Source organism: Rhodophyticola sp. SM2404, from assembly GCF_053570515.1.
On sequence record NZ_JBSEDL010000004.1, the window covers coordinates 166,034 to 357,145 of the forward strand.

At 58.6% G+C, this 191,112-nt stretch carries 172 protein-coding genes, 3 tRNA genes, 1 other RNA gene and 2 pseudogenes (1 of these 178 running past the window's edge); 104 read left to right on the forward strand and 74 right to left on the reverse strand.

The window, feature by feature from the left end; all coding sequences use genetic code 11:
* Positions 1-639: the start of an acetolactate synthase 3 large subunit gene (locus ACTYEO_RS07845; protein WP_449323172.1), read on the reverse strand. It extends 1,116 nt beyond the left edge of the window; only the first 639 of its 1,755 coding nucleotides appear in the window; it begins with the start codon at positions 637-639; its stop codon lies beyond the left edge, outside the window.
* 581 nt (positions 640-1,220) lie between these two features.
* Between ACTYEO_RS07845 and ACTYEO_RS07850 the strand changes: the two genes are divergently transcribed.
* The 3 genes from ACTYEO_RS07850 (at position 1,221) to ACTYEO_RS07860 (ending at position 5,743) form a co-directional block, all read left to right on the forward strand.
* A complete protein-coding gene (locus ACTYEO_RS07850; RefSeq protein WP_449323173.1) occupies positions 1,221-2,306 on the forward strand; it encodes a TRAP transporter substrate-binding protein in 1,086 nt (361 codons plus the stop codon).
* A 125-nt stretch (positions 2,307-2,431) separates the two neighbouring features.
* Positions 2,432-3,331 (forward strand): TRAP transporter small permease subunit, encoded by a 900-nt coding sequence (locus tag ACTYEO_RS07855; protein WP_449323174.1) that lies wholly within the window; start codon positions 2,432-2,434, stop codon positions 3,329-3,331.
* 54 nt (positions 3,332-3,385) lie between these two features.
* The gene (locus ACTYEO_RS07860) at positions 3,386-5,743 is read left to right on the forward strand and encodes a TRAP transporter large permease (RefSeq protein ID WP_449323175.1); all 2,358 of its coding nucleotides are present in this window, start codon (positions 3,386-3,388) and stop codon (positions 5,741-5,743) included.
* Between the two features lie 112 nt (positions 5,744-5,855).
* Here the strand turns inward: ACTYEO_RS07860 and ACTYEO_RS07865 are convergent, their stop codons facing one another.
* The 7 genes from ACTYEO_RS07865 to ACTYEO_RS07895 all read right to left on the reverse strand — a co-directional run bounded on the left by ACTYEO_RS07865 (position 5,856) and on the right by ACTYEO_RS07895 (position 12,762).
* On the reverse strand, positions 5,856-6,695 hold the full coding sequence (locus tag ACTYEO_RS07865; protein WP_449323176.1) for an arginyltransferase: 840 nt from the start codon (positions 6,693-6,695) through the stop codon (positions 5,856-5,858).
* Positions 6,696-6,785: 90 nt separating this feature from the next.
* The gene (locus ACTYEO_RS07870) at positions 6,786-7,232 is read right to left on the reverse strand and encodes an RDD family protein (RefSeq protein WP_449323177.1); all 447 of its coding nucleotides are present in this window, start codon (positions 7,230-7,232) and stop codon (positions 6,786-6,788) included.
* Positions 7,233-7,367: 135 nt separating this feature from the next.
* Positions 7,368-7,793 carry a DUF2852 domain-containing protein gene (locus ACTYEO_RS07875; RefSeq protein ID WP_449323178.1) on the reverse strand — a complete coding sequence of 142 codons (426 nt, stop codon included), beginning with the start codon at positions 7,791-7,793 and terminating at the stop codon, positions 7,368-7,370.
* Positions 7,794-7,996: 203 nt separating this feature from the next.
* Positions 7,997-8,869: a 3-hydroxyisobutyrate dehydrogenase gene (gene mmsB / locus ACTYEO_RS07880; protein WP_449323179.1), complete on the reverse strand. Its 873-nt coding sequence runs from the start codon at positions 8,867-8,869 to the stop codon at positions 7,997-7,999.
* A 17-nt stretch (positions 8,870-8,886) separates the two neighbouring features.
* Complete coding sequence (locus ACTYEO_RS07885; RefSeq protein WP_449323180.1) at positions 8,887-9,921, reverse strand: enoyl-CoA hydratase/isomerase family protein; 1,035 nt, start codon at positions 9,919-9,921, stop codon at positions 8,887-8,889.
* Positions 9,922-9,963: 42 nt separating this feature from the next.
* Positions 9,964-11,109 carry an acyl-CoA dehydrogenase family protein gene (locus tag ACTYEO_RS07890; RefSeq protein WP_449323181.1) on the reverse strand — a complete coding sequence of 382 codons (1,146 nt, stop codon included), beginning with the start codon at positions 11,107-11,109 and terminating at the stop codon, positions 9,964-9,966.
* A gap of 153 nt (positions 11,110-11,262) precedes the next feature.
* On the reverse strand, positions 11,263-12,762 hold the full coding sequence (locus tag ACTYEO_RS07895) for a CoA-acylating methylmalonate-semialdehyde dehydrogenase (RefSeq protein ID WP_449323182.1): 1,500 nt from the start codon (positions 12,760-12,762) through the stop codon (positions 11,263-11,265).
* Positions 12,763-12,876: 114 nt separating this feature from the next.
* Here ACTYEO_RS07895 and ACTYEO_RS07900 point away from each other — a divergent pair, with 114 nt between their 5' ends.
* The 7 genes from ACTYEO_RS07900 (at position 12,877) to ACTYEO_RS07930 (ending at position 18,965) form a co-directional block, all read left to right on the forward strand.
* On the forward strand, positions 12,877-13,782 hold the full coding sequence (locus ACTYEO_RS07900; RefSeq protein ID WP_449323183.1) for a LysR family transcriptional regulator: 906 nt from the start codon (positions 12,877-12,879) through the stop codon (positions 13,780-13,782).
* 58 nt (positions 13,783-13,840) lie between these two features.
* Positions 13,841-14,275: a CBS domain-containing protein gene (locus ACTYEO_RS07905; RefSeq protein WP_449323184.1), complete on the forward strand. Its 435-nt coding sequence runs from the start codon at positions 13,841-13,843 to the stop codon at positions 14,273-14,275.
* A gap of 86 nt (positions 14,276-14,361) precedes the next feature.
* Entirely contained in the window at positions 14,362-14,856 is a 495-nt protein-coding gene (coaD, locus tag ACTYEO_RS07910) for a pantetheine-phosphate adenylyltransferase (protein WP_449323185.1), read from the forward strand.
* A gap of 68 nt (positions 14,857-14,924) precedes the next feature.
* Positions 14,925-15,431, forward strand: coding sequence for a peptidylprolyl isomerase (locus ACTYEO_RS07915; RefSeq protein ID WP_449323186.1), 507 nt, complete (start codon positions 14,925-14,927; stop codon positions 15,429-15,431).
* Positions 15,424-16,011: a peptidylprolyl isomerase gene (locus ACTYEO_RS07920; RefSeq protein WP_449323187.1), complete on the forward strand. Its 588-nt coding sequence runs from the start codon at positions 15,424-15,426 to the stop codon at positions 16,009-16,011. Before ACTYEO_RS07915 ends, ACTYEO_RS07920 begins: the two co-directional genes overlap by 8 nt.
* A gap of 104 nt (positions 16,012-16,115) precedes the next feature.
* A complete protein-coding gene (locus ACTYEO_RS07925; protein WP_449323188.1) occupies positions 16,116-17,075 on the forward strand; it encodes a DUF3179 domain-containing protein in 960 nt (319 codons plus the stop codon).
* 69 nt (positions 17,076-17,144) lie between these two features.
* Positions 17,145-18,965, forward strand: a complete 1,821-nt coding sequence (locus tag ACTYEO_RS07930; protein WP_449323189.1) for an ABC-F family ATP-binding cassette domain-containing protein — start codon at positions 17,145-17,147, stop codon at positions 18,963-18,965.
* A 10-nt stretch (positions 18,966-18,975) separates the two neighbouring features.
* Here ACTYEO_RS07930 and ACTYEO_RS07935 read toward each other — a convergent pair whose 3' ends face one another.
* The 4 genes from ACTYEO_RS07935 to ACTYEO_RS07950 all read right to left on the reverse strand — a co-directional run bounded on the left by ACTYEO_RS07935 (position 18,976) and on the right by ACTYEO_RS07950 (position 21,966).
* On the reverse strand, positions 18,976-19,425 hold the full coding sequence (locus ACTYEO_RS07935) for a DMT family transporter (RefSeq protein WP_449323190.1): 450 nt from the start codon (positions 19,423-19,425) through the stop codon (positions 18,976-18,978).
* A 13-nt stretch (positions 19,426-19,438) separates the two neighbouring features.
* The gene (locus ACTYEO_RS07940) at positions 19,439-20,122 is read right to left on the reverse strand and encodes a hypothetical protein (protein ID WP_449323191.1); all 684 of its coding nucleotides are present in this window, start codon (positions 20,120-20,122) and stop codon (positions 19,439-19,441) included.
* 91 nt (positions 20,123-20,213) lie between these two features.
* Positions 20,214-21,101: a sugar kinase gene (locus tag ACTYEO_RS07945; RefSeq protein WP_449323192.1), complete on the reverse strand. Its 888-nt coding sequence runs from the start codon at positions 21,099-21,101 to the stop codon at positions 20,214-20,216.
* A gap of 1 nt (position 21,102) precedes the next feature.
* A complete protein-coding gene (locus ACTYEO_RS07950) occupies positions 21,103-21,966 on the reverse strand; it encodes a LysR family transcriptional regulator (protein WP_449323193.1) in 864 nt (287 codons plus the stop codon).
* 166 nt (positions 21,967-22,132) lie between these two features.
* On the opposite strand from ACTYEO_RS07950, the gene ACTYEO_RS07955 reads away from it, so the two are divergent.
* On the forward strand, positions 22,133-22,579 hold the full coding sequence (locus tag ACTYEO_RS07955) for a hypothetical protein (protein WP_449323194.1): 447 nt from the start codon (positions 22,133-22,135) through the stop codon (positions 22,577-22,579).
* A 25-nt stretch (positions 22,580-22,604) separates the two neighbouring features.
* On the forward strand, positions 22,605-23,255 hold the full coding sequence (locus ACTYEO_RS07960; RefSeq protein WP_449323195.1) for a CDGSH iron-sulfur domain-containing protein: 651 nt from the start codon (positions 22,605-22,607) through the stop codon (positions 23,253-23,255).
* A gap of 7 nt (positions 23,256-23,262) precedes the next feature.
* Here ACTYEO_RS07960 and ACTYEO_RS07965 read toward each other — a convergent pair whose 3' ends face one another.
* Positions 23,263-24,141: a LysR family transcriptional regulator gene (locus ACTYEO_RS07965; protein ID WP_449323347.1), complete on the reverse strand. Its 879-nt coding sequence runs from the start codon at positions 24,139-24,141 to the stop codon at positions 23,263-23,265.
* 107 nt (positions 24,142-24,248) lie between these two features.
* Between ACTYEO_RS07965 and ACTYEO_RS07970 the strand changes: the two genes are divergently transcribed.
* Together ACTYEO_RS07970 and ACTYEO_RS07975 are read left to right on the forward strand one after the other, a co-directional pair.
* Positions 24,249-25,808, forward strand: a complete 1,560-nt coding sequence (locus ACTYEO_RS07970) for a proton-conducting transporter transmembrane domain-containing protein (protein ID WP_449323196.1) — start codon at positions 24,249-24,251, stop codon at positions 25,806-25,808.
* A 22-nt stretch (positions 25,809-25,830) separates the two neighbouring features.
* Positions 25,831-28,236: a YbcC family protein gene (locus ACTYEO_RS07975; RefSeq protein ID WP_449323197.1), complete on the forward strand. Its 2,406-nt coding sequence runs from the start codon at positions 25,831-25,833 to the stop codon at positions 28,234-28,236.
* A gap of 46 nt (positions 28,237-28,282) precedes the next feature.
* On the opposite strand, the gene ACTYEO_RS07980 is transcribed toward ACTYEO_RS07975, so the two are convergent.
* From ACTYEO_RS07980 to ACTYEO_RS08025, 10 genes are all read right to left on the reverse strand, one after another.
* Positions 28,283-29,587 carry an HlyD family type I secretion periplasmic adaptor subunit gene (locus ACTYEO_RS07980; protein ID WP_449323198.1) on the reverse strand — a complete coding sequence of 435 codons (1,305 nt, stop codon included), beginning with the start codon at positions 29,585-29,587 and terminating at the stop codon, positions 28,283-28,285.
* Positions 29,587-31,251: a type I secretion system permease/ATPase gene (locus ACTYEO_RS07985; RefSeq protein ID WP_449323199.1), complete on the reverse strand. Its 1,665-nt coding sequence runs from the start codon at positions 31,249-31,251 to the stop codon at positions 29,587-29,589. The genes ACTYEO_RS07980 and ACTYEO_RS07985 overlap by 1 nt, the downstream gene beginning before the upstream one ends.
* Positions 31,252-31,609: 358 nt before the next feature.
* Positions 31,610-32,650: an LLM class flavin-dependent oxidoreductase gene (locus tag ACTYEO_RS07990; RefSeq protein WP_449323200.1), complete on the reverse strand. Its 1,041-nt coding sequence runs from the start codon at positions 32,648-32,650 to the stop codon at positions 31,610-31,612.
* A 137-nt stretch (positions 32,651-32,787) separates the two neighbouring features.
* A complete protein-coding gene (locus ACTYEO_RS07995; protein ID WP_449323201.1) occupies positions 32,788-33,195 on the reverse strand; it encodes a GFA family protein in 408 nt (135 codons plus the stop codon).
* A gap of 82 nt (positions 33,196-33,277) precedes the next feature.
* Complete coding sequence (locus ACTYEO_RS08000) at positions 33,278-33,973, reverse strand: ABC transporter ATP-binding protein (protein ID WP_449323202.1); 696 nt, start codon at positions 33,971-33,973, stop codon at positions 33,278-33,280.
* Positions 33,960-34,685: an ABC transporter ATP-binding protein gene (locus ACTYEO_RS08005; protein WP_449323348.1), complete on the reverse strand. Its 726-nt coding sequence runs from the start codon at positions 34,683-34,685 to the stop codon at positions 33,960-33,962. Before ACTYEO_RS08005 ends, ACTYEO_RS08000 begins: the two co-directional genes overlap by 14 nt.
* Positions 34,682-35,626: a branched-chain amino acid ABC transporter permease gene (locus ACTYEO_RS08010; protein ID WP_449323203.1), complete on the reverse strand. Its 945-nt coding sequence runs from the start codon at positions 35,624-35,626 to the stop codon at positions 34,682-34,684. The genes ACTYEO_RS08005 and ACTYEO_RS08010 overlap by 4 nt, the downstream gene beginning before the upstream one ends.
* A complete protein-coding gene (locus ACTYEO_RS08015) occupies positions 35,626-36,549 on the reverse strand; it encodes a branched-chain amino acid ABC transporter permease (RefSeq protein WP_449323204.1) in 924 nt (307 codons plus the stop codon). The genes ACTYEO_RS08010 and ACTYEO_RS08015 overlap by 1 nt, the downstream gene beginning before the upstream one ends.
* A 25-nt stretch (positions 36,550-36,574) precedes the next feature.
* On the reverse strand, positions 36,575-37,870 hold the full coding sequence (locus ACTYEO_RS08020; RefSeq protein ID WP_449323349.1) for an ABC transporter substrate-binding protein: 1,296 nt from the start codon (positions 37,868-37,870) through the stop codon (positions 36,575-36,577).
* Between the two features lie 84 nt (positions 37,871-37,954).
* Positions 37,955-39,376: a hypothetical protein gene (locus tag ACTYEO_RS08025; protein WP_449323205.1), complete on the reverse strand. Its 1,422-nt coding sequence runs from the start codon at positions 39,374-39,376 to the stop codon at positions 37,955-37,957.
* Positions 39,377-39,419: 43 nt separating this feature from the next.
* Here ACTYEO_RS08025 and ACTYEO_RS08030 point away from each other — a divergent pair, with 43 nt between their 5' ends.
* The 3 genes from ACTYEO_RS08030 to ACTYEO_RS08040 all read left to right on the forward strand — a co-directional run bounded on the left by ACTYEO_RS08030 (position 39,420) and on the right by ACTYEO_RS08040 (position 42,379).
* A complete protein-coding gene (locus tag ACTYEO_RS08030; protein ID WP_449323206.1) occupies positions 39,420-40,226 on the forward strand; it encodes a hypothetical protein in 807 nt (268 codons plus the stop codon).
* A gap of 267 nt (positions 40,227-40,493) precedes the next feature.
* Complete coding sequence (dusA, locus tag ACTYEO_RS08035; protein WP_449323207.1) at positions 40,494-41,495, forward strand: tRNA dihydrouridine(20/20a) synthase DusA; 1,002 nt, start codon at positions 40,494-40,496, stop codon at positions 41,493-41,495.
* Positions 41,496-41,554: 59 nt separating this feature from the next.
* Positions 41,555-42,379, forward strand: coding sequence for a sulfite exporter TauE/SafE family protein (locus ACTYEO_RS08040; protein ID WP_449323208.1), 825 nt, complete (start codon positions 41,555-41,557; stop codon positions 42,377-42,379).
* Between the two features lie 38 nt (positions 42,380-42,417).
* Here ACTYEO_RS08040 and ACTYEO_RS08045 read toward each other — a convergent pair whose 3' ends face one another.
* The 3 genes from ACTYEO_RS08045 to ccmI are packed head-to-tail and all read right to left on the reverse strand — an operon-like array spanning position 42,418 to position 44,409.
* Positions 42,418-42,657, reverse strand: coding sequence for a DUF1289 domain-containing protein (locus tag ACTYEO_RS08045; RefSeq protein WP_449323209.1), 240 nt, complete (start codon positions 42,655-42,657; stop codon positions 42,418-42,420).
* Positions 42,650-43,153 (reverse strand): Holliday junction resolvase RuvX, encoded by a 504-nt coding sequence (gene ruvX / locus ACTYEO_RS08050; RefSeq protein ID WP_449323210.1) that lies wholly within the window; start codon positions 43,151-43,153, stop codon positions 42,650-42,652. Before ruvX ends, ACTYEO_RS08045 begins: the two co-directional genes overlap by 8 nt.
* Positions 43,150-44,409, reverse strand: coding sequence for a c-type cytochrome biogenesis protein CcmI (ccmI, locus tag ACTYEO_RS08055; protein WP_449323211.1), 1,260 nt, complete (start codon positions 44,407-44,409; stop codon positions 43,150-43,152). The genes ruvX and ccmI overlap by 4 nt, the downstream gene beginning before the upstream one ends.
* A 187-nt stretch (positions 44,410-44,596) precedes the next feature.
* Here ccmI and ACTYEO_RS08060 point away from each other — a divergent pair, with 187 nt between their 5' ends.
* The 5 genes from ACTYEO_RS08060 (at position 44,597) to ACTYEO_RS08080 (ending at position 50,485) form a co-directional block, all read left to right on the forward strand.
* Positions 44,597-45,844: a sarcosine oxidase subunit beta family protein gene (locus ACTYEO_RS08060; RefSeq protein WP_449323212.1), complete on the forward strand. Its 1,248-nt coding sequence runs from the start codon at positions 44,597-44,599 to the stop codon at positions 45,842-45,844.
* Between the two features lie 73 nt (positions 45,845-45,917).
* Positions 45,918-46,238: a sarcosine oxidase subunit delta gene (locus ACTYEO_RS08065; RefSeq protein WP_449323213.1), complete on the forward strand. Its 321-nt coding sequence runs from the start codon at positions 45,918-45,920 to the stop codon at positions 46,236-46,238.
* Complete coding sequence (locus ACTYEO_RS08070) at positions 46,235-49,237, forward strand: sarcosine oxidase subunit alpha family protein (protein WP_449323214.1); 3,003 nt, start codon at positions 46,235-46,237, stop codon at positions 49,235-49,237. The genes ACTYEO_RS08065 and ACTYEO_RS08070 overlap by 4 nt, the downstream gene beginning before the upstream one ends.
* Complete coding sequence (locus ACTYEO_RS08075; protein WP_449323215.1) at positions 49,230-49,799, forward strand: sarcosine oxidase subunit gamma; 570 nt, start codon at positions 49,230-49,232, stop codon at positions 49,797-49,799. The genes ACTYEO_RS08070 and ACTYEO_RS08075 overlap by 8 nt, the downstream gene beginning before the upstream one ends.
* 80 nt (positions 49,800-49,879) lie before the next feature.
* Positions 49,880-50,485, forward strand: coding sequence for a superoxide dismutase (locus ACTYEO_RS08080; protein WP_449323216.1), 606 nt, complete (start codon positions 49,880-49,882; stop codon positions 50,483-50,485).
* Between the two features lie 52 nt (positions 50,486-50,537).
* Here ACTYEO_RS08080 and ACTYEO_RS08085 read toward each other — a convergent pair whose 3' ends face one another.
* Positions 50,538-51,905 (reverse strand): tryptophanase, encoded by a 1,368-nt coding sequence (locus ACTYEO_RS08085; RefSeq protein WP_449323217.1) that lies wholly within the window; start codon positions 51,903-51,905, stop codon positions 50,538-50,540.
* 210 nt (positions 51,906-52,115) lie between these two features.
* Between ACTYEO_RS08085 and rarD the strand changes: the two genes are divergently transcribed.
* A complete protein-coding gene (gene rarD, locus ACTYEO_RS08090) occupies positions 52,116-52,997 on the forward strand; it encodes an EamA family transporter RarD (RefSeq protein WP_449323218.1) in 882 nt (293 codons plus the stop codon).
* On the opposite strand, the gene ACTYEO_RS08095 is transcribed toward rarD, so the two are convergent.
* Complete coding sequence (locus ACTYEO_RS08095; protein ID WP_449323219.1) at positions 52,966-53,517, reverse strand: LOG family protein; 552 nt, start codon at positions 53,515-53,517, stop codon at positions 52,966-52,968. The genes rarD and ACTYEO_RS08095 overlap by 32 nt on opposite strands.
* Before the next feature lie 106 nt (positions 53,518-53,623).
* On the opposite strand from ACTYEO_RS08095, the gene ACTYEO_RS08100 reads away from it, so the two are divergent.
* Together ACTYEO_RS08100 and ACTYEO_RS08105 are read left to right on the forward strand one after the other, a co-directional pair.
* On the forward strand, positions 53,624-55,321 hold the full coding sequence (locus ACTYEO_RS08100; protein WP_449323220.1) for a LysM peptidoglycan-binding domain-containing protein: 1,698 nt from the start codon (positions 53,624-53,626) through the stop codon (positions 55,319-55,321).
* A 122-nt stretch (positions 55,322-55,443) separates the two neighbouring features.
* A complete protein-coding gene (locus tag ACTYEO_RS08105) occupies positions 55,444-57,282 on the forward strand; it encodes an ABCB family ABC transporter ATP-binding protein/permease (protein WP_449323221.1) in 1,839 nt (612 codons plus the stop codon).
* A gap of 61 nt (positions 57,283-57,343) precedes the next feature.
* On the opposite strand, the gene ACTYEO_RS08110 is transcribed toward ACTYEO_RS08105, so the two are convergent.
* Together ACTYEO_RS08110 and ACTYEO_RS08115 are read right to left on the reverse strand one after the other, a co-directional pair.
* On the reverse strand, positions 57,344-61,051 hold the full coding sequence (locus ACTYEO_RS08110) for an efflux RND transporter permease subunit (RefSeq protein ID WP_449323222.1): 3,708 nt from the start codon (positions 61,049-61,051) through the stop codon (positions 57,344-57,346).
* The gene (locus ACTYEO_RS08115) at positions 61,048-62,295 is read right to left on the reverse strand and encodes an efflux RND transporter periplasmic adaptor subunit (protein ID WP_449323223.1); all 1,248 of its coding nucleotides are present in this window, start codon (positions 62,293-62,295) and stop codon (positions 61,048-61,050) included. Before ACTYEO_RS08115 ends, ACTYEO_RS08110 begins: the two co-directional genes overlap by 4 nt.
* Before the next feature lie 289 nt (positions 62,296-62,584).
* On the opposite strand from ACTYEO_RS08115, the gene ACTYEO_RS08120 reads away from it, so the two are divergent.
* Both ACTYEO_RS08120 and ACTYEO_RS08125 read left to right on the forward strand, forming a co-directional pair.
* On the forward strand, positions 62,585-63,385 hold the full coding sequence (locus tag ACTYEO_RS08120; protein ID WP_449323224.1) for a tetratricopeptide repeat protein: 801 nt from the start codon (positions 62,585-62,587) through the stop codon (positions 63,383-63,385).
* Positions 63,386-63,411: 26 nt separating this feature from the next.
* A complete protein-coding gene (locus ACTYEO_RS08125) occupies positions 63,412-64,770 on the forward strand; it encodes an outer membrane protein assembly factor BamB family protein (protein ID WP_449323225.1) in 1,359 nt (452 codons plus the stop codon).
* 4 nt (positions 64,771-64,774) lie between these two features.
* On the opposite strand, the gene ACTYEO_RS08130 is transcribed toward ACTYEO_RS08125, so the two are convergent.
* From ACTYEO_RS08130 to ACTYEO_RS08145, 4 genes are read right to left on the reverse strand one after another with little or no spacing between them, the layout of a single operon-like run.
* The gene (locus ACTYEO_RS08130; protein WP_449323226.1) at positions 64,775-65,056 is read right to left on the reverse strand and encodes a putative quinol monooxygenase; all 282 of its coding nucleotides are present in this window, start codon (positions 65,054-65,056) and stop codon (positions 64,775-64,777) included.
* Between the two features lie 7 nt (positions 65,057-65,063).
* On the reverse strand, positions 65,064-66,635 hold the full coding sequence (gene guaA / locus ACTYEO_RS08135; protein WP_449323227.1) for a glutamine-hydrolyzing GMP synthase: 1,572 nt from the start codon (positions 66,633-66,635) through the stop codon (positions 65,064-65,066).
* Positions 66,636-66,676: 41 nt separating this feature from the next.
* Positions 66,677-67,414, reverse strand: a complete 738-nt coding sequence (locus tag ACTYEO_RS08140; RefSeq protein WP_449323228.1) for a hypothetical protein — start codon at positions 67,412-67,414, stop codon at positions 66,677-66,679.
* Entirely contained in the window at positions 67,368-68,384 is a 1,017-nt protein-coding gene (locus ACTYEO_RS08145; protein WP_449323229.1) for a glycosyltransferase family 8 protein, read from the reverse strand. The genes ACTYEO_RS08140 and ACTYEO_RS08145 overlap by 47 nt, the downstream gene beginning before the upstream one ends.
* Before the next feature lie 219 nt (positions 68,385-68,603).
* Between ACTYEO_RS08145 and ACTYEO_RS08150 the strand changes: the two genes are divergently transcribed.
* Entirely contained in the window at positions 68,604-70,139 is a 1,536-nt protein-coding gene (locus ACTYEO_RS08150) for a trimethylamine methyltransferase family protein (RefSeq protein WP_449323230.1), read from the forward strand.
* Positions 70,140-70,179: 40 nt separating this feature from the next.
* Here ACTYEO_RS08150 and ACTYEO_RS08155 read toward each other — a convergent pair whose 3' ends face one another.
* Positions 70,180-70,458 carry a DUF6477 family protein gene (locus ACTYEO_RS08155; protein ID WP_449323231.1) on the reverse strand — a complete coding sequence of 93 codons (279 nt, stop codon included), beginning with the start codon at positions 70,456-70,458 and terminating at the stop codon, positions 70,180-70,182.
* A 374-nt stretch (positions 70,459-70,832) separates the two neighbouring features.
* Between ACTYEO_RS08155 and ACTYEO_RS08160 the strand changes: the two genes are divergently transcribed.
* The gene (locus tag ACTYEO_RS08160; RefSeq protein ID WP_449323232.1) at positions 70,833-71,807 is read left to right on the forward strand and encodes a DUF6456 domain-containing protein; all 975 of its coding nucleotides are present in this window, start codon (positions 70,833-70,835) and stop codon (positions 71,805-71,807) included.
* A 104-nt stretch (positions 71,808-71,911) separates the two neighbouring features.
* Complete coding sequence (gene lipA, locus ACTYEO_RS08165) at positions 71,912-72,862, forward strand: lipoyl synthase (RefSeq protein WP_449323233.1); 951 nt, start codon at positions 71,912-71,914, stop codon at positions 72,860-72,862.
* Between the two features lie 192 nt (positions 72,863-73,054).
* Here lipA and ACTYEO_RS08170 read toward each other — a convergent pair whose 3' ends face one another.
* From ACTYEO_RS08170 to hpt, 4 genes are all read right to left on the reverse strand, one after another.
* Positions 73,055-73,945 (reverse strand): cytochrome c, encoded by an 891-nt coding sequence (locus ACTYEO_RS08170; RefSeq protein ID WP_449323234.1) that lies wholly within the window; start codon positions 73,943-73,945, stop codon positions 73,055-73,057.
* Between the two features lie 78 nt (positions 73,946-74,023).
* Positions 74,024-74,488 (reverse strand): c-type cytochrome, encoded by a 465-nt coding sequence (locus ACTYEO_RS08175; protein WP_449323235.1) that lies wholly within the window; start codon positions 74,486-74,488, stop codon positions 74,024-74,026.
* A 116-nt stretch (positions 74,489-74,604) separates the two neighbouring features.
* Entirely contained in the window at positions 74,605-74,778 is a 174-nt protein-coding gene (locus ACTYEO_RS08180; RefSeq protein ID WP_449323236.1) for a hypothetical protein, read from the reverse strand.
* A gap of 24 nt (positions 74,779-74,802) precedes the next feature.
* Positions 74,803-75,339 carry a hypoxanthine phosphoribosyltransferase gene (gene hpt / locus ACTYEO_RS08185; protein ID WP_449323237.1) on the reverse strand — a complete coding sequence of 179 codons (537 nt, stop codon included), beginning with the start codon at positions 75,337-75,339 and terminating at the stop codon, positions 74,803-74,805.
* A 79-nt stretch (positions 75,340-75,418) separates the two neighbouring features.
* Between hpt and ACTYEO_RS08190 the strand changes: the two genes are divergently transcribed.
* Positions 75,419-75,871: a type II toxin-antitoxin system RatA family toxin gene (locus tag ACTYEO_RS08190; RefSeq protein ID WP_449323238.1), complete on the forward strand. Its 453-nt coding sequence runs from the start codon at positions 75,419-75,421 to the stop codon at positions 75,869-75,871.
* Between the two features lie 43 nt (positions 75,872-75,914).
* On the opposite strand, the gene ACTYEO_RS08195 is transcribed toward ACTYEO_RS08190, so the two are convergent.
* The 4 genes from ACTYEO_RS08195 to ACTYEO_RS08210 form a co-directional block, all read right to left on the reverse strand.
* Entirely contained in the window at positions 75,915-77,096 is a 1,182-nt protein-coding gene (locus ACTYEO_RS08195; RefSeq protein WP_449323239.1) for an ammonium transporter, read from the reverse strand.
* 154 nt (positions 77,097-77,250) lie between these two features.
* On the reverse strand, positions 77,251-77,724 hold the full coding sequence (locus ACTYEO_RS08200) for a CinA family protein (protein WP_449323350.1): 474 nt from the start codon (positions 77,722-77,724) through the stop codon (positions 77,251-77,253).
* Positions 77,724-78,212, reverse strand: a complete 489-nt coding sequence (locus tag ACTYEO_RS08205; protein WP_449323240.1) for a phosphatidylglycerophosphatase A family protein — start codon at positions 78,210-78,212, stop codon at positions 77,724-77,726. The genes ACTYEO_RS08200 and ACTYEO_RS08205 overlap by 1 nt, the downstream gene beginning before the upstream one ends.
* On the reverse strand, positions 78,209-79,378 hold the full coding sequence (locus ACTYEO_RS08210) for a bifunctional 2-C-methyl-D-erythritol 4-phosphate cytidylyltransferase/2-C-methyl-D-erythritol 2,4-cyclodiphosphate synthase (RefSeq protein ID WP_449323241.1): 1,170 nt from the start codon (positions 79,376-79,378) through the stop codon (positions 78,209-78,211). The genes ACTYEO_RS08205 and ACTYEO_RS08210 overlap by 4 nt, the downstream gene beginning before the upstream one ends.
* Positions 79,379-79,559: 181 nt before the next feature.
* Between ACTYEO_RS08210 and dusB the strand changes: the two genes are divergently transcribed.
* From dusB to hflX, 9 genes are all read left to right on the forward strand, one after another.
* A complete protein-coding gene (gene dusB, locus ACTYEO_RS08215; RefSeq protein ID WP_449323242.1) occupies positions 79,560-80,558 on the forward strand; it encodes a tRNA dihydrouridine synthase DusB in 999 nt (332 codons plus the stop codon).
* Positions 80,555-81,625 (forward strand): two-component system sensor histidine kinase NtrB, encoded by a 1,071-nt coding sequence (locus ACTYEO_RS08220; RefSeq protein WP_449323243.1) that lies wholly within the window; start codon positions 80,555-80,557, stop codon positions 81,623-81,625. The genes dusB and ACTYEO_RS08220 overlap by 4 nt, the downstream gene beginning before the upstream one ends.
* An 18-nt stretch (positions 81,626-81,643) precedes the next feature.
* Positions 81,644-83,017 (forward strand): response regulator, encoded by a 1,374-nt coding sequence (locus ACTYEO_RS08225; protein WP_449323244.1) that lies wholly within the window; start codon positions 81,644-81,646, stop codon positions 83,015-83,017.
* A gap of 97 nt (positions 83,018-83,114) precedes the next feature.
* Entirely contained in the window at positions 83,115-85,367 is a 2,253-nt protein-coding gene (locus ACTYEO_RS08230; protein ID WP_449323245.1) for an ATP-binding protein, read from the forward strand.
* Positions 85,367-86,773 carry a nitrogen assimilation response regulator NtrX gene (gene ntrX / locus ACTYEO_RS08235; RefSeq protein ID WP_449323246.1) on the forward strand — a complete coding sequence of 469 codons (1,407 nt, stop codon included), beginning with the start codon at positions 85,367-85,369 and terminating at the stop codon, positions 86,771-86,773. The genes ACTYEO_RS08230 and ntrX overlap by 1 nt, the downstream gene beginning before the upstream one ends.
* Positions 86,774-86,870: 97 nt before the next feature.
* On the forward strand, positions 86,871-88,247 hold the full coding sequence (gene trkA, locus ACTYEO_RS08240) for a Trk system potassium transporter TrkA (protein WP_449323247.1): 1,377 nt from the start codon (positions 86,871-86,873) through the stop codon (positions 88,245-88,247).
* A 6-nt stretch (positions 88,248-88,253) separates the two neighbouring features.
* On the forward strand, positions 88,254-89,771 hold the full coding sequence (locus ACTYEO_RS08245) for a TrkH family potassium uptake protein (RefSeq protein ID WP_449323248.1): 1,518 nt from the start codon (positions 88,254-88,256) through the stop codon (positions 89,769-89,771).
* 129 nt (positions 89,772-89,900) lie between these two features.
* Positions 89,901-90,134 (forward strand): RNA chaperone Hfq, encoded by a 234-nt coding sequence (hfq, locus tag ACTYEO_RS08250; RefSeq protein ID WP_449323249.1) that lies wholly within the window; start codon positions 89,901-89,903, stop codon positions 90,132-90,134.
* On the forward strand, positions 90,131-91,423 hold the full coding sequence (hflX, locus tag ACTYEO_RS08255) for a GTPase HflX (protein ID WP_449323250.1): 1,293 nt from the start codon (positions 90,131-90,133) through the stop codon (positions 91,421-91,423). Before hfq ends, hflX begins: the two co-directional genes overlap by 4 nt.
* A gap of 21 nt (positions 91,424-91,444) precedes the next feature.
* Here hflX and ACTYEO_RS08260 read toward each other — a convergent pair whose 3' ends face one another.
* The 3 genes from ACTYEO_RS08260 to hemB form a co-directional block, all read right to left on the reverse strand.
* A complete protein-coding gene (locus ACTYEO_RS08260; RefSeq protein WP_449323251.1) occupies positions 91,445-93,913 on the reverse strand; it encodes a penicillin acylase family protein in 2,469 nt (822 codons plus the stop codon).
* Positions 93,914-94,022: 109 nt separating this feature from the next.
* Positions 94,023-94,580: a lipid-binding SYLF domain-containing protein gene (locus ACTYEO_RS08265; protein ID WP_449323252.1), complete on the reverse strand. Its 558-nt coding sequence runs from the start codon at positions 94,578-94,580 to the stop codon at positions 94,023-94,025.
* Between the two features lie 203 nt (positions 94,581-94,783).
* Positions 94,784-95,782 (reverse strand): porphobilinogen synthase, encoded by a 999-nt coding sequence (hemB, locus tag ACTYEO_RS08270; RefSeq protein WP_449323253.1) that lies wholly within the window; start codon positions 95,780-95,782, stop codon positions 94,784-94,786.
* Between the two features lie 259 nt (positions 95,783-96,041).
* Here hemB and ACTYEO_RS08275 point away from each other — a divergent pair, with 259 nt between their 5' ends.
* From ACTYEO_RS08275 to ACTYEO_RS08285, 3 genes are all read left to right on the forward strand, one after another.
* Positions 96,042-96,449 carry a component of SufBCD complex gene (locus ACTYEO_RS08275; RefSeq protein ID WP_449323254.1) on the forward strand — a complete coding sequence of 136 codons (408 nt, stop codon included), beginning with the start codon at positions 96,042-96,044 and terminating at the stop codon, positions 96,447-96,449.
* A 68-nt stretch (positions 96,450-96,517) separates the two neighbouring features.
* The gene (mfd, locus tag ACTYEO_RS08280; protein WP_449323255.1) at positions 96,518-99,955 is read left to right on the forward strand and encodes a transcription-repair coupling factor; all 3,438 of its coding nucleotides are present in this window, start codon (positions 96,518-96,520) and stop codon (positions 99,953-99,955) included.
* Between the two features lie 170 nt (positions 99,956-100,125).
* A complete protein-coding gene (locus tag ACTYEO_RS08285; protein WP_449323256.1) occupies positions 100,126-101,310 on the forward strand; it encodes a cytochrome b/b6 domain-containing protein in 1,185 nt (394 codons plus the stop codon).
* A 72-nt stretch (positions 101,311-101,382) separates the two neighbouring features.
* On the opposite strand, the gene ACTYEO_RS08290 is transcribed toward ACTYEO_RS08285, so the two are convergent.
* Positions 101,383-101,961 (reverse strand): YceI family protein, encoded by a 579-nt coding sequence (locus ACTYEO_RS08290; protein WP_449323257.1) that lies wholly within the window; start codon positions 101,959-101,961, stop codon positions 101,383-101,385.
* A gap of 207 nt (positions 101,962-102,168) precedes the next feature.
* Between ACTYEO_RS08290 and edd the strand changes: the two genes are divergently transcribed.
* From edd to ACTYEO_RS08305, 3 genes are all read left to right on the forward strand, one after another.
* Positions 102,169-103,974, forward strand: a complete 1,806-nt coding sequence (gene edd, locus ACTYEO_RS08295; protein ID WP_449323258.1) for a phosphogluconate dehydratase — start codon at positions 102,169-102,171, stop codon at positions 103,972-103,974.
* 81 nt (positions 103,975-104,055) lie between these two features.
* Positions 104,056-104,700, forward strand: a complete 645-nt coding sequence (gene eda / locus ACTYEO_RS08300; RefSeq protein ID WP_449323259.1) for a bifunctional 4-hydroxy-2-oxoglutarate aldolase/2-dehydro-3-deoxy-phosphogluconate aldolase — start codon at positions 104,056-104,058, stop codon at positions 104,698-104,700.
* A 217-nt stretch (positions 104,701-104,917) separates the two neighbouring features.
* Positions 104,918-105,523 carry an outer membrane protein gene (locus tag ACTYEO_RS08305; protein ID WP_449323260.1) on the forward strand — a complete coding sequence of 202 codons (606 nt, stop codon included), beginning with the start codon at positions 104,918-104,920 and terminating at the stop codon, positions 105,521-105,523.
* A gap of 48 nt (positions 105,524-105,571) precedes the next feature.
* Here ACTYEO_RS08305 and ACTYEO_RS08310 read toward each other — a convergent pair whose 3' ends face one another.
* Entirely contained in the window at positions 105,572-106,744 is a 1,173-nt protein-coding gene (locus ACTYEO_RS08310; RefSeq protein WP_449323261.1) for a pyridoxal phosphate-dependent aminotransferase, read from the reverse strand.
* 282 nt (positions 106,745-107,026) lie between these two features.
* Here ACTYEO_RS08310 and cysS point away from each other — a divergent pair, with 282 nt between their 5' ends.
* The 4 genes from cysS to ACTYEO_RS08330 all read left to right on the forward strand — a co-directional run bounded on the left by cysS (position 107,027) and on the right by ACTYEO_RS08330 (position 111,708).
* A complete protein-coding gene (cysS, locus tag ACTYEO_RS08315; protein ID WP_449323262.1) occupies positions 107,027-108,397 on the forward strand; it encodes a cysteine--tRNA ligase in 1,371 nt (456 codons plus the stop codon).
* Positions 108,398-108,602: 205 nt separating this feature from the next.
* Positions 108,603-110,225: a citramalate synthase gene (gene cimA / locus ACTYEO_RS08320; RefSeq protein ID WP_449323263.1), complete on the forward strand. Its 1,623-nt coding sequence runs from the start codon at positions 108,603-108,605 to the stop codon at positions 110,223-110,225.
* Complete coding sequence (locus tag ACTYEO_RS08325; protein ID WP_449323264.1) at positions 110,222-110,932, forward strand: class I SAM-dependent methyltransferase; 711 nt, start codon at positions 110,222-110,224, stop codon at positions 110,930-110,932. The genes cimA and ACTYEO_RS08325 overlap by 4 nt, the downstream gene beginning before the upstream one ends.
* On the forward strand, positions 110,929-111,708 hold the full coding sequence (locus tag ACTYEO_RS08330) for a phytoene/squalene synthase family protein (protein ID WP_449323265.1): 780 nt from the start codon (positions 110,929-110,931) through the stop codon (positions 111,706-111,708). Before ACTYEO_RS08325 ends, ACTYEO_RS08330 begins: the two co-directional genes overlap by 4 nt.
* 24 nt (positions 111,709-111,732) lie before the next feature.
* On the opposite strand, the gene ACTYEO_RS08335 is transcribed toward ACTYEO_RS08330, so the two are convergent.
* Entirely contained in the window at positions 111,733-112,965 is a 1,233-nt protein-coding gene (locus ACTYEO_RS08335) for an MFS transporter (protein WP_449323266.1), read from the reverse strand.
* Between the two features lie 130 nt (positions 112,966-113,095).
* Between ACTYEO_RS08335 and ACTYEO_RS08340 the strand changes: the two genes are divergently transcribed.
* From ACTYEO_RS08340 to ACTYEO_RS08375, 8 genes are all read left to right on the forward strand, one after another.
* Positions 113,096-113,725: a DNA-3-methyladenine glycosylase family protein gene (locus tag ACTYEO_RS08340; protein WP_449323267.1), complete on the forward strand. Its 630-nt coding sequence runs from the start codon at positions 113,096-113,098 to the stop codon at positions 113,723-113,725.
* On the forward strand, positions 113,722-114,390 hold the full coding sequence (locus ACTYEO_RS08345; RefSeq protein WP_449323268.1) for an alpha/beta hydrolase: 669 nt from the start codon (positions 113,722-113,724) through the stop codon (positions 114,388-114,390). The genes ACTYEO_RS08340 and ACTYEO_RS08345 overlap by 4 nt, the downstream gene beginning before the upstream one ends.
* A gap of 191 nt (positions 114,391-114,581) precedes the next feature.
* Positions 114,582-115,166 (forward strand): HNH endonuclease, encoded by a 585-nt coding sequence (locus ACTYEO_RS08350; protein ID WP_449323269.1) that lies wholly within the window; start codon positions 114,582-114,584, stop codon positions 115,164-115,166.
* A 56-nt stretch (positions 115,167-115,222) separates the two neighbouring features.
* Positions 115,223-116,182: an agmatinase gene (speB, locus tag ACTYEO_RS08355; protein WP_449323270.1), complete on the forward strand. Its 960-nt coding sequence runs from the start codon at positions 115,223-115,225 to the stop codon at positions 116,180-116,182.
* Positions 116,179-117,390, forward strand: coding sequence for a 4Fe-4S double cluster binding domain-containing protein (locus tag ACTYEO_RS08360; RefSeq protein WP_449323271.1), 1,212 nt, complete (start codon positions 116,179-116,181; stop codon positions 117,388-117,390). The genes speB and ACTYEO_RS08360 overlap by 4 nt, the downstream gene beginning before the upstream one ends.
* A 15-nt stretch (positions 117,391-117,405) precedes the next feature.
* Positions 117,406-118,212, forward strand: a complete 807-nt coding sequence (locus ACTYEO_RS08365) for a YdcF family protein (protein WP_449323272.1) — start codon at positions 117,406-117,408, stop codon at positions 118,210-118,212.
* Positions 118,213-118,267: 55 nt separating this feature from the next.
* Positions 118,268-118,352, forward strand: a tRNA-Leu gene (locus tag ACTYEO_RS08370).
* Between the two features lie 1,247 nt (positions 118,353-119,599).
* Positions 119,600-123,859, forward strand: a complete 4,260-nt coding sequence (locus ACTYEO_RS08375; RefSeq protein WP_449323273.1) for a Hint domain-containing protein — start codon at positions 119,600-119,602, stop codon at positions 123,857-123,859.
* A gap of 252 nt (positions 123,860-124,111) precedes the next feature.
* Here ACTYEO_RS08375 and ACTYEO_RS08380 read toward each other — a convergent pair whose 3' ends face one another.
* From ACTYEO_RS08380 to ACTYEO_RS08400, 5 genes are all read right to left on the reverse strand, one after another.
* Positions 124,112-124,711: a nucleotidyltransferase family protein gene (locus tag ACTYEO_RS08380; protein ID WP_449323274.1), complete on the reverse strand. Its 600-nt coding sequence runs from the start codon at positions 124,709-124,711 to the stop codon at positions 124,112-124,114.
* Entirely contained in the window at positions 124,704-126,005 is a 1,302-nt protein-coding gene (locus tag ACTYEO_RS08385; RefSeq protein WP_449323275.1) for an HlyC/CorC family transporter, read from the reverse strand. The genes ACTYEO_RS08380 and ACTYEO_RS08385 overlap by 8 nt, the downstream gene beginning before the upstream one ends.
* 132 nt (positions 126,006-126,137) lie before the next feature.
* A complete protein-coding gene (locus ACTYEO_RS08390; protein ID WP_449323276.1) occupies positions 126,138-127,067 on the reverse strand; it encodes a tyrosine recombinase in 930 nt (309 codons plus the stop codon).
* Positions 127,064-128,608 (reverse strand): hypothetical protein, encoded by a 1,545-nt coding sequence (locus ACTYEO_RS08395; RefSeq protein ID WP_449323277.1) that lies wholly within the window; start codon positions 128,606-128,608, stop codon positions 127,064-127,066. The genes ACTYEO_RS08390 and ACTYEO_RS08395 overlap by 4 nt, the downstream gene beginning before the upstream one ends.
* A complete protein-coding gene (locus ACTYEO_RS08400) occupies positions 128,598-128,732 on the reverse strand; it encodes a hypothetical protein (protein ID WP_449323278.1) in 135 nt (44 codons plus the stop codon). Before ACTYEO_RS08400 ends, ACTYEO_RS08395 begins: the two co-directional genes overlap by 11 nt.
* Before the next feature lie 154 nt (positions 128,733-128,886).
* Here ACTYEO_RS08400 and ACTYEO_RS08405 point away from each other — a divergent pair, with 154 nt between their 5' ends.
* On the forward strand, positions 128,887-129,453 hold the full coding sequence (locus tag ACTYEO_RS08405) for a shikimate kinase (RefSeq protein WP_449323279.1): 567 nt from the start codon (positions 128,887-128,889) through the stop codon (positions 129,451-129,453).
* A complete protein-coding gene (gene aroB / locus ACTYEO_RS08410) occupies positions 129,453-130,571 on the forward strand; it encodes a 3-dehydroquinate synthase (RefSeq protein ID WP_449323280.1) in 1,119 nt (372 codons plus the stop codon). The genes ACTYEO_RS08405 and aroB overlap by 1 nt, the downstream gene beginning before the upstream one ends.
* 24 nt (positions 130,572-130,595) lie before the next feature.
* On the opposite strand, the gene gpt is transcribed toward aroB, so the two are convergent.
* Together gpt and fabI are read right to left on the reverse strand one after the other, a co-directional pair.
* Positions 130,596-131,102 (reverse strand): xanthine phosphoribosyltransferase, encoded by a 507-nt coding sequence (gene gpt / locus ACTYEO_RS08415; protein WP_449323281.1) that lies wholly within the window; start codon positions 131,100-131,102, stop codon positions 130,596-130,598.
* 5 nt (positions 131,103-131,107) lie between these two features.
* Complete coding sequence (gene fabI / locus ACTYEO_RS08420) at positions 131,108-131,923, reverse strand: enoyl-ACP reductase FabI (RefSeq protein WP_449323282.1); 816 nt, start codon at positions 131,921-131,923, stop codon at positions 131,108-131,110.
* 142 nt (positions 131,924-132,065) lie between these two features.
* Here fabI and pdxH point away from each other — a divergent pair, with 142 nt between their 5' ends.
* From pdxH to ACTYEO_RS08445, 5 genes are all read left to right on the forward strand, one after another.
* Positions 132,066-132,671: a pyridoxamine 5'-phosphate oxidase gene (gene pdxH / locus ACTYEO_RS08425; protein ID WP_449323283.1), complete on the forward strand. Its 606-nt coding sequence runs from the start codon at positions 132,066-132,068 to the stop codon at positions 132,669-132,671.
* 178 nt (positions 132,672-132,849) lie between these two features.
* On the forward strand, positions 132,850-133,332 hold the full coding sequence (locus ACTYEO_RS08430) for a cold-shock protein (RefSeq protein WP_449323284.1): 483 nt from the start codon (positions 132,850-132,852) through the stop codon (positions 133,330-133,332).
* Between the two features lie 2 nt (positions 133,333-133,334).
* Positions 133,335-133,817: a DUF192 domain-containing protein gene (locus ACTYEO_RS08435; RefSeq protein ID WP_449323285.1), complete on the forward strand. Its 483-nt coding sequence runs from the start codon at positions 133,335-133,337 to the stop codon at positions 133,815-133,817.
* Positions 133,818-133,860: 43 nt separating this feature from the next.
* Positions 133,861-133,937 (forward strand) — tRNA-Pro (locus ACTYEO_RS08440).
* A gap of 589 nt (positions 133,938-134,526) precedes the next feature.
* Positions 134,527-138,213, forward strand: coding sequence for a vitamin B12-dependent ribonucleotide reductase (locus tag ACTYEO_RS08445; protein ID WP_449323286.1), 3,687 nt, complete (start codon positions 134,527-134,529; stop codon positions 138,211-138,213).
* Between the two features lie 196 nt (positions 138,214-138,409).
* Here ACTYEO_RS08445 and ACTYEO_RS08450 read toward each other — a convergent pair whose 3' ends face one another.
* From ACTYEO_RS08450 to miaA, 5 genes are all read right to left on the reverse strand, one after another.
* Positions 138,410-138,568 carry a hypothetical protein gene (locus ACTYEO_RS08450; protein ID WP_449323287.1) on the reverse strand — a complete coding sequence of 53 codons (159 nt, stop codon included), beginning with the start codon at positions 138,566-138,568 and terminating at the stop codon, positions 138,410-138,412.
* Positions 138,569-138,734: 166 nt separating this feature from the next.
* Positions 138,735-138,938: a DUF6732 family protein gene (locus tag ACTYEO_RS08455; protein WP_449323288.1), complete on the reverse strand. Its 204-nt coding sequence runs from the start codon at positions 138,936-138,938 to the stop codon at positions 138,735-138,737.
* A gap of 154 nt (positions 138,939-139,092) precedes the next feature.
* Positions 139,093-140,016: an MBL fold metallo-hydrolase gene (locus ACTYEO_RS08460; protein WP_449323289.1), complete on the reverse strand. Its 924-nt coding sequence runs from the start codon at positions 140,014-140,016 to the stop codon at positions 139,093-139,095.
* Between the two features lie 145 nt (positions 140,017-140,161).
* The gene (locus ACTYEO_RS08465; RefSeq protein ID WP_449323290.1) at positions 140,162-140,959 is read right to left on the reverse strand and encodes a helix-turn-helix domain-containing protein; all 798 of its coding nucleotides are present in this window, start codon (positions 140,957-140,959) and stop codon (positions 140,162-140,164) included.
* An 82-nt stretch (positions 140,960-141,041) separates the two neighbouring features.
* Positions 141,042-141,914, reverse strand: coding sequence for a tRNA (adenosine(37)-N6)-dimethylallyltransferase MiaA (miaA, locus tag ACTYEO_RS08470; RefSeq protein ID WP_449323291.1), 873 nt, complete (start codon positions 141,912-141,914; stop codon positions 141,042-141,044).
* Positions 141,915-142,083: 169 nt separating this feature from the next.
* Here miaA and pyrH point away from each other — a divergent pair, with 169 nt between their 5' ends.
* From pyrH to rpsI, 15 genes are all read left to right on the forward strand, one after another.
* Positions 142,084-142,815 carry a UMP kinase gene (gene pyrH / locus ACTYEO_RS08475; RefSeq protein ID WP_449323292.1) on the forward strand — a complete coding sequence of 244 codons (732 nt, stop codon included), beginning with the start codon at positions 142,084-142,086 and terminating at the stop codon, positions 142,813-142,815.
* A gap of 50 nt (positions 142,816-142,865) precedes the next feature.
* Positions 142,866-143,432 carry a ribosome recycling factor gene (frr, locus tag ACTYEO_RS08480; protein WP_449323293.1) on the forward strand — a complete coding sequence of 189 codons (567 nt, stop codon included), beginning with the start codon at positions 142,866-142,868 and terminating at the stop codon, positions 143,430-143,432.
* A gap of 53 nt (positions 143,433-143,485) precedes the next feature.
* The gene (gene uppS, locus ACTYEO_RS08485; RefSeq protein ID WP_449323294.1) at positions 143,486-144,202 is read left to right on the forward strand and encodes a polyprenyl diphosphate synthase; all 717 of its coding nucleotides are present in this window, start codon (positions 143,486-143,488) and stop codon (positions 144,200-144,202) included.
* Between the two features lie 22 nt (positions 144,203-144,224).
* Positions 144,225-145,025: a phosphatidate cytidylyltransferase gene (locus tag ACTYEO_RS08490; protein WP_449323295.1), complete on the forward strand. Its 801-nt coding sequence runs from the start codon at positions 144,225-144,227 to the stop codon at positions 145,023-145,025.
* Positions 145,026-145,042: 17 nt separating this feature from the next.
* The gene (dxr, locus tag ACTYEO_RS08495; RefSeq protein WP_449323351.1) at positions 145,043-146,221 is read left to right on the forward strand and encodes a 1-deoxy-D-xylulose-5-phosphate reductoisomerase; all 1,179 of its coding nucleotides are present in this window, start codon (positions 145,043-145,045) and stop codon (positions 146,219-146,221) included.
* Between the two features lies 1 nt (position 146,222).
* The gene (gene rseP / locus ACTYEO_RS08500) at positions 146,223-147,548 is read left to right on the forward strand and encodes an RIP metalloprotease RseP (protein ID WP_449323296.1); all 1,326 of its coding nucleotides are present in this window, start codon (positions 146,223-146,225) and stop codon (positions 147,546-147,548) included.
* Positions 147,549-147,674: 126 nt separating this feature from the next.
* Positions 147,675-147,812: a hypothetical protein gene (locus ACTYEO_RS08505; protein WP_449323297.1), complete on the forward strand. Its 138-nt coding sequence runs from the start codon at positions 147,675-147,677 to the stop codon at positions 147,810-147,812.
* Between the two features lie 169 nt (positions 147,813-147,981).
* Complete coding sequence (bamA, locus tag ACTYEO_RS08510) at positions 147,982-150,300, forward strand: outer membrane protein assembly factor BamA (RefSeq protein WP_449323298.1); 2,319 nt, start codon at positions 147,982-147,984, stop codon at positions 150,298-150,300.
* 11 nt (positions 150,301-150,311) lie between these two features.
* Positions 150,312-150,980: an OmpH family outer membrane protein gene (locus tag ACTYEO_RS08515; protein WP_449323299.1), complete on the forward strand. Its 669-nt coding sequence runs from the start codon at positions 150,312-150,314 to the stop codon at positions 150,978-150,980.
* Between the two features lie 122 nt (positions 150,981-151,102).
* On the forward strand, positions 151,103-151,585 hold the full coding sequence (gene fabZ / locus ACTYEO_RS08520; RefSeq protein WP_449323300.1) for a 3-hydroxyacyl-ACP dehydratase FabZ: 483 nt from the start codon (positions 151,103-151,105) through the stop codon (positions 151,583-151,585).
* The gene (gene lpxA, locus ACTYEO_RS08525; RefSeq protein WP_449323301.1) at positions 151,586-152,386 is read left to right on the forward strand and encodes an acyl-ACP--UDP-N-acetylglucosamine O-acyltransferase; all 801 of its coding nucleotides are present in this window, start codon (positions 151,586-151,588) and stop codon (positions 152,384-152,386) included.
* Positions 152,387-152,391: 5 nt separating this feature from the next.
* Positions 152,392-153,174: an LpxI family protein gene (locus tag ACTYEO_RS08530; RefSeq protein WP_449323302.1), complete on the forward strand. Its 783-nt coding sequence runs from the start codon at positions 152,392-152,394 to the stop codon at positions 153,172-153,174.
* Positions 153,171-154,367: a lipid-A-disaccharide synthase gene (lpxB, locus tag ACTYEO_RS08535; protein ID WP_449323303.1), complete on the forward strand. Its 1,197-nt coding sequence runs from the start codon at positions 153,171-153,173 to the stop codon at positions 154,365-154,367. The genes ACTYEO_RS08530 and lpxB overlap by 4 nt, the downstream gene beginning before the upstream one ends.
* A 170-nt stretch (positions 154,368-154,537) precedes the next feature.
* Entirely contained in the window at positions 154,538-154,996 is a 459-nt protein-coding gene (gene rplM, locus ACTYEO_RS08540; protein ID WP_449323304.1) for a 50S ribosomal protein L13, read from the forward strand.
* A 2-nt stretch (positions 154,997-154,998) separates the two neighbouring features.
* Positions 154,999-155,496, forward strand: a complete 498-nt coding sequence (gene rpsI, locus ACTYEO_RS08545) for a 30S ribosomal protein S9 (RefSeq protein ID WP_449323305.1) — start codon at positions 154,999-155,001, stop codon at positions 155,494-155,496.
* Between the two features lie 79 nt (positions 155,497-155,575).
* Here rpsI and ACTYEO_RS08550 read toward each other — a convergent pair whose 3' ends face one another.
* The gene (locus ACTYEO_RS08550; protein ID WP_449323306.1) at positions 155,576-156,988 is read right to left on the reverse strand and encodes a methyl-accepting chemotaxis protein; all 1,413 of its coding nucleotides are present in this window, start codon (positions 156,986-156,988) and stop codon (positions 155,576-155,578) included.
* A 244-nt stretch (positions 156,989-157,232) separates the two neighbouring features.
* On the opposite strand from ACTYEO_RS08550, the gene ACTYEO_RS08555 reads away from it, so the two are divergent.
* Genes ACTYEO_RS08555 through ACTYEO_RS08565 form a run of 3 tightly spaced genes read left to right on the forward strand, consistent with a single transcriptional unit; the run spans position 157,233 to position 160,026 of the window.
* The gene (locus ACTYEO_RS08555) at positions 157,233-158,120 is read left to right on the forward strand and encodes an ABC transporter permease (protein ID WP_449323307.1); all 888 of its coding nucleotides are present in this window, start codon (positions 157,233-157,235) and stop codon (positions 158,118-158,120) included.
* Positions 158,117-158,923, forward strand: coding sequence for an ABC transporter permease (locus ACTYEO_RS08560; RefSeq protein WP_449323308.1), 807 nt, complete (start codon positions 158,117-158,119; stop codon positions 158,921-158,923). Before ACTYEO_RS08555 ends, ACTYEO_RS08560 begins: the two co-directional genes overlap by 4 nt.
* Positions 158,920-160,026 (forward strand): ABC transporter ATP-binding protein, encoded by a 1,107-nt coding sequence (locus ACTYEO_RS08565; RefSeq protein ID WP_449323309.1) that lies wholly within the window; start codon positions 158,920-158,922, stop codon positions 160,024-160,026. Before ACTYEO_RS08560 ends, ACTYEO_RS08565 begins: the two co-directional genes overlap by 4 nt.
* Here the strand turns inward: ACTYEO_RS08565 and ACTYEO_RS08570 are convergent.
* A complete protein-coding gene (locus ACTYEO_RS08570) occupies positions 160,015-160,248 on the reverse strand; it encodes a sulfurtransferase TusA family protein (RefSeq protein WP_449323310.1) in 234 nt (77 codons plus the stop codon). The genes ACTYEO_RS08565 and ACTYEO_RS08570 overlap by 12 nt on opposite strands.
* A gap of 95 nt (positions 160,249-160,343) precedes the next feature.
* On the opposite strand from ACTYEO_RS08570, the gene ACTYEO_RS08575 reads away from it, so the two are divergent.
* The 4 genes from ACTYEO_RS08575 (at position 160,344) to ACTYEO_RS08590 (ending at position 164,740) form a co-directional block, all read left to right on the forward strand.
* On the forward strand, positions 160,344-161,096 hold the full coding sequence (locus tag ACTYEO_RS08575) for a cytochrome c biogenesis CcdA family protein (RefSeq protein WP_449323311.1): 753 nt from the start codon (positions 160,344-160,346) through the stop codon (positions 161,094-161,096).
* A gap of 42 nt (positions 161,097-161,138) precedes the next feature.
* Positions 161,139-162,374, forward strand: a complete 1,236-nt coding sequence (locus tag ACTYEO_RS08580) for a hypothetical protein (RefSeq protein WP_449323312.1) — start codon at positions 161,139-161,141, stop codon at positions 162,372-162,374.
* Positions 162,371-163,729, forward strand: coding sequence for a cytochrome P450 (locus ACTYEO_RS08585; protein WP_449323313.1), 1,359 nt, complete (start codon positions 162,371-162,373; stop codon positions 163,727-163,729). Before ACTYEO_RS08580 ends, ACTYEO_RS08585 begins: the two co-directional genes overlap by 4 nt.
* Before the next feature lie 108 nt (positions 163,730-163,837).
* Positions 163,838-164,740 (forward strand): fructose bisphosphate aldolase, encoded by a 903-nt coding sequence (locus tag ACTYEO_RS08590; RefSeq protein ID WP_449323314.1) that lies wholly within the window; start codon positions 163,838-163,840, stop codon positions 164,738-164,740.
* On the opposite strand, the gene ACTYEO_RS08595 is transcribed toward ACTYEO_RS08590, so the two are convergent.
* From ACTYEO_RS08595 to ACTYEO_RS08640, 10 genes are all read right to left on the reverse strand, one after another.
* A complete protein-coding gene (locus tag ACTYEO_RS08595; protein WP_449323315.1) occupies positions 164,722-164,952 on the reverse strand; it encodes a ribbon-helix-helix domain-containing protein in 231 nt (76 codons plus the stop codon). The two genes, ACTYEO_RS08590 and ACTYEO_RS08595, sit on opposite strands and share 19 nt — an antisense overlap.
* Entirely contained in the window at positions 164,949-165,146 is a 198-nt protein-coding gene (locus ACTYEO_RS08600; protein WP_449323316.1) for a DUF4169 family protein, read from the reverse strand. Before ACTYEO_RS08600 ends, ACTYEO_RS08595 begins: the two co-directional genes overlap by 4 nt.
* 89 nt (positions 165,147-165,235) lie before the next feature.
* Positions 165,236-166,630 (reverse strand): class II fumarate hydratase, encoded by a 1,395-nt coding sequence (fumC, locus tag ACTYEO_RS08605; protein WP_449323317.1) that lies wholly within the window; start codon positions 166,628-166,630, stop codon positions 165,236-165,238.
* Positions 166,631-166,722: 92 nt separating this feature from the next.
* Complete coding sequence (locus ACTYEO_RS08610; RefSeq protein ID WP_449323318.1) at positions 166,723-167,286, reverse strand: class I SAM-dependent methyltransferase; 564 nt, start codon at positions 167,284-167,286, stop codon at positions 166,723-166,725.
* Positions 167,287-167,332: 46 nt separating this feature from the next.
* Complete coding sequence (locus ACTYEO_RS08615; protein WP_449323319.1) at positions 167,333-167,833, reverse strand: SspB family protein; 501 nt, start codon at positions 167,831-167,833, stop codon at positions 167,333-167,335.
* A 91-nt stretch (positions 167,834-167,924) separates the two neighbouring features.
* On the reverse strand, positions 167,925-168,293 hold the full coding sequence (locus ACTYEO_RS08620) for a DUF4345 family protein (RefSeq protein WP_449323320.1): 369 nt from the start codon (positions 168,291-168,293) through the stop codon (positions 167,925-167,927).
* Positions 168,294-168,394: 101 nt separating this feature from the next.
* Positions 168,395-168,750, reverse strand: a transfer-messenger RNA (tmRNA) gene (gene ssrA / locus ACTYEO_RS08625).
* Positions 168,751-168,883: 133 nt separating this feature from the next.
* Complete coding sequence (locus tag ACTYEO_RS08630) at positions 168,884-169,954, reverse strand: hypothetical protein (RefSeq protein ID WP_449323321.1); 1,071 nt, start codon at positions 169,952-169,954, stop codon at positions 168,884-168,886.
* A gap of 170 nt (positions 169,955-170,124) precedes the next feature.
* Positions 170,125-171,168, reverse strand: coding sequence for an extracellular solute-binding protein (locus ACTYEO_RS08635; protein ID WP_449323322.1), 1,044 nt, complete (start codon positions 171,166-171,168; stop codon positions 170,125-170,127).
* Between the two features lie 77 nt (positions 171,169-171,245).
* On the reverse strand, positions 171,246-171,995 hold the full coding sequence (locus ACTYEO_RS08640) for a FadR/GntR family transcriptional regulator (RefSeq protein WP_449323323.1): 750 nt from the start codon (positions 171,993-171,995) through the stop codon (positions 171,246-171,248).
* Between the two features lie 96 nt (positions 171,996-172,091).
* On the opposite strand from ACTYEO_RS08640, the gene ACTYEO_RS08645 reads away from it, so the two are divergent.
* The 14 genes from ACTYEO_RS08645 (at position 172,092) to ACTYEO_RS08710 (ending at position 186,272) form a co-directional block, all read left to right on the forward strand.
* Positions 172,092-172,826, forward strand: coding sequence for a DUF2182 domain-containing protein (locus ACTYEO_RS08645; protein ID WP_449323352.1), 735 nt, complete (start codon positions 172,092-172,094; stop codon positions 172,824-172,826).
* A gap of 14 nt (positions 172,827-172,840) precedes the next feature.
* Positions 172,841-173,533, forward strand: a complete 693-nt coding sequence (locus ACTYEO_RS08650; protein WP_449323324.1) for a DUF1326 domain-containing protein — start codon at positions 172,841-172,843, stop codon at positions 173,531-173,533.
* A 6-nt stretch (positions 173,534-173,539) separates the two neighbouring features.
* Complete coding sequence (locus ACTYEO_RS08655; protein ID WP_449323325.1) at positions 173,540-174,643, forward strand: dimethylsulfoniopropionate demethylase; 1,104 nt, start codon at positions 173,540-173,542, stop codon at positions 174,641-174,643.
* Positions 174,644-174,703: 60 nt separating this feature from the next.
* Positions 174,704-175,696 (forward strand): acryloyl-CoA reductase, encoded by a 993-nt coding sequence (gene acuI, locus ACTYEO_RS08660; protein ID WP_449323326.1) that lies wholly within the window; start codon positions 174,704-174,706, stop codon positions 175,694-175,696.
* 147 nt (positions 175,697-175,843) lie between these two features.
* Positions 175,844-177,289, forward strand: coding sequence for a cryptochrome/photolyase family protein (locus tag ACTYEO_RS08665; protein WP_449323327.1), 1,446 nt, complete (start codon positions 175,844-175,846; stop codon positions 177,287-177,289).
* A 77-nt stretch (positions 177,290-177,366) separates the two neighbouring features.
* A complete protein-coding gene (locus ACTYEO_RS08670) occupies positions 177,367-178,584 on the forward strand; it encodes a class I SAM-dependent methyltransferase (protein WP_449323328.1) in 1,218 nt (405 codons plus the stop codon).
* A 37-nt stretch (positions 178,585-178,621) separates the two neighbouring features.
* Entirely contained in the window at positions 178,622-179,746 is a 1,125-nt protein-coding gene (locus tag ACTYEO_RS08675; protein ID WP_449323329.1) for a gamma-glutamylcyclotransferase, read from the forward strand.
* Positions 179,747-179,848: 102 nt separating this feature from the next.
* Complete coding sequence (locus tag ACTYEO_RS08680) at positions 179,849-180,877, forward strand: cysteine synthase A (RefSeq protein ID WP_449323330.1); 1,029 nt, start codon at positions 179,849-179,851, stop codon at positions 180,875-180,877.
* Positions 180,874-183,270, forward strand: coding sequence for a DUF3772 domain-containing protein (locus ACTYEO_RS08685; RefSeq protein ID WP_449323331.1), 2,397 nt, complete (start codon positions 180,874-180,876; stop codon positions 183,268-183,270). The genes ACTYEO_RS08680 and ACTYEO_RS08685 overlap by 4 nt, the downstream gene beginning before the upstream one ends.
* Positions 183,263-183,982, forward strand: coding sequence for an alanyl-tRNA editing protein (locus ACTYEO_RS08690; RefSeq protein WP_449323332.1), 720 nt, complete (start codon positions 183,263-183,265; stop codon positions 183,980-183,982). The genes ACTYEO_RS08685 and ACTYEO_RS08690 overlap by 8 nt, the downstream gene beginning before the upstream one ends.
* A 90-nt stretch (positions 183,983-184,072) precedes the next feature.
* Positions 184,073-184,162, forward strand: a tRNA-Ser gene (locus ACTYEO_RS08695).
* A 713-nt stretch (positions 184,163-184,875) separates the two neighbouring features.
* The gene (locus tag ACTYEO_RS08700; RefSeq protein WP_449323333.1) at positions 184,876-185,106 is read left to right on the forward strand and encodes a type I restriction-modification system subunit M N-terminal domain-containing protein; all 231 of its coding nucleotides are present in this window, start codon (positions 184,876-184,878) and stop codon (positions 185,104-185,106) included.
* 69 nt (positions 185,107-185,175) lie between these two features.
* A complete protein-coding gene (locus tag ACTYEO_RS08705; protein WP_449323334.1) occupies positions 185,176-185,934 on the forward strand; it encodes a glycosyltransferase family 2 protein in 759 nt (252 codons plus the stop codon).
* The gene (locus ACTYEO_RS08710; RefSeq protein ID WP_449323335.1) at positions 185,931-186,272 is read left to right on the forward strand and encodes a lipid-A-disaccharide synthase N-terminal domain-containing protein; all 342 of its coding nucleotides are present in this window, start codon (positions 185,931-185,933) and stop codon (positions 186,270-186,272) included. The genes ACTYEO_RS08705 and ACTYEO_RS08710 overlap by 4 nt, the downstream gene beginning before the upstream one ends.
* Here ACTYEO_RS08710 and ACTYEO_RS08715 read toward each other — a convergent pair.
* Positions 186,269-187,906, reverse strand: coding sequence for an ArnT family glycosyltransferase (locus ACTYEO_RS08715; protein WP_449323336.1), 1,638 nt, complete (start codon positions 187,904-187,906; stop codon positions 186,269-186,271). The genes ACTYEO_RS08710 and ACTYEO_RS08715 overlap by 4 nt on opposite strands.
* 276 nt (positions 187,907-188,182) lie before the next feature.
* Here ACTYEO_RS08715 and ACTYEO_RS08720 point away from each other — a divergent pair, with 276 nt between their 5' ends.
* From ACTYEO_RS08720 to ACTYEO_RS08730, 3 genes and pseudogenes are all read left to right on the forward strand, one after another.
* Positions 188,183-189,547, forward strand: a complete 1,365-nt coding sequence (locus ACTYEO_RS08720) for a phosphatase PAP2 family protein (protein WP_449323337.1) — start codon at positions 188,183-188,185, stop codon at positions 189,545-189,547.
* A pseudogene (locus ACTYEO_RS08725) lies at positions 189,472-190,408 on the forward strand (integrase core domain-containing protein). The gene ACTYEO_RS08720 and the pseudogene ACTYEO_RS08725 overlap by 76 nt, the downstream one beginning before the upstream one ends.
* A 426-nt stretch (positions 190,409-190,834) precedes the next feature.
* Positions 190,835-190,990 (forward strand): annotated as a pseudogene (locus ACTYEO_RS08730) (integrase core domain-containing protein); the annotation flags it as partial.
* Positions 190,991-191,112 lie beyond the last annotated feature (122 nt).

Sequence of the window (191,112 nt, forward strand, 5' to 3'; positions counted from 1 at the left end):
GCCCGTGTAGAAAACGGGGCGCTCGGCCTGCTCGATGGCCTCCACCAGCGCGGTGATTGTCTCGACATCGCCTTTGATGCGTGGTTGGTAATGGTCGGTTTTCGCACGGGGCTTTTCAACATAGTCGCCCGTGGCGAATTGAACATCCTTCGGAATATCCACCAAAACTGGGCCAGGGCGGCCCTTGGTGGAGATGTGGAACGCCTCATGGATGGTCGAGGCGAGGTGATCTGTCTCTTTGACCAGCCAGTTCATCTTGGTGCAGGGGCGGGTGATGCCAACGGTATCGGCCTCTTGAAACGCATCCGAGCCGATCATGAATGTGGGCACCTGACCTGTCAGAACCACAATCGGGATTGAATCCATCAAGGCATCGGTCAGGCCTGTCACGGCATTAGTGGCGCCTGGCCCCGAGGTTACAAGAACAACGCCGGGCTTGCCCGTGGCGCGCGCATAGCCTTCGGCGGCATGCACAGCACCTTGTTCATGGCGCACGAGGATGTGTTCGATATGGTTTTGTTGGAAAATCTCGTCATAGATCGGTAGTACAGCACCGCCGGGATAGCCGAATACCGTGTCGACGCCCTGTTCGATCAGAGCCTCAACCACCATCTTTGCGCCGGTCATCTGACGTGTCATCGCTGTGTTCCTTATCTCGTCTATGCGTCTTTTATCGGTCGTTGATACAAAAAAGCCCCCGGAGTTTTCCGAGGGCGCATGGGGTAACCTAGGGTTGTCGTCACCGACCCATGCGCGAATTCCTCACTAGAACAAGAATACCGGACATAAAACCCGAAGCTCCTTTGCGTATTCGGTGGGACATTATGAGCGGCAAACAGGGGCGTCAACAGCCAAAACCGTGAATAATATGTCGTGAGGCGCATTTTTTGCGCAATAATGAAACGATTTTTGGTTTCTGGGGTGTCATTTGTTGCCGTGGGTGATTCTGCAAAGGGGGGCTGCTTTTGGGGGTGCTCCGCCATTTCTGCACAGTCGTGGTCTATTGCGGGTGCCTGCGCACTAGGCATCTGGCCATTCGCTAAGCAATTTCACCGTTTGACGCCCGTTTTGGCCAGATTGGTAAAAAAGTTTTACAAAAAATGGCAAAAACTGCGAAAAACCGTTTGCGGCCAGCGTCTGCTTCGCTAACGTGGCCGAACCTAGAAACGAAAATCCGCTGTCCGGAGGGGACGGTAGGATTCCAAAGGGGAGGATACCTTATGGATCGTCGTTCTTTCTTGAGAACATCTGCAGTCGGCGGTGCCGCTGCAGCATCCACTACGCTCGCAGCGCCACTTTATGCGCAGGGCAACCGTACACTGACTCTGGTAACGTCTGTTCCTGACGGCTTTGCCATTTTTGATGACGCGGCACAGACAGCGATCGATTATATCGCTGCAATGACTGATGGTCAGTTGACCTTCAACAAGAACTCAGCGGGTTCGCTCGTTGGCGCGTTCGAAGTGTTTGACGCTGTATCTGCAGGTCAGGCCGATGTGTATCACTCGGCAGAATACTACTTCTTGAACCAGCACCCAGCTTTCGCATTCTTCACCTCTGTGCCTTTCGGCATGACGGCGCAGGAAATGGCGAACTGGTACTACCAGCGTGGTGGTCAGGCGCTTCACGACGAGCTGTCGTCGCTCTTCAACCTCAAGCCCATCATGTGCGGCATGACAGCGATGCAGCCCGGCGGCTGGTTCAACAAAGAGATCAACTCGGTCGACGATCTTCAGGGTCTTCGTTTCCGTATGCCAGGCCAGGGTGGTCAGGTTCTCGGTCGCCTCGGCGCATCGGTTCAGAACATCCCAGGTGGCGAAATCTACCAGGCGCTGTCCTCTGGTCAGATCGACGGTGCGGAGTGGATCGGTCCTTACGCGGATGAGCGCATGGGCTTCCAGGAAGTTACCAACACTTACTATGCCGCTGGTTTCCACGAGCCAGGCTCTGCCTTGTGCTTGAGCTTCAACCTCGAGATCTGGGAATCGCTGACACCTGCACAGCAGCGTATCTGTGAAGTGGCGTGCCAAGCCGCACACGCAGAAAACACTGCCTTGTCGCTTGCTGAAAACGGTGCCGCACTGGCCCGTCTCGAAGCGGGTGGTACGCAGGTTCGCCAGTTCCCAGAAGACGTTTGGGATGCATTCGGTGCAGCCGCTGCAGAAGTACGCGAAGAAAACATGAGCGATGAAATCTACGCAAACATCGCAGAAAGCTACTTCGCAAGCCAAGCGGAATCGGCCGGCTGGTATGAGATCGCCGATGGCGAGTACATGCGTCAGCGTAACCGCGTTAACGCGGGCTAAACCAAGCTGAACTACACCGTCCCGCCCATGCCATTTGCGCCATGGGCGGGGCACTCTATTTATCAACCGACTTTGTGCTAAGGTGATCGCCTGCACAGGAGTGCCGTTGTCTAAGGGATCGCCGCATGCTTGATGCTATTCTCTGGCTACTGACGAATTTCGCGCTTGCCCCGTACCACCTGTTTCTTGCCATCGCCAATCCGGCTGCGTGGTTGAACTGGGGGGACCGAGAGGCCTTGGTGCGCTTCATCTATTACGGCGCCTCTACTGAATTTTTCTTTGTTGTCACCACAATATTCCTTGTGATCACCGCGCTCGGCATGGCCTGGAAGCGCGAGATCCTGTGGTGGTGTGTGCGTGTCCTCGAAGCGCTGGCCAATGGGGTTGGCCGTATCGCGGCATGGGCGGGGCTTTTGATGGTCCTGCAGCAGGTTATGATCGTGTTCCTCCAGCGTATCTTTCGCGTGGCCCAGATCGAGATCGGGCCTTTGGGGACAGCCTTTGTCCAAGACCTGAGCTGGTTTGGCGAAGAGTTGAAGCTTTATAACGCGATGGTTGTGTGCCTTTGCGTCAGCTATACCTTTGTGCAGGGTGGCCATGTGCGCGTGGACCTTGTTTATTCCGCAGTGAAATTCCGCACCAAGCGGATGATGGATATGGTCTTCTCCATCGTCTTCATGGTGCCTGCCATCGTTCTTACTTACATGTATGCGTGGTTCTTCATGTGGCGCCATCTGGTGCTGCCGGGCCCTTCCGCGACAGGCCAGCTGGACCGTATGTTGATGCAATCCCGCGTTATGCGCTGGAATGTGGAAACCATCGGCTTCAGCCCGAATGGCTTTAACGGGTATTTCCTCTTCAAAATTCTGATCGTTACCTTCTGCATCTTGGTGTTTTTGCAAGCGATCACCTTTTTCTGGCGCTCCTATCTGGAATGGCTGGAGGGCGAGGAAAGCGAAGGCAAATACCTTGACCGCGATAAAATGGGCGATGAAACGGCAGAAGCTGCCGCAGCCATCCACTAACAAGATCAGGCAAGTCGGCCCTGCAAGAAGGCCGCATAGAAGGGACTTTCACTTATGATTTTCGGTTTGGATGGGGTCGAAATTGGTCTGATCATCGTGTTCCTCACGTTGTTCTCGGGGATCATGACAGGGTTTCCAGTGGCCTTTGCCATTGGCGGCGCAGGGGTTATTTCCTTCACGATTATCGCGGCACTCGATAGCGCTGGTATTCTGATCCACCAAGCGATCGATTATAATTCGGCCGAGTTCGGGGCCTTGATCGCCGAAGGCGTCGCGCGAGACTCGATTTCCGTCTTCAGATACCCCGAACTGCCAAGGGTCGAAGAAGCGCTATTCCCCGATGGCTGGCAAACCGCGATGGACCGCAACCTGTCCTTCATCGTGAACCGTATGAACGAGCGTGTGATTGCGGGACAATCCATCGAGACCTTGCTGGCGGTGTCCATGTTCGTGATGATGGGTATCACGCTGGAACGCTCCAAGATTGCCGAGGACTTGTTGACAACAATGGCCCGCGTCTTTGGCCCGCTTCCAGGTGGTCTGGCGGTTTCGATCGTTCTTGTGGGTGCGTTCCTCGCGGCCTCGACAGGTATTGTCGGCGCGACGGTTGTAACCATGGGCTTGCTGGCCCTGCCCACAATGCTGCGCAACAATTACTCGCCCGAGCTGGCAACAGGTGTGATCGCGGCTTCGGGCACTTTGGGGCAGATCATTCCGCCCTCCATTGTGATCGTATTGCTGGGAACGCTTGTGGGCGATCTTTATGCAACTGGTCAGGAAACACGCGCGCAGCTTGCAGGATGTAGCGATGCGCTGACCTATCTGGGCGAGCCTGCCGTTCTGTCTGTGGGCACCTTGTTCCAAGCGGCCCTTCTGCCCGGTATTTTCTTGGCCTTCCTCTATGGCGCCTATGCCTTCGGCTTTGCGCTTTGGCGGCCAAGCTCGGCCCCGCCCGTTCAATTCGGCGCCAGCACTGGTGAGGCGGTCACCCGCAATGAAGCCCTGACATGGTATCTGTTCGCTCCGGTGGCGCTGATCGCGGCGGTTGTGATCGGCGGGCAAGTCGGGCTGGTTGGGTCGCAATCGGTCTTCGTGTCCGATTATGCCGAACGCGAAGAGCGTTCAGAGCTGCGCACCAATGTCTCCGAGCAGTGCCAGGGCGCGATGATTGATCTGCATGGCCAAGAGGCATGGGATGCATCTGTGGCAACCGCAGCGGCACAAGCCGAGGCAGGTGTGTCAGACGAAGTGGTTCTGCTGACCGATGAGGAACGCGCCACAGCCATCGCCACGGCCTTGGATAACGTGGCCCCCATCGGCACGGGTATCGCTGTTGTCGTGGTGCTTCTGGGGCTGGTCCTGATCCTTGCACGTGGTGTCTCTCCAAGCTCGAACCCGATGCCTTTGATCATTGGTGGCGTTGGCTTGGTGCTGGTCTGTTTGGCCGATATTCTGTTCGTCGGGCCCTCGACCTCGGCGGGGACCACGACCGTGATTATGGCCATCCCAATGCTCATAGCGCTTTACGGAACCCGCGAGGCGATGATCCGCTGCGCCCAGAACGAGCTGTTGCGCGTGGTGTTCCCACCGCTGATCCTGATTGTGGCGGTCTTGGGCTCGATCCTTGGTGGTATCACCAATCCGACACCTGCTGCTGCACTTGGTGCTGCGGGCGCGATCATGTTGGCGGCTTATCGCAAGCTTAAGGAAGAAAACGGCCTGTCGAAGATCATCATCTGGGCCAGCTTTGCCATTGTGATCATGATCCTTGTCGGGGTGAATTTCGACCTGCGGATCACGCGCGAGGATGTGCCACTCGTGGATTGGATCGCCTATATCGTGGCGCAATTTGCCTATCACTTTGCCTTCTTCGGCTTGCTCTATGGCTGCTATGTGCTGTTCCGCACCTCGGTCCTTTCGCCAGTGGTGCGCGAGACGGCGAAGGTAACAAGCATGGTTTTCACCATTCTGATCGGCTCGCAGATCTTGAACCTCGTACTGATCTCCTTCGGGGGTGAACATTACATCCAGCAATTCCTGCGGGCCTTCGACAATGAAATGGTCGTCTTCCTGCTGGTGATGCTGATCCTGTTTGTGCTTGGCTTCGTGCTCGATTTCCTCGAGATCATCTATATCGTGATCCCGATTGTCGGGCCTGTGATCTATGGCGGCACGCTGGACCCGAAATGGGTGACCATCATGATCGCGGTCAATTTGCAGACCTCCTTCCTGACACCGCCCTTCGGCTTTGCGCTGTTCTATCTGCGCGGTGTGGCCCCTGCAGGGGTGACAACAGGCCATATCTATCGCGGGGTGATCCCTTTCGTATTGATCCAGGTGGTGGGGCTCTTGCTTCTGTGGCTCTTCCCGTCGATCGTGACATTCGTGCCGGATCTTCTGCCAAATAACTAAGGCACTCAGCTTGAATGCAGATAAGAAAAGGGGCGGCCAATTGGCCGCCCTTTTGCTTTGAACATCTGACTTAAGTCAGAGCTTATTCCTTGTGGGCCTAATCCTTACGGGCCTAATCTTTGCGGGATTGCGGCTCGGCCATGCGGTCGGGCAGGGTGATTTGCGCCACCTGCTCGGCAATCGGCTGCACGGAAAGGGGATGGGTCTGGTTGGAATATTCCTCGGGGTTCTCAAGCGGCGTCCATTCGCCCCCCACAAAAACCTCCAATGCGGGAAAGCCCGCCTTATAGCCCATCTTGTCTGATCCAGGCACCCAATAACCCAGATAGACATAAGGCAGCCCCGCTTCGCGCGCGACCTCCACATGATCAAGGATCACATAGGTTCCAAGCGATTGTTTTTGCATGTCGGGATCATAGAAGGAATAGACAAGGCTCAACCCGTCATCCAGCACATCGGTCAGGCAAACGGCTGCCAAACCTCCCTCCGTCTTGGCGGCATCGCGATACTCAATCACCCGACTGCGCACAGGGGTTTCCTCGATCATCGCGGCAAATTCGAAAACATCCATATCCGCCATCCCACCCGAGGCGTGGCGGTTATCAAGATAGCGGCGGAAAAGGTTATATTGCTCCTCCGTGGCCCAAGGGGATCGCGCACTGCGTGTCAGCCCTGCATTGCGCTTGAGAATGCGCTTATGGCTGCGGCTGGGGGCGAAATCGGCCACTCTGATCCGCGCGGACATACAGGCCGAGCAATCCGCACAAGAGGGGCGGTAGAGCACATTCTGCGAGCGGCGGAAGCCTTGCTTGGAGAGCGCATCATTCAACTGGCCCGCATGTTCGCCCTGCAAGGCGGTAAAAAGTTTACGTTCCCGCCGACCATCGAGATAGGGGCAGGTTTGCGGGGCCGTCACATAGAATTGCGGTGCTATCGGGAGTGAATGACGCATTACATCTCGATACTGTTACGAAAGGAAGCCTGCAACAGCTTCCCCCTTTCTCGCAACAGATTTTTCACAAAAGCGCCCCCGCAGGGACACTCAGCGCGGACGATTAATGGCCGCCGAGCCGATCAGAAGATCATGCAGGCCTTGCCCGCGCCCGCCAAACATCATCATCAGCATGGACAGGATTTGCGGCAGGAAAAATGCCGAACTGACCAGAAAAGCCAAGGTGTGAAGGGCGGCTTCCCCGCTGGAGAACTGCATGCCCGTGGGGCCGCGCAGCTCGATATTCATCACCCGCATACCCCATGTGGCCGACCGCGATGAGATGGTGAACCAACGATAGGCAAAGGTCACAGCGATATAGAAAATCGGCCAGAGGAACCAAGCAATGCCAAAGGTCAAAAGCCCCAGCAAAAGGGTCGCCACTGTCACAAGGATCACGTCAATCACCCATGCAAAGAGGCGCTTGATGGTCACGCCCTCATAAAAGGCAGCTTGGTGATAGGGATCGGGAAGGCTTGAATTCATAGACGTAGACATGGGTCTGTCCCTGCGATTTGTAAAATGTGTTTTTCGAGGTTGCGCCATTTAATCTTGGGGGAGGGGGCAGGCGCAACCCCGTGAAACCAGCCACACCCAAGGGAGAGGAGGGGGCCTGGCTGGCAGGGTGACGGCTTAGCTCTCGGCATCCGCCTCTTTTGCGACCCGCTCGGATTTGCGGGCTTCAGCGGCATCATCCATGAACTGGTCGAATTCCGACTTGTCCTTGGCGGCGCGCAGACGCTCGAGGAATTCCTCAAAGGCGCGCTGCTCGTCTTCCAAGCGCTGCAATGTATCGGCCTTATAGGCATCAAAGGCCGTATTGCCCGAGCTGCGGAAATTTTGATGACGGCTTTTGCGGCTCATTGTGCAAGATGAATTGAACATGCGTTTGCTCCAGATCATATAGGCCAGAAGGGCGAGGCCGATTGGCCAGAAAAAGATGAAGGACAGGACCATAGCCGCGATCCATGCGCCTTTGCCGCGGGCATCAAGCCAACTTTCTGCGCGACTAAACCAGCTTTGCGGCTGTGCGATTGGTGCTGCGGGTGCAGATGTCATTTTGATCTCCTTTTGCTGCGTTTCAGTATGTTAATGTTAATTACATTTACTGATATAAGGAGGCACCGCGCCCTCACAAGAGGCGGGGTGTGAAAAAAGTAAATCTTTTTTACATAATTTGAGTTAAGGCATTGAATTAAATGAAAAAGGCGCATCAAAAAATGATGCGCCTTTGGCGAGTCAAGGGGGGCTCTTGAGGCGCTTTATGCGCGCCCGCGCCCCTCAAATCGTGGCAACATCGCCGAAAAATCCTTGCCCAAACCGTCTTCGAGCTCGACAAAGCGCTCATAAAGCGCGGCGGCCATCTGCCCCATGGGCGTATCGGCATCTGCCGCATCGGCAGCCGATTGGCTCAAACGCAAATCCTTCAGCATCAACTCAGCCGCGAAACCCGGTTTAAAATCATTATCCGAGGGGCTTTGCGGCCCAATACCAGGGGCAGGGCAATAGGCATTCATCGACCAGCTATAGCCCGAGGAGGTCGAGACAACATCAAACATGGATTGCCGCGACAGCCCCAGCTTGTCGGCCAGGGCAAAGGCCTCACAAGTGGCAATCATTGTCACCCCGAGGATCATGTTATTGCAGATCTTGGCCGCCTGCCCATTGCCTGCCCCCCCGCAAAGCACGGCCTTTTGTCCCATGATCTCGAATAGGGGTGTGGCTTGTGCAAACCCTGCCTCGGTGCCGCCAACCATGAAGGTCAATGTCCCCGCAGCAGCCCCGCCAACCCCGCCCGAGACGGGCGCATCCAAAAACTCCAACCCCTCCGCTTGGGCCTGCGTGGCCACAGCGCGGGCGGCCTCTACCTCAACGGTGGAGCTATCGATCAACACGGCACCTTGGCTCATCGCGGGGATGATCTCCTCGGCCACGGCACGCAGGATCGCGCCATTGGGCAGCATCGTCAGAACAATCTCGGCATCCGTCGCCGCATCCGCGGCACTGCCGGCCATGCGCACCCCATCAGGGGCGGCAGCGCTCAGGTCAAACCCTGTCACCTCTTGGCCCGCTGCCGCGAGATTGGCGGCCATTGGCGCTCCCATATTCCCAAGACCGATAAATCCGATTTTCATGGGCTCTCCCTCCCTGTTCAAAATGTCAGACCATCCGCGCCCAATGGCATCAGCATGGCCGCCACGGCTGCCACGCCCACCTCTTTGGGGGTGTCATGCTTCCATTTGGGTTGACGGTCCTTGTCGATGATTGCGGCCCGAATGCCTTCCAGAAAATCCCCTTTCTCCATCGCGCGCGCGGTGAAGCGGTATTCCTGTTCCAAAGCATGTTCGATGCTGTCGCGCATCCGCGCGCGATGAACCAACTCAATTGCGGCCCCCATGGCCAGCGGGCTGTTGCGCGCCAGAATGACCAATGTCTCTTGCGCAAAGCTGCTTTCCGAATGCTCCAGCACATTCAGGATATCGCGCAAACTCTCGCCGCCAAAACAGGCATCAACCTCAGCTTGAAGAGCTTCCAGATCGCTTGGAAGGGGCGGGATGGCGGCGCGGTCCACCTCTTCCCAATCGCCAGTGTCACAAAGGTTTTGGATCAGATCGGGCCAGAGCTGCTGAGGGATGAAGAAATCCGCAAACCCCGCATAGATTGCATCCGCCGCCGACATCCTGCGCGCCGTGCTGCCCAGATACTCCCCCATCCGACCAGGCGCGCGCGATAACACAAGCGTGCCACCCACATCAGGGATCAAACCGATCCCCACTTCGGGCATGGCGATCTGACTGTTTTCACACACCACCCGATGCGAACCATGACAGCCAATCCCGACACCGCCCCCCATCGTATAGCCCTGCATCAGGCTGATCACGGGCTTTGGAAAATTGAACAGCCGCGCATTCATGCGGTATTCATCCGCCCAGAACCTGCGCCCGTAATCGAAATCCCCCGCACGGCCTGTGGCATACATCTCGGCAATATCACCGCCCGCACAAAAGGCGCGCTCGCCCTCGGCATCAATGATCAAAAGCCTCACTTTCAGATCATCGGCCCAGTCAATCAAAGCGGCATCAATCGCCAGACACATCTTGTAAGACAGCGCATTCAACGCCTCTGGCCGCGTCAAAGTAATCCGTCCCGCATGGCCCTCGATCCGGATGGATATATCGCTGCTCATGGATGTTTCATCTTTCCAAAAATACGAAAAAAACGCCTGACCTCAGCCGCGCTCGGCCAGCATATGACGCGCCGTGATCATCCGCATGATCTCATTGGTGCCCTCAAGGATCTGATGCACCCGCAAATCCCGCACGATCTTTTCAATCCCGTAATCCGCCAGATAGCCATAGCCGCCATGCAATTGCAGACATTGATCAGCCACACGGCTTCCTGCTTCGGTCACGAATTTCTTGGCCATGGCGCAATGCTTTGCGGCATCAGGCGCGCCCGCATCCAGCTTGGCGGCGGCTTGGCGCAAAAACACCCGCGCGGCTTGCAACTCAATCTCCATATCGGCCAAGCGGAATTGCAAAGCCTGAAATTGATCGATGCTTTGCCCAAAGGCCTTGCGCTCGCCCATATAGGCCAGCGTCTGCGTCAGCGCGTTTTGCGCCGCCCCAAGCGAGCAGGCCGCGATATTCAACCGCCCCCCATCCAAGCCCGTCATCGCATAGGAAAACCCTTTGCCTTCCTCGCCCAAAAGCGCCTCAGAAGGAATGGCGCAATCATCAAATTGCACCTGTCGCGTGGGCTGAGAGCGCCAGCCCATCTTGTCTTCCAAACCTCCGAAACTCAGACCTGCTGCGCCATCCTCGACAATCACCGAGGAAATGCCCTTGGGGCCATCCTCGCCCGTGCGCACCATCACCAGATAGGCATCCGCATAGCCACCGCCCGAGATGAAGGCCTTGGTGCCATTGAGCTTATAGCCCTCATTGCTGCGTTCGGCCCGTGTCTTGAGGGCGGCTGCATCCGAGCCCGATCCCGGTTCGGTCAGGCAATAGGCAAAGAAGGTCTCCATTGCCAAGGCGCGATCCAGATAGCGGGCTTTGAGCGGCTCCGAGCCGAAGCTCTCGATCATTTTGGCGCACATATTATGGATCGACAGAAAAGCCGCGACCGAGGCGCAGCTTTCCGACAAGCCTTCAAAGACAAGGGTTGCATCCAGTCGCGACAAGCCCGATCCGCCAGCTTCCTCGCTGACATAGAGCCCGCCAAAGCCAAGCTCGGCCAGTTTCGGCCAGAGCGTTTTGGGGATTTCGCCAGCGCTCTCCCAATCCCGCGCGAAGGGCGCGATATGCTCCTGCCCAAAGCCGCGCGCCATGTCGAAAATGGCCTCTTGTTCCTCGCTCAGGTTGAAATCCACGATCCAGTTCCTCCCGCTCGCGCTTCTAATTGAACGCGTGTTTAATTTCCGACTGTTTCAGAAGTTTTGCAAGGCATGTGAAACCCTGTCGGGAAACAAAAAGGGGCAACCCTAAGGCCGCCCCTTTTGAAAGTATTTTTAAAGCAAAGAGGATCAATCCATCGCTTTGAAGTTGAACTCGCCGCCATCCTTGATGCCAGAGGGCCAGCGCGCAGTGACCGTTTTGGTGCGGGTGTAGAAACGGAAGGAATCTGGACCATGCTGGTTGAGATCGCCAAAGCCCGATTTTTTCCAGCCACCGAATGTGTGATAGGCCAGCGGCACGGGGATGGGCACATTGATGCCGACCATGCCGATATTGATGCGGCTTGCGAAATCACGCGCGGCGTCGCCATCGCGGGTGAAGATCGCGGTGCCATTGCCATATTCATGGTCCATCGCAAGGCCGATGGCCTCCTCATAGGAGCCTGCGCGCACGGTCGACAGAACAGGTCCGAAGATCTCTTGCGTGTAGATATCCATATCGGGTGTCACGCGGTCAAAGAGATGCGGGCCCACAAAGAAGCCGTCTTCATAGCCTTGCAGGTTGAAATCACGCCCATCAACGACCAGCTCGGCACCTTGATCAACGCCTGTTTGCACGAGGCGCTCGATATTGGCTTTGGCAGCGGCCGTGACAACAGGGCCGTAATCCACATCATCGCCCGAGGTGTAGGGGCCAACCTTGAGCGCTTCGATGCGCGGGACAAGCTTCTCGATCAGGCGGTCGGCGGTTTCCTCGCCAACGGGAACAGCGACCGAGATCGCCATGCAGCGTTCGCCCGCCGCACCATAGCCCGCACCCACAAGCGCGTCAGCGGCTTTGTCCATATCGGCATCAGGCATGATGATCATATGGTTCTTGGCACCACCAAAGCACTGGCAGCGTTTGCCATTCGCGGTCGCGCGGCTGTAGATATATTGCGCAATCGGGGTGGAGCCGACAAAGCCCACGGCCTGAATGGTGTCATTATCAAGGATCGCATCCACCGCGTCTTTATCACCATTGATAACCTGGAAGACGCCATCGGGCAGACCTGCTTCTTGCAGCAACTCACCCAGCATCATCGGGCAGGAGGGGTCGCGCTCGGAAGGCTTCATGATCATCGCATTGCCGCAGGCCAGTGCGGGGCCCAGTTTCCACAAAGGGATCATCGCGGGGAAGTTGAAAGGGGTGATGCCCGCAACAACGCCCAAAGGCTGGCGCATGGAATACATGTCGATGCCGGGGCCGGCGCTATCGGTGAACTCGCCCTTCAAAAGATGCGGTGCGCCGATGCAAAATTCGATGACTTCAAGGCCACGCTGAACGTCGCCTTTGGCATCGGGAATGGTTTTGCCATGCTCGCGGCTGATCGCCTCGGCCAGCTTATCCATATCGCGGTTCATCAGGTCAACCAGCTTCATCATCACGCGGGCGCGGCGCTGCGGGTTGGTATTGCCCCATTCGATCTGCGCTTTTGCAGCATCTGCAACAGCGGCGTCCATTTCTTCCTTGGAGGCCAGCGCCACCTTGGCTTGAACTTCGCCTGTTGCGGGGTTGAAGACATCTGCCATGCGGCCAGACGTGCCTTTGACATGTTTGCCGTTAATCCAGTGACCGATCTCGTTCATCGGGTGTCCTCCCAAAGAGTGTGTCTTGATAAGGCGTCTTATAGTCTTGCAAACGCGCAGGTAAAAGGGGCAGGTTGTCAAAGTAGATTTGCATTTTTGCAAAATGAGGATGGTATGCGGAATTGGGATGATGCGCGGGTATTTCTGGCGGTGGCCCGCAGTGAAAGCCTGACGGGCGCGGGCAAGATTTTGCGGATGGATGCCGCGACCGTGGGGCGGCGCGTGGCCCGCTTGGAGGAGGCGCTCGGCCAAGTCCTGTTCGTGAAATCCCCGCAAGGCTACGCGCTGACAGAGGCGGGCGCGCGGCTGTTTGAACCGGCAGAGCGGGCCGAGATGGCTTTGTCATCGGGGGCGGGGGCGGTTTCGGGCGTGGGGGAGGGGATGTCGGGGATCATCCGTATCGGTGCGCCTGATGGCTGCGCGAATTACCTGCTGCCGCAGGTCTGCGCCGCGATCCAAGCCGATAATCCCGATCTTGAGGTTCAGATTCTGGCCCTGCCGCGGGTGGTGAACCTGTCCAAGCGCGAGGCGGATATGGCCATCACAGTCAGCCCGCCTGATGCAACGCGGCTCAGCGTGCAAAAGATCACCGATTACCGTCTGCATCTGGCGATGCGCCATGATCTGCCCCAGCCCGAGGCGCTGCATCATGCGCCCGAGCACCCCGTGATCGGCTATATCCCTGATATGATTTTCGACAAGGAATTGGATTATTTAGGGGCCTTGGCCAAGGGGGGCGTGCAGCGCGCCTCCAATTCTGTTGCGGTGCAATTGCAGATGTTGCGGCAGGGGGGGATTGGCATCGTGCATGATTTCGCGCTGCCCTTTGCCCCTGAATTGACGCGTGTTCTGATGCAGGACCTCAGCCTGACGCGCGCCTTTTATCTGGTGCGCCATGCCTCGGATCGGCGCTCGGACCGTTTGACGCGCTTTGCCGATGCTTTGGTGGCGGGGTTGCAGGCCGAGGTCGCGCGGCTCGAAGCCATGGCGGACGGGGCCCGCTCTCCATTGCAGACTTGACAGCTGGCCAAGCCCCGCGCGACGCTGGAGCCATCCAGTATGTTTGGGAGGACATCTGATGTTGGTTTCACAAATCCTCAAGACCAAAGCCAATCAGGGCATTTTGTCGGTTACAAAGGACCAAACGGTTCTTGAAGCGGTCGAATTGATGAGCGCGCATCGCGTGGGCACAGTGATGGTATCGCCCGATGGGAAATCCATTGACGGTGTCTTGTCCGAGCGCGATGTCGTGCGCGAAACAGGCAAGCGCGGCGTCGAGGCGATGCTTGACCCCGTCGAGGCGCTGATGACCGCCAAGATCGTCACCTGTGATGAGAACCAGACCGCGCTCGAGATTTTGCAGATCATGACCGATGGCCGCTTCCGCCATATGCCCGTGATCCGCAATGGCGAGATGATCGGGCTGATCTCGATCGGGGATGTGGTCAAGGGCCGCCTTGCCGAATTGGCGATGGAAAAGGATGCGCTTGAAGGGATGATTATGGGGCATTGACGGACGCCCCTTAATCAAAGCCTCTTGCGTTCAGCCGCGCAATAATGTTGCGTGCAGCCCAGATAAGGGATGAGGAGGTCAGATCCATGCGCACAGGTCTATATCCGGGCACATTTGATCCAATTACATTGGGCCATGTCGATATCATCAAGCGCGCCTGCAAGCTGGTGGACCGCCTTGTCATTGGCGTTGCCATCAACCGCGACAAAGGCCCGCTGTTCTCGCTTGAAGAACGTGTGGCCATGGTCGAGGCCGAGATGAAAACCATCTCCGAGGCCACAGGCGTTGAGATCGCTGTTCATCCTTTCGAGAACCTTTTGATTGATTGCGCGCGCGATGTGGGGGCCTCGATCATCATTCGTGGTCTGCGGGCGGTTGCTGATTTTGAGTATGAATTCCAAATGGTTGGCATGAACCGTAAACTCGACTCCGAGATCACGACCGTGTTTTTGATGGCCGAGGCCGAGCGTCAGGCCATCGCCTCGAAACTGGTCAAGGAGATCGCGCGGCTCAACGGCGATGTCTCGGCATTCGTGCCGCCAGCGGTGCGCGACGCATTGGTTGCGAAATACGGGCGCTGATCTGCGCTTTTCCTTTCGCTTTCGCCGCACTAGGGTGCGCGCCAAATCGCAGATAAGGAGAGAGCCTGATGGCCGATATCAAAGATCCCGAAAACACCATCCTGATTGAATTGAAAGATGGCACTGTCACGATCGAGCTCTTGGCCGATGTGGCCCCCCAGCATGCAGCGCGCATGAAGGAATTGGCGCGCGAAGGCGCTTATGACGGCGTGGCCTTTCACCGTGTGATCGACGGCTTCATGGCGCAAACGGGTGATGTGCAGCATGGCAAGCTGGATGATGGCGGCAATATCCGCATGGCGGGCACGGGCGGTTCGGACAAGCCTGACCTGCCTGCCGAATTCTCGAAATTGCCGCATGACCGTGGCACTTTGGGCGCGGCACGTTCCTCCAACCCGAACTCGGCCAACAGCCAGTTCTTCATCAATTTCAGCGATAACCATTTCCTCAATGGCCAATACACCGTCTATGGCCGCGTGATCTCGGGCATGGAGCATGTTGATGCGATCACCCGTGGCGAGCCACCTGCGAGCCCCGACAAGATGATCAGCATGAAGGTGGCCGCAGATGCGTAAGCTCGCGCTTGGTCTAGCGGTTTCCCTGCTCGGTGCGCCCGCTTTTGCAGCAGGTCTTGAGATTGATGTCGCAGGTGAAGCCAGCGGCACGATCATCATTGACCTGTTCGAGGATGTGGCCCCCCAGCATGTTGAGCGGATCACCACGCTCGCCTCGGAAGGGGCCTATAATGATGTGGTGTTTCACCGCGTGATCGAAGGCTTCATGGCGCAGACGGGCGATGTGGAATTTGGCCGTCAAGGCATGGATATGCGGTATTCGGGGCGGGGTGGCTCGGAATATCCCGATCTGCCTGCCGAATTCTCCGATCTCGATTTTGCGCGTGGCGTGCTTGGCATGGCGCGCAGCAACAATCCGAACTCGGCCAATAGCCAGTTCTTCATCATGTTTGCGCCCGCGCCGCATCTCAATGGGCAATATACCATTGTCGGGCAGGTCGTGGATGGCATGGATGTGGTGGATGCGATCAAGCTTGGCCGTGGCCCCAATGGCGCTGTGATCGGCGCGCCCGATCGCATGGTCGAGGTACGTGCCTTGGACAGCGATCCAGAGCCTGCGGCGCCTGCCGCCAGCGAGTAACAAAGCCTCAGCCCCCCTCACAAGCGTGTGAGTGGGGCTTTGCGCAAGACCAAAGCTCTGTCACCCTATGCGCGTCAGATGACGTCAAAAGGGGGAAGGGCGCCATGCGCATCATCACAGCGATTATTGCAATTTGTCTTGCAGCACCCGTTTGGGCCGATCCGGTCCTGTGGCGTGCCGAATGGCCGAATACCGATTTCACCCAAAGCGAGATTGAGTTTGACTCCGTCATGGATGGCGGACCGCCGCGTGATGGTATCCCTGCGCTGGATGCGCCCCAAATGATCGCAGTGGGTGATGAAACCCGCCTCGCGCCCAATGAACCCGTGATCACCGTCAGACTTGATGGCCCCGCGCGCGCCTATCCTTTGCGCTACCTGACATGGCATGAGATCGTGAATGACGAGGTGGAAGGCCTGCCGATTGCCGTTACCTTCTGCCCCTTGTGCAATTCAGCCATCACCTTTGATCGCCGTGTCGAAGACCGCGTGCTGAGTTTCGGGGTGTCGGGCAAGCTGCGCCATTCCGATATGATCATGTATGACCGCGAGACCGAAAGCTGGTGGCAGCAGGCCATTGGCCAAGGTATTGTTGGCGAGATGACAGGCGTTGATCTGGATGTGATCCATGTCTCATGGGTGGAAAGCTGGGAAAGCTTTAGCACTCGCAACCCTGACGGATTGGTGATGGATCAGCCCGATTTCAACCGCCCCTATGGGCGCAACCCTTATGTGGGTTATGACAGCTCGGCGCAGCCTTTCCTCTATAATGGTGAAAACCCACCCCATGGCATCGAGCCTTTGGCGCGTGTGGTGCGTGTGGGCACGCAAGCATGGCCTTTGTCGCGCCTTTCGCAGGAGGGCACAATCAGCGAGGCAGGTATGACACTGGACTGGCAGGGCGGCGTGGCCTCGGCCCTTGATGCCGCGCGCATTCCTGAGGGGCGTGATGTCGGGATGGTGCGGGTCTCGGACGGGCAGGGGGCCGATATCGCCCATGACGTGATGTTTGCCTTTGCCTTCCATGCCTTCTGGCCCGAAGGTGACTGGATGTTGGGTCAATAAGCACGAAATCGGCAACAGCCGGCAACTGAGAACTTGACGCCTCCCGCCGCGCGGCATAGCTCGCAGGCCATGGCACGCGCACCCCTTCTCCAGCTTTCCGACATCTCGCTGACTTTCGGCGGCGATCCGATTTTCCATGACCTCGGTCTTGTGGTCCAGGAGGGCGACCGTGTCGCGCTTGTGGGGCGCAATGGATCGGGCAAATCGACCTTGCTCAAGGTGATGGCGGGCCTGACCGAGCCAGACAAAGGCGCTTGCGTGATCCCGCAAGGGGTGAGTGTCGGCTATATGGAACAAGACCCCGTTTTCGACGGCTTTGCGACCTTGGGTGATTACGCCACCGCAGGTTTGGCCGATGGCGAGGAATGGCGCGTCTATTCCGTGGCCGAAGGGCTCAAGCTGCGGCTTGATGCCGAACCTGATCGCGCCTCGGGCGGGGAACGCCGCCGCGCCGCGCTGGCTCGTCTTCTGGCGGAAGCGCCCGAATTGATGCTGCTGGACGAGCCGACCAACCATCTCGATATTCAGGCGATTGGCTGGCTTGAAAGCCAATTGGCCGAAAGCCGCGCGGGCTATGTGGTGATTTCGCATGACCGTGCCTTTCTCAATGCCCTGACCCGCGCCACGCTTTGGGTGGATCGCGGCCAAGTGCGGCGCAACGAAAAGGGCTTTGCCCATTTCGAGGAATGGCGCGACAAGCTGTGGGAAGAAGAGGACGTCAACCGCCACAAGCTGGACCGCAAGATCAAGGCCGAAGCCAGATGGGCCGTTGAAGGGATCAGCGCGCGCCGCAAGCGCAACCAGGGCCGTGTGCGCGCCCTGCAAGGCCTGCGCGCCGAGCGCTCGTCGATGATCCGCCGTCAGGGCACGGCCGCGATGGCATTGGAAGATGGTCAGCAGTCGGGCAAAAAGGTGATCGAGGCGCGCGGCATCTCGAAAAGCTTTGGCGACAAGGACATTCTGGCCCCCTTTGATCTGCGCGTGTTGCGCGGGGACCGTGTGGCTTTTGTGGGGCCCAATGGTGTGGGCAAGACCACTTTGCTGAAAATCCTGACAGGCGAGATTGAGCCTGATGAGGGCAGTGTCAAACATGGCACCAACCTCGATATCGCGGTGTTTGACCAGACCCGCGCCCTGCTTGATCCCGAAGCCACGCTTTGGGATTGCTTGACCAATGATCCCCTGATGGGGGTGAGCGGCTCTTCCGACCAAGTGATGGTGCGCGGCACACCGCGCCATGTGGTCAGCTATCTCAAGGATTTCCTCTTTGATGACCGTCAGGCCCGCGCAAAGGTCAAATCGCTTTCAGGTGGGGAAAAGGCGCGGCTTTTGCTGGCGCGCATCATGGCGCGCGAAAGCAATTTGCTGGTGCTTGATGAACCGACCAATGATCTGGATGTGGAAACGCTGGACCTGTTGCAGGATTTGTTGGGCGATTGCGGCGGCACGGTTTTGTTGGTCAGCCATGACCGTGATTTCCTTGATCGCGTGGCCACCACGACAATCGCCATGGAAGGCGATGGCCGCGCCACGGCCTATGCGGGCGGCTGGACGGATTACCTGACGCAGCGCGGTGCGGATCAGGAAAAATGGGAGGGCGAAACGGTCTCGAAATCGTCAAAACCCGCGCCTGAGAAACCCAAGGCCCAAGCGCCTAAGGCGGCCAAACTCAGCTTTACCGAGACCCACCGCCTTAAAGAACTGCCCGCCGAGATCGCGCGGCTTGAGGCCGAGATTGCAAAGCTGGAAGGCCTGCTCTCGGATGCAGAATTGTTCACGCGCGAGCCTTTGAAATTCCGCAAAGCAACAGAAGCCCTGACCGAGCGGCAGCAAAAACTGGCCGCAGCCGAGGAAGAATGGCTGGAACTGGAAGATCGCGCGGCAGGCTGATCTGGGTGCTCTAACCCTTGGGCGCAAATTGCGTAATCGCCACGCCCACAGCCATCACCGCAATGCCCAAAGCGCGGATCAGGCTCAGCGGGGTCACATTGGCCCCGAACAGCCCGAAATGATCAATGATCGCGGCCGAGATCAATTGACCGATCAACACGAAAAACACCGCATTCCCCACCCCGAAACGCGGGGCGATAAAGGTGATGCTGAGCACGTAAAACGCCATGAACGCCCCTGCTAAAAACAGGTATTTCGGCTGCTCGGAAAGCGCGCCAAGGCTTGATGCGCCTGTCTTGAGCATCACCACCGCCGAGACACACATCCCCACAAAACATAAAACCACGGCTGCCGCCGCAGGACTGCCGATATTGGCCCCCAGCCGCGCATTCATCACCGCCAGAAGCGGGATGCCGATACCGGCCAGCAACATGATCAAAGCGGGATGGGTCCATGGCATGGCGGGCTACCTTTCAGCTACAAATTCCAACCAACTCAACACCACTCCAAGGCAGAAGTATATCGCTTTGCGCGCGCGGCTGTTGCGAGATCGGCCTGAGATCCATGGCTTGCGAGATCAGACGCTCCAAGCGCAGCGTCCGTGCGCCCCGAGGATCAAGGGTTCGGCAACAGACATATTCCTCAACAAGGCTGGCTTGCTGCTCATAGCCATAGTCCAGAAAGGGCAGCTCGGCCTCGGTCTCGAACAGATATGGGTCCTCAAGGCGGGCATGTTCGGCGAAGGCGTGGGCAGGGTGGTAGCCCGTGCGCGCGCGGTTTTGCCATTGCCAGATATGGGTCATTTCATGGGCAAAAAACATTTGTGCCAGCAGGTTCACCGCGCCATCCTCGCGCGCGATGTAATCGGGCAGGGCATAGTCCTCGCGCAGATGAAGGCGGTTGAAAAACACGATACCCGCCGTGCGCCCCGTAACGGTATCGCCCTCAAGCGCTGGAAATATCCTTTCGCGGCAGGTGCTGCGGGGGCGGGCGGGATAGCTGCGGGTGGTCAGCCCGATCAACGGGTTCTGCGTGATGCGCACAGGGACGGGGTCAAAGGCGGGGCCTGCCAGTTCAGCCATGAAAACCTGCTCGGCCTCGGTCAGAGGGCGGCCACAAGCGGCAAGCAGGAAAAGGGCAAACAGGGTCCAGCGCATGGGGTCAGGATAGACAGAGTTCCCCGCGAAACAGAAGTGTTTTGCGCGCGTGCGCCCTGCAATGGCGGAATTCTTGCCGATATGGCTTGCATTAAATCTCGGCCAAAGCCCCGCGCTGCGCGATCACCTTGCGCGCGACATCGCATCCCGCGCGCGCGGCCTGCTCCATGCTGGCCCCGCGATCCAATGCCACCAGAAAGCCTGCATTGAAGGCATCCCCCGCCGCTGTGCTGTCCACAACTTGCGCCACTGGCGCAACATCAAGATAGGACAGCGCGCTTGCGTCAGAAAGGCAGATCGGGCCCGCGCCGTTTTTCACCACCACCCGAGCCGCGCCCGCCTTGCTGTAGCGCGCGGCACAGGCGGCAAGATCGCCATCGCCAAACCACTCGACCTCATCCTCAAACGAGGGCAGGATGATATCGGCGCATCCTGCTGCCTGCATGATAACCGCGCGCATCTCATCGGCATCGCGCCAAAGCTTCGGGCGCAGGTTCGGGTCAAAGGCAACAACTGCCCCTTGCGCGCGGGCCTTGGCGATGGCGGCCAGCAGGTTTTTGCGCCCTGTTTCGGGCAGGATGGCAAATGTGATCCCCGAGACATAAACCAGATCACCGGCTTTGATATCGGGCAGGTCGCCTAGATCATCGGCCAGTGTTCTGGCCGCCGATTGCCCGCGCCAATAGCTGAAGGACCGCTCTCCGTTTTGCAGCGAAATCATATAGAGCCCGATCGTGCGATCTGTGCTGTAGCGCAGCTCGGGCGTGACCCCCGCTTGGCGGATGAAGGCCTCCAATTGGCGCGAGGCGTCATCCTCGCCGATTGCCGTCATATAGGCGACCTCAAGCTGCGGCCCTGCCAATTTGCGCGCATACCAAGCGGTGTTGAAAGTGTCGCCCGCAAAGCCCGCTTTGTAGAGCCCGTCTTGCGCAGGTGCCATTTCCAGCATGCATTCCCCGATGGATAAGAAGCGACGCATCCTAAGGCCCCGCTGTCTTGAGCATTTGCAAAAAGGCCTGAACCTTGGCGGTGCGGTGCAGATCGACATGGGTGACCAGCCAAAGGCTGGCCTTGAAATCGCCGCTCGGCGGGAGGAGGGCGACAAGGTCTTGGCACGCGCTTGCATCATGCGCGGCGAGAAATCCCAACCCCATCCCTGCGCAGATAGCCTCTTGCGCGACATTGGGGTCATTTGTCTCCAATGCCAGCATGTCGCGGGTGACATTTTCAGTCATCCACTCCGAGAAGGGCAGTCGCGAGTTTTGCCCGATGGCCCCAACAAAGCGGTGCCCTGCAAATCCCCCGCCCTCGGGGTGACCGTATTGCGCGATATAACTTTGGCTTGCGAAAAGCCCGAACTCAATCGGTCTGAAGGGCTGGACGACATAATCGGGCATATCGGGCTTTTTGCCTGCGCGAATGGCGATATGGGCCTCGCCATATTCGAGACGGGCAAGGTTTTCCCCTGCGATATATGTCAGCTCGATATCGGGGTGGATTTGGTGAAAAGCGCGGATGGTGGGTATGATCAAAGCCGCAACCCCCGAAAGTGAGGTGATCACCAGATTACCTGAAAGCTGGCTGGCGCGGCTTTTATTGCGGCCTTCAAGATCTTCAAACATCTCATCAGCGCGGCCTGCCACTTCCAGCATATCGCGGCCCGCATCGGTCAGCGTGTAGCCGCGGGCATGGCGCTGGAACAGCGGTGCACCAAGCGCGCCTTCCAGCGTATCCACATGGCGGTTGATCGTGGCGCGATGCACCCCAAGCGCTGTGGCGGCGGCGCTGACCGTGCCAAGCTGTGCTAGCTTCAGGGCGGTTCTGAGTTCGGTCCAATGATCCATACATCCTGCTAACACGGAGCATATGTCGCATCAATGCGCATATGCTGCGCAATTGGGTAAGCTGTGCTGCATTTGGGATCGCTGAATACTGCCCTCAAGACAGTTTTAACAGCGCTATGGCCGCACGCCCAAGGGCCCGCCTGCGCAAGCCAAAGGAAGAATGACCATGACACAAACTCAAAAAAACCTCCTCAAATTTGCGGCCGTGCTTTGGGTGATCTGGGGGCTTGTCCATATGTTTGCGGGCCTCATCACCATTATCCGCCCCACGGCGGAAGGCTTCGCGGGCATTGCTGATGCGGTGGAGCCTGCCTTGCTGGCCGCCGAGTATCATGGCGCTGTTGGCGGCATCCTCAATCAACACGGGTTCAACCTGCTCTGGATCGGTTTGGTGACCTTGATCGGTGCAGGATTTATCTGGCGGGGCAATATGACAGCGATCTGGGTGACTACGCTTGTGGGCGGTTTGGCAGATGTCGGATATTTCCTTATGCTTGATCTGCAAGGCTATGTAAATTTCGTCCCCGGAACGGTCATGACATTATTCTCCAGCGCGGCCGTTATCTCGAGTTTCTTGGTCTGCCTGCCACGCCGCAAGGCCGAGCTGTCCTGAACACCCGTTTGAATTGAGGTATATCATGTCGACTATTCCAAAGATTTCACTGCGCGAAGATGGTCCTTTGATTGTTGAAAACGGGCCTGATCTGAAAACAGGGCAGGGCGGAGATATCGACGCCAAGCCGATGATGGCTTTGTGCCGCTGCGGGGCCTCCTCCAACAAGCCTTTTTGTGACGGGTCACATGGTGGGGCGGGCTTTGTCAGCGCGCCTGACCATACCAAACTGCGCAACGCCGCTGTTGAGTATCAGGGCGAGGCCGAGGGCGTGCCTGTCATCATCAGCTACACCCCCGCTCTGTGCACCCATGCCGCGCAATGTCAGGCGCGTGCGAAGGCGGTGTTCAACCCCAAGCAGAAGCCGTGGATCCAGCCAAGCGAGGGCAAGCTGGCCGAGATTTTGGATGTGATCGCGGCCTGCCCCTCGGGGGCGTTGCGGGTCTCGGTGGGGGATGTGCCCGAGCAGCATATGACAACGGGTGATGTCTCGATCCAGATTGAGAAAAACGGCCCCTATCATGTCACCAATATCGGCTTGGAGGCCGAGTTCAACGGGGTCGGTGCCAGCCGCGCGAAATACTCGCTTTGCGGTTGTGGCCTGTCCAAGAACAAGCCCTTTTGCGATGGCAGCCATTATGACGCGAAATGGCGCGATGACAGCGCGCCAGACTGAACGCGCCCTAAATCGCGCGTTCATCCAGAAGATCGGCAAGGATCGGATTGGGGAAGCGGCGCGATAGGGTCACGGCGTAGAAGGTCTCGGTGATATTGGGCAGGCGCTCGGCCTCGATCAGGCGGCCTGTATTCAATTCATCCTGCACCACAATGGGCGAGAGCACCCCCAGCCCCGCGCCTGCGCGTGTCAGCAGGCGCATCATCGCCATATCATCCACCTCGGCGGCGATCTGGGGGCGGATGCCAAGACGCTCGGTCCATGCATCAAAGCCCACCCTGATATTGGTATCGGGGGTGGGCAGAATAACGGGCTGGGTCGCAACCCTTTCTGCGGCGCTTAAGTTGTCTTGCAGCCGCTCGGGCGTGCCGATCAGGCTGACGGGTTGCTCGGAGATGCGGTGCGAGACAAAGGGCGTGACCGCATCGCGTGAGGGGGCGCGGTTGATCAGCACGACATCAAGGTTCAGGCTTTCCAGTGATTGCAACAAATCAGCACTGGTGCCCGAGCGCAGGATGATCTCCACATCGGGGCGGTCCAGCACGGGGCGCAGGAATTCCATATGGAAGTTGCGCGACAGCGTGGCCAATGCCCCGATCCGGATGGCTTGGCGCGTGCGCCCCTTTTCCTGCAAAGTGCCCACCAGTTCACGCCCTGCCGCGAAAATCGCATCGGCATGATCCAGCGCGATCCGGCCCGCCTCGGTCAGGATCAACTGGCGTCCGCGTCTCTCGAAAAGGGGGTGGCCCAGTTGCGCCTCAAGCTGTTTGATTTGCACGGAGACCGCCGATTGCGACAGGTTCAACCGCTCGGCCGTGCGCGTGAGATTGCCATCATGGGCCACAGCCCAGAAATAGCGCAGATGGTGGTAATTGAACTCTGACATATCCATTCATTTAACAGAACGATAATTAGCAAACAATGAATTTTATTCTTTGTTTTGGCGCTGCTATTTCCCCCGAAACTCGCATTCCAGCCAAAGGATTTTGCCCCGTGCTTATCGCGACCCTGCCTTTCCTTGCGCCTCTTGCCCTTGTGGGGGCTGCCATCCTCGCATTTCGCGGGCCGCAATTGCGCCCCTTCCAGACCCTGCGTCAGGTGGAATGGATTGCGCTGGCGGGGTTTGCCATTGCGGTGCTCTCTGGCGGGCTTTTGGTGCTGCATGGCGCGGGCAGCAGCCCGTTGATCGGGGTGTTCGGGATGGGCCTTTCGGTCAGGCTCGACCCTGTCAGCGCGATTATGTTGCTGCTGGTCTCTTTCGTGGGCTGGATCGTGCTGCGTTTCGCAGCCACCTATATGGATGGCGATGAGCGGCAAGGCCCTTTCACAGGCTGGCTCTGCGCGACTTTGGTGGCGGTTATGATGCTGGTGATTGCGGGCAATCTGCTGCAATTGGCGCTGGCATGGATCGCGGTCAGCCTGTTTTTGCACAAGCTGCTGCTGCATTACCCCGACCGCGTGGCCGCTCAAAGGGCAGGGCATAAGAAATGGATCACCGCGCGCATGGGGGATGCGGCTTTGGTGATCGCCTTTATCCTGCTTTTGATCAATTACGGCACGGGCGATATCGCGCATATCCTTGAGGCGGCCCGCCTTGGCGAGGGCCGTGATCTGGCCCCTTGGATTGCCGCGGCCCTTGCACTGGCCGCGATGCTGAAATCGGCGCAATTCCCGATGCATGGCTGGCTGACCGAGATGATGGAGACACCGACCCCCGTCTCGGCGCTGCTGCATGCGGGCGTCATCAATGCGGGCGGGTTCTTGTTGATCCGCTTTGCCGATGTGATGCTCCTCTCGCCCGGAGTTTTGGCCTTTTTGGTGATTATCGGCGGGTTCACGGCGCTTTTTGGCGGCTTGGTGATGTTGACGCAATCGGCGGTGAAGACCTCGCTGGCATGGTCCACCGTGGCGCAAATGGGCTTTATGGTGCTGCAATGCGGTCTGGCGCTTTTCCCGCTGGCGCTGCTGCATATCGTGGCCCATTCGCTTTATAAGGCCCATGCCTTTCTTGCGTCAGGCTCGGCCGTGGAGGGGGTGGCCTCGATCCGCAGGCCGGGGCCTGTGGCGATCCCCAATGGGGTGGCCGTGGGGCGGGCCTTTGTGATTGCGCTGGTGATCTATGCCGCCGTTGGCTTTGTCTTCGGGGTTTCGGGCAAATCCCCGCAAGCGATTGCGCTCGGCGCAATCCTGATCTTTGGCGTGGCCTATCTGCTGGCGCAAGGTTTGGCCGATGCCGCCCCGCGCGTCTTGACACAGCGCACAGCCCTTTACTCGGTCGCCGCAGCCATCGGGTATTTCGCCCTGCAACGCGGTGCGGATTGGCTGATGTATGGCACCTTGCCCGCAACCCCTGCGCCTGGACCATTGGAATGGGCGCTGATCCTGCTGGCACTGTTCAGTTTCGGCGTGGTGGCGGTGGCACAAGCGATGTTCCCGCTATGGGCCTATCATCCCGCCGCGGCGGGGCTGCGGGTGCATCTGTCCAACGGGCTCTATGCCAATGCGGTGTTTGACAAAATCCTGAATGCTTGGTCCGCCAAGCGTCCCTCCTGATCGAAGCAAAGGACCTGATCCCATGACCAAAGCTCCCAAGCTCTCGCTAACCGCCCTCACCAAAGCCAGTGACGCAAGCGCCCGCGCCATCCCGCCTGTCTGGCCGCTGGCCTCTTCGGTGGCGGTGAACCCCTATCTTGGTCAAACGGGCGAGACATTGGCCCAAACGGGCGCGCGATTGGGCCGTATCGGGGGTGTTGCCGTCACCATGCCGCGCGAATGGTATGCCACGCGGATCGCCGATGGCACGATCACCGATGCCGATCTGGAGGCCGCCCTTGCCGCACAGCAGGGCGCGGGGCCAAACGATATCGCGGCCCTCAAAGAGGCCGCCAAAACACAAGCCGCCCCCCAAACCCCGCATCCCAGCATCGCCGATCTGGCGGCAGAGGTCTCGGGCATTGATTGGGCGGGCATTATTGCTGATCGGTTCAGCCAATGGGCGGCAGGCTATTTCGACCAAGGCCAAGCGCTGTGGTCCGCGCCGCGTCGCCGCGGGGCCTATGATGCATGGCGTCAGCACGCCACCCATGATCTGACGCCCGAGATTATGGGGCTCAGCGGCTTTGGCCAATTTGCCAGCGAAACCCCTGATACCGCCCCTGAGGCGCGGTTGCGGGCGGCCAAGCGGCTTGGCCTTGGCGCGCAGATGCTCGACACCTATTTCCATCAATTGCTTTTCTCGCTCGGGGGATGGGCGCAGGTGGCGCGCTACCATCTATGGCAGGCCGAATTGGAAGGGCGCTCGGATCAGACCATCACTGATTTGCTGACCATTCGCCTTTTGTGGGAGGAGGCGCTGTTCCTGCAATATGAGGATGAGATCACCGCCAAATGGCTAGAGGTGAAAGCCGGACATGCCAGCCCGCTTGCGCCATCGCAGGACCTTGAGACAGATGCCATTTTGCAGGAGGCATGGGAGCGCTCGGTCCAGCGGGATTTGGCCCAGACCTTCGCCCAAGCCCCGTGTAATACCAATGATACGCGGCCTGCCTTGCAGGTGGCTTTCTGTATCGATGTCCGCTCCGAGGTGTTCCGCCGCGCGTTGGAAGGGGTGAACGATGACATCCAAACTCTTGGTTTCGCAGGATTCTTTGGCTTGACAGCAGCGCATAAAGGCTTTGCCTCGGATGTGACCGAGAAACGTTTGCCCGTATTGCTCAACCCTGCGGTCACCTCGACCTCGCAAGGGGATAACCCGCTGGCCGATCAGAACACCCGCTTCAAAGCGCGCGCCAGTCGTGCATGGGGGCGGTTCAAATTGGCGGCGGTCTCCTCCTTCGCCTTTGTCGAGGCGATGGGGCCGATCTATGCGGCCAAGCTGCTGCGCGACACCTTCAACATGGCCCCCAATGCGATGCCCAATGGCCCCGCACCGCGGCTTGATCCGGCCCTTGATCTGGACAGCCAGATCACCTCGGCTGAAACCATTTTGCGCGCGATGTCCTTCACCGATAATTTCGCGCGGCTGGTGGTGTTGGCGGGCCATGGCGCGAATGTGGTCAATAACCCCTTTGCCAGTGGCCTGCATTGCGGGGCCTGCGGCGGCTATTCGGGCGAGGTGAATGCCCGTCTTCTGGCAGGGCTTTTGAACAGCGTCGAGGTCCGCGAAGGGCTTGCCGCGCGTGGCATCGACATCCCCGAGGATACGCTGTTTCTGGGGGCCTTGCATGACACGACCACTGATCAGATCACCCTATATGAGCGGGACCCCGCAAAGCATCTGCACACGGCCGAGATCAACCAAGCCAAGGCGTGGTTTGCCGCCGCAGGCGCGGTCACGCGGGGCGAGCGGGCCTTGCGCCTTCCTCGGGCGAATGGGGGGTCTGATATCGTCAAGCGAAGCCGCGATTGGTCGGAAACGCGTCCAGAATGGGCTTTGGCGGGCTGCAAGGCCTTCATCGCCGCCCCGCGTCAGCGCACAGCGGGCAGATCCTTGCAGGGTCGCGCTTTCCTGCATGATTATGACTGGAAACAGGACAAGGGCTTTGGCGTGCTGGAGCTGATCATGACCGCGCCCGTGGTCGTGGCCAGTTGGATCAGCTTGCAATATTACGGCTCGACCGTGGCGCCGCAGGCCTTCGGGGCGGGGAACAAGCTTTTGCACAATGTCACAGGCGGGATCGGCGTGGTCGAGGGCAATGGCGGCACCTTGCGCGCGGGTCTGGCATGGCAATCGATTTATGAGGGTGAGGGTTATGCCCATGATCCGCTGCGGCTCTCGGTTTGCATCGAGGCCCCGCGCGAGGCAATGAGCGATATCCTGAGCCGTCATGAGGGCGTGCGTGCGCTGTTTGACAATCGCTGGCTGCATTTGTTTGCGCTGGATGAGACAGGGCAGATGGCGTGGCGCTATGAGGGTAATCTGGAATGGTCCCCCGTGGAGCATGCAGAATGGGCTGGGGAGCCACTGAAAATGGCAGGCTAAGGCCCGCGCGCGGGCTCTCGCGACCGATTGCGCGCAGGAGCTTCGTCTAGCTTTCCCGAAACGCGCGCGAGAAGTAATCCGACAGCGGTTGGATCAGATAGGCCAGAGGCATTCGATCCTGTGTGCGGATAAAGGCCTCGACCGGCATGCCGGGCAGCAGGGTGACATCGCCTAATTGGCGGATTTCACCATCAGCCAGCATGATCTCCACCTCGTAAAAGGCCGCCCCTGTGGCCTCGTCAATGAAAGTATCGGCCGAGACGCGTGTGACATAACCCTCAAGCTCGGGTGTCATGCGCGCATCAAAGCTGGGAAAGCGCAAGGTGACGGCCTGTGTGGGGGCGACCTGATCAACATGGATCGCCTCAATGCGGGCCGAGATCACCAAGGGGCGGTCTTGCGGCACGATATAGAGGATGGGTTCAGCCGCGCGGATCACCGAGCCTGCGCCGAATATGGCCAGATCATAGATAATCCCCGAGACGGGCGCGCGCAGGTCGCTGCGCCCCAAGGCGCGGGCGAGGCTGCGGGCGCGTTCGGTCAGTTCTTCCTCCTGCACACGTATTTCGCGCAATTCGGCAATGGCTGTCTCGCGGTGTTGATTGCGGCGTTGCAAAGCGGCCAGTTCAATCTCGGTGATGCGCCCCCGCGCGCTTGCGATCGAGGCCTCAACCTCGCCGGAGGCCCCGAGCAGAATTGCTTCCTCGCGCCTTAGGGCCAGCACGCGGGCTGATTGTGCCAACCCGCGCTCAAGCAGGGCTTCTTGCGTGCTCAGATCTTCTGCGACTAAGCCTTGTTGCCGCGTGAGCGCATTTTGTTGTGCTTCCAAACCATTGATCTGGCTTTCAATTTGCTCAGCGCGGCGCGTCAGTTGCTCCAACTCGCGCTCGAAGGTTTCGCGACGGGCGAAAAAGAGGTTTTCTTGACCCACGATGATATCGGCAAGCTCATGATCTTCCCATGCCTGTTCCAAAAGATCATCGGGAAAACGGATCATGTCTTGGGTGTCACGCTCGGCCTCGAGCCTTGCACGGCGGGCGCGGGCCTCGTTCAGTTGAGCGGTGACCACAGCAAGATTGGAGGCGGCATCCGATCCATCAATCCTGAGCAAAACTTGGCCCTCTGCGACGCTCTCGCCTTCCTCAATAAGCAGGGCCTGCACCACGCCGCCCTCGGGATGTTGAATGACTTGTCTGTTTTGATCCACCTCGATCCAGCCCGCGGCCACCACCGCGCCTGCAATTTGCGACAGCGCGGCCCATGCCCCGAACCCAGCCACCAAGACGAAAAGGGCACAAAACCCGAGGATCATCGGGCGCTGAACGGACCATGCCGCTTTGCCCTGCGCCATCAGCTTGCCCCCGCAGGGACTGAATGGAGAAGGCTTGCATGATTGCGCACCATGCGGCGCAAAACCTCGTCACGCGGGCCGAAGGCCTTGGGCAGCCCCGCCTCGATCATCAGCAGCGTGTCGCATTCGGCAATTGCGGCGGGGCGATGCGCCATGATCAGCACGGATTTTTCCTCCGCCTTCATCTGACGGATCGCTTGGTTCAGGGCCTCACTCCCATCATTATCAAGATTGGAATTCGGCTCATCCAGCACCAGCAAGACCGGATCGGAATAAAGCGCGCGGGCCAGCGCAATGCGCTGAATTTGGCCGCCTGAGAGCCGCGACCCGATATTGGAGACGGGCGTGTCATAGCCCATGGGTTGGGCAAGGATCATCTCATGCGCGGCGGCCTGTTTGGCGGCGCTGATAATGCGGGCAGGGTTCGCATCCGCATCAAGACGAGCGATGTTTTCCGCGATTGTGCCCTCGAACAGGGTGACCGATTGGGGCAGATAGCCGATTAGGCGGCCCAGAATATCGGGGTGGTATTGGTCCAAAGTCGCGCCATCAAGGCGGATATGGCCCGATGCAGGCGGCCAAACGCCTGTCAGGGCGCGCGCCAGCGTGGATTTGCCAGCGCCTGATGGGCCGATCACGCCCAAGGCCTGCCCAGGCTCGACCATAAAGCTTACGGCGCGCAGGCTGGATTGGCTCTCGCCAGGGGGGATGACGGCAAGATTGCGGATCTCGAGCCGCGCTTGCGGGCGCGGCAGAAGCAAAGGCGCTGCCTGTTCGGGCGTTTTGCGCAACAGCTCTTGCAGATTTGACCACCCTACCATGGCGCGTTGGATCAACGCCCATTGCCCAATCGCCATTTCAATCGGGGCCAGCGCGCGCCCCAGCAGGATCGAGCCCGCGATCATCGCGCCTGCCGTCAATTGGCCCTGCAAAACAAGATAGGCACCAAGCCCTAATATGGCCGATTGCAAGAACAGCCTGAAGGTTTTGCTCAAACTGGTAAAGCTGCCGACCCGATCAGCCGCGGTGATGGATTGGCCCAAAGCAACCTCGCGCTGGCCGCGCCATCTGTTGAAAACCGCGTTTTGCATCCCGAGGCTGCGGATCAACTCGGCCTCGCTTTGCATCTGCCCTGCCATGCTGTCCGCGCGCAGCGAGGCCGAGGTGGCCATGCGCAAGGAGGATCGCGTCATGGTTTGGGTCAAAAGCGCTACAATAACCAAGAGCCCGCCACCCGCTACAGCCAGCCAGCCGAGCCATGGATGGAACAGAAAAATCGCAAATAAAAACAAGGGTGTCCAAGAGATGTCAAAGATCGCCAGAAAGGCAGGAGAGGAGAGCAGCCTTTGAGCGGATTCGAGGTCTTGCAACCCTGTCTGCGGCCCGCCTTCGCGTCTTGCCCGTGTCAGCGAGGCCGAGAACACCCGCGCATCCAGCCCGTCTTGCAGGCGCGCGCCGATCCGTGCGGCCACGCGGCCCCTGACATAATCAAGCAGGCCCATCATCAGAAACAGAAAGGCCAATAGGATCGATAGACTGACCAATGTTTCTTCCGAGCGTGAGCCTAGAACACGGTCATAGACCTGCAACATATAGAGCGGGCCCGAGAGCATCAGCAGATTGGTGAAGATGCTGAACAGGAAAACCGCGCCGAACAAATGCATGTTCCGGCCTCTCAGGCGGGTCAATTCGGTGTGGCTGTTTGCAAACATGGCCGACCTCAGGGGCAATCAGGGCGCTATGATCTGACAAGCCTAGTGCAGCCGTTATGCGGGCGGGAATATCGGTGCTGATATCCTGTGGGTTTTTGCCATATCTTGCCTGCCGTAAGACCCTTTGAGTTGAGCTTTGGTGGCCAAGTATTTGAAATTATGAATGTAATCATCGTAAACCCATCGGCGGAAATACAGGACATGGCCCTGATATGGACCATGACCCCTAACGTTCCCCTAATGGATGGGCAGTCTTTTGCTGAGCCGCCCCTTTTTGCAGCCCATTTTCCGCGCAGCGCTGTTGGTTTGGTCAGGTCTGTGGCAATGCGGCTTTCACGGTGGGGGCGACTTCGGTGCCAAGCAATGTGATCGAGCGTTGCATTGCTTCCGTATCCAGCATGGCCGTGCTCATCTGGAAAGACAGCCGCGATATGCCTCCAAGCGTGTTATGTGCGGCAAGCACCTTTTCACGAACAGAGTGCGGGCTTCCCACCAGAAACGCTCCATGCGGGCCGCACATTGCATCGAATTGCGGGCGGTTGGGGGGCGGGAAACCCCGTTCCTTCCCGATATCGGCCATCACATGCGCCCATCCGGGATAGAAAGCATCGCGGGCTTGCTCGTCGGTATCGGCGACAAACCCCATCGCATGAATCCCAAGCTTGAGCGTCTGCGGTGGATGGCCTGCCTGTTGGCCTGCCGCATAGTAAAGATCAACCAGCGGACGGAACCGCGCAAAACTGCCGCCAATGATTGCGATCATCAATGGCAGGCCAAGACGGCCCGCGCGCTCGAAGGAGGCGGGTGTTCCGCCAACGCCCAACCAGACGGGCAGTTTATCCTGATAGGGGCGGGGATAGACGCCTTGGCCGCTTAAAGCGGGGCGGAAGCGGCCTTGCCATGTTACATGGGTGTCTTCGCGCAGCTTGAGCAGCAGATCGAGTTTTTCGGCAAATAGCGCGTCATAATCCTGCATGGCGAAGCCGAAAAGCGGATAGGCCTCACCAAAGGAGCCGCGCCCCACAACAATATCGGCGCGCCCTTTGGAGATCAGGTCGATGGTGGCGAAATCTTGAAAGACACGTACGGGATCAGCGGCGCTGAGCACAGTCACGGCACTGCTGAGGCGGATATTGGTGGTTCGCGCAGCGGCGGCGGCAAGGATCACGGCGGGGGCTGCGTCAAGAAATTCGGCACGGTGATGCTCGCCCATTCCAAAGCAGTCCAACCCCACACGGTCGGCGGTTTCAACCTCGGCAAGCAGGTTTTCCATCCGCTCGGCCGCAGGCACGATATGCCCTGTTGCGGGGTTGGGCATAAGGGCTGCGAAACTGTCGATGCCGATTTCCATGTCGTCTCCGATCCAAGCTCAAAGGCGCCGCTGCAAGGCGCAGGGCTCTCATGTCAGATATTGTGCCTGACGACGGCATTAAATGCGCGAATAAGCGCAGAAAATGCGCGCGGGCTGATCAGATCGCGGCGCGGTGGCTAGCCCGGCATCTTGTCGAAGGCGGGGATGGCGTCATCCAGCAGGGTCGCGGTCATTTTGCTGGAGGCATAGACATTCACTTTTGGTGCGAATTCTTCCTGCTCATTGATCACACCCGCCCGCAGCCCAAGCATGCCGTCGCGTGCCGAGTTTTGTGTGAACAGCGGTGTCCCGCAGGTGCCGCAGAAGGATTTTGTCATCGTGCTGCCGCGGTCGGATCTGTGTTGGAAGGTTTTCGGAGTGCCACTGACCGTTACATCTTCAAGCTTCATGATCATCAGCGTGGCATAGGCGCTGCCCGTGGATTGGCGGCATGCGGTGCAATGGCAATTGGCCATGATCGGCACCTCGCCATTCGCGACAAAGGAAATCTCACCACAGAGGCATTGGCCTGTCAGCTTGGTCATCGGGTATCCTTTCTGGGGCTGCCGTGTTTGCCTGACCGAGCCTAGGGGATTTCCACCAATCAGCAAGAAGAAAGAAGCGCTGTTACACGCCCAGATAGGTGTGGATCTTTGCGGGGTCCGAACGCAAATCCGCGCCTGTCATCGTATCGAGATTGCGCCCGTTCTCGATGAAGGTTGCCTGATCGGCCACGGCCAAAATGGCGTCGATGCGTTGCTCGACCAGCACCACCGCCAATCCGTCATCGCGCATGCGCAGGATGACATCGCGGATCAACTCGATCATCGAGGGTTGCAGCCCCTCTGTCGGCTCATCCAGCAAAAGCACTTTGGGGCGCAGGCACAGCGCGCGGGCGGTGGCCAGCATCTGTTGCTCGCCCCCCGAAAGGGTGCCTGCCGCTTGGGTCAACCGTTCACGCAGGCGCGGGAACATCTCTAGCACCCAGTCGCGCGTCTCGTGGCTTTCCTTGCGCACCATCAGCCCCATCTCGATATTTTCCGACACCGTGAGCTGCGGAAACAGGCGGCGGCCCTGCGGCACATAGCCGATCGCATGTTTGGGCACCTGATGAGGGGGCAAATCGCTGAGCGTGGTCTCCTCCAGCGTGATCTGGCCCGCGCTGAGGGGCAACAGCCCCATGATGGATTTCATCGCCGTGGTCTTGCCCGCCCCGTTGCGGCCCAAAAGGCAATGGATCTCGCCCGCCCGCGCGGTGAAGGAGACACCATAGAGCACTTTCACGCTGTCATAGGCGACATGGATATCCTCAACCCTCAGCATTGTTTGTTCCTAGATAGGCTGATTTGACAGCGGCATTTTCGCGGATTTCGTCTGGCGTTCCGCTGGCGATGATCCCGCCTGAATCAAGCACGGTGATCTGCTCGGCGCTGCGCATGACCACATCCATATTATGCTCGATCAACAAGATGGTGGTCTTGCCCGCCAGCGATTTGATCAAGGCCACAAATTCCGAGATTTCCGCCTCGGCCAGACCTTGCGTCGGCTCATCCAGAATGAAGAGCTGCGGGTCTTGGGCAAGGCCCATGGCAATCTCGAGGACGCGCTGGTGACCATAGCTCAGATCACCCGCGATCTGCTCGGAGCGCTCCGCCAGATTGATACGCTCCAACACGGCATCAACCTTGGCTTGCACCTGTTTCTCGGGCAAATGCCCCGCGCGCCGCACCGCCAGCGCCACATTCTCGCGCACCGATAAATTCCCAAAGACCGAGGTGATCTGGAAGGTATAGGCCATGCCAAGGGCAATGCGTTTATGGGCGGGCAGGGCGCTGATATCCTTGCCGTTGAAAAAGACCTGCCCCGAGGTCGCGGGGATCCGCCCGCAAAGCATGCCCACAAAGGTGGATTTGCCCGCGCCATTGGGGCCGATCAGGGCCATGATCTGGCCCTGTGCCAGTTTGAAATCGATATTCGTGGCGGCTTTGATGCCATCGAATGTCTTGGTCAGACCACGGGTTTCCATCAGTGTCATGGCAGCCATTTCAGGCCTCGTTTGCGCAATTCGCCACCCAGACCTTTCGGGGCAAAGAGGGTCAGCAGCACCAGAACCACGCCTGCAATCAGCATATAGGCATCGGTGACATTGCTGGACCACTCAATCAGATAGAACAGGAAGACCACGCCGATCAGCGGGCCAATGGTTGTGCCGGCACCCCCCAAAAGCACCCAGACCAGCGGCAGGATCGAATATTGCACGGTGGCAAAGGTTGCGCCGACATAGCCAAACAGCAGCGCATAGGCCGCTCCCGCAACGCCTGAAAGGGTGCAGGACAGGATCACAGCGATCAATTTCAGCCGCCATGTGTCATAGCCAAGCATTCGCGCGCGCTCTTCATTCTCGCGGATCGCGATCAGCGCGCGCCCGAGGCGGGATTTGACCAAAGCGGCCGTGCCCAAAAAGCTGGCCGCGAACAAGATGAGTGCGGCCCAGAATTTGGTGGTCTCTTGGGTCAGGTCGAGGCCAAAGAGGGTGCGCTGGACTTGGGTCAGCACAAAGCCCTCATCCCCGCGCGTGCTCGCCCCGAAATAGAGGATTGTGAGATAGCCCGCCTGCGCGAACATCAGCGTCACGATCATGAAGGCGACTTCCTTGGTGCGCAGCGCCAGAAACCCGACCGCTAGCGCCACAAGTGCTGTAAATGCCACCGAGATCATCAGCGCCACGGATGTCGGCACCCCCAGATACGAGACCGACATCCCGAACCCATACATGCCTGCCGCAAAGAATAGCGCATGCCCGAGGCTGAGCAGGCCCGTATAGCCAAAGAGCAGATTGTACCCCATCGCATAGACCGCCAGCACCAATATCCGCGCCAGATTGCCAGCGTGATAGGCGGGCAGGGTGAAATAGAGCACAATAAGAAGCACCACCACGCCTGCATGGAACAGGTAGGATTTGCGAAGATCACTCATCAATCCCGTTTTCCCATCAAACCTTGCGGGCGGAAGACCAGCACCATGGCCACCGCCAATGTCGCAATGATTTTCGCTAATGTCGGCGAGAAGAAGACCGAGATGATCCCGTCACTCATCCCGATCAGAATGGCCGCCACCACCGTGCCTGGAAGGCTGCCAAGCCCGCCGATGATCACCACGATGAAAGACAAAAGCAGCGGGTCATGGCCCATCAGGTAATGGGCTTGCTGGACAGGCACGATCAAAACTGCACCCACAGCCGCCAGCCCCGCACCAAGCCCGAAGACATAGGCAAAAACCCTATCCACGGGCACCCCAAAGGCTTGCGCCATATCGCGGTCTTGCTGGGTGGCGCGCATGATCAGGCCGAATTTGGTCCGCGTCATCAGCAGCCAGATGCCTGTCAGGATCACCAAAGCGGCAAAGATCACGAACAGCTTATAGCTGGTGACGCTCAGCCCCCAAGGGTAGAATATCTCAAAGCCGCTCTCGCCCCATTCAAACCATGGCAGGGCAATGCGTTGGTTGAAGGGGGGATCAACGGGGCGTGCATCGGGCCCGAAGCCCATTAATGCGGATTGCTGGATGATATAGAGCAGGCCAATCGTGGCCACGATGGTCCGCTCGGGGTTGTAATTGACCCGTTGCAGGATCAACCGATCTGCCGCCGCCGCCAATACGCCCACCAGCAATGGCGCGATCAGCAAAGCCCCCACAAAACCGATGGCAGGATGCCCGCCAAGACTGGTTGAGATAAACCACGCAAATACCGCGCCGAGCATGAAAAATTCGCCATGGGCCACATTCACGACGCGCATAACGCCGAACACGATGCTGAGGCCCATAGCAGTAAGCGCCAGAATGGCAGCCGTCACGGCTCCCTCAAGCGAGGCTAGAAACAGATGAGGTCCGAAATCCATGAGTGTTCCCGCCTGAGGGCCGTGATCAGAAGGACATTGCCGTGTAGTCGACCTCGTCCTCATAGAGCGTGTCCTCAATCGAGGTCTGATGCACGCGCACCAGTTTCCCGTCCTGCAATTGAGTGATGCTCTGCTTGCCAAAGACCTGATGCGTCTTGCCGTTGAACAGCTTGTCACCTTGCGGGTGATCATCGCTCTCGGGCATGTCGGACATGGCCTCAACCGCCTCGATCAGGGCCGTGCGATCTGCGGTGGTCTGATAATTCGCAGCCTCCATGCCCGCCTTGATGATATTCAGCGTCTCCCAAACCCCGAACATATGGGCATAGGTCGAGACATCCTGCGGATCATCTATTGAAGCGCCGTTTTCATCCACACCGACTGCCGCACGATAGGCGGCTTCATAGGCGGTTTGATCGGTTTGGGAATAGCGCGGCATGCCTTCCCAAAAATAGGAGCCATCAAGAAACTCAAGGCCCGAGCTGTTCACATCAACCGCCTCAAGGCTGTCGATAAAGCCAAACAGGGCAGGGCCTTGGCCGCCAAAGAACTCACCCATCTCACGCACGAAGGTCAGAACCGCAGGTCCGACCATGACGTGGTAAACCACCTCGGTCTCACGCGGGATGGCGGGGAAATAGCGGGTGAAGGAGGTCTCGGACGGGGGCACCGCAATGGAGGCCACGATCTCGCCGCCTTGGGCTTCAATCGCTTGGCTGAAGAAATCGCGGTGATCATGGCCAAAGGCGAAATCGGGATAGATCATGGTGACCTTCTTGCCGACAGTATCGGCGATGAAGGGTGCCATGGATTGCACCTGACTTTTCACATCCGTGATGCCGGGCTGAAGGGTCCAGCGGTTCAACATGCCGCTGGCCACATGGTGCCCTTCGGAGACCACGAAATAGGGCAGTTCCAATTCGGCCGCGCGCGGGGCCGCGCCGATCACCACATGGCTGAACAAAGGCCCGAAGGCGAGGTCACAATTGTCACGCGTTGCAAAGCGTTCCAGCACTTCGGCCGCGCGGCGGGGGTCGGTGCCGTCATCCTCGGCCACGATCTCGACCTCGCGGCCATTGATGCCGCCCATTCCATTGATCCGCTCAACCGCGGCGGTCACCACGCGGTCATACCAGCGCCCATAGGAGGAGCCGATCCCCGTGCGATGCACCTGAAAGCCAAGCTTGATCGGACCTGCCGATTGCGCATGCGCGAAACGCGCGGCACTTGCCAGGAAACTGGAGGCCCCAGCCACACCAGCGGCCGCGCCAATCGTCGTTAATGCTCTACGGCGGCTCAGGCCTGCGGATGTCTTTTTAATCAATTTTGTTCTCCCTATAGGCGTGGAACATGACTTAATTTTTGTGGCACTCAAACGATCAGTAAAGGTTTCTGGGTGGCCGCACTATACCCCTCTGGGGGAAGCAAGCAGCCATAGCCCGAACACTGTATAGGCCACCATAAACACTCCAAGCGGGATCTGGCTGAGGGTGGCTGCGCGCGGCGATTGGAACAAATCAAGCGCGCGGCAATGGGCGATGATAACGGCCAACACATGCCCGAGCACCACAATCCCCGCTTGCGTCAGCCAAATCGGCCGCACGCTTTCCATAGAGTTCAAAAACCCCGTGGTCACCCTGATATCCCCCAACCCAAACAAATTCGCGCCGACCGCCAAAGGATCGCCAAAGGCTGCCAGCAGGTATTGCCCGTCAACCAAGAAGGTCACTGTAAAATGCGAGGCGTGGAAGGCCAAGGCAATTGGCAAAATGGTTGGAGAAAATACTCTAAACATCTGTGAGACGGTAATTTTCGCCTGCGCGTCTTGGGCACGGTTTCCCAAAACCTGCCCGCACCACATGGTCAGCGCAAACAGAGCGATGAGCGTTGCCACAGACAGGATCATCCCGATGATCGAGGGCAGGATCACAGCCGTTCGCCCAGGAAATGCGAGCGGATTGATCCCGATCTGGCCAAGCCACCAGAAGGTCTCTTTCAGCCCGTCAAAGCTGCCCAACCCAAGAATAATCAACGCGAAAATCGCAGGCCCCCAAGCCGAGATGTCACCGCGTGCAAGCTGCCAGCCCAAACAGCCGATCCGCAGGGTCTTGTTATAGCTGATGAGCGAGACGCGGGCGATTTGAGCGAAGAACAGCGTCAAGGGCTCGCCCCGTGTCAGCCATGTTTCCCGTCCGAAAACCACCATCGCGACAAGATGAAAGAGCCAATAAAACAAAACGATTTGCGCCAATCTGTCGGGATCGGCAGGGGCGGGATCGACGATGGAGAAGCCGAACATCAGGCAAAACCCTGCAATCGCAGGCGCGACCCCCCAATTTTGTGGCAAATTCAATAATGGGGCGCTGTCCTGTCGCCCAAAAATTAGGCGATGCAGCCCCGTCCACGGGTTTATCAACCGCCAGATATCGCCAAATACCCCCACAAAATTGAAAAGCACGATCCAGACGCCAACCCACACCATCAAAGGCAGGAGATTCGTCAAAGGATCGCGCGGGCCTGTCATGCCGATCAGCACGAGGCCCAAAACCCCTGCCGTTGCGGCTAGGCTGATGAAATCGGCCGCGCCGCGTGGAAGCGAGGGGATGGGCAAGTGTAGCGGGCGAAACAAGCGCTCCAGCCAGTGGCGGGGCACAAAGCCCACGATCAGAACGGAGGCCAGAACCGATAGAACCCCGCCCGTGATATAGGCCTCGGTCGGCAAAAGAAGCACGAAAGCCTGCTCGGAGACATGGGCATTTGCGCCCTGTGCTGGTAGCACGAAGGCGGCGGTGAGGATAAGGTTACGCAACCTGTTTGTGACCATCATCGCGCCTTTGGAAATTGGAAATATTTGTCAGCATATTATCGAGATGGACGTGAAAGGAATGCATATGCGCGCGGTCTTCGGGATCGGGGCTGTGGTTTTGCTCTTGGGCTCGGCTGTGCTCATCTCTCGCGGTTTCGGGCCATCTGGCACGGTGGTCTTGTCGAATGCGCGGGCCGAGCTGTCAATGATGGCGCTCAATTCGGTCGATATCTTCGTGACCATGCAAAACGGGGCGGAGCCTGATCTGCTCTTGGGGGCGTCTTCCGCCCTCGGGCCGGTCGAGGTGATCAACCCTGATGATGCAGGCGTGCCGCCTATTCCTGCTTTCAGTGATGTCTCGCTGTCGTTGGATGGGGTGTTTTTACGGCTCAGCGGCTTTGACAGCCTGCCCGAAGAGGGGCAATTGCTGCCCTTTACGCTGGTTTTCGAAAATTCGGGCGCGCTGTCCTCGCGCGCGGTGATGGGGCGCGCGGCTGATCTGCATGGCACCCATCAAGCCTTGGGTGATCTGTGGGAGGGCGAGGAATTGGTGGCCGAGGGCCACGCCCTGCCAAGCCTTGATCTGTCGATGACCCAGCTGGAAGACGGCGGCTGGCAGGTCATCTTGGAGACCCGTGATTTCACCTTTGCCCCAGACAGCCCCGAGCCTGAACATGTGCCAAGCCACGGGCATGCGCATCTCTATATCAACGGGCTCAAGGTCCAGCGCATGCATGGGCCCGAGGCCGTGATCGGTGCTTTGCCGCAGGGCGCGTATCATGTGCGCGCGGCGATCAATTCCAATGATCACCGCCCCTATATCGATGCCAATGGCCCGATCGAGGCTGTCCTGCGGCTGCGCGTTGAATAACGCCAAGCGCCTTAGCGCAATCCGTCCTCGCCCTAAACCTGTGCGGCCTCTAGCTCGCCTATGCCGCCAAGCATTCTGGAGCCGGTGCAATCGGGTCATCTTCCAGACATGGGGATGATGGCAATTGATGCGAGATTTGCAGCCACCGAAGCCGCAACACGCCACCTGCATAAAACCTGCCCGAGGTAGAGGCCTAACCAAACGGCTCGAAACCTACCCGAAAATCCTGCTCTGGCGGGATCGCGCGCGCTACGATAAATGTCTGGCATGGAGAGAAAACCTGAAAACATCCTCCCTTGGCGCCTGTCCGTTGCGCCGATGATGGATTGGACCGACCGCCATTGTCGCTATCTTCATCGTCTGATGACGCGTGAGGCCTTGCTCTATACCGAAATGGTTACCGCTCCCGCTGTGATCCATGGCGATCGGGAGCGGCTTCTGGGGTTTGATCAGGCCGAGCATCCGCTTGCCTTGCAGCTTGGCGGCTCGGACCCGCAGGAGCTGGCGCAGGCCTGTCAGATCGCGGCGGATTGGGGCTATGACGAGATCAACCTCAATGTCGGCTGCCCCTCGGATCGCGTTCAATCAGGGTTTTTCGGTGCGGTCTTGATGGAGCGGGCGGAATTGGTGGCGGATTGCGTGGCGGCCATGATGTCCGCAAGCCCCGTTGAGGTCACGGTGAAATGCAGGATCGGCGTGGATGATCAAACTCCCGAAGAGGTCCTGCCCGAATTTCTGGCCCGCGTCTCGGCGGCTGGCGTCAACCGCTTCACTATCCATGCGCGCAAGGCTTGGCTGCAAGGGCTCAGCCCCAAGGAAAACCGCGATATTCCGCCTTTGGACTACCCGCTTGTCCATCAGATGAAAGAGATTTTCCCGCATCTGCATCTCAGCGTGAATGGCGGGATCACCACGCTGGACCAAGCCAATGGCTTTCTTGAGGCGGGGTTGGATGGCGTGATGATCGGGCGCGCGGCCTATCACGAGCCTGCCTCGGTCCTGCTGCGCGCGGATGCCGAGATTTTCGGCCAGCCTGAGCGCGGGCTATCGGCCGAGGATATCGTGCGCCAGATGCTTCCCTATATCGAAGATCACCTCGCCTCGGACGGGCGGTTGCACCAGATCACGCGGCATATGCTGGGGCTGTTCACGGGCCGCCCTGGGGCGCGGGGCTGGCGCAGGGTTCTGTCCGAGGGCGCGTCAAAAGATGGGGCAGGGATTGCCTTGGTCGAGCAGGCTTTGGCCGAAGTTACGCAGCGCGCTGCGTGATATCCGATCTGGCGCTGCTGCGCGCCAGCCTATAACAGGTTTCCAAAAGGAGCCTGCCTATGCCTGATATCTTATCGCTTTTGCCCATGCTTGGATTGATCCTTGTGATCGGTGCCTTCGCGGGCGTCATTGCAGGGCTGCTTGGTGTGGGCGGCGGGATCATTCTTGTGCCTGCCTTCTATTTTGCCTTTGAAGGGCTTGGCTATGCCTCGCCGCAACTGATGCAAATCTGTCTGGCGACCTCGCTGGCCACAATCATCGTGACCTCCCTGCGCTCGGTGATGGCGCATCACAAGAAAGGCGCTGTGGATTGGGATATTCTCAAGACATGGGGGCCTGGAATTGCGATTGGGGCAGCACTTGGCGTGGTCGCGGCCTCGGGCTTGCGCTCAGAAACCCTGATGGGGATTTTCGGCGTTTTAGGCGTGGTGGTGGGCCTTTATCTGGCCTTCGGGCGCGCGGAATGGCGTTTGGGCGATGCAATGCCCGCAGGTGCAGGGCGGCTTGTGACATCGCCTGTTTTGGGCTTTTTGTCGGTTTTGATGGGGATTGGCGGCGGATCCTTCGGCGTGCCTTTGATGACCTTGTTCAATGTGCCCATCCACCGCGCCGTGGCGACAGCGGCGGGGTTCGGCGTGGTAATCGCTGTGCCGTCTGTGGCAGGCTTCCTGCTGGTCGGCGGGGATGGCGTGAACCGCCCGCCTTTCACAATCGGTCAGGTCAATCTGGTGGCCTTTGTGCTGGTGGTTGCCATGACAATGATCACCACCCCTTGGGGGGTTAAGCTGGCCCATGCGATGGACCCCAAACCGCTCAAGCGGTTTTTTGCCTTCTTCATCATGCTGATGGCGCTCAACATGCTGAGAAAGGCATTCGGTCTCTGATTAAGATCAGACACTTGCCAGATTTAGGTGAAGTATAACTACGCGCCCTTGCGCGCGGCCCGTCCCGCACGCCCGCCACGCCGCTTTTGCAGCTGCGACGCGCGCTCGGGCAAAGCGGCCATCACATCGCGGCGCGCTTCAGGGGCCATACGGCTCCATTGGGTGATCTCGTCGATGCTGCGCAAACAGCCGGTGCAAAGCCGCGCCTCGGGATGGATGACGCAAATCTTGATACAGGGCGACTCGATCTCGTCGCGGCTCCAGATGCTGTCACTCATGAGAGGCACGCGCCTTTTCTGCTTTGATATGGCGCATACGATCCAGCACCCCCTGCAATATATAGCTCGCCGCCACCGCATCAATGAGCTCGGCCCGTCTTTTGCGCGAGGTATCGGCCTCCAGCAAAGCCCGCTCGGCTGCAACCGTTGACAGGCGCTCATCCCAAAAGCTGATCGCGCAGCCCTCGAAGGCGGGCAAGCGGCTGAGATTGCGGGCAAAAGCGCGGGTCGATTGCGCGCGCGGCCCCTCCGAGCCATCCATATTGCGCGGCAGGCCCAAGATTACTCCCTTGGCATCACGCGCCTGCGCAATCTCGGCCAGCCGCGCGGCATCTTGGGTGAATTTGCTGCGCTTGACCGTCTCGGTGGGGCTCGCCACAGATTGCATCACATCTGACAAGGCCACACCGATTGTCTTGGTGCCCAGATCAAGCCCGATCACGCAGGCCGTGGCTGGCAAGACGGCGGCAAAACCCTCGATATCCTCGAAAATCACTGGTCTGCCCCAAGCAGCGGGGCGGCGGCAGCCTCGATCACCGCCATCACGCCTTCGGGCGCATCGGCATAGGTCACGCGCGCATCCTCATAGATCGCGCGGGCCTCATCCTCGCGGCCAAGCACGATCAGCGCACCGATCAATTGCGCCCATTCCTCGGGCGCGCCGCCCTCACTGGCCAGCCGCTCGGCCAGACCTGCGACCATATTCTGGATCATCGCGCCGCGATCCTCAGAACTCATATCACCCGCCGCCTCGATCTGATCAGCGGAGGGGCCGCGCAAATCATCATTTGCGGGGGCGGCAGGGGGTTGCGGCTGGGGCAGGTTCTCCAACTCGCGTTGGGTGCCTGCAAGAAAAGCGACCTCCTCGATTTGCAGCATGATCGGTTCAACCCAAGGGGCGTCCCCCGTGCTTTCGGCCAAAAGGTCCCGCCAGATCGGGAAGGCCAAATCGGGGCGGCCCTGTTGGGCATACATCAACCCTGCATAATAGCGCGCGGTGCCATTGCGCGGGTCCATCTCGAAGCCTGTGCGCAGCTGCGTCTCCGCCTCGGGCGAGACATAGCCACCAGCCCCCAAGATCATCATCTCGGCCATATCAATATGCTCAAGCGCTGTGACATCCTCGCCCAAAAGGGTGATCAGACGGGCTTGCGCCAAACGGGCCGCGCGGAAATTGCCAAGCCGCGCTTCGTTTTGCGACAAAAGGCGGATGCCTTGAACATCATCGGGGCGGCGCTCGATAATGGTGCGCAATTGGACCACCATCTCCTCCAACTCGTCGCTCACCTCAAGCCGAGGCATGGGGGGAACTTCCGCCTCGGCCTGTTCCTGACTGGGGCGCGCGGCGCGGCCCTCTTCGATAATGGCAATACGCTCGGCAATCGGCAGGTCGCGATAGCCGGGCGCGCCAAGCTGGGTATAGACCAGCAGCGCCAGCCCGACCGTGGCCACCAAAGCCACGCCGATCACCAGCGCGCCTTTTGGGCCGATCTGGGTTGTGGCTTTGTCCTGTTGCAAGGCGCGGTCGGCCTCAAGAATGCGGCGGGACACTTCGGTGCGCGCGCGCGCGGCGTCATCCTCATTCAGGATGCCGCGGTCCAGATCGCGGTCGATCTCGCTCAACTGGTCCTTATAGACCTGAAGATCATAAGCGGCATTGGGCGTGGAGGCCGTGCGCTGCCTGTTCACAGCGGCAAAAATGACCAAGGCCGCCAATGCCGACATCGCGCCTGCGACAATCCAGAACCCCATTTCTTCCGCTCTCCTCTTGCTTCGCCCTAAGATGTAGGGCCTTGTCGGCCTGATCGAAAGTGGCAATCGTGCCTTTGGCTGCGACCATCTCGCGCGTGGTCGCATTTTGGCCTTGATATGCCGCGCGCAGTATCCTCTTTCGTGGCATTCCGCGCGAAGACAGACCGAGTTTCAGGGAAAGACAAGCATGCCGCGTTATTCTGCTTTTGCAATCGCCAAAGAGGCCTTCCGCCACCAGCTCGGCTGGGAGAGGGCGTGGAAAAGCCCCTCCCTCAAATCCCATTACGATGCGATCATTGTGGGGGCTGGTGGGCATGGTCTGGCCACGGCCTATTACTTGGGCAAAAACCACGGCATCACAAATGTCGCCGTGATCGAGAAAGGCTGGCTGGGGGGCGGCAATACGGGCCGCAATACCACCATTATCCGCTCGAATTACCTGCAAGACCCTTCCGCCGCGATTTATGAAAAAGCGAGGTCGCTCTATGAGACGATGTCGCAGGATTTCAACTATAACGTGATGTTCAGCCCGCGCGGCGTGATCATGCTTGCACAAACCGAACATGAGGTGCGCGGCTACCTGCGCACGGCCCATGCCAATAGCCTGCAAGGCGTCAAAACTGAATTCATCGGCCCCGATAAGGTCAAGGAGCTTTGCCCGATCATCAATATTGATGGTCCGCGCTATCCTGTTCTGGGCGGTCTCTGGCAAGCACGTGGCGGCACGGCACGCCATGATGCGGTGGCTTGGGGCTATGCGCGCGCCTGCTCGGATATGGGCATGGATATCATCCAGCAATGCGAGGTCACGGGCGTGCGCTCGGAAAATGGCGCGGTCAAAGGCGTCGAGACCTCCAAAGGCTTTATCGGCTGCAAAAAGCTCGGCATCGTGGTGGCAGGTCATTCAGGCGTCTTGGCCGAGATGGCGGGCTTCCGTCTGCCGATTGAAAGCGTAGCGCTCCAAGCGCTGGTATCAGAGCCGATCAAACCTTGCATGGATGTGGTCGTGATGGCCAACACGGTGCATGGCTATATGAGCCAGTCGGATAAAGGTGAAATGGTCATCGGCGGCGGCGCGGATGGCTATAACAATTACACGCAGCGCGGCTCCTTCCAGCATATCGAGGAAACCGTGCGCGCCCTGATCGAAACCTTCCCGATGATCTCGCGCCTCAAGATGCTGCGCCAATGGGGTGGGATCGTGGATATGACCGGCGACCGCTCGCCCATCATCTCGAAAACCCCGCTTGAGAATTGCTTCATCAATTGCGGTTGGGGCACAGGCGGCTTCAAGGCCATCCCCGGATCGGGATGGGCCACCGCCGAGATGATCGCTAAAGGCGAGCCGGGCCCCTTGGCCGCAGAATTCGGGCTGAACCGCTTCCGCGAAGGCCGCTTCATCGACGAATCCGTTGCAGCGGGGGTGGCGCATTGACCCGTTCCGCGCTGTTTCATCTTTCCAAAAATACGACTGCGCGGCCTGCCGCCAGCTTGAACGAGGTGCATCCATGCTCCTACTGACTTGCCCCTGTTGCGGGATCGCCGCCGAGGAAACCGAGCTTGCCCCGGGTGGCGAGGCGCATCTCAAACGCTTCGGCCCTGACAGCTCGGATGCGGATTTCGAGGCCTATCTCTTCCAGCGCGAAAACGCCAAAGGCGTGCATTTCGAGCGTTGGCGCCATGTCAATGGCTGCGGCAAGTGGTTTCTGGCCGCACGCTGTACTGTGACATTGGAGGTCTTTGGCACCTATCCCGCCCAGACCCTCGCGCCCCCCGCCGAAATCATCGCCAAAATCAAAGCCAAACGACCCGACTGGAGCCCCGCATGAGCACCCGTCTTGCACGCGGTGGTCGTCTGATCGACCGCACAAAACAGATGAGTTTCACCTTCAATGGCAAACGCCTCAAAGGCTTTGCCGGCGATACGCTGGCCTCGGCGCTTCTGGCTGAAAACCAGATGCTTCTGGGCCGCTCCTTCAAATATCACCGTCCGCGCGGGCTTGTGGCCTCTGGCGCGGAGGAGCCGAATGCCCTTATGAATTTGGGCGAAGGCGCGAAATTCGAGCCGAACCAGCGCGCCACCACGACCGAACTGTTCGACGGGCTGGCCGCCCAAAGCCAGAACCATTGGCCAAGCCTCGAATATGATATCGGCATCGTGAATAACTACGCCGCGCGCTTCCTCTCGGCGGGCTTCTATTACAAGACCTTCATGTGGCCGCGCCCGTTCTGGAAACATGTATTCGAGCCGATCATCCGCCATTCTGCAGGGCTTGGCCGTGCGCCGAAAGCGCGAGATGCGGACCGTTATGAGCATTTCTATGCCCATGTTGATCTGCTGGTCATCGGCGGCGGCATTGCGGGTTTGCAGGCGGCTTTGGCGGCAGGTAAATCGGGCAAACGCGTGCTTGTGATTGAGCAAACTGCCCATTGGGGGGGGCGCGCGCCCGTTGACGGCGTCGAGATCGCGGGCAAACCCGCCGATGATTGGATCAGTGAGAGCTTGGCCGCGCTGGAGGCCATGCCCAATGTGCGTTTGCGCACCCGCACCATGGGCGCGGGCGTCTATGACCACGGCTATGTGCTGGCCTATGAGCGGATCGGCGATCACCAGCCCGAGCGTGATGCCCCGCGCCACCGCCTCTGGCGCATTCGTGCGGCCCGCGTGATCACCGCAACAGGCGCGATCGAGCGGCCCTTATCCTTTGTCGGCAATGACATCCCAGGTGTGATGCTGGCCGCCTCCTTGCGCGATTACGTGGTGAATTACGGCGTCTCGGCGGGCGACCGCACGGTGGTTGTCACCAATAATGATGATGCCTATCGCACAGCGATTGCCTTGGTCGAGGCGGGGCTTTCCGTGCCCTGCATCATCGATGCGCGCCCGCAGGCCAATGGCATCCTGCCGCAACTGGCCCGCAATTTGGGCATTTCTGTCAAAACGGGCAGCGCCATTGCGGCTGTGAAAGGCGGCAAGCGCGTCACAGGTGTCACGCTTTGCGCGCAGGCAGGCGAGGGCGCGGTGACCGAGGAAATCGCTTGCGAGGCTGTCGCCATGTCGGGCGGCTGGTCGCCCGTGGTGCATCTTTGGTCCCATTGCGGGGGCAAGCTGCTCTGGGATGAGGATCATGCCTGTTTCCGCCCCGATCCTGCCCGCGCGCCGCTCTCGCATGATGGCGCGGCATTCGTGATGGCGGCAGGGGCCGCAAATGGTGCCTTCGCACCCTCAGCCGTGCTGGCCGATGGCCTGCGCGCAGCCCAAGATGCGCTTGGCACGAAAGCAGAGGGTACCGCGCCCTCGGCCAATGATATGGCGGAGGAGCCGATGTTGCCCGTCTGGATCATGCCGCAAGGCGCGCCCGTCGAGAAACGCATGAAAATGTGGCTCGACTATCAAAATGACGTCAAGGTGGCCGATGTACAGCTTGCCGCGCGTGAGGGCTATGAAAGCGTTGAGCACACCAAACGCTACACCACGCTTGGCATGGCAACAGATCAGGGCAAGTTGAGCAATATCAACGGACTGGCGACACTTGCTGATGCTTTGAATGCCGAGATCCCGCAGGTTGGCACCACCACATTCCGCCCGCCTTATACCCCGATCTCCATGGGCTCGATTGGTGGCGAGGCGCGCGGCGAGATTTTCCAGCCTCTGCGCCGCACTCCGATCCATGACTGGCATGCCGAACAGGGCGCCCATTGGGAACCGGTCGGATATTGGCGGCGTCCCTATTGCTTCCCGCGCACAGGCGAGAGCCACCGCGATGCGGTCAATCGTGAGATTTTGGCGACCCGCGGCTCGCTCGGGGTGCTTGATGCCTCGACCCTTGGCAAGATCATCGTCAAAGGCCCCGATGCGGCCCAATTTATGGATATGCTCTACACCAATATGATGAGCAGCCTGAAACCTGGCAAATGCCGCTATGGTTTGATGTGTTCGGAAAACGGCTTCTTGATGGATGACGGCGTTGTCGCCCGCATTGATGAGGAAACTTTCCTTGTGCACACCACCACGGGCGGGGCCGATCATATCCACGCGCATATGGAAGATTGGCTGCAATGCGAATGGTGGGATTGGAAGGTCTATACCGCCAATGTCACCGAGGCTTGGGCGCAGGTCGCTGTTGTTGGCCCCAATGCGCGCAAGGTCTTGGAAAAGCTTGGCTGTTCTACCGATATCTCGGCTGAGGCCTTGCCGTTTATGGCATGGATCGAGGCCAAGATCGGCCGCTTTGATGCGCGGATTTTCCGGATTTCTTTCTCGGGCGAGTTGTCCTTCGAGATCGCTATTCCCGCCAGCCAAGGCCGTGCCTTCTGGGATGCCTTGCAAGAGGCGGGCGCAGAGTTCGGCATCACCCCTTATGGCACCGAAGCCCTGCATGTGATGCGTGCTGAAAAGGGCTTTATCATGATCGGCGATGAAACCGATGGCACCGTGATCCCGCAGGATCTGGGGCTGGGTTGGGCGATCTCCAAGAAGAAGACCGATTATCTGGGCAAACGCGCGCAGCAGCGCAGCCATATGGCCAGCCCTGATCGTTGGCAGCTTGTCGGGCTTGAGACATTGGATGGCTCGGTTCTGCAAGATGGCGCTTATGCGGTGGCCGATGGCTCAAATGGCAATGGCCAGAGCAATACCCAAGGCCGCGTGACCTCGACCTATTATTCGCCAACCCTTGATAAGGGCATCGCGATGGGGCTGGTGCTGCATGGGCCTGACCGAATGGGCGAGGTTCTGGAGTTCACCCAATTGGATGGCGGCCGCTGCAAGGCCAAAATCGTAAATCCTGTTTTCTTTGATCCCGAAGGGGAGAAGCAGAATGTCTGAACTGGCTATTTCCGCATTGAATGAGGCCGCAAGCACGGGCCCTGTCACGGTCCGCGAGCTTGGCTTGCAGGGCATGATCACCCTTCGTGCCGATCTCTCGGATAAAAAGCTGGCCAGCGCACTCAAGGCGCTGACGGGGCTGGGAATGCCCGCACAGCGCGGTATCGAGCGCGAGGGCGATTTCGCAGTGGCGTGGATGTCTCTGGATGAACTGTTGATCCTTTGCCCCCATGCACAGGCCCCCAAGCTGGAGGCCGATCTGGCGAGCAAGCTGAAAACTATCCATCATCTGGTGGTCAATGTCTCGGATGCCCGCGCGATCTTTGCCATTGAGGGGCAGGGCGCACGCGAGGCGCTGGCCAAGGTCACGCCTGCCGATCTCCACCCCGAGGCGTTGCAGGTGGGCGAGCTGCGCCGCTCGCGGCTGGCGCAGGTGGCGGCTGCCTTCTGGATCGAGGGCGAGGACAGCATCCGCCTGATCTGTTTCCGCTCGGTGGCGCAATATGTTTTCGATTTGCTGGCCATGAGCGCGAAAGAGGGCGGTGAAGTCAGGTATTTCTGAGGGTCAAGCCTTGACCTTTGGGGGGCTTGGCCTCCATTTGTCTCTCAAAGAAACCGCAAACATCAGAGGGGGCCGTCGAAATGGCTTTTGAACTTCCCGATCTTCCCTATGCACATGACGCACTTGCCGGCAAAGGCATGTCTGCTGAAACCTTTGAATATCACCATGATATTCACCACAAAGCCTATGTCGATAACGGCAATAAGCTGATCGCGGGCACTGAGTGGGAAGGCAAATCTCTCGAAGAGATCATTACCGGCACCTATGCAGCAGGTTCGGTTGCGCAAAACGGCATCTTCAACAATGCCTCGCAGCATTGGAACCATATGCAGTTCTGGGAAATGATGGGCCCGTCGGGCGACACCATGCCAAGCGAACTTGAAGCCGCGATCACCGATAGCTTCGGCTCGGTTGATGCGTTCAAATCCGAGTTTGCAGCCGCAGGCGCAGGCCAGTTCGGCTCGGGCTGGTGTTGGTTGGTGAAAGACACCGATGGCGGCCTGAAGGTCACCAAGACCGAGAATGGCGTGAACCCGCTCTGCTTTGGTCAAACCGCGCTGCTCGGTTGCGATGTTTGGGAGCATTCCTATTACATCGATTTCCGCAACAAGCGCCCTGCCTATCTGGATAACTTCCTGAACAACCTCGTGAATTGGGAAAATGTTGCGGCCCGTTTGAGCGCGTAATCGCAAACAGACTTCTGGTGAAACGGCCCCCAGTGCGGGGGCCGTTTTGCGTTTAGCCAAGCGGCGCGAAGGCGCAGGTGAAATGGCGCAGGAGTTTGGGCTCTTTCACGATTTTATACCCCTGTAGCCTGTCTTTGATGGAGGCCAGTTCCTCAAAAGCCTCGACCACGTAATCGGCATGGCTTTGGGTATAGGTCCTGCGCGGGATCGCGAGGCGCACAAGGTCCATGGCGGCGGGGTGTTCGCTGCCATCGGGTTGACGCCCGAACATTGCAGTTCCGATCTCGCAAGACCGTATGCCCGCAATCTCGTAAAGCGCCACCGCCACCGCCTGTCCGGGATAGGCGAGGGGTTCAACATGGGGCAACCAAGCGCGGGCATCTATGAAAACCGCATGCCCGCCCGCAGGTTTGACCACAGGCACACCAAGCGCGTCCAACCGCTCCACGATGTAGGAATTGGCGCGAATGCGGTAGCGCAGGTAATCCTCCTGCACGATTTCCTTCAGGCCCTGTGCCAAGGCCTCCAGATCACGCCCCGCCATGCCGCCATATGTCGGGAACCCTTCGGTGCGGATCAGATGCGCGCGGGCCTCCTCGGCCATGTCATCATCATTGAGCGCAAGCCAGCCGCCGATATTGCCAAAGGCGTCCTTTTTGGCGCTCATCGTCATTGCATCTGCAAGGCGGAAGCAATCGCGCACAATATCGGGAATGGAGCGACCCTGCTGGCCGTCTTCGCGGGTTTTGATGAACCACGCATTCTCGGCAAAGCGACAACCATCGATGATGAAGGGTTTGCCATGGGCATGGGCGATTTCTGCCGCGGCATGGATATTGGCGAGGCTGACAGGCTGGCCACCGCCTGCGTTATTGGTGATGGTCAACATCACAGCAGGCACAGCCGCGCCATGCTCGCCCAGATAGGTCTCAAGCTTGTGCAAATCGATATTGCCCTTGAAGGGATGATCCAGCGACGGGTCCTTGCCCTCTTCGATCACCAGATCATCCCCGATTGCGCCCGATGCTTCGATATTGCCGCGTGTCGTGTCGAAATGCGTATTCGAGGGGATGCGTTTGCCCGCCCCTCCGATGATCTGCATCAAGATCGCCTCGGCCGCGCGCCCCTGATGGGTCGGGATGACATGTTTGAAGGGCATCAACTCCTTCACGGTCTGCTCAAAGCGCAAGAATGAGGGCGATCCCGCATAGCTTTCATCGCCGCGCATGACTGCGGCCCATTGCTCGGCGCTCATGGCACCTGTGCCTGAATCGGTCAGCAGATCAATCAGCACGTCGTCGGAATGCAGGCCAAACAGATTATAGTTGGCTGCTTTGATTAGATCGGCGCGCTCGGACCGTGTGGTCATGCGGATTGGCTCGACCGATTTGATGCGAAAAGGTTCGATGATGGTTTTCATCTCAAGGGCTCCAGATAGGACGGTCCCTTGAAAACGCGGCAGCCAAAACACGATGGGACCGAAGCGCTGCGGTTGCCCGAACTGGTTTCGGACCGCGCTCAACGCCCATTAGGCTGCACGGATATAAATTTCAGAAACGGGTTTCGAGTTCAAGACCCCTTGACCCTGCGGTATCGCACAGGTCGTGTGATCCAAAAGGAAAGGCCAAGAATGACTGAGTCGGGCAAAGGCGTTTTGGCCATGGTGGGGGCCTGTAGTATCTGGGGCCTTTCGGCGCTGTTCTACAGGCTTTTGGCCGATGTCCCACCCTTGGAGGTGCTGGCGCATCGCACTGTCTGGTCGCTTGTGGTCTTTGGCATTGTGCTGGCGCTGCAAACCCGTTTGGCCGAGACCCGAATTGCCCTGTCAGGCACCCGCAAATTTGCTTTGGTCTTTGCAGCGGCGGCGATGATTTCGTGCAATTGGTTTTTCTTCATCTTCTCGGTGCAAGTGGGCCGCGTGGTCGAAAGCTCGCTTGGCTATTACATCTTCCCGCTGGTTGCCGTGGCCCTTGGCGGGATCGTTCTGCGCGAACGCCTGTCCAAGCCGCAATTGGCCGCTGTGGCGCTTGCCGCCCTTGCCGTGATGATCCTGACGGCGGGCTTGGGCGTGGCCCCGTGGATTTCGCTGATATTGGCGGTGACCTTTGGCATTTATGGCCTGCTGAAACGTTGGGTGGATGCAGGCCCCGTGGTCTCGGTCACGGCAGAAGTGTTGGTGCTGACCCCCATCGCCGTGGCCTATCTGATCTGGCTGGGTGCGGATGCGGGGGTGTTTGGCCATGATCTATGGCTCTCAATCCTGCTGGTACTGGCAGGGCCGATGACAGCGATCCCGTTGATCATGTTCTCCTATGCGGCCAAGCGCGCCTCGCTCTCGACTTTGGGCTTGGTGCAATATCTCAACCCCAGCCTGCAATTCTTCGTCGCGGTGGTGCTGTTCGGAGAGGCCATCACCCTTTGGCACGCCATAGCCTTCCCCATTATCTGGGTGGCTTTGGCGCTTTATTCATGGGCCACGCTCAGGCGTGCGCCGCCTCCAGCGCAGCCATAAGGGCGGGCACGGTATCGATGGTCTGGATGAAATCCAGCACCGAGCTATCGGCAAAACCCTCGGTCACGACATGATCAAGAAGATCGGTGAGCTTTGACCAGTAATTATCTGTATTCAGAAGATAAATTGGCTTTTTATGCAGGCCCAATTGCCGCCATGTCAGCACCTCGAAAAACTCGTCCAGACTGCCAGCTCCTCCGGGCAAAACCACGATCGCATCGCAATTCATGAACATGACCTTCTTGCGCTCATGCATCGTTTCGGTGACGATGAATTGCGTCAGGTCGCGCTTGCCGACCTCCCATTCCAGAAGATGGGTCGGGATCACCCCGAAGGTCGCGCCGCCTGCTTGTGCTGTGGCGCGGGCAACCGTGCCCATCAAGCCCACATCGCCCGCCCCATAGACCAGCCGCATATCAGCGCCAGCCAAAGCCGTGCCAAGCGCCTGCGCCGTTGCCTCATATGTTGCACGTTTGCCTGAACGGGCACCGCAAAATACGCAAACTGAAAATTGGGTCATAAAAAATGTCCAAAATGATTTAGTTAACACTTTGATAGCGGGGTTGTGACAGTCATCACAAGTTCGTTTATGCTTTTTGAATGACTGGGAATGAAAGAGATTTGAGATGAGCGAAGGCGCAGGCAGTACGGGCGGTGGTTTTGGGGCCTTGGGGGCAGGGCTGATTGTGGTCGCTCTCGGTGTGGCTGGCTTTTTTGGTTGGCAATCCACGCAAAACAACAGCGACGCAGAGGCCGATATTGCGCAAGAGGCCGAGGGTGAAATCTCAGGCGGCGATGCCGAGACCTCGACGGAGACTGCCGCAGAGGGTGCTGTCGTCGAAATGGCAGAGGAGATGGCCGAAGCTGAAGATGCTGCCACTGACGGCGCTGCCTCAGAAAGCGCTGATACATCCGAAGCCGCGCCTGAAGCCGATTTGGCCGAGGTCGAGATCGAGGGCGAGGAGGGCGCGTCTGCCGCTCTCGACGTGCTGGTCGATGACGCCGCCACTGCCACGGGTGATGAGCCTGTTCTGGATGTTGTGCGCATCGATCCCCAAGGCGGCACCGTGATCGCGGGGCAGGCGGCAGCCAATACGCTGGTTCGCCTGATGTTGGATGGTGAAGAAGTCGCCTCTGATACCGCTGATGCAGGCGGCAATTTTGTTCTATTCGCAACGCTCCCCCCGTCAGACGAGGCGCGCGCGCTTTCGCTTGAGGGTGTCAGCGAGGATGGAACGCCGCTCGCGGGTCTCCAGACCGTGATGGTCTCGGCCATTGAAGCCGCGCCTGCGGCGGCCATCGATGACGCGGGTGTTGAGATTGCGGCCACGGATACAACTGCCGATACCAGCGATGAGACAGCGCCTGCGCAGCCCACAATCGTGATTGCCGATGCCGATGGCGCGCAAGTCGTCCAGCGCGGTGAGGAGGCAGGCCCTGAGGTCAGTCAGGTCTCGCTTGATGTGATCTCCTATGGGACCGAGGGTGAGGTGCTGCTCTCGGGGCGGTCTGTGCCGAATGAGCAGGTGCAAATCTATATCGATAATGAAGCGATCGAATTGGTCGAGGTGACAAGCGCAGGGGCTTGGGAGGCAAGCCTGACGGGCATCGCGCCGGGCAATTTCACCTTGCGTCTTGATGGACTGGATGCGCAGGGCGCGGTGACATCGCGCCTTGAGACGCCGTTCCAACGGGCCGAGCCTGAACTGGTTGCAGCCGTGGCCGCGCAAGCTGCCGCTGCTGCTGAGGAAAGCGCAACCACGACGGACTTGGCAGACGCCACAGAAGAAGCCATGCCAGACGCTGCGCCCTCTGCTGATGCACAGGCCGACACAGCCGCCGAGACAGCAGATGCAAACGCCGTGGCCGAAGCGGTAGAGACAGGTGTTGAAGTTGCAGCCGAGGCCGCAGCGGAGACAGTCACCACCGCTGTTGAAGATGTTGCAGAGGAGGCAGCGGAGACAGTGTCCGCCGCTGTAGAAGACGTTGCCGAGGAGGCAGCGGAAGCAGTGACCGCCGTAACCGAGGGCACGGCGACTGACACCGCTGCTGAGGAAGCGACAGAAACCGCGACCGAAACCGCTGCCACGGAAACCACAGAAACCGCCGCAACGGATGCCGCTGAGGGCACTGAAGGCGCAACCACCGAGCCGCGCGCCCGTGTGGTGACGGTGCAGGCAGGCTTTACGCTTTGGGCCATCGCGCGCGAGGAATTGGGCGATCCGATCCGCTATGTTCAGGTCTTTGAGGCCAATCGCGATCTGATAGTTGATCCTGACCTGATCTATCCTGGTCAGATCTTTTTGATCCCCGATACCGAGTAGGCCCGAAACCGAGTAAGGCTGACAGATTGGCGCGGCGCCCTGAAAAGCGCCGTGCTTGGCTGGCTATTCTTGCATCGGGTAACTAGGTTACGCGGTAACTCATTTGCCTGCAGGACCATTTCATGCCAGCCGATACCACTGATCTCTCTTCTGCCGATCAAGCCGCCGAAGAGCGCCGTTCCGGCTGGCGCACAATGCGCCGTGTTGCCCCCTATCTCTGGCCCGAGGATCAGCCTTGGGTGAAGCAGCGCGTGGTGATCGCGCTGGCCATGTTGTTTCTGGCCAAAGTGATCGCGGTTGGCACGCCGTTTCTCTATAAGGCGGCGGTTGATACGCTCTCGGGCGATGTGGGGGCGAACCCTGCTTGGGCGCTTGGAATGGGGGCGGTTGGCCTGACGGTGGTCTATGGTCTGGCCCGCGCGGGCAATGTGGGCTTTCAACAATTGCGCGATGCGGTATTCGCCAAGGTGGGCCAACGCGCCCTGCGGATGATCGCGCTTCAGACCTTCCAGCATATCCATGCACTGTCACTGCGCTTTCACATCACACGCAAAACAGGCGGGCTCAGCCGTATTATCGAGCGCGGTGTGAAGGGCGTGGATTTCTTGCTGCGCTTTATGCTCTTCTCGGTCGGGCCGCTGATACTGGAACTGGCCATGACGGGGATCATCCTCGCATTGGTGTTTGATATCAATTACTTGCTGGTTCTGGCGGTCACGATCACGCTCTATGTCTGGTTCACCTTCAAAGTCACCGAATGGCGCGTGAAAATCCGCAAGGAAATGAATGATCAGGACACGGACGCGAACCAGAAGGCCGTGGACAGCCTGCTGAATTTCGAAACCGTGAAATATTTCGGGGCCGAGCGGCGCGAGGCCGCGCGCTATGACAGCGCGATGGAGCGCTATGAAGATGCCGCGATCCGCACCAATTACTCACTGGCTTTCCTCAATTTCGGTCAATCCCTGATCATCACCACAGGTCTGGTGATCGTGATGGTGATGGCTGCGATCGGGGTCAATGACGGCACGTTGACCGTGGGCGATTTCGTCATGGTCAATGCCTATATGATCCAGATCACCATGCCGCTGAATTTTCTGGGCACGGTCTATCGCGAGATCAGGCAGGCGCTGGTCGATATGGGCGAAATGTTCACCCTATTGGAACAGCCCGCCGATGTGCAGGACCGCGCCACAGCGCAGCCGCTGGAGGTGACGGGCGGCGAGGTCCGCTTTGACGATGTGCGCTTTTCCTATGATCCCGCGCGGCCCATCCTGAAAGGGGTCAGCTTCCGCGTGGCACCGGGGGAAACGGTGGCTTTGGTGGGGCCGTCTGGCTCGGGCAAATCCACGATCGGGCGGCTTTTGTTCCGCTTCTATGATGTCGAGGGCGGCGCTGTCAGCATTGATGGGCAGGACCTGCGCGATGTCACTCAAGAAAGCCTGCATGCCCGCATCGGCGTCGTGCCGCAGGACACGGTGCTGTTCAATGACACGATCCGCTACAATATCGCCTATGGTCGGCCTGAGGCGAGTTTTGCCGAGATTGAGGCCGCCGCGAAAGCCGCGAAAATCCATGATTTCATTCTGGCGCTGCCTGAGGGCTATGAAACCACTGTGGGCGAGCGCGGCTTGAAGCTATCGGGGGGCGAGAAACAGCGCGTGGGCATCGCGCGCACCTTGCTCAAAGACCCGCCGATCCTGCTGCTGGACGAGGCGACCTCGGCGCTTGATACCGAGACCGAGCGCGATATTCAGGGTGAGTTGAAGATGATGGGCGAGGGGCGCAGCGTGATCACCATCGCGCATCGCCTCTCAACCGTGGTTGAGGCTGACCAGATCATCGTGCTGGAGGCAGGCGAGATCGTGGAGTATGGCACCCATGACGCGCTTTTGACCCGCGGGGGGCGCTATGCCTCGATGTGGCACCGCCAGATGGCGGAAGAAGAAGACGCCGCTTAAAGCAAAGCGGCGTCTTTTATATTGTGTTCCACAATTGCGCGGCTTTGCCCTGCGCCCGCGTTTATTCCGCCGCGCGCAGCGGTGGGGTGGCAGGGTCCTCGGCCTCTGGTGCCGCGGGGCGGGGGTCCTCATCCCAATAGATGGTGGGGTTCTCGGCGCGGGCGGCTTCGCGGGTCAGCGCCCAATCCTGCACCCGTTTGCTCATGCGCTTGGCCCCTAGGCGGCCCAAGCGGCGCATGGCCCCGCTGACAATCGTCCACCACCAGATGCGCAAAGCCAGAAGCGAGGGGGTGAAGACCAGCGTCAGCACCGTCGCGATCCCGAGGCCGAAGACCACGGCTGTTGCCAATTGCTTCCACCACAGCGCTGTCGGGCTGTTCACGGTATAGCCGCCCGATCCGAAATCAAGGCTTATGCCGTACATCATCGGGGCCAGACCTGCCATCGTGGTGATGGTGGTCAAAAGCACGGGGCGGATACGCTGTTCGGCAGTGCGCACAATCGCCTCAAGCGGGTGCATATAGCGGTTAAATTCCTGATAGGTGTCGATCAGAACGATATTGTTGTTCACCACGATCCCCGCCAAAGCCACGATCCCCGTGCCTGTCATGATGATCGAGAAGGTCTGATCCATCGCCAGCATGCCTATCAGCACGCCCGTGGTCGACAAAACCACCGCGACAAGCACCAAGGCCGAGTTGTAGAAGGAATTGAACTGCGCCAGCAGGATGATGAACATCAGCCCCAAAGCCGCAAGGAAGGCTTGACCAAGGAAGGCTTGGCTTTCGGCCTGCTCCTCTTGATCGCCGGCCCATTCCCATGCAACTGATGCGGGCAGATCTGCCTCCGAGCTCAGCCATTCCGACAGCACTTCGATGCGTTCATTGGCGGTCACAGGGGTGAGCGCCGCGCCCTCCAGCACCGCCTCCTCGATTTGGGCGGCGGTGACGCCATCCTCAAGGTTGAACACGACATAGCCCGTCTCATCATAGGTGAAGGCAGGCTGGGTATTCGCGGCCTCAGGGGCGGCATCGCGGATCATGCCAAGGCTGCCATCTTCCCCATCCGAGACCAGAAACAGCCCCGTAAACACATCGGCGCGCACATCAAAGACGCGCGATTGATCAATGCGCGAGATTTCGGCCAATTGCGGGGCAGGCTCCCATGAAACGAAATTGGCCAGAGGCACAAGGCCATCGGCTGTGCGCACCCGCAGGGTCTCAAGCGTCGAGAGAACCCTTTGTTCCTCAGGGAAGCGCACGCGGATTTCAATCTCGTCATCCGAGCTGGGAACCCGCATCGTATCCAGCAAGATACCGCGCGTGACAAGCTGCACCATCGCGCCGACAGTGGCGACATTCGCGCCATAGCGGCCCGCGGCCTCCACATCGACATTCACCTGCCAGTCAATGCCGGGCAGGGGCAGGCTGTCCTCAACCAAGGTCAGGCCGGGTAGGGTGTCGAAATGGGCGCGTGCGATGGCCGTGGCATCCTGCAAATCCTGCCAGTCATCGCCCGAGAGGCGCAGATCAATCGGCTTGCCCGAAGCGGGGCCTTGGGCGGCTTCGAAAATCTCGGTCTGGATGCCGGGGATCATGTCCAATTCGGCTTGAAGCCCGTCAAGAATGACATTGCCATCCTCGCGCTCGCCCCAAGGGGCCAGATCCATCTGCACCTGCCCGACTGTGTCGCCCGGAGCCGCCGCGCCGCCTGTGTTATTGTCGAGCCCGCCGCTGCCTGCAAAGGCAAAGACATCACGCACCCCTTCGGTGCGCAGCACGATCTCTTCGACTTGGCGCACCAGATCATCTTTTTCATCCAGCGAAAGATTGCCCCGTGCACGCACATAAACGATGGCGTTTTCAGGCTCGGTTTCGACGAAAAACTCAACGCCGTTATTATTGGCCGCAAAATAGCCAAACACGGCAATCACGAAGCCTGCAACAAGCCCGATCATGACCAAAGGCATCACTGGGTTGCCGACAATAGCATGGATGAAATGCCCGAATAGCGAGCGTTTATACCCCGCGCTGATCACTTTGCGCTCGCGCTCGATCATCACGGTGCCGATCAGCGCCGACATCAGGGCCGAGGCGATCACAAACATCACCACACCCGGCAGCATGGCAATAAAGGGCGAGACATCCTCGCCCACAAAAGCCGCACCTCGGATGGTCACGAGGATCGATTGGAACATCGCAAAACCTGCGGCCAGTGTCAGCAAAACGCGGATCCAGTAATTGGGCACAAGCGCCATCACCAAAGCCGAAGCCGCCTCGACCGTGCGGCTGAAGCGGGCAGCCACACCGCCCAGAACAGGCAGATAGATCAGCGCCACAATCAGCGAGGCCGAAAGAACGAAGATCAAGGTGACAGGCAGCATGCCCATAAACTCACCCGGGACACCCGGCCAGAACAGCATGGGCAAGAAGGCACATAGCGTGGTCGCGGTTGAGGAGACAACAGGCCAGAACATCCGCTTGGCGGCATCGGTATAGGCCTGCATCGGCCGCGCGCCTTGTTGCAGGCGCTTGTCGGCATATTCGACGATCACAATCGCCCCGTCCACCAGCATACCCACCGCAAGGATCAGGCCGAACATCACGATATTCGAAATCGTGATCCCCATGATCCCCAGAAGGATAAAACACAGCAAAAACGAGGTCGGGATCGCAAAGCCCACCAGCAGCGCCGAGCGCGTGCCAAGGGCAGCCAGCACCACGATCATCACCAATGCTACAGCCGTCAGGACCGAGCCTTCAAGCTGGCTGACCATGCCATCTACCTGTACCGATTGGTCCAGCGAGGTCTCGATCTGGACCGAGGCGCGCAATTCGGGCGGCCAAGTTTCGGCATAGGCCTCTACTTCGGCGCGCACCAGATCGGCGGTGTCGATGATGTTGAAACCCTGCCGTTTGACCACTTGCAGCGCAATTGTGGGCTGCCCGTTAAAGCGCGCCGTGCCTTGGCGGTCTTCATAGGTCAGGCGGATTTCGGTCAGATCGCCAAGCGTGACCACGCGGTCGCCATTGACCTTGACGGGCAGGGTATAGACGTCTTGGGGGCTGTCGAAACTGGAGGGAATGCGCACTGAGAGCGCGCCCGAGGCCGTATCAACCTCGCCTGCTGCGATCAATTGGTTGTTGTTCACAACCGCCGAGATCAATTCCTCGGCAGTGACATTATAGGCCTCCATCGCCAGCGGGTCGATCACGACCTCCAGCATCTCGTCGCGCGCCCCTGCAAGCCCCGCCTCCAAAATTGGCGAAAGCCCCTCAAGCAGGGTCTGAAGCTCATTGGCCAAGCGGATCATCGTGCGCTCGGGAGCATCGCCTGAAAGCGAGACCACGATGATCGGGAATTCCGAGAAATTGATTTCGTTGATCGAGTAGTTTTCGGCTCCATTGGGGAATTCGGCCTCGGCGCGGTTCATCGCATCGCGGACATCGGCGATGGTCTCACCCTTATCCCAGCCAAACTCGAACTCGAGGAAAACGCCTGCAAACCCTTCTGCGGCGGTTGAATTGATGCCGTCCAACCCGTCAAGGTCTTGAAACTCGGCCTCCATCGGGCGCACCAATTGGCGCTCGGCATCTTCGGCGGAAATGCCGGGGAAGGGGACGGATATAAACAGGCCCGGAATGTCGATATCAGGCTCACCCTCTTTGGGCAGACCGATATAGGCGGCGGTGCCCACGGCCAGCGAGAGCACCACAAAGGCCAGAACCATTCGGGCGCGGGAGGCCGCCCAATCAATTAAACCGGTCATTGATCACCCTCCCGATAGGTCGGGATGACCTGCACGCCTTCGGTCACAAATTCCTGCCCCACGACGATGATATCGGCCTCATCTGGCAGGCCTGCCACCACAGCGCCCTCAGGCGTGTCGCGCAGGAAATCGACCTCATGGAACACAACGCTATTGTCTTGCGCCACCAGACGCAGGCCAAGCGTGCCCTCATCATTCAGCGTCAAGGCCGAGGAGGGGACCATATGCGCAGGCGTGCCCGGTGTCTGGATCAGGATATCGGCGGTTTGGCCATCGCGGATCAGCAGATCCTCATTGGGAACCTCAAGCTCGACACGGAAGGTGCGGGTTTGCGGATCGGCCGAGCGGGAGACGAAGGTCACCGTGCCTGTCACCTGTTGGCCGCTGATCAAACGCGCGCCTGCGGTGGCCCCCACAGTGACGCTTGCCACCGAGGTTTCGGGCAGGAAGCCCACGATCTTCATACGGTCCAGCTCGATGATCGAGGCGCATAGCGCGCCGGGCTGCATCAGACTGCCAAGCTCGGCCGTATCGGTTTCCAAATAGCCCGAGAAGGGGGCCGTGATCGTCAGGCGCTGAAGGTCTTCTTCGGCGCGCTGCACGGCGGCTTCTGCCGATTGGATGCCGCTGAGCGCTTGCTCCACACCTGCTTGGGCCGAGCTGATTGCCGCCTGCGCCGACGAGGCTGCCGCGGCCGAGCTGGCCGCGCGGGTTTCAGAGGCAAAGCCGCTCTCGTTCAGACGCGAGGCTGCATTGGCATCAATCTCGGCGGCGACCAATTGCGCTTGGGCTTCGGCCACGCGGGCCTCGGCCTCGGGCACGCGCGATTGCGCGGTCACAAGGGCTGCCTGCGCCTCAAGCAAGGCGATGCGGCGGGTGCCGGGGTCAATCTCGCACAGGGCCTGCCCCGCCTCGACACGGGCGCCCGCGCGGATCGGCTCGGAAATGATCTGGCCCGAGGTCTCGGACATCACCTGCACATTGCGCAAGGCTTCGGTGCGGCCCCGCAAGATCACGGCTGTATCGGTCTCACTGGCAAGGCTGCGCATCACTACGATACGAATGCCTGCCTGATCTTCAATTGTTGCATCATCGGGCGCTTCGTCAGCGACAGGCATAGCCGCATCGGCGGCCTGCGCCTCGCTGCCAGCGCCCACCAAAGCCAACAGGCTGCCGCGATCAAGGACGATGAAATACAAGGCGACGCATACCAGCAGCGCGCTAATGATCGGAAATATCTTCATGAAGGTCTCATCCTTGCTCGGTCGCGCCGAAGCTCACGGGGGGATATGTATAGATATGTATTAGGGTATACGCTGAACCATTTAGTTCAGATTAGTCTCTATTCCAAAAACCTTCAAGAGTGAACCGTTCAGTTTAGTTGTGTCGCTTTCTTTGGGTTTGAGCGCGAAAAAGGGGTGGAAACCAGCGCAATAGGCCCGCGCCACTTGGCAAGCCCGCGCCCTTCGCGCTAAGAGGGCGCAACACCCGTGCAAGCGGGGCCATAAACACAGTTGAAGCGAGCCGGACCTCATGGCCAATACCGATAGTTTTGTTGATGAAGTGACCGAAGAAGTTCGCCGTGACAGGCTCTTCAATCTCTTCAAGAAATGGGGCTGGCTGGCCGCTTTGATCGTGATCGGCATTGTGGGCGCGGCGGCATGGAATGAATACCGCACAGCCACGGAACAAGCGGCTGCGCAAAATTTCGGCGATAGCGTGATTGCCGCCCTCGATAATGAGGACGCCGCCGAGCGGATCGCCGCGCTTGAGGCGATCACAAGCGACAATCAGGGCGCGGATGCGCTGCTGGAAATGATGATCGCCGCAGAAGAAACCGCCGCCGAAGACCCAGAGGCCGCCGCACAGCGTCTGCGCAACTTGGCCGATATGCCTGATCTTTTGCCGCGCTACCGTGACCTTGCGCTGCTCAAAGCGCATTTGCTGGCCCCTCCCGCCAGTGAGGCCGAGGCCGATGCCATCCTCGCGGCGATTGCCACTCCGGGGCGGCCCTATGCGGCTTTGGCGCGCGAACAGCAGGCGATTGCGCTGATTTCACGGGGCGATATCACAGGCGGAACGGATATCCTGCGCGAGTTGGAGCGTGATGCAGCCGCCACACCGGGCTTGCAACAGCGCGCCTCTCAGTTGATTGTGGCCTTCGAGGCGGGCTCTATTCTGATTGACGAGCCGATCGCGGAGCCGGAGCTGGTTGTACCTGATGTGGTATTGCCACCGGAGCCGGACAGCGCGCCGGAGGAAACAGAAGACCAGACCGGGACAGCACCCGGTGAGACAACGGATGACGCCACCGCGCCCGCAATCGGGGAATAAGCGGCGGCCAAAGGGGCAGGGCAGAGATGAGCGCTTTTCGGATCGTGACATTGGGGCTTGGACTGACAATGGTCCTATCTGCCTGTGAACGCGAAGTTATTCTCGAAGGGGAACGCTTTGATACGCGCACGCCTTTGCAGGCCTCGCTTCCAACCGACAGTGTTGAAGATGCAGCAGAAGCCGCTTTGAGCGCGCTTGATCAAAGCGAGGCCAATGAAAGCCGCGCGATCAATCTGGCCGCCGCACAGACGCTGAATGACTGGCCGCAACGCGGCAGCAACACGCGCAATGCCGTGCCGCATCTGGCCTTCTCGGCAGCGCCTGCGCAGCTCTTTTCGGTCTCGATCGGGCAGGGCAATACGCGCCGCCAACGTCTGACTGCCGATCCGATTGCCGCAGATGGCCTTATTTTTACGCTTGATTCAGATGCGGGCCTGCAAGCCACCTCTGCCGCGGGCGAGGTTTTGTGGCGCGCCGATCTTACGCCTGGATTTGAACGCGGTGGCGGTGTCTCGGGCGGTGGTCTGGCGATTGAGGGCACAACGCTTCTCGCCTCCACGGGCTATGGCGAGTTGATCGCATTGGATGCTACCTCGGGCGCTGTGATCTGGCGCCAGCGATTGGGGGCGGGGCTGGCGAGCCCGACCATCTCGGGCGGTCTTGTCTATATCATCAGCCGTGACAGTCAGGCTTGGGCCATTGAGCTAGATGACGGACGCATCCGCTGGCAAAGCCCTGCATCGCCGGCAGCCTCTGTTTTGTCGGGGGCTGCGGCTCCTGCAATTACCGACCGCTCGGTCATCTTCCCCTTCGCTTCGGGCGAGCTGGTGGGAGCGCTGCGCCAATCGGGCGTTCGGGTTTGGGGCACAACGGTTGCGGGCTCGCGCCTTGGTGTGGCCTATAATGATCTCAATGATATCACGGGCGATCCTGTGGTTGTTGGCGGCACGATCTATGCGGGCAACCAATCGGGCCGCGTGGCAGCCCTCGACGCCGCCTCGGGCGAGCGGATTTGGACTGCGCAGGATGGGGCCTATTCCCCTGTTGTGCCTGCGGGAGACAGCGTGTTCTTCGTCTCGGACCGCAATGAATTGCTGCGGGTCGATGCAGCAACCGGCGAGCGTATCTGGGGTGTGGAACTGCCGCTCTATGTGCGCGAGCGTGAGCGCCGCCGCAAAGCTGTGTTCACCCATTTCGGGCCGATCATGGCAGGGGGGCGCTTGGTCGTGGCCTCGGGCGATGGCGAGATCCGCTTCTTCAACCCCGAAGATGGCAGCGCGCTTGGCACACTTCCGATCCGCGGAGGGGCCGCGTCAAACCCGATCATCGTGGGTGATGTTCTCTATGTCATAGATGCCGATGGCCGCCTGAACGCCTACCGTTAAGGGCTTAGGTTTCAAGCCCTTCAATGTTGTAATGCCGCGCGATGCCTTTGGTGACGTATGCCCAAGCGCTTTGCGCGCCACGGGCTTGATGGGCCTTGAAGGCGGCAGGGGTGGAGAATGCCTCGGAGACTTCAAACCGCCCGACAGGCTCCGCGCTTTCCGTTACATCAAAACGGAGGCATCCCTCTTCGGCGCGGGTCAGGCGGATATGCTCGGGCAATGCCGCGCGCACCGCGTCCAGCCGCTCGGCGGGCACATCGATATGCCCTTTTAAAACGACCGTCATCCCGCGGTTACTCCCACTCAATCGTGCCGGGAGGTTTCGAGGTGATATCATAGGTCACGCGGTTGATGCCTTTGACCTCATTGATGATGCGCGTGGCAGTTTCGCCAAGGAAATCATGGCTGAACGGGTAGTAATCCGCCGTCATGCCATCCACGCTGGTTACCGCGCGCAGGGCGCAGGCGAAATCATAGGTGCGACCATCGCCCATGACACCCACGGTGCGCACAGGCAGAATGGCGACAAAGGCCTGCCAAATCTCATCGTAAAGCCCATGCTTACGGATCTGGTCGATATAGACCGCATCCGCCTTGCGTAGGATTTCGAGCTTTTCGCGCGTGATCTCACCGGGGCAGCGTATCGCAAGGCCTGGGCCGGGGAAGGGGTGGCGGCCAATGAAACTGTCGGGCAGGCCCAATTCACGCCCCAAGGCGCGGACCTCATCCTTGAACAATTCGCGCAGCGGCTCGACCAGTTTGAGGCCCATCTTTTCGGGCAAACCGCCCACATTGTGGTGCGATTTGATCGTCACCGAGGGGCCGCCCGAGAAGGAGACCGACTCGATCACATCGGGATAGAGCGTGCCTTGGGCGAGGAAACGCGCGCCCTCGATCCCGTCGGCATATTTCTGGAACACATCGATGAACAGCTTGCCGATGATCTTGCGCTTGGTCTCGGGGTCGCTAACGCCCTCCAATTCACCAAGGAACAGCTCGCGCTCATCGGCATGGATCACATGCAGGTTCATATGGTCGCGGAACATCGCCACGACGTCTTCCGCCTCGTTCAGGCGCAAAAGGCCATGGTCAACAAAGACGCAGGTCAGTTGATCGCCAATCGCCTCATGGATCAAAGCGGCAGTGACCGAGCTGTCGACCCCGCCAGAGAGGCCACAAATCACCTTGGCATCGCCAACCTGCTCGCGGATCGCGGCAACGGCTTGGTCACGATAGGCATCCATCGTCCAATCGCCCGAAAACCCTGCAAGGCGCACGAAGTTTTCATAGAGCGTTTTGCCATTGGGCGTGTGATGCACTTCGGGGTGGAATTGCACGGCATAGAAATGCCGATCCAGATCAGCCGTGATTGCGAAAGGCGCACCGGGCGAGGTGCCAAGAACCTCGAAATTAGGTGCTATTTCAGAGACATGGTCGCCATGGCTCATCCAGACTTGTTCGCGACCTTCGGCATCAAGGAACCAGCCGTTCAGGATATCGGGCCGCGTTTGTGATGGCGTGACATAGGCGCGCCCGAACTCGGCCGTGGCATGCTCGCCCGCTTCCACCTTGCCGCCCAGATCATGCATCATGACCTGCTGGCCATAGCATATCCCCAAGATCGGCAAGCCCCTGTCATAAACCGAATTCGGCGGGCGCGGAGAGCCCTCGCGCATCACGGAATCGGGACCGCCCGAAAAGATCACCGCTTTGGGGTCAAACGCATCGAGAAATGCATCCGTCACATTCTGATAGGGATGAATTTCGCAATAGACATTCAACTCACGCAGACGGCGCGCGATCAACTGGGTCACTTGGCTGCCGAAATCGATGATCAGCAGCCGCTCATGGGAAATATCTGTCATGCACCTTCTCCTATGCAAACCCTATGACCTGCGCAAGATGGTCAGGGCTGTTTGTGCACGACCAGAAACTTGTTTGCTTTGCGTCGTATGTAGCGATGCGGGAAGACATAGGCGAGGCTGATCTCAGGCGCGATCGCGGTAAAATCACGTTCCAAATCGGTATCTGTATGACTGAATTTCCCAGTCTCTGTAAACGCGCGGAACAACTCACCTGTCTTGGTGAAATCGGGCTTTTCATATGCTTTCGGCTGCCAATGCAGATCTTCAATAATGTAAAGGCCACCTGGCTTTAGCGTCTTCCAAAGTTCTAAAAACCCGTATTGCTGATGGTGAGACGCATGGGATGCATCGTCGATGATGAAATCATATTCACGGGTTACGGACTCGGCCAATTTTTTAAGATTTTGTCGTTTATCCATATCGCAATGGATGTACTCAAAATTCGGGTCATCGACCCAAGAGAAGTCGGAAATATCCACACCCGTTACATGGACGTCGTCAAAATATTCCAGCCACATCGACACCGACGGGACCTTGTTTGTCTCGCGGCTTGCATCGAACCCGTTTTCTGGCCCGCCAATCTGAAGTCCCATCTCCATCAAAGAAACAGGACGGTTTTTATAGGGGTAAAACAACAGCTCATAGGCCAGTGTATACATATGGGCTTGTTTAACGTTGCCCTTGTCCGAGCGGTGTTTTGTGGCCAATTGGGTTAGATTCACTTGGGCATTCCTATCTGTCATCGGTCCAGCCAAATACGGGCAAGCCCAATTCGGCATCTGCAAAATCTGTTCGGTCAATATATGGTTTGACAAATTCACGCATTTCCAGCGGGCTGGTATGCTGCTCTGCCAACAGTCTTGTGCGGAGCCTTTCGCGGCTTGCAAAAAAAGTCGCTTCGAGGATGTCCGCAAGAATGTGCTGCAGACCGCTTATCTCCAGCCACTGCTTCATCGCAAAGAAATAGACTTCGTCAAAGCGGCGCCTTTTGTCTTTCCAAGGCTTGATCGGCCCCGTGAAGTGAACAAAGCGCGGGTTTCTTAACGGAATGAGATGATCATAACGGGTATTGGCTTGCCAGTTCCAACTTGGGGATAGCTCCAGCCAGTCACCGTTCACCGCCGCATTCAAGGCGGATTGGTCGGCGTAATGGCACAACTCAGGATAGTCGCGCAAAAAGGCCAGCGCGCGCTGCGTGATCTCCTGTGCAAGAAACACTTTGCTATTTGCAACGATTATCCCTGCGTTGAAATATCGGTTGTGGACGCCCGACGGCAGGTTGGGAAAGTAATTTTTGGCCACCCAGACTTCTGGTTCACGCCCCCATAACGAACGATCACGCACAGCGGCCAGAGGTTGTTCATGCTCTGCCAGATTGATCAATTCGCCAAAGGATCCCCAACGCTGGAACACGTCAACATCACTATAGGCGACTTGGTCATAATGCGGACATAGCTCCTCAAGGGCGATCATCCGCAAGAAGGTCGCTTTTGAAATGTGACTCGATAGGGGAATATTGTCTGCAAACCCTGCCTTTTCTGTAAAGACAATCTTGACCCTCGGTCCGAGCGCTTTCTTCAGCTTTGGGTCAAATGGGTCTGAGCAATACAGGTAAAAATCGACCAATTTATCTGGGTCGAGGCTTATTGCGCGTGCCAGAAAAAATGCGGATTGCCAGAACAGGTTCTTGTCAGTGCAAACCACGACAGCGATTTTGGCCTTTTTCGGTTTTGATGTGGCCTTCGCCATCCAAACGACCTCACTGCTTCTTTTATCTTTTGGTGCATTTGTGGGGTATCTTTTGGCTCCTGTCCAGATCGAGTTGGGCAAGGGCTTACCCAATGGATGTCGCTTTCCCCCCGCATGCGCCGCAAATCAGCCCTGCAGGGGTGGGCATGCGCGCTACAAGCGCTTGCAGTGGCGCAGTGCCAGAATAGCGGAGAGTCGTGAGATATGGCGGAGGCAACAATGACGGAACGGCGTAGAACACGGGGCGGCGGAGGGGCCGCGCGGCGCGCGGCGCGCTCGGCGGTCAGCTTTGAGACAGCCCGCTTCATTGAGCGCAATATCCCCAATCTCGAGGTGCTCTCAGACGAGGCGCTGGAGATCATCGAGTATAACGCCGAAACCGTTCTCGAAGAGATTGGCGTCAATTTCGCAGATAACCCCAAGGCGCTGGCCCTTTGGAAAGAGGCGGGCGCTGATGTTCAGGGCGAGCGGGTGCGCATTCCGCGCGGTCTGGCGCGCGACTTGTGCAAAACCGCCCCCTCTCGCTTTACCCAATATGCCCGCAACCCTGAACGCAATGTCGAGATCGGGGGCAAATCGCTGGTGCTGGCCCCTGTCTATGGCCCGCCCTTTGTCTGGGATATCCATGAGGGGCGCCGCTACGCGACCATGGCCGATTTCGAGAAATTCGTGAAACTGGGCTATATGTCGAAATGGCTGCATCATTCGGGTGGCACGGTCTGCGAGCCTACGGATGTGCCTGTTAATAAACGCCATTTTGATATGCTCTATGCGCATATGAGTTTGTCGGACAAGCCCTTCATGGGCTCGGTCACCGAACCTTCCCGCGCACGCGATTCCATCGAGATGTGCAAGATCCTGTTCGGCGCGGAATTCGTTGACCAAAACGCGGTCATGACATCGCTGATCAATATCAACTCGCCTTTGACCTTTGACGCCACGATGATGGGCGCATTGGAGGAATATGCCGCCGCAGGGCAGGCCTGTATCGTCTCGCCCTTTATCGTGGGGGGGGCGATGGCGCCCGTGTCGGTCACGGGCACGCTGACGCAGGTGCTGGCCGAGGTTCTGGCAGGCGTGGCCTATAGCCAGTTGATCCGCAAAGGCGCGCGGGTGATTTTCGGGGCTTTCGTGGCCTCGATCGATATGAATTCGGGCGCGCCCACTTTTGGCACGCCCGAGGCCTCGCAGATCACCTATGGCGCGGGGCAATTGGCGCGGCGTCTTGGCTTGCCCTATCGCTCGGCAGGCTCGTTCAACGGGTCGAAACTGCCCGATGCGCAAGCGGCCTATGAGACAGCCAATTCGCTGAATGCGGGGCTTTTGGGCGGGGTGAATTTCATGCTGCATGCCTGCGGCTGGATGGAAGGTGGCCTGAGCGCCAGCCCCGAGAAATTCGTGATGGATGCCGACCAGCTCGGTGTTTTGCATAAAATGGCGGCAGGCGTCAGTTTTGACGAGAATGCCCAAGCACTGGACGCCCTGCGCGAAGTCGGGCCGGGTGGCCACTTCCTTGGCTGCGACCATACCCAGAACAATTTCAAAGAGGCCTTCTGGAAGAGCGATCTGCTCGATTACAAACCGTTCGAGACTTGGGCCGATGAAGGCTCGCGCGATACGATTGCCTTGGCAGCGGCGCGTGTGGACAAGATGCTGGGGGATTATGTCCAGCCACCGCTTGACCCCGAAATTGATGGCCGTCTGAAGGACTATATCGCACAGCGCAAATCCGAGATGCCCGACGCCTTCGCCTAAGATGGCCAAGGGTCCCATCGCGGGTGCCATTTACCAGTTGTTAACTCATGAGCCCCTGCGGTTGCGCCGCGCGGGTTCGCTTGGATTGGCAGATCAGCACGGCCAGAACCTCGATATGGCGGATCGCTGAATACCCCACCAAACCATCAAGCCGCGCGCTGTTCAATTGCGCCTCCTCCTCCAGCAAGGCGGCAGGTGCCTTGCGCAAGCGGGGCAGGGTAAGGTCTTGGCGAATATAGCTATTTGCGGCCATCTGGGCCGCGCCGACCAGAAGTTTGGGGCGGCGGATATTGTGCAAAATAGAAGTCAGGTTTTTCATCGGGCGCATCTCTCCGGCAAAGGTTTTGGGCCTTTGAGGATCACCCGAGCGACCCTGCTGTTGCGTATTTTTTTCGAGAGCGTTCGCAGGCAGGCTGGCTGTTAACGAATTGAAAACAATTCACTCAAATTTTGCGAATATTAACCTTTAAGTAATCAATAAGGCGAAACTCTGGCCGAGTTATCCACAAGCTTACCAAAAGGATAGATCGCGTGACCCTTCGGCCAGACAGCCCAAACCAAAAGACCTTTCCGCCATGGGTTCCCGACCAAGCGCGACAATATTTGCACCATGTCGCGCTCGGAACTCCCGTTCGCCAGATTGCCCGCGATTGGGGCCGACATCCCTCAACGATTTCGCGTCGAATTCGACATATGGAAGCGCGCCGTGATGACCCATTGGTCGATGAAGCGCTCAGCGCGCTTGATCCGCGCAATGCAGCAATTGACCAGACCAAGCCATCTAGACAGGAAGACTTTACCATGACCATGCCAATTAGGACCGGACTCGTATCGGACGAGCCGACAATCAACCGTGAAGCCCGCCGTATTTTGCGCAGGCTATGTGAGAAAGACGCCGTTCTTGTCGTCGCGGGCGATATGGACAAAGCGGTTGTGCTGCGGCCTGCGCCAGACGGGTCGCAGACCCGCACAGCCGTTCTGGAGCGCAATATCGCCAATGCCTTTGCGCTCAAGGATTGGATCGCGACCGCCAAACGGGGCAGGGTGACGAGTTATCGGATCACCTCGGTTGGCAAAACCGCCCTCAAGACCTTGATCGAGGAGGACCGCAAGCGCCGTCATTCGGTGATGGAGATGTCGGAGGCCGCGACCCCTTTTGCCGCGCAACACGCGATCTGGGGCGAGCGGCGCATTGCAGATGATGCGGGCAAGCGGCGCAAGATGCGGGTCAATCTGGCCGAGTCGCCGCTGGCCAGCCTTGCGCGCCGCAAAGGGCCTGATGGCAAGGCCTTCCTCGAGATGAGCCTTGTGCAAGCGGGCGAGAAGCTGCGCGAGGATTTCGAGCGCGCCCAGATGGGCCCGCGCGTGGCCCAGAATTGGGATCGTTTCCTGACGGGCGTCGATCGGGGTGGCTTCTTGTCGGATACAGGCATTGGCGAGGGGCCACGCGATGCGCGCAAACGGGTCTCGGATGCGATGGATGATCTGGGGCCGGGATTGTCGGATGTGGTGATGCGGGTGTGCTGTTTTCTGGAAGGGCTTGAATCGGCTGAGAAAAGGCTTGGCTGGTCGGCGCGCTCGGGCAAGATCGTGCTCAAGATCGGCCTACAACGTTTGCTCAGCCATTATCAGACGCAATACGGCTTTGTGCCTGCCTTGCAGGATTAAACGCGCCGCCTGCCTTTCGCCTCATGCATTCCTGTGATGCAAAATGTCAGGGTTACTTTTTTCGCCGAGCGGATTAGATAGAGGGCAATGGAGGAACGGCCCCAATGCGTGATCTGAAAATCCCCGGCGAACGCCACCCTGAAAAAGCGCATCGCGCGGATAATGAGCAACCCAAGAAACCGTCTTGGATCCGTGTGAAAGCCCCTGTGGGCGAGGGCTATCAGAAAACCCGCAATATCATGCGCGAGCATAAGCTGACCACGGTCTGCGAAGAGGCGGGCTGCCCCAATGTCGGCGAATGCTGGAGCCAAGGTCACGCCACCATGATGATCATGGGCGAGATTTGCACACGCGGATGCACTTTCTGCAATGTGGCCACGGGCCGCCCTGATACCTTGGATGCTTTTGAGCCGGGCCGTGTGGCGGATGCGGTGCAAAAACTGGGGTTGAACCATGTGGTGATCACCTCGGTGGATCGCGATGATCTGGATGATGGCGGGGCGGAGCATTTCGCCATGACGATCCGCGCCATCCGCAAACGCGCGCCCGAGACGACGATTGAAATTCTGACACCCGATTTCCTGAAATGCGGGCCAGAGGCTTTGGAAACGGTCGTGGCTGCACGCCCTGATGTGTTCAACCACAATCTCGAAACGGTGCCGGGGCTTTACCCCGAGGTCCGCCCTGGTGCGCGTTATTTCCATTCCCTGCGCATTTTGCAGCGGGTGAAGGAGATTGATCCCTCGATGTTCACCAAATCGGGCATCATGGTCGGGCTTGGCGAGGACCGCCAATCGGTCACGCAAGTGATGGATGACATGCGCGCGGCGGATGTGGATTTCCTGACCATTGGCCAATATCTGCAACCCAGCCCCAAGCATCACGCGGTGGACCGCTTTGTGACGCCCGAGGAATTCGCAGCCTATGAGAAAGCGGCCTTCGGGAAGGGCTTCTTGATGGTCTCGGCCACGCCTTTGACGCGCTCAAGCTATCATGCGGGGGATGATTTCGCGCGTCTCCGTGCGGCGCGGCTGAAAAAACTCGGGCGCGCCTGAGTGGATCCAAGACAGGGGCGCTGCCCCTGCGGGCCGCTTCGGCGGCCCTGACCCCGAAGTATTTTCAGAGCGTTTCCACGTTTTATTGAGGTCAAATTCCCTGCCTCTCCCTTCGGTCGAACGGGATTTTGCCCACGCTTTTGAGTCAGTGTTTCGTGGTAACGCTTTAAAGCAAAGATAGGGGCGCGGGACTTACTGCGCGTTTGGCAGCGCCAGCAGATAGGCCGCGATGGCCATGCGGTCTTCATCGGGAAGATTGGCGAGGTTTTGCACCACCGAGCGCATATGCCCGCCCGCTGCATCAAAGCTGGGGGTAAAGCCGTCGTGCAGGTAATTGGCGATATCGGCTTGCGACCAGCCGAGCTCAGCGGGGGTGATATCTGGGATGCGGCCCTCGCCCGAGGGGTTGGGTGCGCCCTGCATCCATGCAGCTCGATCAAGGGCGCCCAAGGCGTTGCGCGGCGTGTGGCATTCAGCGCAATGGGCCAAGGCCTCGGAGAGGTAGCGCCCGCGGGCTACATCCTCGGGCAAGTCGCCATCAATTACATAGCCATCTGTCATGAAGAGGAATTTCCATCCTCCGGTCAGGCGTCTGATATTAAAGGGAAAGCCGATGTCATGAGGCTGGGACGGGGTGGCATCGGCGGGCAGGGTCATCATGAAAGCGTAGAGGTCGACAATGTCCTGCCGTTCGGCCAGATGATAGGCGGTATAGGGGAAGGCGGGGTAGTAATGCTGGCCTGAGGGCGAGACACCTTCCTGCACGGCGGTGACGAATTCGGCCAAGCTCCACCCGCCGATCCCCATATCTGGATCGGTTGAGATATTGGGGGCGATGAAGGTTCCGAAATCCGAGGGGAAATGCTGACCCCCTGCAAGGATCAGGCGGGCCTCGCCAGTGCTGTCCTCCGCTGCATGGCAGGAGGCGCAGCCTGCCGCCCAAAACACCGCCTCGCCATGGACAGGATCGCCTGTGAGGCCTGCAAGCTCGTCCTGCGAAACCGTTTTGGGGCTGGTCAGAAGCAAAAAGATGCCAAATCCGACAACGCCTATTCCGAAAATCTGGCCAATAAAGCGTATCATCTCTTTGTCCTTATGCGCCCAATTGCCAAAGGCCCCCTCGGAGGAGGAGGCCGAAGGCTGTGTCTGTGTGGACCGCCCTTAGCGAGGCTGGCGGTAATCGTCATGGCAGGCGCCGCAGGCGGCACCTACGGGGCCGAGGGCAGCCTGCATGGCTTCAAGCCCGTTGCCTGCTGCTGCCTGAAGGCCTGCTGCTGCCGCACCAAAGGCTTGGCCCTTTTCGGAGACGCCAGCGAAATCTTCCCAGATGGCGGGCAGGGCACGCGAGCCTTCAAAGGCTGCACTATCCGAGCCCTCGGGCCAGTAGAACCGCTGATCCAGCATCGAGACGGCCGCGATATTATCGGCGGCGGCCTGCGCGGCTTCGGCATCATAATCGGCATTGCCGCGGGCCATACCACCCAGAACACCAATATTCAGCGCCATAATATTCATGCCGCCCTGACGCGCATCAACCGCGCTTGAAAAATCCTGTGCGAGGGCGGCTGTGCCAAACCCAAGGGTTGCAACAACCGCAACCATACTGCTTACTTTTAAAAAGCTCATTTGAACCACTCCCATGATCACCAATATATGTGGCAGCATGCCGCAGCGCGACGCAGGTGGTCAAATAAAACCACCCGTGCAGATTAGCACAGGATTTGTGCGTCCAAGCACCGCCCTCACGGCCTCGTGATGGAGCGTGAGTTTACTGTGAGGGCCTCGGGCCAGCCGAAGAGCTTTTCAATCGCGACAAGGGCCAGCACCACTGCGACGATGGCCAAGACGAATTTCACCTTCTTTGCGGAGGGCGGGTTTCGGGCCCATCCCACAGCGCGCAGCAGCCATATATTCATCGCGACCCCCTTTGGCCTATGGGCTTAGTCAAACACCACTTTGCCGATATAGGGAAGGTTGCGATTGCGCTGCGCATAGTCAATGCCATAGCCCACCACAAATTCATCGGGGATGGCAAAACCTGTCCATGTCGCTTTGATATCCACCTCGCGGCGCGAGGGTTTATCCAGAAGCGCGATGGTGTTTAGTTTGCGGGGTGCGCGGCTTTCAAGCAGATGCAGCACATGGGTTAATGTGTGGCCTGTGTCGACGATATCTTCCACCACCAGCACGTCGCGCCCGCCGATCTCGCCGCGCAAATCCTTCAGGATGCGCACCTCGCGCGAGCTTTCAAGCGCATCGCCATAGGAGGAGGCCTCGAGGAAATCGACCTCGACGGGCAGGTCCAATTCGCGCACCAGATCGGCGATAAAGACGAATGAGCCCCGCAACAGCCCCACCACCACCAGCTTGTCGGTGCCGGCATAGGCGGCCTCAATCTCGCGGGCCAATTCCTCGATCCGCGCGGCAATGGCCTTGGCCGAGATCAATGTATCGACATGGTAATCTGGCTGCGCCATTGGGTCCCGCCCTTTTAACCTTGAATTCCAGCGCTGTTTTTAAGACATCAGGGGAGCTTACGAAAGACGAAAGAGACCCATGCCCGCGCATTCCGAAACCCGCACCCTGCCATTCACGGCTGACCAGATGTATGCGCTTGTCGGGGATGTGGCGCGTTATCCTGAATTTATTCCATGGACGGCGGCGGCGCGGATCCGTTCGGTTACCGATCAAGGCGATCATCGTGAGATGCTGGCCGATCTGGTGGTGGGCTTCAAAATGTTCCGCGAACGCTTTGGCAGCCGTGTGGTGCTGTGGGACGAGAAAAAGAAAATCGATACTGAATATATCGATGGTCCCTTCAAGCATATGATCTCGCATTGGCAGTTCCGCGACCTTGAGGAGGGCGGATGCGAAGTGGCATTTGATGTGGATTTTGAATTCAAAAACAAACTGTTGCAGGGTGCAGCTGGTGTGTTTTTCTCCGAGGCCATGACACGGATCGTGCGGGCTTTCGAGACGCGCGCCGAGGCGCTTTACGGCAAGCCGTAAAAGGTGCTGCGCGGCCCCGAGATGAGGCCGCGCGCTGATTTATTCAGGAGCTGATATCATAGGCCCGTTCACCGTGAACGGCGATATCAAGACCTGTGCTTTCGCTGTCTTCATCCACCCGCAATGGCGTGACCAGCCCGACCAGTTTGATCAGAACGACGGTCACAACAATCGTATATGCGCCCACAATCGCCAAGCCGCCAAGCTGTGCAACCCATGCGCCCTGACCGAAGGCCGCGATCATGATCGTGCCGAAGATGCCGCCAACGCCGTGCACGGCGAACACATCCAATGTGTCGTCGATCTTGGCTTTGTTGCGGATCAGGTTCACCGCCTCTTGGCACAAAATGCCCGCGACCGTACCGATGACCAGCGCCTCAACGGGGCCAACAAAGCCCGATGCAGGAGTGATCGAGGCCAGACCCGCGATGGTGCCTGTTACAACGCCAACCAGCGATGTCTTGCCATATTTGATCCGCTCCCACAGACCCCAGCTGAGCGAAGCTGCCGCGGCCGAGATATGGGTAACAGTGATCGCCATCGCGGCCCCGCCATCAGCGGCCAGTTGCGAGCCGCCATTAAAGCCGAACCAACCGACCCAAAGCATCGCCGCACCAATCATCACCATGCCGGGATTATGGGGGGGGGTGGTGTTGTTCTTGCGCTGCCCAAGGAAGATCGCAATCACAAGCGCTGCAAGACCTGCGGTTTCATGCACCACGATACCGCCTGCGAAGTCACGCACGCCGATCTCGCCCAAGATACCGCCATCGGCCAGCATGCCGCCGCCCCAGATCCAATGGACCACAGGCGCGTAGCACAGCAGCATCCAAAGGCTCGAGAAGAGCAGCACAAAGCCAAAGCCGATCCTCTCGACATAGGCGCCCACGATCAGGGCAGGGGTGATGATGGCAAAGGTCATCTGGAAGGCAAAGAACAAAACCTCGGGCAGGGTGCCCGACAAGGTGTCTGTGGTCACGCCGCTGAGAAAGACCCGATCAAGCCCGCCCCAAAGCCCGCTCTCGCCGGGGCCGAAGGCAATAGAATATCCAACGGCCAGCCAAAGCACGCTCATCAAACAGGCAATCATATAGCAATGCATGAAAACGCTCAGCACATTGCGCGCGCGCACCAGGCCGCCGTAAAACAGCGCAAGCCCTGGTAGCGTCATAAAGAGGACCAGCGCCGTGGCGACGATGATCCATGCGGTATCCGCTCCGTTCATTGGTGAAGTCCCTTCCCTTGTGTTCGTGTTGCAGGAGGGCAAAGCGTGACTGAGGTGCGGAAAAAAGAGGCGAACGCCAAATTTAGCGACTAAAGCTTGGTCGTTTTGCAAAATGCGCAAATTTGGGGCGCATATTTTAGCTTTGGTCTAAAAATTAGGCAGAAAGCGAAAGCCGCTGTTCCAGCATGCCCAAAGCATGCTCGACCGTGGCCTGACGGACCTTGCTGCGTCCGATTGCGCCGAATTCGACGGTTTCCGATGTGGTTTTATGGGCGGTGGAAAGCGCGAAACACACGCGGCCCTCGGGCTTATGCTCGGACCCGCCGGGCCCTGCAATGCCCGTGACCGAGATCGCAATATCAACCCCCGCCTTTTGCCTTGCCCCTTGCGCCATTTCGCGCGCGACCTCCTCCGAGACGGCGCCATGGGCCTCCAAGGTCTTGGCGCGGACATCCAGCATCTCGATCTTGGCGCGGTTCGAATAGGTGACAAAACCACGATCAAACACCGAAGAGGAGCCCGCCACATCCGTAACAGCGGCTGCGATCAGGCCAGCGGTGCAGGATTCCGCCGTGGCCAGCCACCAGCCACGCGCTTTCAGCAGGTCAATGACGCGGGCCGCCTGCATCAGATCAGCCATAGATGCGCAATGGCGGCCAAAGCCACGACGACACCCGCCGCCATAACGCCCGCCACGACATCATCCAGCATCACGGCCATCGCACCCTCATTGCGGTCGGCCCATCTGACAGGGCCAGGCTTCCAGATATCAAACAGGCGGAAGGCCAAAAAGGCGGTCAGGATGCCCGGCCAGAGCGCCAGAATATCCGCGCCTGCGAAAACCGCCCCATAGGAGACGGGCCAAAGCGCGATCCATTGGCCCACAACCTCGTCGATCACGATCTCGGCTGGGTCATCTTCTATCCCGTCGAGCAATTCCTGCATCACCGCCCAAAGCCCGATGCCAAACACCGCGATGGTTGCCGCCAGAAGCAGCCAGAAGCCACCGATATAATGGAGCGCAATGGCCGTAGGCAAAGCCGCAAGGCTGCCCCAAGTGCCAGGTGCGGGCTTGAGATGGCCGACGCGGAACACGGTTGTGATATTGTGGATCATGCTTTCACCAATGTGACACTCGCCAATGCGGCGATCCCCTCTTTGCGGCCTGTAAAGCCAAGCCGCTCGGTTGTGGTTGCCTTGACCGAAATGCGATCAAGATCAATGCGCAGCAATTCGGCCAGCCGTGCGCGCATGGCGCTGGCATGAGGGCCGATCTTGGGCTCCTCGCAGATCAAGGTGAGATCGGCATTCGAGATTGTGAAGCCCTTGGAGGACGCAAGTTCCACGGCGTGGCTGAGGAAAATATGGCTCTCGGCACCTTTCCATTGCGGGTCGGAAGGCGGGAAATGGGTGCCAATATCGCCCTCGGCCAAAGCGCCATAGATCGCATCGGTCAGGGTATGCAGCCCCACATCCGCATCGGAATGGCCTTTCAGCCCGCGCTCATGCGGGATGGCGATACCGCAGAGCATGACGTAGTCCCCCTCGCCAAAGGCATGCACATCAAAGCCGTTGCCTGTGCGAATATCCATTGCTCTCTCCAAATATTGCGCGGCGCGGGCGAAATCCTCGCGCCTTGTGATCTTCAAATTGGCCTCATCGCCTTGGGTGATGGCCACGCGCAAGCCCGCCGCACGCGCCACTTCCACATCATCGGCGGCTCCGCCTGCATGGGCGTCATGGGCGCGGCGGATCGCATCGATATGAAAACCCTGCGGGGTTTGCGCGCGCCACAGTCCCTCGCGCGCTTGTGTACCTGTGACGATGCTGTCGCCCCGCCAAAGCGCATCGGTGACCGCCAAGGCAGGGGCCGCCCCGTCATGGGTTTGCAATGCGTCCAGCACGCCATGGATGACCTCGCGGCTAACCAGCGGGCGCGCGGCGTCATGGATCAGCACCAGCTCGGCCGCCTCGCTCAGCGCTGCCAGCCCCGCGCGCACAGAGGCATCGCGGCTGGCCCCGCCAGTCACCACAGATAGCTCGGCGCGGGTTTCAGGGCGGGCCGCCTCGAATAGGGCGGAATCGTCTGGATGAATCACAACAATGATCTGCGTGAAAGCGACCGCATCATCCAGCGCTGTAATCGTGCGCGCGATCACAGGTCTGCCGCCTAAATCATTGTATTGTTTTGGAATATCGCCACCCGCGCGGCTGCCGCGCCCGCCTGCAACGACAATAGCGGCAAGGGTGTTTGGCGGGGTATCGGGAAGACGATCACTCATGCCTTGGTGATAGGGCGAAAGCGGCAAACGCACAATCGCCCCTAGGTGTTTGCTTAAAAATTAGGCACTACGCCTTAAAAATGCGCTCTTGCGTCGGGTTTGCCTTAAAAATAGCACCACGCGCTTTGATCTTGGCTGCAAGAGCCGATAGTCGATAAGGGTCTGCACAAGGAATGAGCATTTGTCAGTTTTGCTCGCACAGCACCATCTTACGCCACCCGTCCTTCTTGCTCCCCTTGCGGGGATCACGGATTTGCCGTTTCGCCGTCTTGTTGCGCGCTTCGGGGCGGGGCTTGTGGTGTCTGAGATGGTGGCCAGCCAAGAAATGGTGCAGGCCAAACCTTCCGTCCGCGCCAAGGCCGAGCTTGGGTTCGGGGTTGAGAATACATCTGTCCAGCTTGCAGGCCGCGATCCCTATTGGATGGCTGAGGCCGCGAAGCTTGTTCAGGATCAGGGCGCGCGGATCATTGATATCAATATGGGCTGCCCTGCGAAAAAGGTGGTCTCGAGCAGTGGCGCGGGGGCCTGTGGCTCGGCCTTGATGAAAACGCCTGATCTGGCGCTTGAGCTGATCGAGGCGGTGGTCAAGGCGGTATCGGTGCCCGTCACCCTTAAAACTCGGCTTGGCTGGGATGAGGATTGCCTGAACGCGCCCCAGATCGCGAAAGCTGCCCAAGAGATCGGCATCCAGATGGTCACAATCCATGGCCGCACCCGCTGCCAGTTCTATAAAGGCCGCGCCGATTGGGCGGCGATTGGGGCGGTGAAAGAAGCTGTCTCTATTCCCGTGATTGCCAATGGCGATATCGTGGATACGGCCTCCGCCAAAGCGGCACTCGCCGCCTCCAAGGCCGATGGGGTGATGATCGGGCGCGGGGCGCAGGGCAAGCCTTGGGCCTTGGCGCAGATCGCGCATGACATTTTCGCAACTCAGGCCCCTAGGATCCCACAGGGCGGGGATTTGGTGGATATGGTGGCAGCCCATTACGAGGATATGCTTGATTTCTATGGCGAAACGCTTGGCCTCAAGGTCGCGCGCAAACATCTGGGGTGGTATATGGATGAGGTGTCTACCCCGTCCAAGCTGCGCCGCGAGGTGCTGACTGCCCCCTCAGCGGCTCAGGTGTTGCGCCTTCTGCCGCAAGCGATTTGCCCCGATGACGCGGAGATGGCGGCATGAGCACCTTGACCGATACCCTGTGGCAATCCCTTCCGATCCCCGCGCTGATTTTGGATGCCGAGGATCGCATCGCCTTGGTTAATCCGCCTGCCGAGGATTTCCTCAATGCCTCCGAGCGCAGCCTTGTCTCTAGCCCCGTTTGGGACCGCATTTTTGTGGATGCCCCTTTGGAGGATGCGTTGAACCGCGTGCGCACGGGCCAATCGGTTTTGATGGTCAATGGCGTTGATGTGGGCACGGGCAGCAAAAAGCCTGTGGTCTGTGACGTGCAGCTTTCGCCTTTGGCAGATCAGCCGGGCTATGTGCTTTTGGTGCTGGAAAGCCGCGAATTCGCAGGCCGGCTTGATCGCGCGATGTCGTCGAAATCAGCCGCGAAATCGGCCATCGGCATGGCCGAGATGCTGGCCCATGAAATCAAGAACCCTCTGGCGGGGATCACGGGTGCGGCACAGCTCATCTCCATGAGCCTTTCTGGCGAAGACCTTGAATTAACTGATCTTATCGTGGCCGAGACCCGCCGCATTGTGAAGCTTCTGGATCAGGTCGAGGAGTTTGGCAATGTCCGCCCGCCTGAATGCCGCTCGGTCAATATCCATGATATTCTGGACCGCGCGCGCAAATCCGCAATGGTGGGCTATGCCGCCCATATGCGCTTGATCGATCAATATGACCCCTCGCTGCCCGCCACTTGGGGCGATCCCGATCAATTGCTGCAGGTCTTTTTGAACCTGATCAAGAACGCCTCGGAGGCGGGACCATCAGGCGGCACGATCACCATCCGCACCTTCTATGAGGCGGGCTTTCGCCTGCGCCGCAAAGACGGGTCGGGCGCCTTGGTGCCTTTGCAGATCGAGATTATCGATGACGGCCCCGGCATTCCGCCCGAAATCCAGCAAGATATCTTCGAGCCCTTTGTTTCGGGCCGCGAAAACGGCACGGGGCTTGGCCTTGCGCTGGTGTCGAAAATTATCTCGGACCATGACGGTCTGGTCTCGCTCGACAGCGTTCCAGGCCGCACCGTGTTCCGAATTTCCCTTCCAATTGCCCCGAAACAGGCAGCCCAATGACGTCAGGAGTTTTATAAAATGGACGGTACCGTACTTGTCGCAGATGACGACCGCACGATCCGGACGGTTTTGACCCAAGCGCTGACACGCGCGGGCTGTAAGGTGCATGCCACCTCAAGCTTGATGACATTGATGCGTTGGGTCGATGAGGGCAAAGGCGATCTGGTGATCTCGGATGTGGTGATGCCCGATGGAAACGGCCTCGATACCCTGCCGCAGATCACCCAGAAACGTCCGGGCCTGCCTGTGATTATCATTTCGGCGCAAAACACCATTATGACGGCCATTCAGGCGACAGAAAAAGACGCTTATGATTACCTGCCCAAGCCCTTCGATCTGCCTGATCTGATGAAACGGGCCGCCCGCGCGCTGGATGTAAAGCGCCGCGCCAAGCCCGCCGTGAAAACGGCCGATCAGCCAATGGGCATGCAGGATGACCTGCCTTTGGTGGGGCGCACGGCGGCGATGCAGGCGCTCTACCGTTTGGTGGCGCGGGTGATGAATACCGATATCCCTGTGCTAATTTCGGGCGAAAGCGGCACAGGCAAAAGCCTGATTGCCCGTGCGATCCATGATTTCAGCGACCGCCGCACATCGCCTTTCACGGTTGTTTCGGCCTCGGACCTTGAGGGGGTGGATGGCCCCTCGGCGGTGCTGGCGCGCGCACGCGGTGGCTCGATCCTGTTTGATGAGGTTGGCGATTTCGGCGAGGATGCGCAGGCCCGCATTGTTCGGATGCTCGATAGCCTCTCGGATGGTGCGCCGCGGATCATGGCGACCAGCCAAAAAGACCTGACCGAAAAGATGGAAACGGGCCAGTTCCGTCAAGATTTGTTCTACCGTCTTGGCGGGGTCAGCATTTCCGTGCCGGCCTTGCGCGAACGGGTCGATGATATTCCGCTGCTGGTCACGCATTTCCTTGGCCGCGCCGAACGCGATGGCGGGCCGCTGCGCCGTTTGTCCAATGAAGCGATGGATTTGATCCGCACCTATTCCTGGCCTGGCAATGTACGGCAATTGGAAAACACCATTCGCCGCTTGACCGTGACAGGGCAGGGCGAGGAGATCGCCAAAGCGGAAGTGGAGATGGTTCTTGGCAACCAGCCCGCGATCGAGCCTTTGATGGGCGGCGGTGAGGGCGAGAAGCTTTCAGCCTCGGTGGCCAAGCATTTGCGGCGCTATTTCGATCTGCATGGCGGGGTTTTGCCGCCCGCTGGTCTCTATACGCGGATTCTGCGCGAGGTTGAGGGGCCACTTCTCGAGATCGCCCTCGAAGCCACGGGCGGAAATCAGGCGAAATGTGCCGATCTGCTTGGCATCAACCGAAATACCCTGAGAAAGAAGATCACCGAGCTCGATATCCGCGTGACACGCCGCCGCAAATTGATGTAAAACCGCAACACAGCGTGTTGTTTTGGAAACAGTGACGGCGCGCGGGTAAATCTAGCGGTTGGGCGATGTTCTAGCCCCAATATAATGGGCGGTGCGGGTGGAAAACCCTCTCGAGAATGCATTAAATTCCCCTCTGAGCAGGCTTTTTCGCCTGAAGTCTCGGCGGCGTCTGCGCAATGCGGGCACGCTTGGTCTGGTGATCCTCGGGCCGCTTCTGGCCGTGGCGACCTTCCTCGTTTTGGGGCCTTTGGGCGATCTGGCTGATTCCCCCGCGCTGCGCCTGATCCTGCTGGCCGACCTTGCCTATATCCTGATTGTGGCGGCTTTGGTGCTGCGCCAAGTGGCTAAAATGGTGGCTGCGCGGCGCGCGCGCTCGGCGGGCTCGCGGCTGCATATGCGGCTCACGGGTGTCTTCACCATGGTGGCGCTGGTGCCGACGATCCTTGTGGCGGTTTTCGCAATGATTACCGTGAATATGGGCCTAGAGGGTTGGTTTTCGGACCGTGTGAGCGGCGCGCTTGGCAATTCGGTTGATGCGGCTGTGGCCTATCAGCAGGAACATCGCGATGATCTGGCCTCGGATGCTGCGGCTTTGGGGGCGTTTTTGAACCTCAACCGTCAGGCCAACCCTTTGATGTCGGATGGCGATATCCGCCTGATCCTAAGCGACGGGCAATCGCAAATCCAGCGCGGCCTTCGCGAGGCTTTCGTGATTGACGGCGCGGGCGAAATTAAAGCGCGCGGCGAGCGCAGCTATCTCTTTGATTATGAGCGCCCCTCGGATGAGGATCTGGCGCTGGCCAGTGAGGGGGAGTTGGTTCTTATCGAGGATCGCGAGGTGAATGAATTCCGCGCGCTTCTCCGATTGGTCAGCTTCACCGACCGCTATCTTTATGTCAGCCGTGAGGTTGACGGGCAGATCATCTCGCTTCTCGATGAAACGCAGCAAACCGTGCAGCTCTACCGCCAATTGGAAAGCGAACGGGGCCGCGTCCTGTTTGAATTTGGCCTTTTATATCTTGGCTTTGCCCTGATCATGATCATGGCGGCGATCTGGCTGGGGCTTTGGTTTGCCGAACGCCTGTCACGCCCCGTGGGGCGTTTGGCGGGGGCTGCGCAGCGGGTTGGGCAAGGGGATCTGGATGTGCGCGTTCCCGAGGAGCAGGGCGATGACGAGATCGCGCTTTTGGGGCGGCTCTTCAACCAGATGACGCGCCAGCTTAAAGGGCAGCGCGACACGCTGATCGAGCAAAACACTGCAACCGAGGAACAGCGCCGCCTGTTTGATTCCGTTTTGGGCTCGGTCACGGCGGGTGTGATTGGGCTGGGGCCAGATGGGCGGGTTGATTTCATGAACCGCTCGGCGATGCGGCTGCTCAGCCTTGTGGATCAGCGTGATCATGGGCTCAGTCTTGCCGCCGTGGTGCCTGAATATGCCGCGCTGTTTGATCTGTTGAAGGAACGCGGCTCCGAGACCGTGCAGGAAGAGATCAAGGTCACCCGAGACGGCAAGCAGGAAAGCCTGCTGGTGCGCATGTCGGTTCGCCGCAATGCCGAAAGCGCGCTTGAGGGCTATGTGGTTGTTTTTGATGATGTCACCGATCTGGTCAGCGCACAGCGCATGGCGGCTTGGGGCGATGTGGCCCGCAGGATCGCCCATGAGATCAAGAACCCCCTCACACCGATCCAGCTCTCGGCCGAGCGGGTGAAACGCAAATTCAGCACGCAATTGAGCGATGATAATGCCGAAAGCCTTGCGCAATATACCGATGTGATCGTGCGCCAGACCAATGATCTGCGGCGGATCGTGGATGAGTTCTCCAAATTTGCGCGCATGCCCGAGCCGACCCGCAAGACCGAAGATATCGTGCAATTGCTGCGGGAAACGGTGGTGTTGCAACAGGCAGGCCAGCCTGATCTGCGCATCATCAGCGATATTCCTGATACCCCCGTCATGGTCGAGATTGACGCCACCATGATCGGACAGGCGCTGACAAACCTGATTAAGAATGCAGGCGAAGCCATTGAAACCTTGCAGGAAAAAGGCGCACCCGAAGGGTTCGCGCCCGAAATTCATGTGCGCATGGAGCGCGACGCGCAATCGGTGCGCATCCTGATTGAGGATAATGGCATAGGATTGCCGGAAGACCGCGCCAAGCTGTTTGAGCCCTATGTCACCACGCGCGACAAGGGCACGGGGCTTGGCCTGCCAATCGTTAAGAAAATCATAGAAGAGCATGGCGGCACGCTGGATCTTCTGGACGCAAATCCCTTCCATGAAGGGGCGCATTTCGGTGCGGCGGCCCAGATCATTCTGCCACAGCCTGTCGAAACCAAGGGGAAAAACTGATGTCGGACATTCTGGTCGTCGATGATGAACGCGATATTCGTGAATTGATCTGCGATATTCTGCGCGATGAGGGGTTCTCGACCCGTATGGCGGGCAATTCCGATGACTGCATGGCAGAGCTGCAATCCGAGGCCCCCAGCCTGATGATCCTCGATATCTGGCTCAAAGACAGCAATATGGATGGGATCGACATCCTGAAAACCGTGAAACGCGATAATCCCGATATCCCCGTCGTGATCATCTCGGGCCATGGCAATATCGAGATCGCGGTGGCTGCGATCAAACAAGGCGCTTATGATTTCATCGAAAAGCCCTTCAATATCGACCAATTGCTGGTGGTGATCCGCCGCGCGATGGAGGCCTCGAAACTGCGGCGCGAAAACTCCTCGCTCAAGCGCGGCGAGACGCGGGTCTCGGAGATGATCGGGCAATCGGTTGCCATCAAGGCTTTGAAATCACAGCTTGATAAGGTCACCAAATCCAATGGCCGCGTGATGCTGACAGGCGGCGCAGGCAGCGGCAAGGAAGTGGCCGCGCGCTATATCCATGCCAATTCCAACCGCTCGGACGGGCCGTTTGTGACGGTAAACTCCGCCTCGATCGCGCCTGAGCAGATGGAAGTGGTCCTCTTTGGTCGCGAAAGCCCTGAACGCGGGGTGGAGCAGGGGCTTTTGGAGCAGGCCAATGGCGGTGTGGTCTATTTCGATGAAGTGGGAGAAATGCCCTTTGGCACGCAATCCAAAATCCTGCGTGTCCTTGTTGATCAGGCATTTCAGCGGGTTGGTGGCACCTCGAAAGTGCGGGTGGATTTGCGGGTGCTGTCCTCGACAAACCATGATCTGCCAGCCGAGATTGAGGCGGGCACCTTCCGTGAGGAATTATACCATCGTTTGAATGTTGTGCCGATTGATGTCCCAAGCCTTGAGGAACGCCGAGAGGATATTCCGCTTCTGGCGCAATATTTCATCGAACAATTCAACCGCGAACAGGGCCTGCCGCTGCGCGAGCTTGGCGAGGATGCCAAAGCCATGCTGCAAACCATGCGCTGGCCTGGAAATGTGCGCCAATTGCGCAATATGATCGAGCGGGTCTTGATCCTTGGCGATGGCACAGGCCCGATTGACGCCAAGGACCTGCCTGGCCAGGCCGAGGAGGCTGGCAGCGCGGAGGGCGAGGATGTGGCGCTTTCGGCCACGCTGACCACCTTGCCCTTGCGCGAGGCGCGCGAATTGTTCGAGCGTCATTACCTGATGGCCCAGATCAACCGTTTTGGCGGGAATATCTCGCGCACCGCCGCCTTTGTGGGGATGGAGCGCAGCGCGCTGCACCGCAAATTGAAATCGCTTGGCGTGGTCACAACCAATAAATCGGGGGCCCGTGTGGCGCAGGTCGAAACCGAGGAGTGATCGGGGCCTTGGCGCGGGTCTTTCCAAGCATGATTGACGCCCCGCGCTGCTTCTGCCATTCAGAGCATCTTAGCTGGACCGTTCGGGCAGAAGGCACATGAAGGTCATTATTTGCGGCGCAGGCCAAGTCGGCTGGCAAATCGCGAGACAACTCTCTGGTGAAAACAACGATGTGACGGTGGTTGATAACAACCCCGATCTTGTGCGTCGTGCAACCGACACCTTGGATGTGCAGGGCCTGACAGGCTATGCCTCGCATCCTGATGTGCTGGACCGTGCAGGCGCGCGCGATGCCGATATGATCATTGCTGCCACCTATTCCGATGAAGTGAATATGGTCACCTGTCAGGTGGCCCATTCGGTCTTTGGCGTGCCGCGTAAAATCGCGCGTTTGCGGGCGCAAAGCTATCTCAATGAAAGCTATTCCAGCCTTTATAGCCGCAATGAATTGCCGATTGACGTTGTGATCAGCCCCGAACGCGAGGTGGCCGAGGCCGCGTTGCGCAGGCTGGCCTCACCCACGACCTTCGAGACGGTCTTCTTCCTTGGGGGAGAGGCGCAATTGATGGGGATCGAACTGGCCGAGGATTGCCCGATCCTGAACACGCCCTTGCGCCAACTCTCCGAGCTGTTTTCGACCTTGCGCGCGCTGGTGGTGGGCGTGCGCCGCCAAGGCAGTTTGTTTGCCCCCGAACCCGGTGACCAGCTTTTCGCGGGGGATCAGATTTACGTCTTTTCTCATGTCGAGGATAGCGATCGCACCTTGGAGATTTTCGGCAAAGCGCGACAGGAGCAGGAGCGGGTGATCATCATCGGCGGCGGCAATGTCGGCCTGACCGTGGCGCGCAAGCTGGAGCAATCCTCGCGCCGCGTGCGCTGCCGCGTGGTCGAGATGGATCGTGGCCGTGCCGAGATTGCCGCTGATGCGCTTGAGCGAACGATTGTGCTGCATGGCGACGGGCTGGATATGGACATTCTGAAAGAGGCGGGCGTGTCCAAGGCCGATGCCGTTCTTTGCGTCACCGATGATGATAAAACCAATCTTTTGGCTTCGGTGCGCGCGAAATCTTCGGGCACCAAGATGAGCATCGCCTTGGTCAATGACCCGACCATGGTGCCCTTGATGGGGCCGCTTGATATTGATGCCTATGTGAACCCGCGCTCGACCACCGTTAGCTCGATCCTGCGCCATATCCGCCATGGACGGGTGCGCGGCCTCTATTCGGTCGGCGATGCCGAGGCCGAGATCATCGAGGCACAGGTGCTCAAGACTTCCAATATCGCAGGCCGCCAAATCCGTGATATCGATTTCCCCGAAGGCGTGCTGGTTGGGGCGGTGCAAAAAGCGGGCAAGGTGATCCGGCCATCGGGCTCAACCCGCCTTGAGGCAGGCGATGCGCTTGTGATCTTTGCATTGGCCGAGGACGTGCCGGCGGTCGAGACGCTGCTGCAGGTCTCGATCGACTTTTTCTAAATCATTATGGGCCGTTACCTCGCAAAGCTCCCCTTTGTCGTGGTCCTGATGGGGCTGTCATCCTTGGCGATGCTGCTGCCTGCGATTGTGGCTTTGGCGCAGGATGATCATTTCAGCTCAAGGGTGTTTTTCTATTCCTCGATCCTGTTTCTGATTTTGACCGCTTTGGTGGGGTTCGCGACCCAGAATATCGAAGTCCGCGCCTCGGCGCGGCAGCATCTTGTGGGGCTGTTGCTGGCCTATATGGCCCTGCCGCTCATGCTGGCCGTGCCCTTGGACGCGGCCGTGCGCACGACCAGTTTCCTCAATGCCTATGTCGAGATGGTCTCGAGCCTGACCACAACGGGCGCCTCGGTTTTCGCGCCTGATCGCCTTGCCCCTGCCGTGCATATGTGGCGCGGCGTGGTGGGGTGGTTTGGCGGCTTTTTGATCTGGGTGACGGCTGTGGCGGTCTTTGCACCGCTTAATCTGGGCGGGTTCGAGGTAACATCCGAGGCGCAGAGACAAGGGGTGATCGGCGGGTCCTTTTCGCAGATACGCACGGCCTCGGCCAGTGACCGCTTGCTCAGAAACGCGTTGAAACTTGGGCCGGTCTATATCGGGCTAACGGCCTCGCTTTGGGCCTTGCTGATCATCGCGGGTGATCAGCCCTTATCAGCCGCGATATTTGCAATGTCGACGATGTCGACCTCGGGCATTACGGCCTCGGGCGGGGTGTCGGGCAGCCAGTTGGGTGTCGCGGGCGAGATGTTCATCTTCCTGTTCTTTGTCTTTGCGCTATCGCGCCACAGCTTCACCACCCGTTTCGGGAAGGAATGGGTGCTGCGCGTTTCGCGGGACCGTGAGCTGCGCTTGGCGATACTGGCGATTGTGCTGCTGCCCACCTTGCTTTTCGTGCGGCATTGGACCGCCGCGCTGGAAGTGGATGAGTTGGGCAATATCTCTGGGGCGATCTCGGCGCTTTGGGGCTCGGTCTTTTCGGTCATGTCCTTCCTGACCACCACGGGGTTCGTCTCCGAGAGTTGGTCGGACGCGCAAACATGGTCGGGCTTGCAGACGCCTGGCTTGATCCTTGTGGGCCTCGCGCTGATGGGAGGGGGAGTGGCGACCACGGCAGGCGGGGTCAAGCTGCTGCGGGTCTATGCGCTTTACAAGCACGGGCTGCGCGAGATGGGCAAACTGATCCATCCTCATTCAGTGGCAGGGGCAGGGCGTCTGGGGCGGCGTATCCGCCGTGAAGGGGCCTATATTGCTTGGATTTTCTTCATGCTTTTCATCCTGTCGATGGCGAGCATCTCGGCGCTGTTCGCGGCCACAGGTCTCAATTTCGAGGAATCGATCATTCTGACCATCTCGGCCCTGACAACCACAGGGCCTTTGGCGGACGTTGCGGGCAGTGCGCCGATCTCCTATGCCAAGCTATCGGATGCGGCCAAGCTGCTTTTATCCTTCGCGATGGTGCTGGGACGGATCGAAACGCTGGTTCTGATTGCGCTGTTTAACCCCGGATTTTGGCGGGCGTGATGCATTTGTCGCATTTTCCACGCTGACGGTGCCATTCGGGGTGGAATTTATTCAAATGTCGCTACATATTACGCCTTAAGCGCAAAATGCCGCGCTAAGCGGTGCGAACAATGACAAGGCGAAAATAAAATGGCCGAAAGCAAGCAAAACCTTCAGGATGCCTTCCTCAACCATGTGCGTAAGAACAGGGTTCCGGCAACGGTCTTTCTGATCAATGGCGTCAAGCTGCAAGGTGTGATCACGTGGTTTGACAATTTTTGCGTCCTGCTGCGCCGCGATGGACAGTCTCAACTGGTCTATAAGCACGCAATCTCGACAGTGATGCCTGCGCAGCCAATCAGCCTTTACGACGGGGAAGAGTGAGCGACAAACTGCTGACCGGGACCTCGGAGGAGGACCCGACGCGGGCGGTCGTTCTTCATCCCGATATCACCTCAGACCGAACGCGGCGCGATGCAGGCCCCGCACTCGACGAAGCCGTGGCTCTGGCCGCAGCCTTGCCTGGCCTTCAGGTTGTGGGCTCTCAGGTCGTGCGCCTTCCCAAAATGCATGCAGGCTATCTGTTTGGCAGCGGCAAGATCGAAGAGATCAAGCAGCAGATCGAGGAGCATGAGGCAGGTCTTGTCCTGATCGACGGGCATGTAACGCCTGTGCAGCAACGCAATCTCGAAAAGGCATGGGGGGTCAAATTGCTCGACCGCACTGGCCTGATCCTGGAGATTTTCGCCGATCGCGCTGCCACCCGCGAAGGTGTGTTGCAGGTCGAACTGGCGGCGCTGAGCTATCAACGCACGCGTCTGGTGCGGGCATGGACCCATCTGGAGCGCCAGCGGGGTGGTTTGGGCTTTGTGGGTGGCCCTGGTGAAACCCAGATCGAGGCGGACCGCCGCGCGATTGATGACGCAGTGAACCGCATTCGCCGCCAATTGGCCAAGGTCGTCAAAACCCGCAGCCTGCACCGCTCGGCACGCAAGAAAGTGCCATTTCCGATCGTGGCGCTTGTGGGCTACACCAATGCGGGAAAATCAACTCTTTTCAACCGTCTAACGGGCGCGGAGGTGATGGCAAAAGACATGCTTTTTGCCACGCTGGACCCGACCATGCGCGGCGTGAAACTGCCTGATGGCACCGAGGTGATCCTGTCGGATACGGTTGGATTTATCTCGGATCTGCCCACCCAGCTTGTGGCGGCCTTTCGCGCGACATTGGAAGAAGTGCTGGATGCCGATCTGATCGTGCATGTGCGCGATATCGCCCATAAAGAAACCGCCGAACAGGCCCGCGATGTCGAGGCTATTCTGGCCGATCTCGGGGTCAATCGCGACACGCCGATGATCGAGGTCTGGAACAAGATCGATCTTCTCTCGGGGGAGGCGCGCGGCGGGCTGGTCAATACGGCCGAGCGCAAACACGAGGTCTTCGCGCTCTCGGCCATCACGGGCGAGGGGCTGGATCAGCTCCTTGGCGCGGTCAAAGGCCTGCTCTCGCCGCCGCGCCATATCAGCGAGCTGGACCTGACCCATAGTGAGGGGCGCAAACGCGCATGGCTCTATGAGCAGGGCGTTGTCGAGGCAGAGGAGCAGGGCGAGCAGAGCACCCATCTGACGGTCAATTGGACAGACCGCCAGCAAGAGGTGTTCGAGCGTCTGTAACGCCTCAACCTCAGCCGCTGCCTAGCGCGGGGTAAGCGTGCTCACACCGAGATTGCCCGCGCGCGCAAGATCGGGGTCCAGCGACATCGGAATATATTCCCCGCGCCGCCACAGCTCGCCCAGATCATCATAATGGCGGCTGAAGGGATGGCCCGATTGCCCTGTTGCGGTGATGAACACGCTCGAGTCGGGATCAGCAAGGTCATACACCCCGCGATAGCCTGCGGCATGGGTGTTGCGATAGGGGGTGGGGCCTTCGCCCGAGGTGGCCGCGCGGTTCAGGGTGAAATCGCCACCGCCTGTGGGCTGGGTGATATTCACGATCCATGAAAACAGCGATGTATCGCCCAGAACCTGATGGGCATGCACCGCCTCATGGGCCGCGCCCCAACGCCAGCTTTCCAAGGCGGGACCATAGGCTTCTTCAAGTTCCTGCAAGGCGTCATCCAACGCCGTTCTTGCGATATCGGTGCAGGTTTCGATCACCGAGGATTGGCGGATATCGCACCAGACCGAGGCACCATCGATATCGCGGAAGACCCTTTCAAGAAAGAGCGGCTCATATTGCCAGTATTCATCGGCAAGCGGGCCCAGATCATCGCGGATCAGGCGTTGCTGCAAGGCGCGCATCCACGCCGCATAGATCAGCGGCTCGGGCAGATGCTCGTTCATATCGCCATCCCATTCCGCCAGCAGGGCAAGCGCGCGCTGGCGGCGGCGCTCAGGGGTGCCATCGGGCGCGGTTTGGCCCGTGAACCACAGATCACGCGCGATCACGGGCAGCACATTCACAGCAGCCGCCGAGACGGTATCAAGCTGCGCATCGATAAAGCTGTCGCGGGTATGAACAAGACGGCTTTGCATCAGGCGCTCCCAACGGGTCACGCGCTGCGTATCGCCCCAAGAAAAGCTGACATGGAGGGGAAAGTCACGATCAATGGTCTTGTTATTGGTATTGCCGACCAGCCCGCCCTCGGGGTTGAGGAAACGGGGATTGGCGGAATAGCTGTTCACCCCACGCCACCGGTTTTCCGCGATCCAACCCGGTGAAGGGATGCGCCCTTGGCTTTGATGTCCCGCCATGCGGCGGGGCATATGCCCGATGGTTTGCAGCGCGATATTGCCCTGCCCATCCACCACCGTCAGGTTTTGCGAAGGCGCCACCATATCACGCCCTGCTTGCAAAGCCTCACCAACAGTTTGGGCGCGCATCAGGTTTATTCCCGCTTGCACAGAGGTATTTGCATCGCTCAATGCGGTCCATGACAGGGCCATCACATGCCCCTCGGGCGTGATGCTGCCCAAATTCCAATGCGTGGAGGGAATGACAGGCCCGTTTTCTGTCCAATGCAGGGTGATGGTCACAGGCTCGCCATTGGCCACCTCGATGATCTCGCGGCGGGTCTCAAAGCTCTCATAGCCGTTGGGGGTCAGGTATTCCTCAGGATTGTCAGGGTTCACCTGTTCCACGAAGAAATCCATGTCATCCATATAGGCGGCGGTGACGCCCCAGCCCAAAGTCTCGGAGCGGCCCACAATAATGGCAGGCATGCCCGGGATTGTGGCGCCAATCACCCCGCCTGAGGACAGCTCCAAACGGGCCAGATACCAGATGGTTGGGGCGCTGAGGCCAAGATGCGGGTCATTGGCCAAGAGCGCGCCGCCCGCAGCGGAACGTTCAGGCGCTGCCGCCCAGACATTGGAGGCCCCACCAAGCCCGCGTGGACGGGTCGGATAGAGCGGGTCGGCAGGCGGGCTGGTATTGGCCGCAAAGCGGGGCAGGGGCGCGTCAAACAGGCTGGAATATTCAGGCAGGGCCGCCACACCCGTTCCGGGCGCATCGGGCATGATATCGGCCAGCCGCGCTGGATCGCCAAGCGCCAGCGAGGTTCGCGCGCGCAGCACCTCTTCTTCGTGATGGGTGGCCAATTGCAGGGCCATGACAAAGCTGACCGCCACGCTATCGGCAGGCCGCCATGGGGCGATTTCAGGCTCGAACAGGAACAACTCGGGCGCGCCGCGCCCCAAAGCCTCTTGGCTGACAAGGCCGAGCCATGCATTCACACCTGCCGAATAGGCGGAAAGCGAGGCACGCGTCTCAGGGTCGAGGGCGGCCACAGAGCGGCTGGCATAGCCATCGAGATCAAGACGGCGCAGCAAGTCATCAGCCAGCAGGGTGCGCGGCCCAAACAACTCGGATAGACGCCCTTGCGCGGTGCGGCGCATCATCAGCATCTGCCAAAGGCGGTCTTGGGCATGGGCAAAGCCGAGCGCGAAGAACACATCATCATCGGTTTCGCCGAAAATATGCGGCACACTGGATTGCGCGCGCACAATCTCGACAGGGGCGGTGATGCCCTGAACCGTCCAATCCGCCTCGAAATCAGGCAGGGAGCGCGATGCCATCCACCACACCACCGCTCCGCTGAGAACAGCCAGAATAAGGGTCGCGGTTACAAGTCTGAGGAGCCAGCGCAGGGCAATGGTCATAAAGTCGGTCTTCTTCAGAAATGAGCGTTTGAGTTGTGATCTTTGCTAAAGAAAAGGCGCGCGGATTGCAAAGCACTCCGCACGCCCGAAACATCGAATATCGAATTTGTTACGGGATGATCCGCGTATAGCGCATCCCCTCAAGCGAGGCGCCTGCGATCAGGCCCGCTTGGCCATAGACCACGGCGATAACGGGATCGCTCAGGGTATTGCTATCAATCCCCAAAGAGCCGCCGCGTGTATTGATCGCATAGCGCACATCCGCGCCCACGGCCCATCCGTTCGAGGAGCGGAATTCAGACAGCGAGTCTTGCGTCATAAAGAACAAGGTATGGGCATATTGCTGCGCGCCGATCTGCAGGCCAAAGCTGCCCCCCACCGCCGAGTAGAAATCAACCGTTGCGCCATTGATCCTGAGTGCGCCACGCCCAAATGAGCCGCCAAGGCCAAGCCCGGCCTCGGTGATCAGGGGCATGACCAACATGCCTGCGGCATTGAAGGCCAACTCCTGCGTGCCGGGCACTTCGTCATACATGAAATCAACGGCGGCATCCACGCGTGCATCAATGCGCTGCGAGGCCCGCGAATTCACGCCATTGCCACAAGCTGCCACAAGCGGCAGGGCTGCCGCTCCTACTACGAAATTACGCCGCGAAAACTGGGTCATCTGCTCATACGCCTCAAAAATTTCAGGTCATGCCTCGGGGTTCTCGGGTCTTTTGCCCAAGATTTCCACGAGTTTAGGCCTTTTCCAGCGGATTGTCATGCCAAAAACCGACTTGGATGCGACTTCTTGCCGATCCGAGCGGTCCTAGCTTTCGCGCGGTATGCCATGAGCCGCGCGCAGGAGGGTAGGCCAAGGCAAAGCCTCTAGCGGTTGAGGATGCGCGCAACCTCGGGGGCGAAATAGGTCAGGACACCGTCACAGCCTGCGCGGCGGAAGGACATCAGGCTTTCCAGCATGACTTTTTCACCATCAATCCAGCCATTGGCAGCAGCCGCCTTGATCATCGCGAATTCGCCCGAGACCTGATAAGCAAAGGTCGGCGCGCCAAAGCGGTCTTTCACCGCGCGGCACAGATCGAGATAGGGCAGGCCCGGCTTGACCATGACCATATCGGCCCCTTCGCTGAGGTCACGTTCCACGCAGCGCAGCGCTTCTTCGCGATTGGCAGGGTCAATCTGATAGGTTTTCTTGTCGCCCTTCAACGCGCCCGAGGCCCCGACCGCATCGCGGAAGGGCCCATAAAAGGCCGAGGCGAATTTCGCGGCATAGGACATGATCGTCACATTCGTATGGTCCGCGCCCTCCAAGGCGGCCCGCATCGCGCCAATGCGGCCATCCATCATATCCGAGGGGCCAAGAATATCCGCCCCCGCTTCCGCCTGTGCCAGAGCCATTTTGACCAAGGCCTCAACGGTTTCGTCATTCACGATGATCCCGTCGCGCACGATCCCGTCATGGCCGTTGGAATTATAAGGGTCGAGCGCGATATCCGTCATGATTGCGATATCGGGCACAGCCTGTTTGATCGCGCGGATCGCACGGTTGGACAGATTGTCGGGGTTCCATGCCTCTTCACAGGTTTCGGTCTTTTTCGAGGCATCGGTATAGGGAAAGAGGCAGATCGCGGGGATGCCAAGATCTGCGGCCTCGCGCGCGGCCTCGACCACCTTATCGATCGACAAGCGGTTCACCCCTGGCATGGAGGAGACAGGCTCGACCACGGCCTCGCCATCGCGCACGAAGACAGGCCAGATCAGATCATTCACTGAGATTTCGGTCTCACGCACCAGATTGCGCAGGGCCTGTGTGGCGCGCGGGCGGCGAAATCGGGTCAGCGGATAGGGGGCCTGATTGGTGCTCATGGCGATGCTCTTTACCTTCGAAAAACTCTCTGGGTTACAGGCGTGGCAGATGAGAGATGATATCTCAAGGCTGGAAACCGCCCCAAAGCGCGAATAAGGTCTGCTTCAAAGACGATTTGAGCATAAATTTTGAGGCCTGGAGCGCATCACATTGAATTTTATAGACCTTGCCCGTGATGTCATCGACCTGCGGTCTTTCTCCAGCATCTGGTATTGGATCGCGCTGGCCGTCATGTGATCCACGCTGAGCAATTGGGTGATGGGGGTGCCATCCGATATGATCATGCGCGCGCGGCGGGGCGATGCGCAAAGCGAGGCGGATATCCGCGTCTTGGCCGAGATTTTCGTGAACCGCACCCTTGCCATCGTCGAGGCATCGGGCACCGTGATGGTGGGGGTGACGGGGTTTGTCCTCTCGGCGCTTGGATTGCTCGGATTTCTTTACGGGATCGAGCTGTGCCAAGCCCTGTTCCTGCTGATCCTGCCGATGAATTTAGTGGCTCTGATCTCGGCGGTTGTGGCGCGTAACCTGCGCACGGAGGGCTATGAGAACCTGACCGAGCGCCTGCGCTGGTTCCGCTTCAAAGTGCAAATGCTCGGGGCGGCTTTCATCTTGCTCACGGCGCTTTGGGGCATGTGGGTCAATGTGAATACCACCTATTTCTAAACCCCGCGGCCTGCACGCGGCGCTTTCGGCCCTTGACATGGGGGGCAGGGCCTATACCTCACGCCTCCATGTCCAACCCAGCCCATATCCTCGCAAGCGGTGCGCCTGAAGGCTTTGATGCCAGTTTGCTCCTTAAAGAGCTGGCCAAGGCAAAAGGCCCCGTTTTGCATATCGCGCGCGATGATAAACGCGCCGCCGCAATGGCCGAAGCGCTTGCGTTTTTCGACCCTTCGGTGCCCGTGCTCCGCTTTCCGGGCTGGGATTGTCTGCCTTTTGACCGCGTCTCGCCCAATGCCGAGATTTCAGCCGCGCGCATGGCTTGTCTGGCCGCACTTGCTGCAGGGTTTTTAGGGGAATTCGTGGTTCTGACCACGCTGAATGCGGCCACGCAATATGTGCCCCCGCGCGATTTGTTGCGCGCATCGGCCTTTGTGGCAAAGGTCGGCGGGCAGATCAGTGATACCCGCCTGCGCGAATTTCTGGTGCGCATGGGGTTTGTGCAAACCCCGACCGTGACCGAGCCCGGCGATTACGCGCTGCGCGGCGGTATCATTGATGTCTGGCCCCCGGGTGAAAGCGCGCCAATCCGGCTTGATCTGTTTGGCGATGTGCTGGATGGCGCGCGGCGGTTTGACCCGATGAGCCAGCGCACAACTGAAAAACTGGACCAGATTGAACTGGCCCCCGTCTCTGAGATTGTGCTGGATGAGGCCGCGATCACGCGGTTTCGGCAGAATTACCGTATCGAATTTGGCGCGGCAGGCACCGATGACCCGCTTTATGAGGCGGTCAGCGCGGGGCGCAAACATCAAGGCGTGGAGCATTGGCTGCCCTTCTTCCATGAGCGCCTCGAGACGATTTTTGACTATCTGCCGCAAGCCACGATCACACTTGATGATCAATCCACCCCGCAACGCATCGCGCGGTGGGAGTCGATCTCGGATCAATATGATACGCGCAAGACAGCGCTCAGCCAGAAGGGGCGGTTGGACAGCGTCTATAAACCCGTGCCGCCTGAATTGCTTTATATGACGGAAGCGGCTTGGGAAGGTGCTGTTTCAGGGCATCGCATGGTGCAATTCGCGCCGATCCCCGCCGCACTTGGTCCCAATGTGATTGATGCAGGCGGGCGTGTGGGGCGGAATTTCTCAGCGGAGCGCCAGCAGGAATCCCTCAATCTTTTCGGGGCATTGGCCGACCATATTAAAGCATGCCAATCTGATGGCGCGGTGGTGGTCGCCTCTTGGTCCGAGGGTGCGCGCGAGCGTCTTCAGGGCCTCTTGGAAGATCAGGACCTGCTTGGTGCGAAGCTGATCCGTGACGCGCGCGATATCGGCGCGGCGGGCAGCCTTAATCTTGCGGTTTGGCCCTTGGAGGAGGGCTTTACAGGCAATGGCTTGACGGTGATTTCCGAGCAGGATGTTCTGGGGGATCGTTTGACCCGCCAGCGCAAGAAGCCGCGCCGCTCTGGGAATTATTTGACCGAGGCGCAATCGCTCAGCGCGGGTGATCTGGTCGTGCATGTCGATCATGGCGTGGGCCGCTATATGGGCCTTGAGACGATCACGGCCGCAGGCGCGCCGCATGAATGCCTGCTTTTGGAATATGCAGGCGGTGACAGGCTGTTTTTACCTGTCGAGAATGTCGAATTGCTCAGCCGTTATGGCCATGATGAAGGGCTGCTCGACAAGCTTGGCGGGGGGGCGTGGCAGGCCAAAAAGGCCCGCCTCAAGGAACGTATCCGCCAGATCGCCGATAAACTCATCCGCATTGCCGCCGAACGGGAATTGCGCTCCGCCCCGATCATGGACCCGCCTGGCGATATGTGGGAGGCGTTTTGCGCCCGTTTCCCCTATGACGAGACCGATGACCAGCTCAGCGCCATTGCGGATGTGATGGCCGATCTGGAGCGGGGCCGCCCGATGGACCGTTTGGTCGTGGGCGATGTGGGTTTTGGCAAAACCGAAGTGGCGATGCGCGCGGCCTTTGTCGCGGCAGCCTCGGGGATGCAGGTGGCCGTGGTGGCCCCCACAACCTTGCTGGCGCGCCAGCACGCCAAAACCTTTTCCGACCGTTTCCGTGGTTTTCCGATCAATGTGCGCCAGCTTAGCCGTTTTGTCGGCACCAAGGCGGCCGCTGATACCAAAGCGGGCATGGCCGATGGCAGTGTTGATATCGTGATCGGCACCCATGCGCTTTTGGCCAAGGGAATACGCTTTAAAAACCTCGGGCTCTTGGTGATTGACGAGGAACAGCGCTTTGGCGTGGGCCATAAGGAACGGCTCAAGGAAATGCGCTCGGATGTGCATGTTCTCACGCTCTCGGCCACGCCGATCCCGCGCACCTTGCAGATGTCGCTCTCAGGGGTGCGTGACCTCAGCATGATCGGCACGCCGCCTGTCGACCGCCTCGCTATTCGGACCTATGTCAGCGAGTTTGACACCGTCACCATCCGCGAGGCGCTGCTGCGCGAGCATTATCGTGGCGGGCAGAGCTTTTATGTGGTGCCGCGTATCGAGGATTTGCCTCAGATCGAGGCATTCTTGCAAGAACAGGTGCCTGAGATCAGCTATATCACCGCGCATGGCCAGATGGCCGCAGGTGAGCTGGATGACCGGATGGTCGCCTTTTACGATGGCAAATATGATGTGCTTCTGGCCACGACTATCGTGGAATCGGGCATCGATATCCCCACGGCCAATACAATGGTCATCCACCGCGCCGATATGTTCGGGCTGGCGCAGCTTTACCAGATCAGGGGCCGCGTGGGCCGCGCGAAAACCCGCGCCTATGCCTATCTGACGACCAAACCCCGCCAGAAACTGACACCCGCCGCCGAAAAACGCCTGCGGGTTCTGGGCAGCCTCGACAGTTTGGGGGCGGGCTTTACCATCGCCTCGCAAGACCTCGATATTCGCGGCGCGGGCAATATCGTGGGCGAGGAGCAATCGGGCCATGTCCGAGAGGTGGGGTTTGAGCTCTATCAATCCATGCTGGAGGAGGCGATTGCCAAAATCCGCTCAGGCGAGGGCGAAGGCATTCTGGAGGATGACGGGCAATGGTCACCGCAGATCAATCTGGGCGTGCCTGTGCTGATCCCCGAGGCCTATGTGCCTGATCTGGACGTCCGCCTTGGCCTTTATCGCCGCCTGAGCCATCTGGAGAGCAAGGTTGATCTCGAAGGCTTCGCCGCCGAGTTGATCGACCGTTTCGGCAGCCTGCCCAAAGAGGTGAACACGCTGCTTTTGGTGGTGCGGATCAAGGCGATGTGCAAACGCGCCCATATCGCTAAGCTCGATGCAGGGCCCAAAGGGGCCACGGTGCAATTCCATATGGATAAATTCCCCAACCCCGCGGGTCTGGTGGCCTTCGTGCATGACCAGAAGGGGCTGGCCAAGGTCAAGGATAACAAGATCATCCTGCGCCGCGACTGGACCAAGGATGCCGATAAGATCAAAGGCGCCTTCGCCATCGCTCGCGATCTGGCGGTTAAGGTGAAGGGGTAGGGGCGCGCTGATACGCCGTTACGCCTGTCTGGACCCGAATAACTCCAATAGTGAGAGCCCTACCTCCCGTCAGCCGTGAATAGCTGCACAGCCCATGTGTGCGCACAGGCAATGTGCCCCGCTTTGAATTCGCGTAGACCCGCCTCAAACCTTATCAAAGCGAGAGCCACATGCTGACAAACACCGCCACCCGCTATGGCGCGGCCGCCCGATTTTTCCATTGGTCGATTGCCCTGCTGATCCTGATTGATATCGCGCTCGGGCTTTGGGGGAAATTCACGCCGCGCAATGCCGAGACGGTGGATTTCCTCCAGATGCTTTATTCCACCCATAAGACCATCGGCATGGCTGTGCTGGCCCTTGCAGTGCTGCGGGTGATCTGGGCCTTTCTTCAGCCGCGCCCAGTGGCGCTGCACCCTGAAAGACGGCTCGAGACCTTCGCTGCCGAAACCGCGCATTGGCTGCTTTATGCCGCGATCTTCATTCTGCCGCTTTCGGGCTGGGTGATGCATTCCGCTGAGGTGGGCTTTGCCCCCATCTGGTGGCCCTTTGGCCAAGACCTGCCTTTCATCCCCAAATCTGAGCAGATCGCGCATTGGGCCGCAAATCTGCATTGGTTGGCGGGGCTTGTGCTGGCCGCCACCATCGCGGCCCATATCAGCGGCGCGCTCAAACATGCTTGGTTTGACCATGATGCCACCTTGGCGCGGATGTGGCGCGGGGCTGATGCAGGGGATGCGGCGCAAAAATCTGGCAAACACGCAGCCCCCGCGATGGCCGCCTTGCTGGTCTGGGCGTTGGTGATCGGCAGCGCACTCACCGTCTTTGCCCCCACCCATGAGGAGGCGACGCTTGCACAAAGCGCCCCGCTTCCCGCCTCGGGCTGGGTGGTGGAGGAGGGCGATCTCTCCATCACCGTCACGCAATTGGGCGCGCCTGTGTCGGGGCGCTTCGACATATGGCAAGCGGGTATTGAATATGACCCCGCCACGGGCACAGGGCAGGTCGAGGTGGTGATCGATACAGGCTCGCTCAGCCTCGGCTCGGTCACCGATCAGGCCACGGGGCCTGAGTTTTTCGATGTCGCGCAATTTGCCCAAGCGGTCTTCGAGGCCGAGATCACACGCATCGAAGGGGCGGCCCATAGTGCCACGGGCAGTCTGACGCTGGTCGGGCAGGTGGTGCCTGTGACGCTGGCCTTTGACCTTGATATCCAGGACGGCAGCGCGACCATGTCAGGCAGCACCCAATTGGACCGCCGCGATTTCGGCATGGGGGCGGATTACCCCGATGAAAGCTCGGTTGGATTCTCGGTCGGGGTGGAGGTCAGCCTGACCGCGGCGCAAGCAGAATAACCCCTCCGTCCGCGCAAGAAAAAAGGCCGCAGGAGCGATCCCGCGGCCTTTATTTTGCGACATGCGTGGCGCTTATTCAGCAGGCACCATCGCTTCGATCGAGATATAGATTTCGACCTCGTCACCAACGAAGGGTGCAAATGCGCCCATATCGAAATCCGAACGCAGCAGCGTGGCGGTCGCGTCAAACCCGACCCATGGAAGGTTGGCCATCGGATGCTCGGCCATCTGGTTCATCACGGTGTCCAGCACGACAGGTTTTGTGATGCCATTGATCGTCAGATCGCCAGTGATCAGGCCTGTTGTGTCGCCAGTGACCTCAATTGAAGTTGAGGTGAAGGAGACCAGCGGGTTTGCCTCGGCGCTAAAGAAATCATCCGACAGCAGATGCGCTTCACGCTCGGGCCAGCCAGTGATCAGGCTGGAGGCAGGGAAGGAGACCGAGACGCTGGAAGCGGCGGGGTTTTCGGCATCCAATTCGATGCTGCCTTCAAAGCCCGAGAACATGCCCGTGGTGGTGGAAAAGCCCAAATGGTCATAGCTGAATACGATCTGGCTATGAGAGGAATCGAGCATATAGGTCACAGGCTCGGCATGGGCGGCCGACACAAATGCGGCACTCAAAACGGTCGAGAGAAGAAGATTTTTCATAACAAGCTCATTTTCTTTGCTGAGAAGGAGGTAGTGCATAGGCTCTGACCTGCGTGGTTTTGCCTTTGCACGCAATTCACCGCCGACCCACAGGGTCTGTGCGAAGATGCACATGATGCGCTGTGGCCATCTGTCCGCACTATTCCCTCTGGCTTTGTTAGCGCTAACGGTCTATATGGGCGACAGTGAGGAAATTCGGAGCTTGTCATGCCACTTGATGATCGTATCGCCAAAGTCACAAAGACCATCGAGGACCGCTCTCGCGACAGCCGCGCGCTCTATCTCGAACGGATGCGCCGCGCCGCCGAAGACGGTCCGCGCCGCGCGCATCTGTCTTGTGGCAACCAAGCCCATGCCTATGCCGCGATGGAGGGGGATAAACCCGCTCTGGTCGAGGCGCGCGCGTCTAATATCGGGATTGTGACCGCCTATAATGACATGCTTTCGGCGCATAAACCCTTCGCGAGTTATCCCGACCGCATCAAGGAGGCCGCCCGCCGCTCAGGCGCCACGGCGCAGGTCGCAGGCGGCGTGCCCGCCATGTGTGACGGGGTCACCCAAGGGCAGGTCGGCATGGAATTAAGCCTATTTTCCCGTGATGTCATCGCCTTGGCCGCAGGGGTTGCGCTGTCCCATAACACCTTCGATTCCGCGCTCTATCTGGGCGTGTGCGACAAGATCGTTCCGGGCCTGATTATCGCGGCGGCCACATTCGGCTATCTCCCAAGTATTTTCGTGCCTGCGGGCCCCATGCTCTCGGGCCTGCCCAATGACGAGAAAGCCAAAATCCGCCAGCAATTTGCCGCCGGAGAGATCGGTCGCGACAAGCTGATGGAGGCCGAGATGGCCTCCTATCACGGCATCGGCACCTGCACCTTTTATGGCACGGCCAATTCCAACCAGATGCTGATGGAATTCATGGGCCTGCATTTGCCCGGATCGAGCTTCGTCAATCCCGACACCCCTTTGCGCGATGCGCTGACCGATCTGGCCACGGAACGGGCCACTCAAATCACCGCGCTTGGCAATGATTTCCGCCCTGTCTGCGATATTCTCGATGAAAAGGCCTTTGTAAACGGGCTGGTCGGGCTGATGGCCACGGGTGGCTCGACCAATCTTGTGATCCATCTGGTCGCCATGGCGCGCGCCGCAGGCGTGATCCTCGAGCTGTCCGATTTCGCTGAAATTTCCGCAGCCACCCCGCTGATGGCACGGGTCTATCCCAATGGTCTGGCCGATGTGAACCATTTCCATGCGGCAGGTGGTTTGGGCTATATGATCGGCGAATTGCTCGATGCAGGCCTGATGCATGAAGATGCCAAAACCGTTCTGGGGGACGGGCTGTCGCTCTATACCAAAGAGCCGAAACTCAAAGATGGCGCGCTGGTTTATGAGGAGGGCACGCGCGAAAGCCTGAATGAAAAAATCCTGCGCCCCGTCAAAGATCCGTTCCAATCCTCTGGCGGCTTGGTGGAGCTGAAGGGCAATCTGGGCCAAGGCGTGATGAAAGCCTCCGCCGTCGCCCCCGAGCGTCACGTGGTTGAGGCACCCGCCCGCGTGTTCCACAGCCAAGATGACGTCAAGAAAGCCTTCCAGAACAACGAGTTCCAAGGCGACACTGTTGTTGTTGTGCGCTTCCAAGGCCCCAAGGCCAATGGCATGCCCGAATTGCACGCCTTGACCCCCGTTCTGGCTGTCCTGCAAGACCGTGGCTATAAGGTCGCGCTGGTCACAGATGGCCGCATGTCGGGCGCGTCAGGCAAAGTGCCATCCTGCATCCATGTCGCGCCCGAGGCGCTGGATGGCGGGTTGATCGCCAAGCTGCAAGATGGCGATCTCATCCGCGTAGATGCCGCCCAAGGCCAGCTTGAAGTTCTTACCGAAGGCGTCGCGGCCCGCAGCCCCGCCGCCCCCGATCTCAGTGCCAATAGCCATGGCATTGGCCGCGAATTATTCGAGGTGTTTCGCCAAAATGCAGGCCCCGCTTCCACAGGCGCAGGGGTGGTGGTCTGATCCCGTCTTCTCTATCCTGAAAATACTCCCGCCGGAGGCCTCCCAGCCTCATCCCGACGCAGCAACACCAAGGACGACGCAATGACCCCGCAACTGCAATCGGCAAAAGCCAAGGAAATCGCATCCCTCGCGCCCATCATCCCCGTTCTTGTGGTGGAAGACCCCTCCCAAGCTCAAGGTCTGGCGCAGGCGCTGGTCGCAGGCGGTTTGCCCGCGCTCGAGGTGACCCTTCGCACCGAGGCCGCCTTGGATGTGATCCGCGAGATGGCGCAAATCGAGGGCGGGTTTGTCGGCGCAGGCACCTTGCTCACCCCCGATGATGTGGCCCATGCCAAAGAGGCGGGCGCGGTTTTCGGTGTCGCGCCTGGGGCGACAGACAAGCTGCTGGATGCGGCCGAGGAAATCGGGCTGCCCCTTTTGCCAGGGGCTGCCACGGCCTCCGAGGTCATGCGCCTTTATGAGCGCGGCTTTGACATGCTGAAATTCTTCCCTGCCGAGGCCTCGGGCGGTGCGCCTGCGCTCAAGGCAATCGGTGCTCCGATCCCGCAGGTCAGCTTTTGCCCTACAGGCGGCATCTCCACCAAGAACGCGCAGGACTATCTCTCGCTGCCCAATGTGATGTGTTGTGGCGGGTCTTGGGTGGCCCCCAAAGCATTGGTCGAGGCGGGCGACTGGGAAGCCATCACCGAGATTGCGCGCGCTGCCGCCGCCTTGCCGCGCGACTGATCCACTACAGAAATGACATTCAGCAAACCGGCCGCTCTTGGCCGGTTTTCGCTTGTTTGCGCCCCGCTTTGGCAGGGATTTGCCCGTTTTCTCGGTGATTTGGCCCTGCAGGCCCGATCTCACACAGCCGTGAGCGCACCCGTCCGTCTGGCACGGATTAAAGCCGTTATCTCCGCCTCATACGCAATGAGACCCAAACAATCATGGAGATACAGTTATGCGTTTCACAACTCCTGCGGCTTTTGCCGCTTTTGTCACGATTGCAGCCCCCAGCTTTGCGGGCGGCCTGAATGACCCCGCGCCCGAGCCGATGGTTCTCGAGCAATCTGCCCCGATGCCCTATATGGGCGCCGATTGGGGCGGGGGCTATGTGGGTGCGCAATTGGGCTATGGTGATGTCTCGACCGATGGCGCGGCTGCGGTTGAGGGCGATGATGTCCTCTTTGGCATCCATGGCGGGTATCGTTGGGATTTCGGCACAACCGTGATCGGGGCCGAGGCGGGCTATAATGGAGGCGATATCGAATTGAGCGGCGGGGCAGGCAGCATCGATGATGTTTTACGCCTCAAGCTCAATGCGGGCTATGATCTGGGCCAGACGCTGATCTACGGCACGGTCGGTGCGGCGCAGGCCAGTGCCACGCTCAGCGGCGTCGAACGCGATGATATGGGCTATCTCTTCGGGGCAGGGCTTGCCTATGATCTGGGCAATCAATGGGAAGTCGGGGGCGAGGTTTTGCGCCATGAATTCGAGGATTTCGACAGCACAGGCATCAATGTCGATGTGAACACCCTCACAGCGCGCCTGTCCTACCGTTTCTAACCTTGGCCTGAGCACAGAGGACGGCCAGAGGCGTTGCCTCTGGCCGTTTTATTTTGCCAAAGCTTTCGCGAAATCTACAAGGCGGGCAAAGGCATCCTCGAAAGGCGCATCGGGCAAGGTCAGGGCCACGCGGATATGGCCTGCGGCGGCCTGCCCAAAGCTTTCCCCCGGCATCACGGCGATCTTTTCGGCCTCCAGCAGGGCATGGCCAAAGGCCTCGCCGCTCAGCCCCGTGGCACGGATATCCAGCATCAGATACATCGCGCCCTCGGGCGGGGTGGCGCGGATCGCGCTCTGCCCTTCAAGGCGCGCCAAGGCCAAATCGCGGCGGCGGCGGAAGGGGGCGGCAATCTCGGCCTCGAACTCGTCCCCGAGCGATAGGGCATAAAGCCCTGCCTCCTGAATATAGCCCGCAACCCCATAGGTGATATGGGTCGCCAGATTGGTCATATGGGCGATCATCTCCTCAGGCCCCACCACCCAGCCAATGCGCGAGCCTGTCATCGCATGGGATTTTGAGAGCGACCCAACGACCAAAACCCGCTCGGCCATATTGGGCAGCGCACGGATCGAGAGGTGCTGGCCCGACCAGATTTGCGTGTCATAAACCTCATCCGAGATCACCCAGAGGTCTTGCTTGGTTGCGATATTGGCGATCATCTCCAATGTGGCGTGTGAATAGACAGCGCCTGTCGGGTTATTGGGGCTGTTGATCAAAAGCGAAGAGGCGCGCGAGGCCACAGCCTCAAGGGCTGCGGCTTTGGGTTGGAACCCGTCCTCAGGCCGCGCAATCACGGGGACGGGCAGGGCACCCACGCCTCGGATCACACCGGGATAGGTGGCATAATAGGGATCGATAAACAGCGCGCGCGCGCCCTCATCGCAGGTGGCGTGATGGGCGGCAAAAAGCCCCGCTTGCCCGCCTGCCGTGATCAGTACATTCGCCTTTGTGGTCGCAACCCCCGTTTGGCGGCTCACCCGCTGTGCGACGGCCTCGCGTAAACTTTCCATCCCAGGCACACTGGCATAGCCCGTATGGCCCGCCTTTGCCGCGCGGTGCATCTCGTCCAAGATACGTGGGTCGGTGCGGATATCATGCTCGCCAATGGTCAGCTCCAGCACGGGCTCGCCTGCGGCAATCATCGCGCGGGCCTTATAGAACAGGCCCCAGCCGTCATCACCGCCGCCTGTGATATTTGCAATCCGCTGTGAGGCCCGCATCAAAGCCGCTCCTTATTCTGAAATCTGGGTGCTGCTATCTTGCAGGCAGCTAGGCGGCAAAGCGGGGCAATGGCAAGCCATGCTTGATTTTTCACAGCCGCTCGCTTAGGCCAGAGCCATGACACGGATGACACATATTCCTACCGAGATTTGTATTCGCCCCTGACCCAAGCGGCGGGCTGTCATTCGCGTGTTTTCAACAAAACCCGAAACTGCTAGGCCCTCCCCGCGAGGAGTTGAGACGCAAGCTGCGCTTTGGCGCATGAAGAAAGAGGCATGGCCATGACGCAGATCAGGCTCAGAAATTCGATGACCCGAAAGGTGGAGCCTTTCGAGCCGATCGACCGCGAGAATATCCGCCTCTATCTCTGCGGCCCCACGGTCTATGACCGTGCGCATCTGGGCAATGCGCGGCCCTCGATCATGTTTGATGTGCTGTTTCGCCTTCTGAGCCATGAATTTGGCGCGGATCACGTGACCTATGTGCGCAATTTCACCGATATTGATGACAAGATTAACGCGCGCTCGGCCGCCTCTGGCCGCAGCATTGGCGAGATCACGGATGAAACCATCGGCTGGTATCACGAGGATATGGATGCGCTTGGCATTTTGCGCCCGACCCATGAGCCGCGCGCCACGCAATATATCAGCCAGATGATCGAGATGATCGAAGGCTTGATCGCAAGTGGGCATGCCTATGCTGCCGAAGGCCATGCGCTATTCGCGGTCGATAGCTATTCTGACTATGGCAAACTGTCAGGCCGCTCGGTTGATGATATGATCGCAGGCGCACGGGTCGAGGTGGCCCCCTATAAGCGCAATCCGATGGATTTCGTGCTGTGGAAACCCTCGGATGCCGATCAACCCGGATGGGAGAGCCCTTGGGGCTATGGTCGGCCCGGATGGCATATCGAATGCTCGGCCATGGCGCATGACCTTTTGGGCGCGCATTTCGACATTCATGGCGGCGGCAATGATCTGATGTTCCCGCATCATGAAAACGAGATCGCCCAAAGCTGCTGCGCGCATAAGGGCGCGGGCTTTGCCAATATCTGGCTGCACAACGAGATGCTGCAGGTCGAGGGTAAGAAAATGTCCAAATCTTTGGGCAATTTCTTCACCGTGCGCGATTTGCTGGACCAAGGTGTGGCGGGCGAGGTGATCCGCTTTGTGATGCTGTCGACGCATTATTCCAAGCCGATGGATTGGACGGCGCAAAAGGCCGAAGAGGCTACGAAGGTTTTGCGCAAATGGGCGGGCATTGTGCAGGGCGTGAGAGCGGGTGCAATGCCTGTCGAGGTTCTCACCGAACTTGGCAATGATCTCAACAGTGCAGGCGTGATCGCTGAATTGCACAAGCTGGCCCGCGCAGGGGATGCAGGCGGGCTGCGTGCGGGGCTTGATCTTTTGGGTTTTGGCAATCTGGCGGAACTTGCCCAAATGCCCGAAACAGGCTTCTCGGATGCGGCGGGGTTTGAGGCCAAACTTCTTGCGCTGCGCGCTGAGGCCATGGAGAGCAAGGATTTCTCGCAGCTGGATGCGCTGAAATCGGCCTTGACCGAGGCAGGGCTGGAGGTTCGCATGTCCAAAGCGGGAGTAGAGCTGGTTCCGACACCCGCTTTCAATCCTTCAAAGCTGGAGGGTTTGCTGTGAGCACATACCATGCCCAAAGGGCTAGCGCCTGCCCGTGGGGTGGCGCAGCAACAGGTGAGCAGGGTGCTTTATGCCTGCCAAGCCCCTCTCTCATCACTGCTAAAGAACAAGCCCAACCAAAGCGCCAGCCCGTGGGGGCGGGCAGTCGCTGGCCCGGCACCTTCGGTGCTGTTCGGGCTGTTACCATGACCCGAAGGGGCCGCCCATGACCCGCGAACGTCTCTATCTCTATGACACCACCTTGCGCGACGGGCAGCAGACCCAAGGCGTGCAATTCTCCACGCCTGAGAAACTGCGCATTGCCGAAGCGCTGGACATGCTCGGGCTTGATTACATCGAAGGCGGCTGGCCCGGCGCGAACCCGACCGATAGCGGCTTTTTCGATGCCGCCCCCAAGACCCGCGCCACCATGACCGCCTTTGGCATGACCAAACGGGCAGGGCGCTCGGCTGAAAATGATGATGTTCTGGCGGCCGTGATGAATGCAGGCACGCCTGCCGTTTGCCTTGTGGGCAAAGCTCATGATTTCCACGTGACCGAGGCTTTGGGCATCACGCTGGAGGAAAACACCGAGAATATCCGCGCCTCGGTCGCCCATATGGTGGCGCAAGGGCGCGAGGCCTTGTTTGATGCCGAGCATTTCTTTGACGGCTATAAAGCCAATCCTGAATATGCCCTGCAAGCCTTGCGCGCGGCCTATGATGCAGGCGCGCGGTGGGTGGTGCTGTGTGACACCAATGGCGGCACTTTACCTGCCGAGATCAAGCGCATCACCGCCGAGGTGATCGCCGCAGGCATCGATGGCGCACGGCTTGGTATCCATACCCATAATGATACCGAAACGGCGGTTGCTGGTGCCTTGGCTGCGGTGGAGGCGGGCGCGCGCCAGATACAGGGCACGCTGAACGGTTTGGGCGAGCGTTGCGGCAATGCAAACCTCACCACCCTGATCCCGACGCTTTTGCTGAAGGAGCCTTATGCCAGCCGTTTCGAGATTGGCGTGAGCCTTGAGGCTTTATCGGGGCTCACGCGCGCCTCGCGGTTGCTGGATGATGTGCTCAACCGCGTGCCGATGCGGCAAGCGCCTTTCGTTGGGGCCTCGGCCTTTGCGCATAAGGCGGGGCTGCATGCCTCGGCGATTGCGAAAAATCCCACGACCTATGAACATATCGACCCCGCGATTGTCGGCAATGCGCGGATCATCCCGATGTCCAATCAGGCGGGGCAGTCGAACCTGCGCAAACGTCTGGCCGATGCAGGGATCGAGGTTGCCAAGGATCACCCCGCACTGGCAGGCATCTTGGACGAGATCAAACTGCGCGAGGCGCAGGGCTATTCCTATGACACCGCACAGGCCAGTTTCGAGTTGCTGGCGCGCCGCGCCTTGGGCCAATTGCCGAAATTTTTCGAGGTGAAGCGCTACAAGGTCACGATCGAGCGGCGCAAGAATAAATATGACAAGATGGTCAGCCTCTCGGAGGCGATGGTCGTGGTCAAGATCGGCGATGAAAAGATGCTCTCGGTCTCCGAAAGCCTTGATGAGCAAGGCTCGGATCGGGGGCCTGTCAATGCGCTCTCCAAGGCGTTGGCCAAGGATCTGGGGCCGTATCAAAGCTATATTGATGATATCCGTCTGGTCGATTTCAAAGTGCGCATCACCCAAGGCGGCACCGAGGCCGTGACGCGGGTCATCATCGACAGCGAAGATGGCGCAGGGCGGCGTTGGTCCACGGTCGGGGTTTCGGCCAATATCGTGGATGCAAGCTTTGAGGCTTTGCTGGATGCGGTGATTTGGAAACTGGTCCGCGATGGGGCGCCTGCCTCATGATGGAAGAGTTTTTTACCATCCATGCGGGTTTGCCGCGCCAAGGTCCGGGCGAGACGTCGGATGTGGCTTGGGCGGCGGAACAGGCGGGCGTCAACCCAGATGCCGCGATCTGTGATGCAGGCAGTGGTCCAGGCGGGGATGTGGGCGCTTTGCTGCGCGCCGCCCCTTTGGGCCATGTCACAGCCATTGATATGCATGCGCCCTTTATCGAGGAGGCCAAGACGCGTTTCGGTGAAAACCCGCGTGTGACCCTGATTGCAGGTGATATGGCCGAGATTTCAGGGCCGTTTGATTTCATCTGGTCGGCAGGTGCGGCTTATTTCCTTGGTGTGGAAGGGGCGTTGACGCTGTGGCGCAAGGCATTGGCGGCGGGCGGGGCAGTGGCCTTTTCCGAGCCCTGTTTGTTCACCGATACCCCCTCTGAGGGCGCAATCGCGATGTGGGATGGCTATCCGCGTTTGACGAATGCGGCGGGCATTGCCGAACAGGTGGCAGCCGCAGGTTTCGAGACCATCGCGACCAAGCCCGTCTCCGATATCGGGTGGGAAAGCTATTACCGCCCGATTGAAGCGCGGGTGGCGGAATTGCGCATCGGCGCTGATGCCGCCATGACGCAGGCGCTGGATGCCGAGGAACGCGAGATTGCACTGTGGCGCGCGCATCGGGCGGAAACGGGGTATCTTCTGTCTGTGGTGCGCCCGCTATGAGCGTGCAAGCCTGCGCCGATCTGGTGGAACGCGGCGATCCTGATCGCTTTCTGGCGGCCATGGCCGCACCGCCGTCGGCCCGCTCGATGCTGTTTCCGATTTATGCGTTCAATCTGGAAGTCAGCCGCGCCCCTTGGGTCACCCAAGAGGCGATGATCGCTGAGATGCGCCTGCAATTCTGGCGCGATGTGGCCGAAGAAATCGGGCTTGGCAAAGCGCCCCGCGCCCATGAGGTGGCAGCCCCTCTGGCGCAATGCATCGCCCCTGAGGATGCGCCGCTTCTTGATGCAATCGCCGAGGTCAGGCGGTGGGATATCTATAAGGATGCTTTTGAGGATCAGGCCCATTTTGATGCCTATCTTGAGGCCAGTTCCGGCAATGTGATGGTGTTGGCCGCCAAGAGCTTGGCAGGCAGTGCACTCACGCCCGAAGCCGAGCCCGTGCTGCGCGGCTTTGCCTTTGCGGCAGGGCTTGCGAATTTTCTGCGCGCGATCCGCGATCTTGAAGAACGGGGCCGTGTGCCCTTGCTGGATGGCACGCCTGAGGCGGTTCAGGATCTGGCCCGTCGCGGATTGGCGCGCTTGGCGCAAGCCCGCGCCAAACGCGGGCTGATCCCGCCACAAGCGCGCGCAGCGCTCTATGCGGCTTGGCAGGCGGAGGCGATCCTCAAACAAGTGGTGGAGAACCCGCTAAGGGTGGCCGAGGGCAGCCTTGGCACCAGCGAATTTGCCCGCCGCGCGCGGCTGCTCTGGGTCAGTGCCACAGGTCGGGTCTAAGAATTCGGGTCTAGAGGGGCGGGTTTAGGCGGCCAGCTGATCCTTGGGGCGCATGGCCAGCCAGATCAGTGAGCCACCTGCCAAAGCAAGGAAGGGCAGCATCGCGATATTCACCGCTGTCCAGCCTGCAACAACATCGGCGCCCATGCTCATCAACACACCTGAGGAGAGCGAGGCCACGGTCACGCAGCCGAAGACCAAGAAATCATTCATCCCCTGAACGCGTCCGCGTTCCTCGGGACTATGGGCCGAGGCAAGCATTGTGGTGGCCCCGATAAAGCCGAAATTCCAGCCAAGCCCAAGCAGGATCAGCGCGCCGAAGAATTGGTATAGCTCCACCCCTGTCAGCGCCACGACCCCTGCAAGCGCCAGCAGCACCAGCCCTGTTGCCACGATTTTGATCGTGCCGAAACGGTTGATCAGATGGCCTGTGAAAAAGGAGGGCGCAAACATGGCAATCACATGGGCCAAGACCACATCAGCGGCATTGCCCGTTGAAAACCCGCATCCCACAACCGCAAGCGGGGTTGAGGTCATCATCAGGTTCATCAAAGCGTAAGAGACCATCGCGCAGATGATGGCCACCAGAATTTTCGGATCACGCAATAACTCGGCGCGCGAGCGTCCCGTGGGCGCGCCTTCTTTGGGCGCTTCGGGTTTGGGCAGATCCAGCGCTGCAAATAGCAGCGTTCCCAGCAGATTAACCGCGACAATCGCGATATAGCTGCCAAGGAAGGGGATCACCATCGCATCATCGGTGGCCTTGACCAATTGCGGGCCGATCAGCCCCGAGATCAGACCGCCCGCCATCACATAAGAGATCGCCTTGGGGCGATAGGCGGGAGAGGCAGTATCCGTGGCGGCAAAGCGGTAGAACCCTTGGGCCGACATATAGATGCCCGTGAGATAGGAGCCTGCGAGGAACAGGTAGAAATCGGAGTAGTAAAGCCCGATGGCCGCAATCGCCGCGCCCAACGCGCCCGCGAGAGAGCCTGTGACAAACCCCGCCACACGCCCATAGCGCTGCATCATGGCCGAGAGCCAAGGTGCTGTCGTCATGGAGCCGAAGACGATCAGCGAGATCGGCAGCGTGGCCAGTGCGGGCGAGGGGGCAATCATCAGACCCGCCAGACCGCCGACTATAAAGGTCATGGGCATTTGCGCACCAAGCAAGGCCTGCGCCATCACCAGCACCCAAACATTGCGTTTGGCGCGGCGGTCAATGTCATGCGCGATAGGATCAGCCGTGGTCGTCATGGGCCAAGCGGTATAATGGATGACGAGAGCCGTCCAGAGGAACGTGACGGCGAATTCGCGGGGCAAAGGGGGCGCTGCCCCTCGGCGGGCAGGCCCGCCTCACCCCGAAGTATTTGGAAAGCAAAGATGCATGCAGCCCATTGAACGGATCGATACAGAGGTACAATTGGCGCAAGCCGCGCGGCACTTGGTGGCGCTGGAGCCGCGATTTGCGCCTGTCTTGGAGGCGGGGCCTTTGCCTTTGCGGCGGCGTGCGGATGGGTTTGAGGCTTTGCTCTCGGCGATTGTGAGCCAACAGGTCTCGGTGGCGAGTGCGGCGACAATCTGGGCGCGGGTGGAGGCGGCGGGGCTGGCGCGCGCGTCTGCGATGGCGCTGGCCACGGATGAGGATTTGCGCGCGGTCGGGCTCAGCCGCCCCAAGCAGCGCTATGCGCGGGCATTGGCACAGGCGGATCTGGATTACGATGACTTGCGCGAGGCCTCAAGCGATGAGGTGATCGCGACATTGGTGGCGCTTCCGGGTATCGGGCTTTGGACGGCGGAGATTTATGCGAAATTCGCGCTTGGTCATGCGGATGTGTTTGCAGCGGGTGATCTGGCCTTGCAGGAGGCGGCGCGGGGGATGTTTGATTTGCCCGCGCGCCCCTCGGAGAAAGAGCTGCGCGCCATGGCACAGGCGTGGTCGCCCGTTCGGGCGGTTGCCGCGCGCGCGCTCTGGGTTTACTACCGCTTGGAAAAGGATCGGGAGGGGATCAGATGACGCGCAGTCTTGAGTATAAGGTGAAACATTCGATCTCGGGCATGGATGATAGCCTTGTGATCTTCCTGCATGGCTATGGCGCGGATGGCAAAGACCTTTTGGGTCTGGCAGACCCGCTGGCCGAACATATGCCCGACACCGTCTTTCTTGCCCCAGATGCGCCCGAGCAATCGGCGATGAACCCGATGGGATATCAATGGTTCCCGATCCCTTGGATCGATGGCTCCTCGGAGGAAGAGGCGGAATTGGGGATGAGCCATGCGGTCAATGATCTCAATGCCTTTCTTGATATGGTGATGGATGATCTTGATCTGGAGGCGGACCGCGTTGTTTTGGTGGGCTTTAGCCAAGGCACGATGATGAGCCTGCATGTTGCGCCACGCAGGATGGCGGCTTTTGCAGGGGTGGTCGGGTTTTCGGGGCGGCTGTTGCAGCCTGATTTGCTGGCTGATGAGGTCAAATCCCGCCCGCCTGTCTTGTTGATCCATGGTGACCAGGATGATGTTGTGCCGCCGCAAAGCCTGTCGGAGGCCGCAGAGGCCCTGCAAGAGGCGGGTTGGGAAGAAGTTTATGCCCATATCATGAAAGGCACGGCCCATGGCATCGCGCCTGACGGGTTGAGCGTGGCCCTTGCCTTTATGCGCGAAAAGCTCGGTATCGAATAAAGCCGCAATTTTCATCGCTCTTGTCATAAATCTGTCGAGTCCGGACGGTAACTCTGCCCCTGACACCTCACAAAATATTGTGGGGCTTGTCAGGTAGGATACGAGATATATAGTCGAGACATGCTGGGGCGGGGCTCCCGCTCTGGTGCCGCTAAAAAATACGGGCAGACAGAGTGGAGACGGAGTCCCCCATGGATGGTGATTTCAGGACAGAATTTACACGCGACCCCAGCACGCTGAGGCATAACCCCGCCTTGGTGCTGAACGCAGATTATCGACCCTTATCCTATTACCCGCTATCGCTTTGGCCATGGCAGGAAGCGGTCAAGGCGGTTTGGTTGGACCGTGTGCAGATTGTCGCCGAATATGAAGAGGTTGTCCGAAGTCCCTCAACCACGATCAGGATCCCCTCGGTCGTGGTGCTGAAAGATTTTGTAAAACCGCAAAAGCGCGTGGCCTTCACGCGCTTTAATCTTTTCTTGAGGGATGAATTCTCCTGCCAGTATTGCGGCAGTAAGGGCGATCTGACCTTTGATCATGTCATCCCGCGTGCGCGGGGCGGGATCACCTCTTGGGAAAATGTTGTGGCGGCCTGCTCCAGATGCAATCTGCGCAAAGGCTCCAAAAGCCTCAAGCAATCGGGAATGGCGCTGTGCAAACCGCCGCGTAGACCTGCTGCTGAACAATTGCGCAATACGGGCCGCAAATTCCCGCCGAATCATCTGCATGACAGCTGGCTCGACTTTTTGTATTGGGACGCCGAACTGGACGCGTGACATCATGGGTTTTGCGCTGCTAGCGTCAGCGCAGATCCATGAAAGGCGCGCCCCCCATGTCCGATACCGATTATTCCCCCGTCTCAGGTGCTGTTCTGCCGCGTTATGCGGGGCTGGCCAGCTTTATGCGCTTGCCCTATATCCCCGAGGGCGATCCGCGCCGTGCCGAGGTTGATCTTGGGTTTCTGGGCATGCCTTGGGATGGCGCGACCTCGAACAGGCCCGGTGCACGGCATGGGCCGCGGGCCTTGCGCGATGCCTCGACCATGATCCGCCAGATGAACCGCCATACCGGCCAATTGCCCTTTGAGGCGATGAAATGCGCCGATATGGGCGATGTCGCCATGAGCCCTGTTGATCAGGACGAAGCCCTTGCGGCGGCCGAGGCGGCGGTGGCAGGCATGTTGGCCGATGGCATTCTCCCCTTCATGCTGGGGGGCGATCATCTATGCACGCTGACCTGTCTGCGCGCGATCGCCAAAGCGCGCGGCGAGGCGGTGGGGCTGATCTTGCTGGACAGCCATACCGATCTCTACCCGCCCTATTTCGGCGGCAAGACCCTGACCCATGGCAATCCGTTCCGCCAAGCCATTGAGGAAGGCTGCATTGACCCAAAACGCAGCTTTATGGGCGGCATGCGCGGCACGTCCTATAATAACGAGGATTTTCAATATGGCTGGGATAAGGGTGTGACCATCATCCCCGCCGAGGAATGTTTCGAGCGTGGTTGGATGGATGTGATGGCGCAGGCCCGCGAGATTGCGGGGCAGGGGCCTGTCTATACCAGTTTCGATATCGATTTCATTGATCCCGCTTTTGCACCTGGCACGGGCACGCCCGAGGTGGGCGGCCCCAGCAGTGCGCAGGCTATTGCCTGCGTGCGGGCTTTGCAGGGCCTCAATATTATCGGGGCCGATCTGGTCGAGGTCTCGCCGCCTTTTGACCCAACGGGCAATACAGCATGGCTGGGTGCCTCGATCATTTTCGAGATGCTTTGTGCGATTCAGGGAAAATGAGCGCCAGACAGCCGCAAACGCCCAAGCATCTGAGGGAGAGCGACCAAGCTGCGGGGTTTGAGTTTGTCGAGGGGGCTGCGCGGTTTTCGCAAATGAATGATATCTTCACCCGCGCCTTTTGGGATAATCGGGTGCGCAGCGAGGACACAGATGCGTTTTTTGCCTCCTATCGGATGGAGGCCGCCCCGCGCCGTGGGGATGGCTTTTCGCAAAAAGACTTCGCGCTCAGGAATGCATCATGGTTGATCTCTGATATGATTTCGGAGCGCTCGGCCCATGAGGGTGAGCGGGAGGGGTTTCAAGCACCCTTGCGCGCCCAAACACCGACCCCTATGCAGGCCCCGCTTGGCACGCCTGAGCTGGAAGCGGGCCAAATCAAACGCGTGGCCAAGATGTTCGGCGCTGATCTATGCGGCATTACTGAGATTGATCTGCGCTGGCATTATGCCGATCGCCCCGATCTGCGCAGCATGGAGGCTGTGCCCAATGAGCTGCCCGAGGGGCTGACCCATGTGATTGTCATGGGCCATGCGATGGAGGCTGATCTGGTCGAGACCTATCCAAGCGCCTTGGCGGGGGCCGCGACAGGGCGGGAATATTCGCATGAGGCCGCGATTGTCATGCAGATGGCCGCCTATATCCGCAATCTCGGCTTTGAGGCTGTGGCCAGCATGAATGACACGGCCTTGGTCATTCCCTATGCGATCAAGGCAGGTTTGGGGGAATATGGGCGCAACCAGATGGTGCTGACGCCTGAATTTGGGCCACGCCTGCGCTTTTCCAAGATTTTCACCAATATGCCCTTGGCTGTGGATGGCCCTCGCGATCTTGGCATCAAGGCCTATTGCGAGGGATGCACGATCTGCGCGCAGGCCTGCCCCGTGAAGGCCTTGCCTGTCGGGGTGCCTGATTTTGGTGAAGAAGTCAGTGCGGGCTCTCCTTCCACGTTTCGTGCGGCGCGCAAATGGTCCTCAAATGCGGAAAGCTGTTTTGGCTATTGGGCCAAGTTGAAAACCGATTGCGCGATTTGCATGCGGGTTTGCCCCTTTAACCGCAGCTATACGGATTGGCGCGACAGGCTCTGGCGGTGGCTGGCCACAGGGCAGGCGGGTGGATGGGGGCGCAGGCTTGCGCAAAAATGGCAGCTGTGGAGAGGCGTGCCAGCACGGCTGAAACCCAAGGATTGGTGGCAGGCCAAAGGCGGCTAAACGGGGCGGGAACGCATGGATACTGTTTTCTTCATTGCATCAAAACTGGTCTGGATGGTTGCGGACCCGAGGATGTGGCCTGTCTATCTGATCGGCTTGGGCGTGGTGATGGGGCTGTTTGGCAAACAGCGCGCGGCGTTTCGGTTCAATGCGCTGGCCTTTGTCTTTTTGATGGTAGTGTGGGTCCTGCCGATTGATCGGCTGGTGCTTGGCCCGCTGGAAGGGCGTTTCCCCTCAAACCCCGCGATTGAAACCGCACCTGAAGGGATCATCCTGCTTTCAGGGTCCGAGCGGCCATTGCTGACGGCGCGCAGTGGTGTGGTGAATGTGAACGGCGCGGCTGACCGTATTTTGGCAACGATTGATCTGGCCAACCGCTTTCCGCAGGCGCGGATCGTGCTTGTAGGTGGCTCGGGGCGGTTGGAAGGCCTGCCTGAGGGCATGAGCGAGGCGGGTATCTCGAACCGTGTCTTGCTGTCCGCAGGCATTGATCCTGCCCGCATCACCATCGAGCAAAGCAGCCGCAACACCGCAGAAAGTGCGGTGACCACACGCGCTTTGATCAGCGGGGATCAGGCAGGGGCTTGGGTCTTGGTGACATCCGCTTGGCATATGCCGCGCAGTGTGGTGGTATTTTGCACGGTAGGCTGGCGCGATTTGCAGCCCTATCCGACGGATCATTCGAACATCACAGCGGGCCGAGGTAATTTCGATCTATTCGATAATTTGGAGGAGATTTCCAAAGGTATTCGGGAATGGATCGGGCTTGTGGCCTGTCGGGTTACAGGACGATCAGACAGCCTGCTTTCGGATGGATGTTAAAAGAGCCTCTCCCCCCGTTGACGCCGCCAAAAAGGCGGAGTAGGTGATCCGCGAGGCCCGAGTGGCGGAATTGGTAGACGCAGGGGATTCAAAATCCCCCGCCTAACGGCTTGTCGGTTCGAGTCCGACCTCGGGTACCACCTCATCTTCATTTTACATCTCAGCTCATTGGAATGCCCGCCCTTGGGGCGCGGTTGCTCGTGGCAAGCTGCCTACGACGCGGGATGTGTAAAATGCGCAGTAGAAAACGCTCGCAATCGGCACGATTGATTGCGTTAAGACTTATGCCGATTGGCCAGCCTGAACCGAGCACCTGAAGTGCGCTTTAGAATCGAGTCGGGAAATCGAAAGATAGCACCCCGATTCTTAGTCGATTCTCTGGATTAGCCTTCAAAATGCCGAACAATGCGCGGCTAGGGCCGCTGCAAATTGCGGGGAAAGAAACAATGTGTTTCCCCATTTGGCAACAATATGGCGAGAGGTTTGGCCGTAACGCAGGTCGCCCTCGGGCTATGCGTATCTGTGCAAAGCCCGAAGACATACTGGGTGTTAGGGGTGATTAAGACATATATTTTAAGAAACTTTTTCTCAAACACTCTAAAGTTAGTCGAACCCTATCCTTGGTTCAAAACCTCTCGAAATCGTAAATCGCGCTGAGGGCCTGGTAATCTTTGTGTCCGGAGTTTGTCTAAATGCGCCTGCTTGCCACGAAAATACCTCTTCGCCTCTCGAAAGATAGGGGCTATTACCAATGCAAGCCCGACTGGGGGGCGATGACTGCTAGGCCAAGGGGGCGGCCGCACGGACGACGCATGTGGGAATGCGGAGGATGTGCGTTCGCATTATCGCGATGAGCGATAACAGGCGCACCTATTGTACAGACTCGCAATCTGGGTCTGCGCTTTCAGGGCTGCATCGCAGCCATTCTCCTTCTCATTTGGACCGTCTTGACGTGTGGCCGCTGCGCTTTGTTTAGCCATCGCCCATCAAGTCGACGTGACATGATTTTCCGTCGCAAGACGGAAGGCCAAAGCAAAGGCCAAGGATAGGAGAGCAAGATGAAAGCTAAGATCGCAAATCAAGCGTATCGCAAAGCTAAACAAAGCATCGGTCAGACCGATGTTAAGTTACGTGTTGCTCTGACTGACCAACGGCTCTCGAGGATCTGAACGCAGGTTCGAAACAACAGAATTCACGGGCAAAGAAACAGCCCGAAACCGACCAAGCCGACATCGCGCGGCAACACATGAAGAAAGACTGCATCAATGAAGCTTCTTACCCCAAACTTCACAGCCAACGCATCGGCGATTGATGTCGTTTTTCACAACCAAAATCATTCGAACCTGAACGCGCTTGGTCGCGGTCTTTTCGTTGAGGGAGCAGTATAATGGCCATCATCGACGTAGCAATTCCAAGCAGCCAGACGGCCACGACCACCATCAACGCCGGGCCAGGTGATGTGATCAACATCCCAGCGGGGATGATGGGCAACATCACGATCAATGGCGGCCCTGATGTCACCATTAATATTCTGGGTGACCCCGATCCTGGCAGCACATTCGGCCAGCTCACACTTGGCGGCTTTGGCAGCGACATCGAACCGACGGTGAACATCCCTGCGGGCGTTGATTTCTCTCGGTATCCCATCGATTCAAACGGCCAAAACCTGACCCTGAACGTCGGCGACGGTGCAACGCTTGCCGGCATCGACGCCACCGGCATGAGTAACACGGGCACGTTGACCATCAACGCGGGTAACGATGTAACCGTCGACGGTTCGATCAACAACTACGGCGCTGACGCTGACTTTACCTTTGGGTCTGGCGCGACTGTCACGGGCACCACGACTGCGACGTCGGTTGGCGATGCCAATGTTACCTTCGGCGACAATGCAACGTTTGGCGGTACTGTCGCCCTGTCGGACGGAGGAAACACCGCGAACGTGAACGCAACGTTTGGCGACGGCCTTGATGTGACCGGTCAGATAACCGCTGGCAACGACGGTGCAGAAATGAATATCGCGATCGGCAACGATGCGACGATCTCCAACGCGCTCAACCTTACCGGACAAGCGCCGACCAATCTGACCATCGGCGACAACGCCACGATCCTCGGCAACATCAACTTGGCATCGAGCGAAGATACCGTCGTTATTGGCGACAATTGGGATCTTGCCAACATCAACATGGGCCTTGGCGATGACAACCTGACCATCGGCCAGCAAGCTGTTGGTGCCAACAACACCGTGATCGACGGGGGCAACCCCCAAGGCATCGACACGGATGGGATCACCATCACGGCGCGGCCGGATCAGGTTGCCGCCTTCCAAGCGGATGGCTGGATCGACAACGGTGACGGCACGTGGTCATCTCCGCCCGCAGCGTTCAACGGCAGCCCAATGAACGGGCCCGGCATTGCTATTCAAGACTTCGAAGGCGCGGCAGCTCCGTTGCCAAACGATCCGCCAGTGATCGATCCGATCGCGGATACCACTACGCCTGAAAACTCCACCGATCCTGTCTTCACGGCCTCGGCCACCGACCCTGACGGCGACCCGGTCACCTACTCGCTGTCTGGCGATGATGCGGCGCTGTTCAACATCGATCCTGCGACGGGCGAAGTGACGCCGATTGCGGGCCTTGATGCAGAGAACCCGACGGATGCCAATGGTGATGGTGTTTATGACATCACGGTTGTGGCCACCGACCCCAATGATCCGACGCTCTTCGACGAGGAGCCTGTGGCGATCACCGTGGGTGATGTCGATGAAGCACCTGTGCTTGACCCGATCACGGATCCGACGATCCCCGAGAACTCAACAGCGCCTGTCTTCACAGCCAATGCGGTTGACCCCGATGGCGAAGCCCCCGTCTACTCGCTGACAGGCGACGATGCGGCCCTGTTCAACATTGATCCGGCAACAGGCGAAGTCACGCCGATTGCAGCGCTCGATTTCGAGAACCCGACGGATTCCAATGGCGATGGCGTCTATGACATCACTGTCGTGGCCACCGATCCGAATGATCCAACCCTCTTCGACGAAGAGCCCGTTGCGATCACCGTGGGCGATGTGAATGAAGCTGACGGCGTTGTTGACGGTGAAACCACTGGCGAGAGCATGACCCCTGGTTATGACGCCGCCAATGGTCCAACCGATGGCGGCGGCGATGTGATTGGTGCTGGCAATGACAGCATTGAAGGCAATGGCGGCGATGACACCATCGATGCGGGTGCTGGCAATGACACTGTTGATGGCGGCGCGGATGATGACAGCATCACCGGCGGCGACGGGGACGACTCTGTCCTCGGTGGTGACGGCGCTGACACGCTTGCGGGCGGCGAGGGCACAGATACGCTTGATGGCGGCGCGGGCGATGATGACATCGCGGTTGGCGGTGACGATACGGGTCTTGGTGGCTCGGGCGATGATGTCTTCACAATTGACCCAACTGATCCTGCGCCAGATGTAGCTGTCACAATCGACGGCGGCACCGATGGCACCGTTCCAGGTGAAGAAGCTGGCCCCGAAAATGGTGATGAGGGCGATGTCCTTGATCTGTCGGGTGAAACCGGTGATCTGGACGTTGTTCTGGCAACTGATCCTGAAAGCGGCACGGTTGACGGTATCGATACGATTGCGGGCGATGATGACATCACCTTCGACGAGATCGAGAAGGTCCTGACCGGTACTGGCGATGACAGCATCGACGGCGGCAGCTCGACTGGTCCGATTGATGTCGAGACTGGCGGCGGCGATGATACGGTCGCGGGCGGCACTGGTGATGACACCATCGATGGTGGCGATGATAATGACAGCATCGATGGCGGTGACGGCGATGACAGCATTGCTGGCGGCGCGGGCACCGACACTCTGACAGGTGGTCTGGGTGCAGACACAATCGATGGCGGCGCGGGTGATGATGACATCACTGTGGGCGCTGGCGATGTGGCCACAGGCGGCAGCGGGGATGATGACTTCTTCCTCGATCCGACCAATACCGATGGCCCCGACACCATCACGATTGACGGTGGTACCGACGGAACCTCCGGCTTCCCCGATGATCTGGCCAATGATGATGACGGCGATACGCTGGACTTCACCGGTCTGGACAATGTGACCATCGTGACACCGCTGGTGGATGACGGCACGGGCTCCTTCTCGGGTCAGGTGAGCTACACCAATGACGAGGGTGAAGTGATCACGGTCGACTTCACCGAGATCGAGAATGTGCTTGGTCTGCCCGGCGGTCCTGACGGCGTTGTTGACGGTGAAACCACTGGCGAGCTGATGGATGTCGGCTATGACGACGCCAATGGTCCGACAGATGGTGGCGGCGATCAGATCACCAATAATGCAGACTCCATCGAGGGTAATGGCGGCGACGACACGATCAATGGCGGTGGTGGCAATGACACCATCGACGGTGGTGACGATGACGACGTGATTGATGGCGGCCTAGGCGACGACTCTGTGCTTGGCGGCGACGGCGCTGACTCGGTGGTTGGTGGCGATGGTGCCGATACCATCTATGGCGGATCGAACGTCCCAGCTGACAATCTGATCGATGATAATATCGACCCAGGCCAGAATGACCCTGACACGCTAAATGGTCAGGATACGCTGGATGGTGGCGCTGGAAATGACGTGATCTTCGGTGAAGATGACGATGACAACATCACCGGTGGCACGGGCAATGACAGCCTTGATGGTGGCATCGATGATGACACCTTGTCGGGTGGCGATGGTGAAGACACCTTGATCGGTGGTCAGGGCGCTGACAGCATGTCAGGTGGCCTTGGTAATGATACCTTCTTGGTCGGCACCTTTGATGATCCGAACAACCCTGGTGACAGCTATATCGAAGGCATCGGTGATACGATTGTCGGTGGTGAGGACCCCGGTGATACCGATACCGATACGCTTGATCTGACTGGCTCTGGCCCGCTGACGGTCATTCCATCGGCACCGGGTGCCGAGGACGGTATCGTCGAATTCTATAGTGATCCGGCGAAGACCAACCTGATCGGCACTTTGGCGTACTCGGAAATCGAGAACATCATTCCGTGTTTCACACCTGGTACGCTGATTGCGACCATGAAGGGCGAAGTGCCAGTCGAAAGCTTGCAGGAAGGTGACAAGGTCATCACCCGCGATAACGGTATCCAAGAGATCCGTTGGATCGGCAAACGGACGCTTCAGCGCGATGAGCTTCGTCGCGCCCCGCATCTGAGCCCGATCCTGATCAAAGCGGGAAGCCTTGGTGATGGATTGCCCGAGCGGGACATGATGGTCAGCCCTCAGCACCGTATGCTGGTGGCAGGCGATCAGACACAGCTCTATTTCGAAGAGCCTGAAGTTCTGGTGGCGGCGAAGCACCTGATCAATAATGGCTCGATCCAAGCGATCGATACCCTGCGGGCGACCTATATCCACTTCATGTTCGATCAACACGAAGTGGTGCTGGCAGACGGCGCTTGGACGGAAAGCTTCCAGCCAGGTGATCAGACCCTTGGTGCCATGGGCACAGCACAGCGTAACGAGATTTTGGAACTCTTCCCTGATCTCGAAATGCAGACCGGTCGCGATGATTATGTCGCCGCGCGTCGTGTTCTCAAAGGGTATGAGGCCAAGCTGCTTAAGGGCTAAGGCGCTTCGCGTGAAGCTTAAGCCACCTAACGCTGCCTGAAATCATTGGTTTCAACGCGTTAGGTGGTGATCACGGCAACTTGTGAAACGCGAAATGCTCAAAAAATAACAGTACCCATGGGGGCACTGTGGCGCGAGGGGGATACCTCCCTTGCAGCTCGGAGGATAGGGATGGCCTAGGGGTAGGCCGTCCCTATCTGCGTTTTACCGAATGGTTTTTTCGGGAAGACATTTCAATATATTGATATGAAATCAGCGTCTTGCGGCGCGCCATTGATCCCAATCCTCGGGCGTGTCGAGATCGGTGATCGCGCGTTTGCCTTGGAGGGGAACCAGATGCAGCCGCGCCGCCTCGCGCGTCAGGATCTGCTTTGCCCCGTCATCCCCTTTGAGCTGGCCCAGATCAGGCAGCAGATCGGCGGGAAACAGTACGGGATGGCCCGCGATGCCATCCTTGGTGGCCGCCCGCAGGATCGCATTGGGCGCCTGTTCCGATAGGGCCAGAAGCACATGGAGATCATAGGCCGTGACCTCGGGCATATCGGCAAGAACCACCAGAACGGGCCCTGTGAGCCCCTCGACACCCGCCTTGAAGGAGGCGGCCATTCCCTCGCCTTCAGGGGCTTCAACGATTTCGAGCGACACATCTTCAAGCGCTGTGCGGCGGGCCGCTTGATCGGGGCCGAGCACCACGCGGGTCGGGCCTGCCTTGACACAGCGCGCCGCTATCAGGCGGATAAGAGGTTGTAAATCAACGGTTTCCAACAATTTATCGGCGCCGCGCATCCGCGTGGAACGGCCCGCTGCCAAAAGCAGGATCGTCGGGGCGGAGGTGGCGCTGCGCTTAGCCAAGATTGCGGATCTTCAATTCGGTCAGGCGGTTGTTTTCGCGCTTGGCCACTTCGAAACGGAAGCCGTGGAAGGAAAAGACCTGCCCTTCAAGCGGGATGGTTTGCGCCTCATGGATCACAAGCCCCGCGACGGTATTGGCTTCCTCATCAGGCAGGTTCCAATCGGTGGCGCGGTTGAGGTCACGGATCGTCATCGCCCCATCGATCAAATAGGTGCCATCGGCCGCAGGGGTCAGGTTGATGGCTTCTTCGGTGTCGAATTCATCAGTGATCTCGCCCACGATTTCTTCGAGGATGTCCTCAAGGGTGATCAAACCGCGCAGCGCGCCATATTCATCGACCACCAAGGCGAAATGCGTGTGGCGGCGCAGGAATTGGCGCATCTGGTCGTCCAGCGTGGTGGTCTCGGGCACGAAATAGGGCTTCATCGCCACATCCAGCACCTTGAATTCCTCAATACCGGGCGCATCCTTGCCGCGCGCGAGGCGGTCCATCGCGCGCAGAAGGTCTTTGGCATGGATCACGCCGATGATGTTTTCGGTCTCGTCGCGATAGACGGGCAGGCGCGTATAGGCCGATTGCAGCGCTTGGCTGAGGATTTCCTCGGGCGCGTCATCGGCATTGATCATCTCAATCTTCGAGCGATGCAGCATGATTTCCTCAACCGTGCGTTCATGCAGGTCAAGCGCGCCAAGCAGACGGTCACGATGTTCTTTTTCCACACCCCCCTCGGAATGGCCAAGGGTGATCGCGCCCTCGATTTCCTCACGGGCGAAAAGGCCTTTGCTATCGGTATCGGTCTGCACGCCAAAGAGGCGCAGCACCCCGCGCACAAAGACCTGAACGGTGGCCACGACAGGTGCAAAGACAAGGATCACCACGCGGATCACGGGCGAGACGGCGGCGGCGGCCTTCTCGGCATTGGTGATGGCATAGGTTTTGGGCAGAACCTCGGCAAAGATCAGCACCAGCAGGGTCATCACCAAAGTGGCCAACGCCACCCCGCTCTCGCCAAAGGCGCGGGTGAACATGGCTGTGGCCAGCGAGGCGGCGAGGATATTGACGAGGTTATTGCCAAGCAGAACCGAGCCGATCAGGCGCTCGTTATCCTCGGTCAATTTGAGCGCGCGTTCCGCGCCTTTTGACCCGCGATCAGCTTGCGAGCGCAATTTGCCCCGTGAGGCGGCGGTCAGCGCGGTTTCGGAGCCTGAAAAGAAGGCTGAGAGAACAAGAAGACCAATGATTGCGCCTGCTGTGATCCAGAAAGCGGTGTCTAGGAGGGGTGCGTCGGGCATGGGCTCGTCATTTGTTCAAGGAATGAGAGAGTTATGGGGGCGAAGCGGGGCCGCTTCAAGCCCAATGGTGGCAAGGATTGCGGCTGCGGGAGCCTCCGGCGGAGGTATTTGGGAAACAAAGAAGCCGAAAGCTCAGTCCTTTTGGGCGAGAGGGTGTTTATCCAGCACCAGTGCGCGCAGGCGTTCATCAAGGATATGGGTGTAAATTTCGGTCGTGGCGATATCGGCATGGCCCAGAAGGGTCTGGATCGCCCTGAGATCCGCGCCGCCTGCCAGAAGATGCGTTGCAAAGGCGTGGCGCAGGGTATGGGGGGTGGTTTTCTCGGGCGAGACGCCAGCGGCGGTGGCGATTTCCTTGATCAGGGTGAAAAACCGCACGCGGGTGAGATGGCCCGCTTTGCCATTGGAAGGGAAGAGGAAGCGCGAGGGCGGGGTGCCGCGCTCGATACGGGCGGTTTCTTCCAGCGCGTCGCGGGTGCTGAGCCATGTGCCTAAAGCCTCGCGCGCAGGCGGTGACAGCGGAACCATGCGTTCCTTGCCGCCCTTGCCGCGGATTAAAAGCCATTGCGGATCGCCACGCGCGGCAGAGACGGGCAGGGTGACCAATTCGCTTACCCGCATCCCCGTGGCATAGAGCAGTTGCATCAGGCAATGGTTGCGCAAGCGGTCAGGTGTGTTGCGGCCATGGGATTTCGAGGCCTCCAAAAGGCGGTCCACCTCGGCATGATCGAGGGTTTTGGGCAGGCTGCGGGCGCGGGCGGGGCCTTTGATTTTGAGGGCAGGGTTTTCCATGCGCAGCCCGTCCTCATAGGCAAAGCGGTAGAGTTGCTTGATTGAGGAGAGGCGTCTGGCGCGGGTCGCAGGGGCCATGCCGCGTGTGTCGAGATCAATCAGATAGGCCTCAAGATCCTCGCGGGTGGCGGTGGCGAAATCCTGCCCGCGGGTAGAGAGGAACGTATCGACATCCATCAGGTCGCGCCCATAGGCCTGCAAGGTATTCTCAGAAGCGTTTAACTCAGCCGCTTGCGCCTCGAGAAAGGGGCTGATCCAAGCGCGGCTCATATCCGGCTCTGGCTGCTGCTGTTCAGAAGAAGCAATTGCAGGGCGGCGCGGCGGGCCACATCTTCAAGACCTGCAGCGCGGAACAGGCGCAGGGCATCGGCCAGATCATCCAGATCGCTGCCCTCACTGGACAACACGAGCGAGGCGCTGAGCAACGCTTCGCCCAAGCGGCCTGTTTGCAGCAGATGTGCATAGCGTTCAGGCGGGGTGATGGCGGCAAAAGCCGCGACCACGGCGGCCTCGGTCGGGCCATCATCGGGCAGGGCGGGGGCTGCGCGGCCTGTGGCGATGGCAAAGAGACGGCGCTCGATCGGGGATTGCGGCACTGTGCTTTGGGCCAGTGCCTCGTATCTGGGGCCAAGCAGTGCGATTTTGCGGGCCAGCTCGGCGGCCTCACCCGTGAGCGGCTGGCGCGAGAGGGCTTCGGCATAAAGCGTGGCAAAGGGTACCAGTAGGCCTGCGCTGCGCATCGCCTCGACCGCTGCGGGCATGCTTTCTGCGATAGCCTGCGGGTCACGTGCGAGCATGGCCATATCAAAGGCTTGCAGGGCATCCACGCGGTCCCAGATGCTGCCTGAGGCCGATGGAACGCGGCTGAGATAGATGTTTTGCCATTGGCCAGGCTCGATCGCGCCGGCGCGCATCAGCCGCTCGGACGCATCAAGCTGCGCGCGCCAGCCCGCCAGATCGGCCATGTCGGATTGCGCGAAAGCCAAAGGCAGAGAGGTTGAGGAGGGACGCTCACCAAGGGCGATGCGCATTTCATAATGCAGCGGCGTCATCTCGGCCTCAGGGGGTAGGGGCGGTTCCCCCTCAAATAATTCGGGATCAAGGAAGCGCGTCATCAGCGCGGCATCCTCAGCGGTGATAAAGCCCAAGGCCTCGCCCGTGCCAAGCGAAAGGGCGGCGGCAGGCCAATCGCCCGAGCGGGCAAGGCAGAAGATGCGGGCCGGATAGGTGGGCGCGATATCGGGATTGGCGCGCATCGCGGCACAAGCGCGATCGGCCTTGCCTGTCAGAAGGCTGACATCAAACCAGCGGCGAAAGACAGTGGGGTTGGTGGGGCCTGCGCGTTCGATCAATTCGCGGGCTTGCTCGAGCGCGCCGCGATGGAGCAGCATATCGATGCGGCTGAGAAACAGGGTGGCCTCGCGCCCTGCATCTTGGGGCGGGTCCAGCTCGGCCAGCGCCAGCATCTCGGTGAAGGCTTGAATGGCGGGCAGGCCTTCTATGGGTTGGCGCAAGAACAGCTCGGCCAAGGCGGAGGCCTCGGAATTGGTCCAAAGATCGGCGGGCAGCCCCGTGATGGAGCGTGGCAAAAGCCCCACGGCATCCAGACGCACAGCGCCGATTGGCATCACGGTGATGGCGCGCGGTGCGGCGGAGGTCGCCACATTGGCATGCGGGGCTGTGACGGTGTCGGACAACCAAGCAGGCGGTGCGAAATCCTCAGGCGCGGTTGAGGAGGCAAGCTCCTGCGCGCCTGCCATGCTACCACATGCCAGAAAGGCCAGCGGCCAGAATGCCTGCTTAATCCGCATCAAGGGTCACCGATTGGGTGACTTGACCGGTCGGTGGCTCCATCAGCCCTGAATAGGAATAGCCCAAAAGCCCCGCCACAATCAGCAGAACGAGGATCGCGAGGTATTTCAAAAGTCGGCCCATTTACGCCTCTGCCAGTTTCAATTTCGCGGGCTTTTCGCCTTGGATCACTCCATACAGGCTTTACACCCTTTTTTCGACATTTGCCGCCGCTCTGATTTCAATATAAGGCATTGCGAGCAGAATTTCGCCACTGTCGGGGATAATTTTTTTGGATATGCGCGAAACAGCGGCACATACGGGGCAGGTTTTGCAGCAAACGCTGGTTCTGGTGGGGATGCCGGGCTCGGGCAAGACAGCAATCGGGCGCGCTTTATCGGCGCGTCTTGGGGCACCGATGAAAGATTCGGATGCCGAGATCGTCGAAAGCGCACAGCTTTCCATTGCTGAGATTTTCGACCGGTTCGGCGAGGAATTTTTCCGCGATCGTGAGGCCAAGGTGATCGAGCGGCTTTTGGATGGCCCGCCTTGCATCCTGTCCACGGGTGGCGGCGCTTGGTTGAGTGAGCGCAACCGTGAAATGATTGGTGCGAAAGCGGCCGTGCTCTGGCTTGAGGCCGATCTGGACCTGCTCTGGAACCGTGTGCGCCACAAGACCACGCGCCCCTTGTTGCGCGGGCCTAACCCCAAGCAAATATTGACAGATTTGTTGATGGCGCGCACGCCATCCTATGAATTGGCCCCGATGCGGGTGCATGTGCAAAGCGCGTGGTCCATCGAGCGCACGACCGATGAGGTCGAGGCGGAACTGGCCCGCGCGGGCGTCATAAACGAGGCAGGCTGATGCTGAATGAATTCACGGTTCATGTTCCTTTGGATGATCGCGCCTATGATGTGCGGATTGCGCAAGGTCTGACCGCGCGGGCAGGCGCCGAGATTGCGCCGCTTCTGGTGCGCAACAAGGTCTGGATCATCTCTGAGGAGACGGTTGCGGGGCTTCATCTTGATGCTGTGAAGGCGGGTTTGGGCGCGGAAGGCATCGCCTCTGAGGCGCTGATCCTCAAGCCGGGTGAGGGCACGAAAAACTGGGAAAACCTGACGCGGGTTGTCGAATGGTTGCTCAGCGAAAAGGTCGAGCGGCGCGATATCGTCATCGCTTTGGGCGGCGGTGTTATCGGGGATCTGGTGGGGTTTGCGGCGGCCATTATGCGCCGCGGCGTGCGCTTTGTGCAGATGCCCACCTCGCTTTTAGCGCAGGTCGACAGCTCGGTCGGCGGCAAGACGGGCATCAATACCCAGCATGGCAAAAACCTTGTGGGCGCGTTTCACCAACCCTCGCTGGTTCTGGCCGATATTGATCTGCTCGGCACGCTGAGCGCGCGGGATTTTCTGGCAGGCTATGGCGAAGTGGCGAAATACGGGCTACTTGGCGATGCGCGGTTCTTTGACTGGCTGGAGGCCAATGGCCCCGCTTTGGCAGCGGGTGATCCCGCCTTACGGGCCGAGGCCGTGCGCCATTCGGTGCAAATGAAAGCCGATATCGTGGTCAGGGATGAGACCGAGCAGGGCGACCGCGCGCTTCTCAATCTGGGGCATACGTTTTGTCATGCGCTTGAGGCCGCGACAGGCTATTCCGACAGGCTGTTGCATGGTGAAGGGGTGGCCATTGGCTGCGCCTTGGCGTTTGAGGTCTCGGCGCGGATGGGGCTGTGTTCACAAGAGGATCCAAGTCGCGTGCGCGCGCATCTTTCTGACATGAAGATGAAGCGGGATATATCTGATATTGCAGGAAAATTACCTGACGCCAATGGCCTGTTAGAGTTGATGGGTCAGGATAAAAAAGTGCAAGACGGCAAGCTGCGTTTCATCATGGCACGCGGCATTGGCGAGGCCTTCGTCACCTCGGATGTGCCGCGTGATATCGTGTTGGATGTTCTGGGCGAAGCGCTGGAAGGGCGCTAGCGCAAGCGCCCTTGAGGGGGCGGATCAGTCCTTGCCGCGATAAGGCTCGACATATTGCAGGGCCATATCCCATGGAAAGAAAATCCATGTATCTTGGCTGACGCCTGTGATGAAAGTATCGACCATCGGCTCGCCTTTGGGTTTGGCATAGACGGTGGCGAAATGCGCCTTGGGGTAGAGCGCGCGCACGATCTCGAGGGTTTTGCCGCTATCGACCAGATCATCAATCACCAGAATGCCTGACCCATCGCCCATCAAGTCGGGATCGGGTTTATTGAGCACGACGGCCTCGGATTGGTTCTGATGATCATAGGACTTCACGCTGATCGTATCGACGGTGCGAATATCCAGCTCTCGCGCGATGATCATGGCAGGTGCCATACCGCCGCGCGTGATGGCGACAACCGCCCGCCATGCGCCATCTTCCTCGGGGCCCCGCTTATCAAGCCGCCACGCCAAGGCGCGGGCATCGCGATGGATTTGGTCCCAAGAAACATGGAAGCCTTTTTCATGGGGCAGGGGCGTGATCATCTGCGTTAGTCCTTCCGGCCTGTCACAACATCAATATCGGGCGCATCCACAGCCTTCATGCCAACAACATGATAGCCTGCATCCACGTGCAAATTCTCGCCCGTCACGCCCGAGGCGAGATCGGAAAGAAGATAAAGCGCGGATTTCCCGACATCATCAATATTTACATTGCGGCGCAGCGGTGAATTCAGCTCGTTCCATTTCAGGATATAGCGGAAATCACCAATACCCGAGGCCGCCAGCGTCTTGATCGGACCCGCCGAGATCGCATTGACGCGGATATTCTGTTTGCCGAGATCTTCGGCCAGATACATGACCGAGGCCTCAAGCGCGGCTTTGGCCACGCCCATTACATTATAATGCGGCATGACCTGCTCGGCACCGTAATAGGTGAGCGTCACGGCGCTGCCGCCATCGCTCATCAGCTTTTCGGCGCGCTGCATCACGGAGGTGAAGGAATAGACCGAGATATTCATCGTCATGTTGAAATTTGCGGCACTTGTATCCACATAGCGGCCGCGCAATTCGTTTTTATCCGAGAAACCAATGGCATGAACGATGAAGTCCAGTTTGCCCCAAGCCTTTTCCAGCTCGGCAAACAGCGCATCTACACTTGCGTCATCGGTCACATCGCAGGGAATGACCAGATCGCTGCCCAATTCCTTGGCCAAAGGTGCAACCCGCTTGAGAAGTTGTTCACCCTGATAAGAAAAAGCCAATTCCCCGCCCTCGGCCGCAACGGCCTTGGCAATGCCCCAAGCGATGGATTTGTCATTGGCGAGCCCCATAATCAGCCCGCGTTTTCCACTCATCAGCCCCATGGTCACCCTCGTTTGTTTTGGTCAATGACGACGTCATTTCGGTCTTAGGCGATTGAGTTAACCGCTTCAAGCCATCCTCGCTGCCTTGCCTTGTCATATCCCGCGCCCTAGCTTGCCCCTTGCCGGACCCAAGGAGGCTAGAATGAGCGACCGCACAGGCATATTTGCCGGAGATAACCCCTTTGAAATTGCCAAAGCATGGTTGAGCGAGGCGGAGACATCCGAGCCGAATGATCCCAATGCGATTGCCTTGGGCACCGTTGATCCAGACGGGCTGCCCAATGTGCGTATGGTTTTGCTCAAGGATATCGAAGAGGACGCGTTCGTTTTCTACACCAATTACGACAGCAAGAAGGGGCAGGAGATCGAGGCCTCGGGCAAAGCGGCTTTCGTGCTGCATTGGAAATCACTTCGCCGCCAAATTCGGGTGCGCGGTATTGTCGAGCGCGAGGATGGCCAAGCCGCCGATGATTATTTCAATTCCCGTTCCCTCAAGAGCCGCCTTGGGGCTTGGGCCTCGGCGCAATCGCAGCCTTTGTCCAGCCGTGCGGCCTTGGTCGCGGAGGTGGCGAAGGTGACGGCCAAACAAGGCTCGAATCCGACACGCCCGCCAAATTGGGGCGGGTTCCGCATCCGTCCAGTCGAGATTGAATTTTGGGCAGATGGCGCATTTCGCCTGCATGACCGCTTCAAATGGACAAAACTTGACGCTGCGTCAACTTGGGATGTAGAGAGACTTAACCCTTAATAAGTCAAACCTACCTAAAACCGTGCTGCATGAAACCGTTTGTTCGAAAATGGAACGAGTGGAGTATTAAATGTTACCACGGGCAGAAATTTCTACTTGCGATGACCTTGGGGCCGCGCCAAATGGGGATGTTAGGGAACAAATAAAGGGCGAAAGCCCTAGGACAGGAAAATCCACTATGTCGGAAGATAGTATCCGCGTGGAGGAGGCCGTTCGTGGCAAGGTTAAATGGTTTGACGCATCCAAAGGGTTTGGTTTCATCGTCTCAGATGATGGTGGTCCGGACATCTTGTTGCATGCAAATGTATTGAGGAATTTCGGTCAGGGATCGGTGGCGGATAACGCCCTTGTCTCGGTCACCGTTCAGCACACAGAACGCGGGGTTCAGGCACAAGAAGTGCTCTCGATCGCCCCACCGTCTCCGGAAGAAGCACTTTCAGGTGTCACAGTAGACATCCCCGAGACCGACGCGCCCTTCGAGGCCGCTCGGATCAAATGGTTCGACAAGACCGAAGATATATTTCTGCATGCCGAGGTTCTGCGCAGCTTTGGTTTTGCCGATCTTATGCCGGGTGAGGCCGTTTCGATTCGCGTCGCTGATGGTCCGCGTGGTAAGATGGCTGCAGAAATTCGCAGTTGGGACCACGTCCGAGAGGAATAAACATGTCGCTATATTCAAGGATCACCTGTCTGGCTTCGGTTTTGGTGATCCTTGCGGGGGGCGCATCTGCCGCCTGCCGAGAGGACCGCGTTGAAATTCGCGGTGATTTCGGGACAGCGCGCTTCTCGGTTGAAATTGCGGATGATCCTCAGGAACGCGCCATTGGTTTGATGAACCGACCCAGCATGGCGCGCAGCGCGGGAATGCTCTTTATCTATGAACGTCCGCAGATGGTCAGCTTCTGGATGGAGAACACGCTGATTCCCCTCGATATGCTTTTTATCGATGAAACGGGCGTCATCGCGCGCATCCATGAAAATGCGATTCCACTGGACCGAACACCGATTCCCGGAACGCCGGAGACCTTGGCCGTGCTGGAAATCAATGGCGGTTTGGCGCGGGATATCGGAATTTCGGAAGGGGATTTGCTGCGAAATCCCCTGCTACCTCAAGAACTTGCAGCTTGGAGCTGCGAAGTCGAATAGCAGGGGTTTTCATCGGCGCAACTTGGCGTTAGAGGAGAGCCGTCGGGGCGTGGCGCAGCCTGGTAGCGCGGCGGTTTTGGGTACCGTAGGTCGTAGGTTCGAATCCTATCGCCCCGACCACTTTAAATCTTCATGATTTAATCATCCCACCTTCATCCCATTGTCACGAATTGGCGGTTCGCTAGGCGAACCCCTGCGGCCCAAGCGTATGTTTTGGCCATAGCTGCACAAACTTATCGCACAAACACAACATGTAGCGATCACAGGATAGGACCGCGTCAAAAGATATCCTTTTGGCCATGCCATGCTCATGTCTGGTTTCACATCTTTGGCTAAATGTCAGTGAAACAACGAAGTTTGCGCTTGTCGGTTATATTAACGAATTCTGGATGAATCGGATGGCACTTGCCGCTAAGGCAGTCTTTGTCGATTTCAACCTCTAAAACTGCTCTGAATTGTCAAAAAAAGAATTGACCTCTTGTGGTGATCTACGCCAGTTTGTGTGGGCCGACGCAGAGAACCACTACATATAGTGGTGCTGAGGCACAGGGGCATAATATCTCCCAATTGAGCCAGCTTTGTCGAAAAAAGCTGCATCATGCCCGAAAGGGCGTGGGGGATGGGGTGTTGCCAAAATAAAGACGGTCAGAGCGCGTTAGACGCTGGCAAGCCGCAGGAACAGTAATTTGGCTTAGTAAATGAGGCAGTCATGAAAATTGAACGTAGTTTTACGCGGGCCGGCGAAGATGCTTATGCCGATCTGGAATTCAACATCACATCGTCCGAGATTCGGAATCCAGATGGCACAACCGTGTTCAAACTCGATGAGGTCGAAGTCCCTCAAGGGTGGAGCCAGGTTGCCTCCGATGTGATTGCTCAGAAATACTTCCGCAAAGCCGGTGTTCCTGCCGCAATGAAGCCGGTCAAGGAAAAGGGTATCCCCGAATTCCTTTGGCGCCACGTGGCCGACGAAAAGGCGCTGGAGGCTATGCCGGAGGACCAGCGCTATGGTGGCGAAACAAGCGCCAAGCAGGTCTTCCGGCGCCTTGCAGGGGCGTGGGCCTATTGGGGCTGGAAGGGTGGCTATTTCACCACCGAGGCCGATGCACAGGCCTATTTCGATGAAATGCAGCTGATGCTGGCGCGCCAGATGGCAGCGCCCAACAGCCCGCAATGGTTCAACACCGGTCTGCATTGGGCTTACGGCATTGATGGTCCGGCCCAAGGCCACCATTATGTCGATTACAAAACCGGCAAACTGACCAAATCCACCTCCAGCTACGAGCATCCACAGCCGCATGCCTGCTTCATTCAGGGTGTGAAGGATGATCTGGTGAATGAAGGCGGCATCATGGACCTTTGGGTACGTGAAGCGCGTCTGTTCAAATATGGCTCGGGCACGGGCACCAATTTCTCGCATCTGCGGGGCGAGGGCGAGAAGCTGTCGGGCGGTGGTAAATCATCGGGCCTGATGGGCTTCCTGAAAATCGGTGACCGCGCTGCGGGCGCGATCAAATCGGGCGGCACCACGCGCCGCGCGGCCAAGATGGTGATCGTCGATGCCGACCACCCCGATATTGAGGCCTTCATCGACTGGAAGGTGAAGGAAGAGCAGAAAGTGGCCTCCTTGGTGGCTGGCTCGAAGATGCATGAGAAGATGCTCAACGGGTTGTTCGCGGCTGTGAAAGGCTGGGATGGCTCGGCCGAGGATGCGGTTGATCCTGCCAAGAACACACAGCTCAAAGACGCAATTCGCGCGGCCAAAAAGGTCGCAATCCCCGAGACTTACGTCAAGCGGGTGCTGGATTACGCAAAGCAGGGCTACACCTCCATCGAATTCCCGACCTATGACACCGATTGGGATAGCGAAGCCTATAGCTCGGTCTCGGGCCAGAACTCCAACAACTCGATCCGCGTGACCGATGCCTTCCTCAAGGCCATCGAGAATGACGAGGATTGGGCGCTGCTCAGCCGTGTAAATGGCGAGGCGACAAAAACCATCAAAGCCCGCGATCTGTGGGAAAAGGTGGGCCATGCCGCGTGGGCCTGTGCCGATCCCGGCATCCAGTACCATGACACGGTCAATGCGTGGCACACTTGCCCCGAAGATGGTCCGATCCGCGGCTCGAACCCGTGCTCGGAATATATGTTCCTTGATGATACGGCCTGTAACCTTGCCTCGATGAACTTGCTGAAGTTCTACAAAGACGGCCAGTTCGACGCCGAGGCCTATATCCACGCGACACGTCTTTGGACGCTGACGCTGGAAATTTCGGTGATGATGGCGCAATTCCCTTCCAAGGAGATTGCACAGCTTTCCTATGACTTCCGCACGCTTGGTCTTGGCTATGCCAATATCGGTGGCCTGCTGATGAATATGGGCTTTGGCTATGACAGCCCCGAGGGCCGTGCGCTTTGTGGCGCGCTGACCGCGCTGATGACGGGTGTATCCTACGCCACTTCCGCCGAGGTCGCCTCTGAGCTTGGGTCTTTCTCGGGCTATGAGCGCAACGCAAACCACATGCTGCGCGTCATCCGCAACCACCGCAATGCCGCCTATGGCAAGGCGGATGGCTATGAAGAGGTCAATGTCACACCCGTGCCGCTGGACCGCGCCAATTGCCCCGATGACCGTCTGGTCGCCCTTGCCCGCAATGCATGGGACGAGGCGCTGACGCTTGGTGAAAAGCACGGCTTCCGCAACGCCCAGACCACCGTGATTGCGCCCACAGGCACAATCGGTCTGGTGATGGATTGTGACACCACAGGCATCGAGCCTGACTTCGCTTTGGTGAAGTTCAAAAAGCTCGCAGGTGGTGGTTATTTCAAGATCATCAACCAGTCGGTGCCCGCCTCGTTGACCAAGTTGGGGTATTCCTCCAGCCAGATCGAAGAAATCATCGCCTATGCGGTGGGTCACGGCACCATCGGCAATGCGCCCGGCTTGAACCACACATCGCTGATCGGCCATGGCTTTGGCAAAGAGGAACTGGAAAAGATCGAAGCAGCTCTGCCATCGGCCTTTGATATCCGCTTTGTGTTCAACCAATGGACCTTGGGCGAGGAATTCTGCACCAAGACCTTGGGCATCCCTGCCGAAAAGCTGAACGACCCGACCTTTGACCTGCTGCGTCACCTCGGCTTCTCCAAGAAAGACATCGAAGCGGCCAATGACCATGTCTGCGGCACGATGACTTTGGAAGGCGCGCCATTCCTCAAGGATGAGCATCTCAGCGTCTTTGATTGCGCCAATCCATGCGGCAAGAAGGGTAAGCGCTATCTAAGCGTCGACAGCCATATCTATATGATGGCAGCGGCTCAGTCCTTCATCTCGGGCGCGATCTCCAAGACGATCAACATGCCCAATGACGCCACCATCGAGGATTGCCAGAAGGCTTATGAGCTGAGCTGGTCCTTGGGTGTGAAAGCCAATGCGCTCTATCGTGATGGCTCCAAGCTCAGCCAGCCTCTGGCCGCCGCTCTTGTCGAGGATGATGACGAGGCTGCCGAAACCCTCGAGACAGGCAACCCGCAGGAAAAAGCGCAAGTGCTGGCCGAGAAGATCATCGAGAAGGTGATCGTCAAGGAAATCGTCAAGGCGGAGCGTGAAAAGCTGCCACAGCGCCGCAAAGGCTATACGCAAAAGGCGATTGTGGGTGGCCATAAGGTCTATCTGCGGACAGGCGAATATTCCGATGGTGCGCTTGGTGAGATCTTCATCGATATGCATAAAGAAGGCGCGGGCTTCCGTGCGATGATGAATAACTTCGCCATCGCCGTCTCGGTTGGTCTGCAATATGGCGTGCCACTTGAGGAATTCGTCGATGCCTTCACCTTCACCAAATTCGAGCCCTCGGGCATGGTGCAGGGCAATGACTCGATCAAGAATGCGACCTCGATCCTTGATTATATCTTCCGCGAATTGGCGGTCTCCTATCTCGACCGGACCGATCTGGCGCATGTGAAGCCAGAAGGTGCGAGCTTTGACGATATGGGCCGTGGCGTAGAAGAGGGCGTGTCGAATGTGACGCCTGTCTCGGAGAGCGCGGCCTCCAAATCGCTTCAGGTGCTCAAGCAGATCAGCTCCACAGGCTATCTGCGCAAGCGCGTCCCGCAGGATCTGGTTGTCCTGCAAGGCGGTGCATCCGCGGCTGATGCCGATCCCGTGACGACCTTGGAAACCCTTGTTCCCGAGATCAAAAGCGGTGGCACCATTGCCGAGGCCACAGGCACCACAGCCGTCACCACGGGCAGCGTCGAGATGAATGCGCGCACCAAGGCGAAAATGCAGGGCTATGAGGGCGAGGCCTGCGGCGAATGTGGCAACTACACGCTGGTGCGCAATGGCACCTGCATGAAGTGCAACACCTGCGGCGGCACATCGGGCTGTAGCTAAGCACAAGAGATCGGGCGCACCGCTTTTGCCAGCGGTGCGCCTGAAACACGGGGCGGGTGCGCTCGCCCCTGACGCGTATCAGGCCGCAGGCAAAAACTACGGGCGGTAACAATGAGTGAGCCTGATAAGCGAGACTCGGGGGTGCATTTTGCATCCCCTTTTTCTTTGCGGGACAGCTTTAGCTGTTGGATGCCAGCTAGAGCAGGGCGTCAATAAAGTTGCGGACTGCCTCGCCTGCATCTGGGAAGAAATAGAAAACCGCACAAAGCATGATAACCGCGCCGAGCAGCCATCCAAGGCCCTCAAAGAAACCGCTGAGCAAAGCGCCGAGTGTTGTCATAGCAGAGTGTTTCATGATCAAACCTCCTTGGACCATATTATTTATGTTTGGGGATCGGTTTGAATTTTCAATTCATCGCGTGACGGGCGGGCGGAAAGCTGCCTGTGTTGGATGACGTGATCAGAATAAGAGCGCCCAAGGGGCGCTTTTTCATTGTGCTGCAATGGGGTGCAGGGTGGGGCTAGTCTTTGCTGCGCAATTTGACGGATTTGCGATGCGCCCGCGTCGTGCGCAAAACCAGCAGCGATGCAATGCCCAGACCCGCCAGAGCGGCAAGATGCGACGGGTCACTGACCCAATGGCCCGCTATGGCCGCCCCATGGCCCGGATGCCCCATTGCAGGCGAGGCCGTGAGGGCCAGCATCAGTGCAAAATAACGGTTCATGGGGTGTCCTCCGCGTAAGTCTGTTTGAGCCAGATTAAACGCGCGGCTGGCAGACTTGCCATGGAGGGGCGGGGGCTCAGGCTGTATGGCGATTGGAGGGGCTGTTTTTTGGGCAGCCCGACGGCAGACTGCCCGATATTTACGCAGGCTGAGGTCAGCCTGTGATGGGCGTGAAGCTGTAACCTTCGGCTTCACGTGTGACATGGCCGATCCCGCCTTCGGGCAGGTGGAAGCCGATCAGTTTCATCTCGTCACTGGCCACTTGATCAAGAACCGCCGCACGGGTCTGCGCGCCAAGCGCGCCATCCTGATCCGAGCCCGAGGCCCAAGCGGGGCGTGCAAAGCTGATATGATCATTCGTGGCGACATCGCCAAGGATAAAGGCCGTCTCTGTGCCATCCGAGAGAAGGAAGGACATATGGCCTGGCGTATGGCCCGGTGTCAGCATCGAGGTCACGCCTGGCAGGATTTCGGTGCCGCTTTGGATGCGGGTGATCTGATCCCCCAGCATGCTCAACCGCCGCTCGGCCCCTGCGGCGAAGGCTGCGCGCGCCTCACCGATAGAACTGGGGGTGGCGGGATCCGTCCAATAGGCAAATTCGGTCTCGCCCATCATATGTTCGGCATTGAAGAAGGTGGCCTCGTCGAAATCATCCAGCACGCCCCAGAGATGGTCGGGATGGCCATGAGTGAAGACGACATGGGTGATGTCATCCGCCGCGATCCCTGCCGCATCCAGCGTGTCGATCAATTGGCCAGCCGTGTTCTGGAAGGAAAAGCCCGAGCCCGTATCGAATAAAACCAGCCGATCCTCATGGCGCAGCAGTGTGATGTTGCAAGGCGGGGTGAGGGGGGCTGTTCGGTCGATCCCGAACTCGCTCAGGAGGGGGGCGAGCGCGTCCTGATCCATCGGGCCAAAGATGAAATCGGCGGGCAGGGTGAGATTTCCATCGCTGAGCGTGGTGATCTCCATCCCGCCCATGGTCAGGCTTGTCTGGCTCCAGACCCGCGCGGGCAGGGCGGTTGCGGCCATGGTTGCCGCTGTAGTCGCCAGAAATTGGCGTTTTGTAAGGGTCATTTTTGGTCCTCCCGATAATGCGGCGAGGCTAGCGGAGTTTTATATATTCATAAAGCGTAATATTTGGGGGCTTTGCCCCCGCCACCGCCTTGCGGTGTCTCCCCCAAAGTATTTGAAAAGCAAAGAGGGGCGCGTGCGCACGGCTTTAGGCGGCAAGGCCTGCGCGGAATGCCGAGGGGGTCTTGCCTGATTCCTGACTGAAGGCGCGGGTGAAATAAGCGGGCGAGGAATAGCCCAAATAGTCCGCGATATCTTTGGCCGACATCTTTGTATCAGCCAGCAAGCGCCGCGCCTCGCTTGTGAGGCGTTCGGTCAGCAGCGCATGGGCAGGCCGCCCCGCAGCGCTTCGGCAAACGCGGGACAGATGTGTTGGTGTCACGCCGAGAAGGGCCGCGAAATCGGCAACGCTATGGCCCTGACGGAACTGGTTTTCCATCAGAGAGGCGAAATTTTCGACCAGAAGATGTGCTTTGTTGCGCGTTTGCGCATTGCCATAGCGCGCCAGCATGCGTTCGATCCATGTCGAGATCAAAAGGCTATGCCCTGCAAGGGCGCGATCCATGGCGGGGGCGGCGGCTGCGATTTCACGCTCGATATTGTCGATATAGCCCGTCAGCATTCCCTGAGATTCGATTTGAGAAATGCGCAGCAGGAGAGAGGCCTCTGGCAGCCGCAGATAGGGATCGGCGGGCATTTGCAGCATCAAACCTTGCACCTGCGCGGGCAATTCGATCGAGAACATCGTCGCGGGGGGCACGAAGATCGCCGTGTTGGGCCCATAGCCGCGTGTGACGCAATTGACCGAGTGGCGTGCCGTTCCGCGCGTGATCCAGAAGAGGCGGTTATGTGGGCTGGAATGCAGATCCTCACTGCGCCAGCTTGCGCGCATCCGCAAGGCGCCGAGCGAGGCAACCGCAAATTCTGGTGTCGGATCACTATTCATGGCGAATAGTCGTATATGTTGAAATAGTGAAAGAAAAGCTTAAATTCTCTTTCGATAGAGACTTATTATCTATTGATATGTGCTAGGGCTGTGAGAGCTTTCTCCAAGCGCCCATCCTTGCACGGAACCATGTTCGTTGCCGTTTGGCATATTGGCGGCTTGCGATAATGGCGTCCTCGCGGGCTTGTTCCAAGCTGATCTCGCCTTTGAGATGGGCGATCAATTCGGGCGCGCCGATGGCTTTGGCCGCACCGCCTGCCTGGTCCCAACGGGGCAGATTGGCGCGGGCTTCCTCCAATGCGCCTTGTTCCAGCATGAGATCAAAGCGGCGCACGATCCGTTCGGCCAGCCAATCGCGCTCGGCCTCGATCACAAGGGGCAGGCAGGCCGAGAGCGGGAGGCGCGGGGCAGGCGTGTCATTCTGCCAATCCGATAATGGCCGCCCTGTGGCGCGCGAGACCTCCCAGCCGCGCTGGACGCGCGCGCGGTTCTTGAGGTCGATCCGCGCGGCAAGCACGGGGTCGGCGCGCTGTAACTCGGCCAAAAGCTGCGCATCTGGCATTTGATCGGCCTCTTGTCGTATCTCGGGCGGTGTGGCGGGGATTTCGGCCAGACCTTCGGTCAAGGCGCGGAAATAGAGGCCCGTTCCCCCGACAATAACGGGGCGCATACCGTCGCTTAAATAGGGTTCCAGATCACGCAGCCAATGGCCGACGGAATACTCGGCCTCGAAAGGAACATGGCCGTAAAGGGCATGCGGGCTGCGCGCTTCTTCCTGTTCGGAGGGGCGCGCGGTCAGCAGGCGCCAGCCCTCATAGACCTGCAGCGCATCGGCATTGATGATCCGGCCGCCGCCCTGCGCGATGATCCTTGCGGCCAAGGCAGATTTTCCTGCAGCGGTTGGCCCTGCGATCAAAACGGGCAGGTCATTTGGTATTTTGTCTAAATCTATCAATGCGCTGCCAGTTCTTCTTAAGAGAAATTCCTTGCAAGTTTCTATCTGGCATAGATCGCGTGCCATGTTGAACCCATCGTCTTTTTAGACCATGGTGCGCCAAGCTCAATCCAGTCAAAGCTCAAGCTTGCGCAAGCAGGCCGGTTTTGCCACGCCTAAAGAGGACCTTATGGCTGAAAATACTCCCTCCGTTGATCCGCTCTATAATCGCGTCATGTTGAAAATTTCAGGTGAGGCGTTGATGGGAGATCAGGGTTTTGGCCTGCATCCCCCCACCGTGGAGCGCATCGCGCGCGAGGTGAAATCGGTGCATGATCTTGGCGTCGAGATTTCGATGGTGATCGGCGGCGGCAATATCTTCCGCGGATTGCAGGGCAGCGCCCAAGGGATGGAGCGGACTACCGCCGATTATATGGGCATGCTGGCCACAGTGATGAACGCGTTGGCGATGCAAAGCGCGCTTGAGGAAATCGGTGTATTTACCCGTGTGATCAGCGCGATCCCGATGGATCAGGTTTGCGAGCCCTATATCCGCCGCCGCGCGGTGCGCCATCTGGAGAAACAGCGCGTGGTGATTTTTGCGGCTGGCACAGGCAACCCCTATTTCACCACGGATACCGCCGCGACTTTGCGCGCCAATGAGATGAAATGTGAAGCGATCTTTAAGGGAACCAAGGTAGACGGTGTCTATGACAAGGACCCGAAGAAGCATTCCGATGCCAAACGCTATGACGAGATCACATATGATGAGGTTCTGGCGCAGCATCTTGGCGTCATGGATGCCTCGGCCATTGCTTTGGCGCGGGAAAACCACACCCCCATTATCGTGTTCAGCCTTGATGAACCCGGCGGCTTCCGCGGGATCCTTGCGGGGCAGGGCACCTATACAAAAGTTAAGTAAACGCCTAAATAGGCGGCATCAGAGACCAACCTGACGGAGAAACGGGGCGCATGGCCGACGAAGAATTTGAACTTGATCTCGCAGATATCGAACGCCGCATGGATGGCGCTTTGGCCAGTTTGCGGACGGAATTTTCCTCTCTGCGCACAGGGCGCGCCTCGGCGTCGATGCTCGATCCGGTGATGGTGGATGCCTATGGCCAGCCCACACCGATCAATCAGGTCGGCACCGTCAATGTGCCCGAGCCGCGTATGGTCACCGTCAATGTCTGGGATAAAGGCATGGTGGGTAAGGTTGAAAAGGCGATCCGCGAGAGCGGGCTTGGCATCAACCCGCAGCTCAATGGCACGATCATCATGCTGCCGATCCCCGAATTGAACGAGGAACGCCGCCGCGAATTGACCAAGGTCGCTGCGCAATATGCCGAAAGCGCGCGCGTCTCGGTGCGCAATGTGCGCCGCGATGGGATGGACCAGATCAAGAAAGCCAAATCCAACGGCATGAGCGAGGATGACCAGAAAATCTGGGAATCCGAGGTGCAGGAGCTGACGGATGCGCATATCGCTAAGGTCGATAAGGCGCTCGAAAGCAAGCAAGCCGAAATCATGCAGGTCTGACCGCGGGGGCGGATCAGACGGGTGTTAGACTAACCGAATGGGGAATGGGTCAAATGGGCAAGACAGGCGGCAAGGCCGAACATGTTGCCATCATCATGGATGGCAATGGCAGATGGGCGCAAATGCGCAACCGTCCTCGGCTTGTGGGCCATCATGCGGGCGCCAAACGCGTTAAGGAGATCGTTCAGGCCTGCCCTGAGGCGGGGGTGAAATACCTCACGATTTTTGCCTTTTCGACCGAGAATTGGAAACGCACCCAAACCGAAGTTGCGGGGCTGATGCGTCTGTTCAAGCGTTATCTGCGCCGTGAGGCTCAGGATTTGCTGGAAAATGGCGTGCGCGTGCGGTTCATCGGGGACCGCGTGCGGCTTGAGCCTGCTTTGGTTGATATGATGGATAATCTTGAATTGCTCACAGCGGGCAATGACAAGATCAACCTGACCGTGGCCATCAATTACGGTGGTCGGGATGAGGTTTCGCGCGCGACCAAGCGCTTGGCCTATGACGTGGCCGCAGGCAAGCTAGACCCCAAGGATGTGAATGACGAAACCCTGCCGCGCTATCTGGATACCTGCGTGTTGCCCGACCCTGATCTGGTGATCCGCACCAGTGGCGAGGCGCGGATCTCGAACTTCCTGCTCTGGCAATCGGCCTATGCGGAATACGAATTTATCGACACGCTCTGGCCTGATTTTACAGCGCAAGAATTTGGTGAAGTGGTTGCCCGTTTCGGCACGCGCGAACGGCGTTTCGGCGCGGTTCTGGCCTGAATATATAAGGCGCGGACCGATCATGACAGAACGCGCTGGACAGTTTTCCGATCTCTTTGCCCGTCTCATCACAGCGCTGATCATGGCCGTTATCGGCTTGGCAGCGGTCTGGATTGGCGGGGGCTGGTTCAAGCTGTTTGTGGCCGTAATCGTGGCCGTGCTGATTTGGGAATTGGCGCAAATGCTGGGGGGCGAGCGCAAGCGCGCCCTGTCTTTGGGCGGATTTGCGGCGGCCGTTATCCTGATTTCGGGCCATTTGCCTTCTGGGTTGGGGCTGAGCCTGCCCTTGCTGTTCCTCGTGGCTTTTGCGGGTGTTGCAGCGCTTGAGCGGCACCGCACACTTTATATGCCGCTTGCCATGCTGATCATGCTCGCGGCCTATGGGTTGATCGTGCATCGCGACAGTTTCGGGCTGACATGGATGCTCTGGCTGGTTCTGGTGGTGATTGCGACCGATATCTTGGGCTATTTCGCAGGCCGCATCTTTGGCGGGCCGAAATTCTGGCCGGCGGTGAGCCCCAAGAAAACATGGTCGGGTACAATCGCAGGCTGGATCGGCGCGGGGGGCGTGGGCGCGATCTTCATGGTGCTGACAGGGGCAGGGGTGCAGGTCATCGGCATCTCGGTGGCTCTTTCGATGGCAAGCCAGATGGGCGATATCGCGGAATCGGCGGTGAAACGGAAAATGGGCGTCAAAGACAGCTCGAACCTTTTGCCAGGTCATGGCGGCGTGTTTGACCGCTTTGACGGAATGCTGGGGGCGGCAATGCTGCTTTTGATCGTGGAAAGCTTGACCTCCTTCCCGCCAATGCCACCCTTGTGAGCACAGGGAGAGGTCACATCATGCGTGTCAGTATTTTCGGAGCGACAGGCTCCATCGGCCAGAACACCCTTGATCTGATCCGCCGTGATCGCGAGGCCTATCGCATTATCGCCCTGACAGGCGGGGCCAATATCGCGCAGCTGGCGGCGGATGCGATTGAATTCAAAGCGGAAATTGCGGTCACCGCTGATGAGGCGAAGCTGCCCGCCCTGCGTGAAGCGCTTGCTGGCCACGGTATTGAGGCCGCGGCGGGCGCGGGCGCTTTGCTTGAGGCCGCGGATCGCCCCGCAGATTGGGTGATGTCGGCCATCGTGGGCGCGGCAGGGCTTGCCCCGGGCTTTCATGCGTTGCGCCATGGCACGACGCTGGCTTTGGCCAATAAGGAAAGCCTTGTCACGGCGGGGCAGCTTTTGCTGTCCGAGGCCAAGGCCCATGCCGCACGTATCCTGCCCGTCGACAGCGAACATTCCGCCGTGTTCCAAGCCCTTGTCGGCGAAGATATGGATGCCGTTGAGCGGATCATCATCACCGCCTCGGGCGGGGGCTTGCGCGACTGGCCGCTGGAAAAACTGGCGGATGCTACGCTGGCCGATGCAGGGGCCCATCCCAATTGGGATATGGGCCAGCGGATCACCATCGACAGCGCGTCTATGTTCAACAAAGCCTTGGAACTTATTGAAACGCGTGAGTATTTTGAGGTTGGCCCTGATGTGATTGAGACGGTCGTGCACCCCCAATCGATTGTGCACGCCTTGGTCGGGTTTCGTGATGGGGCCTTGATGGCGCATCTGGGCGCGCCCGATATGCGCCATGCAATCGGCTATGCACTGCATTGGCCCGAGCGGCGCGATCTGCCCGTGGCGCGCATTGATCTGGCCGAGCTTGCAAAACTGGAATTCCACACCCCCGATCTGGCGCGCTATCCCGCTTTGCGCCTCGCGCGTGATGTGATGGAAACGCGCGGCGCTGCGGGCTGTGTCTTCAATGCGGCCAAGGAAATCGCGCTGGACGGGTTTATCGCAGGCGAGATCGGTTTCATGCAGATGTCAGCGGTGGTCGAGGCCACCCTAGACGCCATGTCGCAGGAATTTCGCCTTACTGATGCCATAGAGACCCTTGAGAGAGTGCTGCAAACAGACCATCTCGCAAGGATACGCGCGCAAGAACAGTTGTGCGCCATCAAGGAGCAGAACTGATATGGAATTCATCCCACAATTTGGTGGCGTCGTCTTTACCATCCTGGCCTTCGTGGTGGCCTTGTCGATCATCGTCGCGATCCATGAATATGGTCATTACATCGTCGGGCGCTGGTCGGGCATTCATGCCGAGGTGTTTTCCATCGGATTTGGCCCTGTTGTGTTCAGCCGCACTGATAAACATGGCACGCGCTGGCAGATTGCAGCGTTGCCCTTTGGGGGTTTCGTAAAGTTTTTGGGCGATAGCGATGCGGCCTCTGGCAAGGATGGGGCCGCGATGGACGCGCTCGATATGAAAGAGCGGCGCCGCTCGATGCATGGGGCGCCGCTTTGGGCGCGCTCGGCCACCGTGGCGGCAGGCCCTGTGTTCAATTTTTTCCTGTCGATCCTCGTCTTTGCGGCCTTCAGCTTTTTCATGGGGCAGGCGGTTAATGAGGCGCTGGTCGGCGAGCCGCGCGATCTGCCCGCCGAGATTGTCACGCTGGAGGAAGGCGATCTGATCCTGTCGATCGAGGGCAATCCCGTGGCTGATCTGGCCGATCTGTTTGTCGTCTCCGACGAGATCGAGCCCGCACCCATGGTGACCTATGAGATCGAGCGGGGCGGCCGCGTGCTCAGCGTCGAGGCCGCCAGCCCGCTGATCCCTTATGTGCAAGGTGTGCAGCCCCAATCGGCAGCGATTGATGCAGGGATTTTGGAAGGCGATGTCATCACATCGGTCAATGGCGACCCGATCTATGCTTTCAAAGAATTGCGCGAGGCGGTCGAGACCTCCGAAGGCGCCCCGATGGAGATCGGCCTGTGGCGCGCGGGCGAACAGATTGATGTCACCCTCAGCCCGCGCCGCGTTGATCTGCCCTTGGCCGAGGGCGGTTTCGAGACCCGCTGGCTGATCGGCATCTCGGGCGGTTTGTTATTCACCCCGCAGACCGAATCTGTCGGACCATTCGCGGCCATCGGCTTTGGCATCGAGCAAACAGGCTCGATCATCCAATCCTCGCTCTCGGGGCTTTGGCATATGATCACGGGCGCGATTTCCAGCTGCAACCTACAAGGCCCGATCGGCATTGCCGAGACCTCGGGCGAGGTGGCCAGCCAAGGTCTAGACAGCTTCATCTGGTTCATCGCCGTTTTGTCGACGGCAGTGGGGCTTTTGAACCTTTTCCCGATCCCCGTTCTGGATGGCGGGCATCTGGTGTTTCACGCCTATGAGGCCGTGGTTGGCCGCCCACCTTCAGACAAGGCGATGCGCATCTTCATGACGGCAGGTCTGACAATGATGCTGTCCCTGATGCTCTTTGCGCTGACCAACGACCTGTTCTGCTAAGCGCGGGCGCGCTCCTGTGGGGCGGTTTTCAAAGAATCGCCCCGCGCCAGCCCAATTCAGGCCACATTCCTTCGGCATCCCAGCCCCAGCCTGTGCGCATACCGCGCCAAACCTCAGGGGGCCGCCATGAAGATGATCAATGACAGCTATCGCAGCATCTCTTTTGTTGTGTTCATGAACATGGACCGTCTTGTGATTATCACAATGATCACAGGGGCTTTGGCCTTGGCCAGCGTGCTGTTTTCCCAAGTCGTGATCTCCTGATCCCGCAAGGCTTTCCCGCGATTGGCTCGATCACCTGTGGGTCTTATGTGCATATCCCAGTGGATAACTTGAGCTGTTGCGGCTCAAGATCGTCGAGTTGGTTTTGACATGGCCCATGCAGCGGGTTAGGGATGCTTGCAAAACGCGGTAAAGAAAAAGGCTATAATCGATGAGGAACCTAAAAGGGGTTTGGGCGGTGCTTTCGCGAGCGCGTGCTCATCTGGTTCTAGCGGCTGTGATGTCCGTTTCGGTCACGTTTCTGGCCTTGCCAGCAGCAGCACAGGATTTCCAGTTCAACAATTTTGACGTGCAGGGCAACCAGCGGATCGAGACGGCGACCATTCTGACCTTCGCGGGCATCCCCGCAGGTGAGGCCGTATCGGGCGGTGTGGTGAATGACGCGCTGCAACGCCTCCAGAATTCTGGCCTTTTTGAAACTGTCGAAGTTGTACCGCGCGGCAGCACGCTGACCATCATCGTGCAGGAATACCCCACGATCAACCGCATCAATATCGAAGGCAATGACCGCCTTGATGATGAAAACCTGCTCGAAATTCTGGCCTCGCAGCCGCGCCGCGTCTATTCGCCTTCTGTCGCGGAACAAGATGCCGAAGCGATCACTGCCGCTTACCGCCAGTCGGGCCGTTTGACGGCAACCGTGGCGCCGCAGATAATCCGCCGCTCCGATAACCGCGTGGATCTGGTTTTTGAAGTGACCGAAGGCCGCGTGATCGAGACCGAGCGGATCGCCTTTGTTGGCAACCGTTCCTATTCCGACCGCCGCTTGCGCCGCGTGCTGGAATCCACCCAAGCAGGCTTCTTCCGCGCGATCGTGTCGCGCGACACCTTCGTGGCCGACCGTGTGGCTTTCGACCAGCAGCTTCTGACCGATTTCTATCGGGAACGGGGCTTTGTTGATTTCGAAGTGCAATCCGTGGTGCCCGAGCTGACGCGCAGCCGCGACGCCTATTTCATCACCTTCAATATCATCGAAGGCCAAAGCTTCGATTTTGGGGAACTGACCGCGACCAGCGATCTTCCCGATGTGGATATCGAGGCCTATCAGGATGCCATCCGCCTGCGTCCGGGCTCGACCTATTCACCACGTTTGGTGGATCAAACCATCAGCCGTTTGGAAAACCTCGCAACCCAGCAGGGCCTGCGCTTTATCCGCGTTGAGCCGCGTGTGATCCGCAATGATGAAGAGCTGACACTGGATGTAGAATTCGAGGTAACCCGTGGGCCACGCGTCTTCGTGGAGCGGATTGATATCGAGGGCAATGCCACCACGATGGACCGCGTGATCCGCCGCCAATTCGACACTGTCGAGGGCGACCCGTTCGACCCTCGCGCGATCCGTCAGGCGTCTGAGCGCATCCGCGCTTTGGGCTTCTTCTCGAATGCCAGCGTCGAAGGGCGCGAAGGCACATCGCCTGATCAGGTCATTGTCGATGTGGATGTTGAAGAACAGCCGACAGGCTCGCTTGGTTTCTCTGTGTCTTATTCATCGGATACAGGAACAGGCTTTGGTATCGAGTTCGCCGAGGATAATTTCTTGGGTCGTGGTCAATCGCTGGAAGCCTCGCTCAATACAGCCTCCGAGTCGCAATCCTTCTCGGCGACCTTCATTGAGCCCGCATTTTTGCGCCGTGACCTGTCGTTCGGCTTGAGCGTTTTTGCTGACGAAACAGACCAACAGAATGCGGCGTATAATACACGTAATGTCGGGACCCGCGTCTCTTTGGGCTTTCCTGTAAGTGAAATGGGCCGGATGGATGTGTTCTATCGCATTTCGCAAGATAGCATCACAAATGTCACCACAAACAGCTCACCGATTTTGCAGCGTGAAGCAGGTGAGTTGATGACGTCCTCCTTGGGCCTCGGCTATAGCTACGACTCGCGTGGGACTGGCCTGAACCCTGAGGCGGGCGTGTTCCTGAACTTTTCGACCGAACTGGCTGGCATCGGTGGCGATACCGAGTTTGTGCGCAGCACTGCAACCGCGATTGCCGAAACGTCCATCATGCGCGAAGAGGTCAGCCTGCGGGCCGCCTTTGAGGTGGGTGGGTTGAATATGCTGACAGGCAATAGCCGCGTTCCTGATCGTTTCTTCTTGTCCTCGCGCCAGCTGCGCGGTTTCGAAGCTGGTGGTGTGGGGCCACGGGACCTAGGCGCGACCAATCAAGACGCGCTCGGTGGTAACTTCTACGCCGCCGCTCGTTTCGAAGCAGCCTTTCCGCTTGGGCTGCCTGATGAATACGGGATCACAGGTGGTGTCTTTTATGACATTGGCACCCTGTGGGGTTTGGATGATGTCGCTGGTGCATCCCTTGTTGATGACGATCTGCATTGGCGTAGCACGGTCGGTTTCTCGATCTTTTGGGATACAGCGATTGGACCTTTGCGCTTCAACTTCTCGCGCGCGCTGGACACACAGGCCTATGACCGGACCCGCGATTTCGATCTGACCATCGAAGCCCGTTTCTGAGGCGCGGTATCATGGCAGAAATTGTGCCAAAAAGACAAAAGGGCGGGGCGCTTCGGGGCCTCGCCTTTGTCGTTGCATTGGGCTTTGTGGGCATGGCTTTCACGGGGTCCCCCAGCCTTGCACAGGGGGCTGATCCCAGCCAGCAACCGCGCCAAGCACCGCTCGGTATTTTGGTGCTGGATCAGGAACAACTCTATTCCCAATCGCTTTACGGTATCCGCCTCAACCAGGAGTTGGAGGCAGCAGGCCAAGCCCTTGCCGCCGAAAACCGCGAGATCGAAGCATTGCTGACCGCCGAGGAATTGCGTCTGACCAATGAGCGCGCCACCATGGAGGCTGACGCTTTCCGCGCATTGGCAGATGAGTTTGACGCCCGCGTCGAAGATATCCGCAGCGCACAGGAAACCAAGGCCCGTTCACTGACCCAACAGGCCGATCAGGGGCGCCAGCGCTTCTTTGATCTGGCCTTTCCGATCCTGATCGAATTGCTGGAAGACCAAAATGCAGGCGCGATCCTTGATAATCGTGCGGTGATCCTGTCGCCTGACAGCGCCGATATCACACCGCAGGCCATTGCACGGATCAACGAGACCCTTGGCGCAGGCGGCGATGCCCCTTTGCTGGATCTGGGCGTTCTCGCCCAACCCGTGCCGCGCGCGGCAGAGCCGAACGACCCCTAGATTTCAAACACCCGACCCCACGCCTTTGTGCGCGCGCGCTTGCCCGAAAGGGGCCGAGTTGCTAGGAGGGTCGACAGACAACTCGGATCACCCGAGACAGACACGGAAAGGATACCAAGCGCATGACGGCTGAAACACCGACCTCCGCCGATATTCACTTGATCCAGAAGATCATTCCCCATCGCTACCCCTTTCTGTTGATCGATAAAGTCAAGGATATCGTGCCCTTCACCTCGGCCACGGGCATCAAGAATGTGACCTTCAATGAGCCGCATTTCCAAGGCCATTTTCCCGGCGCGCCGATCATGCCCGGTGTCACCATCATCGAGGCGATGGCCCAAACCGCTGCCGTCATGGTGGGGGTCAGCGCCGATATGGCTGATAGGGACTTGCTGGTCTATTTCATGGGCATCGACAAAACCAAATTCCGCCGCAAGGTTATTCCAGGCGATGTGCTGGAGATGGACGTTACGGTCACCCGTGGAAAACCTGGCGGCAAGGTCTGGAAATTCGAGGGCCGCGCCACGGTCGAGGGCGAATTGGCCGCCGAGGCCGAGTTTACCGCGATGATGGACTTGCCTGCGGATGCAGGCGGGGCTGCGTGAATGGCGATTGACCCGACATCCGTGATCCACCCATCGGCTGTGATCGAAGAGGGGGCCGTGATCGGCCCTGACTGCCGTATCGGGCCTTTCTGTGTGGTCGGCCCCGAGGTGTCCCTCAAGCGCGGGGTTGAGCTGAAATCCCACGCCGTGGTCACAGGTCTGACCGAGATCGGCGATGAAACGGTGATCTTTCCTTTCGCCAATATCGGCGAGATCCCGCAGGATTTGAAATATGCAGGCGAGAAGACCTCGTTGATCGTGGGCAAGCGCAACCGTATCCGCGAAGGTGTGACGATGAATTCGGGCACCGAAGGCGGGGGCGGGGTGACGCGTATCGGTGATGATGGACTGTTTATGACAGGCGCGCATGTGGGCCATGATGCGCAGGTCGGCAATCATGTGATTGTGGCCAATCAATCCGCCATCGCGGGGCATTGTATCATTGAGGATAATGTCATCATCGGCGGCCTATCGGGCATCCACCAATTCGTCCGCATCGGCAAAGGCGCGATCATCGGGGCCGTGACCATGGTGACCAATGATGTGATCCCTTACGGGCTTGTCCAAGGGCCGCGCGGTGCGTTGGACGGGCTAAATCTTGTGGGCCTCAAGCGCCGCGGCGTGCCCAAGGAAGATATCACCGCTTTGCGCGCCGCCTATCAGGCGCTGGCACAGGGCGAGGGGGCGTTTCAGGAACGCGCGCAACGCCTTGCGGCCGATGATCCATCCTCGGATTATGTGCGCGATCTGGTCGATTTTGTTTTGAAGGGCTCGGATCGGTCCTTCCTGACCCCGAGGTAGCTTTGATGACGCGCGCAATTCTGTCAGGGGCAGGGCGGTTGCCCGCATTGCTGCTAGAGGCAGGACCGGCCCATATTGTGCAATTCGAAGGTGTTCCCAGCACTTCGCTGGACGCTCCCCTGATTGAGGCGCGGTTCGAACAGCTTGGCGGTTTGTTCGAGGCTTTGAAGGCCGAAGGGGTGACCGAGCTGTGTTTGGCAGGCGCGATGACACGCCCCATTCTTGACCCTTCCGCTTTTGATCCGCGCACGGTTGAATTGATGCCGCGTATCCTGCCGACCTTGTCGCGCGGGGATGATGCTTTGCTATCCACCATCGTCTCGATCCTTGAGGATGAAGGCTTCTCGATTTTGGGTGCGCATGACATCCGCCCTGATCTTCTGGCCGAAGAAGGCGTTCTGGCGGGCATGATGAGCGATGCCAAACGCAGCGATGCCGCCCGTGCGCGCGCTGTTCTTGAAACGCTTTCGCCCTTGGATGTGGGGCAGGTGGCCGTGGCTTCCAAAGGGCAGATCTTGGCGATTGAAACCGCACCTGGCACGGATGCGATGCTGGATTTCATTGCCAAACAGGCCCCCAGCTCGGGTGGGGTGTTTGTCAAACGCTCCAAACAGGGGCAGGATTTGCGGGTGGATATGCCATCAATCGGGCCAGATACCGTGCGCCGCGCCGATGAGGCGGGCCTGTCGGGGCTGTGCATCGAGGCAGGCGGCGTGCTTGTTCTGGACCACGAGGATGTCATTTCGGAGGCTCAGGCTCGCGGGATCGCCCTGTGGGCCGAGGCGTGAGCCAGCGCTTTTTCCTGATTGCCGGCGAGGCCTCGGGCGACCGTCTTGGCGCAGCGCTCATTGCAGGTCTGCGCAGCCTTAACCCAAATGCTTCGTTTTTCGGCGTCGGTGGCCCGATGATGGAGGCCCAAGGCCTTCAATCGATCTTTCCGATGGAAGAGTTGAGCGTGATGGGGCTGGCCGAGGTCTTGCCGCGTCTGCGGTCGCTGTTCAAACGGCGCGATCAGGCGGTTGAGGCCGCCCTTGCGATCAAACCCGATGCCTTGATCACAATCGACAGCCCTGATTTCTGCCTGCGCGTGGCCAAAAAACTGCGCCGTGCTGATCCGAGCATCCCCACAATCCATTATGTGGCGCCCTCGGTTTGGGCATGGCGGCCGAAACGGGCCGAGAAAATGGCCCGCAATATTGATCATGTTTTAGCGCTTTTGCCGTTCGAGCCGCCTTATATGCAGGTGGCGGGGATGAGCTGCGATTTCGTGGGCCATCCTGTCGTGGCCGAGCCCTTAGCCAGTGCCGAAGACGCCGCCCAGTTTCGCGCGGCAGAAGGCATTGCGCCCGATGCGCCGCTGGTTCTGGTCCTGCCCGGATCACGCCGCTCTGAGGTCGGGCGATTGGCCGATCGTTTCGGGCAAACATTGGCGCTTTTATCGGAACGCATTCCAGATCTTCAGGTGGTGCTGCCCGCAGCCGAGCATGTAGCAGGCTTGGTCAATGAAAAGGCCGCGCTTTGGGATGTGCCCGTCACCATTCTGGACCCGCGCGAAACCAGTGCCGAGGGTTTCGCCGCCCGCAAACGGGCCGCTTTCGGGGCGGCCAATGTGGCGCTTGCGGCCTCGGGCACGGTTAGTCTGGAACTTGCAGCCGCAAATACGCCCATGGTTGTGGCCTATGATATGAATTGGCTGTCGCGCCAGATTATCGGCTCGATGCTGCGGGTGGACACGGTGACCTTGGTCAATCTGGTCAGCGATACCCGCGCCGTGCCCGAATATCTGGGCGAGTTATGCCGCCCCGATATGATCGCCGCCGCCCTGACCGAGATATTATCGAACGAAACGGTGCGGCTCGAACAGCTCAATGCCGCCGAGGTGACCATGCAGCGCCTTGGTTTGGGTGGGCCTGCGCCCGGTCTGCGGGCGGCACAATCGGTTTTGGCTGCAATTCAGGCCAAAAAAGATGGGGTAAAATAATACCCAATTGTTAAGCTACTGTTTTTGCTTTATAAAGTTAAATTCATGGTGCTTGACCTGCATCTGTCTTTGCCGCATATACCCGCCATCCCAACCGAGGCAGGGGCCTTCCTCTGTCTTTTTTGGTTGCTCTGCCCGAAGGGGCTGGCATTTTGCTAAGGAAGAAGCACATGAAAACCTTTACCGCTACTCCGGCGGATATCGACAAGCAGTGGATCGTGATCGACGCCGAAGGCGTTGTTCTGGGTCGTCTTGCATCGATCATCGCCATGCGGCTGCGCGGCAAGCACAAGCCGAGCTTCACGCCCCATATGGATATGGGCGACAATGTCATCGTCATCAACGCCGATAAGGTGCAGGTGACAGGCAAAAAGCGTGACAAGCCGAACTACTGGCACACTGGCTATCCAGGCGGCATCAAGAGCCGTACAACTGGCCAGATCCTCGAGGGCAAATACCCCGAGCGCGTCGTGATGCAGGCCGTCAAGCGCATGCTTCCCGGTGGCCCGTTGAGCCGTCAGCAGATGACAAATCTGCGTGTATATGCAGGTGGCACCCACCCGCATGAGGCACAAGATCCAACCGTTCTGGACGTCAAGTCCATGAACCCCAAGAATACGCGGAGCTAATCATGGCCGACACACTCTCTTCGCTCGATGAGCTGAAAGGCGCTGTGGCCGAGGGCGCAGCCCCTGACGCCATGGCAGTAGCCTCCACCCCAGTTGAGCCTATGCGCGACGCGCTTGGCCGTGCTTATGCCACTGGTAAGCGGAAAGATGCGGTTGCTCGTGTCTGGATCAAGCCGGGTTCCGGCAAGGTCACCGTCAATGGCAAGCCAATCAACACCTATTTCGCACGCCCCGTTCTTCAGATGATCCTGCGTCAGCCGTTCACGGTTGCAGGCGTTGAAGATCAGTTTGACGTGATGGCCACCGTTAAAGGCGGCGGTCTGTCTGGTCAGGCGGGTGCGGTGAAGCATGGTATCTCGAAAGCATTGCAGTTGTATGAGCCCTCCTTGCGTGGCGCTCTGAAAGCCGCAGGCTTCCTGACCCGTGACAGCCGCGTTGTTGAGCGTAAGAAGTTCGGTAAGGCGAAAGCCCGTAAGAGCTTCCAGTTCTCCAAGCGTTAATCGCCACCGCGCGATCCCGAAAAACCAAAAAGGCCACCCTGCGCGGGTGGCCTTTTTGTTTGGAACGGATGGAGCTGGGTCAGTTTGGCTGCGCCAAGCCCGCATTGCGCATCATCGCTGCGTATTCCTGCAGCATTGCGGGTGACACTTCGGCCTGCGCGTGTTGATCGAGTTTAAAGAACTGCAATTCCTTGGTCAGACCTGTGGCCGCTTGGGTCAGGTTGCCGCTGTCTTTTGACAATTCCTCTGCCAATGTGGCGTTTTCTTGCGTCACGGTTTCCATATTAGAGACGGCGCTGTTGATATCGCCCAAGGCGGTGTTCTGCTCATTCACGCCTGTGACGATTTCTTCGATATTGCCGGTCAATTCGCCGATATCATCAAAGATGCGGCGCAGCTCTTGGCCCGTTTTATCGACCAGATCGACACCGCCCGTTACATGTTTCTGGCTCTCGGCGATCAGCTCGCTGATTTCACGCGCGCTATCGGCGCTGCGCTGAGACAATTGCCGCACTTCCGAGGCCACAACGGCAAAGCCGCGTCCCGCAGCGCCAGCGCGTGCCGCCTCAATCGCGGCGTTGAGCGACAGAAGATTGGTTTGCGCGGCAATATCATCAATCACCGAAATAACCTGCGCGATCCGGTCCGAGCTGTCTTTGATCTTATGCATCGCAGCGATGGCGTTCTGGACCACTGTTTCGCTTTCATTGGTGCGATCACGGGTGGTATTGGCCCCTGTCAAAACGCGGCGTGCACTCTCGACACTGGCCTGTGTGGAGGAGGTCAACTCTTCCACCGCGGCGGCGGTCTGCTCGATTTGCGAGGCTTGGTGGGTTGCGCGGCTGGCCAATTCGCCCGAGGCATTGGTGATGGCCTCGCCGATGGAATGAACCTCGCCACTGACGGCGGTGCCATTGCGCATCAGATTGGACATATGCGAGACCGCCTCATTATAGGCGGTGGCGATTTTGGCCATATCGGGCAGGGAGCTGATCGCGACCCGCGTGGTCAATTTGCCGTCGCGCAGATCAAAGAGCGCTTCTGCGATCTCTTCAATCGCGGTGACCCGTTCCGTGATGTCAGTGGCCACTTTGACCACACGGGTCAGGGTGCCGTTCTCATCTTTGACGGGGGCATAGGTTGCTTGGATCCAGATCTTTTTCCCAGTTTTGGTGACGCGTGGGAATTGATCGGTAAAGCTGCGCCCCGCCTGCAAATCGGCCCAAAAGGTTCTGTATTCTTCGCTCTTGCCGTAATCGGGATCGACAAAGATCGAATGATGACGCCCTGCCACTTCCTCCAGAGGGTATTCGACAGCCCCGAGGAAATTCGGATTGGCGGTGATGATCGTGCCGTCCATTTTGAAATGGATCACGGCTTGCGTGTCATTGACCATTTTGATCACGGCTGCGTCCGCCTCGGCCTCGGCGGGAGTTTGGATGTCCTCGTGTAGCGTGTCGTGATGAGGAGAGGTGGGGCGCTGGTAAGTCATAACTAGGGTCCGAGAATTTAACAAAGTCGCATAAAACAACGGACAGTTTGTCGCGACGTTTAGGAGGTTTTTGAAAGAACGCCTGCAAAGCTGCGTGACCTGTCCGCTCAAACTGTGCTCTGAGGACTCGTCTTTAGCCACCTTCCGCAGCCGTACCCAAGCCCCGTCGAATCCCTTGCGCAGCCCCCTTATTGCCGTAAGGATCATCCAATCTAGCGGTTGGAAACAGGGTGGGTGTCTTGCAATGCGCGAGGCGGGATGGTTCGGCAAGCGTCTGAGAACCGATGCAGCGAAAGGTCTGACCCTTGTCAGCCCGCCGCTGATCTATGCGCTGGTCATGCTGGCCGCACCCTTGCTCAGCATCATTCTGTTCAGCTTCTGGACGCAAGATTTCCTGACCATTGACCGAAGCCTGACCCTTGCCAATTACCGCGAGGCGCTGACCGACCCGCTTTATGGGGAATTGATGATCCGCAGCCTGCGTATCTCGCTGGCCGTCACCGCCCTGACCGTGATCACCGCCTTTCCGATTGCCTATTTCGTCAGCTTTCATGTCGATCCGAGCCGTAAATCGCTCTGGCTGTTTCTGATCACCATTCCTTTCTGGACAAGCTATCTGATCCGCGTGTTTTTATGGCGGGTGATCCTTGCCTATGATGGGCCGGTTAATGGCTCTCTGATCGCATTGGGCGTGATTGAGGAACCGCTGAGCTGGATCCTTTACAACGCCAATTCGGTGGTGATCACGCTGGCCCATGCCTATGCGCCTTTCGCCATCCTGCCGATCTTTGTGAGCCTTGAAAAAATCGACCGCAGCCTGTTGGAGGCCGCCCGTGATCTGGGCGAGAACAAGGTGATGACCTTCCTGCGCATCACCTTGCCCTTGGCCATCCCAGGTGTGCTGGCGGCGATCCTGATCGTGTTTATTCCCACCATCGGCGATTACGTGACCCCGCGCCTTGTGGGCGGGTCGGGCGGAACGATGATTGCCAATATGATCCAGACGCAATTCATGCGCCTAAATAATGCACCGATGGGGGCCACGCTGGCGGTGCTGGCGATGCTGATGGTGGCCTCGGTATCGTTGGTGCTGATCCTTGTGACACGGCGTTGGACAAGGGGGGCGAAATGAAGGGGCGTGGTCTTCATATCTATGCAGTGATCTATCTGGTGTTTCTCTATGCGCCGATCATCCTGCTGCCGCTTTTCGCCTTTAATGACGGCACGATCATCGCCTTCCCGCTGCAAGGGTTCACCACGCGCTGGTTCACCGATCTGCTGGCGACCGAGGCATTGATCGAGGCGACGGGCAATTCCCTGTTCATCGCCGTCTCCGTGGCGATCCTTGCCACCTGTCTGGGGCTGTTTGCGGCACGTGCGGGCGCGCGCTACGCCTTTCCTGCCAAAGCGGGGATTTTGGGCTTTATCATGCTGCCCTTGGTGCTGCCCGAGATCATCGTGGCCGTCTCGCTGCTGGTGGTGATGCTGCAGGCGGGGCTCTCGACAGGGTTATGGTCGATCATTGCGGGGCATGTTTTGATCTGCACACCCTTTGCCGTGGCCATTCTACAGGGCAGTTTCGCCAATATGGACCGCAGCCTTGAGGAGGCCGCGATTGATCTGGGCGAGACGCCGCTCAGCACCTTCCGCCTTGTTACGCTGCCCTTGGTCACGCCTGGTATCATCGCCTCGCTTTTGATCTGTTTTACGATCAGCCTTGATGAGTTCATCATCGCGTTTTTCCTGTCGGGCAATGAGCCGACCTTGCCTGTCTATCTCTGGGGGCAGCTGCGTTTCCCTGCACGGCTGCCGATTGTCATGGCGCTTGGCACCATTCTTGTGGCGCTATCGGTGGTCTTGTTGATTTTGGCTGAATTTGTCCGCAAGCGTGGTCTCAGACGCGCGGGCCTCAAGGATACTGGAGGGTTTTTGTGACCACCCCGAATACAGACCAGCACGCGCCGATCATCCGCCTTCAGGATGTGCATAAATATTACGGCGAGTATCACGCCCTGCGCGGGATCAGCGCCGAGATCGGGCAGGGGGAGTTCTTCTCGCTTCTGGGGCCATCGGGCTGTGGCAAGACCACGCTATTGCGCGCGATTGCGGGGTTCGAGGATATTTCGTCAGGCGCGATATTGCTTTCGGGGCAGAATATGGAAGGCGTGCCGCCCAATAAGCGCCCGACCAATATGGTGTTCCAATCCTATGCGATCTTCCCCCATCTCAGCGTGGCTGAAAATGTGGGTTTTGGCCTGCGCAAATCGGGGTTGGACCGCGCTGCAAAAGCTCGCGCCGTGGGCGAGGCACTGGAGATGGTGGGGCTGTCGGGCTATGGCGCGCGGGCGGCCCATGCGCTCTCGGGCGGTCAACGCCAGCGGGTGGCCTTGGCGCGCGCGCTGATCCTCAAGCCCAAGGTTTTGCTGCTGGATGAACCGCTCTCGGCGCTGGATAAAAAAATGCGCGAGATCATGCAAGTTGAATTAATCAAATTGCAACGCGAGGTCGGGATCACCTTCATCCTTGTGACCCATGACCAAGAGGAAGCACTGGTCATGTCCGACCGCATCGCGGTGATGTTCGAGGGCGAGATCGCGCAATTGGATGAGCCGGAACTGCTTTATCGTCGCCCCAAGACCAAGCGGGTTGGCGAGTTCATCGGGGTGATGAATTTCCTCAAAGGCCATGCCTCCCCTGATGGGGGTAAGATCAGCCTTGAGGTGGCAGGGCTTGGCAAGGCCGAGATCGCGGCCGAGCAATGCCCTGCGGGCGAGGTCAGCGGGGCTTGTGCCGTGGGCGTGCGGCCCGAGACGCTCTCGATTCTCTTTGAGGGCGAGCAGACCAAGGCTCGTATCGCGCAAGGCATGGTGGATGAGGTCGTCTATTACGGTGATATGACCTATTACGACGTCCGCCTTGATGGCGCCGAGGAGCCTGTGCGCATTTCGATGCGCAATGTGGTGGGACGGCCCGTGCTGGAGGTGGGCACCCGCACCCAAGTCACATGGGACCCGCGGGCCATGGTGCTATTTCCCTGATTTCTTGACGAAAAACGCGCTGCCCTCAGACAGGTCCTCGCTGCCAAGGAATTCATGGCCCTGTTCTTCGCAAAAATGCGGCACATCGACATGGGCGATGGCATCACTGGCGCACAGCCTTGCGATCTGGCCTGCCTCCATCCCCTCCAGCCGCTTGCGCAAGCGCAAGACGGGCAGGGGGCAGAGCAGCCCGATCGCATCGATATCCAGATCATATTCCATTGCCGCCACGGCTTAAGCCGCGCTGCCAGCCCCGTCCACAAGAATGTGAGAAACTCCTAGGTGACGGCGGCTGTGAAACCGCATAAGCAGGGGGCATGTTCGGAATTGACCTATATGACGCCAGCCTGCTGCCCGCGATCCTTGTGGCCTTGAGCGCAGGTATCCTGAGCTTCCTGAGCCCCTGTGTTTTGCCGATTGTGCCGCCCTATATCGCCTATATGGGCGGGATCACGATGGATGAGATGTCCTCGCAAAGATCGGCGCGCGCGCGTGCAATTATCGCGGCTTTATTCTTTGTGCTGGGTCTATCGACGGTGTTTTTGTTCCTCGGCTTTACCGCGTCTATTTTCGGTCAGTTTTTCTTGCAAAACCAGATACTTCTATCGCGTATTGCAGGTGTTGTGATCATTGTTTTCGGCCTGCATTTTCTGGGTCTCTACCGCATTCCCTTGCTGGACCGCGAAGCGCGCCTTGATGTGGGCGACCGCGGCGGATCGGCCTTTGGGGCCTATATTCTGGGGCTTGCCTTCGCCTTTGGCTGGACGCCCTGCATCGGGCCACAGCTTGGCATCATCCTGACCTTGGCCGCGACCGAGGCCAGCCTTGCCCGCGGCACGCTGCTTTTGGGAATCTACGCCATCGGTCTGGGGCTGCCCTTTATTCTGACGGCGATCTTCATCGAGCGCGCCACAGGGGTGATGACCCGCATGAAGCGCCATATGCGCCTGATTGAGCGGATCATGGGCCTGCTTTTGGTGGCGGTTGGCCTCGCACTTTTGACGGGGGCCTTCTCGGCCTTTTCCTTCTGGCTGCTCGAGACTTTCCCCGCCCTCGCGCTGCTTGGCTGATTTCGCCATTTCCTTGCCCGATTTAGACGTTACTCTGGCCCCATGAGCAGTGAGAGCACAGGTCAACAGGTCAAAACGCGTCGGGTGATGTATGTCCCCGGCTATGATCCCGTGCATCCCCGCAAATATCGCGAGCGCTATAGGCGCGAATGCGCAAAACAGGCCGAGATTTCAGCCTATGATATTGCGATGGGTCCCAAGCAAAGCGATGCGACATTCGGCTGGCATGTGAGCGCCGAGATCAACGGCCATAAAACCGAGGCCGAGATTGAGGTGATGTATTGGGCCGATATCGTGCGCGCCTCCATGGGAACGGGGATTGTAGCGACCTATTGGCAATTGCTGCGCACAGCATGGATTTATATCGGGTCGGGCGCTTTGTTCCGACTGGCCCGTTTGCGAAAAGGCCCCGTGATTGCAGCGCTTTACCCCGTTCTGGTCCTACTGGGGCAGCTTGCCCTTGCGCTGCTGGCAGGCTGGGGGTTTGCCTATGCGGTGGCGTATGCTTCCGCCGTTTTGATCGGCATTCCCCTCACGGTCTTTGGCCTTGTGATGGCACCTTTCGTGATCTGGGGCATGTTGCACTGGTTCAAAAAGCGCGATCACCTGCTGGCCTATTACCTGATGCATGACTACGCATTCTCGGCGCGGCTCAAAGGGGCTTATCCCCCCGCGCAGGAGGAGCGCATGGCCGCCTTTGCAGACAGGATCGCCCAAGCCCTGCGGGAGGATGTGGATGAGGTCTTGGTGGTGGGGCATTCCTCAGGCGCATATATCGCGGTCTCCATGCTGGCCGATTTGATCCGCGCGGGCAAATTGCCGCCAAACGGGCCGAAGCTTGCTTTGCTGAGTTTGGGCCATGTGGTGCCGATGGTCAGCTTCCTGCCCAAAGCACAGCGCCTTCGGGCTGATCTGGCCTATCTCGCAAGCTGTGAGGCGATCACATGGGTGGATGTCACAGCGCCGGGCGATGGGTGTTCCTTTGCGCTTTGCGACCCTGTAGCGGTAACGGGCGTGGCCCCTGCGGAAAAACGCTGGCCCCTTGTGATCTCAGCCGCCTTTTCCCAATCGCTCAAGCCCGAGACTTGGGCGGCCATGCGCTGGCGGCTTTTTGAGCTGCATTTCCAATATCTCAACGCCTTTGATGCGCCGCGCGATTACGACTATTTCCAGATCACCGCGGGCCCTTTGAGCCTTGCCACCCGCTATGCCACCCGTGCGCCCTCAAAAAGCGTGATCGAGACGCCTGTGAACCGCTTCAGGGATATCGCCGCATGAGCCGCCTGCCACCCAAACCAAGCGCGCGGCCTGATCGCGTCTCGCTCTGGCGGTATTTGCGGCTGTTTCGGCAGGATATCCTCTCGGCGCAGCCCGCGCGCCTCTACCGCGCTTGGATGGCCGAGTTTCGCACGCCGTTTTTCCGCTCCTATCTGGTGAACCAGCCTGATCTAGTGGCCGAGCTGCTCAAGACCCGCCCTGATGATTTCCCGAAATCGGACCGTGTGGGCGAGGGGTTGCGCCCCTTGTTGGGAAATTCCGTCTTCCTGACCAATGGTGAGGTCTGGAAACGCCAGCGCCGCATCATTGACCCCGCTTTTGAGGGCGGCCGCCTGCGCGATACCTTTCCTGCCATCTGGGCCGCGGGTGAGCGCGCAGTGGAGCAAATGCCCTCAGGCATGGTTGAGGTGGAAGAGCAGATGAGCCATGCCGCCGCCGATGTGATCTTTCGCACGCTCTTCTCGATCCCGATCGAAGATGAATTGGCCACCCGTGTTTTTCATGAGTTTCGTGCCTACCAGCGCACCCAGCCGATCCTGAATATCGCCGCTTTCCTGCCCCTGCCGCGCTGGATGCCGCGCGGGTTCAAGCGGCGCACCAAAACCACCGCGCGATCGATCCGTGGGTTGATCGGTGAATTGACCGCAAGGCGGATGGAGGAGATCAAGGCAGGCACAGCCCCTGATGATCTGGCCACCAAGATCATGACCACCCCTGACCCTGAAACGGGCATCTGCTTCACCACCGAGGAGATGATCGACCAAGTGGCGATCTTCTTTCTGGCGGGGCATGAAACCAGCGCCTCGGCGCTTGGGTGGACGCTCTATCTGCTGGCCATGTATCCCGACTGGCAGGAGCGTCTGGCACAGGAGGCGCGGGTGTTGGACGAGGGCGCGGATTTCGCGGTCCTGTCCAAATTGAAACTCAGCCGTGATGTCTTTCGCGAAAGCTTGCGGCTTTATCCGCCCGTTCCGATGATGGTGCGCGAGACAAGCTGCCCCGAGCAATTTCGAGAGCGTGACATCCCCCTGAGAAGCCAGATGGTGATCTCGCCTTGGCATTTGCACAGGCATGAGCGGCTCTGGGATAATCCTGACGGGTTTGATCCTGCACGGTGGAGCACTGAGAACGGCAAGACATGCGCGCGCGAGGCCTATATTCCCTTCTCCGCGGGCGCACGTGTTTGCACAGGCGCGGGGTTTGCCATGGTTGAGGGGCCGTTATTGCTCTCGATGTTGCTGCGGCGATTCCGTTTTTCGTTGATTGAGGGGCGCGAACCCGTGCCCGTGGCCTATCTGACAGTGCGGGCCAAAGACGGCATTTGGCTAAAACTTGAGAAACGCGACACCTGTTAGCGATAACCTTTATTTTGTTAGCGATAAACGTGGTCCGCCCCTCTATCCAGAGGGGGATTCATCACCTAGACCATAGCTCATATCTGCCTATTTCGGGAGCTTTGAGCCATGACTGATCAATCGCAGACCTTCAGTACACAGCGGGATCGGATCATTTCAGATACCGGTTTTATCGCAGCCCTTGATCAATCTGGCGGCTCCACGCCGAAGGCTTTGGCGCTTTATGGCATCCCTGAGGATGCCTATGCCAATGACGCCGAAATGTTCGCCCTGATGCAGAAAATGCGCGAGCGCATTATCCTGTCGCGCGATTTCACCTCGGAAAAAGTTCTGGGCGCGATCCTGTTCGAGCGCACGATGCGCGAGACGATCAAAGGCGCGCCTGTCGCCAAGGTCTTGTGGAATGATAAGGGCATCGTGCCATTCCTGAAGATCGATAAAGGCCTTGAAGAGGCCAGCAATGGCGTGCAGCTTCTCAAGCCCATTGATGGTCTGGCCGAGACGCTGGATGTGGCCAAAGGCTTTGGCATTTTTGGCACCAAGGAACGCTCGGTCATCCATGAGGCCAATGCCGACGGAATCGAGGCCGTTGTTGCCCAACAATTCGAACTGGCCCGCGCGGTTTGCGCCGCAGGTCTGGTGCCGATCATCGAGCCTGAGGTGAATATCAACTCAAGCTCCAAGGAGCAGGCAGAAAGCTATCTGGCCGAGGCTTTGAGCCGCCATCTCGACCAGCTTGGGGCAAGCGAGGAAGTGATGCTCAAGCTGACCATCCCCGAAGATCCTCGCGCCTATGAAAACTGCGCGATCCATCCCAATGTCTTGCGTGTGGTGGCCTTGTCGGGCGGCTATAGCACGGATGTGGCATGTGACCGTCTGGCCAAAATCCCCGCAATGATCGCCAGCTTCAGCCGCGCCTTGACCCAAGGCCTTGATGCAGGCCAATCGGATGCGGAATTTGATGCAGCGCTTGGCGCCAATATCGAGAAGATTTACCGCGCATCCCTCTGAGCGCGCAATTCGTTCACCACGAATAACCGGATCGCTGTGGCAAGGCCCGAGGAGACCCCTCGGGCCTCGTCTATTTCTGCGGCCAATTCATTCACGGCTTGCCCGCGCGCATCGGCGATCAGGCGGAATTCATCCCAGAACACATCCTCAAGCGAGACCGATGTGCGATGCCCCCGCAAGGTCAAAGAGCGCTTTTGGGGACGTGTATTCATTCCTGCTCATACTCGGAATTGGGGTCCAGCTTGTGACCATCCAGTAATTTACGCGCCTGTTCATCACGGGTCGCATCCAGCAGTTTATCAGCTTTCTTGCGGCCATATTGCACAGCATTTTCATTGGCTTGCGCGCGCTTGTTCATCTTGTCACGTTCCTTGCGGGCGCGGTTCAGATTGATGAGATTTGCCATGTCTTCCCCGCAAGTTGGAGTGATAGAGTAACCAAATGGAACGGGGCGGCAATATTGCCGTCCCGCCGATTGTCCAAATGGATTTTATCCTAGCCTTTGGGGCCGATCATATCCTCGGGCCGCACAACACGGTCAAAGGTCTCTTCATCCACAAAACCCAATTTCACGGCTTCTTCGCGCAAGGTGGTGCCGTTCTTATGGGCTGTCTTGGCAACCGTGGTGGCATTGTCATAGCCGATGGTGGGGGCCAAAGCGGTGACCAGCATCAGCGACTCGCGCATCAGCTTTTCAATCCGGTCCACATTGGCCTGCGTGCCTTTGAGCATGCGTTCCGTGAAACTGTCCGCCGCATCGCCCAAAAGCTGCATGGATTGCAGCAAGTTATAGGCCATCATCGGGTTATAGACGTTCAGTTCGAAATGCCCTTGGCTGCCTGCAAAAGCAATTGCTGCGTCATTGCCAAGGATATGAGCACAGACTTGGGTCAGGGCCTCGGCCTGTGTCGGGTTCACCTTGCCGGGCATGATCGAGGATCCGGGCTCGTTTTCGGGCAAGATCAATTCACCAAGCCCCGAGCGCGGGCCAGAGCCCAGAAAGCGCATGTCATTGGCGATTTTATAGGCCGCCATGGCGGTTGTCTTGATCGCGCCCGACATGAATACCATCGCGTCATGGGCGGCCAAGGCTTCGAATTTATTGGGGGCGGTCACAAAAGGCAGGCCCGTGATGCGCGCCATATTGGCCGCGACTTCGGTGTCCCACCCCTTATCGGTGTTCAGCCCCGTGCCCACAGCCGTGCCACCTTGGGCCAGCTCATAGATGCCAGGAAGCGCCATTTCGATCCGTGCAATGCCATTGCGGATTTGCTTGGCATAGCCCGAGAATTCCTGCCCCAAGGTCAGCGGTGTGGCATCCTGCGTATGGGTGCGGCCAATCTTGATGATGTCTTTGAATTCCTGCGCTTTTTCCTCAAGGACAGTGGCGAATTTATCCAATCCCGGCAGCAGCACATCGCGCGCGGTCATCGCGGCGGCGATATGCATTGCGGTGGGGAAGGTATCATTCGAGGACTGACCCATATTGCAATGGTCATTGGGATGCACGGGCGTTTTGGAGCCGATCTCGCCGCCCAAAATCTCGATCGCGCGGTTCGAGATGACCTCATTGGAATTCATATTCGATTGCGTGCCCGAACCCGTCTGCCATACGACCAGCGGGAAATGCTCATCCAGCTTGCCATCAATAACCTCTTGCGCGGCGGTGATCATCGCATCTGCCAGTTCGGCGGGCAATTTGCCCGAAGCTTTATTGGCCTCGGCACAGGCGCGTTTGATCACCCCAAGCGCGCGCACGACGGCAACGGGCTGTTTTTCCCAACCGATGGGGAAATTCATCAGGCTGCGCTGCGTTTGCGCGCCCCAATATTTGTCACTGGGGACCTCAAGCGGGCCAAAGCTGTCGGATTCGGTACGGGTGGCGGTCATGCGTGTTCTCCGGTCTACGAGTGCATGCCAGATACCGCTCAAAACGCTTGCCCGCAATATCTTGATTGGAGTTGGGCAGGGCCAAAGGCGGATCAGGCGTCGATCTGTCGCTCGAAGCGATAGACGCGGGCAGGGGGTAGATTGCGCCAAATCTTGCGGCTGCGGCGTGCGTTGAGGCCAAGCTCCTGTTGGAGGCTGCGGGCCAGCGGGGGTTTCGGGCCATAGGTGAATTGCACGAAACTGCCATGCAGCCCCATCAGCGCGATGCTGCCCTCGATAATGGCGCGTTGCAGTTCAAGCGGCATCGACAGAAGCGGCAGGCCCGAGATCACGCATTGCACCTTGTCCAAGGCCAGATCGGTGATATCGCCCGCGCTCATCTGGTGAATGTTCACCCCGTCAAAACGGGTGCGCAGCCTGTCGCAGAACACAGGGTTCATCTCGATGGAATGCAGATTGGAGGGGGGCAGGCCCGTATCGAGGATGGCTTGGGTGATATTGCCCGTGCCCGCGCCCAATTCGATGACATGGTCGCCCTCGGGATCAACCTCGGCGGCCATTTCGGCGCATAGCTGCGAGGATGAAGGGGCCAGCGCCACGATCTGATGCGGCTTGCTCAGGATTTGGCCCATAAAGAGTTGGAAATCATCGCGCATTGCAGCATCACATCCCTTGAAAAACTTTTATATCGGGGCGGGTATGTCAGTGGTTCTTTCGGAACCGATCAAGGCTGACGACCTGCGCCTCCTGACGGGGGCTGGTGGCATTTTCTTCCATCGGGGCCTCGTCTGCTTCATCCAGCGGCTCGGGGTCATCATCGGGGCCGCCTTCGGGGATAATGCTCTCAAAGCGCAACCCGAACTCAACGGATGGATCGACAAAGGTCAGGATCGCATCATAGGGCACGCGCAAGGCTTCGGGATTATCGCCGAAATTCAGCGTGATCGAAAAACCGTCATCATCCACGATCAAGGCATCGAACCAATGCTGGATCACGATGGTCATTTCTTCGGGATAGCGCTCCATCAGCCAATCGGCGATATCGACATGCGGGTGTTGGGTGTCGAAGCTGATGAAAAAATGGTGTTTTCCCGGCAGGCCATGGCTGGCCACATCGGTCAAAACCGTCTGGATCAGACGCCGCATCGCGCTATGCATGAGCTTCCCATAGGGAATTGAGGAATCTGGGGCGTCTTCGGTCATAGGGGGGCGATCCTCTGGGGCAGCTGCGTTTACCATAGAAGATTCGTTAAAGATTGAAAGCAGGTCAGGGGCCGCGCGTGGGGCTTACGGATCAGATATTTGCAAAGACCAGCCAAGAGGCCAGCAGCGCCTCGGCGGAAAAGAAGGTCCAGCTTTGGCGCGAGGCCGCATTATCGCGAAAAATCGAGGTAACGCGCCCGATGGCCGCGCCCGTATAGGCAAAGCCCATGATGATCCACGCCAGCGGGTCATTCAGCGCAATCGCGCCAAGCCCGAGCCCCACAAACAAACAGCCCGATGCCGCCGAGACCTCGGTAAAGGCCATATTGGTGGGCCCTGCCTTCATATCCAGCACATCCATCGTCCAGCGCGGCGCAAGCCAGCCCGCAAGCCCCAGACCAACCGTCGCAAGCGCGACCAGATAGTTGATAATTTCAATTGTCGTGGCACCGATTCCCATCGTCTGCTCCCCTGTCGTTCAAAGGGTTTACGCGCCAAGGGGGGGCTGTGGATCACTATTGGCCAAATCAGGCGGCTATGTGGACCGCAGGTTAGGGGGGAAGTGCAGGCTTCTGTTGCCAGGTGCCTGCGAACCCCGCCTTACGCGGCTAGGCGTAAGGGCTTAGTTTCGGCGACCCGAACTGCTTACGCAGCCAGAGCCATTGCCGGAGCACGGTTGTCATTTGCAACTGTACGATTTGAACCGATAACGGTGGTATCTCACCGAGACAAAGCTAACCCCTTTAGACGTTCGTCGATCCTGTTTCGGCCCCATGATCCGCAAATGACGGGTGTATGGTGGAGCCGCCGGGTACCGCCCCCGGGTCCGATCCGCTTATTACGAGCGCGTTTATGTCCATAGCCCCCCGAAGGAGACAGGATGGAATATAGGGATGATGGGGGCGGATGGGAAGGGGGGGGTGGGGGAGGCGGGAAGCGGACGTTCGTTGCAGCTTGGACTGACGTCCGCTTCCGTACGAAGACCTGATGCCTATCTGAACAATTTACAGACTGAGTCATGTGTTAATCTTAGATGCGATCGAGATAGCTCTAGTCCGACCGCATCCGGAGGCGAGTTTCCCATTCTAATTCTACCATGCGACGCTGGATCATCTTTTGAGCGACCTTTAAGGCGATTGCGATAGCAGTCGAGCTCTCTTGCAAGGTGCCAAGAGTTTGATCTGGCTTTTGAAGGCCTTTAGGGAAAAGAAGCGCTCCACCAATCCAGATTGGAATGTTTTGCGCTCCATGCAGGAAGTTACTTCGAAATCTATACAATTTACGGAACTCACCTACGGCATTGTCTTCATTTTCGCCTTCTAATAGCGCCCGAAGCCGTCCAGCTAGGAGCTCCGTTGTTGATCTCTCATTGGGATTTTTAAGGAAGCATTCTATAGCCGATACTGCCCATAACAAGGTCGAGGCAGAGTGGTGTCCATGCGAGAGTGCATTAATAAGGTAATTGAGGCCCCTTATGAAAGGATTGAGTTCTCTGAGGTTTCCGTTCTCGGATGCTTTGAGGACGAAAGAGATTGTCTCAGCTAGATCGAGTTTCTCTAGAGAGAATCTTTCCGGCTGGATGTGTTTCATACTCATATAAATTGGAAAATCTGTATAGCGTCGAGTTTCGCGATTAGATATCACGGCGGCATTGGATCGCGAGAAGAAGTTTCCCTGCTGAGCAAGGATGCCAGAAACAACGCAAATGTGAGAGAATAGCATTAAATCATCGAACAGAGTTCTATTAAAAACTATGTCCATTGTGCTTTCGCTGCCCGAACCGATGCTACTTCGGCGTGAAGCCATTTCTCTAGAGACGCCTTGTTCGGCAAGATAGCCTAAAGTATGAGATTTATATTGCTGCAACACGCCGTTTCGTAGACTTACAGAGAACTCAAGGCCGCAGGCAGTTCGTGCGAATTGCCTCTTAGCGTATGCCAAATGACTATCGTCGTTAGGTAGGGCTCGTATTCTAAAAGCCGCATCAGGGGCTATTTCGCTACGAAATTGATCGCTTAGTTTGATATATGGTTGCAAGTCAGGCGTTTCACTAAAACTATCAGTTGTTCCAATAAATACCACGCGCGGTTCTCGTAAAAACACTTTATTGCTATCCTCCAACACATCCCAATTAGTAGGCCTTCTGCGATCATGTTCGTCTTTTGAGACTATCTGATCAAGAATCTTTCGCCGCCGTCTGGTGAATTTTCTAATAAGGTCTCATTTGCCCCCTCCCAACAAAAACAGGCGCCCCGTGGGGCGCCCGTCTCTTGTCTCGCTCACCGCTTTGCTCAGAAGCCCGCTTTGATCCGCTCAAAGGCCTCTGCCTGACGCTCGCGTTGATCATTGGAGATCGGCAATTGCGCCAGAACGGGCACTGTGACCGTGCCCAGACCATTGGCTTCCAAAGTGTCCTCGCCCAATGACGCCAGCGCCGCCGCATTCGCCGTGCCAAAGCCGCCTTCCAGCAGGCCTTGCGCCGAGGCGGGGTTCAGCATCGCGTTGACATAGTCATAGGCGCGGTCTTCTGATCCAGGGGCCTCGACCATATTCACATAGCCGCAAAGCCACGCGCTTGTGCCCTCGGTCGTGTTGCGCTCATAGCCCACGGGGAAGCCCTCATCGGCCATGGCCACGGGCACTTCATTCCATGCCCAAGCCACCAGAACCTCGCCCGAGCCCATCAATTGGCCCAATTCAGCGGGGTCGGTCCAATAGGTGCGCAGGTTTTCATGGATAGAGCGCAGCCAATCGGCGGCGGCCTCGAATTGGGCATCTGTGGCATCGGTCCAATCGGTCACGCCTGTGGCCAGATAGGCCAGCGCAAAGGCGTCATCCACATTGTCAGGGATCGACAAACGCCCTGCAAAAGCAGGGTCAGTGAAGACCGCCAGCGAGGAGACCTGATCGGGTGTGACTTCATCGGTGTTATAGGTGACGGCCGTGGTGCCGTAATCCACTGGCAGGAAATACAGATCAGCCGAGCCCGCAATCACATCCTGCCCCACGAGCGAGCTGTCGAGATCGGCAAAAGCCTCGATACGGGCGGTATCCCAAGGCTCGATGATGCCAGAGGCCTGCCAACGCGGCACGGAGCCTGCGCAGATATGGGTCACATCAGCCGTGAAGCCCGAAACCAGACGCTGGAAGGCCTCGTCTTCATCGCCGAAGAACACGAAGCTGGGGCTGTCGCCATGGGCGTCGATATAGGGCTGGTGAAAGCTGGGGTCTTCAAAGCCGGAATAGTCAAAGACGAGCAGGCTGTCGTCTTGCGCAAAGGCAGGAAGAGCGGCGAGGGAAGCGAGGGTGGTGCCAAGAGCCAGATGTTTCTTCATGATGTCCCCTTAGGTGATATGGAGGGTGGCAAACTGGCCATGAGCCTAGGAGAGGCCAGCCTGTCTCGCAAGGGGTCTCATGTGCTTGGTGCGGCCTCGCGCGCTTTGTCCCGCGCGGCCATGACCGAGCGCGCCAAATCCTTGGTATAGGCCTCAAGTGCGCTTAAGGCGGCGGTGCAGCCCTCGCCATCGCGCGCCTCGATGGCATCGGTGATATTGGTGTGGATCGCAACGATCGCCTCGCGGGAACGGGCGGTGAAGGTGATCATATTCATCAAGGGCTGCATCGCCTCGACGGCACCGGCCAATTGATAGGCCATCACGGGGTTGCCCGCACCATCCACCAAAGCCCTATGGAGCGCGACATCCGATGCGCAAAAGCTCTCGTCGCTTAGGCCCGGTTGGGATTGGCGGTGAATCTCGGCGCGCATCGTGGCCAGATGATCGGCGCTGCGCCGTTCGGCGGCAAAGGGCGCACAGGCGCGTTCCAAGGCAAAGCGCGCCTCGCAGGCCACATCAAAGCTGACCTCATTCATGCTGAGCAGCAGCGTTGATGTTGTGATATGATGGTTATAGGCATCGAGATAGGACAGCCTGTTCACAAAGGCCCCGCCAAAGGCCCCGCGCTGCGTGCGGATCAGCGATTGCGCCGCCAGCCGCTTGAGCGCTTCACGTACCGTGGGGCGCGACACGTCGAATTGCTCGGAAAGCTCCGCCTCGGACGGCAGACGCTCATCTACAATCAATTGCCCTGAGATGATCGCATCGCGGATCGCCTTGGCAATTTGCGCCGAAAGATCGGCGGAGGAATTTGGATCGATTTTCATTTGTCAGACATTTAAATGTCTGACATCAAGGTTGGCAAGCGAAAACAAGGTGAGTCGGGGAGGGCTACGTCAGTGATCGCATCACGCATCCGTGCAATGGCAGCACCGCATTGGCTCACGCTTTTTGCCTTGATCCTGTTGGGATGGGCCGCGCTGTTTGCCATGGCCGCCCCCCAAATCATGCGCGAGGGTGCCGCCCTTTACGGGGCCGAATTCTGGGCGGGGCTTTGCACGCTGACGCCAGACGCGGCGGGCTTTGCGCGGATCACCTTGATGTGGGTCTTGATGTCGGCGGCGATGATGGCCCCCACAGCCTTGCCCGCTTTTGCCACCTATGACGACCTTGGCCATACGACCGATACCAGTTTTGGCCATTTGGTCGGCGGCTATATGCTGGTCTGGATCGGCTTTTCCATCCTTGCCGCGGCCCTGCAATTCGTTTTGTTCCAAGCTGATCTGGTCTCGGCCTTGGGCGATAGCCGATCAAGCCTGTTTTCGGGGCTGCTGTTGATCGCCGCGGGGGCCTATCAATTCACGCCTCTCAAAGAGGCCTGCCTGTCGAAATGCCGCGCGCCGCTGACCTTTTTCATGTCGCATTGGGCAGATGGCCCCTTTGCGATGGGGCTGCGCCTTGGGGCGGTCTGTGTCGGCTGCTGCGCGGCTTTGATGCTTTTGGCCTTTGTCGGCGGGGTGATGAACCTCGCCTTTATGGGGCTGGCAACCATTTTGATGATTTTGGAAAAACTGCCCGAACTGGGCCGCTACATTACACGCCCATTAGGCGTTTCACTTATGGGGGCAGGGCTGTGGCTCGGCCTCATGGGAACTTGAGGAAGGACCCCGAAATGACTGCTGAAAAGATAATTGCGCCCGCCAAGATATCAAACAGGCATCCTGACGCCAAGCCGACAGCGCTTGGCACGGTGCCTTGGGCGATCAAGGGCGAGTTGATCCTGAATTGCAATTGCACCGTGTTTTGCCCTTGCGTGGTCAGCCTTGGCAAACATGCCCCGACCGAAGGCTATTGTCAGGCATGGGCAGGGGTGCGCATTGATGAGGGCTTTTATGGCGATGAGGATATCTCGGGCCTGAATGTCGGGCTTGTCCTAGAGATCCCGGGCTTGATGGCGCGCGGCAATTGGAAAGCGGCCGCCTATATCGACGAGCGTGCCTCCTATGAGGCCTATGAAGGGCTTCTCAATATCTTCTCGGGCAAGGCCAAGGGCACCACGGGTCTGTTCTCGGTTCTGGTCAGCGAATTTCTGGGGGCCGAGCGTGCGCCCGTGGTCTTTGAGAATGAAGGCCCTGCGCGCCGCCTGATGGTGGGCCGCTTCATTCAGGGCGAGGTTGTGCCTGTGCAAGGTAATAACCCCGATGAAGATATCGTGGTGACCAATACAGGCTATTGGATGGGGCCTGATATCACCGTGGCCACCGCCACCAAAGGCCGCGTGCGCGCCTTTGGCCGTGTGTGGGATTTCGATGGCCGCTCGGCCGAGATTTGCCAGATCGACTGGATTGGTCCTCAAGGAAAGTAAACGCATATGGCATCACTCTCGCCTTCGCGCCGCATCCGGCGCACCCCGTTTTCCGATGGTGTCGAGGCCGCAGGCGTCAAAGCCTATACGGTCTATAACCACATGCTGTTGCCCACGGTTTTCCGCTCACTGGAGGAGGATTACCATCATCTGAAGGAAGCCGTTCAGGTTTGGGATGTCGCTTGCGAGCGTCAGGTCGAAATCCGTGGCCCCGATGCTGCGCGGCTTGTCCAGATGCTGACCCCGCGCGATCTTCGCGGCATGCTGCCCGGCCAATGTTACTATATGCCTGTGGTGGATGAGACAGGCGGCATGTTGAATGACCCTGTCGTGCTGAAACTGACCGAGGATCGCTGGTGGATTTCGCTGGCCGATAGCGACATGCTGCTATGGGTCAAAGGCATTGCCTATGGCTATCGTCTGGATGTGTTGATCAATGAGCCCGATGTCTCGCCGCTGGCGGTGCAGGGGCCAAAGGCCGATGATTTGATGGCCGATGTCTTTGGGGATGCGATCCGCGATTTGCGCTTCTTCCGCTTTGGCTGGTTCACATTCGAGGGTCGCGATATGGCCATTGCGCGCTCGGGCTATTCCAAACAGGGCGGCTTCGAGATCTATGTCGATGGCAGTGATATCGGGATGCCCCTTTGGAATGCTTTGATGGAAGCGGGCAAACCTTTGGATGTGCATGCAGGCTGCCCCAATGCGATTGAACGGATCGAGAGCGGTTTGCTCAGCTATGGCAATGACATGACGGCCGATAACACGCCGCATGAATGTGGGCTTGGCCGGTTTTGCAACACCCAGACGGCGATTGGCTGTATCGGGCGGGATGCGCTGTTGCGGGTGTCCAAGGAAGGCCCTGTCAAACAGCTGCGCGCGATTGCCATTGAGGGCGACAAGATCCCCGTATGTGACAGACCTTGGATTTTGACCTCAAAAGGCAAACGCGTGGGGCAGGTGACCTCGGCGGTTTGGTCGCCCGATTTCAAAACCAATGTGGCCGTGGGCATGGTGCGCCTGACCCATTGGGATGAGGGATCAGAGATCGAGGTGCAATTGCCAGATGAAACGCGCGCGGCAACCGTGCATGAGAATTTCTGGAATTAATTACAATATATTACGGTGTGACTCTAATGTGATTTCACCGTTAAACGAGAGGGACATGAGATGACATTTCGCGCTTTGGTGGTGCAAAAGGATGATGAGGGAAAAACATCGGCCTCGGTTCAGCAGCTCGACGAGGCGCAGTTGCCCGAGGGCGATGTGATGGTCGCGGTTGAATATTCCACGGTGAATTACAAAGACGGTCTCTGCGTTGGACCGGGCGGTGGTTTGGTGCGCAATTACCCTCATGTTCCGGGCATCGATTTTGCGGGCACAGTCGCGCAGTCGGATAACCCTGCTTATAAAGCGGGCGATCCGGTTGTCCTGACAGGCTGGCGCGTGGGTGAGGCGCATTGGGGCGGCTATGCCGAGAAAGCGCGGGTCAAGGCGGATTGGCTGGTGCCATTGCCACAGGGTCTGAGCGCGCGCGCCGCAATGGCCGTAGGTACGGCAGGGTTTACTGCGATGCTGGCGATCATGGCTTTGGAAGATCACGGGCTGTCGCCCGATCAGGGCGAAGTGCTTGTCACGGGGGCTGCAGGCGGTGTCGGCTCGGTGGCCACGGCCATTCTGGCCAATCTGGGCTATCAGGTGGCGGCCGTTACAGGACGGCCCGAGCAGGCTGCCTATCTGGAAGGTTTGGGGGCGTCGCGGATTGTTGCGCGCTCAGAATTGAACGAGACGGTCAAGCGCCCTTTGGAGGCCGAAACATGGGCGGGCTGCGTGGATGCGGTTGGCGGCGATATGCTGGCGCGGGTTTTGGGCCAGATGAAATATGGCGCTTCGGTTGCGGCTGTTGGTCTGTCGGGGGGCGCGGGCTTGCCTGCCACGGTCATTCCCTTCCTTCTGCGGGGCGTGAACCTGTTGGGGATCGACAGTGTGATGCAGCCCTATGAGAACCGTCTGCGCGCATGGGAGCGGATCGCGCGCGATCTGCCGATGGATAAGCTGGAGGCGATGATTGTGCCTGCGGGGCTTGAGGAATTGCCTGCGCTTGGAAAATCGATCCTGAAAGGCGGTGTCAGGGGCCGCGTTGTGGTTGATGTGACCGCGTGAGGGCTTGGGTTGAGGCCTGTCGTATTTTTGGAAAGATGAAAGACAGCGTTTCGCGTTAGAATTTGGGTTTCACTCGGCTCGATCTGGGGCAATCGTAACGCGAAACGCAATCAGGGCTTGAACCCGCGCGGCCTGCGCTAGATTGGCATGGGTAAGACAAAAACGATTGGCGATATGAGCAAGCCCCCTGTCATTTTCTGGACGCGCCGTGATTTCAGGCTGCGTGATAACCCTGCACTGAGCGCGGCCTGCGCCAGCGGTGCGCCTGTGATCCCTGTGTTTATCTGTGATGAGGTGGTCGAGGCCCATGGTGCAGCGCCGAAATGGCGTTTGGGATTGGGGGCGGAGGCCTTTGCCCAAAGCTTGCGCGAGGCGGGCAGCGGCTTGGTCTGTCGGCGCGGGCCGGCGCTGGAGGTGTTGCGGGCGCTGATGAGCGAGACGGGCGCGCGCGAGATCCATTGGAACAGGCTTTATGACCCTGAGGCGCGTGCGCGCGATGAGGCGGTCAAATCAGGCTTGAAGGCGGATGGTCTGGAGGCTGTCAGCCATGCAGGCCATGTTATTCATGAGCCTTGGACGGTGCAGACAGGTACGGGCGGGTTCTACAAGGTTTACACCCCGTTCTGGAAAACGCTGCGCGGGCGGGATGTGGCGCCAGCGCTTTCACTGCCGAAACTGGCAGTGCCTTCATCCTGGCCCGAAAGAGAGGCGATCGCGGATTGGGGCTTGGGCCATGCCATGCGGCGTGGCGCGGATGTGGTGCGCGGGCATCTCAATATCGGTGAAGAGGCGGCGTTGACGCGGCTTGAGAGCTTTATCGAGAGCGGTGTCGAGGGCTATGTCGAGATGCGCGATGCTTTGGCTGAGAACGGCACCTCGCTTTTGTCGGAAAATCTGGCCTATGGCGAGATATCGGCGCGGACCTGCTGGCATGCGGGCGCGCGCGCCATGCAGGAGGGCAAAGCGGGGGCAGAGACCTTCCTCAAAGAGGTGATCTGGCGCGATTTTTCCTATCATCTGGTCTATCACACCCCGCATATCACCCGCTCCAATTGGCGGCCTGAATGGGATGGTTTTGCGTGGAATACCGATGCCAGCGATCCGCAATTTCAGGCATGGATGCGCGGGCGCACGGGTATGGAAGTGGTCGATGCCGCGATGCGCGAGATGTATGTGACGGGCCGCATGCATAATCGGGCGCGGATGATTGCGGCCTCCTATCTGACCAAACATCTGCAGATGCATTGGAAGCTGGGATTGAAATGGTTCGAGGAGTGCCTTGTGGATTGGGACCCCGCCGCCAATGCGATGGGGTGGCAATGGTCGGCAGGCTCGGGGCCTGATGCGACACCTTATTTCCGCGTCTTCAACCCCGAAACACAAGCCGAGAAATTCGACAAATCAGGCCGCTATCGGCGCAGATGGGTGGCGGAACTGGCCCCCAAAGCGGGGGCGCAGGCGCTGTCTTATTTCGAGGCTATCCCGAAAAACTGGTCCATGTCCGCGATTGACCCGTATCCCGATCATCCGATTGTCTCGGCCAAGGAGGGGCGCAGCCGCGCGCTTCAGGCCTATGAGACGCGCGGATTTTGATAATTTGAGAGATGAAAAGCCCTTGTGAGAGGGTGGTTTAATGCGCCAAAAAGAGCACAAGACTTGGGGAGAAGGCTTTGACGATTAGAACGAGTACGGATGGGGAAGCGGGGCTGCCGCGCTATTTCAAAGCCGTTTTTCAAAAAGCACAGAGCATTGAGCATGGGCAGTTGGATATGATCCTGCCCGATGGTCGCGTGTTTCGCATTGAAGGGGCCTCGGATGGCCCCGTGGCGGAACTGCATATTCAAAATACCGATCTTTTTGCGCGCTTGATCCGCGAAGGGGATTTGGGGTTTTGTGATGCCTATCTGGATGGATGGTGGTCCACGCCCGATTTGCAGGCCTTCATGGACCTTGTGCATGCCGATAATGAAGAGGTGTATGACGGGTTTCTGGGGCTTGGCCTGATCCGCGCCCTTGAGAATTTCCGCTTCTGGTTGCAATCGAACTCCAAGCGGCAGGCGCGCAAAAATATCTCGGCGCATTATGATCTGGGCAATGAGTTCTACAGGCTCTGGCTTGATGAGAGCATGACCTATTCCTCGGCGCTTTTTGAGACGGGGGAAGAGACGACCGAAGCTGCGCAACAGGCCAAATATGCCTCCATGGTGGATCAGATGGGCGTGCAGGCGGGCGATCATGTGCTGGAGATCGGCTGTGGATGGGGCGGGTTTGCGGAATATGCCGCCAAGGAACGGGGTTTGCGGGTCACGGGGCTGACGATATCGCAAGAACAGCATGATTACGCGGTGGAGCGTATCGCCAAGGCGGGGCTGTCGGATATGGTCGAGATCAAAATGCTCGATTACCGCGATGAACGGGGGCTTTATGACGGGATCGCCTCGATCGAGATGTTTGAGGCCGTGGGTGAGAGATATTGGCCGATCTATTTCGACACGCTGCGCGAGCGGCTGAAGCCTGGTAAGATGGCGACGCTTCAGATCATCACCGTCGAGGATCGGCGCTGGAAGGTCTATAAGCGAGGCGTTGATTTCATTCAGAAATATATCTTTCCAGGTGGCATGCTTCCCAGCCCCTCTGTCTTGCGCGCGCAGGTGCAGCGGGCAGGGCTTCAGGTGGAGCGTTCAATTGAGTTCGGGCAGAGCTATGACAAGACCCTGCGCCGCTGGTATGACAGCTTCAACGCGCGCTGGAGTGAGGTGGCCGCCCTTGGCTTTGATGACAGATTCCGCCGGATGTGGAATTTCTATCTGACATCTTGTGCCTCGACCTTCCGTTTTGCCAATTGCGATGTGACCCAGATTACGGTGAAACGGCCCGAGAAAGCGTAAGATCGCGCAGCTTGGGGGCCAAGGGGAGAGTTAGGACATGCCCGATATCTTCCTCTATGGCACGCTGCGGCATGCAGCCCTGCTTGATGTTGTGGCAGGCGGTCCTGTTTCGCTGACGCCAGCGAAGTTGGATGGGTTCGCCACCTATTGGGCGAGGGATGAGCATTTCCCCCTGATCCAGCGCGAAGCGGGCGGGGTGGCACAGGGGCTTTTGCTGCGCGATGCCAGTGAGGCCATTCGCGCAAGGCTTGATTTTTATGAACGCCCCTTCGGCTATGCGCTGCATGAGTTGGACGTGGAGGTTGAGGGCACACGCCGCCCCGCCTTGGTCTATTTGCCTGATCCAAACGCCCCTTGGGTTGCCGCTTCCCCCTTTGATCTGGCCGATTGGCAGGCGCAATGGGGCGAGTTTAGCGTGATCGCAGCGACCGAGATCATGCGGCTTTTCGGCAAGATCAGCGATGAGGAGCTGCGTCACCGCTTTGGTGTGATCGGATCACGCGCGCAATCGCTGCTCAGGGCGCGCGAATTGGACCGCAGCCCGCGTATCGGCAGCGGTTTGGGGGCGGGCGATGTTGATCTGATCCAGACCGACTATGTCCATGACGGGTTCTTCACACTGGAACAGGCCCATATGCGCTTTAAGCGGTTTGATGGCACGGCCTCGCCCGATCATTCGCGCATGGTTCTGAGGGCAGGGGATGCGGTGACGGTTCTGCCCTATGATCCGAAACGTGATCGCGTTCTTTTGATCGAGCAGTTCCGCCATGCCGTTTACGCCCATGGCGATCCCCATCCTTGGATGTTGGAGCCTGTGGCGGGCATCAATGATCCGGGCGAAAGCTATGAGGAAACCGCGCGCCGCGAAGCGGTTGAGGAGGCAGGCGTGACCCTGAGCGATCTGCATTATGTGGGGCGCTATTACCCCACCCCGGGCGTGCTGGCGCAGGTGCTGATTTCCTATATTGGCATTGCGGATTTGCCAGATGACGTGACGGGTTTGGGCGGGCTGGCCGCCGAGGGGGAGGATATCCAGAGCTATATCCTGCCCTTCGAGGTTTTCGCCGAAATGCTCAACGCGGATGAGCTGCGCGTGGCCCCATTGGTGCTGTCGGCGCAATGGTTGATGGCGAACCGCGCGCGCCTGCGGGGGGGCGGCTAGGCTCTGCATGCGGGGGCGGGTTTGCGCGGCTTCGTGCTTGAGTTTGCCGCACGCGGCCCCTATCCCTGTAGGACACGCATTGTGCTCTTTGGAGATAGTTTCATGAATATCCATTCCGACCTGTCCGATACAATCGGAAACACCCCGCTGATCCGCCTCAATAAGGTGAGCGACGCAACAGGTTGCGAGATTCTGGGTAAGGCGGAATTCATGAATCCTGGCCAATCGGTCAAGGACCGCGCGGCGCTCTATATTATCAAGGATGCGGTCGCTAAGGGCTTGCTGAAACCGGGCGGTACGATCGTTGAGGGCACGGCTGGAAATACAGGGATCGGGCTTGCGCTTGTGGGGGCCTCGTTGGGGTTCAAGACAGTGATTGTCATCCCCGAGACGCAAAGTCAGGAAAAGAAGGATATGCTGCGCTTGGCAGGGGCCGAATTGGTTCAAGTGCCTGCAGCGCCTTACAAAAACCCGAATAACTATGTGCGCTATTCGGGGCGGTTGGCCGCCGAATTGGCCAAGACCGAACCTAATGGCGCGATTTGGGCCAATCAATTCGACAATACCGCCAATCGGCAGGCCCATATCGAGACAACAGGCCCCGAGATTTGGACGCAGACAGAGGGCAAGGTTGATGGCTTTATCTGTGCGGTCGGCTCGGGCGGCACGCTGGCAGGCGTGGCTGAGGCGCTTCAGCCCAAAGGCGTGAAGATCGGTCTGGCCGATCCCGAAGGGGCCGCCTTGCACAGTTTCTATACGACGGGCGAATTGAATTCCCCCGGCAGCTCGATCACTGAAGGGATCGGGCAGGGGCGGATCACGGCCAATCTTGAAGGTTTAACCCCCGATTTCAGCTACCGCATTCCAGATGCCGAGGCTTTGCCGATTGTCTTTGATCTACTGGCACAGGAAGGGCTGTGTTTGGGCGGCTCCTCTGGGGTGAATATCGCAGGCGCCATGCATCTGGCGCGTGATTTGGGGCCAGGACATACCATCGTGACGATCTTGTGCGATTATGGCACGCGCTATCAGTCGAAACTCTATAATCCCGAATTCCTCAAGGAAAAGGGGCTGCCTGTGCCAAGCTGGCTGGATCAGGCCGCGCAATCTGTTCCGAGTGTGTTTGAATGATGTCCGCCTTCCACCGAGTGGCACGGGGCATCTGGACCATCGGGCTGGCGCTTGTCTTTTCCCTGCTGCTTGGCCTGTCGGCTCATGCGCAAACCCAGACGCAGACAGCGCCTGATTACGGGGCTTGGGCCGATGTCTCGGACCGTGCGCAGCGGATGATTGACGGGGCTTTGGCCTCAAACTCGCTGCTGGAGCAGATGCGTGAGGAATTGGTTGGTTGGCGCACCCAGTTTCAAGCGGCCCAATCGCTGAATGGAACTCGTATCGCCACGCTACAAAGCCAGATCAGCGCTTTGGGGCCTGTGCCTGAGGATGGCTCGATCGAGCCTGCAGAAATTGCCGAGCAACGCGCGGAACTGGCCACCAGTCTTGGCGAGGCCGAGGCCCCTGTCAGACGGGCGGATGCAGCCTTGCAACTGGCCCAAGGGCTGATTGCCGAGATTGACCAGATCATCTCGGACAGGCAGGCGGGCGAGTTGCTCTCCTTGGGGCCATCGCCGCTTAATCCCGCCAATTGGCTGGGGGCGGCCAGCGCGGTTGGCAAATGGCTGCAAGGGCTTGGCAGCGAGATTGTCACCTATAGCTTTGCCGCTGATCAATTGGCGGCACTGCGCGCGAATTTGCCTTTGGTTCTGGCCCTGTTGGTATTCGGCGGCGTTTTGGTGGCGCGTGGCAGCGCTTGGGTGGATCGGTTCATGGAAGGGCCGATCAGCCATGAGGCCAACTCACCCGGTGCGCGTCTGACAGTCTTCGGTCTGTCGATCCTTAGGGTCGTCATCCCTGTGGGTGGCATTGTCTGTCTGATCGAGGCTGTCTCGATCAGTGGTATTCTGGGCCTGCGCGGCGGCGTGTTGATTGATGCGATTGTGCCCTTCACCCTGACCATGGCAGGGGCCATCTGGTTGTCGCGGCAGGTTTTCCCCCTTCGCGACACCGCGTTTCGGCCGCTGAATTTACCCGAGCTTGAGACCGCCCGCGGGCGTCGAACATCCATGCTTCTGGGTTTGATGATCGGCCTTTGGGTCGTGATCAACGCGATTTCGGGCGCTGAGAATTTCGAGGATGCGACGCGCCTTGTTCTGGTCTTCCCGATTGTGGTGATCACGGGGCTTTTGCTGATCCGTTTGGGGCGCTTTCTTCTGGCGCATATGCGCAATTCGCGGGTCGAGAACCAAGAGCCGACGGTGGTCTCGCGGATGTATGGCGTTTTGGGGCGCGGGGTCATCGCGCTTGGATTGATCGGGCCAGTTTTGGCAGGGATCGGCTATTTCACCGCTGGTTCAAGCTTTCTGCAACCCATGAGCTTCAGCTTGGCGCTTCTGGCGATTATCGGGGTTTTGCAGCGCTTGGTCAGCGATGCTTACGGTCTGCTGACAGGCCAGAACGAGCATTTGGAAGATGCTCTGATCCCCACCTTGATCGGCTTTGTCCTTGTGCTGATCTCGCTTCCGTTTTTCGCCTTGATCTGGGGGGTGCGCGTCGCCCAGTTGAGCGATCTGTGGTCGCAATTCCTCTCGGGGTTTTCGGCAGGTGGCATCACCATCTCGCCCACGAATTTCATCATATTCGCGACGATATTCGGTATCGGCTATACGGTTACCAAAGTCGTGCAAAGTACTCTGCGCAATAACCTTTTGCCCAAAACAAAACTCGACCCCGGAGGGCAAAACGCGCTGGTCACGGGCACGGGCTATATCGGTGTGACACTGGCGGCGCTTCTGGCGATTACATCGGCGGGGATCGACCTCAGCTCGCTTGCGATTGTTGCGGGTGCGCTCTCGGTTGGTATCGGTTTTGGTCTGCAAACCATCGTTTCGAATTTCGTCTCGGGCATCATCTTGCTGGTGGAGCGTCCGATCAAGGATGGTGACTGGATCGAGGTGAATGGCCGGATGGGCTTGGTGCGTGAGATCTCGGTCCGCTCGACACGGATCGAGACCTTTGACCGCTCGGATGTGATCATTCCCAATGCTGATCTGATCTCGGGCGTGGTGGTGAATATGACCCACCAGAACAATGCAGGCCGCGTGATTGTGCCTGTGGGCGTGGCCTATGGCACCGATAGCGAGCGTGTCGCGGGTATTTTGCAAGAGATCGCCGAGGCCAATCCGATGGTTCTGCTTAACCCCAAACCCAGTGTGGTTTTCATGCGGTTTGGCGCGGATTCGCTTGATTTCGAAATCCGCGCAATCCTGCGGGATGTGAATTTCAAACTGACCGTATTGTCCGAGATGAATCACGCCATCGCCAAGCGCTTTACAGAGGAAAACATCGAAATCCCCTTCGCGCAGCGCGATATCTGGTTGCGCAATCCCGAGGCCTTGCTGGCGGGCGGCAAAGCCCAAACCAGCACCATGCCGCCCAAAGAGGATGGAGAGACTGGCGATGACTGAGCCATTATTTCTTCAAGACGCCTATCGCAAAACCGCTATGGGCACAGTTGTGGCCCTGACCGAGGAAGGCGGGATCGTCCTTGACCAGACGATCTTTTATGCACGCGGCGGCGGCCAGCCTGGCGATAGCGGCATGCTGCATTGGACAGGTGGGCGCATCACCATCGCGATGGCCGTCAAGGGCGAGGGCGGCACGATTGTGCTGGTGCCCGCGGATGCCGCCGAATTGCCGCCCGTGGGCGCGGAGGTGGAACAACGCCTCGATTGGGAACGGCGCTATGGTCATATGCGCATCCATACCGCCTTGCATCTGCTCTCGGTCGTGATCCCCTTGCCTGTGACGGGGGGCGGGATTGCCGCCGATAAGGGGCGTCTTGATTTCAACATGCCCGAGGCGCCCGAGGATAAGGCCATCCTGCAAGGCCGTTTGAATGCGCTGGTGGAGCGCAAACTGGATATCTCCGAGACATGGATCACCGAGGCCGATCTGGATGCAAACCCCAGCTTGGTCAAAACCATGTCGGTCCAGCCGCCACGCGGGGCAGGGCGCGTGCGTCTGGTACGGATCGGGACCGAGGATGCACAGGTTGATCTGCAACCCTGTGGTGGCACCCATGTGGCCAATACAAGCGAGATCGGAAAGCTGGTCATCGGCAAGATCGAAAACAAGGGCCGCCAGAACCGCCGCATAACGATCGAGCTGGCTGGGTAGCGCAACTTCAACACGCGGGCGCAAAATTCGCAGAAAAGCTCTATTCCTGTCTTGCGTCCTGCATCCTTCCTCTTGTATGTCGCCCCTCACGGAGAGGTGGCCGAGTGGTCGAAGGCGCACGCCTGGAAAGTGTGTAGGCGGGAGACCGTCTCCAGGGTTCGAATCCCTGTCTCTCCGCCATTTAATCTAGCGAACATATTGGGATTCCTTGAGTTTTTCTGTGTCTATCTAATTGGGGTACACTTCGGGGTACATTCTTGCGTAACTTCGGTGAAGACCCGCAAGGCGACATTACTCTCTTTGCCAATATTTTACCACCGGTCCGATTTTTGTCACCATAAGTCGCGAATTATTGAGAGATCCTGTCTTTTTTGACGGTGGCACTATGCATTGTGTCGCGCCGTGGCCCAAAGCGGCCTTTTACTATGGCTACCAGCGCTGCACCGCAGCGTCGCCGAACTCGACATTCGTGCATGTCGCGACATTTCGGAACGCCACATATCGACGGCGCGGTACCGGCCGACACGATGATATGGCCAATGAGAGCGTCAACTTTTTCGCCAGTAATGTTGTCAGTAAACCTCGCGGTCGAGGGTTCCCAACCATATCGGCCAAACTTTGGTCGTCCGATCGGATGCAGAAGCATTCCGTCGAAATCGAAAACCTCGCCTCGGATTAGTTCAACAGCACTGTGATATCTTTAAAAGTTCATGATATGAATGCCGCCCCCTGAAGGCATCCATACCATCGACTTTCTGGCATAGCTCGGGCGCAGGTGGGAAGACGGCCCAGACCCTCACGCCGAAGTACTCGCTATTGGCTCTTTTTTAGATGAGTGCGAAGAATGTGCTTATTAGGATCAAGAAAACCAGATTTCAGAAACCGAGGCCGAATTGTACGAAAACGCATTCAATAAGATCGAGCGAGACCTGCGCGCAGAAGAAGGCATCGCCAACGAACTCGACTACGTTGAACAAACCTCATGGGTGTTGTTCCTCAAATACATGCACGACCTTGAAAACGAACGCCGTGACCGAGCCGAACTGAATGGCGAGGATTACGCGCCGATCATTGATGGCGCGTTCAGGTGGGGCTGCTCAGCAACTTTGGGCTGTGTTGCATAAGCGTCAAGAAACATCGCTAAAGACTGTCCTCAATATTTGCGCGATCGTCGCGCACGGGGGGCGTAAGTCGTGAACATCGAAATTCCATTGTTTTCTGTCGTGATTCCCGCACGCAACGAAGCGGCGAACATCGCGCGGCTGATTGGTGAAATCATGACCCATTGCGCCAGTTTGGGCGCGTTCGAGATCATCGTGGTGGATGATGCCTCGCAAGACGGTATGGCGTCTATCTTGGAGGACATATGCGCGACCACGCCCAGTTTACGGGTATTGCGACATGATCGGTCGGGCGGGCAATCGGCGGCCTTGCACAGCGGCGTGCGCGCCGCACGAGGAGCCGTGATTTGCACCTTGGACGGCGATGGACAAAACCCGCCCTCAGAAATTCCCAAATTGGTGTCCGTCTTTGCCCAAGATTCACACGGGCAATTGGGGCTGGTCGCGGGACAGCGGCTGAAGCGTCAGGATAGCGTTTCAAAGCGATTGGCCTCGAAATTGGCCAATGCGTTGCGGGCAGGTTTGCTGAAGGATGGCACGCGCGACACGGGTTGCGGCCTCAAGGCCTTTCGCCGCGATGCGTTTTTGGGCCTGCCCTTCTTTTGCAATATGCATCGCTATTTGCCCGCCTTGTTTCTGCGCGATGGCTGGAAGATTGCCCATGTCGATGTCGCACATGCGCATCGATGGGGAGGACGGTCCCATTACACCAATTTCAATCGCGCGCTTGAGGGGGTCAGCGACCTGATCGGGGTCATGTGGTTGGTCAAACGCAAAAAGCCCTGTCGGGTTATCAAAGATTCGCAACACGCGCCGCAAGAGGATCAATGATGGACTGGCTGATTTCATTTCTCCGGGTCGATACCCGCGCCGAGGCGCTTTGGGTTGTGTTTGGCTTCGCCGCGCAGGCGATGTTCATGGCACGCTTTGTCGTGCAATGGCTGGCATCCGAACGCGCCAAGGCTTCGATCATGCCGATTGCCTTTTGGTATTTCTCGCTCGCGGGCGGGGTTATGTTGCTATCATACGCGATCCATCGCCAAGACCCCGTCTTTATCATGGGTCAAGCCTTGGGGTTGAGCATCTATATGCGCAACCTGTGGTTCATCCACCGCAAGAAACCTGCCACTCCGCCAAGCGAGCCGGCCCAAACATCGCGCAAGGACTAATGTATTTCGAAGATGTGAAAGCGAATATCCTCGCCATCGCCGAAATTGAATAAATCCATCACCTGTTCGGCGGGCAGGTCGGGCTCAAGGGCTGCAAAGCTCGCGCGTTCAGCATCGGAAATTGCCGCCAGCAGACAGCCGCCTTGCGAGCGCTGGATGTCGGCCTGTGCAGCAATTTCCGCCCCCGATCCAAAGCGCAGATCGCGCTTGGTCAGGAACAGCAGCGATGCTTCCCAATACCCCGCCACCCAAAATTCGCAATCGGGACTTTGAGCAGCACGGTCGGCCAAGGCCACCGATGGCCAAAGACGGTCCATCCGCGCAAGCGTTGGGTAAAGTGCGATGGACACCCCCAAACTGACCACCATCGCGCCGACCGCCAACCCGCCCCATGATCGACGCGCCAGCATCAGCCAAACCAAAGGCAGGCCGATGATCGACGCCGCACCACCCAGATAATAATGGTTTGAAAGATCAACCAGCACCATATTTGCGCCGAATGCGAAGGCACCAAGCACGATCAAAGGGACGACCCCAACCAGCGCAGCCGCGCGCAAGGCCCATTTGTGAGGGCGGCTATTGGCCTGCCACAGCGCCCAAATCATCATGACCGCGATCGCGGGATAGGTGGGCATGACGTAATGGGGCAGCTTGGTTGAGGCAATTTCAAAGGCCAACCATGTGGGCAATATCCATGACAGAGAAAGTTGCACCCAAAGAGTTTTTCGCAATGACCAAATCGCTGGAATACCGGCTGCAAAAACCATCGAGGCAGGAAAAAAGGTAACCCAAAACAGCACCAGATATGTGCCAAATGGCGCGCCGTGGCCTTCTTGTCCTTCGTGGATTTTTCCCAAGAAGTCGCGCATCAAGGAGGCCTGCCAAAACAATCCATCACTGCGCAGCGTAATGGCGACATACCAAGGCAAAACAAGCGCCAGAAACACCAATAACCCCGCCATTGGCCGCAGATAGCGCAGAAAGTCCAAACTGCGGGATTTCCAGCTTATGAAGGTCAAAATCGGCACCAAGATCAAAAAGACAATTGGACCTTTGATCAGAACCGAGGCCGCAATTGCGCCCCAAAAGAGGGCAAATGCGCCCCAGTCAAGGCGCGCCAATGGCGCGAATTTCAACTCATGAGACAGTGGATCATTGTGCCGCAGGACCGCGCGCAAAACCACAAATACAGCGATCAATATTATGAATAGCAGCATGGCATCGGTTTTTCCGATGCGCGCCTCGCCGCCCAAGACCAAAGTCGCGCCCATCAACGCGGCCGCACAAAACGCCATCGGAACGGGCAAGACCAACCGCGCGATGGCAAAGCTCATCAAGACAACACCGACGGCCCCAATCTGAGAGACCGCGCGGTAGCTTTGCACCAGATCGGGTGCCCCTGTCAGCGCCGCAAAACCCGATTGCAGCCAATAGATGCCCACAGGTTTGTTGTAGCGCGGCCCATCGCCAAGACGCAGGTCAATATAATCGCCTGATTGCAGCATCTGCGCCGATGTTTGCACAAAGCGCGCTTCGTCTCGATCCAAGATCGGCAAAGAATAAAAGCCAGGGCTAAAGACCAAAATACTCAGTACAACAAGCGCGCCAATCCACAAATACTCTGTCTTGCGCATTGCCTGTTCCCCTTCCCGCAAAGCCCCGCCGTGCTGTCACATTGGTTACGCATTGATTCCATATCTATGTGACCAAATCACGTCAGTTAGAACCGATATGCCGCTATGAAAACCCATCAGGTTGATGATATGCGCGAAATGCGCGGGCGCAAATTGGTCACTTACCGACGCTGGATTCGGCTGAGCGCCAATCGATTGCACAAAACAGCGACACAAACGCTTATTTTGGCCGCGCAGTCAGCAAGGGCGCGGGGTCTTTGGACATATAAGGCTTTCGTGTGGGGGGTAAGATTGGCCTTTGGTCAGGCTTTGCGCGGCGCATCGGTGGCGACGATCCTAACCTTGGTGGTTGCCTTTGGCGCGGGACGGATCGAAAAAACAGGCGATCATCTTCAAATCGCTTTGCCACTGATGGCATTGGGCTGTGCTGCGGTGAATGGAAACGCGCTTGACACATTTGGGCGATTTACTGCGCTGATGGCAACCGTGCATCTGCAAAAACGCCTCCTTGGGGATGCTCAGATCAATCAACGCCCAAATGGCGGCACAATGGGGTTTCCCTCGGGCCACACCGCCAGTGCCGTCTTTGGCGCATCGCGCTTGGCGCATGAATGTTTGCGCAGCAATCCAGTTGCACAGGTGGCTGTCGGGTTATCGGCCGCCTATGTCGGGGGCTCGCGCATTTCGGTCGGCGCGCATAGCTATTGGCAGGTTTTGTCGGGCGTGATCTTTGCCCTACTGTTTGATCGGATCAACCGCCCCATGATCGCACGTCTGCGGAAACGTTGGGCGCGCAATTCCCGAAAAGTGCTGGTGATGGTCAATTCCATTTATCGGGTTTGCCCCCCGCTGCGGCTTGAGCGGCTTGAAGACCTCAGCCGCGCTTCCCTGATCACCCTATGGGCGTATAGTGCTTTGGTCGTTTCGGTTCTCTTCACCTTGGGTCCAGCGCTTGATCTTACGATCACGGGGCTCTTTTATCGCCAAGGCGGCGGGTTTCCCGCAGCAGAATGGCCCGTTGTTCAGTTTCTCCGCCACGCCTTGATGAATACGATGCATCTGTTGGCGCTATTTTCCCTGATCGCATTAGGCGTGACGTGGCGCTTTGGCGGACGGCTGCTGTATCTGGGCGCGCGAGCTTGGGGGTATTTCACCGCCGTCATGATCTTGGGGCCAGGGATCATGGTGAATATGATCCTAAAAGAACATTGGGGGCGCGCCCGCCCTGTGATGGTGGAAAATTTTGGTGCAGAGGCACAATTCACCCCCGCATTTCTTCCCACCGCGCAATGTGACAGCAATTGCTCCTTCGTGTCAGGCGAGGTGTCAGGGGCCACCGCCATTGCCATTTTCTTGATCTTGTTGGTGCTCGAACAAAGGTCGTATTTCAGCGCCAAGATCAAAGCGCGTCTATTCGCTGTTGCACTGACGCTACCGTTGATATCGGCGCTTCAGCGCGTCTCGGCGGGAGCGCATTTCGCTAGCGACGCCTTGCTTGCTATCGCGATCACCTCGGGATTGGCGCTCCTGATCTGGCCATTGATAATGCAGCGGGACACATTGAAATGGTGGGACCACTTCAGACCACGCACGCCGTCAGCGCTGCAATACATCGATCGCAAGCTTCGCTCGCGCAGCTGAGCAAGGATCTGGGCATCAACCCCAAAACTGTAGCGAAGTGGCGCGTACGCCAGACTGTTGAAGACCTCAAGTCTGGGCCTCCTCAGCCTCGGTCAACGGTCTTGACCGAGGCTGAGGAGGCCACCAACGTCGCATTCAGACGGCACAGCTTGTTGCCGCTGGACGATTGTCTTTATTCTCTTCAACCAACGATCTCGCATCTGACGCGTTCGGCGCTGCCTCCAGCGTCATGGCATCTCTCGGCTGCCTAATGTGGAGGGTGACAAGCCGAAGCGTCAGGAGTTCAAGCGCTATCCTATCGGTTTCTTCCACAGAGACATCGCCGAGGTTCAGACGGCGTAGGGCAAGCTTTATCTCTTTGTCCGCATTGAACGCACAAGCAAGTTTGCCGTGTCCCTACTCGTCGAGAAGGCAGATAGGAAGACCGCTTGGGAGTTCTTACAGCTCATGCTCTAAGCCGTGCCTGATCACGTCCACACCGTTTTGACCGACAACGGCATCCAGTTCGCTGTGCAACCGCGCAATCGCAACACCGCATATTCAAGGCCAATGCGCTTCAACATGATCTGTGAGGCCAACGGTATGGAAAACCGCCTTACCAAGCCAAACCATCCGTGGACCAACGGTCAGGTGGAGCGCATGAACAGCACCATCAAGGACGCGACGGTCAAGCGTTTCCACTACGATGACCACCAACTGCGCATCCATTTGGCGGACTTCATGGCAGCCTACAACTTCGCGCGCGGACTCAAGACCCTCGGCGGCCTCACACCTTACGAATAGATCTGCATAATGTGGACTTCTGAGCCAGAAAGATTCATCTTAAATCCGATCCACCAGATGCTAGGACTAAATACCTAGCTTATTGCCGGATCATTGAGGGTTTGATAAGCTGATTTCACAGAAGACTGCTACACATTCTGCTCCACATGAAAATAACTTCGGTCTCTCTGTATATTTGAAAATTAACAAATTTCTACAGTCGTATGCCTGCTAACAATGGACTGTCTCTCCGCCACTTACCCTTTTTACTATATATTGCTGAAGTTTTTAGAGGCTCCAACGCTTCACTTCCCCACACGTTTACCCCACACGTTTCTGACCAACGTAGCGATATTGAGAGCCTACAATACTATCCTAATAGCTTGGCAAATGATGGGCGTTATGATTTGCTCAAATGAGAGCGATCGCGGAGAAAAAATCAACTGGGCCAAGGGTTTGCTGCGAGAAAAAAGGACTAGTGTATGAAATGCTTACTGACAGCCACACTAAGTCCTCAACGCCGAATGGTTTCACACAACCAAACAAGCTCAGGTCGCCATCAATGTCTGGCTTAGGCAATACAACCAAATCCGCCCTCATCATGCCCTAACTATGTGTCCGCCCGCCCCAGAAACCTTATTAGAGAAACCCCAAATTAATGGTCCTAAACGACGGAGCTAGACAGGTTTCCGTCTCCGAATCCAAGACAAAGATTTGGTTTTGGTGTACCGCTCTGCGATTTAAACTAGATAGAATCTTCACCCTATGAGTTACTGAACCAAAGAACACAATTTGGACATTCT

Excerpts from the sequence above, each read along its gene's own strand:
- ACTYEO_RS07870 (WP_449323177.1), bottom strand. The coding sequence starts at position 7,232 with ATGTCTACGTCTATGAATTCAAGCCTTCCCGATCCCTATCACCAAGCT.
- ACTYEO_RS08125 (WP_449323225.1), top strand. The coding sequence starts at position 63,412 with ATGAGCGCTTTTCGGATCGTGACATTGGGGCTTGGACTGACAATGGTC.
- ACTYEO_RS08570 (WP_449323310.1), bottom strand. The coding sequence starts at position 160,248 with ATGGAATATGATCTGGATATCGATGCGATCGGGCTGCTCTGCCCCCTG.
- ACTYEO_RS08335 (WP_449323266.1), bottom strand. The coding sequence starts at position 112,965 with ATGACGACCACGGCTGATCCTATCGCGCATGACATTGACCGCCGCGCC.
- ACTYEO_RS08585 (WP_449323313.1), top strand. The coding sequence starts at position 162,371 with ATGAGCCGCCTGCCACCCAAACCAAGCGCGCGGCCTGATCGCGTCTCG.
- ACTYEO_RS08275 (WP_449323254.1), top strand. The coding sequence starts at position 96,042 with ATGGGGGTGCCATCCGATATGATCATGCGCGCGCGGCGGGGCGATGCG.
- ACTYEO_RS08145 (WP_449323229.1), bottom strand. The coding sequence starts at position 68,384 with ATGGCGAAGGCCACATCAAAACCGAAAAAGGCCAAAATCGCTGTCGTG.
- ACTYEO_RS08330 (WP_449323265.1), top strand. The coding sequence starts at position 110,929 with ATGAGCGTGCAAGCCTGCGCCGATCTGGTGGAACGCGGCGATCCTGAT.
- ACTYEO_RS08195 (WP_449323239.1), bottom strand. The coding sequence starts at position 77,096 with ATGAACGGAGCGGATACCGCATGGATCATCGTCGCCACGGCGCTGGTC.
- ACTYEO_RS08710 (WP_449323335.1), top strand. The coding sequence starts at position 185,931 with ATGATGGACTGGCTGATTTCATTTCTCCGGGTCGATACCCGCGCCGAG.
- ACTYEO_RS08005 (WP_449323348.1), bottom strand. The coding sequence starts at position 34,685 with ATGACACTGATGGAAACCCGTGGTCTGACCAAGACATTCGATGGCATC.
- ACTYEO_RS07895 (WP_449323182.1), bottom strand. The coding sequence starts at position 12,762 with ATGAACGAGATCGGTCACTGGATTAACGGCAAACATGTCAAAGGCACG.
- ACTYEO_RS08015 (WP_449323204.1), bottom strand. The coding sequence starts at position 36,549 with ATGGATTTCGGACCTCATCTGTTTCTAGCCTCGCTTGAGGGAGCCGTG.
- ACTYEO_RS08150 (WP_449323230.1), top strand. The coding sequence starts at position 68,604 with ATGACGGAACGGCGTAGAACACGGGGCGGCGGAGGGGCCGCGCGGCGC.
- ACTYEO_RS08140 (WP_449323228.1), bottom strand. The coding sequence starts at position 67,414 with ATGCCGAATTGGGCTTGCCCGTATTTGGCTGGACCGATGACAGATAGG.
- ACTYEO_RS08310 (WP_449323261.1), bottom strand. The coding sequence starts at position 106,744 with ATGCGGGCCTCACAGCGGATTGCAAATATCACAGGCGGCGGTGATGAC.
- ACTYEO_RS08205 (WP_449323240.1), bottom strand. The coding sequence starts at position 78,212 with ATGATCCACAATATCACAACCGTGTTCCGCGTCGGCCATCTCAAGCCC.
- bamA (WP_449323298.1), top strand. The coding sequence starts at position 147,982 with ATGAGGAACCTAAAAGGGGTTTGGGCGGTGCTTTCGCGAGCGCGTGCT.
- ACTYEO_RS08360 (WP_449323271.1), top strand. The coding sequence starts at position 116,179 with ATGAGCGCCAGACAGCCGCAAACGCCCAAGCATCTGAGGGAGAGCGAC.
- ACTYEO_RS08465 (WP_449323290.1), bottom strand. The coding sequence starts at position 140,959 with ATGAATAGTGATCCGACACCAGAATTTGCGGTTGCCTCGCTCGGCGCC.
- ACTYEO_RS08655 (WP_449323325.1), top strand. The coding sequence starts at position 173,540 with ATGGCATCACTCTCGCCTTCGCGCCGCATCCGGCGCACCCCGTTTTCC.
- ACTYEO_RS08070 (WP_449323214.1), top strand. The coding sequence starts at position 46,235 with ATGAGCACCCGTCTTGCACGCGGTGGTCGTCTGATCGACCGCACAAAA.
- ACTYEO_RS07960 (WP_449323195.1), top strand. The coding sequence starts at position 22,605 with ATGTCGACTATTCCAAAGATTTCACTGCGCGAAGATGGTCCTTTGATT.
- ACTYEO_RS08175 (WP_449323235.1), bottom strand. The coding sequence starts at position 74,488 with ATGAGCTTTTTAAAAGTAAGCAGTATGGTTGCGGTTGTTGCAACCCTT.
- ACTYEO_RS08620 (WP_449323320.1), bottom strand. The coding sequence starts at position 168,293 with ATGGGAATCGGTGCCACGACAATTGAAATTATCAACTATCTGGTCGCG.
- ACTYEO_RS08530 (WP_449323302.1), top strand. The coding sequence starts at position 152,392 with ATGACGCGCGCAATTCTGTCAGGGGCAGGGCGGTTGCCCGCATTGCTG.
- ACTYEO_RS08115 (WP_449323223.1), bottom strand. The coding sequence starts at position 62,295 with ATGAAGATATTTCCGATCATTAGCGCGCTGCTGGTATGCGTCGCCTTG.
- ACTYEO_RS08445 (WP_449323286.1), top strand. The coding sequence starts at position 134,527 with ATGAAAATTGAACGTAGTTTTACGCGGGCCGGCGAAGATGCTTATGCC.
- ACTYEO_RS08025 (WP_449323205.1), bottom strand. The coding sequence starts at position 39,376 with ATGATGGTCACAAACAGGTTGCGTAACCTTATCCTCACCGCCGCCTTC.
- ACTYEO_RS08430 (WP_449323284.1), top strand. The coding sequence starts at position 132,850 with ATGTCGGAAGATAGTATCCGCGTGGAGGAGGCCGTTCGTGGCAAGGTT.
- ACTYEO_RS08095 (WP_449323219.1), bottom strand. The coding sequence starts at position 53,517 with ATGACCCAATTTTCAGTTTGCGTATTTTGCGGTGCCCGTTCAGGCAAA.
- ACTYEO_RS08290 (WP_449323257.1), bottom strand. The coding sequence starts at position 101,961 with ATGAAAAATCTTCTTCTCTCGACCGTTTTGAGTGCCGCATTTGTGTCG.
- aroB (WP_449323280.1), top strand. The coding sequence starts at position 129,453 with ATGCTGAATGAATTCACGGTTCATGTTCCTTTGGATGATCGCGCCTAT.
- ACTYEO_RS08640 (WP_449323323.1), bottom strand. The coding sequence starts at position 171,995 with ATGAAAATCGATCCAAATTCCTCCGCCGATCTTTCGGCGCAAATTGCC.
- ACTYEO_RS07915 (WP_449323186.1), top strand. The coding sequence starts at position 14,925 with ATGGCCGATATCAAAGATCCCGAAAACACCATCCTGATTGAATTGAAA.
- ACTYEO_RS08085 (WP_449323217.1), bottom strand. The coding sequence starts at position 51,905 with ATGAAAACCATCATCGAACCTTTTCGCATCAAATCGGTCGAGCCAATC.
- eda (WP_449323259.1), top strand. The coding sequence starts at position 104,056 with ATGACCCCGCAACTGCAATCGGCAAAAGCCAAGGAAATCGCATCCCTC.
- mfd (WP_449323255.1), top strand. The coding sequence starts at position 96,518 with ATGTCCAACCCAGCCCATATCCTCGCAAGCGGTGCGCCTGAAGGCTTT.
- ACTYEO_RS08550 (WP_449323306.1), bottom strand. The coding sequence starts at position 156,988 with ATGACTTACCAGCGCCCCACCTCTCCTCATCACGACACGCTACACGAG.
- ACTYEO_RS07950 (WP_449323193.1), bottom strand. The coding sequence starts at position 21,966 with ATGGATCATTGGACCGAACTCAGAACCGCCCTGAAGCTAGCACAGCTT.
- ACTYEO_RS08450 (WP_449323287.1), bottom strand. The coding sequence starts at position 138,568 with ATGAAACACTCTGCTATGACAACACTCGGCGCTTTGCTCAGCGGTTTC.
- ACTYEO_RS07885 (WP_449323180.1), bottom strand. The coding sequence starts at position 9,921 with ATGAGCAGCGATATATCCATCCGGATCGAGGGCCATGCGGGACGGATT.
- ACTYEO_RS08305 (WP_449323260.1), top strand. The coding sequence starts at position 104,918 with ATGCGTTTCACAACTCCTGCGGCTTTTGCCGCTTTTGTCACGATTGCA.
- ACTYEO_RS08590 (WP_449323314.1), top strand. The coding sequence starts at position 163,838 with ATGACTGATCAATCGCAGACCTTCAGTACACAGCGGGATCGGATCATT.
- ACTYEO_RS08325 (WP_449323264.1), top strand. The coding sequence starts at position 110,222 with ATGATGGAAGAGTTTTTTACCATCCATGCGGGTTTGCCGCGCCAAGGT.
- frr (WP_449323293.1), top strand. The coding sequence starts at position 142,866 with ATGGCCGACGAAGAATTTGAACTTGATCTCGCAGATATCGAACGCCGC.
- rpsI (WP_449323305.1), top strand. The coding sequence starts at position 154,999 with ATGGCCGACACACTCTCTTCGCTCGATGAGCTGAAAGGCGCTGTGGCC.
- ACTYEO_RS08110 (WP_449323222.1), bottom strand. The coding sequence starts at position 61,051 with ATGACCGGTTTAATTGATTGGGCGGCCTCCCGCGCCCGAATGGTTCTG.
- ACTYEO_RS08385 (WP_449323275.1), bottom strand. The coding sequence starts at position 126,005 with ATGCCCGACGCACCCCTCCTAGACACCGCTTTCTGGATCACAGCAGGC.
- ACTYEO_RS08285 (WP_449323256.1), top strand. The coding sequence starts at position 100,126 with ATGCTGACAAACACCGCCACCCGCTATGGCGCGGCCGCCCGATTTTTC.
- ACTYEO_RS08105 (WP_449323221.1), top strand. The coding sequence starts at position 55,444 with ATGCCAGCCGATACCACTGATCTCTCTTCTGCCGATCAAGCCGCCGAA.
- ACTYEO_RS08350 (WP_449323269.1), top strand. The coding sequence starts at position 114,582 with ATGGATGGTGATTTCAGGACAGAATTTACACGCGACCCCAGCACGCTG.
- ACTYEO_RS08120 (WP_449323224.1), top strand. The coding sequence starts at position 62,585 with ATGGCCAATACCGATAGTTTTGTTGATGAAGTGACCGAAGAAGTTCGC.
- ACTYEO_RS08665 (WP_449323327.1), top strand. The coding sequence starts at position 175,844 with ATGGGTAAGACAAAAACGATTGGCGATATGAGCAAGCCCCCTGTCATT.
- ACTYEO_RS07980 (WP_449323198.1), bottom strand. The coding sequence starts at position 29,587 with ATGGCGCAGGGCAAAGCGGCATGGTCCGTTCAGCGCCCGATGATCCTC.
- ACTYEO_RS07860 (WP_449323175.1), top strand. The coding sequence starts at position 3,386 with ATGATTTTCGGTTTGGATGGGGTCGAAATTGGTCTGATCATCGTGTTC.
- ACTYEO_RS08490 (WP_449323295.1), top strand. The coding sequence starts at position 144,225 with ATGACAGAACGCGCTGGACAGTTTTCCGATCTCTTTGCCCGTCTCATC.
- uppS (WP_449323294.1), top strand. The coding sequence starts at position 143,486 with ATGGGCAAGACAGGCGGCAAGGCCGAACATGTTGCCATCATCATGGAT.
- ACTYEO_RS08400 (WP_449323278.1), bottom strand. The coding sequence starts at position 128,732 with ATGGGCCGACTTTTGAAATACCTCGCGATCCTCGTTCTGCTGATTGTG.
- ACTYEO_RS08645 (WP_449323352.1), top strand. The coding sequence starts at position 172,092 with ATGGCAGCACCGCATTGGCTCACGCTTTTTGCCTTGATCCTGTTGGGA.
- rarD (WP_449323218.1), top strand. The coding sequence starts at position 52,116 with ATGACTGAGTCGGGCAAAGGCGTTTTGGCCATGGTGGGGGCCTGTAGT.
- ACTYEO_RS08455 (WP_449323288.1), bottom strand. The coding sequence starts at position 138,938 with ATGAACCGTTATTTTGCACTGATGCTGGCCCTCACGGCCTCGCCTGCA.
- gpt (WP_449323281.1), bottom strand. The coding sequence starts at position 131,102 with ATGATCACGCCCCTGCCCCATGAAAAAGGCTTCCATGTTTCTTGGGAC.
- ACTYEO_RS07900 (WP_449323183.1), top strand. The coding sequence starts at position 12,877 with ATGCGGAATTGGGATGATGCGCGGGTATTTCTGGCGGTGGCCCGCAGT.
- coaD (WP_449323185.1), top strand. The coding sequence starts at position 14,362 with ATGCGCACAGGTCTATATCCGGGCACATTTGATCCAATTACATTGGGC.
- ACTYEO_RS08435 (WP_449323285.1), top strand. The coding sequence starts at position 133,335 with ATGTCGCTATATTCAAGGATCACCTGTCTGGCTTCGGTTTTGGTGATC.
- pyrH (WP_449323292.1), top strand. The coding sequence starts at position 142,084 with ATGGCTGAAAATACTCCCTCCGTTGATCCGCTCTATAATCGCGTCATG.
- ACTYEO_RS08680 (WP_449323330.1), top strand. The coding sequence starts at position 179,849 with ATGAATATCCATTCCGACCTGTCCGATACAATCGGAAACACCCCGCTG.
- ACTYEO_RS08395 (WP_449323277.1), bottom strand. The coding sequence starts at position 128,608 with ATGCGGATTAAGCAGGCATTCTGGCCGCTGGCCTTTCTGGCATGTGGT.
- ACTYEO_RS08030 (WP_449323206.1), top strand. The coding sequence starts at position 39,420 with ATGGACGTGAAAGGAATGCATATGCGCGCGGTCTTCGGGATCGGGGCT.
- ACTYEO_RS08100 (WP_449323220.1), top strand. The coding sequence starts at position 53,624 with ATGAGCGAAGGCGCAGGCAGTACGGGCGGTGGTTTTGGGGCCTTGGGG.
- ACTYEO_RS08580 (WP_449323312.1), top strand. The coding sequence starts at position 161,139 with ATGAGCAGTGAGAGCACAGGTCAACAGGTCAAAACGCGTCGGGTGATG.
- ACTYEO_RS07940 (WP_449323191.1), bottom strand. The coding sequence starts at position 20,122 with ATGCGCTGGACCCTGTTTGCCCTTTTCCTGCTTGCCGCTTGTGGCCGC.
- acuI (WP_449323326.1), top strand. The coding sequence starts at position 174,704 with ATGACATTTCGCGCTTTGGTGGTGCAAAAGGATGATGAGGGAAAAACA.
- ACTYEO_RS08245 (WP_449323248.1), top strand. The coding sequence starts at position 88,254 with ATGGGCCGTTACCTCGCAAAGCTCCCCTTTGTCGTGGTCCTGATGGGG.
- ACTYEO_RS07985 (WP_449323199.1), bottom strand. The coding sequence starts at position 31,251 with ATGCATTTGTTCGGCGCGGTTTTCCTGTTCAGCATCTTCACCAATCTG.
- ACTYEO_RS08225 (WP_449323244.1), top strand. The coding sequence starts at position 81,644 with ATGGACGGTACCGTACTTGTCGCAGATGACGACCGCACGATCCGGACG.
- ACTYEO_RS08045 (WP_449323209.1), bottom strand. The coding sequence starts at position 42,657 with ATGAGTGACAGCATCTGGAGCCGCGACGAGATCGAGTCGCCCTGTATC.
- ACTYEO_RS08505 (WP_449323297.1), top strand. The coding sequence starts at position 147,675 with ATGAAGATGATCAATGACAGCTATCGCAGCATCTCTTTTGTTGTGTTC.
- cysS (WP_449323262.1), top strand. The coding sequence starts at position 107,027 with ATGACGCAGATCAGGCTCAGAAATTCGATGACCCGAAAGGTGGAGCCT.
- ACTYEO_RS08040 (WP_449323208.1), top strand. The coding sequence starts at position 41,555 with ATGCCTGATATCTTATCGCTTTTGCCCATGCTTGGATTGATCCTTGTG.
- ACTYEO_RS08200 (WP_449323350.1), bottom strand. The coding sequence starts at position 77,724 with ATGCAGGCGGCCCGCGTCATTGACCTGCTGAAAGCGCGTGGCTGGTGG.
- hpt (WP_449323237.1), bottom strand. The coding sequence starts at position 75,339 with ATGGCGCAGCCAGATTACCATGTCGATACATTGATCTCGGCCAAGGCC.
- ACTYEO_RS07990 (WP_449323200.1), bottom strand. The coding sequence starts at position 32,650 with ATGGAAATCGGCATCGACAGTTTCGCAGCCCTTATGCCCAACCCCGCA.
- ccmI (WP_449323211.1), bottom strand. The coding sequence starts at position 44,409 with ATGGGGTTCTGGATTGTCGCAGGCGCGATGTCGGCATTGGCGGCCTTG.
- ACTYEO_RS08595 (WP_449323315.1), bottom strand. The coding sequence starts at position 164,952 with ATGAATACACGTCCCCAAAAGCGCTCTTTGACCTTGCGGGGGCATCGC.
- edd (WP_449323258.1), top strand. The coding sequence starts at position 102,169 with ATGCCACTTGATGATCGTATCGCCAAAGTCACAAAGACCATCGAGGAC.
- ACTYEO_RS08130 (WP_449323226.1), bottom strand. The coding sequence starts at position 65,056 with ATGACGGTCGTTTTAAAAGGGCATATCGATGTGCCCGCCGAGCGGCTG.
- pdxH (WP_449323283.1), top strand. The coding sequence starts at position 132,066 with ATGAGCGACCGCACAGGCATATTTGCCGGAGATAACCCCTTTGAAATT.
- mmsB (WP_449323179.1), bottom strand. The coding sequence starts at position 8,869 with ATGAAAATCGGATTTATCGGTCTTGGGAATATGGGAGCGCCAATGGCC.
- ACTYEO_RS07995 (WP_449323201.1), bottom strand. The coding sequence starts at position 33,195 with ATGACCAAGCTGACAGGCCAATGCCTCTGTGGTGAGATTTCCTTTGTC.
- hfq (WP_449323249.1), top strand. The coding sequence starts at position 89,901 with ATGGCCGAAAGCAAGCAAAACCTTCAGGATGCCTTCCTCAACCATGTG.
- ACTYEO_RS08390 (WP_449323276.1), bottom strand. The coding sequence starts at position 127,067 with ATGAGCCGCGCTTGGATCAGCCCCTTTCTCGAGGCGCAAGCGGCTGAG.
- ACTYEO_RS08460 (WP_449323289.1), bottom strand. The coding sequence starts at position 140,016 with ATGACCCTTACAAAACGCCAATTTCTGGCGACTACAGCGGCAACCATG.
- fumC (WP_449323317.1), bottom strand. The coding sequence starts at position 166,630 with ATGACCGCCACCCGTACCGAATCCGACAGCTTTGGCCCGCTTGAGGTC.
- ACTYEO_RS07965 (WP_449323347.1), bottom strand. The coding sequence starts at position 24,141 with ATGTCAGAGTTCAATTACCACCATCTGCGCTATTTCTGGGCTGTGGCC.
- ACTYEO_RS08220 (WP_449323243.1), top strand. The coding sequence starts at position 80,555 with ATGAGCACCTTGACCGATACCCTGTGGCAATCCCTTCCGATCCCCGCG.
- lpxA (WP_449323301.1), top strand. The coding sequence starts at position 151,586 with ATGGCGATTGACCCGACATCCGTGATCCACCCATCGGCTGTGATCGAA.
- ACTYEO_RS08610 (WP_449323318.1), bottom strand. The coding sequence starts at position 167,286 with ATGCGCGATGATTTCCAACTCTTTATGGGCCAAATCCTGAGCAAGCCG.
- ACTYEO_RS08600 (WP_449323316.1), bottom strand. The coding sequence starts at position 165,146 with ATGGCAAATCTCATCAATCTGAACCGCGCCCGCAAGGAACGTGACAAG.
- ACTYEO_RS07905 (WP_449323184.1), top strand. The coding sequence starts at position 13,841 with ATGTTGGTTTCACAAATCCTCAAGACCAAAGCCAATCAGGGCATTTTG.
- ACTYEO_RS08575 (WP_449323311.1), top strand. The coding sequence starts at position 160,344 with ATGTTCGGAATTGACCTATATGACGCCAGCCTGCTGCCCGCGATCCTT.
- ACTYEO_RS08515 (WP_449323299.1), top strand. The coding sequence starts at position 150,312 with ATGGCAGAAATTGTGCCAAAAAGACAAAAGGGCGGGGCGCTTCGGGGC.
- dusA (WP_449323207.1), top strand. The coding sequence starts at position 40,494 with ATGGAGAGAAAACCTGAAAACATCCTCCCTTGGCGCCTGTCCGTTGCG.
- ACTYEO_RS08265 (WP_449323252.1), bottom strand. The coding sequence starts at position 94,580 with ATGACCCAGTTTTCGCGGCGTAATTTCGTAGTAGGAGCGGCAGCCCTG.
- ACTYEO_RS08365 (WP_449323272.1), top strand. The coding sequence starts at position 117,406 with ATGGATACTGTTTTCTTCATTGCATCAAAACTGGTCTGGATGGTTGCG.
- ACTYEO_RS08160 (WP_449323232.1), top strand. The coding sequence starts at position 70,833 with ATGGAAGCGCGCCGTGATGACCCATTGGTCGATGAAGCGCTCAGCGCG.
- ACTYEO_RS07955 (WP_449323194.1), top strand. The coding sequence starts at position 22,133 with ATGACACAAACTCAAAAAAACCTCCTCAAATTTGCGGCCGTGCTTTGG.
- trkA (WP_449323247.1), top strand. The coding sequence starts at position 86,871 with ATGAAGGTCATTATTTGCGGCGCAGGCCAAGTCGGCTGGCAAATCGCG.
- ACTYEO_RS08615 (WP_449323319.1), bottom strand. The coding sequence starts at position 167,833 with ATGACCGAAGACGCCCCAGATTCCTCAATTCCCTATGGGAAGCTCATG.
- ACTYEO_RS08685 (WP_449323331.1), top strand. The coding sequence starts at position 180,874 with ATGATGTCCGCCTTCCACCGAGTGGCACGGGGCATCTGGACCATCGGG.
- ACTYEO_RS08555 (WP_449323307.1), top strand. The coding sequence starts at position 157,233 with ATGCGCGAGGCGGGATGGTTCGGCAAGCGTCTGAGAACCGATGCAGCG.
- rplM (WP_449323304.1), top strand. The coding sequence starts at position 154,538 with ATGAAAACCTTTACCGCTACTCCGGCGGATATCGACAAGCAGTGGATC.
- ACTYEO_RS07920 (WP_449323187.1), top strand. The coding sequence starts at position 15,424 with ATGCGTAAGCTCGCGCTTGGTCTAGCGGTTTCCCTGCTCGGTGCGCCC.
- ACTYEO_RS08060 (WP_449323212.1), top strand. The coding sequence starts at position 44,597 with ATGCCGCGTTATTCTGCTTTTGCAATCGCCAAAGAGGCCTTCCGCCAC.
- ntrX (WP_449323246.1), top strand. The coding sequence starts at position 85,367 with ATGTCGGACATTCTGGTCGTCGATGATGAACGCGATATTCGTGAATTG.
- ACTYEO_RS08180 (WP_449323236.1), bottom strand. The coding sequence starts at position 74,778 with ATGAATATATGGCTGCTGCGCGCTGTGGGATGGGCCCGAAACCCGCCC.
- ACTYEO_RS08345 (WP_449323268.1), top strand. The coding sequence starts at position 113,722 with ATGACGCGCAGTCTTGAGTATAAGGTGAAACATTCGATCTCGGGCATG.
- ACTYEO_RS08075 (WP_449323215.1), top strand. The coding sequence starts at position 49,230 with ATGTCTGAACTGGCTATTTCCGCATTGAATGAGGCCGCAAGCACGGGC.
- ACTYEO_RS08405 (WP_449323279.1), top strand. The coding sequence starts at position 128,887 with ATGCGCGAAACAGCGGCACATACGGGGCAGGTTTTGCAGCAAACGCTG.
- ACTYEO_RS07855 (WP_449323174.1), top strand. The coding sequence starts at position 2,432 with ATGCTTGATGCTATTCTCTGGCTACTGACGAATTTCGCGCTTGCCCCG.
- ACTYEO_RS08155 (WP_449323231.1), bottom strand. The coding sequence starts at position 70,458 with ATGAAAAACCTGACTTCTATTTTGCACAATATCCGCCGCCCCAAACTT.
- ACTYEO_RS08375 (WP_449323273.1), top strand. The coding sequence starts at position 119,600 with ATGGCCATCATCGACGTAGCAATTCCAAGCAGCCAGACGGCCACGACC.
- ACTYEO_RS07975 (WP_449323197.1), top strand. The coding sequence starts at position 25,831 with ATGACCAAAGCTCCCAAGCTCTCGCTAACCGCCCTCACCAAAGCCAGT.
- ACTYEO_RS07930 (WP_449323189.1), top strand. The coding sequence starts at position 17,145 with ATGGCACGCGCACCCCTTCTCCAGCTTTCCGACATCTCGCTGACTTTC.
- ACTYEO_RS08210 (WP_449323241.1), bottom strand. The coding sequence starts at position 79,378 with ATGAGTGATCGTCTTCCCGATACCCCGCCAAACACCCTTGCCGCTATT.
- cimA (WP_449323263.1), top strand. The coding sequence starts at position 108,603 with ATGACCCGCGAACGTCTCTATCTCTATGACACCACCTTGCGCGACGGG.
- speB (WP_449323270.1), top strand. The coding sequence starts at position 115,223 with ATGTCCGATACCGATTATTCCCCCGTCTCAGGTGCTGTTCTGCCGCGT.
- ACTYEO_RS07850 (WP_449323173.1), top strand. The coding sequence starts at position 1,221 with ATGGATCGTCGTTCTTTCTTGAGAACATCTGCAGTCGGCGGTGCCGCT.
- ACTYEO_RS08080 (WP_449323216.1), top strand. The coding sequence starts at position 49,880 with ATGGCTTTTGAACTTCCCGATCTTCCCTATGCACATGACGCACTTGCC.
- ACTYEO_RS08340 (WP_449323267.1), top strand. The coding sequence starts at position 113,096 with ATGCAGCCCATTGAACGGATCGATACAGAGGTACAATTGGCGCAAGCC.
- ACTYEO_RS08690 (WP_449323332.1), top strand. The coding sequence starts at position 183,263 with ATGACTGAGCCATTATTTCTTCAAGACGCCTATCGCAAAACCGCTATG.
- ACTYEO_RS08650 (WP_449323324.1), top strand. The coding sequence starts at position 172,841 with ATGACTGCTGAAAAGATAATTGCGCCCGCCAAGATATCAAACAGGCAT.
- ACTYEO_RS08190 (WP_449323238.1), top strand. The coding sequence starts at position 75,419 with ATGCCCGCGCATTCCGAAACCCGCACCCTGCCATTCACGGCTGACCAG.
- hemB (WP_449323253.1), bottom strand. The coding sequence starts at position 95,782 with ATGAGCACCAATCAGGCCCCCTATCCGCTGACCCGATTTCGCCGCCCG.
- ACTYEO_RS07865 (WP_449323176.1), bottom strand. The coding sequence starts at position 6,695 with ATGCGTCATTCACTCCCGATAGCACCGCAATTCTATGTGACGGCCCCG.
- ACTYEO_RS08170 (WP_449323234.1), bottom strand. The coding sequence starts at position 73,945 with ATGATACGCTTTATTGGCCAGATTTTCGGAATAGGCGTTGTCGGATTT.
- ACTYEO_RS07935 (WP_449323190.1), bottom strand. The coding sequence starts at position 19,425 with ATGCCATGGACCCATCCCGCTTTGATCATGTTGCTGGCCGGTATCGGC.
- rseP (WP_449323296.1), top strand. The coding sequence starts at position 146,223 with ATGGAATTCATCCCACAATTTGGTGGCGTCGTCTTTACCATCCTGGCC.
- fabZ (WP_449323300.1), top strand. The coding sequence starts at position 151,103 with ATGACGGCTGAAACACCGACCTCCGCCGATATTCACTTGATCCAGAAG.
- ACTYEO_RS07875 (WP_449323178.1), bottom strand. The coding sequence starts at position 7,793 with ATGACATCTGCACCCGCAGCACCAATCGCACAGCCGCAAAGCTGGTTT.
- ACTYEO_RS08560 (WP_449323308.1), top strand. The coding sequence starts at position 158,117 with ATGAAGGGGCGTGGTCTTCATATCTATGCAGTGATCTATCTGGTGTTT.
- lipA (WP_449323233.1), top strand. The coding sequence starts at position 71,912 with ATGCGTGATCTGAAAATCCCCGGCGAACGCCACCCTGAAAAAGCGCAT.
- ACTYEO_RS08260 (WP_449323251.1), bottom strand. The coding sequence starts at position 93,913 with ATGACCATTGCCCTGCGCTGGCTCCTCAGACTTGTAACCGCGACCCTT.
- ACTYEO_RS08715 (WP_449323336.1), bottom strand. The coding sequence starts at position 187,906 with ATGCGCAAGACAGAGTATTTGTGGATTGGCGCGCTTGTTGTACTGAGT.
- ACTYEO_RS08675 (WP_449323329.1), top strand. The coding sequence starts at position 178,622 with ATGCCCGATATCTTCCTCTATGGCACGCTGCGGCATGCAGCCCTGCTT.
- guaA (WP_449323227.1), bottom strand. The coding sequence starts at position 66,635 with ATGACAGATATTTCCCATGAGCGGCTGCTGATCATCGATTTCGGCAGC.
- ACTYEO_RS08635 (WP_449323322.1), bottom strand. The coding sequence starts at position 171,168 with ATGAAGAAACATCTGGCTCTTGGCACCACCCTCGCTTCCCTCGCCGCT.
- ACTYEO_RS08000 (WP_449323202.1), bottom strand. The coding sequence starts at position 33,973 with ATGCTGAGGGTTGAGGATATCCATGTCGCCTATGACAGCGTGAAAGTG.
- ACTYEO_RS07945 (WP_449323192.1), bottom strand. The coding sequence starts at position 21,101 with ATGCGTCGCTTCTTATCCATCGGGGAATGCATGCTGGAAATGGCACCT.
- fabI (WP_449323282.1), bottom strand. The coding sequence starts at position 131,923 with ATGGGGCTGATGAGTGGAAAACGCGGGCTGATTATGGGGCTCGCCAAT.
- ACTYEO_RS08065 (WP_449323213.1), top strand. The coding sequence starts at position 45,918 with ATGCTCCTACTGACTTGCCCCTGTTGCGGGATCGCCGCCGAGGAAACC.
- ACTYEO_RS08010 (WP_449323203.1), bottom strand. The coding sequence starts at position 35,626 with ATGAGTGATCTTCGCAAATCCTACCTGTTCCATGCAGGCGTGGTGGTG.
- ACTYEO_RS07925 (WP_449323188.1), top strand. The coding sequence starts at position 16,116 with ATGCGCATCATCACAGCGATTATTGCAATTTGTCTTGCAGCACCCGTT.